The organism is Actinoplanes sp. HUAS TT8 (assembly GCF_051380535.1).
GTDB lineage: Bacteria > Actinomycetota > Actinomycetes > Mycobacteriales > Micromonosporaceae > Actinoplanes.
Map to the genome: position 1 here is coordinate 8,919,952 of NZ_CP195646.1, position 172,549 is coordinate 9,092,500.

Consider the following 172,549-nt stretch of genomic DNA (forward strand, 5'->3'; position numbering starts at 1 on the left):
GGGAGCGGGTCGGCTCCGGCTGTGGGTGGGATCGCAGCCGGGGCCGACTCGGAAAAAAATTCTGGCAAATCCGATGGGTACGGAGGGACGGGGTCGACCTCGGACGCCGATCCGGCCGGCGACGGGCGGGCGGCCGGTGGTCGAGCCAGCGGCCAGGAGATTCCCGGCTCTTCCTCCCACGGTTCAAAGCCACCCTCCGATGGTTCGACATCGTCCACCGGTGGTTCGAAGTCGCCTTCCGGTGGGGCGACAGCGCCGGAGTCGGGCTCGAAACCGAAGGGACTGCTCGGCGGGATCGGTGATCTTCTCGGCGGTATCGTTCCGGCCGCGTACCGGGTCGGCGGACCGGTGACCGTTCTGCGGGCGGGCGACGACGATCGGACCGAGCTCGGCCGGCCCGGCGCGACCGATAACGCCGCGGGCAGCGATGACAACGCCACGGGCGGGGGTGGCTCGGCCTCGAAGAAGGGCGGGACGACCTCGGGCGACGACGGGGCGCAGGGGATCAGCGGGGTCGGCGTCGGGGACGCGCGCAGCGTCATGATCGCCGACGCGCCGATCAAGTCGGCCGCCGCGGGAATGCTGCTGGACGGGCGGGTCGCCGGGGCGCCCGCGGCCGAGCAGGTACTGCAGCAGGCGCCGCCGTCGCACACCGAGCCGATCGAGCAGCACACCGGCTCCAAGCGGTTCGGGCCGATCCAGGTCGGCGCCGGGGCGATGTCCGCGCACGCACGCTGGAACCCGGCCATGGGCTGCGCGGCGGTCGACGGCGAGATCTCACGCTCCGCGACGCGGCTCGATCGGATGACGCTGCACGGTGACCTGATTCGCGTACCCGAGAAGCTGTCGAGCCTCAGCAGCACCGCGGTCAACGGGCACGGAAACGGTGCGCTCGCCGTGGCATCGGCGACCGTGAGCGCCGGGCGGATCGAGCTCGCCGGCGGAAAGGTGCAGGTCCGGGTGCTGCGGGCGCCGACCCTTCGGGTCAGCATGTCGGCCACCACCGGGGGCCAGGTCCGCTATCAACCCGCGCTGGTCGAGGTGTCCGGCCCGGGCATTTCCCGTACGAGGTTGAGCACCGGAAGTGACCACGTCGACGTCACGGTGGGTAGCGTTGGACGGGTGACCGAGGCGGCCACGGTTCAGGTCCTGCCGTCGTCGGGATCGCCCCTGCCGTCGATTCCCGGCCTGCCCGCACCGTCGGGTGGAAGCGGTGGTGGATCTCCGGTGCTGGAGAGCGTCCCGGCCGACGGGCAGGCGGTCGTACGGGTGTCGCTCGGCGAGGTCCGGCAGGCGTCCAAGGGGCACGCGCTGGCGGCCCGGGCCACCGCGATCAAGGTGTCGGTGGTCGCGCCGTCCGAGCAGGGCCGGGGCCAAGCCGGGTACGCGTCGTCGGCAATGGTCGCCGACCTCGGCATCGGCGTGCTGGAGGCCGCCGCGGTGGCTCCGGAGCAGGGCAAACACGCCGTAGAGTCCGGAGTCCAGAGCGGAACCCTGCCGGTCACCGGACCGCGGCTGGCCCCGATGTTCGTCACCGGCGCAAGCCTGCTGGTCGGGGGCGCGCTCGCCCTCCTGCTCAGCGCCCGCCGTCGCCGCCGAGCCGCCTGACCCCGGTCGCCCGTCACCCCCTGTCCGCGGACGGACCGAAGCGGGCCGGAGGTGGGGTGGGCCTGGGTATGAGGCTTCGGTGAGATCTCGGAGTTCGGGGCCTGCGCCCTCGGATTCCGGTCATGCGGTGGTCGCCTATCGGCCGGATCGGGCCGGTCCGGTAGGCGACCACCAGTGACTCGGCGACCAAGCTGCCGAACAGGTCAGGACTCCGGATGCGCCCCTCAAGGGGTCGCGGTCCAGCCGACAAGATGGCGCAGGCTCGGCCGGCCAGGGGTTGTTCAACGGCGTCGATGACCGAGGGTCAGGCGGGCTGGGGGGACTTCAAGCCGGTGGCGTCGTCGAGGAGATCTTCGGCTCGGTCGTAACTGTCGCCGACGGTTCGCAGAAGGGCGGCGGCGATGTCGGCGGCGGCTCGGGTTTCGTCCGGCTCGGGGAAGCCGCCACCCGTCATCAGCGTCAGCGCCTCGGCCGAGGTGAGGACGCCGGCCAGGGTGCCGGCCAGGTCGAAGCGGGTGCGGGTCATCCAGTCGGTCAGGGCCTCGGCCAGGTCGGCGGTGGCGGCCATGCGACGGGACAGACTGTCGGAACCGACGTTGAGCTGCTCGGTGGTGCGGCGGCGGGCCACCTCGTAGGCCTCGGCGGCATGGCCGGACCACCCGGTGGCCATCGGCAGCGCGTCGGCCGTGTCGGCGCACGCCTGGGCCTGGGCGCGCAGCTCGGGAGCGGCGTCGGCCACCGCCGCGGGGTGTAGTGCGGCGACCGCGCGGGCGGCGTCACCCGGGAGCAGACGGACCCGGCGCAGCTCGGGCCAGACCTCGTGACCGGCCGGGGCGCCGGCCGCGGAGAGGACCTGGTCGACCCGGGCCAGCAGGGGCTCGGCGGTGGTGAGCAGGTGGTCGAGCCGGTCCATCAGAGGCCCTTCAGGAAGCGGCGGCGGACCGTCTCGTCGGTTTCCGCGTAGTCCCGGGCATTCGTGCGCACGGAGTGGGCCAGATCGGACAGACCGGCGGAGATGCCGGCGGCTTCCTCGGCTCGGGCCCGGAGCACCGCCGTCCAGCTCTCGTGCAACTGGCGACCGAGCCGGCCCGGACGGCCGGTGTCGTCGGCGCCGAACGCGTCGGCGGCCGGCAGCAGCCGGGGCACGCGACGGTCCATCGTGGTCAGTGCCGCGGCCGCCTGGTCGATCTGGTCAGCGAGCCGGTCCATGTCAGTAGCCCTCCAGCGAACGGAACGAGCCGAAAACCTCGGCGTGCAGCTTTTCCCGCGCCCAGCGGGCCGCCTCGGTCGCGCTGGTGACGACGGCCTTCAGCTCGCGGGAGAACTCGGCGTTGTCACGGCGCGTGAGGCCGCCGCGCACCTGGACGTCGACGATGTCGCCGGCCGCGGTGACCACGACCTCGATCGACTGGTCGGGCGAGTGCACCGAGACCTGATGCGCCGCCACGGCCCGGTCGAACTCGGCGCGCAACGTCTCGACACGCTTGTAGCGATCGATCGCGTCATCGATCCACGCCTCGTCGATCTCCCGGGCCATGCACCAGGCTCCTCACCACGCGTCATGTCTCCGTCGCGTTCCGGAAGCCGAATCTACCGGCATCCCGAAGCCCTTGGTGTCCTCTGTGGATAACTTTCCGCGCCGGACGCAGCGTCACCCCGATCGGGGTTGATCATCACGGTGAGTCAGCGCAGGAAGGACCGGATGTGCGCCCGGGGAGCCGTCATCGACCAGGGGCGGTGGCCGCACACGAAGAGGTTGCCGAGCGGGCAGCGAACGTGCGCCGGGCGAACGCGCGGCGGGCAAAAGGGCGCCGGGCGAGCGGGCGGCGGGAAGATCGGCGGCGTCGGGGACGGGCGGTCCGGGAAGTTGTCGGGGGTGGGCAATACCATCGTCGAGTGAGTCAGGATGGGGTGTTCTCGGACCTGGTCGGCCAGGACGACGCGGTGGAGACGCTGCGGCGCGCTGCCCAGGCGGCCGCGCGGGTGGTCGCCGGGGAGCAGGTCGGCAGCGGGGCGATGACCCACGCCTGGATCTTCACCGGGCCGCCCGGGGCCGGGCGGACGCTGGCGGCGCGGGCGTTCGCCGCCGCGCTGGAGTGTGAGCGGGCGGGCGCCGGGTGCGGTGAGTGTCACGGTTGCCACACCGTTCTGGGCAAGACCCATGCTGACGTACGGTTCGTCGCCCCCGAGGGTCTCTCCATCAGCGTTCACGAGATGCGAGCGCTGGTGTTGCGCGCGGCGACCGCCCCGTCCGGCGGGCGCTGGCAGGTCGTGGTGATCGAGGATGCCGACCGGCTCACCGAGGCGGCGGGGAACGCACTGCTCAAGGCCATCGAGGAGCCCCCGCCAAGGACGGTTTTCCTGTTGTGCACGCCGTCGACCCACCCGGACGACATCTCGGTGACGATCCGGTCCCGGTGTCGCGTGGTGGCGCTGCGGCAGCCGCCGGCCGACGCGGTGGCGGCGGCGCTGATGGAGCGCAACGGGCTCACCCGGGAGACGGCCGTCTGGGCGGCCGCGGCCGCTCAGGGTGACATCGTCCGGGCCCGGTTGCTGGCCGCGGATCCGGAGGCCCGCACCCGGCGGGAGGCGGTGCTCACGGTGCCGAAGCGGCTGACCGGGGTCGGTGCCTGCTTCGACGTGGCCGCGGCCCTGGTGTCGGCGGCCAAGGCGGAGGCGGCGGCCAGTGTCGTGGAGTCCGACGCGGCCGAGCGTTCGGCACTGGAGCAGGCGCTCGGGGCGGGCGGCACCGGGCGCGGGGCGGCCGGGGCGATGCGCGGCGCGGCCGGTCAGATCAAGGATCTGGAGAAGCGGCAGAAGTCCCGGGCTACTCGCGCGCAGCGGGACGCGCTCGATCGTGCGCTGGTGGATCTGGCCGGGTTCTACCGGGATGTGCTGATCACCGCGTTGCGGGCGCCGGTGGCGGTCGTGCACGGGGATGTGGCGCCGCAGTCGGAGGCGGCGGCGCGGAAGTGGACTCCGGAGAGTGCGCTGCGCCGGCTGGAGGCGGTGCTGGCCTGCCGTGAGTCGATCAACCAGAACGTCAAGCCGGAAATCGCGGTCGAGGCCATGATGCTCAACCTCTGGAAAGGCTGACGGGAAGCAGTTCCAGCCGTGGTCGGGTTTGTTGCTCTGACCGTGCCCACCCTCGGACATCGCCCTTTCGGGCTTCGCGTTCTGGCCGCGCCAGCGGCCTGCGAAGGTCGGAAGGGTCCCCGCGGGAGCGACGGTCTGTACCCCGGCGGACATAGGCAATGAAGAATTTGATTTTTGGGGTGAAGAGGCTGCGCCGGCGGACGGTGCCGGCGCAGCCTGGTCTTCATCGGGTTCGGCGATCAGCGCCGGACCAGCAGGAATGTCTCCCGAAGGGTGTCGTAGGCGGGTTTCGGCTGCAGATTTTCGTCGAACGGGGTGGCCGATCCCTCACCGGCGAAGACCCCCGGCACCCACGAATATTTGTCGGTGAATCCCCACACCGTGTACGAGACACAATTCTTGGCGATCAGGCAAGCCCTCAGGAGCAATCCGAATCCTTCGGCCTGGGCCTGCACTTTGGCGGTGTCGGTCGGTAGCAGCATGCGGACATCGACTTCGGTGAACGCGGTCTTCACGCCGAGCTTGTCGAATCGGAGCACGTTCTCCCGGACGTCGCCGGGGAATCCGTATTGCACTCCGAGGTGGCCCTGCATTCCGTAGCCCTGCACCGGGATGCCGGCCGCGCGGAGCCGCTTCGTCAACGCATAGTAGGCGTCACTCTTCGCGTTCACGCCCTCGTTGTTGTAGTCGTTGAGGAACAGCAGCGCCTTGGGATCGGCCTGGTGAGCCCAGCGGAATGCGTCGGCGACGTAGTCCGGGCCGAGCGCCCGCAGCCAGATGGTGTCACGCAGCGTGCCGTCTTCGTTGAAGATCTCGTTGGCCACGTCCCACGCCCAGACGCGGCCCTTGAAGTGGCCGACCTCGTCGAAGATGTGCTTGCGCAGCAGCGTGCGCAGCTGGGCGGGGGTGTAGGCGGCCTCGGTCAGCCAGGCCGGGTTCTGGCTGTGCCAGACCAGGGTGTGGCCGCGGACGAGCTGCCCGTTCTTGCGCGCGAAGTCGACGAGCTGGTCGGCCGGCGCCCAGTTGTAGACGCCCGGCTGTGGCTCGACGGCCTCCCACTTCATCACGTTCTCGGGGGTGACCGTGTCGAATTCGTGGGCGACGGCCGTCTTGTAGGGCGCGTCGGCGGCGAGCGCGGCCATGTCGACAGCGGTGCCGATGCGTACGCCGGAGCCGTGCGCGGCGGCCCGCAGCGAACCGTCGTCCCGGACGGGGGACGGATGGGCGCTGGCCGGTGCGGAACCGGCCACGGCGAGGCTGACCGCGAGGAACGCGGCGATGCGGCTGAATCTCATCTGCAGTGCCTCCGAAAGTTACGAGGACAGGTCGAAACGTTATGCACAGTGACCGGCAATGGTCAACGGTGTCCATTGATGAACATCGGAGCGTTCGCATGGCGCGGCAGGGGATCTTCCGCCCTTGACGTCATAGATGGACGGCTCTACGTTACGGAGATCTGTCCCGGAGATTTCCGAAACTTTCGGAGCGTGCCATGTCCACCAGACGCCAGCTCCTCGCCCTCTCGGCCGGTGCCGCGGCCGCCGGTGTGCTGCCCGGAAGCCCCGCTCAGGCCCACCCGAAACGGTGGATCGCCAGCTGGGCGGCGGTCCCGACGACGATTCCGCCGACGCCCCCACTCGTGCTGGAGAACCAGACCGTGCGGCACGTCGTCCACCTGAGCTCGGGCGGCGACCAGGTGCGGATCCGGCTGACCAACGAGTTCGGGGACGCCCCGCTGCGGATCGGCGAGGTGCACGTGGCGCGGCGCTCGGGAAGTGGCGCCGGCACCGATGCGGTGACCGGAACCGATCATCGGGTGACGTTCGGCGGGCGTTCGTCGGTGACCGGCCCGGCCGGCGCCCCGATCGTCAGCGACCCGGTCGGCCTGCGCGTCGGCGGTGGCACCGACCTGGTGATCAGCGTCTACCTGCCGGCGCGCACACCGGTGACGACGCTGGCCGCGTTCGCGTTCCAGGACAACGTGATCGCCGCCGGGAACGTCACGGGCGCGCGCATGGTCACGGCGACCAGCACTATCCAGCAATACCTGTTCCTGTCCGGGGTCAGCGTGCACGCCTCCGGCGGGGCGATCGTGACGCTCGGTGACTCGATCACGAACGGCGCGAACACCGTGGCCAACGCGAATCATCGCTGGCCGGATCTGCTGTCGGCGCGATTGGATCATCGGCTCGGGGTGGCCAACGTCGGGGTCTCCGGTAACCGGCTGTTGCACGATCCGAATCCGCCGGCCGGGAGTCCGGCGGTGGGCTACGCCGCGTACTTCGGGCACAGCGCGCTGCGGCGGTTCGATCGGGACGTCGTCGCGCAACCCGGCGCGGAGTTCCTCGTGGTGCTGCTCGGGGTGAACGATCTCGGACACCCGGGGACGTCGGCGCCGCTCGACGAGGTCGTCTCGGCGGATGACCTGATCTGGGGGCATCGGCAGTTGATCGCTCGGGCGCACCTGGCCGGGCTACGGGCCTACGGTGCGACGGTTCTGCCGTTCAAGGACGACACGCTCGGGTTCTACAGCGTGGAGAACGAGCGGAAGCGGGCCGCGCTCAACCGGTGGATCCGGACGTCCGGGGAGTATGACGGGGTGATCGATTTCGACGCGGCCGTGCGGGATCCCGGGGATCCGTTGCGGCTTCGGGCCGCCTACGACAGCGGCGACCATCTGCACCCCAACGATGCTGGGATGGCTGCGATGGCCGCCGCGGTTCCGCTACGACTTTTCAGGATTTAGGCGATTCGTCCAGTCCGAGCGCCTCGGCCATCTCCTCCAGCGGCGTCTCCGGCTGCTCCCCCGGCTCCGCCTTCGGCGACAAACCAGCATTTCCGCGTACGTCGGCAGCAGGCTGAGCGTCGGGTGAGGCGGGCGCAGGCGCGTCAGTCGCGGACGGCTCGGGGATCGGGGGCAGCGCGTCCACCAGCCGCGTCGTCACCGCCCCGGCGATCTCCGCCGCCGGTCGAGCCGCGTCCAGCACCAGATACCGTTTCGGATCAGCCGCCGCCAGGTCGAGGAACGCGTACCGAACCCGCTCGTGGAACGCCCGTGACTCGCTCTCCAGCCGATCAGCGCCCGCGCCCCGGGCACCGACCCGGTCGAGCCCGACCGCGGGATCCACGTCCAGCAGCACCACAAGGTCCGGCTTCAACCCGCCGGTGGCCCACGACGACAGCCACGAGATCTCCTGCACCGGCAGCGTCCGCCCGGCCCCCTGGTAGGCCAGCGACGAGTCCACGTACCGATCGCTGATCACCACCGCGCCCCGGGCCAGGGCCGGCCGCACCACGGTGGCCACGTGATGGGCGCGGTCGGCCGCGTACAGCAGCGCTTCCGCCCGCGGTGACGGCCCGTCCTCCGAGTGGTCGAGCACCAGCCCGCGGATCCGCCCGCCGAGCGGGGTGGCGCCGGGTTCCCGGGTGACCACCACGTCCTGGCCTTCCGCGCGCAGCGTGTCGGCCAGCAGGCCCAGCTGGGTCGACTTGCCGGCGCCCTCGCCGCCCTCGAAGACCACGAACAGCCCGCTGCGGACGAACTCCTCGGGCGGGGCGAGCGGCCGGCCGCGGACCGACCCGATGAGGTCGGCCAGAACCGGCACGCCCTTCTTGTCGTCCATCTGCCGGAACGCGCCGATGCCGACCCAGATCCCGATCGCACCGGCCACCAGCAGCAGCACCCGGGTCGAGGAGACGTCGAAGTGCACCGCGCCCAGGTCGACCCGGCGGGAGCTGCCCAGGCCGACGAGCACGCCGGCCAGAGTGATGGCGGCCAGCAGGACCATCCGGACGCCGATCTGGACCACGGCGAAGACCCGGCCGCGGACCTCGTCGGCGACCTCGCCGTAGAGCAGGGTGGTGCCGGCCAGGAAGGCCATGCCCGCGCCGGCACCGACCAGCAGGGCGCCGAACAGGGCCATGGACAGGTGGAAGGCCAGGCCCAGGAACATCACCGAGCCGCTGGACAGCACGATGCTCATGCCGAACCAGCGGCGGCGGGACAGGTCCCGGACGATCATCGGGCCGAGCCCGATGCCGCAGGCCAGGCCCAGGAAGATCACGCCGAAGAGCAGGGAGAACGCGGCTTCGCCGGCGCCCAGCGAGACCGCGTACGTCTTCGCGGCGCCGATCACCACGCCGCCGGCTGCGAACGCGCCGAAGATGCCGAGCACCAGGCCGCGGACCAGCGGGGTCTTACCGATGTACTTCCAGCCGTCCAGGAACTGGCGGGTCATCGTCTGCTCGGTGGCCGCGTGCTCGCGCTCGGGGCTGCGACCGCCGATCTCGCGGATGCCGAAGAACACGACGAGCGCGGTGGCCAGGCGGGACAGCGCGTTCAGGTAGAGCGCGATCTGCACCGGCTGGGCCCAGTCGGGCAGCGAGGCGCCGGACTGCTGCACGCCGGCGGTGAGGGCGGAGAGGCTGAGGGCGGCCAGGATCGGGGTGATCCCGTACGTCGTCACCAGCGTCAGCTGGTTGGAGACCTCGATCCGGGACTTCGGGATGAGGTTGGGGACCGCCGCTTCCTTGGCCGGGATCCAGATCAGCGTGATCGTCTCGCCGATCAGCGTGGCGACCGTGGCCCAGATCGCGGTGAGCCCGGGTGATCCGCCGAACACCGGCACGAGCGGGATCGAGCCGTAGATCACGAATCGCAGCAGGTCAGTGATGATCATCGTCCAGCGGCGGTCGAACCGGTCGGCGAAGACGCCGGCGATCGGGCCGAGGAACAGCGCGGGCAGCAGGCGCACGGCGATCGTGGCGCCGAACGCCACACCCTGCGCGGCCGGCTGCTTGAACTGCGCGGCGGTGAAAATGCTGGTGGCCAGCAGACCGATCCAGTCACCGAACGAGGCGGCGCCGAGCACCAGCCACAGACGGCGGAACGGACGGATCCGGAGGACGGAGCGGAGCGCGGCCGCGCCCGATAGGTCGACCGGCGCGGTCTCCTGGCGGCTTTCCGTGTCGATGGCCCTTACCTCCCCGTGGTCACTGCTCGGAGCACTGTATCCGGCCCGCCCAGGTCATCGGGGGTTCGCACCATCGAGTGGAGTAGAGATGAATGTCTTTCGCGTTGCTTCGTATCGGGATAGCGTGCCGGTGTGTTCACCGACCGCAACGCCCTGCGCCAGCGACTGGAGAAGGCCACCGACCACCTGGAGACCCCGATCGCGGTGGTCGACCTGGCCGCGTTCGACGACAACGCGGACCGTCTGACCGCTCGCGCCGCGGGCAAACCGATCCGGGTGGCGTCGAAATCGGTGCGGTGTCGAGCCCTGCTGGAACGGGTCCTGGCCCGCCCCGGCTGGCACGGTGTGATGGCGTACACACTTCGCGAGGCGATCTGGCTGGTCCGCTCCGGTGTGACCGACGACGTACTGGTGGCGTATCCCACCGTCGACCGGGCGGCGCTGCGCGAGCTGGCCGCTGACGAGACGCTGGCCGCCGCCATCTCGATCATGGTGGACCACCCGTCCCAGCTCGACCTGGTCGACCAGGTGTCGGCTCCCGAGGGCCGCCCGGTGATCCGGCTCTGCCTGGAGCTGGACGCGTCCTGGAAGCCGGCCGCCGCGCTGCACGTCGGTGTCCGCCGCTCCCCCGTGCACTCGGCCGTGCAGGCCGGCACGCTGGCCCGCCGGATCGCCACCCGGGCCGGCTTCAAGCTGGTCGGGATGATGTCCTACGAGGCGCACATCGCCGGGGTCGGCGACGACCCGCCGGGCCGGGCGGTCTGGGCCCGGGCGATCCGGATCATGCAGAGCCGCGCCTTCCCGGAGCTGCTGAGCCGGCGGGCGGCCGCGGTCCGGGCCGTCCGCGAGCACGCCGACCTGGAGTTCGTGAACGGCGGCGGCACCGGCAGCGTGGCCGCGACCAGCGCGGACCCGTCGGTCACCGAGGTCACCGCCGGGTCCGGCCTGTACGGACCGACCCTGTTCGACTCCTACCGCAATTGGCGGCCCACCCCGGCCGCGTTCTTCGCGCTCTCCGTGGTCCGGCGCCCGGCGCCGAGGATCGCGACGGTGCTGGGCGGCGGCTGGATCGCCTCCGGCCCGGCCGAGTCGTCCCGGCTGCCGCAGCCCTACCTGCCCGAGGGCCTGTCGTTCAAGGCCGACGAGGGACCCGGTGAGGTGCAGACGCCGCTGCTGGGCGAGGCCGCCGAGCAGCTGCGCCCGGGCGACCGGGTGTGGTTCCGCCACGCCAAGGCCGGCGAGATGTGCGAGCACGTCAACGAGTTGCAGTTGATCGACGGCACCAACACCACGCCGGCCCCGACGTATCGGGGAGAGGGTCATGCGTTCCTGGGCTGAGTCAGGCCTGGACGTGCCGGTGCAGGTACTCCCTGATCAGGGCCTTGACCTCGGTCAGCACGGCCTCGTCACCGGCCGGGTCGCGCCGGAACGCCAGCTTGATCAGCGCGTCGGCGGCCTCGACCGAGATCTGCAGGGCGAACCGGACCCGGTTGCGGTCGACCAGGCGGAACTGGTCGGTCAGCAGCTCGGCCAGGCGCTCGGCGATGACCGCGTTGTTGTCCCGGTCGGAGTCGAGCAGGTGCAGGTCGACGACGTCGCCGAAGTGCAGCGTGCGGAAACCCGGAACGCTGCGGTGCATGTGGATGTAACCGTCTATGGCCGCATCCACCGCGTCCCACCAGTGCTGGAACGTCTCCGCCGCGAAACGGTCGGAGAGGCTCTGCAGGTAGGCGTCCATGTTGCGCAGAGCCAGGGCCTGGACGATGGCCCGTTTGTCCGGGAAGAACTGGTAGACCGAGCCGATGGCGACCTCGGCCCGCTCGGCAAGCAACGTCGTGGTCAGGCCCTCATAGCCGACCTCGTCCACCAGCTCGGCGCACGCATCGAGCATGCGCTGTACCCGGGCAACGCTTCTGCCCTGCACCGGAACCCGCCGCAGCGGTCCGGTGCTGACGGTTGGTGTCGACACGCGTCGCCACTCCCTCTCAGCAGTGAGACCTTTTCACGACGGCGGAAACCACGCATGGTCATGAATAGATCTCAGTGATAAATCGAACGTTACTCGGATCAACGAGCGAGGCGCATCGACGGGACGCCAGGTGCTGGTGTCCGCTCGGACGGAGGACAAAAGCCGGAATGACTACACCCGTTAATTCCCGTCGGTGGACCAACTGGGGACAGAACCAGCAGTCCGTCGCCGAGGTGCTCACCCCCGGAAGCATCGACGAGGTGGCGGCCATGGTCACCGCTTCGGCGGGGGCCGGACGGCGGATCAAGACAGTCGGGAGCGGGCACTCGTTCACGGCCATCGCGGTCGCCGACGACCAGCGGATGCTGCTGCACCGGCTCAACCAGTTGATCTCGTTGGACGGCGACCTGGTGACCGTCCAGGCCGGGATGCCGCTGTCCACTCTGAACGCCCTGCTGGCCGAGAACGGCCTGGCCATGCCCAATCTGGGCGACATCGACACGCAGACCGTGGCCGGCGCGATCTCGACGGCCACGCACGGGACCGGGATCGGGCACGGGACCCTCGCCTCGTGCGTCGAGGCGGTCACGCTGGTCACCGCCAACGGCAAAATTGAGAGGTACGGCCGTGAAGCGCCCGAGTTCCCGGCCGCGGTCGTCGGCCTGGGCGCGCTCGGCGTGCTGGTCGAGGTCACGCTGCGCTGCGTGCCGGCGTTTGTGCTGCTCGCCGACGAGAAGCCGATGTCGCTGGCCGATGTGCTGGCCGGGGTCGAGGAGTGGATCCCGGCCAACGATCACGTGGAGTTCTTCTGGTACCCGTACACCGATCGGGCCAGCGTGAAGATCAACAATCGGGTGCCGGAGCACGATCGGCCGCTGTCGCGATTCCGCGGCTGGCTGGATGACGACTTTCTGTCCAACACCGTTTTTGATGGTGTCTGCAAAATCGGACGAAAGTTCCCGGGCGCGGTTCCCACTCTCAGCTCGATGGCCGCCCGCGCGCTGAGCGCCCGCACCTACACCGGCCGTTCCGACCATGTCTTCTGCAGCTCCCGCCGGGTCCGCTTCACCGAGATGGAGTACGAGATCCCCCGCGCCGCCCTGCCCGACGTGATCGACGCGCTGCCCCGGCTGATCGAGTCCCTGCCGTTCAAGGTGCTCTTCCCGGTCGAGGTGCGGTTCACCGGGCCGGACGACCTGTGGCTGTCCCACGGGTACGGGCGGGAGTCCGCCTACATCGCCGTCCACCAGTACCAGGGCGTCCCGTACGAGCCCTACTTCACCGCGCTCGAAGCGCTCTGCGAGCCGCTGGGCGGGCGACCGCACTGGGGCAAGATGCACTACCGGACGGCCGAGGACCTGCGGCCCGCGTACCCGAAATTCGACGACTTCCTGGCCGTGCGCAACCGCCTCGACCCGGCCCGGGTCTTCACCAACGACTACCTGGACCGGGTTCTCGGAAGCTAGGTCACTCCTTGGCGGCCGTGGCTTTCTTGGCCGCGGCCGTCTTTTTCGCGGGCGCCTTCTTGGCGGCGGTCGTCTTCTTCGCCGGCGCGGCCTTCTTCGCCGCGGCCGTAGTCGTCTTGGCGGCGGCCTTCTTGACCGGAGCCTTCTTGGCCACCTTCTTCGGCGCCGGACCCTTCGCCCGCTTCTCGGCGATCATCTCGATCGCCTCGGCCAGCGTCAGCTCCTCGGGCGTCTGACCGCGGCGCAGCGTCACGTTCGTCTCGCCGTCGGTCACGTACGGCCCGAAGCGCCCGTCCTTGACCAGCAGCGGCTTCTCGGACACCGGGTCGACCCCCTCCAGGTCGCGCAGCGGCGGCTTGGCCGCACCACGCTGTCCCCGGGTCTTCGGCGCGGCCAGCAGGGCCAGAGCCTCGTCCAGGGTGACCGTGAAGAGCCGGTCCTCGTTCTCCAGCGAACGCGAGTCCTTGAGGCGCGAGATGTACGGCCCGTAGCGCCCGTTGCGCGCCACGATCTCGTTGCCCTCGGCGTCCTGGCCGACCACCCGGGGCAGCGTGAGCAGCTGCAACGCCTGCTCCAGGGTGAGCGTCTGCGGCGACTGGGAGGCGAACAGGGACGAGCTGCGCTCGCCGGACTGCACATACGCCCCGTAGCGGCCGGACTTGACCACGACGGCCTCGCCGGTGACCGGGTCGTCGCCCAGCGCCTTGTCCCCGTTGCCGGCCAGGAAGAGCTCGGCCACCTTCTCCGGGGTCAGCTCGTCCGGGGCCAGGCCCTCGGGGATCGACGCGCGATCCTCGGCCGGCTCCTCCTCGCCCTCGGCGATCGTGGCCGCCTTGCGCTGCAGGTACGGCCCGAACTTGCCGACCCGGACCAGGACCTGGCGGTTCTCCTCGTCGGTGAAGAGCGGGATCGAGTTGACCTCACGCGCGTCGATCGCGCTCAGGTTCTCGGTCACCATCTTCTTCAGGCCGCCGGCCCGGGCGATGTCGTCGTCGGCCCCGGGCGCCCGGCTGCCGAAGTAGAAGGACGTCAGGAAGTCCAGCTGGGTGCCGTCACCGGCGGCGATGTCGTCGAGCTGGCCCTCCATGGCGGCGGTGAAGTTGTAGTCCACCAGCCGTGGGTAGTGCCCTTCGAGCAGGCCGATCACCGCGAACGCCAGGAACGTCGGGATCATCGCCTGGCCGCGCTTCTCGACATACCCCCGGTCCTGAATGGTCTGCATGATCGACGAGTAGGTCGACGGGCGGCCGATACCCAGCTCTTCCAGCGCCTTGACCAGCGAGGCCTCCGTGTACCGGGCCGGCGGCGAGGTGTGGTGACCGACCGCGTTCAGCTCGTCGGCGGTCAGCGGGTCGTCCTTCTTCAGGTTCGGCAGGCGGCGCTCGGCGTCCTCGGCCTCGGCGTTCTCGTCGTCCGAGGACTCCACGTACGCCCGGAGGAAGCCGGGGTCGGTGATCGTCTTGCCGGAGGCACCGAAGTCGACCTCCTCGTTCGCCGTGGAGATCGCGCGGATCCGGACGCTCACCGAGTTACCGACCGCGTCGGTCATCTGCGACGCGATGGTCCGGCGCCAGATCAGCTCGTAGAGCCGGAACTCGTCGCTGCTCAGCTCCTTGGCGACCTCACCGGGGGTACGGAAGTTGTCCCCGGCCGGGCGGATCGCCTCGTGCGCCTCCTGCGCGTTCTTCGCCTTGGTGGTGTAGCGGCGCGGCTGCGGCGGCACATTGTTCGCCCCGTAGAGCTCGGCGATCTGCCGGCGGGCGGCCGCGATGGCGGTCTCGGAGAGGTTCACCGAGTCCGTACGCATATACGTGATGTAGCCCTTCTCGTACAGGCTCTGCGCGGTGCGCATCGTCTGCGCCGAGGAGGTGCGCAGCTTGCGGGCCGCCTCCTGCTGCAGGGTGGAGGTGATGAACGGCGCGTACGGCTTACGCCGGTACGGCTTCTCCTCGACCCGGGTGACGGTGAACGGGCGGCCCTCCAGGCGGGCGGCCAGCCCGCGGGCGCCGGCGCCGTCCAGCTGCACCGCGTTCGACCCGGACCGGAGCTGGCCGGTCGTGGGCTCGAAGTCCTTGCCGGTGGCGATCCGGTCGCCGTCCAGCGCGATGAGCGTGGCCTGGAACGAGCGGGCGCCCTCGACCGAACCGATCACCGAGAGCTGGGCCAGGATGTCCCAGTACTCCGCGGTACGGAAGGCCATGCGCTGGCGCTCGCGCTCGACCACGATCCGGGTGGCGACGGACTGCACGCGGCCGGCGGAGAGGCCACGCATGACCTTCTTCCACAGGACCGGGCTGACCTCGTAGCCGTAGAGCCGGTCCAGGATGCGGCGGGCCTCCTGCGCGTCGACCAGGGAACGGTCGATGTCGCGCGGATTGGCCACGGCGGCCTGGATGGCCGGCTTGGTGATCTCGTGGAAGACCATCCGCTTGACCGGCACCTTGGGCTTGATCGTCTCGATCAGGTGCCAGGCGATGGCCTCGCCCTCGCGGTCCTCATCGGTCGCGAGGAAGATCTCGTCGACCTCCTTGGCCAGCTTCTGCAGCTTGGCCACCTGCTGCTTGCGGCTGTCGGAGATCACGTAGAGCGCGTGGAAGCCGTTGTCGACGTCGACGCCGAGACGCGCCCACGGCTGCCCCTTGTACTTCGCCGGGACCTCGTCGGCGTTTTTCGGCAGGTCGCGGATATGGCCGACGGAGGCCTCGACCAGATAGTCGGGCCCCAGATAACCGGCGATCGTCTTGGCCTTCGACGGAGACTCGACGATGACCAGACGCGTCATCCTGGCGTCACTCGGCACGGCACTCCCAGTTGTTTCGATCCTCGGCGCTCCCCGTCGTCGCACTCGGCGAGGCACAGATGTTCAACGTAACGCGCCGGACGAGCCCTCATTCCCGGGAAACCCCGCAGTCGGATGGTAACGGTCCGGCCACCGCATGCGTCCGACCGCGACACCGTACACCGGGATGACACTGTTATGTCGGACACAATCCGGGAAGATCACGCACCCGCGCCGCCCGGCCACATCTCGGACGGTGCCGCCTCGGGCCGCTCGCCGACCAGCTCAGCGAGCCGTGTCAGCCGTCGGCGGCCGGCGATCAGATACCACCGTCCGTCATCCGACACCCGGCCGGCCAGACCCGCCCGGACCAGCGCGGCGTCCACCTCGACCGGGTCCTTGGCCGGATCCAGGCCCAGCCGGAAGCCGCCCGGACGGGGCCGGCCGGCGGCCGCGACCCACAGGCGCAGGCGTGGACCGGAGAGGAACAACTGGGCGGCGGCCTCGGGCCACGCCTTGGCCAGAGCGTTCAACCGACGGGAGTACGCCGTGCGCACCTCGAAGCGGGGCGGGGGCGGCTCCTCGGGAGTGTCGAGGATCTCGTCCGTGGGATCGGGGGGCTCATCCCGTACGTCAATCGGGTCTTGATCTTTGTTCTTCTCCGGTTCCGTGACCGGAGCCCAGGTCGCCGCCAGGCCGCGGGCGACGAACTCGGCGACCAGGACGTGCACCCGCCAGGCGTCCTCGACGATCACCGAGACCTTGGCCGTGCCGCCCATCCGGCCCAGTTGGCCGGGTCCGGCGAGCAGCCCGGCGAGGTCGGCCGGCGAGGGCTCGATCGTCTCGGCGCCGAACATCGACAGCTGGCGGCCGTCCGGACGCCGGGGCGTGTCCCGCGGATGAGGTCGCCTCTCCACCAGTATCGGCGGAGGGAGCGTCTCCCGCGGGATCAGCGGCCACCCGGTCTCGGTCATCGCATCACTGGCATTCGGGCAGCGACTCGAAGGCGTCCCTCAACTCCACCGAGTCGAGTTTCGTGGTGTCCAGGCCACTCTTCTCATACTCCGCGTTGAGCCGGTCGACGACCTTTCCCACCTCGGTGTAGAACGTGCCGGAGGCAGTCGTGGCCAGGGCCGCGATGCCGTCGTGGGCGGTGCCGTAGGCGTCCCGCATGCCGGCCAGCGAACCGACGAACGCGGCGGCGATCTTCTTGCCGTCGGTGACGTCGGGCACACCGGCCCGCTCGACCCCCTCGCGCGCCGTCTCGCTCGCGGTGCGCGCGCCGTCGAACAGGCGGGCCAGATTTTCCCGCGCCTGGCCGGGCGTGGTGCGCGTGGTCATCTGCTGCTGGGTGCGGGTCGTCAGGGTGCTGATCTCGCTGCGCCAGGGGACCAGCGCGGTGCACACCGACGCGGCCCAGGCCTCCGCGTTGTGCCCGGACGAACAGGCGGCCAACGGCAACGCGAGCACGAGGACGAGAGCGAGGGAGATCGTTCGGACCGCGCGCATGGGAGCAGCGTACGGCCTCGGTAGGACACTCCAAACACCTCGATGGGTGCAAACGAACGGGCGCCCGGTGATCACCGGGCGCCCGTTGTGGATAAAGCCGGACTCAGCTCACGTTGTCCTTGATCCGGGCCGGCTCGTCCTGCGCGGCCCGGGCCGTGTCGGCCGCACCGACCGCGGCCGCCTCGGCCGCGTCGTCACCCATCGAGATGGGCTTGCGCTTGCTCCACACCACCGCGGCGGTCACGATCGCCACCGCGATCACCGCGATCGACACCCGCAGCGGGGTGTTCTGGTCATTGCCGATGCTCCAGGTCACGACGGCCGGAGCGATCAGCAGCGACACCAGGTTCATCACCTTGAGCAGCGGGTTGATCGCCGGGCCGGCGGTGTCCTTGAACGGGTCGCCGACGGTGTCGCCGATGACCGTGGCGGCGTGCGCCTCGGAACCCTTACCGCCGTACGCCCCGTCCTCGACCAGCTTCTTCGCGTTGTCCCAGGCGCCACCGGAGTTGGCCAGGAACACCGCCATCAGCGTGCCGGTGCCGATCGCGCCGGCCAGGTACGCCGCCAGCGCCCCGGCGCCCAGGCCGAAGCCCACCGCGATCGGGGCCATGATCGCCAGCAGACCGGGGGTGAGCAGCTCACGCTGCGCGTCCCGGGTGCAGATGTCGACCACGCGGCCGTACTCGGGCCGCTCGGTCCGGTCCATGATCCCGGGGTGCTCGCGGAACTGCCGGCGCACCTCCATGACCACCGCGCCCGCCGAACGGGACACCGCGTTGATCGCCAGGCCGGAGAAGAGGAACACCACCGCCGAGCCGATCAGCAGACCGACCAGGCTGCGCGGGTTGGCGATGTTCAGCAGCTGGTAGATCTCGCTCTGTACGTCGGCCACCTTGGCGTCGGTGAGCGAGCTGACCAGGCTGTTGGTGTACGAGCCGAACAGGGCGGTCGCCGCCAGCACCGCGGTCGCGATCGCGATGCCCTTGGTGATCGCCTTCGTGGTGTTGCCCACCGCGTCGAGCTCGGTGAGGATCTGCGCGCCCTTCTCGTCGATGTCACCGGACATCTCGGCGATGCCCTGCGCGTTGTCGGAGATCGGGCCGAACGTGTCCATCGCCACGATGACGCCGACGGTGGTGAGCAGGCCGGTACCGGCCAGCGCCACCGCGAACAGCGACAGGGTGAGCGACGTGCCACCCAGCAGGAACGCGCCGTAGACGCCGGCACCGATGAGCAGCGCCGAGTAGACCGCGGACTCCAGGCCGACACTGATGCCGGCCAGCACCACGGTGGCCGCGCCGGTCGCCGACGACTTGCCGATGTCCTGCACCGGACGACGGTTGGTCTCGGTGAAGTAGCCGGTCAGCGCCTGGATGGCGGCGGCCAGCACGATACCGATGACGACCGCGCCGATGGCCACGAACTGCGGGTTCTGCCCGCTGTCCACGATGTCCTTGGCGATCCCGGCGTCCCCGAAACCGGCGAACGTGTCCGGCAGGTAGAGGAAGGTCACCACGGCCACGGCAACCGCCGACACCGCCGCCGAGATGTAGAACGCCCGGTTGATCGCGGTCAGGCCGTTGCGGTCGGACGGGCGGAGCCGGGTGATGAACACACCCAGGATCGCGATCACCACACCGATCGTCGAGACGATCAGCGGGAAGATCAGACCGTCCTGGCCGAACGCGGCCTGGCCCAGGATCAGGGCGGCGACCAGGGTCACCGCGTACGACTCGAACAGGTCGGCGGCCATGCCGGCACAGTCACCGACGTTGTCGCCCACGTTGTCGGCGATGGTCGCCGCGTTGCGCGGGTCGTCCTCCGGAATGCCCTGCTCGACCTTGCCGACCAGGTCGGCGCCGACGTCCGCGGCCTTGGTGAAGATGCCGCCGCCGACCCGCATGAACATCGCGAGCAGCGCGGCACCGAAACCGAAGCCCTCCAGCACGGTCGGAGCATCGGTGTTGAAGATCAGCACCACCAGGGCGCCACCGAACAGGCCGAGCCCCACAGTGAGGAAGCCGACCACACCACCGGTGCGGAACGCGATCCCCATCGCGGTCTCCCGGCCGCCGGTCTCGCCGGCCGCCGCGGCCACCCGCAGGTTGGCCCGCGTCGCCAGGGCCATCCCGGCGCCGCCGATGAACGAGCTGAAGACCGCTCCGACGATGAAGAAGAGCGACCTACCGATCTTCACCCAGGTCTCGTTGTCGGTGTCGTGCACCGGCAACAGGAACAGCAACACGACCGCGATCACCACGAACACGGCGAGCGTTTTGAACTGCCGGAAGAGGTACGCCGACGCGCCTTCCTGCACGGCGCCGGCGATCTCCTGCATGTTCTTGGTACCCCGGCCGGCGCGCAGCACCGACTGGACGAACATCGCGGCGAAGCCCAGCGCGATCAGGGCGAACACCAGAGCGACGATGACGAATACGACGTTGGATCCGCTGAGGGACACTCCGCCGCCTTCGGCGGCGAGGTTTAGTGAGGTCCCGGACATCAATGTCCTCCTACACACACCGACCGCACCCAGCGGCGGACGAGACCACCGGGCGCGTTCCCCGGGGAGCCGGGGAACAACGAGCAGACCCGCGGGCGCGGGTCCAGCGAGTAGCTGATAACTCGCGTACTGTATAGGTCCGTCGTGGCGATCGTCACATGGAGACCCGGCCGTGTCGCGATGATGTTTGCCGCTGTGTTAGCGCATCCGGCGGTTGGGTATCCGGAATGGTTGATCTTTTGCCTGGTCGGCGATGACGTGGCGCAGCCATTCGGAAATTTGGCGAAATGCCGGAATTGAGGATAGGGGTATCCGTCGCGTCGCGCATGGCTCGGGACGGCGTTTCACCCTGAAGATCAAATTCTTTATTGCCTCGGTCCGCCGGGGTACAGACCGTCGCTCCCGCGGGGACCCTTCCGGGCTTCGCAGGGCGCTGGCGCGCCCAGAACGCGAAACCCTCCAGGGCGACGTCCGAGGGTGGTTGCGGTCAGAGCAACAAACCCGCCCAGGCCGCGTCAGCCCGGGGATCGGTCAGCGGCGAGTGACCGGCCAGACCATGCGAACCTCGGTGCCCGGACCGTCCTCGACCGGGCGAACCTGCAGGTCGTCGACGAAGCCGGCGAGCAGGGCGAAGCCGACGCCCGTGGTCAGATCGTCCTCGGTGAGCGACTCGGCGGCCAGCTCATCCGGCGGAAGCTTGGTCAGGCCGATGCTGGCCTCGATCGGGGCGTGGTCGATGACCCGGACCGTGTACGCCCCCGAGTCCGACATCTCCACCGTGACCAGGTCGGTCAAGCCATACTGCCGGTGCAGGGCGACCGCCCGGGTGCAGGCCTCACCGATGGCCAGGCGCACCTCGTCGAGCAGCGCCTCGTCCACCCCGGCCCGCCGGGCAACCGCCACGCCGACCAGCCGGGCGGTGCGAACGTGCACCGGCGCCGGCGAGAAGGACAGCCGAACCGTGGCCATCACGAAGCGGGACCGCTGCCGTCGCGTTCCGTGGCGGCCTCGACGGTCGGAAAGATCGGGAAAACCTGATCCAACGCGGTGATCCGGAAAATCTTGAGCAACGGCTCCTTGGCACAGACCAGGCCGAAAGTGCCCTGCGCGGTGCGCAAACGTTTCAACGCACCGACGAGCACGCCGAGACCGGTGGAATCGAGAAACTCCACCCGCTCCAGGTCGACCACCACGTCCCGGGCACCGCCGTCGACGAGCTCGATCAGGCGCTCCCGCAGCCGCGGAGCAGTGTAAACGTCGACCTCACCACCGACTTCGAGCACCGTGTGCTCGGCGACGGTCCGGGTCGCCAGCGACAGCTCCATCGGTCCCCCTCCCTGATCTCCCCCGCGAATCTAACCACCGACCGGTGGCGGGCGACGCGTGGCACCCACCGTCCTACCCGTTTGGGCCCTCCATCATCCCGGTGTCCCGTTTCGGAAGTGGCGTTTGGGTTCGATGGTCCACCGGTGTCAGAGTGCTTGGCGTGACTGCCACCGCTTTCGGTCCCGCTCAGCTGCTGCATCGCCTGCGCGCCCGGAGCGGTTCGGCCGCGCAGTCGCCGATCACACACGTCGAGCAGGTCACCGCCCGGGCGGGCCGGGTCGCCGAGTGGCCGGAGTGGGCCGACCCGTCCGTACGGGAAAGTCTTGTCTCTCAAGGAATTGTGGCGCCGTGGCAGCACCAGGCGGATGCGGCGAGCCTGGCCTGGGCCGGCACGCACGTGGTGCTGGCCACCGGGACGGCCTCCGGGAAGTCGATGGCGTATCAGTTGCCGGCGTTGAGCCGGCTGGCGGCCGATCCCCGGGCGACCGTTCTGTACCTCGCGCCGACCAAAGCGCTCGCGGCCGATCAGCTTCGGGCGCTGGTCCGGCTCGGGTTGGACGGGGTGCGGCCGGCGACGCTGGACGGGGACACTCAGCGGGAGGAGCGCGAGTGGATCCGGCAGCACTCCCGATTCATACTGACAAACCCCGACATGTTGCATCATGCGGTGTTGCCCGCTCATGCTCGGTGGGGGGCGTTCTTCCGGCGGCTGTCATACGTGGTGATCGACGAGTGCCACGCCTATCGGGGAGTGTTCGGGTCGCACGTGGCGCATGTCCTGCGGCGTCTTCGGCGAGTGGCCGAGCGGTATGGGAGTTCGCCGACGTTCGTTCTGGCCTCGGCCACCTCGGGTGATCCGGCCGGGAGTGCGTCTCGGCTGGTCGGGGTGCCGGTGGCGGCCGTCGTCGAGGATGCTTCGCCGCGCGGGGGGATGACGTTCGCGCTGTGGGAGCCACCGTTGCTTCCGCCGGAGTCGTCCGCGCCGCCGACGTTTGTTCCGGCCGCTCGAACCCCGGCCTCCGCCGCCGGCTCCTCTTCCGCGGACTCCCCCTCCGCCGGTTTTCTTTCCGCGGGTTCCGCTTCCGAGGTCGATCCGGACCTGGACAACATGCCGCCCATTCGGCGGTCGGCGTTGCGGGAGACGGCCGACCTGCTCACCGATGCGGTCGTCGCCGGCACCCGCACGCTCGCCTTCGTCCGATCCCGCCGCGGCGCCGAGGTGGTGGCGACCATGGCCCGGCGATCGCTCGACGAGGCCGTACCCGGGCTGGGCTCACGGGTCGCCGCCTACCGTGGTGGCTACCTGCGCGAGGACCGGCGGGCCATCGAACGCGCCCTGCTCTCCGGCGAACTGCTCGGGCTGGCCTCGACCAACGCGCTCGAACTCGGCGTCGACCTGGCCGGGCTCGACGCGGTACTGATCTGCGGCTGGCCGGGCACCCGGGCGTCCCTGTGGCAGCAGGCCGGACGCGCGGGCCGCGCCGGCGGGGAAGCACTCGCGGTGCTCATCGCCCGGGACGATCCGCTGGACACGTACCTGGTGCATCACCCGGAGGCGCTGTTCGGGCGGCCGGTGGAGGCGACCGTGCTGGACCCGGCCAACCCGTACGTGCTCGGCCCGCAACTCTGCTGCGCCGCCTCCGAAGCCCCGCTGACCGAAACTGATCTCGAACTGTTCGGCGGCGCGGCGGCCCGGGCCACCGTCGAGGCGCTGGTCCAGCAGGGAGCGCTGCGGAAACGGCCGTCCGGCTGGTACTGGACCGAGCGGGGACGGCCCGACGTCGACCTGCGCGGCACCGGCGGCGCCCCGGTCCAGGTCGTGGAGGCCTCCACCGGGCGACTGCTGGGCACGGTCGACCAGGGATCGTCGCACGTCATGCTGCACGAAGGCGCGGTCTACCTGCACCAGGGCGTGACGTACCTGGTCGACGAACTCGACCTGGAAGACGCCATCGCCCTGGTCCACCCGGAAGAACCGGACTGGACCACACACGCCCGGGACGTCACCGACGTGTCGGTGGTCCGGGTCCGGTCGTACGTGGACGCCGGCCCGGTCGGCCTGTTCCTCGGCGACGTCGACGTGACCAGCCAGGTCGTGTCCTACCAGCGCCGCCGCCTGGGTAGCGGCGAAGTGATCGACACCAAGCCGCTCGACCTGCCGGTCCGGGAACTGCGCACGGTCGCCGTCTGGTTCACGATCTCCCCGCAGGCACTGGCCGCGGCCGGCGTCGAAACGGCCGACGTGCCGGGCGCGCTGCACGCCGCCGAGCACGCCGGGATCGGCCTGCTCCCGCTGATCGCGACATGCGACCGGTGGGACATCGGCGGACTGTCGACCGCCAACCACCCGGACACCGAAGCCCCGACCGTGTTCGTCTACGACGGTCACCCCGGGGGTGCGGGCTTCGCCGAACGCGCCTACGCCACCGCGGCCGAATGGCTCCGGGCCACCCGGGAAGCCATCGCGTCGTGCGCCTGCGAAACCGGGTGCCCCTCGTGCGTCCAATCCCCCAAGTGCGGCAACGGCAACAACCCCCTGGACAAACCTGGCGCCGTCCGCGTCCTCACCACCGTCCTCGCCGCCCTCCCACCCGACTAGCCGCCACCGGCCCCGCCTCGGCGCCGCGCAGGCGCCTCACGGCCGGGCACACGCCACCGGCCCCGCCTCGGCGCCGCCCACGCGCCTCACGGCCAGGCAGACGCCACCCGCCCCGCGCACGCACCTCACGGCCGGGCAGACGCCGCTTCCGGACATCGGCGCCGTGCGATTTCTTGCGACGCCGGGCGTCAGCTCGCCGGGTAGGTGACCGGCCCGGCTCGGGCGGCCGCCGTCGCCACCATGGCCGTCGGGTGCACCAGCAACTCCATCCGGACCACCACCTCTGTCCTGACCGTCACCTCCAAGCCGCTGACCTCACACGACGCCAGCCGAGCACCGTTCGCCTCGGCGTAGCGCCGGGCCGCGGCGCAAGCCGGCCCGGCGCCCTCGATCGCCCGGGCCGCCCCGGCGAGCGCCGCGAAGTCAGCGGCGTTCCGGGCGGCGTGCCGCGCGACCCGCGCGGACACCACCATCGCCCCGGCGACTCCGGCCCCGACCAGGAACAGCCCCACGGCCACGACAAAGATCGTCGCCGCACCCCGATCACGGCCCGTCATGTCACGCCGCCCTGTCCTTCTTCGTTTCCGCCACCCTGTCCTTCCTCGTTTCATCCGCCTCCTTCCCCGGCCGCCGGCTCGCGGGCGGCGACCGCGCCGGCGGTCACCGTGAACCCAGGCAGATGGCCGCCGAGCACGCTGACCCGCACGGATACCGTCACCGTCACGCTCTCCTGATCTCCGCCGACCCGGATGTCGGCTCCTTCCGGGGCGACCTGCGCCGCCACCGACGTTCTCTCGCCTCGGGCCTCGGCCAGCGCCGCCTCCCGGGCCGCATCCAGGCACTGCGCCTTGGTCACCATCGCCGAGACCGCCGCGATCCCGGCGAAGAGCAGCACCATGAGCGCCGGCAGCCCGGCCGCGAGTTCGGCCGTGAACGCACCCCGGTCCCGGCCGGGCCGCCGGCGCCGTCTCACCTCAAGTCCTCGTTCACTTCGTCGGCCGTGGTCACTTCAGTGACTTGGTGATCAGCCCGGTCAGTGCGGTCTGCACCCCCGTGCTGGTCACGATCTTGTAGAGGACGGTCGCGAAGGCCGCGGCGGCGAAGGTGCCGACCGCGTACTCCGTGGTGCTCATCCCGGCGTCCGCCGCTTCGGCCCGCAAGCGCTGGAACGCTGTGACGAATTGATGCACGTGGTCCTCCTAGATCTGGGACGCGGCCGGTCGCCGCGCCCTCGTTCCTCTCCGGCCCGGCCGCCCGGCCGAACCGAAGTTCCGGGCGAGACGCGAGATCGCGCCCCGCACCGGGTTCCGGCCACGACGCGAGATCGCGCCGGGCACCGAAAGGGGTTCCGGGCTCGACGCGAGATCGCGCCGCGCGCCGAAAGGGGTTCCGGGCTCGACGCGGGATCGCGCCGCGCACCGGGCGTTTTGAGCGCGCCGCGGAGATCGCGCCGCGCCTCGGTCTCACAGGACGTCGCCGAGCACCTCCCCGAGCACGGCGACCATCACCGGCATCAGCCCGGCCAGCAGAAACGCGGGCAGGAAGCACAGTCCGAGCGGCAGAACGATCAGCACCCCGGCCCGCTGCGCGGCCGCCTCGACGGCCACCGAACGGTCGGCCCGTAGTTCACCGGCTAGCCGTTCGAGGGCTCGGGCCAGTGCGCCGCCGCTGGCGCTGGAACGCACCGCGGCCGCGGCCAGCCGTTCGGCCCCGGTCACCTCGGCCACGTGCGCCCAGGCCTCGGCCGGTCCCGCGCCGAGCCGAAGCGACCTGGCGGTTCGTTCCATCCGCGCACCGAGCGGCCCGCCGAGCGCGTCGGCGACCGCCGCCGCGGCCCGATCCACCGGGGCGCCGGCTCGCAGGGCGGCGGCCAGCAGGTCGGCGCCGAGCGGCAGGTCGGCCAGTGCTTCCCGGCGTTCCCGTTTGACCTCGGCCGGTTCCTGCCGGCGCAGGAACCGCGCGACGCCGATCCCGGTGGCCGCACCGATCGGCACGCCCCATCCGCCCCCGATCAGGCCGGCGACGCCGATTCCGGCGATCGCCGCGATCAGGATCTGGTTCCGCCGGTCGTTCCGGGCGGTCGGCGGCTCGTTCTCGGCGGCCGTCCCGATCTGTTTGAGTCGTCGACCGGCTCGGCGCCGATGCAGTACCGGCACGACCAGCACGAGTACGGCCGCCACCACGAAGACGAAGGTCACGGCCACGCCTCGACCACCTCCTCCAGCCAAGGCGCGATCTCCGGAGAAGACGCCAGCTCGACGGGCAGGAGAGACGCCGACTCGACGGGCGGGAGCGGCACCGGATGGGGCGCCGGTTCGACGGCCGCCGCGTGGCAGACGCTGAGGGAGGAGCGGGCCCCGAGCAGCACCGCCACGCAGCACTCGCGCAGCGGCATCCGCACCGGCCCACCCGGCCGGAGCACCGCCACCGCCCCGCATGTCGGTTCCATCAGCGCGGCCCTTCGACGAGCCGTCGCGCCCACCGCAACCCGCCGCACTGCAGCAGCACGGCGGCGATCGCACAGGCCGCCCCTAACGGCGTACGCAAAAGAATCTGAAGTGGATCTGCCCCGATCGAGTAGCCGAGGGCGATTCCGCCCAGCGGCAGCGCGGCCAGCAGCACCGCTGTCGCGTGCGCCCCGGCCGCCTGCGCGGAGGCCGAGGCCGCGGCCCGGTCGACCGCCCGAGCATCCGATTCGATCCGTTCCAGCAGGTCGGCGGCCGGGGCTCCGGTGCGTTCGGCCAGCCGCCACACGGCCCCGGTCAGGTGGGTGAGTCGCCCGTCCCCGTCGAGCGGGCCGGCGGCCACCAGTGCGGGCGGCAGTCCGGCCCGCAGGTCGGCGACGAGGGCGGACAGCCCGTCCAGGGCGGTCGCTCGCCCGGCCGCGACCCGTTTGCGCCCGGCCCGCCGCAGCCATTCGGCCATGCCGAGCGCGGCGTAGATCGCCCCGATCAGCGCCGCCACCGGCCCGCCGAGCAGCAACCCGGCCAGGGCAGCCAGCCCGGCGGCCCCGAACACGCCGCGACGGCCGAGTTCGCTCACCGGCATCCGCAGCCGCGGCAGCGTGCCGAGGCGGAACGCCGGACGAGCACCGGAGAGCCTCGCCAGCACCCCGGCGCGCGGCCACGCGAGGGCGACCGCGCATCCGAGCAGGCACACGACCAGTACCGCGATCACGACGCCCCCAGCACGGGTGGCACCCGAACCCCGCGGTCCGTCAGCATCCGTCCGAGCCGACCGGCCCCGGATCCGGGGCCCGAGTTCCGCTCCCACGCCGGGATCACGGTCGTCAGCCGGGACTCCCCGGACGGCACGAGCACGCTTATCGACTCCAGCACCCGCCCGTTCGCGCTGCGCCGCACCTGCAGCACGACTTGCAGCGCCGCCAGCACCTGGGCGTGCAGCGCGGCCCGGGGCAGCCCGCCGAGCATCCCGAGCGCTTCCAGCCGGGCCGGCACGTCGGCCGGCGCGTTGGCGTGCAGTGTTCCGGCCCCGCCGTCGTGCCCGGTGTTGAGCGCCCCCAGCAGGTCCACGATTTCGGCCCCGCGACACTCCCCGATGACGAGCCGGTCGGGCCGCATGCGCATCGCCTGCCGTACGAGATCGGTCAGCCCGACCACCCCGGCCCCCTCCACATTGGCCGTCCGCGCCTGCAGCGCGACCACGTGCGGGTGCACCGGCCGTAGTTCGGCCGCGTCCTCGACCAGGACGATCCGTTCGGTCGGGGGTACCAGCCCGAGCAGGGTCGCCAGCAGCGTGGTCTTGCCGCTGCCGGTGCCGCCGGTCACCAGGTAGGCCAGTCGGGCGCTGACGATCGCTTCCAGCAGCGGCGCCACCGCGGCCGGCACGGTCCCGTGCGTGACCAGGTCAGCCAGGCTGAACGGGCGCTGCCGGAACGTCCGCAACGACAGGTACGGCCCCTGGGTGGCGACCGGCGGCAGGACGGCGTGCAGCCGGGTTCCGTCGGGCAGTCGCGCATCCGCGTACGGCTGGCCGTCGTCCAGTCGCCGCCCGCAGGCCGCGACTAGTCGCTGGGCCAGCCGGCGCACGTCCTCGGTCTCGCCCAGCCGGACCGCCACCCGTTGCAGGCCGGCCCCGCGGTCCACCCACACCTGAACCCCGTTGACCAGTACGTCGGTGACGGCCGGGTCGGCCAGCAGCGGCGCCAGCGGCCCGGCCCCGATCAGTTCGTCCCGCACCTGGTCGGCGAGCCGCAGCACGGCCCGGTCGCCGAGCACCCCGTTCTCCCGGCGGACGGCGTTCACGACCGCGGCCGGGGTGGCGTCGACTCCCTCGTAGGCGAACTGGCGCCGCACCCGATCGGCCACGCTCACGCCGTCACCGCCCGGACGCTGGTCAGCTCGTCGATCAGCCGCCGGCACAGCTGGGCCAGGTGCCCTTTCCCGTCCGAGGTCGGCGGGGTGCCGCGTTCGAGCGCCTGGCACATCGCCGGCTCGGGTCGCAGCGAACCGGCCAGCGGTAGTCCGAGTGTCTGCGCGATCTGCCGGGGTCGTAGCCGTCCGGGCGCGGGCCCGCGCACGACCACCGCGATCTCGTCGCAGTGCGGCCGGATCTGGGCCAGGGTGCGGGCCGCCGACGCGGTGGCGCGCAGTTCGGCCGGCACCACGAGCAGGGTCCGGTCGGCGGCCTGCAGGGCCAGCACCGCGGCGTCGTCGACCCGTCGCGGCAGGTCGGCGATGATCACGTCCCGTCCGCGGCGGGCGGCGTCCAGGGTGGCCGCCATCGCCTCGGCCGGCACGCCTCCCAGCTCTTTCCGGTCGAAGGAGAGCAGCACCAGGTCGCCGCGGTGCGGCAGGGCACCGAGCAGGGCGGGCGGGTCGACCCGGCCGCCGGCCTCGGCCAGGCCGGGCCAGCGCAGGCCGCTCACCTGCTCCCAGCCGAGGACCAGGTCGAGGCCGCCGCCGAGCGGGTCGGCGTCGATGAGCAGAGTCCGGTGCCGGGCGTCGACGGCCATCGCGGCGAGCCCGGCGGCGAGGATGCTCGCCCCGGCGCCGCCGCGTCCGCCGATGACGGCCAGGGTGCGCGAGACCGCGGGCGGGCGCGGCCGGTCGGCGAGCTGCTCGATCAGCCACGGCTCGGCTTCGGCGCGAGACCGCGGGCGGGCGCGGCCGGTCGGCGAGCTGCTCGATCAGCCACGGCTCGGCTTCGGGCAGCACGACGATGTGGTCGGCGCCGAGCGGTTCGGCGGCCGACCAGGCCTCCTCCCCCGGTGCGCCCCGGGCGACGACGATCACCCGGGGCCGGCGTGGCAGCCGGGCGCGCAGGCAGGGAACGGCCTGGTCGGCGCCGATCAGGGCGATCGGGGCGAGCAGGTAGCGGGGGCGGGCGGCGGCCGGGTCGGACGCCACCTCGACCTCGCTGCCGGCGGCGGCGGCCAGGCGCAGCAGGTCGTCGAGCAGGTCGGAGTCGGCGGTGACCAGGAGCGGGCGGGGCGGCAGGGGCATCGCGGTCTCCCATGGGATGCGCAGATTGGGCCCGCCCAACCTCCCGGCCCGGCCGGTTCCCGGCAATCGAGCGCCCCGCGACCTGTGGATAACTTCCGACGCTGTGGATATCGGCGGTCGGGTATCTGGATCTGTTAGGCCCATCAACGTATGGAGCGGCGCGCGTTGGGTATGTTGGGCCGACACGGAGCGATGGAGTTGGTATGGGTAACTCGATCCGGACCACGCTCGCCGACGACGGGGCGGTCACTGTCACGGTGATCGGGGAGATCGACTTCTCCAACGCCGACGAGGTGGCCGACGGCATCCGGGATGCCATCACCGACTGGTCACCGTCGACCGTCCACGTGGATCTGCGCGACGCGTCCTTCATCGACTCGACCGGCCTCGGCGCCCTGATCGAGGGTTATCGAGCGGCCACGGAGAGCGACATTCGCTATGTGGTGCTCAACCCGAGCCCGACGTTTCGCCGGGTCCTCACCGTGACCGGCCTCAGCGAGTTCTTCGGCCTGATCGAGACCGGGGCGACGGAGAGCCTGGTCGAGTTCCGCGAGGCGGAGAGGGCGACCGGAACCTGAGCGCTGAAGGGAACGACCCCCGCCGGGGGAGGCGGGGGTCGTCCTGGGATTCGGCTCCGGGGGGGTCGAGCCGAATCAACTCGGTGGTACCGCGGGGGGCGCGGCCACCGAGGGCCATATCATTTAGGTCTACGCGACGCGACGGTAATAACACTATTCCCCGGCGCAAACACAAGTCTGCCTCAGACTGAGGCGGCAGTCGAGTACCGAATGTAACTCGATGCAAGGTCCCTGCCCCTCTGACCGTTTTCACAGCGCGTCACGGCGATCGGGTGCTCGCTCGCGGGCCCCTTGCGGCTACACTTTCGGCCCGTGGGCCCCAGTGCCGCGTTTTTCGACCTAGACAAGACCGTCATCGCCAAGTCCAGCGCGCTGGCCTTCGGACGGCCCTTCTATCGCGATGGCCTGATCAGCCGACGTGATGTGGTGAAGTCGGCCTATGCCCAGCTGATGTTCCGGCTCGGGGGCGGCACCGACGAGCAGGCCATGGCCCGCACCCGGGATTATCTGGCCGCCCTGTGCAAGGGCTGGCGGGTCGATCAGGTGCAGCAGATCGTCGCGGAAACTCTCAACGAGCTGATCAACCCGTATGTGTACGCGGAGGCCGCCGCGCTGATCGCCGAGCACCAGGCGGCCGGGCGTGACGTGGTGCTCGTGTCCGCGTCCGGTGACGAGATGGTCCGCCCGATCGGCGAGCTCCTGGGCATCCGCGACGTGATCGCGACTCGCATGGCGATCGTCGACGGGCGGTACAGCGGGAAGGTCGAGTTCTACGCGGCCGGCCCGGCCAAGGTCGTCGGCATTCGCGAGCTGGCCGCCACCCGTGGTTACGACCTGAGCCAGTGCTTCGCCTACTCCGACTCCAGCAGCGACCTGCCGATGCTGGAAGCGGTCGGTCACCCCAGCGTCGTCAACCCGGACCGGGGCCTGCGCCGCGTCGCCGTCGAGCGCCGCTGGCCCGTGCTGGAGTTCCGCCACCCGATCGCCCTCGGCAAACGCCTCCGCGACCGCCCGGCCGTCCCGATCACCGCGGCCGCTCTCGGCGTCGGCGTGGGCGTCGCCATCGGCTTCGCCCTCTACGGCCGCCACCGCCGCTCCCGCGCCGCCGTCGCTTGAAGATCAAACCCCCGATTTGGTACGTGATGAGCACCGCGCCCGTCGCCACCCCTCCGCGACGTAGCCCCGGTGCCGCCCCCAGCCAACTCTCCGGGGCGCCTCAAACACCGCTGAGCACCAGCCCACGGACTCCGGCCGGCGTGGCCGCCATCTCGCGCGAGCCCGCCGCACAGGCGCCGACCGGGCGACTGGGGGCGTGGACGGGGTTGTTGCTCTGACCGCAACCACCCGACCACGTCGCCCTTGCGGGCTGAGCGTTCTGGGCGCGCCAGCGCCCTGCTCAGACCGGAAGGGTCCCCGCGGGAGCGACGATCCGGACCACGGCGGACCTGGGACATGAAGGTCTTGAATTTGATCTTTGTTTCGGGGGAAAACGCAATGACCAGGGCGGATGGCTTTGGTCTGAGTAATTGCGGAACGCCAGATTTGCCGGGCTGAAACCTGGCGATCATGCCGGGAGCGGCGTAGAAAAGAGGCGCGGAGCCAAGAGGAATCGAGTTCAGACCGAGGTTGGGTCGGCCGATTGTTCGGGCACCGTGCACGGCCACCGGGAACCCACGCGCGATCAGCCACGGCAGGCACGTTGCGACGGGACCTCCGCCTCAGGTGGTGCTTCCGCCTTCTCTGGGGATCATCATCACCGGGCCGCAGGACTGTCGACAACGACCCAGGTGCACGCTTGATAACCCGGTCCGGACGCGCAAAGCCGGCGCCCCCGCGAGGGACGCCGGCTCTTTACCGTCGGTGGTTCACTGTCCGGTGGCGGCTTTTCTGTGCCGGTTGCGGATCTCCTGGTAGACGGCTCGGAAGACGGTCGGGCGGGAGTGGAAGTCGACGCCCTTCTCCCACAGCTCGGTGTTGACCGTCTGGCCGTCGAGGCGTTCCAGGAGCACGGTGTTGCCGCTCTCGATCTCCCACGGTCCCAGGCGGTGGCGGGCCCGGTGGATCCGGACGCCGCCGATCTCGCGCCAGTGCATGACGCGCGATCGCAGCAGGCCACGGATCAGCACACCTTCCGTGCTGACGTAGACGCCGAGCTGCAGGATCCGCCACGCGCCGACCACCCAGACGGCGGCGAGCAGGCCCGCGACCACCCGCACGCCGTGGCCCATCAGGTCGAACTGCCGGACCGTGGCCCAGCTCAGCATCGCCAGAGCGAAGGCCTCCCACGCTATGACCAGCCAGCGTCCGGAGCCGGGCTCGTACGGACGCACCCAGTTGTCACCCACCCGAAAAGTATGCGACTTGCCGATGATCACAGGTCAGACGGCCGCCAGGACCTGATCGCCGATCGTGGTGATCTCCTCCGCGCCGGCCGTGATCGCGGCCGCGTAGTGCCGCAGCCAGGAGCGGACGCCGTCGGGGGTGCCGGTCGCGTAGGCGCCGGCCGAGCCGACGTATTCCGGCTCGCGGGACAGGTGCCCGACCTCGACGCCGACCAGGCCGCGCGGGTCGAAGCCGCGGCCGATCAGGGTGAGCCGGGCGGCGGCGCGGGCCACCACACCGGCCGGACCGGCGAACGGCCGCAACGTGATCAGCTCGGCGTGCACGATCGCGGCCAGCAGCAGCGGCGGGGTCTCGTCGTTGCCGGCGACCAGGCCGGCGAGCGCGTCGATCCGCTCGGCACCGCCGGTGAGCCGGCCGAGGTGGTCGGCGTGGACGACGCCCCGGGCGGCCAGGACGTGCAACTTGGCCAGGACCTGGCGGGGTGCTCGGGGCCAAAGGTCGACCAGGCCGCCGAGCCCCTCGGCAACCCGCAGGGCGCCCTGCAGGACCGGGTCGGTGACGGTGCCCGCGCGGACGTCGTCGAGCTCGTGAGGATTGCCTTCCAGGGCGGCGCTGGCGACAGCCGCGCGCAGGCTGGCCTCGGCGGCGACCTGGCCTCCGTGCCGGCGCAGGGCGCGGTGCCGCATGGCGGTGTCGACGCTGTCCCGGGCCGCGGCCAGGGCCGGAGCGACGTCAGCGAGGTCGAGCAGGGGTGCTAGTGGATCCACCCGAACAAGGTAACCGGTAAAACGGCGGAAACACGGGGTGCACAAACAAGTGTGGAACTGGCAAGATTCGCGCAGTACCGAGCACATACGCGTCACTCGGCGCGCACCCCTGTCGCTGGGCCGCGCTGACGGAACTAGTGTGCAACAAAGAGATCCCGGTCACGGCAGAGGAGCCGCCCTCATGAGCGAGACACTGGAGAACCTGTCCTCGGAGACGCGGCGGTTCCCACCGCCCGCCGAGCTTGCGGCCGCCGCGAACGTCAAGGCCGAAGCGTATGACGAGGCGGCCGCCGACCGGCTGGGCTACTGGGCCCGCCAGGCCGAGCGGCTCGCCTGGGCCAAGCCGTGGGACCAGGTGCTGGACTGGTCCAACCCGCCGTTCGCGAAGTGGTTCGTCGGCGGCGAGCTGAACGTGGCCTACAACTGTGTGGACCGGCACGTCGAGGCCGGCCACGGGGACAAGGTCGCCATCCACTGGGAGGGCGAGCCCGGCGACACCCGCACGGTGACCTACGCGGATCTGCTGAAGCTGGTCTCGCAGGCCGCGAACACGCTCACCGACCTCGGCGTGACCGCCGGCGACCGGGTCGCGATCTACCTGCCGATGATCCCCGAGGCCGCGGTCGCGATGCTGGCCTGCGCCCGGATCGGCGCCACGCACAGCGTGGTGTTCGGCGGCTTCTCGGTCGAGGCGCTCTCCACCCGCATCCAGGACGCCGACGCCAAGGTCGTGATCACCGCCGACGGTGGTTACCGTCGCGGCAAGCCGTCCGCGCTGAAGCCGACCGTGGACGAGGCCGTGGCCCGCTGCGAGAGCATCGAGCACGTGCTGGTGGTCCGGCGCACCGGCCAGGAGGTCGCCTGGACCGACAAGGACAAGTGGTGGCACGAGACGGTCGAGCAGGCCAGCCCCGAGCACAAGGCGCAGCCGTTCGACGCCGAGCACCCGCTGTTCATCCTCTACACCTCGGGCACCACCGGTAAGCCGAAGGGCATCCTGCACACCACCGGTGGGTACCTGACACAGACCTCGTACACGCACAATGCGGTCTTCGATCTGAAGCCGGAGACCGACGTCTACTGGTGCACGGCCGACATCGGCTGGGTGACCGGCCACTCCTACATCGTCTACGGGCCGCTCTCCAACGGCGCCACCCAGGTGATGTACGAGGGCACGCCGGACACCCCGGACCGCGGCCGCTTCTGGCAGATCGTCGACAAGTACAAGGTGTCGATCCTCTACACCGCGCCGACGCTGATCCGCACCATGATGAAGTGGGGCGACGACATCCCGGCCAAGTACGACCTGTCCTCGCTGCGGGTGCTGGGCAGCGTCGGTGAGCCGATCAACCCCGAGGCCTGGATGTGGTACCGGGAGCACGTCGGTCACGAGCGCACCCCGGTCGTCGACACCTGGTGGCAGACCGAGACCGGCTCGGTGATGATCTCGCCGCTGCCCGGTGTGACCGCGGCCAAGCCCGGCTCGGCGATGACCGCCCTGCCCGGCATCAGCGCCGACGTGATCGACGACCAGGCCCGGTCGGTGCCCGACGGGGGCGGCGGCTTCCTGGTGCTGACCGAGCCGTGGCCGTCCATGTTGCGCACCATCTGGGGTGACGACCAGCGGTTCCTGGACACGTACTGGTCGCGGTTCGGCGCCGGGGCCGGCAACGGCGACAAGTGGATCTACTTCGCCGGGGACGGCGCGAAGAAGGACGAGGACGGCGCGCTCTGGCTGCTCGGCCGGGTCGACGACGTCATGCTCATCTCCGGTCACAACATCTCCACCACCGAGGTGGAGTCGGCGCTGGTGTCGCACCCGGCGGTGGCCGAGGCGGCGGTGGTCGGCGCGACCGACCCGACGACCGGTCAGGCGATCGTCGCGTTCACCATCCCGCGCGGCAACGTGGTGACCGACGGCGACGCCGGCGAGGAGCTGATCAAGGAGCTGCGCAACCACGTGGCCAAGACGCTCGGCCCGATCGCCAAGCCGCGGCAGATCATGCTCGTCACCGAGCTGCCGAAGACCCGGTCCGGCAAGATCATGCGGCGGTTGCTGCGCGACGTGGCCGAGAACCGGTCGCTCGGTGACGTCACGACGCTGCAGGACTCGACTGTTATGGATCTGATCAGTTCCGGCATGCAGTCGGCGAAGTCCGAAGACTGACAGTTATCTATAAGGGCTGGTGGCGTAATCGCCACCAGCCCTTTTGTCCTTTTTGCCGATTGTCATAATATGCCAAGGTCATATCACGTAACCGTTGTTCATCAATCTGCTGTGCGATCCCCGAACATCGGTCAGTTTGCATACGTTCACCTCTAGTCCCGAACCCCGGGGCCGTTTGATGCCAGGCGCGGCACCCTGCGCCCGGCCGCTAAAACGGAGGTAAACGTAGTGCGCAAGGTGGTCGTGGGACTGCTCGGCGCCGCGATGGTGACCACCGTCGGAGCGATGGCTCCAACGATGGCCTTCGCGGCTCCGCCGGCGGATCCGGCTCCGGTGGCATCGACCGGAGACAGCGCTCCGGTCGATGACCTGCCAAATCCGCTTGAGGAGAAGCGTCGCGCACTGCGCGAGGAAGCGGTCTCCCAGGTGGTCAGCGGTGAGTCCAAGGTGGAGACCAGGAACGGTAGTCAGGTCGTCAACCTGGGCAAGACGTACGGTAACGGTGGTTTCGGCCACCCGGGCAAGAACCAGTACGTCGAGCTGGCCCGCGAGAAGACCGACAAGATCTTCGTGATCCTCACGGAGTTCGGCAACGAGCGGCACCCGTCGTACCCGGACCAGGACACGACGACGGCGTACGCCGGCCCGTCGACGTTCGAGGGTCCGATTCACAACGCGATCCCGCAGCCCGACCGGAAGCTCGACAACTCCACGGTCTGGCAGAAGGACTACTCGCAGAAGTACTACCAGAACCTGTACTTCGGCACCGGCAAGGACACCGAGTCGGTCAAGACCTACTTCGAGACCCAGTCGTCCGGGCGCTACAGCGTCGACGGCGAGGTCACCGACTGGGTCAAGGTCAAATACAACGAGGCTCGGTACGGGCGGTCCAACGACAACCCGACCGACGCCAACGGCGACGACCCGGCCGTCTGCGCCTCCAGCAACTGCACCAACGTGTGGGCGCTGGTCCGCGACGCGGTCACCCAGTGGTACAACGACCGGATCGCCGCCGGTGCCACGCCCGCGCAGGTCAAGGCCGAGCTGGCGCAGTTCGACCAGTACGACCGCTACGACTACGACGGCGACGGCAACTTCAACGAGCCCGACGGCTACATGGACCACTTCCAGATCGTCCACGCCGGCGGCGACCAGGCCGACGGTGACCCGTACCAGGGTGAGGACGCCGTCTGGAGCCACCGGTGGTACGCCTACTCGACCGACGCCGGCGCGACCGGCCCGACCGGCAACAAGCTGGGCGGCACCCAGATCGGTGACACCGGCCTGTGGGTCGGCGACTACACGATCCAGCCGGAGAACGGCGGCCTGAGCGTCTTCGTCCACGAGTACACCCACGACCTGGGCCTCCCGGACGACTACGACACCAGCGGCCTGGGCGACAACAGCAACGAGTACTGGACGCTCATGGCGCAGAGCCGGCTCGGCGCCAAGAACGACCAGGCCATCGGCACGCACCCGGGTGACCTGGGCGCGTGGAACAAGCTGCAGCTCGGCTGGCTCAACTACGAGTCGGTCAAGGCCGGCCAGAAGAAGGTCGTCAACCTCGGGCCGCAGGAGTACAACACCGCGAAGAAGCAGGCGCTGGTGGTGAACCTCCCGGACAAGAAGGTCACCACGGATCTGGGCCAGCCCTACTCCGGTAGCAAGCAGTTCTTCTCCGGCAACGCGGACGACCTGAACGTGTCGCTGTCCAAGGCGATCGACCTGACCGGCAAGAGCAGCGGAAGCGTCTCGCTCCAGGGCCGGTACGCGATCGAGCAGGACTACGACTACCTGTACGCCGAGGCCTCCACCGACGGCGGTGCGAACTGGACCAAGCTCGACGGCACGGTCGGCGGCGAGCCGTTCGGCGCCGACGGCAGCGGCGCACCGGCCATCACCGGCTCGTCGGACAACGCCTGGAAGCCGATCGAGGTGCCGCTGAACGCGTACGCGGGCAAGAGCATCCAGTTCCGCCTGCACTACGTGACCGACGGTGGTGTCTCCGAGGGCGGCTTCTTCGGTGACGACCTGACCGTCACCACCGACGGGACCGTCGTCTCGACCGAGGGCGCCGAGGGCACCTCGACGTGGACCGCGGCCGGCTTCAACATCGTCGGGTCGACCAGCACCAGCGCCTACCCGAACTACTACATCGCCGGGTACCGCAGCTACACGTCGTACGACAAGTACCTGCAGTACGGGCCGTACAACTTCGGTTGGGCCAGCACCAAGCCGGACTGGGTGGAGCACTACAACTACCAGTCGGGTCTGCTGATCTCGTACTGGGACACCTCCCAGACCGACAACAACACCAACGTGCACCCGGGATCCGGCCTCAACCTGGTCATCGACGCGCACCCCAAGCCGTTCAACAACCCGACCGGTGTTCCGTGGCGGTCGCGGGTCCAGGTCTACGACGCTCCGTTCGGGCTCTTCCCGACGGACGGCATGACGCTGCACCTGAACGGCGCGAAGTCCGTGGTCTCCCCGCTGTGGGGCAACCCGGTCTTCAACGACAAGGGCAAGTACTACTACGACGAGCTGCCGAACCAGGGCGTCAAGCTCCCGGCCGTCGGCGTCAAGATCGCGGTGCTGGGCCAGCTCGGCACGTCGATGACGGTCGCCGTCTCCTGATCCACCCACCGAAGCGGCGCCCGGGGACCCTACTCCCCGGGCGCCGCTCCCTTTTTGCCTTCACCCCGGAACCGTTCGGGGGCGCGTTTCGTCCCACTGTTGACAGTTCGTGCGGAAAGGATGGGCAGATGCGTAGCCAGTACACGGTCCGGGTCGGAGTCGCGGTGATCGCCGGGGCCCTCAGCGCCGCCTGTGGCACCACCACGCCGTCCTCTTCGGCACCCTCCTCGACCGCCGCCTCGCCGGTTCCTTCGTCGGCGTCCCCGGCACCGCTGCCCACCCTCTCCGAGCCCGGCAAACCGCCCAAGGAGCCCACCGACAACCTCCCGGAGACCGGCTGGGTGGCCGGCATGGTCACCCGGGGCGGCAGCGGCCCCTGCTACGGCCTCACCGCCGACGACGGCACCCGCTACGCGCTCTACAACGCCGACGGCATCACGCTGAAGGACAAGGCCCGGGTCAAGGTGAAACTGGAGACCACGCTGCTGAAGATCTACTGCGGGCCGGGCAACCTGATGGCGATGACCGCGGCCGAGCCGATCGGATGATCCTGCATGGGTTCACGAGTGCCACGTATCGACCGTGACAGCGGAGCATAGGCTTTCCACATGGACGAGTCGGTGGTAATGGCGGAAGGCCCATGGTCACACCGCTTCGTCGGCGCCAACGGCAGCCGGTTCCACGTGGTGGAGGTCGGCACCGGGCCGCTCGTCCTCTTCCTGCACGGCTTCCCCGAATTCTGGTGGGCCTGGCACGACGTGATGACCCGCGTCGCCGACGCCGGCTACCGGGCCGCCGCCATCGACCTGCGTGGTTACGGCCTGAGCGACAAACCCCCGAGGGGGTACGACGGTTACACCATGGCCGCCGACGTGACCGGCCTGATCCGGGCCCTCGGTGAACGCTCGGCCACCATCGTCGGCGCCGGCGCCGGCGGCATGATCGGCTGGGCCGCCGCGGCCTTCCACCCCAAACTCGTCAACCGCCTGGTGGTGCTCGGCGCGGCCCACCCGCTGCGGTTGCGGGCCGCGTTGTTCGCCGACCCTCGCGGCCAATTCGCGGCCTCCGCCGCCATCCTCAAATTCCAGGTGCCACGGTACGAACATGTGCTGACCCGGGACGATGCGGCGCTGATCGGCGAGCTCATCGAGCACTGGAGCAGCCCGGCGTGGGCGGCCACCCCCGAATTCGCGGACTACTCGTACCGCTGCCGGCAGGCCATGCAGATCCCGCAGGCGTCGTTCTGCGCGCTGGAGGCGTACCGGTGGGTGGCGCGCAGCGCGTTACGTCTCCAGGGCTACCGGTTCGTGAAGCTCATGCAGCAGCCGCTCGGCATGCCGACACTGCAACTGCACGGGTCACTGGACACGGCGATCCTGCCGCGCACGGCGCAAGGGTCGGGGCGGTATGTGACGGCGCCGTACGAGTGGCGGCTGCTGCCCGGGGCCGGGCACTTCATCCATCAGGAGGCGCCGGATGTCGTGACCGGCGAGATCCTGCGCTGGCTGAAGAACCCCACCTGACTCGGGCCTTCTCGCTTCCCGGACCCGGGGCTCGTTTTCAGCCCCGGGCTCGCTTGTCAGACGCGGTGCTCGTACAGGTCGCGGATCTCGCTGGCCGGGGCCCAGCCCTGGTAGACGCCGTAGTCGAACTCTTCCAGGCCGAGCCGGCGGGCCACCGGGGCGCGACCCCCGGTGTACTCCAGCCGCAGCCAGGTGTCCGCCTCGGCCAGCACGATGAACGGCTCGCCGCGCCAGGTGCACATCGTCCGGACGTAGGCGACCTCGTCGTACTCGTCCGGCTCCAGGACCCGCACGTAACGCCCGGGCTTGACCTCGGTGAACCCGTCAGCCGGCCGGGTGCCGTAGATCCGCACCTTGTCGCCGTCCGGCACCGCGTCGAACTCCTGGCCCTGCCAGGACACCACGTAACCGTCGCGCATCACTGCTCACCCACCCGGCGCCAGAGCGGCCCGTCCGCGTCGAAGATCGCCACCATGCGCTCGTTACCGTCCGCGTCGATGCGCCACAACTGGGCGCCGTGCGGCAGCCGCACACTGTCCACCTTGAACTCCGCGATGACGTCGCGGCCCTCGCCCGGGGCGAACCCGTTGCCCCGGAACGGCGGCCGCTCGATCACCCAGCCGTCCATGGCCCGCAGGGCCTGCTCGTTCTGCCCGCCGTAGGGGATCCGGTACAGGCTGGGCCGGAACGCCGGCCAGCGCAGCACGAACGCTTCCTTGGCCTCGGACGGGAACGGCGAGCTCTCGTAGTTGAGCCCGAGCGCGCCGAACAACTCGGCCGGAGTCCGCAGGTGCTCGACCTCGGACGCCCGGTGAACGAAACCGGCCACCCGGTCGTAGCCCCGGTCCAGGTAGTAGTCGACCTGGTCGGCCGCGATCGTCTTCTGCATGACGGTGGCGTGCTGCGCCTCGTCGTTGACCGGCTCCGGAGCCGGCACCGTGGCCGCGGTCTCCTCGGCCGCCGGGTTCTCGATCGGATCCGCTCCGAGACCGGCCTCGGTGGCCCAGTTCGCCAGCGCGATGATCTGGGTGCCCGGGTACTTCGCGCCGACCGGGGTGCCCGGGTTGACGGCGAACGACCAGTTCGGGTCCGGCCAGTTGCGGATCAGCTCGTAGAAGCGGGCGCCCACCGTGCGGGTCGGCTCGCCGAAGTGCTCGGAGAGCCGGTCCTTGCTGGTGAAGACGATGAGGAACTTCTCGCCCTCGACCTCCTCCGGCTGGAATGCGAAGCCGGACTCGCCGGGCGCGCTGCCCGGGCGGGAGTGGTGGGCGACCGGGACCAGCACGTTCGCCAGCAGGAGGGTGGAGAGGAAGACGTCGGTGTTCCCGGCGTCGGCCGCGTCCTGCAGTTCCCGTTCGGTCTCGTTGGCCGGGACGAAGTCCTCGTGAGCACGACCGCCCGGACCACTCTGGGCGCCACCGGTCGCCGAGCCGGCAATGCCGAGCCCGGACGAACCCGAGGTCGGCGCGGCCGGAGTCGCCGTGGGCAGCTGGATGATCTGCGTCACATGCGCCTGATTCGCGTACGCCGAAGCCGGGCTGCCCTGCGGGGGCATGCCGATGGCCGGGCCGGGCGCGGACGGCGCGCTGTAGCCGGACGGCGCGTAGGCCGAGGGCGTGGCCCCGCTCTGCCCGTAGGCGTCCGAACCTCCCGGGCCGCCGGCGTAGGCCGTCGCCGGGCTGCTGCCCGGAGCCGCATACGCCGTGGCCGGGCTGCCCGGAGCCGCATAGTCGGTGTTGCCCGGAGCCGCGTAGGCCGCACCCGAGATCGGGGTGCCCGGAGCGGCCGGCGCCGAGACCGGGCGGCCCTCCGGGGAGTGTCCGAGGGCGCTGGGCGAGCCGGGATAGCCGGCGGGCGAGCCCGGAGCACCGGACGTCGCCGCCGGGCCGAACCCGGGCACCAATCCCGCCGGACTTCCCGGGCCGAAACCGGAAGCCGAAGCAGCCGCGCCGTAGCCGGCCGGGCCCTGACCAGCCGGTCCCTGACCGTACGCCGGGGAACCCGGCGTGGGAGCACCCGAACCGGGCCCGCCGTAGCCAGCCGATCCCGGACCCCGGTCAGCGCCGGGAGCACCCGGAATGACCGGCGGAAGCAGACCGGGCCGACCACCCGGCGCCGACCGATCAGCGCCGGGGGCACCGAAGTCGGAACGCGGCAGAGCCGGCGGCGGCCCGGATGGGCCGAATCGGTCAGCCGACGGGTCGCGCTGGGCCAGATTGGGATCCGGAGCCGGAGTACGGCCGCCGGTCAGCGCCTGCGCGGCGGCCGCCATCGAGGCCGGGCGCTCCGAGGGCGGAGTCACCTGGCGGCGGGGCAACCCGCCCGGACCGGTCGGCGGGGCCACGGACGAGGCAGCCGGGGGCAGAGCACCGGCGGGCGAGGCCCCGAGAGCCGGCACGGCCGAGGCCGGGGCGCTCTGCGCGGCCGCGGCCTGGGGCGATGCGGGCCCCTGCGGGAAGCTCGGCGCCGCCGGAGCGGAACCCGGCATGGTCCGGGAGTTGGTGAACCCGGAGAAAGATGTGGTCTGGCTGGGCCCGGCGGCCTGCCCGGGCTGACGCCGCGGCAGGTCGGAGCCGCCACGGGCCGGCGGCGGGTTGATCCCCGAGCCGAGACCCGCGGGCGGACCGGCCGGCGAACCGAGGCCGGCGGGCGAACCGAGACCTGCGGGAGGTCCCGCAGGCGAGCCGAAACCGGCCGGAGGACCGGCAGGCGGACCCGCAGGCGAGCCGAAGCCGGCCGGAGAGCCGGCAGGCGGCCCGAAACCGGCAGGAGGGCCGACGGGCGAGCCGGGAGCCGACGGAGCGCCGGAGGGCGAAGCAGGCGCGCCGGCAGCCGCGTTCGAAGCGAGGCTCGGACCACGCCCGCTGCCGATCGTCGCCCAGCCCGGGTCGACCTGCGCCTCAGCCGGGTCATACGGCTTGACGTGCTCGGGGATCGGCGGCGTGTTGGCCATCGGGGTACGCACCGGCAGCGGCGCGTTCAGATCCTGCAGCGGGCCGCGCGGGTCGTTCTCCGGCCCGAACGGAACCGCGTCGGAGTTCCACCCCGGGGTGGCCGTGCCGCTGCCGGCCGTGCTGCGGGTGGGCAGCGCCGACGACGGGCCGGGCGCACCCGGGAAGTCCCGCGGAATGCCCGGCGACTGGTAAGCGGCCGGAACATCGGCACCCGGACGACCGGGAGCCGGCGCGGCAGGTGCGGGCGGAGCCGCCGGCTGACCGGACGGATCGGCCGCCGCGGGCGTTCGCACAGGCAGCCCGGACGGCGTGGTCTGCCGTGAGGGCGGTCCCGCCGGACGGACGGGAAGGCCACCGGGCGAAGCCCCGCCCGGACCGAACGGTGACGATCCAGGAGCGTTACCGGGGCCGGAGGGCGCACCGGACGTGGCGCCCGGACCGAATCCCGGCGCACCCGGCACGGCACTGGCCGGCCCGAACGGCGCGCCACCGGGCCCGAAGCCGGCCGGGGCACTACCCGGGCCGGAGCCGAACTGCGCGGCCGCCCCCGCCGGAACAGGCGACCCACCAGGCTGTGGAGCGCCGCGCTGAGGCAGCCCACCCGGCCCGGAACCGGGATGAGGCGGCTGCGGGCCGCCCCCCGGATAACTCGGCGGGGCCGCGGCCGGCGCCGACGTCTCATGAGTCGGGCCGCCAGGGCCCTCTCCGGACCGCTTGGCCGCCAGCGCCGCCGCACCGAGCTCCTGGATCTTGGAGGTGCCGTGCACCTCACGCCCCGGACCGCGGGTCGGAAGCCGCAGGTCACCACGCGCGAGCTGAGCGACGAACCAGGCCGGCAGATATCCCTCGATCGGCAGACCGGGATTGACCGCCAGCCACCACTCCAGGTTGGGCCAGGTGTTCGCAAGCTCCGCATAGGGAACCCGGCGGGACGAGCCCGTGTAGTCGGAGAGGCAGGAACGCAGCGCCTCCTGTGAGGTGAACGCCAGCACATGCGTGCGCCCACCGGTGCTCCAGGTGCCCCAGCCGAGCGGCGCCAGACCTGCGAGCGCATCGGCCGAAACCGGCAGCAAGAGGTCGACACCAGCGAGGATGCGGAAATAGGACTCCTGGTCGTCAGTGCGCAACGCATCGCGCATCGCGACCTCAGCGTCCGTAACCGGCTCCCACTCGGACACGTCCACCTCTCCCCACGCGTACGACTGAGCCATCTCGACGCGTATAACCTACAAGGCCAGACCGCAATGACAATGGGCGGCAGTGCGCTGATGACCGAGTTGTATCCCGGCACGCCCGGTCCACGGTCGCGCCGAGCCGGTACGCGCGCTCCAATCGCCCGGCGCAATGATCCAACAACCGATGGTAGCCGTGTCAACCACCCGGGCCAGTACGCGAACGGGCGACCTCAACCCACCCGGATCGGACCAATAGGAACGCCCGAACGGGTGGGTCGCGTCGTCACTGGAACCGTTGTGTCGCCGCCCGTTCGGTCGCCACGTAGTCCGCGGCCGACTCGTCCACCGCGAGTTTGATCTGCCGCAGGATGCCTTCGAGGTCGGCCGAGGCGGCTCGCCACTTGGCCTGACGCTGGGCATACGCCTCGCGCGCCTCGCCGGCCCATCCCTCCACCAGCGGAGCGGCATCCTTCTCGAGCTGGTCGAGTTGTGTCCGCAGCGTGCCGAGCGCCTTGTCGATGTCGGCGCCGGCCTGCTGCAGGGCGCCGAAGTTGACGAGCAGAACTCCGTCGTTCACGAAAATCCTCCGGAAGAAGTCAGAGCGGCAGCGTGAAGGTGCCGCCGGTGCGGGCGACACGGCCGGCGGCGTCGGAATCGGTGGTCTGATAGCCGGCCCCGGAGACCCGGATCGACTGGGCCGTCTCGGCCAGCGCGTGGTTGAGACTCCGCAGATCGGCCGCATACTGCGTCTTGACCTGTTCGAAAGCGCTCGCGCCGAGCCCTTTCCAGGAGCCGTGGAGCGAGGACAGCTCGGTCATCAGCAGGCTCAGCATCTGCTGCAGCGCGCCGTTGACCTCGTCGAATTTCGCCGCGGTGCTCGCCATCACCGCGGACTCCGCCTGCGTGTACGCCATTTCCGAGGTCACCCCCATTCTCTGATGTGGACACTTGCCGAGGTCACCCACGTGTCGCCGCGGATGATCAAGCGGACCGGTCGCGGCCAGGCATCAAGGCTCAGCGTGATCACCTGGTCACGTTCCGAGCTTCGACGCTAGGCGATGGGTGGACGGCGACGGAAGTCCCGAATCCAGGCCTGTGGATAACTCGGGCCTGTGGACGACGGACACGGCCGATTCCGATTCCGGCCTAGCATGAGCCGCGCAAGACGATCGACGTCCATCACGATCTTGGGGGTGCGCGTGGCGGCGGACCTGACAGCACCGCGGCGAGTGGCCGGCCGGCCCGGCGTGCGCCTTCATCAGGTGATCGCCACGCAGGCGGCGGCCGTCCTCGTCCTGGTCGGCATCGCCGCGAGCGGCCCGGCCCGATTCCTGGCCATGGCCTGCGCCGTCCTCGCGCTGATCCTGACCTGGTCTCGCGCTCGCGGGCACTGGGCGTTCGAGTGGCTCGGCGCCGGCCTCCGGTTCCGCGCCGCTCGCCGGCCGGCCGGCACGGTGTTCGATCGTGTCGCCCCGGGCACCCGGGTGACCTCGATCGACCTGCCCGGCGGCCCGGTCGCGGTCCTCGACGACGGTTCCGGTCTCACCGTGCTCCTGGAGGTGGGCGACCCGGCCGATCTGCTGGCCGGCACCTCGCACGAGCTGACCGCGCCGTGGGAGATCGTGGCCGGCGACAACCGCGAGCGCCCGTCCTGCCGGGTCCAGCTCCTGCTCTCGGCCGCACCCGCCGCCACGGCCGGGACCGGCCCGATCGTCACCTCCTACCGGGCACTCGCCGACGGCCGCGCATTCGGGCACGCGCGGGCGGTCCTCGCGGTCCGCGTGCGGCGCGACGAGGGCGGGTCCGACGTCGCGTCGCGCCGCGCGCTGACCGGCCTGGTCCGCAAGCTGACCAAGCGCCTGACGGCGCATCCTCTGGACCGGGCGGCGGCGATTCGCACGATCACCGATTTCGCGTACGGCGTTCCGGCCGCCGAAGTCCACGAGGAGTGGTCGTCCCTGCGGGTCGGCGACCTGTCCCAGACCACGTTCCACACGTCCCCGGAGGCCGGGGTGACGCCCTCGGCCGAGCTGCTGACCCGGCTGCTCCGGCTTCCGGTCGCGGCGACCACGGTGGCCCTGACCGCCGAGCTCCCCGAGTCGGGGTCCGCCGATCCCCTGTCGATCAGCCTGGCGGTGCGCCTGACCGCCTCGGATCCGGCCGCCCTGGAGAGCGCCGCGGCCTCGGTTCGACGCCTGGTCGCCCTGCGCCGCCGGGACGGCGACCATCTCCGGGGTCTCGCGGCCACCCTGCCGCTCGGCGCCTCGGGCCGTCCGCTGCAGGAGGAGTACGGCTGGCACCCGAAACGGGCGTCACCGGCGAGTCCGCGGTTCGACCGGCTGGTTCTGCCGACGACCTGGTCCGGTGTCGTGGTCGGCCGCAACCGGCACGGCAATCCGCTGCCGATCCGGCTGTTCCGCACCGAGCCCACCCGGATGTTGCTGGTCAGCGGCTTGCGCTGCGCGCAGTTGCTGGTCTTCCGCTCGCTGGCGGTCGGCGCCCGGGTCCTGGTGCGCACTCGGCGCCCGCGGGAGTGGGCCGCCTTCGCCCGGGGCACGGCGGCGGATCACGGCACGATCGTCCTGGCGCCGCCCGACCATCCCGTCGAGCCGCCACCGGGCACCCCACTGCGCCCACTTCTGACCATCCTCGACACCGGCCCGGCCGTCGCCGCCCGTCCCGCCCTCGCAACCTCACCGTGGTCCGACCCGTTGACCACGCCGGGATCAGGGATCATGCCTCGGCCCAGCCCGAGAGCCACGCCATGGCCCGAGCAGGCCCGCGGACTCCAGCCCGGTCCGGCCGGGGTCTACCCCGTGCCGCCCCGGCCGCATTCCGCCGATGCCGAGCCGGCCGCGGCCGGGGCCAACTCCGGAGCGCAGACCTGGGCCGGCGGCGGAGATCCGCGCGGGCCGTGGGAGGCCACGGTGACGCTGCGGGAGACGTTCGACAGCACGGACGTGACAGCCGCGTCCGACGCCGATCTGGTTCTGCTGCAGCCCCTGCTCCAGGCCGAGGCCGACCTGGTCGGCACCGCCCTGCACCTGGGTGAGGTGGTCCCGCTGATCGTCGGCATGCGCCCCGACATGATCGGCGTGATCAGTCATCAGGCGGTTCGATGGGCCACGATCTCCCCGACCGACATCGAGAAGGTCCTGATCGGGGACCCGAACCGAACGGCCGGTGAGCGATAGATCTCTATATGTCGGAATATCCGGCGGTCCACGGATGAAGATCGCGGAGTGTCGTACCCACTGGTGGCACGGCCGTGGCACGATCCCCTGCCATGGGCATCATCATCCGGCTCGTGATCACGGCGATCTCGCTGTGGATCTCGACCCTCGTCATCGACGGGATCGACGTCACCGCGGATTCCAAGCTCGGCACGGCCGGCACGTTCCTCGCGGTCGCGGCGATCTTCGGCCTGGTGAACGCGGTTCTCCGACCGATCATCAAGACGATCGGCTGCGGGCTCTACGTCTTCACCCTCGGCCTGATCGCGCTGGTCGTGAACGGTCTGCTGTTCATGCTGACCAGCTGGATCGCCGGCCAGATCGACCTGGGCTTCCACGTCGACCACTTCTGGCCGTCCGCGGTCCTGGGCGCGCTGCTCGTCGGCATCGTCAGCTGGGTGCTCAACATGCTCGTCCCCGACGGCGGCGACGACTGAGAAGCGTTTCACGGCGGGAGCGGGGGGCCGAGCGGCGCCCCGCTCCCGCCGTGCATACAGGAGCAGGCCAGAGGCCATCGATTGGCTCCGTGAGCTGAAACATATGCAAGGACCGTGTCACACATGTGCCCTTACGGTGAGGGCATGAGCGACGAGCGGCGCGGATACTTGTACGGCTTCACGGCGTACGCGATCTGGGGTTTCTTCCCGATCTATTTCAAGCTGCTCCAGCCGTCGCCGCCGTTGGAGATCCTCTCCCACCGCGTCATCTGGTCGGTCGCCTTCGTGGCGCTGCTGCTGACCGCGATGCGGAACTGGGGTTTTCTCGGCCGCATCCTGCGCACCCCGCGCCTGCTCGGCGGGGTCATCCTGGCCGGCCTGCTGATCGGCGTGAACTGGGCGACCTACATCTACGGCGTGAACTCGTCCCGCGTCGTCGAGACCGCGCTCGGCTACTTCATCACTCCGCTGGTCGTGGTCCTGCTCGGCGTCACCGTCCAGCGCGAGCGACTCCGGATCTGGCAGTGGATCGCGGTCGGGGTCGGCGCGCTCGCGGTCGCGATCCTCACGATCGACTACGGCCACCTGCCGTACATCGCGCTGGTCCTGGCTGCCTCGTTCGGCTCGTACAGCCTGATCAAGAAGCGGATGTCGCTCCCGCCCGCCGAGGGCCTGTTCATCGAGTCCGCGGTGCTCGCGCTCCCCGCGTTCGGCTATCTGACCTGGCTCAACCTGGACGGCGGAGCGAAGTTCGGGCACGTCTCGACCACGCACACGGCGCTGATGCTGTTCGCCGGCATCGCCACCGCGGTCCCGCTGCTGCTCTTCGCCGGCGCGGCCAACCGGGTGCCGCTCGTCGGCCTCGGCATCCTGCAGTACATCGCGCCGATCCTGCAGCTGGCCTGCGGCGTCCTGATCTACCACGAGCCGATGCCGGCCGCCCGCCTCGCCGGTTTCGGCCTGGTCTGGATCGCCCTGATCATCTTCACCACGGACGGCCTCCGCACGGCCCGCGCTTCAGCCCGCACCCGAGCCGCCGCCGCAGCCACCCCCGCTTAAACCCCCAAAACCGAAAATTCCGATTTGGTACGGCGGTCAAGCGCCCGACACCGATCAACGGCGCACCGGGCGCATCCCCTGTGGACGGCCCCGCTGATCCCGGACGGGTCAGCGGGGGCGGTAGGTCAGCATGACCGTGCCGTCGGAGCGGACCAGGTCCAGCCGGTCCAGGCTCTCGACCGAGAAGTGTGTGCTGGCCGGCATCCGGAACTCCGCCCCGGGATGCGCCATCCACGACCCGACCTGCTCGCTCTGGTCATCGGGCCCGTAGGCCACCAGCCGGAACGTGTACGGCTTCTCGGAAGCCGCGTACCGGCAGACCATCTCGATCTTCGTCCCGCCCGCGGTCCCGGTCACCCGGATGTTGGCGGTGATCGGTGAAGGGCCGTTGACCTCGACCATCGCCACCGCCGGCCCGGTCGCCGTGCTGCCCGGCTCTGGTCGGTTCATCAGCCAGAGCGTGACCCCACCGCCGATCACGGCGACGAGCAGAACCGCGACGAGGGTGCTGACGAGCCGTACCGAAAAGGCCTTGGCCGGGGTGGCCTGATGCTGGGGGCGGGGCGCCGGCGCGGGGCTCAGCGTCGGGTCGAGCAGCCGCGCGAACTCGTCGGCGTCGAGCCGGTCCAGCATGTCCGGCACGCGGGACAAATCGGCCACTGCTTCACGGCAGAACGAGCACGTCGCCAGGTGCTGTTCGTAGGCCGCACGTTCGGCCGGCGAAAGTGCGCCGAGGACGTACGCGGCGTCGTCGTGCCCGTCCTCACAGCGCATCTCGTCCTGCCTCCAGCCGGCTTTTGTCGTCCGCACTCTGGTACGCGACAGGCGCCGGGGAGGTTCAAATATCTCTTAAAGCCGCACCTCAAGCTGTAGCGATTCGGTCACTCGAAAGTCCCGGGGCTGCGGAAACATTCGAAAATAAATATGAGCAGGCCGAGACACCGATCGGACTGTGCACGAGCACAGTCCGGACGCCGCCCTTACGCGGTCGCGGACTCCCCGCCGGAGAGCGCCTCGGCCACGTTCCGCGCGGCGGCGGTCAGCTTCGCCCGCACCACCCGGGCCGACGTCAGCATCTCGGCGGCCGGCATCGAACAGGCCAGCACCAGCCGGCGCTCCATGTCCCGATCCGCCACCACGACGACCGCGGCCGAGGCCAGCCCCTGCCGGAACTGCCCCATCTCGATCTGCATGCCACGCCGCTCCCCCGCGGCCAGATCGGCCTCAAGCGACTCCGGCGTGGTCAGCGTGGTCGGAGTGAACGCTCGCATCCCGTAGTCCCGCAGGTACCGCGACCGCTGATCGGGCGTGAGCGTGGCCAGCAGCGCCTTCCCCAGCGCGGTCGCGTGCCCGCCCTCGTCGAAGCCGGGCGCGACGTCGTCGAGGAACGGCGATCGGGCGCCCTCGGCCGACGCGGTGACCGCTATCCGGCCGCCGACGAACCGGCCCAGGTAGTGGCTGTAACCGGTGTCGAGGGCGGCTCGGCGCAGCGCGTCGCCGACCGCGGGTGGCCCACGGAAGGCGGAGACGAGCTCGCGATATCGATCGGCGATCTCCAGGCCGACGATGTAGGTGCCGTCCTCGCGGCGGATCACGTAGCCCTCATAGGCCAGCGTTCGCACGAGGTGATACGTCGTCGCGACGGTCAGCTCGCAGCGCCGGGCGATCTGTTTCACCGTGAGCCCGCGCGGCGCCCGGCCGACCGACTCCAGCACACGCAGGGCCCGCGACACGCTCCGGATGAGATCTGACGGCTCCGCTAGGGGGTCACGCACAGCTACCTCCGAGGCCAGGGACTTACACCATATGAAGAAACTCACGGCGACGGAATGCCAAAAGCATGTGGATCACGATCGATTTGCACAGCGGGTGTGATCAATAGAACGGGGCGTGTCCGAACCTGCCCGAATTGGCTTAGTCTGCGTCCGATGCCATCTGCCTCGAATCGTCCGCCAGCACCGCCCACCACCAGGCAAAACGCCCGGCGGGCAACGATCGGGGCCCTTACCACGACCATTTCTGTTTCGATACCGGTCTTCCTGGTCGGCGGGCTGGCCGTTCAGGTGGGCCACGAGCTTCATTTCAGCCCGGCCGGTCTCGGACTCGTCGTCTCGGCCTACTTCGGAGTGAGCGCGCTCGCCTCCGTTCCGGCCGGCGCGCTGGTCGAGCGTTACGGCGCGACCCGGATCTCGCGCACCGGCATCGCGCTCTCTGCCGCCGCGCTGCTCGGCGTCGCCGTCGCCGCCAGGTCACTGTGGAGTCTCGTCGCCATCCTCGCGGTCGGCGCGGCCGGCAACGCGATGGGCCAGCTGGCCAGCAACACCAGCCTGGCCCGGCAGGTGCCGCCGAACCGGCAGGGCTTCACGTTCGGCGTGAAACAGGCCGCCATCCCGATCAGCACGCTGCTGGCGGGCGCGGCCGTCCCGGTGGTGGCGCTGACGATCGGCTGGCGGTGGGCGTTCGTCCTGGCCGGCCTGCTCGCGTGCGCGGCGATCCTGCTGGTGCCGGTCGAACCGGCCGCGGCGAAACGCTCCCGGGAGCACGGCCAGGCGACCGGAGCGTTGATCGTTATCGGACTCGCGGCGACGCTCGCGGCCGCCTCGGCCAACGCGCTCGGCACGTTCCTGGTGTCGTCGGCCGTCTCGCACGGCATCTCCCCGGCGCCGGCCGGGCTCGCCCTCACCCTGGGCGGCGCGATCTGCGGCCTGGCCCGGATCACCGGCGGCTGGCAGGCCGACCGGCGGCCCGATCGGCAGGTCGGAACCATCGCCGGGTTACTCGCCTGCGGTGCTCTCGGTCTAGAGCTTCTTTCCGTACGCGGTGAAGTCGCGCTGATCGCCGGCGTCGTCCTCGGGTTCGGCTTCGGCTGGGCGTGGCCGGGTCTGATGACCTTCGCCGTCGTCCGCCTGCATCCACAGGCCCCGGCGGCGGCCACGTCCATCACGCAGACCGGCGTCTACGCCGGCGGCTGCCTCGGCCCGCTCGGCCTCGGCGCGGTCGCCGGCCCCGCCGGCTATCCCACGATGTGGACCGTCGCCTCGATCGCCATGATAATGGCCGCCGCCCTCATGCTCCTGGGCAGCCGCCTCCTAACCCACCAAACCCTTTAACCACCCCTCAAGCAGCCCTGACCGCCAGCCCGCACTCTCCAGCTGGCACCCAGTGCTGCCCCAACCCCCTCAACACAGCCCTCACCACCAGCCCACGCCCTCCAGCTGGCACCCAGTGCTGCCTCAACCCCCTCAACACAGCCCTCACCGCCAGCCCACGCCCTCCAGCTGGCACCCAGTGCTGCCTCAACCCCTCGACACAACACTCAGCGCCAGCTCATGCTCGCGGTCTCCGGCTGGCTTTCATGGCTGTTGCGGGGTGCCGGAGGCAGCCCTGAGGACCAGCCGAGACCGTGAGCGCGGCCGGGCCCTGAGTGGCAGCCACCTTGCGAGCCCGTCACGCGAGCGCCGAGCGTGCGGCGGCACCCGCCGACCGGGCGGCCGCCGTGAAAGCGGCCGACCCGCGGTTCGAGCGCCGACGATGCCGCCTCTCTGAGCGCAGCCGGCTGGCGGCTGGGGGCGTGGGCGGGGTTGTTGCTTTGACCGTGACCAACTGACCACGTCGCCCTGGAGGGCTGAGTGTTTTGGGCGCGCCAGCGCCCTGCTCAGACCGGAAGGGTCCCCGCGGGAGCGACGATCTGGACCACAGCGGACCGAGGCAATGAAGAATTTGATCTTGAGGGTTGCGGGTCGCCGATCAGTTCGTGCGGTCGGCGATGTAGTCGCAGAGGCTTTCCATGGCGCGCTTGGCCTCGCCGTCGGGGAGCGGCGCCAGGCGGGCCCGCGCCTCCTCGGCATAGCCGCGGACGGTCTCGCGGGCCTGCTTCATCGCGGCCGACTCGCGGAGCAGGGTCAATGCCTCGGCGTGCAGCGTGTCGTCGACGATCGGGCCGGCCGAGAGGAGCTCGCGCAGGCGGACCGCGGCCGGGTCGGCGTCGTCGCCGGCCAGCGCGTAGAGGACCGGCAGCGTGGGCACGCCCTCGCGCAGGTCGGTGCCGGGGGTCTTGCCGGACTGGACGGACTCGGAGGCGATGTCCAGCAGGTCGTCGGAGAGCTGGAAGACCAGGCCGATGATCTCGCCGTAGCCGGCCAGGGCCTCGACGACCTCGGGGCGCGCGCCGGAGAAGAGCCCGCCGAAGCGGGCCGCGGTGGCGATCAGCGAGCCGGTCTTGTCGGCGATGACCTGCAGGTAGTGCTCGATGGGGTCGCGGTCGCGGGGACCGACGGTTTCCGCGATCTGGCCGTGGACCAGGCGGGAGAAGGTCTGCGCCTGCAGGTGGACGGCCTCGGTGCCGAGCTTGGCGGCGAGCTCGGCGGCCTGGGCGAACAGGTAGTCACCGACCAGGATGGCCACCGAGTTGCCCCAGCGCGCGTTGGCGCTCGGGGTGCCGCGGCGAACCGGCGCCTCGTCCATGACGTCGTCGTGGTAGAGCGTGGCCAGGTGCGTGAGCTCGACCACGTTGGCCGCGTCGATCAGCTCCGGGCGCGACGGATCGCCGAACTGGGCGGCCAGCGCGACCAGGATCGGCCGCAGCCGCTTGCCACCGGCGTCGGCGAGATGGCGCGCGGCCTCGGTCACCAGCGGGTCGGCGCTGGCGACGTGCACGCGTAGCGCCTCTTCCACGGCGGCCAGCGTCGCCGACACCGACGCGTCCATCACGGGATCGACGTCGAGGCCCAGCGACGACAACGTCAGATCACCGGTGCTCACCACGCTCCCACGATGCCATACCGGCCCACCGGTTTCTGTCCCAGGGGTCCGAGTCACAAGATCAAGAATTGCTTTTGGGAAGGCTCGCCCGGATGGCGCGGTAGGCGTCCCACGGGATGGACGGTCGGGTCAGGTTCCGGCGTTCCAGATAGCGGCGAGTCGCGGCCTGGCACTCGCGCCCGATCCGGATCGGGTCGAGCACGCTCGCCTTGCTCCGCTGGCCCGGCTCGACCAGCTTCGACGGACGAAGCAGCCAGCCTTTCTCGTCGGCGGCAAGCGACCCTCGCACGTTCGCGTTGTGCAGATTCCACAGCTTGTCGTCGTGCCGGTGGACGAGCAGACCGGCCGGTCCCTCGGCGACCGGCGCGTCCTCGGGCACCTCGACGCGGTAGCCGTCGGCCTCGGCGCTGACCGTGGTGCGGATCAGCACGGGTGCGCCCTGGTCGTCGACCGCGATCAGGACGACGCTCGGGTACTGCGCGAGCACCTCGGCGCCGATCAGCGCGCTGCCGGCGACGGCGTTCGCGGCGGCCGGCAGCGGGCGGGTGACCACCTCGGCCGGCGCCACGGTGATCTTGAGGCGCATGTAATAGAAATCGGTCATCTTGTTGGTCGGCCAGTTCAGGTATTTCTGGCTCGACGGCTGGCGCTCCATCAGCACCGCCCACAGTCGCGCGAGGTCGCCGACCGGCTCGGTGTGCACCTCGTCCGGGCAGGTGGCGACGCCGCGGACGAGGATCTGCTCGGGCGCGTCCAGGCCGCTCGCGGCCGGCTCGGAGAAGAGCAGGGCCACCCGGCCGTCCCGGCGGATGTTGTACGCCTTCTGCGGGTACCCCAGCGACGTGGTCAGCAGGAACGTCCCGTCGTCGAGGCGCAGGCCCGAGGTGGGCCAGGCGACCGGTGAGCCGTCCTTGGTCAGGGTCGCCAGCTCACAGGTGCGGTAGGCGTCGATCACTTCGGGCAGAGAGTTCACGCGCGAGATCTTAAGTGGATCTCGTTGACGTCGGATAAACGGCGGCGGCCCCGGGCGGGATGCCCGGGACCGCCTCGCGGAACGGTTCAGCGCACGAACTGGGCGGCGTCGCGCGTCAGGTCGAGCAGCGGCGTCGGGAACACGCCGATGGCCAGGGTCACGAGCACCCCGAGGCCCAGCGCGGCCGACGTCAGGAAGCCCGGGATGGAGACGGCCGGCGTGGACTCGCCCGGCTCGGACTGCCACATCAGCACGACGACCCGCAGGTACGGGAACGCGATGAGCATGCTGCTGATCACGCCGAAGATGACCAGCCAGATCTGCCCGCCCTCGTAGGCCGCCCCGAAGACCGCGAACTTGGCGGTGAAGCCACTGGTCAGCGGGATGCCGGCGAAGGCCAGCAGGATCAGCGTGAACACGCCGGCCAGCAGCGGGCTCTTGCGGCCGATCCCGGCCCAGCGGGACAGATGCGTGGCCTCGCCCTCCGAGTCACGGACCAGGCTCACGATGGCGAACGCGGCGAGCACCGAGAAGCCGTACGCGACCAGGTAGAGCAGCGTGCTCCGCAGGCCGGCCTCGTTGAGCGCGAGCACACCGACCATCAGGTAGCCGGCGTTGGCGATCGACGAGTAGGCCAGCAGGCGCTTCATGTCGGTCTGGGTGACCGCCAGGATCGCGCCGACGAACATGGTCAGCACCGCGACCGTGCCCAGCACCGGCTGGAAGTCCCAGCGCACGCCCTCGAACGCCACGTAGAGCACCCGGAGCAGGGCCCCGAACGCGGCGACCTTGGTGCAGGCGGCCATGAACGCGGTGATCGGGGTGGGCGCGCCCTGGTAGACGTCCGGCGTCCAGACGTGGAACGGGGCGAGCGCGCTCTTGAAGAGCAGGCCGATCGAGACCAGGCCCAGGCCGCCGTAGAGCAGCAGCTGGCTGCGCTGCGGGTTGGCGACCGCGTCGTGCACGACGCTGAGCTGCACGCCGCCGGCGAAGCCGTAGAGCAGGGCGACCCCGAACAGGAAGAACGCCGAGGCGTACGACCCGAGCAGGAAGTACTTGAGGGCGGCCTCCTGGCTGAGCAGGCGCCGGCGACGGGCCAGCGCGCACAGCAGGTACAGCGGCAGCGAGAAGACCTCCAGCGCCACGAACATGGTGAGCAGGTCGTTCGCGGCGACGAAGAGCAGCATGCCGCCGAGCGCGAACGCGGTCAGCGGGTACACCTCGGTCAGCCCGGGCTGGCCGGCCGACTGGCGGCTGTCCTTGTCCGAGCCGACCACGACCGCCGCCTGGGCGACGAACGCGCCGCCGGCCTCGACCGACCGCTCCCCGATCAGGAGCAGCGAGACCGCGCCGAGCACCAGGATCGCGCCCTGCAGGAAGATCGACGGACCGTCGAACGCGACCGCACCGCCGATCGTGACGACCCGGGTGTTCCGGTTGACGATCACCACGGTCAGCGCGGCGACCACGCCCAGCAGGGTCAGCACCAGCTGGACCACGTTGCGGGCCCGGCGCGGCACGAACACCTCGACCAGGACACCCAGGCAGGCCACGCCGAAGAGGATCAACATGGGCGCGAGCGCGCCGTAGTCGATCGAGGGCAGCTCCAGCTTGTCCATGGCTAACGGCCTGCCTTTCCGTCCGCGACCGTCGGGGTCGGGTCCTGCGTACCGACGTCCTGAAGGGTCTTCTGAACCGCCGGGTTGATCACGTCGGTGACCGGCTTCGGGTAGAAGCCGAGCACCAGCAGGAGGGCGATCAGCGGGGCGACGACGACCTTCTCCCGGAGGGAGAGGTCCTTGCGCATCGCCGGGACCTCGTCCAGAGCCGGATTGAGGGTGCCCTGCGTGGTTCTTTGGATCATCCAGAGGACGTACGCGGCGGCCAGCACGATGCCCGCGGTGGCGATCACCGCGTACGGCTTGTGCGTGCTGAACGTGCCCAGCAGCACCAGGAACTCACTGACGAACGGGGCGGTGCCGGGCAGCGCGAGCGACGCGAGACCGGCGAAGAACAGCACCCCGGCCAGCACCGGAACCAGCTTGCCGGCCCCACCGAAGTCGCTGACCAGCGACGACCCGCGCCGGGCGACGAACATGCCGACCACGATGAACAGCAGGCCGGTGGCCAGACCGTGGTTGACCATGTAGAGCACCGAGCCGGTGCCGCCCTGTGTGGTGAAGGCGAAGATGCCGATGCCGATGAACCCGAAGTGGGCGATCGACGTGTACGACACCAGGCGCTTCAGGTCGTTCTGCCCGACCGCCAGCAGCGCCGCGTAGATGATGCCGATCACCGACAGGATCAGGGCGGCCGGGGCGAACCAGCGCGACGCCTCCGGGAACAGTGGGAGGCAGTAGCGCAGGATGCCGAACGTACCGACCTTGTCCATCACGCCGACCAGCAGCGCGGCCGCACCCGCCGGGGCGGCACCACCGGAGTCCGGTAGCCAGGTGTGGAACGGGAAGAACGGCGCCTTGATCGCGAACGCCACGAAGAAGCCCAGGAACAGCCACCGCGCGGTGTCCGTGTCGAACGACGAGCCGGCCTTGACCAGCGCCTCGAAGTCGAACGTGTGCCCGCCGACCACCCACAGCCCGATCACCGCGGCCAGCATGAACAGGCCGCCGACCAGGCTGTAGAGGAAGAACTTGACCGCGGCGTACTGCTTCTGGCCGCTGCCGAACGAGCCGATGATGAAGTACATCGGGATCAGCATGATCTCGAAGAACACGTAGAACAGGAAGATGTCCGCCGCGGCGAACACCCCGATCATGGTGAACTCGAAGGCCAGCAGCAGGGCGAAGTAGGTCGGCGCGGACCGGCGGCTCTGGTCCACGTCGTGCCAGGACGCCAGGATGACCACCGGGAACAGCACCGCGATGAGCATCAGCATGACCAGCGCGATGCCGTCGGCGGCGAAGGTGAAGTTGACACCCCAGTCGCGGATCCAGGCGTACGACTCGTGGAACTGGAAGCGGTCCTGGCTGTCGACCGAGAACGCGACCCACATGACGATGCTGAGCGCCAGCACCACCAGTGACCAGATCAACGCGATGATCTTGGCCAGCTCGGCCTTGGCCCGCGGAACGGCGGCCACCACGCCCGCCCCCACCAGGGGAAGCAGCGTGAGAATGGAGAGATAGGGAAAGTCTTTCACGCCAGCCACCCCAACTGGATCGCGAGGAAGGCGCCGACCACGAGCATCGCGCCGGTGAGCATGGAGAGGGCGTACGAGCGGACGAACCCGGTCTGCAGCCGCCGCAGTCGCCCGGAGCCACCGCCGACCCCGGCCGCCAGCCCGTTGACCAGGCCGTCGATCCCCCGGTTGTCCAGGTAGACCAGGGCTCGGGTGAGGTAGATGCCGGGCCGCTCGAACACCGCCTCGTTGAACGCGTCGGTGTAGAGGTTGCGCCGGGCCGCGGTGACCACGATCCCGGCCGGTTCCGGCGCGAGCGCGGTCCCCCGGCGGAACATCGCCCAGGCCAGGCCCGCCCCGGCGGCCGTCAGCGCGAGGCTGCCGACCGTGATCCAGATGCTCTCGTGGTGCTCCGGCTGCTCACCGAAGACCGGGTTGAGCCAGTCCACCACGGTCGTGGACATCACCCAGCCGGCCGCGATCGAGCCGAGCGCCAGCAGGATCAGCGGGATCGTCATGATCGCCGGCGACTCGTGCGGGTGCTTGTTGTCCTCGGTGTGCCGCTCGGGCCCGTGGAAGGTGAGCACGAAGAGCCGGGTCATGTAGAAGGCGGTCAGGCCCGCGCCGAGCATGGCCGCGCCGCCGAACAGCCAGCCGGTCCAGCCCTCGCGGTCGAACGCCGCCGCGATGATCGGCTCCTTGGTGAAGAAGCCGGAGAGCGGCGGGATGCCGATGATCGCCAGCCAGCCCATCATGAACGTCAGCCAGGTGACCCGCATGTACTTGCGGAGGCCACCGAACCGCCGGATGTCAACCTGGTCGTGCATCCCGTGCATGACCGAGCCGGCCCCGAGGAACATGTTGGCCTTGAAGAAGCCGTGGGCCAGCAGGTGGATGATCGCCAGCGCGTAGGCCGCGCCGCCGAGCCCGACCCCCAGGAACATGTAGCCGATCTGGCTCACCGTCGACCAGGCCAGCACCCGCTTGATGTCGTCCTTGGCGGCGCCGATGATGCAGCCGATGAGCAGCGTCAGCGCACCGACGCTGACCACCACCAGCTGCAGCGTCTCGTTGGCCGAGAAGATCGGGTTGGAGCGGGCGATCAGGTAGACGCCGGCGGTGACCATGGTGGCCGCGTGGATGAGGGCGGAGACCGGGGTCGGGCCCTCCATCGCGTCCGGGAGCCACGCCTGCAGCGGGAACTGGCCGGACTTGCCGGCCGCGCCGAGCAGCAGGAGCAGGCCGATGATCAGCACCGTGGTGGCGCTCATCGAGGTGACCCCGCTGAACACCGCGTCGTACTGGGTGCTGCCGACCGTGGTGAACATCAGGAACACGCCGATGGCCAGGCCGGCGTCGCCGACCCGGTTCATCAGGAACGCCTTCTTGCCGGCGGTGGCCGCCGACGGGCGCGTGTACCAGAAGGAGATCAGCAGGTAGGACGCGACACCGACGCCCTCCCAGCCGAAGTAGAGCATCACGTAGTTGTTGCCGAGGACGAGCAGGAGCATCGCCGCGACGAACAGGTTGAAGTAGGCGAAGAACCGCCGGCGGCCCGCGTCGTGCTCCATGTAGCCGACCGCGTACAGGTGGATCAGTGATCCGACGCCGGTGATCAGCAGGACGAAGATGCCCGAGAGCGGGTCGAAGAGCAGTCCGAAGTCGACCTTCAGGCTGCCCACGTCGATGAAGTCGAAGAGGCTCAGCTGCGCCGATCGGTGCTCGGCGTCGAGGCCGCCGAGCTTGATGAAGAAGATCAGCCCGAGTACGAACGAACTGGCCACCGCCAGGACGCCGAGCCAGTGTCCCCACTTGTCGGCACGCTTGCCGAGCAGCAGCAGGATCGCGGCACTGGCCAGCGGGATGGCCACGAGCAGCCAGATGCTGCTCAGCACTCCCGTCGCCGGGGCGTAGGTGTGTTCCACAACAGGCCCCTTCAGTACTTCAGGAGGTTCGCGTCGTCGACGCTCGCCGAGCGTCGAGTCCGGAAGATCGACATGATGATGGCGAGGCCGACCACGACCTCGGCCGCGGCGACGACCATCACGAAGAACGAGATGATCTGCCCGTCCAGGCCGCCGTTGATCCGGCTGAAGGTGACCAGCGCCAGGTTCGCCGCGTTCAGCATCAGCTCGATGCACATGAACAGGACGATCGCGTTGCGCCGGACCAGCACGCCGGCCGCCCCGATGGTGAACAGGATCGACGCCAGAATCAGGTAGTAGTCGGGGGTCACTTCTCGGTTCCCTTCGGGGCGACCTCGGAAGTCGTCAGCTCCCGGACCGGCAGGATCGGCGAGATGCTGTTCTCCGTCCCGTTGCCGTCGGGCAGCCGGGCCGGCGCGGCCACCGACATGGTGTTCGCGTAAACGCCCGGGCCCGGCTTCGGTCCGGGGTAGTTGCCCGGCAGGAAGCGCTCCCTCATCCGGGTCACCTGGTCGGCCTTGTCGCCCTTGGCCCGCTCGACGTGGGCCAGGATCATCGCGCCGACCGCCGCGGTGATCAGCAGCGCCGACGTGACCTCGAAGGCGAACACGTACTTGGTGAACAGCAGCGCGGCCAGGCCCTTGACGTTCCCGCCCTGGTTGGCCGCGTCCAGGCCGACCGTCGGGGTGCCCTGCAGACCGCGGGCCACACCCGTGCCGACCAGGGCCGCGAAGCCGAGGCCGAGCAGGATCGCCGCGATCCGCTGACCGCGCAGCGTCTCGATGAGCGAGTCGGACGCGTCCCGGCCGACCAGCATCAGCACGAACAGGAACAGCATCATGATCGCGCCGGTGTAGACGATGATCTGCACGAAGCCTAGGAACGGGGCCTGGTTGACCACGTACAGGATGCCGAGGTTGAGCATGGTGACGACCAGGCACAGGGCCGAGTGCACGGCGTTGCGGGCCAGCACCATGCCGAGGGCCCCGAGTACCGCGAGCGAGCCGAGGATCCAGAACGCGACCTGTTCCCCGGTCGACACGTGAGTCATTCCGTGTCCTCCTGAACGAGCGGCGACTTCTCCGCGCCGGCCGAGGTGCCCGGGTTGGTGAGCGCGCCGACGTAGTAGTCCTTGTCGGTCTCGCCCAGGCGCATCGGGTGCGGCGGCTGCTCCATCCCGGGCAGCAGCGGGGCCAGGAGTTCCTTCTTGGTGAAGATCAGGTCCTGGCGGTTGTCGCGGGCCAGCTCGTACTCGTTGCTCATGGTCAGCGAGCGGGTCGGGCAGGCCTCGATGCAGAGCCCGCAGAAGATGCAGCGGGTGTAGTTGATCTGGTAGATCTTCGCGTACCGCTCACCCGGCGAGAATCGCTGCTCGTCGGTGTTGTCGCCGCCCTCGACGTAGATCGCGTCGGCCGGGCAGGCCCAGGCGCACAACTCGCAGCCGATGCACTTCTCCAAGCCGTCCGGGTGACGGTTGAGGATGTGCCGCCCGTGGTAGCGCGGGGCCGGCCGGGGCGGGGCGAACGGATAGTCGGTGGTGACCACCTTGCGGAACATGTGCGCGAAGGTCACCCCGAAGCCCTTGAAGGAGCCGGTCACCGTGTTCACGTCACACCTCCTTCGACTCGGAGTCGCCGCCCACGGCGGCCGGGGCACGCTCGGCGACCGCTCGGCGGGCACGCGGGCTCGGGGGGACCTGCAGATCGATCGGGGGAACCGGGAAGCTGCCCGGTGGGCGACGCGCCAGCTGCTCCTCGAGCGACCGCTCGCGGGGTTTCGGCTTCGACGGCCAGAACAGGACGACGAGCAGGAAGATCAGCGCGATCCCGATGGTCGGACCCCACTTGGCCAGGCCGGTGACCAGGCCGTTGTGGATGATCTTGAACCAGGACAGCACCAGGATCCAGACCAGGTTGGCCGGGATCAGAACCTTCCAGCCGAACCGCATGAACTGGTCGTAGCGCATCCGGGGAAGCGTGGCCCGCAGCCAGATGAAGCCGAAGAGCAGGCCGAACACCTTGAGGAAGAACCACAGCAGCGCCCAGTAACCGGAGTTCGCCCCGTGCCAGACCGCGGTGATCGGCCACGGCGCCCGCCAGCCACCCAGGAACAGCGTGGTGCAGAACGCCGAGACGGTGATCATGTTGATGTACTCGGCCAGGAAGAACAGTGCGAACTTGAACGACGAGTACTCGGTGTGGAAACCGCCGACCAGCTCGGACTCGGCCTCGGGCAGGTCGAACGGTGCTCGGTTGGTCTCACCGACCGCCGAGATCATGTAGACCAGGAAGCTCGGCAGCAGCAGAACGCAATACCAGCCGGGCACCGTGATCTCGTGTCCGAAAAAGCTCGTCGGCTGGCCGGCCGCCTGCGACCGGACGATCTCCGAGGTGCTCATCGAGCCGGCGGTCATGAAGACCGCCACGATGGAAAGACCCATCGCTACCTCGTACGAAATCATCTGTGCACTTGATCGAAGACCACCCAGAAGCGGGTACGTGGACCCGGAGGCCCACCCGGCCAGCACCACGCCGTAGACGCTCATCGACGAGCAGGCCAGCAGCACGAGCACCGAGACCGGTACGTCGGTGAGCTGCAGCGCCGTCCGATGACCGAACATGGTCACCACGCCGCCGAACGGGATCACCGCGAACGCCGTGAACGCCGTCGTCGCCGAGATGACCGGGGCGATGAAGTAGACCACCTTGTCCGCCGTACGCGGGATGATCTCCTCCTTGAACGGCAGCTTCAGGCCGTCGCTCAGTGAGGTCAGATAGCCGCGGAAACCGACCTGGTTGGGGCCCGGCCGGACCGCCATCCGGGCCACGACCTTGCGCTCGTAGTTGATCGTGAACAGCGTCAGCAGCAACAGCATGACGAACAGACCGACCAGCTTGATCAGCACGATCCACCAGACGTCGTGCTCGAACGTCTGCAGCGTCGGATCCTCCGCGTGCGCCGCAAGAATGTCGATCACTGGTCAACTCCCTCGGCGAGGATCGGGCCGGGCAGACCGGCCGACAACCGGACCACCGCGCCGGCCGTGACGCCGAGGTCGCGGCGCACCGTCGAACCCGGCGAGTTGGTCGGCAGCCAGACCACCTGGTCGGGCAGGTCGGTGATGGCGGCCGGCAGGGTCACCGAGCCGCGATCGGTGCGGACCGTCAGCAGGTCCCCGTCGGCGACCCGCAGCTGCTCGGCCAGCGCCTTGCCGAGCCGGACGACCGGCGGGCGGGCGGTGCCAGCCAGCACCTCGTCGCCGTCCAGCAGCGAACCCAGGTCGATCAGCTGGTGCCAGGTGGCCAGGACCGCGGCGCGCTCACCCGGTTCGGCCAGTGCCTCGGCGGCGACCGACGGCGCTTCGGTACGGGCCGTGCTGGCCGGCATGGCGCCCAGCTCGCGACGGACCGCCTGCACGTCCCCGGTGTTCAGAGTCACGTCGAGCAGCGCCGCGATCGCCTCCAGCACCCGCCCGTCGGTGAGCGCCGTGCTGCCCCGCAGGACCGTCTCGAAGGACCGCAGCCGGCCCTCCCAGTCCATGTAGGTGCCGGACTTCTCCACCGCCGGCGCGATCGGCAGGACCACGTCGGCCCGCTCGGTGACCGTGCTGCGGCGCAGCTCCAGGCTGACCAGGAACGGCACCGCGTCCAGGGCCTGCTCGGCCAGGACCGGGTCGGCCAGGTCACCCGGGTCGACCGCGCCGACCAGCAGACCGCCGAGCGTCCCGTCGGAGGCCGCCGCGATGATCGCGTCGACGTCCCGGCCGGGTCGGCTGGGCAGCACGCCGCTCGCGACCGACCAGGACATGGAGAGCTCGGCGCGCGCCGACGGGTCGCTGACCGGGCGACCGCCCGGCAGCAGGTTCGGCAGGCAGCCGGCGTCCACGGCACCCCGGTCACCGGCCCGGCGCGGCACCCAGGCCAGCCGCGCTCCGGTCCGGGCGGCCAGGGCCGCCGCCGCCGAGAGACCGCCCGGCACGGTGGCCAGGCGCTCGCCGACGATCAGCAGGCTGCCGGGCGCGCTGAGCGCCGCGGCGACCGCCGGGTCGGTGTTCAGCAGCCGGGCCTCGTCGCCCGGGACAGCCGCGACGAGCGCGGCCCCGAGCTTGTCGAATCCTCGGGTCAGGAACGGCGCGACCGCGGTGACCGGCAGTTTCTTGTGGTTGTGAGCTTTGCGCAGGCGCAGGAAGAGGATCGGGCACTCCTCCTCCGGCTCCAGACCGACGATCAGGACCGACGGGGCGTTCTCGACATCGCCGTACGTCACGTCCGAGACCCCGGCCACCGCGGCGGCGAGGAAATCGGCCTCCTCGGTGACCCCGGTCGGCGAGCCGGTGGCCCGCACCGGGCGGGCCCGGAAGTCGACGTCGTTGGTGCCAAGAACAAGACGGGCGAATTTCGCGTACGCGTACGCGTCCTCCACCGTCAGCCGGCCGCCCGGAAGAACCCCGACACCGCGCTCACGTGCGGTGCGGAGCCCCTCGGCCGCGGCCAGAAGCGCCTCGCTCCAGGACGCCTCGCGTAGCTGCCCGGTACGCGAGTCACGGATCAACGGCGTGGTGATCCGGTCGTCGGCCGTGGTGTAACGGAAACCCCACCGGCCCTTGTCGCAGTTCCACTCCTCGTTGACCGCCGGGTCGTCGCCGGCCAGCCGGCGCAGCACCTTCCCGCGGCGGTGGTCGGCCCGCTGGGAGCAGCCGGCCGAGCAGTGCTCGCAGGTCGTCGGCGAGGAGACCAGGTCGAACGGGCGGGCGCGGAACCGGTACTGCTCACCGGTGAGCGCGCCGACCGGGCAGATCTGGACGGTGTTGCCGGAGAAGTACGAGTTGAACGCGACGTCCCCCTCACCCTCGCCGACCTGGCCGTCACCGGTGCCCGTCCCGCCGAAGAAGTCGTCGCGGTAGACGTTGATCTGCTCGCCCGAGGAGCGGTCCATCAGGTCGATGAACTTGTCCCCGGCGATCTCCTCGGAGAACCGGGTGCAGCGCTGGCAGAGCACGCAGCGCTCCCGGTCCAGCAGCACCTGGCTGGAGATGTGGATCGGCTTCTCGTACTCCCGCTTGGGCTCGTGGAACCGGGACTCGGCGCGGCCGGTGCTCATCGCCTGGTTCTGCAACGGGCACTCGCCGCCCTTGTCGCAGGTCGGGCAGTCCAGCGGGTGGTTGATCAGCAGCAGCTCCATCACGCCGGCCTGGGCCTTGGCCGCGACCGGCGAGCTGAGCTGGGTCTTCACGATCATGCCCTCGGCCACCGTCTGGGTGCACGAGGCGATCGGCTTGCGCTGGCCCTCGACCTCGACCAGGCACTGGCGGCAGGCGCCGGCCGGGGCCAGCAGCGGGTGGTCGCAGAACCGCGGGATCGCGATCCCCATCCGCTCGGCGACCCGGATGACCAGCTCGCCCTTCTCGGCCTGGACCTCTACGCCGTCGATGGTGAGCGTCACTTCGTCTTTTTTGGGGCCTACGCCGCTGCTGGGCACAGCGTCGGTCCTCTTCGCTACGTCGGTCATCAGTGCGCTCCTACGAGGGACTTCTCGGAGAGCCGCGGCGCGGTGCGGCCCTCGATGTAGCCGAGGTAGTCGTCCCGGAACCACTTGAGCGTCGAGACGACCGGCGTCGCCGCGCCGTCACCGAGGCCACAGAAGGACCGGCCGAAGATGTTGTCCGCGGTGTCCTGCAGCGTGTCCAGGTCGGCGACGGTGCCGTGACCGGCGAGGATCCGCCGATAGGTACGGACCATCCAGTAGTTGCCCTCCCGGCACGGGGTGCACTTGCCGCACGACTCGTGGTGGTAGAACTCCAGCCACCGCCACGTGTTGTAGACCGGGCAGTCCTGGTCCGAGAAGATCTGCATCGCCGTGGTGCCGAGAATCGAACCGGCCGCCGCGACACCCTCGAAGTCCATCGCGGTGTCGATGTGCTCGGCCGTCAGCAGCGGCGTGGACGAGCCGCCCGGTGTCCAGAACTTGAGGTTGTGGCCCGGCTGCATCCCGCCCGCCAGCTCGATCAGCTCGCGCAGGGTGATACCGAGGCCGCACTCGTACTGTCCGGGATTGACCACCCGTCCGGAGAGCGAGTAGATCATCGGGCCGGCCGACTTCTCGGTGCCCATGCTCTTCCACCAGTCGGCGCCGCCCAGCACGATGTACGGCACGCTGGCGATCGTCCCGACGTTGTTGACCACGGTCGGGCTGGCGTACAGGCCGGCGATGGCCGGGAAGGGCGGGCGCAGCCGGGGCTGGCCGCGGAACCCTTCGAGGGAGTCGAGCAGCGCGGTCTCCTCGCCGCAGATGTACGCGCCGGCGCCGCTGTGCACCACCAGTTCCAGGTCGAACCCGGAGCCGAGGATGTTCTCACCGAGGTAACCGGCGGCGTACGCCTCCTGGACCGCGTTGCGCAGCCGCCGCGCGGCGTGCACGGCCTCGCCGCGGATGTAGATGAAGGCCCGGTTGGCGCGGATCGCGTACGACGCGATGATCGCGCCCTCGATCAGCGAGTGCGGGTCGTAGGTCATCAGCGGCAGGTCCTTGCAGGTGCCCGGCTCGCCCTCGTCCGCGTTGATCACGAGGTAGTGCGGCTTGCCGTCGCCCTGCGGGATGAACCCCCACTTCAGGCCGGTCGGGAAGCCGGCCCCGCCACGACCGCGCAGCCCGGAGTCCTTGATCAGCTGGATCATGTCGTCCGGGTGGACGTCGAGCGCCTTGCGCAGTGCCTGGTACCCGTCGAGCCGCTCGTAGACGCCAATCTGCCAGGCGTCCGGCGAGAGCCACCGCTTGGTCAGCACCGGGGTGAGCTTCTGGAGCACCTCCGGCCGGGGTTGAGTCATTTCTTCTCCTCCTCACGCGCCGGCTTGGTCTTCGTGATCGGGGTCTCCGGGTCGAACCCGGCCACCGCGATCCCGTGCTCCTGCGCGAGGCGGACACCGCGCAGCGTGGGCGCACCGGCCACCCCGTCCCCGACCGCGCCGTCGCGCGGGTCGGCGAAGCCGGCGAGCTGGTACTGCTGCTCCCGCAGGCTGCAGATCCGGGCACCCCGGCTCGGCGTGGGCCGCTCGCCGTTGCGCAGCTTGTCGACCATCTCGATCGCCGTCTCGGGGGTGGCCTGGTCGACCGTGAAGTCGTAGTTGACGGTCACCACCGGTGCGTAGTCGCAGGCCGCGAGGCACTCGGCGTGCTCCAGCGTGATCCGGCCGTCGGCCGTGGTCTCGTCGTGGCCGACCCCGAGGTGCTCGGTCAGCCGGTCGTAGACGTCCTGCCCGCCGAGCACGTTGCAGAGGGTGTTGGTGCAGACGCTGACCAGGTACTCACCGGTCGGCCGGCGCTTGTACATGGTGTAGAAGGTGGCGACCGCGCCGACCTGGGCCTTGTTGATCCCCAGGATCTCGGCGCAGAAGGCCACCCCGGCCGGGCTGACGAACCCCTCCTCGGTCTGCACCAGGTGCAGCAGCGGGAGCAGCGCGGACCGTTCCCGGCCCACCGGATAGCGGGCCAGCACCTCCTGCGCTGCCGGCAGCAGTTTCTCCGCCAGCGGAGAAGCGGCCGGGGAGAACTCGATAGCGGTTTCTGACATCAGCGATCACACCCACCCATCACCGGATCCAGTGAGGCGCCGCCGGCGATCACGTCGGCGAGCAATGCGCCCTCGGCCATCGCCGGGATGGCCTGAAGGTTGACGAAGCTCGGCTCGCGGTAGTGCACCCGGTACGGGTGGGTGCCGCCGTCGGAAACCGCGTGAACGCCGAGTTCGCCCCGCGGATGTTCGACCGCAACGTAGACTTGACCAGGCGGAACCCGGAAGCCCTCGGTCACCAGCTTGAAGTGGTGGATCAGCGACTCCATCGAGCTGCCCATGATCTTGGCCACGTGTTCCAGGGAGTTGCCGAGACCGTCGACCCCGAGCGCGAGCTGGGCCGGCCAGGCGATCTTCTTGTCCGCGACGAAGATCGGTCCGGGCTTGAGCCGGTCGAGCGCCTGCTCGACGATCTTGAGGGATTCTTTGATCTCGGCCAGCCGCACGAGATAGCGGCCCCAGACGTCCGCGGTGGTCGCGGTCGGGACGTCGAACTCGTACGTCTCGTAGCCGCAGTAGGGCATCGTCTTGCGCAGGTCCCAGGGCAGTCCGGCCGAGCGCAGCACCGGCCCGGTGATGCCGAGGGCCAGGCAGCCGGTCACGTCCAGGACGGCGACCCCTTGCGTGCGCTTCTGCCAGATGACCTGGCCGGAGAGCATCGCCTCGTATTCCTTGAGCTTCTTCGGCAGGTAGACGAGGAAGTCCTGGATCTTCTTGACCGCCGTCTCGGGCAGGTCCTGAGCGAGGCCGCCGGGGCGGATGTAGCCGTTGTTCATCCGCAGGCCGGAGGTCTCCTCGAAGATGTCGAGGATGTACTCACGCTCGCGGAAGCCGTACAGCATCATCGAGATCGCGCCGAGCTCCATGCCGGTGGTGGCCAGCCAGACCAGGTGCGACGCGATGCGCTGCAGCTCCATGAACATGACCCGGATCGTCTGGGTCCGCTCGGTGATCTGATCGGTGATGCCGAGCAGCTTCTCCACCGCGAGGCAGTACGCCGTCTCGTTCGACATGTTGGACAGGTAGTCCATCCGCGTGACGAACGTGACGCCCTGGGTCCAGGTCCGGTACTCCAGGTTCTTCTCGATGCCGGTGTGCAGGTAACCGACCACCGGCCGGGCCTCGGTCACCGTCTCGCCCTCGAGCTCCAGCACCAGCCGGAGCACGCCATGCGTGGACGGGTGCTGGGGACCCATGTTGACGACGATCTTCTCGTTGCTGAGCGGGTCGATGCTGCTGGTGACGCTGTCCCAGTCGCCGCCGGTGACCGTGAAGACCCGGCCCTCGGTGGTCTCGCGCGCGCTCGCGTATTCAGACGTGGTCACTGGTAGACCCTCCGCTGGTCGGGCGGCGGGATCTCGGCGCCCTTGTATTCCACGGGGACCCCGCCGAGCGGGTAGTCCTTGCGTTGGGGATGGCCTTCCCAGTCGTCCGGCATCAGGATCCGGGTGAGGTTGGGGTGGCCGGGGAAAACGACGCCGAACATGTCGTAGATCTCCCGCTCCTGCCAGTCGGCGGTCGGGTAGACGCTGGTGACGCTCGGAACGGGAACACCGTCCGCGACGGCCACCTCGAGACGGACCCTCCGGCGGTACGTCATCGAAGTCAATTGATAAGCAATGTGGAATCGCCGCTCGTCGCTGCCCAGGTAGTCGACCGCATCGACAGAGGAGCACAGCTCGAACCGCAGGGACTCGTCGTCCCTCATTACCCGACAGACATCCGTGACTTTCTCGGGCCTGATGTGAAGTGTGAGTTCCGCCCTATCCACCACCACTTTCTCGATGGCTTCGGAGAAGGCCGGATATGCTTCCTCAAGCGCGTCATAGACGTCGTCGAAATACCCGCCGTACGGCCGTGGGCTGTCAAAAACAGCAGGTCGGGGGCGGACCAGACGACCGAAGCCGGAGACGTCACCGGTGCCTTTGACTCCGAACATGCCCTTATCCGGGCTTGGCGGTGTCTGGGCGGGCGCACCCAGTTCTGCATTCGTCGATGCAGTAACTGGAACGTCACCGTCGGTTCCGGGTTGAATACTCATTTGCCACCCTCCCGCAAATGGGGCTGGAGCTTCATCCAGTTCTCGATCCGCAATTGCTCCTCGCGGCCTTCGATGACGGCCTGGGTCCATTCCGCGCGGCGGACCTTGTCCACGCGGTAGGACGACGGCATGGCACCGGGCGCGACGATCGGCAGCTTTCCTTCGGCGCGGCGTTGTTCCAGCATCTTGCGGCCGTTCGGGCCGAGAGGCTGGGCCATCACCTTCTCGCGCATCTTGAGGATCGCGTCGATGAGCATCTCCGGCCTGGGCGGGCACCCGGGTAGGTAGATGTCGACCGGAACGATGTGATCGACGCCCTGCACGATGGCGTAGTTGTTGAACATGCCACCGGACGAGGCGCAGACGCCCATCGAGATCACCGAGCGAGGCTCGGGCATCTGGTCGTAGATCGTCCGGACCACCGGGGCCATCTTCTGACTGACCCGACCCGCGACGATCATCAGGTCGGCCTGGCGGGGCGAGGCTCGGAACACCTCCATGCCCCAGCGGCCGAGGTCGTAGTGCGGGCCGCCGGCCGCCATCATCTCGATGGCACAGCAGGCGAGGCCGAAGGTCGCACCCCAGAACGACGACTTGCGGGCCCAGTTCGACAGCTTCTCGACCGAGGTCAGAAGGATGCCGCTGGGCAGCTTCTCTTCGATTCCCATGGTTATCAGTCCCAGTTGAGGCCGCCGCGCCGCCACACGTACGTGTAGGCGATGAACACGGTGACGATGAACAGGACCATTTCCACGAATCCGAACAGGCCCAGCGCCTCGAACGAGACGGCCCACGGGTAGAGGAAGATGGTCTCGATGTCGAAGACGATGAAGAGCATCGCGGTCAGATAGAACTTCACCGGGAATCGGCCGCCGCCGACCGGTTGGGGGGCCGGCTCGATGCCGCATTCGTAGGCGTCCATCTTTGCCCGGTTGTATCGCTTCGGCCCGACGATCGGTGCAACGGACACCGAGAACAACGCGAAGAGCGCGCCGAGGATCAGCAACCCGACGATCGGGACGTATGGGTTGATCGTCATCTTCACTCCCGTACGACTGTTAGCCGCTTCACACTAGTTTTTCGCTTTTGTATCCCTTTGGTCGGGGTGCCCGATTTCGCCGTCAGACGGCGGGCGCCACCTTGGTCAAGCCGTTGATGATGCGGTCCATGGCATCCCCACCGCGCGGGTCGGTGAGGTTGGCCAGGAGCTTGAGGACGAACTTCATCAACGTCGGGTGCGGCATGCCGTGCTTGGTGGCCAGCCGCATGACCTGCGGGTTGCCGATCAACTTCACGAACACGCCGCCCAGGCGGTAGTAACCGCCGAACCGCAGGCTCAACTCGGTCGGATACGCGCGCAGCGCCCGCTCCCGCTCCGGACCGGCCGGACGCGCCAGGGCCTGCACCGCCACCTCGGCGGCCAGCTCGCCCGACTCCATCGCGTACGCGATGCCTTCGCCGTTCATCGGGTTGACCATGCCACCGGAGTCGCCGACCAGCATTACCCCGCGGGTGTAATGCGGCACCCGGTTGAAGCCCATCGGGAGCGCCGCGCCGAGCGTCGGGCCCTCCGCGTTGGCCTCGTCGGCCAGACCCCAGTCGGGCGGCGTCGAACCGAGCCAGTCGGTGAGCATGTTGCGGTAGTTGGTCTTACCGAAGGCGCTCGACGAGTTCAGGATGCCGAGGCCGACGTTGACCCGGCCGTCACCGAGACCGAAGATCCAGCCGTAACCCGGGAGCAGGCGATTCGGGTCCTGCGCGCTGCGCAGTTCGAGCCACGACTCCAGGTAGTTGTCGTCCGCCTTGACCGTGGAGCGGTAGTAGCGCCGGACGGCCACCCCGAGCGGGCGGTCGTCGCGCTTGGCCAGACCCAGGGCCAGCGGAAACTTACCGGAGACACCGTCCGCGGCGATCGTCAGCGGAGCACGGTACTCAACGGGTTCCTTGCCCTCGCCGACCTTGGCCTCGACGCCGATGACCTGGCCGTCCGCGTCCAGAACGGGGCCGGTGACGTTCACATTCGTCCGCAGCAGGGCGCCGGCCTCGACCGCGCGCTGGGCCAGCATGTCGTCGAAGTCCATGCGGGTGCGGACCAGGCCGTAGTTCGGGAAGCTCGCCAGCTCCGGCCAGTCCAGTTCGAGCCGGACCCCGCCACCGATCACGCGCAGGCCGCGATTGTGCAGCCAGCCGGCCTTCTCCGAGGTGTCGATGCCCATCCGGACCAGCTGGCGGACGGCACGCGGGGTCAGGCCGTCGCCACAGACCTTCTCGCGCGGGAACTCGGTCTTCTCCAGGAGCAGGACCCGGAGGCCGTGCCGGGCGAGGTGGTAGGCGGCCGCACTGCCACCGGGACCAGCCCCGACCACGATCACGTCTGCTTCGTCAGCGACGGTGGATGGCGAGTGGTCGTTCACGGTGCAGCCTCCGATCCGCAGTGCTCGTGAATTAGTTCACAAGCATGCCTCGGTCGGAGTCTAGGCCGACTATCGACGATCTTTGCACTCAGGTCGCCGTCATTGTTTCGGCGTGGCTAACGAATCGGGTCAGAATCTCCCAAAACGCGGTCGGCCATCCCACGAGCCGGACCCTCTAGATGATCTCGGATGGTGCCGTCCATCGCGCGGTCCAAAGCGACGATCAGTTCCTCTACCAGGTCTTGCGCCAACAGGGGATCTTGAGCGGCGACCTGACGGATGCGCGTGGCCAACTCGGTGGCACGGCGCTCGCCGGCTTCGCCCTCGTCGATCGCGATGTCGATGTCGGTGTCCTCTAGCTGCCCGATATTCGTCATGACTTCGAGCTAAACAGCCGTTTCGCTCCGCGTACACGAAACGCCCGATTTGTCACCGACACGCGCGAGTTGATCTAGATCGGCCGTTCTCTTCGCCCGCCGTTCTTCCGCCGGCCGCTTTGTCGGCCACGGTCCGCTTCGATACAGCATTCGGCTTTGATCACGGTCCGCTGTTCTCATCGGGTCGCGGTCCGCTGACCGCCGCCGGCTTGCTGTCGCTTGCGGCCGCCGATTTCGCCGTACGGCGTCAGCGGCGTGTCGCCCGGTGCAACGCGACCACGCCACCGGTCAGGTTCCGCCAGCCCACCCGATCCCACGGGCCCGACTCCGCGATCCGCGCCGCGAGCCCGGCCTGGTCGGGCCAGGCCCGGATCGACTCGGCGAGGTAGACGTACGCATCCGGGTTGCTCGACACCCCGCGCGCCACCACCGGCAGCGAGCGCATCAGGTACTGCATGTAGACAGTGCGGAAAGCCAGGTTGGTCGGCGTGCTGAACTCGCAGACCACCAGTCGCCCGCCCGGCCGGGTGACCCGGCCGAACTCACGCAGCGCAGCCGCGGTGTCGACCACGTTGCGCAACGCGAAGGAGATCGTCACCGCGTCGAACGTCGCGTCCGCGAACGGCAGCCGCAGCGCGTCACCGGCCAGCAGCGGCACCTCCGCGCGGACTCGCCGGCCGGCCTGCAGCATCCCCACCGAGAGGTCGGCCCCGACCGCGAACGCGCCGGACCGGCCCAGCTCGTCGGTCGAGATCCCGGTGCCGGCGCCCACGTCCAGCACCCGCTCGCCGGGCCGGAGGCCCAGCGCTGCCCGAGTGGCCTGACGCCAGCCGCGATCCTGACCGAAGGAGAGCACGGTGTTGGTGAGGTCATAACGTTTGGCCACGCCGTCGAACATCACGGCGACCTCGTGCGGCTGCTTGTCCAGGTCTGCGCGCGTCACCCCGCCCATGCTGCCACTAGGTTCGGCCGCGCGGATCACGCGGGGCTGCGGCGTGGCCTCGCTCCCATGCGATCCGCGCGGCAGAACCCTGGAAAACAGAACGGGCGGGATGGTCACCCATCCCGCCCGTGCCTTGTGCGTTATATATACGACCGCCATCGGTCGGGTCCGACTGCTCGTCACCGACGCTGACCGCCTGGCGACGCATGAGGTTTTTCAATGCCTTACGCAGGCAACGTAACCAGCGGGAACGGCCCGGTACAGCCAACAGGCGGGCTCGTTACGAAGGAGCAATCAGGCCCTCACCGGTCCGACGACCCCCACCCTGGCCGAACGGTCAGGTGCGACCCACCGAAGGGCTCGGTCCCGGCTTCTCGTCCGCGGCATCGGCAAGATCTTTTGCCTGCCAGGCAACCAGGATGAGCCCGAGGATGGCGGCGAGCACCGCGATTTTGAATAACGATCCGATTGCGGACCACATGGACTTACGCGCCGAGGGCACCGCGGCCTTGGCCTTGCGGTAACCCTCCCTGGCACCCTTCATCGAGACCCACGCCGCGGTGAAGAAGAACACCACGATCGCCGTCACGACTGCGGTCAGCAGTGACACGCTGCTGTTGAGCATGCGTGACACTCTGCATCGACAGACGCACCCAAGTCTGTCGATCGTTCGGTCCTAGTTGACCTCCACCAGGGGGAGCTGAGTGCGCCCGACGCCGCCGCCCGGCAGCGCGATGGAGGAGAAGTGCGAGACCACGCGGTCGTCGGTCGGGTCGTCGGCCGCCGTCCGGTGCACGGCGAGGTGCCGGTACCAGGTGTCGCGCCAGGCCGGGATCCGATCCGCCGTACGGATCATGGAGATGAGTTCCTGCAGGTTGGAACGGTGCCGGGCACCGGCCGAGGAGATCACGTTCTCCTCCAGCATGATCGAGCCCAGGTCGTCGACGCCCATGTGGAGCGAGAGCTGGCCGATGTCCTTGCCGGTGGTCAGCCAGGACGCCTGCAGGTGCGCGACGTTGTCGAAGAACAGCCGGGAGACGGCGATGAACCGCAAATACTCCATCGTGGTGGCCTGGGTGCGGCCCTTCAGATGGTTGTTCTCCGGCTGATAGGTCCACGGGATGAACGCGCGGAAACCACCGACCTCGTGCGACTCCTCGACCGCGATGTCCCGGTAACCGTTGGCCACGGCGAGGTCCTGCACGTCCCGGATCATGCGGATGTGCTCGATGCGCTCGGTGGCGGTCTCACCCGTACCCATCATCATGGTCGCGGTTGAGGAGAGCCCGTTGCGGTGCGCGACGGCCATCACCTCGAGCCAGCGCTCGCCGCTCTCCTTCAGCGGGGCGATCGCCTTGCGCGGCCGCTCGGGCAGCATCTCGGCGCCGGCGCCGGCGATCGAGTCCAGCCCGGCCGCCTTGATCCGGATCACCGCGTCCTCGATCGAGACGCCGGAGACCTTGGCCATGTGCAGGATCTCACTCGGGCCGATCGAGTGGATCGCGATCTGCGGGTAGGCGCCCTTGACCGAGGAGAACAGCTCCTCGTAATACTCCACACCGAACTCGGGGTGGTGGCCGCCCTGCAACATCACCTGGGTTGCGCCGAGCTCGACCGCCTCGCCGCAGCGACGCAGGATCTCCTCGGTCGGGTGGACCCAGCCCTCGTTGTGCTTCGGCGCGCGGAAGAACGCGCAGAACTTGCAGGCCGTGACGCACACGTTGGTGTAGTTGATGTTGCGATCGATCAGATACGTCACGATGCCGTCGGGATAGCGGCGACGCCGGACCGCGTCGGCCGCCTCGCCCAGCGCGTGGAACGGCGCCTCCGTGTAGAGCAGCAGTGCCTCCTCGGGCGTGATCCGCCCACCGTCGGCCCCACGCTGCAGGATGCTGTCGATCTCCGGATTCGCCGTCACGTCTGGAAGCGTACGTCCACCACCCGGCGATCGTCAGCGGCCCGGGTCACGGCCGTTCCCCTCGGCGATCAGGACGCCCAGGCCGTCCAGGACGCGGCGCAGGCCGAACTCGTACGCGTGATCGGGGTCGTAGGCCGTGCCCAGCGCCGCCCCGGCCGCCGCGCCGACCCGGGTCGCGGTCGGATAGGCGCGCTGGTCGAAGACCACCTCGAAGGCCGGGCCCCGCTCCTGCCACCACTCCCAGTCGGTCTCGTGACTGCGGGCGGCCGCGGCCCGTACGTCGGCGGCGGTCCGAGCCGAGGACTGCACGAAACCGATCAGGAAGGTGAGCGCCGAGTCGACCGCCACGTCGTCCAGCCCGCAGCCGTCGAAGGCATGCAGCTCGTGCTCATACTTCGCCATCAGCCCCGGGCCGAGCGGCGGGCGACTGGCCGGCAGCCCGGCCACCCAGGGATGGTCCTCGACCAGCTTCCGGTTCTCCGCCGCGACCGCGGTCAGCCGCTCCCGCCAGGGCCGATCGGGCAACTCGGCCCGGGGCATGGCCAGGTAGACCCGGTCCAGCATCAGCTCCAGCAGGGTCGCCTTGTCCGGCACGTAGGTGTAGAGGGTCATCGGCACCACGCTCAACTCGGTCGCGACCCGGCGCATCGAGACCGCGTCCAGCCCCTCGGCATCGGCCACCGCGATGCCGGTCTCGACGACGCGAGCCACGCTCAGGCCCGGCCGGCGGCCGCGCTTGCGCTCGACCGCCTCCGGAAACCAGAGCAGGTCGATGGTCCGGCGGGCTTCGGCCATGGCTTGGCATTCCTTTCTTGTACGGCGTATTCTGTACGGCGTACAGACAAGCTGTCTTCAGCCCGGGAGGCGTCATGCATGTCAAGTCGTCCGTCGTCGGACTCACCGTCGAGGATGTCGAGGTCTCCAGCAAGTTTCTCGTGGACCACTTCGGCTATGCCGAGCAGATGGCCGCCGACGGCTTCGCGGCGCTGAGCGGGCCGATGGTGGCGTCGACATCGCTCTCCATCGCCGTGGCCTCGGGGTGCTGCCTCCGGAGCTGCGGGACGTGCTGGTCGCGGGCACGATCGTCGCCTTCGTGGTCGACGATCTCGACGCCGAGCAGGAGCGATTGCGCGCCGAGGGCGTCGAGCCGTCGTTGCCGATCCGCGAGGAGCCCTGGGGCGAGCGGCTACTACTGGTGACCGACCCCAATGGTGTCGTTTACGAGCTCGCGGAGTGGGCCGGTCCGCCCTTCGGCCGATAATCTCGACGGACTGCTCAGGGGGTTGAGAAAGTGCTCGTCGTTCACGGCGGCTGGGTGCCCGGGTCGGGGCGTCCAGGCCGGTTGATGCTCTGGGCCGAGGAGTCCGCGACCCAGGAGTCCTCGGCGTCCCGCTCCAAGGTCCGTCCCCACCCGTTCGCGGCCGGCGTCGAGACGCTGACCACGGCTCTCGACCTCCCCACCGGGACGGTCGCCGGAGTCTCCTCGGTCCAGCTGCCGGGAACCTCACGAGGTCCGGTGCCCTCCCCCGAGACCGGCATCGAGACCACCGCGACGCGCGGCGTCAAGCTCACCTCCTGGACCGTGCCGACCCTGGCGGTCCCCGGCGAGTCCGCGGTCGCATTGCTGGCCGCGCTCGCCGAGCCCGACCCGGCCGCCCCGTGGGTGCCCGGCGCCTCGCTTCGCTATCTGTGCCTGCTGGCCGGTTGGGCCTGCGATCTGGCCCAGCGTGGCCGCATGCTGCCGCAGCTGGCGATCGAGGAGGGTCTCCCGGCCGCCCGGTGGCGTTCCGTGATCACCGGCCCCGACCTGGCGACCTACCGTGACTTCGCCGCCGGCATGCCGCCGGTGGTCCGGGCGCTCGGCCCCGCCCCCACGGTCGGCCGGTCCGCTCCGGCCGACGCGGCGGGCCTGGGGATCGGGCGGACGCTGCGGGATGCCCTGGAGACGATGCTCGACGGGTCCGCCCGAGCGGTCCTGCCGGAAAAGATTCTCGGCGGCCACCGCGCGGGGCCGAAGGCACCACTGGCCGACCGCTGGGTCAACGCGCTGACCGCGACCGACCCCACCCTGCCCGGCGCGCCCGCCGGCGAGCTGCGTGACCTGCGCAAGGCGCTCGACGACTGGATGCGCGCCGCCCAGGCGGCGAACGAGCCGATCCGGGTCAGTTTCCGGCTGTTCGAGCCCGAGCCGGGTGAGGACGCGTGGGACCTTCAGTTCGCCCTCCAGTCGGCCGAGGATTCGGGGCTCTACCTGCCGGCCGAGCTGGTCTGGTCCGGCGAACGGTTCCCGGGCCTGCCGCGCCGGCCGGACGAGACGCTGCTCGCCGGGCTGGGCCGGGCCGTCCGGCTGTTCCCGGCGCTGCACGAGGCGCTTCGTGAGCAGCAGCCGGCCGCGATGACCCTGAGCACCGCCGAGGCCTACGAATTTCTCCGCCAGACCGCGCCGCTGCTGCAGGCGGCCGGGTTCGGGGTGCAGTTGCCGGCCTGGGCCGGTCGCAAGGGCGTCGGCCTCAAACTGACCACCCGGTCCCGGTCCAAGGCGGGTTCCTCGCGAGCGGCGGCAGATTCCGGGTTCGGCCTGGAGCAGATCGTCGAGTTCCGGCTCGACCTGGTGATCGGTGACGGCGTGGTCAGCCCCGAGGAGTTGGCCGAGCTGGCCCGGCTCAAGGTGCCGCTGGTCCGGGTGCGCGGGCAGTGGGTGGAGCTGGACGATCGGCAGCTCAAGGCCGCACTCAAGGCGGTCGACCGGCGACGCGAGGGCGAGCTCACCGCGGCCGAGGTCCTGCAGCAGGTGGTCGAGGGCGGCGAGGAGGATCTGCCGCTCGTCGAGGTCGACGCCGACGGGATGCTCGGCGACCTGCTCTCCGGCCAGGCCTCGGAGCGGCTCGACCCGATGCCCACCCCGGCCGGCTTCCAGGGCTCTCTCCGGCCCTACCAGGAGCGCGGCCTCTCCTGGCTGCACTTCCTGGGCCGGCTCGGGCTGGGCGGCGTCCTCGCCGACGACATGGGCCTGGGCAAGACCGCGCAGACCATTTCGCTGCTGCTCACCGAGCGGGTCGGGCGGGAGCCGGGCGAGGTCGCGCCGACCCTGCTGATCTGCCCGATGTCCCTGATCACGAACTGGAGCAAGGAGACCGCCCGGTTCGCCCCGAGCCTGCGGGTCTACGTGCACCACGGCGCCACCCGGCAGCGCGGTGACGACTTCCTCGCCGCCGTCGGCGCCGCCGACCTGGTCCTCACCACGTATGGGACGGCGTCCCGCGACCTGGAGACGCTGCGCGAGATCGGTTGGAGCCGGGTCGCATGCGACGAGGCACAGGCGATCAAGAACAGCGGGACCCGCCAGTCCCAGGCGGTCCGGGCGATCCCGGCCCGCACCCGGCTGGCACTGACCGGCACCCCGGTGGAAAACCATCTGGCCGAGCTCTGGTCCATCATGGATTTCTGCAATCCGGGCCTGCTCGGGCCGGCGAAACGGTTCCGCCGCCGGTTCCAGGAACCGATCGAGGTCCGGCAGGATCCGGACGCCACCGCCGCGCTGAAACGGGCGACCGGGCCGTTCGTGCTGCGACGCCTCAAGACCGACAAGACCATCATCTCGGACCTCCCGGAAAAGAACGAGATGAAGGTGTGGTGCACGCTCACGCCCGAGCAGGCCACCCTCTACCAGGCCGTCGTCGAGGACATGATGGCCGAGATCGAGAGCACCGAGGGCATCCAGCGGCGGGGCAACGTGCTGGCCGCGATGATGAAACTCAAGCAGGTCTGCAACCACCCGGCGCACCTGCTCAAGGACGGTTCGCGCCTGCCCGACCGGTCCGGCAAGCTGGCCCGGCTGGAGGAGCTGGCCGACGAGATCGTGGAGGACGGCGACAAGGCCCTGGTCTTCACGCAGTATGCGGAGTGGGGCTCCCTCCTGCAGCCGTATCTCGCCGCGCACCTGGACCGCCCGGTGCTCTGGCTGCACGGCGGGCTGAGCAAATCCCGCCGTGACGAGCTGGTCGAGCGTTTCCAGACCGCGGACGAGCCGATGCTCTTCCTGCTCTCCCTGAAAGCCGCAGGCACCGGCCTCAACCTGACCGCGGCGAACCATGTCGTCCACTTCGACCGGTGGTGGAACCCGGCGGTCGAGGACCAGGCCACCGACCGGGCGTTCCGCATCGGACAGTCGCGCAACGTGCAGGTCCGCAAGTTCATCTGCACCGGCACGCTGGAGGAAAAGATCGACGCGATGATCGAGCGGAAGAAAGCGCTGGCCTCCGCAGTCGTCGGCACCGGCGAGGAGTGGATCACCGACCTCAGCACCGATCAGCTGCGCGAGCTGTTCGCGCTCGACCCGGCGGCGGTGGGCTGAGATGCCGTTCGACAAGTCCGGCCAGTTCTACGAGGCCACACGCGCCATCGAGGTGGACGGCGGGCTCGCAGTCCGCTCCAAGCGCGGCAAAATCGGCGAGCAGTGGTGGTCACGGCGCTTCGTCGACGTGCTCGAAGACATTTGCGACCCCGGGCGTCTCGCACGCGGACGCGCCTACGCCCGCAAAGGCCAGGTCATCGACTTCGCGCTGAGCCCCGGGCAGATGGTCGCCCGGGTCCAGGGCTCCCGCCCCACGCCGTACCAGGTGACGATCCGTATAGCCGCGTTCGACGACACCCAGTGGGAAGAGATCACCGAAGCCCTGGGGGCGCAGGCGCTGTACCGGGCCGCGCTCCTGGCCGGCGAGATGCCCCGAGAAATCGTCGACCTGTTCACCGACCTCGGGCTGCCGCTCTTCCCGTCCGAGCTGAGCATCGACTGCTCCTGCCCCGACTGGGGCGTCCCGTGCAAACACGGCTCCGCCGCGCTGTACGTCCTGGCCGAAGCCTTCGACGACGACCCGTTCCTGGTCCTCGCGTGGCGTGGCCGAGCCCGTGAGCCGCTGCTCGACGCCCTGCGCGGCACCGCCGACCCGGGCGAGGTCATCGACCCGCTCACCGTCACCGAGGAACCCCTGACCGACCGCCTCGTCGACTACTACACCCCGGCGGTCAGCCTGGGGCGCCTGCGCGAACGTCCCGCTCGCGGCGGAACCCCACCGGAGCTGCTGCTACGTGCTTTGGACCCGCCTCCGGTGAAGGTGCGCCACATCCCGTTGATCGACCTGTTGCGTCCGGTCTACCGCGACCTGGCCGCCGCCCCACCCGAGGAGTAACGAGACCCGCCCGCCCAACTCCCAGACCCGACCCGGCCGACCGCACCCAACTCGGCCCCGCTCGGCCCGGCTCAGGTCAGCTCGGCCCGGCTCAGCTCGGTTGGCCGGCCCGGTTTGGCCCGGCCCGGTTTGGCCCGGCCTGATCTGACCTGGCCCGGACGGGCCGGCTTGACTCGGCCTGCTTTCCGGGCCCAGGCGGGCCACAAAGCTTCGGACGCGAGGTAGGGGCGCGGCGGGCGAGCGGCCACCAGCAGGCGGCGACCGACCAGGGCGCGGTGCGCGAGGACGCGGTGCGCGAGGACGCGGTGCGCGGTGGGTGCGGGCCGCGCCCATCGTGGACCGATCGTGGGCGAGTCCACGATGGACGCGGCGGCTTGGAGACTACCCGACTTGAGGGGATTTCGCCTATCGGAGAGTGCTCAACAGTATGCGAGGCGTGACAACACAGATCAATAGGTCACGGGCGATATACAAGTCTTTGCGAGGTCCCGCTACGGCTCGGGCTAGGTTTGAATCATGACTGAGATGAGCTACCGACGACTCGGCGAATCGGGACTTGTGGTGTCCGTCGTCGGCATCGGCTGCAACAACTTCGGCCGGAAGCTCGACGCGGACGGGACCCGTGAGGTCGTCGACGCGGCGATCGACGCCGGCATCACCCTGTTCGACACGGCGGACATCTACGGCACCCCGCACGGTAGCTCGGAGGAACTGCTCGGCGCCGCGCTCAAAGGTCGTCGGGACGAGGTTGTGCTGGCCACCAAGTTCGGCATGAACATGGAGGGTCTGAACGGGCGGGACTTCGGTGCCCGCGGCTCCCGGCGCTACGTGATCCGGGCCGTCGAGGCGTCACTGCGGCGGCTGGAGACCGACTACATCGACCTGTACCAGTTGCACGAGCCGGACCCGACCACCCCGATCGAGGAGACGCTCACCGCCCTCGACGACCTGGTGCGCTCCGGCAAGGTGCGCTACCTGGGGAATTCGAACTTCTCGGGCTGGCAGATCGCGGACGCCGACTGGACCGCCCGGGCCGCAAGCCTGACCCCGTTCATCAGTGCGCAGAACCGCTACAGCCTGCTGCACCGGGACGTGGAGATCGAAGTCGTCCCGGCGTGCGAGCATTTCGGGCTGGGCTTGCTGCCGTTCTTCCCGCTCGACTCCGGCCTGCTCTCCGGTAAGTATCGGCGCGATCAGAAGCCGGGCGCCGGCACCCGCCTGTCCCAGGACCGGTATGCGCCGTGGCTGGAGCACGCCGACTGGGACACGATCGAGGCGCTCACCCAGTTCGGCGCCGAGCGCGGGCACAGCCTGCTCGACGTCGCGATCGCCGGCCTGGCCGCCCGCCCGGCCGTGACCAGCGTGATCGCCGGCGCCACCACGGCCGATCAGGTTCGGGCCAACGCGGCCGCCGCGACCTGGGAGCTGACCCCGGCCGACCTGGCCGCCCTCGACACCATCCTCAGCGCCTGACCGGAAACACACGCTGAAGCGCCCAGCCGAGTTGGCCTCGCCCCGCCGGCTCAGCGAGATTCCGGCACGCCGCCGAATTCCGCTGGGCCGGCGGGCGTCTCAGAAGCCGGCAAGGCGGAGAGCCCCCTCCAAAGCCAGCAGCGCCGCGAAGGGTCGGGCGAAACGGGCGGGCAAAGCAACCCGGGCGGGCCAGCAACGCCGGGCGAGCGAGCAACGCCGGACAAGGTGAGGCCTCCCCCGAGTCACCGGGTCCGCGGCACGGCGACGGCGACGCGGGCGCGGCGAGGACACGGGCGCGGGGAGGGCGCGGCGACGGCGGCGGCGCTGGCGCGGGAGGGCGCGGCGACGCGGGAGGGGCGGCGACGGCGGCGCGGGAGGGGGCGGCGACGCGTCAGACGTCGGCGAAGAGGAGGCCTTCGGCGGGAAGAGCCGGAACCTCGCCCCGCGCGGCAGCACGCCGGGCGAACTCGCGAACCCCCTGCTGCTGCCGCTCCCCCAGCGAGAAGTCGAGCGCGCGGAAGTAGTTGGCCAGCGTAGCGGCGTCGAAGGGTTCCCAGCGGGCCGCGGCTTCGGCGACCGCGTCAAGTTCGCCGAGGCACAGCTCCTTGGATCGCTGGAACGCCTCGTGCACATCCTTGACCTGCCCGGGGTGGGCCGCCGCGAAGTCTTTGCGGACCGCCCACACGGCGAAGACCATCGGAAGCCCGGTCCACTCGCGCCACGCGTCGGCCAGGTCGATCACCTGCAGGCCGAGCGCGGGCGCCTCATACAGCGCGCGGAGCGCCGGGTCGCCGATCAGGGCGGCCGCGTCGGCTTCGCGCAGCATCAGCGACAGGTCGGGCGGGCAGCGGAAGTAGGTGGGTTCGACCCCATACCGCTCGGAGAGCAGCATCTGGGCGAGCAGCACCCCGGTCCGTGAGGTGGAGCCGAGCGCGACCGGCCGTTTGTCCAGCTCGTCGAGGGGTCGGGTCGAGACGAGGTTGACCGACAGGACCGGCCCGTCGCTGCCGACGGCCAGGTCCGGCAGCAGGAGCAGCTGGTCGGCGTGCTTCAGGTATTCCACCAGCGTGATCGGGCCGATATCCAGGTCACCGGCGACGAGCGCGGCGCTGAGCCGGTCGGGTGTGTCCTTGTGCAGGTCGACGTCGAGCAGCGCGCCCGAGCGCATCAGCCCCCAGTAGATCGGCAGGCAGTTGAGGAACTGGATGTGCCCGACCCGGGGCCGACTGACGCTGTCGTTCATGAACCGACGGTATCCCTGACCTCGGCCCGTTCGCCTATCGAAGCCGCGTCTCGTTGCTCACGTCCCCCGGGCGACCGGTCCAGGCCACGCGCCACGCACCCGGGCGAACGCACACCCGACGGCGACTGCCGCCCCGAATCAGGCCCAGAACGCCCAGAACCAGGCCCAGATTCAGGCTGCGGATCGGGCTCCGGATCGGTGTCACCGACCGGATGCGACCCCGAGTCCCGCTCCGAGCGCCGCACCAAAGGCCAGCAGGCGAGCGCGGCCAGCAGCCCGGCCAGCCCGGTCGCCGCGACGAGCACCCGCGGATCGAACTGCTCGATCAGCGGCCCGGCCACCACGAACCCGAGCAGCCCCGCTCCCTGCACCACCGCGGTGACGGTGGCGAATGCGCGACCGTGGGCCTCGGCCGGCACCCGGCTGGCGATGATCACGCCCATGCACACGTTCAGCACACCGTTGAACGCGCCGCCGACGATCCAGAGCGGGATCAGCCAGTTCGCCGATCCGACCGCCGCGCCCGCCGCGATCGCCGCGCAGGCGCCGGCCAGTGCTCCGAGGACCAGGTGGATGGTGAGCCGCCGCTGCGGGATCCGCCCGGCGAACACCGCGACCAGCATTGATCCGGCCGTCCAGGCGGCGGCGACGACACCGTAGGCGGTGGCCGAGGCGTGCAGCGTGTCCCGGATGAAGAAGACCTCGACCACGTTGATCATGCTGACGCCGCCGACGACGGCCGCGATCGCCACGACCATCACCGTCAACGGCCGGTCGGCGCGCAGCCGGAATTCCGCGACGGGCGTCGACTGTTCGACGATCAAACCCTTCCTGCGCGTACGGACGAGCAGGGCCATCACCACGAGCGCGAGATAGCTGACCGCGTCGATCAGCAGGGGGAGGCGCGCCCCGGTGCGCCCGACCAGGAACCCGGCGAGGGCGGGAGCGATGAGGCCGCCGATCTGCGTGGCCGTCATCATGATCCCGCCCGCTTTGGCCAGGTCTTCCTTGCGGACCATCTGTGGCAGCAGCGCCTGGAGGGTCGGCTGGGTCACCGCGAGCCCGGCGGCCAGCAGCGCGACCAGCGCGATGATCGCGACCGGGTGGCTGACGAAGGCGAGGGCGGCGCAGACCGCGGCCTGGGCGAGCCCGACGGTGACGAGCAGTGTGCGGCTGTCGGCGCGGTCCACGAGCCGCCCGGTGAGCGGGGTGAGCAGGGCCATCGGCAGTGTGGCGGCGAGCAGCAGGCCGGAGACGGCCAGCCCGCCGTGCCCGGTCTGCTGCAGGACCAGGGCGAGTGTGGTCGCGGCCAGGAAGTCGCCGCAGACGGAGATTCCTCGCCCGGCGGCCGCCAGGTAGACGTCTGACCAACGCGAGCCGGCAGATGTGAAGGACATACTTCGAAAGTAGTCCTTCACATCTGCCGGCGCAAGCCCATCGATCTAAGCGGCGTGGTCCTCCCCGTCCCGGACCGCCTCGCGACCGGCCATCGGGAACGCCGTGTACTGGATGACCACCGTGCGAGCCCCGGCCGGCGGATCCCGGCGCTCCCGCACCCGGTAGGGCTCCATGAGCGCCCGGATCTGCTCGTTGAGCTCGGCGAACTCGGTCGCGGTGAGCATCAGGTGCTGACCCATCAGCGCGCCGGCCTCCCGCCACTCCAGCGGTTCGGCGGCCTGCCGGTCCAGCCAGTCGCGGACGCGCTGGTGGTCCCGGTTCAGATACATGTCGATCAGCGCGCGCTCGGCCGCCGCCGCCTCGGGCTGCTCGCTGTCGCTCTCGATCCACAGGCTGCTGCCGGTGCTGCGCCAGCGCCGCTCACGACCGTCGCCCTGGCTCGGCGCCTGCTCGACGAGCCCGTATTTGGCCAGTTCCCGCAGGTGATAGCTGGTCGCGCTGGGGGAGAGCCCGACCACGCCGGCCATCTCGGTCGCGGTCACCGAGGAGCCGGAGACGTTGAGATGCTCCACGATCTCGATCCGGGCCGGATGGGCGAGCGCCCGCAGCGCCCGCGCGTCGGTGACGCGCACGTTGGACCGCTCGTTTTCCTGCTCAGCCATACCCCATTCTCACCGGTCCCGGTCGAGGGCCCGACGATCACCTCCCACCGCCCGGCCTCGTTCACGGGGCTTTGTGGTTTGACCGCAACCAACCGACCACGTCGCCCTTTCGGGCTGAGCGTTCTGGGCGCGCCAGCGCCCTGCTCAGACCGGAAGGGTCCCCGCGGGAGCGACGATCGGGACCACGGCGGACATGGGCAATGAAGAACTTGATCTTTAAAAGCGATAATTCGGTAGACAGATCGTGAAGAGGGCGTAGCGTGGAGGGCCGCTTGACGGCCGTGGTGAGCAAGCACCGCAGCGGACGTCCCCCGCGCCGGACGGCGGCCGAAACGGCGTCCGGAAACGCGAGCGCAGCCGAGATCAGCCTGCCAAGGATGTTCCGTGCCCGCATCTGACCTGCACAAAGACCTGGACTCCGAGCTCTCTGCCGAACGTTCCCACCTCACCGAGTCGCGGGCCGCGCTGAAGCGGATGCGCGGCCGCGCCGAGGAGCTCTTCTCGACCGGCTCGATGGTCGCCGGCGATTCCTACACCGCGGAACAGCTCGGGCGGCACATGGCCCGCCGGGTCAAGGAGCTCGCCGACGATCCCGACACTCCGCTGTTTTTCGGGCGCCTCGACATCGAGGAGATCGCCTATCACGTCGGGCGCCGGCACGTCACCGACGACGCCGGTGAGCCGATGGTGCTGGACTGGCGCGCGCCGCTGTCCCGCTCGTTCTATCGCGCGAGCGTGCGTGATCCGCAGGGCGTGGCGACGCGGCGGCGGTTCGGGTTCGTCAAGGGCGAGCTGACCAGCTTCGAGGACGAGCACCTGGATCGGGGCGAGGAGCTGGGTACCAGCAGCCGGATCCTGACTGCGGAGATCGAGCGGCCGCGCGTCGGGCCGATGCGGGACATCGTCGCCACCATCCAGCCGGAGCAGGACGAGCTGGTCCGGGCCGACCTGGGCGAGTCGATCTGTGTGCAGGGCGCGCCCGGCACCGGGAAGACCGCGGTCGGGCTGCACCGGGCGGCGTTCCTGCTCTACCTGCATCGGGAGCGGCTGCGGCGGTCCGGGGTGTTGATCGTGGGGCCGAACACGGCGTTCCTGTCGTACATCTCGGCCGTTCTGCCGACGCTGGGCGAGGTCGAGGTGCAGCAGTCCACTCTCGACGAGCTCGTGAAGCGGGCGCCGGTCCGGGCGGCCGACTCGGCGGAAGCCGCGCTGGTCAAGAACGACGTGCGGATGGCTGAGATCCTGAAGCGGGCCCTGTGGTCCCGGATCGCCAAGCCGACCGAGCCGATCATGGTGTCGGACGGCTCCTACCGGTGGCGGATCGACGTCGAGCCGCTGCGCCGGATCGTCGACGAGGCCCGGCGCGAGGACTTGCCGTATTCGGTCGGCCGCGAGCGTGTCCGGGCCCGGGTGGTCGGCCTGTTGCAGCGCCAGTCGGAGTACCGGACCGGCAACTCGCCGGGCGAGACCTGGCTCCGCAAGATGAGCAGGATCGCCCCGGTGACCGGCTTCCTGGAGGCCTGCTGGCCCGCTGTCACCCCGGAGTCCCTGGTTGCTGAGCTGCTGACCGACCCGGCGGACGAGTTGCTGACGGAGGACGAGCGGGCGGCGATCCGCTGGGCCAAGCCGCCCAAGACGGCCAAGTCGGCCAAGTGGACGACCGGGGATCTGCTGCTGCTCGACGAGGCCGCCGGCCTGCTCGAACGGGAGAACAGTTTCGGTCACGTGGTCGTCGACGAGGCGCAGGACCTGTCGCCCATGGCGGCCCGCGCGATCGCCCGGCGCAGCGAGCACGGGTCGATCACGCTGCTCGGCGATCTCGCGCAGGGCACCGCGCCGTGGGCCACCACGGACTGGCGGGACATCCTGATCCACCTGGGTAAACCGGACGCTCCGGTGGTGCCGCTGACCGTCGGTTTCCGGGTCCCCGAGGCCGTGGTGATGCTGGCCAACCGGCTCCTGCCGGCGCTCGGCGTCAACGTGCCGGAGGCGGTGTCGCTGCGCCGCGACGGCGACCTCGCGGTCATCCCGGTCGCCGACCCAGACGATCTGGACGCCCGCACGCTGGCCGAGGTCACCGCGGCACTGGAGCACGAGGGCTCGATCGCGATCATCGCGGCCGACGCGGCGGTGGACCGGCTGCGTGGTCACCTCACGGCGGCCGGCGTCGAGCACGCGACGCCCGACGACCTCGAGGCCGAGGCGCGCGTCATGGTGGTCCCGGCCACGCTGGTCAAAGGCTTGGAGTACGACCATGTCATCGTCCACGAGCCGGCCGACATCGTGGCCGCCGAGCCCCGCGGGCTGAACCGGCTCTACGTGGTCCTGACCCGCGCGGTCACCCGCCTTTCCGTGCTGCACGCGAAAGCGCTGCCTGAACCGCTTAACATCGACTGATGCCTCGCATCGGTGTGATGTTCGACCGTGACCTGCCTCCCGAAGAGCTGCCCGCCTTCGCCGCCGCGGCCGAGGAGGCCGGCGCCGACGACCTGTGGGTGGTCGAGGATCTCGGCTGGGCCGGTTCGGTCAGTACGGCCGCGCTGGCCCTCGCCGCCACGTCCCGCATCCGGGTCGGCATCGGGATCGCGCCGGTCCCGCTGCGCAGCCCCGCGCTGCTCGCGATGGAGCTGGCCATGCTGGCCCGGGTCCACCCGGGCCGCCTGGTCGCCGGGCTCGGGCACGGCGTGGGGGCGTGGATGGAGCAGCTCGGCGTCAAACCGAAGTCGCCCCTGGCCATGCTCGAGGAGACCATCGTCGCGGTGCAGGGGCTGCTCCGCGGGGAGACGGTCACCCTGGACGGGCGTGAGGTGCACATCGACGGTGTGCGGCTCGTGCACCCACCGGTCGTCGTGCCGCCGATCGTCACCGGCGTGGTCAAGCCGCGCTCGCTGGAGCTTTCCGGCCGGGTCGCGGACGGCACGATCATCGCCGAGGGCAACGGGCCCGCGCAGCTGACGGACGCGCTCACGCACATCCGGCGCGGTGGGGCGACCGACTCGCACGAGCTGATCGTGTTCACGTACCTGCACGTCAACGACGATCCGGCCGACGCCGAGAAGGTCACCGGGGCGATGGTCGAGGGTCAGGCGAGCTGGCTCGGCGTGCCCGCGTCCGAGCTGTTCTCACTGATCGGGCCGCTCGGCGAGGTGCCGTCCAAGGTGGAGTCACTGGCCGGGGCGGGTGCCGGGACGATCGTGTTGCGGCCGCTCGGGCCCGACCCGATTCCGCAGCTCAAGGCCGCTCTCACCGCCCTCGGTCGCTGATCAGCCGGTTCATCTCGGTCACCGGCAGGGACGGGTTGCCGGCCGCCGACTCGGCCACCTGCGGGTCCGGGTCGGCGAGCAGTCCGGCGACCCGTTCGGCCGGCAGCGCCGGGTGGGCGGCCGCGATCGGGCGGGCCCGCTCCCCGGACGTGGCCAGGCACAACTCCAGCGCCTCGGCGTCGGCGTTCGGGTGCCGGGCGATCTCCCGCAGGGCCTTCGGCACCCGCGGATCCTCGCGAGCCAGGGCCAGGAGCAGGCCGCTGGGCGCGTCCGGGTTCGCCGCGACATTGCTTTTCACGCGTACGCCGTGAACCGCCACCATCCCGGCCAGCGTTTCCGCACTCAGACCGGGATGTCCGGCCACCGCCGCGACCACCTTCGCGTCCGGGTCGGCGGCCAGCGCGTCCCGCACGTCGGCGGGCAGGTCACGGCGGGTGGCCAGTAGCATGCGGACCTCCGGGACGGCACTGGCCGCGAGCCGGTGAACCTCTTCCCCGGTCGCTGCCTCGACCCGCGGCAGCGCGGTCGGCCCGATCCGGGTTGTCGCGGCCAGCTTCTCCAAGGTGTCCAGCGGCAGGCCCGAATTGTGGGCCAGCTGCCAGCGCACCTCGTTGACCTGGTCGTCAGCCATCCGCCGGATCAGCTCAGGCGGTAGCCCCGGATTCGCCGCCAGGTACTGCCGCACTCCCGGAACCGGGTCTTCGGCCAGCCGCTCGGCCACCTCGGCCGGCAGATCGGGCCGCGACGCGAGTGTCCACCGCAGAATCATGGACCGCTCCTCGGCCAGCCTGACCAGCGAAGACATCGGCGTCGCAAAGTTATCCACAGCCTGACACCGCAGGCTGTGGATAGCGGATTGGTGGCTGCCGTCACACGCGTCGCCGGGCAGCAGCGAACAATCCGGGCGCGCACAGTCCGGCTCGTGCGTGAACGGGACCGGCTCCTGCTCGCACACCCGGCAAACCTCCGGCGGAGGGTCGTTGCGCAGCAGCGCGGCCAGCAGATCCGACGGCGTGGCCGGATTGGCCGCGACCATCACCCGGACCTCGGCGTGCCGGTGCGCGGCCAGGCGTTCCAGCAGCTCACGGTCGGTGGTGAAGGCGGCCAGTTCGGCCGCGACCTCCGGGTCCGGGTCGGCCGCGAGCGCCTCCGAGACGTCCCTCGGCAGGGCCGGGCAGGCCGCCAACTTCTGCCGGATCTCGGCGCTGGGGTCGGCGACCAGCCGCCTGGCCCAGGCTTGCCGGCCACGACCTTCATCAAGAAGAGCCAATTGGATGTACGTCGTTTCGACCGCACCCAGGCGCCCCGGCCCCGCTGCCCTCTCCTCGGCGCCCGCCGGCTCGGTGATCGCATCGAGGTCGTCCGCGGAAAGGCGGCCGTCACGGGCCAGCACCACCGCGGCCCCGCCGTCACGAGCGGCCAGCGCCCGGATCTGGGTGCCGCTCAGGTCGCAGCGATAGGCGAGTGCGCGCGCCAGTTCCTCGTCGGCCAGCCCGATCAGGCGGTCGACGAGCGCGGGCGGCAGAGCGGGATTACCGGCCAGCGCCACCAGGAGGTCATCCACGATCGAGCATCTTCGCCGTTCCACGCCCCGGCGGGAAGCCTTGTTCGGTTGCGGCTGGATCTCACTCTGTGGACGGGGCGGTGCTAGGACCGCTTTGGTGGTCGTCAGGTCAACGGTTTCACCCAGCGGGACCACTCGCCCTGCCGACGGTAGCCGTGCGCCGACCAGATGCCGTGGGCCCGCTCGTTCGCGTCGAGCACCATGGCGTCCGCGCGGGTACCACCCAGCCTGCGGAAACGTTCCTCGGCGGCGGAAATCAGGCGGCCGCCGATCCCCTGTCGGCGATGGGCCGGTGAGACCGCGAGCCGATAGAGGTGGCAGCGCCATCCGTCCCAGCCGGCAATGATCGTCCCGACGATCTCGCCGTCGGCGACCGCGACGATCAGCGCCTCCGGATCCCTGGTGACCAGCGCTTCCACCGCCGCCGGGGTGTCCGTCGGGCGGCCGTCGTTCTCGGCCGCGCTCTGCCAGAACGCCAGCAACGCGTCCACTTCCGACGGTCCCGCCGCCCGCAAGATCAGCTCTCCCACGATCGTCACCCTAGAGCGGCCCCGGCCCCACCTCGACCGCTTATCCCAAGGCGCTGCCCCTGCCGGGCGGCCACCCGCGCCGGCTTCATGACAGCGGGAGGCATCACGACCATCAACTTTATGGCACAAAGTTCTTTGACTTTGTGTTGTAAAGTCGAGCCATGACATCGACTGATGACGAATCGACACTCGACGACCCGGCCGAGGCCCTGCGACTGATCGACCGCGAGCGCGCCAACCTGGAGCGCGAGCTCACCCCCGACGCCCGGTGGATGTATTGGCCCTGGGGCCTCGCCTGGCTGATCGGTTTCGGACTGTTCTTCCTGCGCTGGGGCCCGGACGAACGAGTCCTGGTCGACCTCCCCAGCTGGCTGCCACCGGCCACCCTGACCGTGCTGCTGATGGCCGCGGGGGCGATCACCGGCATCAAGAGCGCCCGCCCGAGCCGATCGGTCAGCGGCCCCACCACCGACCGGGGTCGCATGTTCGGCTTCTCCTGGTCGGCCGGGTTCGGTGGCCTGGCCATCGTGTTCAGCCAGTTCACCGACGTGGTCCCGGAGTTCCGCCAGGGCCTGCTCTGGGGTGGCGGCCTGGTCGCGCTGATCGGCACGCTGTTCATGGCCGGCGGCGCGGTCTGGAACGACCGCACGACGTTCTACCTGGGCGGCTGGATCAGTGTCGTCAACGCGGCCGGGGTGCTGGCCGGTCCGGGCTGGCATTCGCTCATCGTCGCGGTGGCCGGTGGCGGTGGCCTCCTGGCGGCCGGCCTGATCGGCGGGATGCGCCGCGGATGAGTGAGCTGCCCGATCTGGACCCGGTCATCCACGCCCAGGCCCGCCTCCGGGTCGTCTCGGCCCTCTCCCAGCTGCGCGAGGCGGACAGCATCGCCTTTCCCCGCCTCCAGGAGATCCTCCGGATGACCCCCGGCAATCTCTCCGTTCACCTGCGCAAACTTGAGGATGCCGGCTATGTCGAGGTGCAGAAGACGCACCGCGGCCGCACCCCCGCCACCCTGGTCCGGTTGACCCGTCGCGGCCGGCTCGCCTTCGACGACTACGTGATCGCCCTGCGTTCTCTGCTCGATCCGGCAACGGAAAGCTGATCAACAGGGATCATGTTGGGCATGCCGGAGGAACGTGAGACCTGGGAAGCCACACCGTTGATCAGTGTGGGGCCGCTGAAGTTCGGGACGACCCATGACGAGGTGGTCGCGGCGCTCGGCGGCTCCGAGCCGGAGCTCTTCGACGCCGGCGTGTGGCACGCCGGCGCCGCGTTCCACGACGCCGGCGTCACCGTTTACTACCGCGGTGACTACGCCGACGGGCCGCTAAGGATCATCGCGATCGACGCGGCTCGGGGCCCCCGGGTGTCGGTCGGCGGGACGCCGCTGACCGGCCAGGAGCACTCGGTCGTCGAGCAGTGGATGTGGGATCAGATCGACATTCAACACCTCGATTTGATGTACGACATCGACGGCTCACCCATGCTGCCCGGGCTCGGCCTGGCCGTTCGCGCCCAGCCGGTCGGTGACGCCACGCTCAGCGCACCCGTGTTCATCAACGACCAGGGCTCCGAGGTCTGGGAGCACGTGCCCGCGCCGCGCCCCTGAGCGAGCCGGATGAATGACAGTTCCGCCCGGAGGCTCGTGTCCGGATGCGACCATGCGGTTATGACCGCTCCATCGCCCGGAGTCCCCAACTGGGTGGATCTGGCCACGCCCGATCTCGACGACTCGATCCGGTTCTACACCAGTCTGTTCGGCTGGACCGCCGAGGTCTCCGGCGACGACTTCGGTGGGTATACGACGTTTCTCCTGAACGGTCTGCCGGTGGCCGGCGCCGGCCCACTGTTCGGGGAGGGTCAGCCGACCGCCTGGAGCACGTACATCGCGACCGACGACGCCGACACGATCGCCGCCCGGGTCGGTGCGTCGGCCGGGAAGGTGCTCGTGGCGCCGTTCGACGTGATGGATCAGGGGCGGATGGCGGCGTTCCTCGACCCGTCCGGCGCGCCGTTCAGCGTCTGGGAGGCCGGCATGATGCGCGGCGCCGAGGTCTTCAACGTCCCCGGCGCGCTGACCTGGAGCGAGCTGAACACCCGGGACGTCGACGGAGCACGGAACTTCTACGGCGCGGTCTTCGGGTGGACATTCCGGGAGATGCAGGTCGGCGGCCTGCCGTACATGCTCTGCGACAACCTGAACCAGCCCGTGGCGGGCATCCAGCCGATGATCGGCGACGCCTGGGCCGACGACACCCTGCCGTACTGGCTGGTCTACTTCGCGGTCGGCGACTGCGACATGGCCGCCGAGCACACGTTCGCCCTGGGTGGCAGCGTGATCAGCCCGCCCACGACGATCTCCATCGGCCGGTACGCCGTCCTGGCCGACCCCCAGGGCGCCACCTTCGCCGTCCTCGCCGGCACTCGCTGACACCACCGTCCCCGCGCGAGCCGCGACCGGCCGTGGGGGCGGTCAGGAGCGGACGGCCACCACCAAGGGGCCGTGGTCGCCGGGGATGATGCGGACCCGGACGCGGTAGTGCTCGGCGAGGTTGGCCTCGGTCAGGACCTCGGTGGGGGTGCCGGCGGCCACGACCCGGCCGCGGGACAGCAGGACCATGCGGTCGGCGTACTCGCCGGCGGTGGACAGGTCGTGCATGGTGGCGAGCACGGTCAGGGCCCGCTCGGCTCGGAGGTGGTCGACCAGTTCGAGGACTTCCTGCTGGTGGCCGATGTCGAGGGCGCTGGTCGGTTCGTCGAGCAGCAGGATCCGCGCGCCCTGGGCCAACGCCCGGGCCAGGAACACCCGCTGCCGTTCACCGCCGGAGAGCGTGTCCAGCCGCCGGTCGGCGAACGGGACGAGGTCGAGGGCGGTCAGTTCCTCCTCGACGGCGGCCAGGTCGGTGGCGGACTCCCGGCCGAGCGGCGCGATATACGGCGTACGCCCGAGAAGTACGTAGTCGAAAACGGTCATCGCGGGCGGGACGACCGGGTTCTGGACGACCACGGCGATGGTCTTGGCCCGGTCCCGCCGGTGCAGTTCGTCGACCGCGCGGCCGTGCAGCCGGACCGAGCCCTCGAACGGGAGCAGACCGGCCACGGCGCGCAGGGCGGTGGACTTGCCGGCCCCGTTCGGGCCGATCACGGTGACCCACTCACCCTCGGCGACCGACAGGTTCACGCGGTCGACGATCAGGGCGTTGTCGAGACGTACCGTCAAATCGGTGACCGCGACCGCCGTCATGCCGCCGCCGATCGCGTGGTGCGCAGCACCACGATGAAGAACGGTGCTCCGAGGAACGCGGTGACCACGCCGATCGGGATCTCGGCGGCGCCGCCGGCGACCCGGGCCAGCAGGTCGGTCAGGGTCAGGAAGGCCGCGCCGAAGAGCAGCGACAGCGGCAGCAGGGACCGGTAGCTCGGCCCGGTGAGCAGGCGCAACGTGTGCGGGACGATGATGCCGACGAATCCGATGAGCCCGGAGACCGAGACCGCGGCGGCGGTGCCCAGCGACGCGGCCACGATCAGCAGGTACCGGCTGCGCTGCGGGTGCAGGCCGAGGCTGGTCGCCTCCTCGTCGCCGACGGTGAGAACGTCCAGCTCACGGCGCTGGGTGAGCATGATCGCGGCGGTCAGCACGGTGTACGGCAGCACGACCAGCACGTCGTGCCAGCCGGCGGTGCCGAGGCGGCCGAGCAGCCAGGAGTACACCTCGCGCAGCGACTCGACGTGCCGTTGCAGCAGGTAGGTCTGCATCGCGGCCAGGAAAGCGGAGACCGCGACGCCGGCCAGGATCAGGGCGGCCGGTGATCGATCCCGGCCACCGGCGGCGCCGAGCACCCAGGTGAGCGCGACCGCGATCAGCGCGCCGGCGAACGCGGCGGCGGGCACCCCGATGGGCAGCCCCGTTTCGCCAGCCGGCCGCAGCACGGTCACCGCGGTCACCCCGAGCCCGGCCCCGGCGGCAACACCGAGCAGGTGCGGGTCGGCCAGCGGATTGCGGAAAGCACCCTGGTAGGCGGCGCCGGCCAGCGCCAGCATCGCGCCGACGAGCAGGCCGAGCACGACCCGGGGCAGCCGCAGCTCGGTCAGGATGGCGACCTCGCGTTCGGTGAGGCCGCTGTGGATCCGTACGCCGGGGATCAGGTCGAGAAGCTCGATCGCGACACCGCCGGGCGGCAGCGACACCGAGCCGAAGGCCAGGCCGGCGACGACCGCGACCAGCACGGCCACGACGCCGGCGGCCAACCAGGCCGGGCGCAGCCCGGCCGGCCTCATGAGACCTTGCTCACCGCGTCGGCCACGGACTTCACAAGATCGACTGTACGGGGACCCCAGCGCGACGCGATGTCGTCGTCCAGCGGATAGACCTGCGATTTCGCCACCGCGGTGATCGACGACCAGCCCGAGCGGGCGGCGACGGTCGCGGCCGACTGCCGGCAGCACTTGGTGTCGGCCAGGAAGACGGTGTCCGGGTTGGCCTTGACCAGCGCCTCGGCCGAGAGCTGCGGGTAACCGCCCTTGCTGCCGTCGGCGTCCGCGGCGTCGGCCACGTTGGTCATCCCGAACAGGTCGAACACGCCGCCGATGAACGTCTTCGAGGTCGCCGAGTACAGCTCCGGCCCGAGCTCGTAGTAGTAACTGAGTGGCTTGCTCCGCGCCGGGACCGCCTTCACGATCTGCGCGATCTGAGTCTTCATCTGGTCGGTGACCTGCCCGGCTTCCGATGCGTGACCGGTCAGCGAGCCAAGTTCCCCGATTTCCCGGTACGTGTCGTCGAGCGTCCCGGCGGCCGGGGAGACAAACGTCGGGATCTTGAGTTTGCCCAGCTGAGCGACGATCTGGTCGGCGTCGCCGGAGAGCACCACGAGATCGGGATCCTTGGCCGCGATGGCCTCGGCGTTCGGCTTGAACCCCGACAGGTCGGTCTTGGGGGCGTCGGCCGGATAGTTCGACTGGTCGTCGGCCGCGGTCACCTGCGAGCCGGCTCCGATCGCGAAGAGCATCTCGGTGGCGGTCGGGCTCAGCGAGACGATCTTTTCCGGTCGCGCGGCCAGGGTCAGCGCGCCGACCGTGACCGGGAATCCGGCGGGAGCGCTGCTCACCGCCGTACGGGAAGCCGGATCTTGATCTTGGTCTTGGGTTTTGCCGCAGCCGCTGAGCAGCAGGGCGGCCGCCGTCGCGGCGGCGATCAACGCGCGTCTCATCGAGGTCCTTCTGCCGGTCGGGTGTGGTGCCGCGCCGACCGGCAGTGAATGGATCACTTGCCGGCGTCGCTCTTGTTCTCGGCCTTCAGCGCCTCGTCGGTGTCGGCGGCACCCGCGGCCGCGGCGCTCCCGGCCTCGCTGTCGTCGGTCGCGACACTCTCGGTCGTGGCACTGTCGGCCTTGATGCTCTCGGGAGCGGGCTTGGTGGCGCGCTCGGCGTCGGCGGCCGCGACCCGGTCGCCCGCCTCGGCGGCCACGTCGTCGCCGGCCAGCGCGGACCGCAGCCGGGCCTTCTCCGCCGAGCGGCGCGAGGCCATGTCGCCGAGGTGCTCGGCCATCTGGTCCCGCCACTTGCGGAGCAGGATGAACGCGAAGGCGGCCGACGCGACGAACGCAATCATCGCCTTGACCAGGATATTCAACGGTGTCGGGAAGAGCACCGCGAACACGAGCAGGAACAGCCCGATGCGGCCCAGCGTGTACTTGATGGCGGGACTCATGATCTCTCTCCCTCAGCCGGACCGCTGACGGAGCCAGCGGAGGCCGTAGAACCAGACGAAGCAGTAGACGACCGTGGCGGTCACCGCGCCGGCGCCGCCGCTCACCAGGGGAGGAGTGTACGGCGCGACCAAGCCGGCGATCGTCATGCCCGCGGCCGCCCCGAAGCCGATGCCGAGCACGGCCGCCATCACCCTGTCCGCCCCGAAACCCTCGGCCCGGAACTGCTCGACGAAGAGCCACACCGGCAGGATCACGATCAGCCAGCCGTTGGTCTGCCCGAAGCCGGCCACCCCGGACAGCGCCAGGATGCCCTCCAGGACGAGGACCACCGCGATCCCGACGACCAGGCCGGCGAAGGCCGCGCCGAGCAGGTCGCCGACCGTCGCCACCGGACCGGAGTTCCGCCGAAGGCCGCCCGTGCTCCGCTGCTGGGTCATCAGAACACCCTAGGCCCAGACCTTCTGCGGCTCGCTGCGCCGCTCGGCCAGGCTGACCGGCTTCTCATACTCCCGGACGACCTCGTAGCGCGTGTTGCGCTCGACCGGCTGGAAACCGGCGTCCCGGATGATGTCGAGCAGATCGTCGCGGTGCATGGTGCTGGGCGTGCCGTAGGCGTCGGCATCGTGCGTGATCTTGTATTCCACGACCGAGCCGTCCAGGTCGTCGGCGCCGAAGTTGAGCGACAGCTGCGCCACCGACAAGCCGTGCATGACCCAGAAGTTCTTCAGGTGCGGCACGTTGTCGAACATCAGCCGGGAGACCGCGAACGTCTTCAGCGACTCGGCCGGCGCGGCCATCGTCGTGCGCTCCTGGATCCGGTTACGGATCTTGCCGTCGGCCGAGTCGTGGAAGTCGTGCTGATAGCGCAGCGGGATGAAGACGGCGAAGCCGTTGGTCTCGTCCTGCAGCTCGCGCAGGCGCATCACGTGGTCGACCCGGTGCCGCGGCTCCTCGATGTGCCCGTAGAGCATCGTGGCCGGCGTCTTCATGCCCTTCTCGTGGGCCAGCCGGTGGATGCGCGACCAGTCCTCCCAGTGGCAGTTGTGGTCGACGATGTGCTGGCGGACCTCCCAGTCGAAGATCTCGGCGCCGCCGCCGGTCAGCGACTCCAGCCCGGCATCCATCAGCTCGTCGAGGATCTCGCTGGCGCTCAGGCCGCTGATCTTCTCGAACCACTGCACCTCGGTGGCGGTGAAGCACTTGAGCTTGACGTTGGGCAGTGCGGCCTTCAGCTCGCGCAGCACCTTGGGGTAATAACGCCAGGGCAGCGAGGGGTGCAGGCCGTTCACGATGTGCAGCTCGGTGAGCTGCTCGTCCTCCATCTCCTTGGCCTTGCTGACCGCCTCGTCGATGCGCATCGTGTACGCATCCTTCTCCCCCGGCTTGCGCTGGAAGGAGCAGTAGGCGCAGCTGGCCGAGCAGACGTTGGTCAGGTTCAGGTGGCGGTTGACGTTGAACATCACCCGGTCACCGTTCAGCTCGGTGCGCTTGTGGTGGGCCAGCCGGCCGAGCCAGGCAAGATCATCGCTGTCGTAGAGCGCGATGCCGTCCTCGCGGCTGAGCCGCTCACCGGCGTAGACCTTCGCCTCGAGGTCTCGCTTCAGTCCGGCATCCATGTGCGCCCCTTTCCCGTTCTCGCCGTCGAGCCTACGTGCCGGGTATGACGCCGAGCACGGCACCGGGCCGCCCGGTGTCCCAACCCACTCGGACGGAACCTCTCTGACCAGGCAATACGGACTTCGACACCAGGAAGTCGAGAAATTCTCAGGCTCCTTTCACCTTCTTTCGATCGACAGCGGTGCGCCGCTGCGGTATGAACCTTTAGGAACGACTAGCGATGGTCCGATGATCGTCGCGGACGGGGAGCTCATGTCCAAGGCACTGCGTTACGGAACAGCTACATCACGCTCCGTGTACGCGCGACTGCTACCCGTCACCATCTCGGCGGCAGTCGCCGCGGCACTGGCAGCGCTCTTCGCGCCGGTCCCGGCGATGGCCGCGCCGTATGACGGCCAGCCGCTCGCCGCGGGCGTGCCGGACTCCGGCTCACGCCCGACCCAGGTCGGCTCCCTCGTGCTGCCCGGAACCCCGGTCACCACGACCACGGTCAGCAGCATCCCCGGCTCGGCCACCAGCCCGGTCCTGCAGAAGATCGAGAAGGGCCGCGTCGAGGTCGACCAGCTCGGCGACCAGCTGGTCACCCTGAAATCCGACCGCGATCTCGCACAGACCCAGGTCACCACCGCGCAGCAGAAGGTCACCGACGCGCAGACCAACCTGCAGGGCGCCCAGGCCGACGCGTTGAGCGCCGCCAGCCAGGGGCTGCAGGACGCGGCCGCGGTGCCGCCCGGCGCGCTCGACTCCGGCCTGCTCGGGCTCGACCAGCTGGCCCGCATCCAGCGCGGCGAGAAGCCGGTCGACGCCTCCTCGATCGACCGCCTGGAGTCGGCGCAGGTCGCCGCCCAGCTCGCGCTCGACGAGCAGACCGTCGCCACCGACAAATTCGACGACCTCACCAAGAAGTACGACACGCAGAACGTCAAGCTCACCCAGAAGCAGACCGCGCAGGACAAGTACGAGGCCGCCCACAAGGCCGAACTGGACGCCGCCGAGGCCGCGGCCAGCGCGAACGACCTGGCCCTGGGCTCGCAGTACCTGGCCGGCCCGTCGGCCGGGCGGGGCGCCGACCCGCGCGCCGTCCAGGCGTTGCAGTTCGCCCTGGCCCAGCGCGGCGACCCGTACGTGTGGTCCGAGGAGGGCCCGGACGAGTACGACTGCTCCGGCCTGATGTACGCGGCGTACCACTCGGTCGGCTTCCCGCTGGTCCGCGTCTCCCGCGATCAGTACTGGCAGACCCGCAACAAGGCGGTCGACCGGTACTCGCTGCTCCCCGGCGACCTGCTGTTCTGGAGCTACACCAACAGCTGGACCGGCATTCACCACGTCGCCATGTACGCGGGTGACGGCATGATGATCGAGGCCCCGCGCACCGGTCTGAACGTGCGGCTCGTCCCGGTCCGCTGGAGCACGCTCTTCGGCGCCACCCGGGTCTTCGGCTCGGTCGAGGGCGGCACCGACAACATCCCGCTCGGCACGCCCGACTCGGAGGTCGAGCCGACCACCCCGACCACGCCGACGACGCCGGCCAAGACCAGCACGCCCAAGCCAACCGGCACGAAGTCGACCACGCCGAAGCCGTCGGCGACCACGACCAAGCCCGGCGGCGGTTCGAGCTCCGGCTCGCCGGACCCGGAACCGTCCACGAGCAGCCCGTCCGACACGCCGTCCTCGTCCACGCCGAGCAAGACGCCCGACCCGGACCCGACGACGACCACGCCCGCCCCGGAGGAGACCAAGACCACGACCCCGGCGGAGGAAACCTCCACCACGTCGTCGGCGGCCTCCACCGAATCGGCCACGTCGAGCAAGTCGGCCGATACGTCGTCGGCGGTGGCTTCGTCGTCCTCCTCCGGTGCGACAGACAAGTAGTCCGGAAATCGGGTACTAAGGCATACGGAAACCATCCGAATCTCTCACCAGCCCCTCGACCTTTCTGTCGGAGGGCTGGTCGGGTCTATGCCGGGTGCGTTCACACCGACGGATGTGGCACGGTTAAGGTCAGCGACCGACGTCCTAAACCCGTCGGCAGCGGCGGTCGGGAGGCCCCATGGACGAGCAGCAGGCGACCAGGGACGGCGATAGCTCGACGCCGCCGCCCGGCCGGCCGTCCGCGGGCGACGCCGAGGGGTATGCGCCGCCACCGCCGCCCGGCCCGGGGGCGCTGTGGGCCGCGTCCGCGCCGCGCCCGGTGACGGCGTCCGCGTCGGCTCAGGTCTCGCCCGCACCGCCCGTTTCCGCAGCGCCGGCGCCTGGCTCGGCGGCTCCGGCCTCCGGGTCGGCGGCCGTGCCGAAGGCCGCTGCCACGCCGGGTCCGGCCGCGCCGGCCTCCGCGGTGGTGGCCAGCGCGAAGGCGTTCGGCTCGGCGCCGGTCTCGGCGCCGCCGCGTTCGACCGTCTATGGGACGTCGACCTCGGAGCATCCGACCGTGTACGGCAAGGCCGTATCCGAGCCGGAGCCGGGTGACCCGACCCCGAAGCCGGCCGAGCCCTCAGACCCGAAGCCTTCAGACCCGAAGCCAGCCGAGCCTGAGCCGGCCGAGCCGACCCCCGGCGACCCCAAGCCCACCGAGCCCAAGCCCACCGAGCCGAGCCCGGGCGAGCCCGAGCCGCGCCCGGATGAGCCACGCCCGGATGAGCCGCGTCCGGTTCCCACGCCGCCGAAGCCCAGCGAGCCCAAGCCGGCCGACCCCCCGGTCCCGGACCCGATCAAGCCGCCGCCCGGGCCGATCCCCAGCCCGCAGCCCGGGCCGTTCCCCACTCCGGCGCCCCAGCCGGCCCCCACTCCCCCCGGCCCGGTGCCGAATCCGTACCCGCCGAGCCCCGTTCCCCCTGGTCCCGGACCTTCACCGGTGCCGCCGACGCCGGGTCCCAGCCCGGTGCCGCCCGGCCCCGGACCGTCCCCGGTTCCGCCCGGCCCGACGCCGAGCCCGGTTCCCGGCCCGCCCGGGCCGAGCCCGGTGCCCGCGCCGCCGCCCGGACCGGGTCCGGTGTTCCCGCCGCCTCCGGTGATCGGGAACGGTCTGCCTTCGTACACGATGCCGCCGGTGAGCGGCGGCCCGACGGGAGTCCTTCCGCCCATGTCCAACGGCACCTCCGGCTTTCCACCGGCCCCGGCCAACCCTGACCTGACCCAGCCGCTCCGCACCGCCGCCGCGGGGAATCCGGACCTGACCGCACCGCTGCGGACGCCCGCCGCGGGAAACCCGGACCTGACCGCGCCGTTGCGCCCGGGCGCCGCGGGGAACCCGGACATGACGATGCCGCTTCGCACGGGTGCTGCCGGGAATCCGGACATGACGATGCCGCTGTCCACGGCGGCCTCGAACGGCGACTTCGACCGGACCATGCCGGTCGGGCCGGCCGGCGGCGACCTGACCGCGCCGATGAACCTGGGCGGGCGCGGCGCCGGTGACATGACACTCCCGGTGAATCTCGCCACCGCCACGAACATCGACTCCACCATGCCGGTGAACTATGTGCCGACTCAGCCGGATCGTTCGTCCGCTCAGCGCAATCAGGGCGGTCAGCTCTACAGCAGCACCGGCGGCTACCCGGCGCTGGAGATGCCCGTCCCGTCCAACGATCCGGTGGAGAACTCGGGCTCGCTGACCGGGCACATCCTGGCCCAGGGCTGGCACGACGCGAAGGTCGACCAGCGCCGCGGGAACCTCAAGGTGGTCGTGGCCATGCTCATCGTTCTCGGCCTGCTGGTGGCCGTGAGCCTGGTCTTCGTCCTCACCGTGGGCAGCAGCTTCAGCGACATGCTGAAGGGTGTCACCGGCTGAGCGGACGGCCGGGGTTGTTTGCTGCCTGGGGGCACCTGCTCTAAGCTGGCGAGGTTGTGCGCTGAGGTGAGCCTGCCCACTACCCGACGGGAATGCGGTCGGTGGCGCGAGCGTTCACACGTACACTTATGGCAGTTATTGAAGCGGCGTGCCCACCCGGTGCATGCCTCGGGCGTTCTTGCGGGCATTTCAGCGGGCGGTTCTCGACAACCGCGGCGGGCTATTCGCGAGCATGCGCCCCCGTAGAGAGGTTCTCTTGACCACTTTCGCTGACCCCAGCACGTTCCCGTCCGTTTTCGACAGCAACAGCACTGACGACACCACCGGCACCGACGTCACCGTCACCGCCGAGCCGGCCGCCCCCGAGGCCGCCGCCGAGACTCCCGCGGCTGAGACCGCTGAGACTGAGATCGCCGAGACCGCCGCCGTCGAGGCTCCCGCGGCCGAGGTCGCCGCCGAGACCGACGAGACCCCCGCCGCGCCGGCTCTCACCTTCGCCGACCTGGGCGTTCCCGCCGAGATCGTGCGAGTCCTCACCCGTGAGGGCATCACCACCCCGTTCGAGATCCAGGCCGCGACCGTGCCGGACGCGCTGGCCGGTCGTGACGTGCTCGGCCGTGGCCAGACCGGCTCGGGCAAGACGCTCGCCTTCGGCCTGCCGGTGCTCGCCCGCACGGCTAAGAGTGGCAAGGCTCGCCCGCACTACCCGAAGGCTCTGATCCTGGTTCCGACCCGTGAGCTGGCGATGCAGGTCGCCGACTCGCTGATGCCGGTCGGCCGTTCGGTCGGTGTCTTCCTGAAGACGGCCGTCGGCGGGGTTCCCTACGACCGCCAGATGGATGCTCTGCGCCGCGGCGTCGAGGTCATCGTCGCCACTCCGGGCCGGCTCGCCGACCTGATCGAGCGGGGCGCCTGCAAGCTCGACGACGTCGAGGTCACGGTTCTCGACGAGGCCGACCAGATGGCCGACATGGGCTTCCTGCCCGAGGTCACCGACCTGCTGGCCAAGACGCCGGAGAACGCGCAGCGTCTGCTCTTCTCGGCCACTCTGGACGGTGACGTCGACACCCTGGTCAAGCGGTTCATGCACGACCCGGTGACTCACTCGACCGCGCCGGCCGAGGCCAGCGTGTCCACGATGGATCACCACCTGCTGCTGATCCCGCCGGCCGACAAGTTCCCGATCACCTCGTGGATCGCGAACCGGGACGGCAAGACCATCGTCTTCGCGCGCACGCAGATGGGCGTCGACCGCCTGGCCGAGCAGCTCGCGGCCGTCGGTGTCCGGGCCGGTGCGCTGCACGGCGGCAAGACCCAGCGGGTGCGCACCCGGACCCTGGCCGAGTTCAAGGAAGGCCGGACGAACGTTCTGGTCGCCACGGACGTGGCCGCCCGGGGCATTCACGTCGACGGGGTTTCGCTGGTCGTGCACGTGGACCCGCCCAAGGACCCGAAGGACTACCTGCACCGCGCCGGCCGTACGGCTCGGGCCGGCGAGTCCGGTGCGGTCGTCACCCTGGTTCTGCCCAAGCAGCGCCGCACCACCCAGGCCATGATGGCCAAGGCGGGCGTCGCGCCGGCCGAGGTCCGGGTGCGTCTGGGCGACGAGAAGCTGGCCGCGATCACCGGCGCTCAGGAGCCGAGTGGCATCCCGGTCGTCGAGGAGCCGGAGCCGCGGCGTGAGCGCTCCGGTGGCGGTCGTGGCCGCTTCGGCGGCGGTGACCGCGGTGACCGGCCCCGCTACGGGGACCGGCCGCAGCGCTCCTACAGCGACCGGAACGACCGTGGTGGTTACCGGGGTGACCGTCCGGCTGGCGAGCGCGGCAGCTTCGGCGACCGTCCCCGCACCGGCTTCGGTGACCGTCCCGCGGGTGGTGGCTACGGCGACCGTCCTCGCACCGGCTTCGGTGACCGTCCGGCCGGCGAGCGTGGCGGCTACGGTGACCGTCCGGCTTCCGCGTCGGGTGCCGGCGACCGTGGGAATTTCGGTGACCGCGGTGGGGACCGTCGCTTCGGTGACCGTCCGCGGACCGGCGGCGAGCGTTCGTTCGGTGACCGCGCGTTCGGTGACCGTCCGGCTCGCCCGGCGGCGACCGGTGACCGTCCGTCCGGCCAGCGCCGGGACGGGCAGCGCACGGACCGTCGTGAGGGCCCGGGCCGCTTCAACTCGCCGCGGCCCGCGCGCAGCCACTGATCCACAGGTTTGACGCACCACTGATCTGAAGCACGAACGGGAGCCCCGACTCGCAGCCGCGAGCCGGGGCTTTCCGTTATCCACAGGACTGTCCACAGGCCTTTCCGCGGCGCGACGCTCACCCTCCGTACGGGAAAGAAAATGATCGTGGCCGCCGCCGAGGGAGAAACCTGGACCACGCAGGCTTTTCCGGCGGCGAAGCCGGGTAGCTTGCCGGTATGGGCATGCTGTCGGCAGGGTTGTTCTGGGAACGCCGGGATGTCCCCGGCAGCGAGCATGTGCGGCTGGACGCGCGAAATGGGCTGTATGCCCAGGGGGTCGCGCTGGCCGCGACACCGGTCACCTACTCCTGCCGCTACGAGATCCGGACCGATCCGGGTTGGGCGACCGCCTACCTGGACGTGCGGACCGAGGGTGCCGGCTGGGCCCGCGGGGTGCGGCTGGAGATGGCCGCCGGTCGCTGGCGGGTGACCACCTCGGATCAGGGCGACCTGGACGCGGCTCTGGTGGCCGCCGGGCACGCCCGCGCCGGTCTGCCCGGGATCGAGGACCCGGACCGTCTTTTCGGGGCGTTCGACGTCGATCTGGGCGCGTCGCCGCTCACCAACACGCTGCCGATCCGCCGGCTGGATCTGTTGAGCGGCGAGACCGGCCTGTCGCACCGGCTGAGCGTCGCGTGGGTGCTGGTGCCGAGCCTGGAGGTGGTCCAGGCCGACCAGATCTACACGCCGCTGGGTTCGGGCCAGGTGCGGTACGCCAGTGAGACGTTCGCGGCCGATCTGACCGTCGACGACGACGGCTTCGTGGTCGACTATCCGGGGCTGGCGCGGCGTGTCGAGCCGGGCGTCAGACCCGTTCCCGAATCCAGGTGAGGCACGTCTTGTCGACGGTGGCGAACGGCTTGCCGTAAACGCTCCGGGACGCCTCGTCCTTCTTCTTCCCCAGGCGCAGCACCTGGTTCGTGAACTGGAACAGTTTGCGTTCGCCGAACGTCTCGGCCATGCACGCCGACGCGTAATGCCCCATCGCGTAGAGCGTGTTGACCGTCAGATCGTCCGCGTTGTCGGCCAGTGGCGGCACGGCCATCGTCTTCGGCACGCCCCGCCGCTTGAACGAGTCGGACAGCACGTCGTGGTTGCCGGTGTCCTGCGGCTTGCGGGGCAACGCGCCGACGTACTCGGCGATGCCCTCGACCAGCCACTGGTCGTCCCCGGAGGCCCAGTCGGCGCCACCCAGGGTCACCACGTGGGTCAGCTCGTGCTGGACCGTGACGGCCAGCTGGCGCTGGTTGCCGCTGGTCTTGGCGCGCAGGATGATGTCACCGCCGGTCGCGTTGAGCGGCATCTCGTAGCCGATGATCCAGGACTGGTCGACGCCGCCGTACCAGTTCTTCCAGCCTTTCTCGTCGGCCACGTAGATGCGGTAACGCTTCTGCGGGTTGCCGACGTAGCCGGCGTACTTGTCGACGACCTTGGCCGCCTTCTCGGCCAGCGGGAGCACCTGCTTGATCCGTTTGGCCTGGCTGGTCGGCCCGGCGACGATCACCCGCTTGCCCTTGACCATGGTCAGCGCCACGTTGTCCCAGGGCGCCGGCTGCAGGTAGTTGTTCTTCACCCCGGTCGTGTCGTCCAGCGCGGTGATCGTCCACAGGCCCTTGAGCAGCTGGAACGTCAGCTTGTAGGTAGCTTTGGCCGCGCCCGTGCCGTAGTTGCCGTTCCAGGCCGGGCAGGTGACGCCGGAGAGGCAGTAGCCGAGCGTCGCCTGCACCACGACCTGGTCGGCGGTGGTCTCGGGGAGCTTGTCGCTGTGGAACTCGGCGTGGCTGAGCTCCAGGCCGCGCAGGTTGCGGAACATCGTGCGGTAGCGGGTGACGAGCGTCTTCCGGGCCGGGTCGACCGGGGTCAGCCAGCCCTTCTCGTCGCCCTTCGCCAAGGCCTGGGCCTGCAGCACGAGACGCTGCTGGGCGAGTTCGAAGGCGGTCGGCGGGCGGGTCGCGGCCGGGTCCGCGGTGGCCTTCGCGGAGTCGTCCTTCGCCGGCCAGAAAACGATCGCGCCGGCGGCGGCGGCCAGGACGATCGCGATCAGGGCGGCGACGAGAGCGGGCTTCCGCGATCCCCCGGGCGGCGGCGGCGCGGCAAATCCCGGCTGCGCCCCGAATCCCGGCTGGGCCTCGAATCCGGGCTGCATCCCGTATCCCGGCGGCGTTCCGTATCCCGGATGCGCTGGATATACCGGATGCGTCGGATACACCGGTTGCTCCGGGTAGGCCGGATAGGCCGGGTGGCCGCCGGAATCCGGGCGCTCGGGAAACTCCGGACGCGAAAGATCTTCCACGCGCGGGATCTAATCACGACGCATCGATGTGGCCTAGATCCTGCCGTGCCTCCGGTCCTCTTCGCCCGGTCTCAACCCATTTCGCCGTACGGCGGTGAGCCGCCCGCCCAGCCGATCCGCACGCGACCCGCGTCCGGTGCCGGCTGCGAGACGCGCCTCGCGCCCGGCCGGCTGGCCCTCAGGCACCCCCTGAGAGCCGGGTGCCAGGCCTCACGTCGGCGCCACGCGGCGGGCGCTGCTGCGGCCGTACCCAATGGGAATTTGAATTTCAGGCGACGCCCGGCTGGGGCCGGTTCTCCCACTTGGTGGAGAGGGCAATGGCGGTGCGGGTGGAGGCGACGCCGGGCGTGCGGTTGATCCGGACAATCAGCTGCTCCAGCTCCGCGATCGTGCCGACCCGGACGATCAGTTGGTACGACTCCACGCCGGCCATGAAATAGCAGCTCTCGACCTCGGGCATGGCCCGCACGGCGGCGAGCACGTCGTCGGTGTCGGCGCCGGAATCCTCGACGATGCCGATCAACGCGGTGACACCGAGACCGACCGCCTCGTGGTCGACGTCAGCCCGGTAGCCACGAATGGTGCCGGCGGCTTCGAGCTTACCCACACGCTCGTGCACCGCGGGGGCGGAGAGCCCGACCTTGCGGGCCAGTTCGGCGTACGACGAGCGCGCGTTCTCCCGTAGCAGGTCGATCAGCCGGAGGTCGATGGAGTCCATGCCTGAAACCCTAATCGGGTGGCTCCCCGGCACTCACGCCCGGTAGCGGCGAATGGGGGGCAGGATAATGATCGTTGTCGCAATCGGGGCTTTTTCCGCATTTCACGGACTTGCTTCAGGGGCGGTGCTCTAATGGCTTTACGTCCCGATCGAGCATGCCGACACTCACCGTGACCACCGGCCGCTCCAGAAAAACAGAACCGAGGAGGGGGTTGTGGACACTGGAGACCGTCTGCTCACACCCGGTGAGGTGGCCGCATTGTTCCGCGTCGATCCGAAAACGGTGACACGCTGGGCGGCAGCCGGGCGTATCGGCAGCATCCGTACTCCGGGTGGACACCGCCGATTCCGCGAATCCGAAGTCAAGGCCCTTCTTGAGGGCGACGGCGTGATCGAGGAGATGCGCGAGGACGACGCGGCGAACAAGCCGCGGAACAGCGGCCCGACCAACCCGGGTGCGGGTTACGGCCCGCCGAACGGTCTGCGCTAGCGCTCACCGATCTGTCCGCTCCATCGCCGCATCAGGGTGTGTTCCACCCCTAGCGAGTCCAGCACCTTGCCCGCAATGAAATCGATGAGTTGCTGTGCGGTGGCGTCTGCACCGGACCCGTAGAAACCGGGACTGGCCGGCAGCACCACCGCACCGCCATCGATGAGGGCGATCAAATGCTCCAGGTGACTGCGGGTGACCGGAGTTTCCCGCGGCACCACCACAGTCTTCCGGCGTTCCTTCAGATTGACCTCGGCCGCGCGCTGCAGCAGGTCCTTCGAGAGGCCGATGGCGATCCCCGCGCAGGCCGCGGTGCTCGCCGGAACCACGGCCATGCCCTTCGCCGGATAGGAACCACTGCTCGGCCCGGCCGCCAGATCATTGGCCGGCCAATACGTCAGATCGCCGAGATCACGGCCGAGCCAGGCGGCGACGTCGTCCTTCCAATGCGCGTCCCGGATCGTGGCGCCGGTCTCGTCCAGCAGCGTCAACCGGGCCGCCCGGGAGACGACCAGGTCGACCGACTCGCCGGCGTCCAGCAGCCCTCCGATCACTGCCTTCGCATACGGGGTGCCGGAGGCGCCGGAGACGCCGACGATCCAGGGTTCGCGCATGCCTCCAGTGTGCTACCTGTTGCCGGTGAGCAGGGCCGAGGTGGGGAACGCCTCATCCGCCGGAATCCACTTCTCCGGGTCGGCCGGGTCGGCTGCGGTGATTGCCCGGGCGAGCTTCTCGGTCTCGGACACCGCAGGGCCCTGACCGAGGATCCGCAGCCGGAAACCATCGGTCAGCGCGCGTTCGCACCGGCCCGGACCGACCAGGCAGTTCAGCTTCTCCGGGGCGGGGTCCTCGCCCGGGATCGACTTGTTGACGCCGATGGTGATCACTTTCTCGACCTTCCCCGGTGGATACATGCGGCTCGGGCTGGCGAGGATCGTCTCGACCTGCGCGGCGGGCACGAACGTGGCAAAGGATCCATCGGTGCTGGACCGCAGCGTGATCAGTCGATAGTCCGCGGGGACGTAACCGACCTTCAACGGGGTGCGCAGGATCTGACCCCCGCCGGGCCGGAACGATCCGGCGATCTTCCGGAGATCGGCCCGTGGCAACGGATCGGCGCCCGGTCGCAGGAAGGCCAGGGCTCCGTCGGCGTACTCCCAGATGAGACCCTCGTCGCTGCTCCGGGTCAGGTAGAACGCCTTACGGCCGTTGATCGGCTCGGCCTCCCGCCTCGTCCAGCCCTTGAAGGCCGGCTGGACCCCGGGCAGATAGGCCTCGAGATCGGCGACGGTGTCGGACGAGCCGGCCGTCCGCACCTCGGCCACGCTCCGATCCATCATCAGAGTGTCGGGATCGGCGATCACGTAGTTACCGGCGGTGAAACCCCGGAATGAGAAGGTGTAGTAGGACGTGGACGGCGTGACCGTCGGCGCCGCGGGCAGAGCGGGCGTGACGGCGGACCCCCGTGGCACGACAAGCGCCACCCCCACCGTCGCCACCACGACCGCCGCGGCGGCAACCCAGGTCGCCTGCCGCCGACGTTTCCGACGCCGGCCCGCGACCACCACGTCGTCGACGTCGTAACGCGGCGGGGGCGCGTCGGCCCGCGCCTCCCACAGCAGGTCAGACAGCTGCTTCATGACGGGCCTCCAACTCGGTGCCGAACATCTGCCGGAGCGTGCCGAGACCACGCGCGGTGTAGACCTTGACGGTCCCCTCGGGGCATTTGAGGGCGGCCGCGGTCTCCTGGACGTTGAGCCCCTCCAGGAACCGCAGCACCAGGACGGCCCGCTGCTTGGCGGGCAGGTGACTCAACGCCTCCCGCATGCGCAGACGCTCGTCCACAGCGCTGGTGCCGTCCGGCTGTTCCCGGTCGGGCATGGCGTGGCTGTGGGCGCGCTCGCGTCGCCACCATGGGCGGCGGGTTTCGTCGATGGCCGCGCGGACCACCGCCGTACGCGCGTAAGTGTCTTGGTTGTCGATGCTGGACCACTTGACGTACAGCTTCGACAGCGCGGCCATCACCGCGTCCTCGGCGGCCTGCCAGTCACCGCACGTGAGGTACGCCAGACCGCGCAGCGATTCCATCCGCGCGGCGACGAACGTCCGGAACTCGGCCTCTCTATCGCTCACGCGGATAAGACGGAGGCGGCGGTCGATCCGGTTACAGCAGGATCAGATCGAGCAGCGCGAAGACGAAGATAGTGATGGCGATGAAGCCGTTCGCGGTGAAGAACGCGCGGTTGACCTTGGAGAGGTCGTTCGCGGTGACCACCACGTGCTGGTAGATCAGGCCGGCCGCGGTCACCGCGAGACCGATCCACCACAGCCAGCTCAGGCCGACCAGCTGGCCGAACGTGACGAACAGCGCGAACGTCACCACGTGCGTGGCCGTGGAGATGTGCAGGGCGGCCGGCACCCCGAAGCGGGCCGGCGTGGAGTGCACGCCGATCTTCCGGTCGACCTCGACGTCCTGGCAGGCGTAGATGATGTCGAAGCCGCCGATCCACAGGCCGACCGCGACGCCGAGCACCCAGGCCGGGCCCGAACCGCTGAACGTCCCGGTGATCGCCAGCCACGCGCCGACCGGGGCGACCGCCTGGGCCAGGGCGAGCACGTAGTGCGGGAAGTTCGTGAACCGCTTCGCGTACGGGTAGACGACCAGCGGGATCACCGCGAGCGGGGACAGCACCAGGCAGAGCGGGTTGAGCAGGCCGGCCGCGACGACCAGGATCACCAGCGAGACGATTGCGCCGGTCCAGGCCGTACGGACGCTCACCGCGCCGGTGACCAGCTCCCGGTTCTGCGTCCGCGGGTTGAGCGCGTCGATCTTCCGGTCCAGGATCCGGTTCGCGGCCATCGCGAACGTACGCCCGGATACCATCGCGACCGTGACCAGCACCAGGTCGAGCCAGTGCCGGCCGGAACCGTCCCGGTCGATCGCGACCAGCGCGGACAGGTAGGCGAACGGCAGCGCGAAGACCGAGTGCTCGATCATGACGAGCCGCAGGAAGGATTTGACCTTCCCCGGTTTTTCCTCGACAGCTGTCACAGCCCGTATTCCTTCCACCGCTTGTCGACGAGGGAGACGACCTCCGGTGACATGATCATCTCTTCTGGCCAGCCTCGCGTATAGCCCTCCGCGGGCAGCTTGCGGGTCGCGTCGACGCCCGCCTTGCCACCCCAGAACTGCTGGTAGGACGAGTGGTCCAGGTGATCCACCGGGCCCTCGGTCAGCAGCAGGTCCCGCGCGTAGTCAACGTTGCCGAAAGCGCGGAACGCGACCTCGTTGTAGTCATGAACGTCACAGTCCTCGTCGACCACCACGATCAGCTTGGTCAGCGACATCAGGTGGGCGCCCCAGATGGCGTTCATCACCTTCTGCGCGTGCTTCGGGTAGCGCTTCTTGATCGACACGATCAGGCAGTTGTGGAAGACACCGGCGGCCGGCATGTCGTAGTCGACGATGTCCGGGATCAGGATCTTGGCGAGCGGCAGGAAGATCCGCTCGGTCGCCTTGCCCAGACCGTGATCCTCCTGCGGCGGCTGCGACGTGACGATCGAGTGGTAGACCGGATCCTTCCGCATCGTCATGCACTCGATGTGCAGCACCGGGAACGGCTCGACCGGCGTGTAGTAACCGGTGTGGTCGCCGAACGGGCCCTCCGGCAGCCGCTCCCCCGGCTCCAGGTAACCCTCAAGGATCACCTGCGCATTCGCCGGGACCTGCAACGGCACGGTCAGGCAGTCGACCATCTCGACCCGCTCGCCGCGCAGGAAACCGGCGAACAGGTACTCGTCGATGTCACCGGGCAGCGGGGCGCTGGCCGCGTAACACACCACCGGGTCGGCGCCGATCGCGATCGCCACCGGCAGACGCTGCCCGAGCCGCTCGGCGACCGCGTGGTGGGCGGTCGAATCCTTGTGGATCTGCCAGTGCATGCCCAGCGTGTTCTTCGAATGCTGCTGCAGGCGGTACAGACCCAGGTTGCGCTTGCCGGTCTCCGGGTGCTTGGTGTGGGTCAGCCCGAAGTTGTGGAAAATCCCGCCGTCACCGGGCCAGACCTGCAGGCCGGGCAGCTTGTTCAGGTCGACCTCGTCGCCCTTGAGCACGACCTCCTGGCAGGGCGCGGACTTCACCTTCTTCGGCGGAACCGACTTGAGCTGCAACACCTTGGCGATGCCCTCGCGGATCCCGGACCAGCCGACCGGCAACTCCGGCTTGGCCAGCGCACCGATCCGGTCGCCGATCTCGTCGAGCGTCTCGACGCCCAACGCCATCGCCATCCGCTTCTCGGTGCCGAACAGGTTGATCGCCACCGGCATCTCGCCGCGCGTCGGCTTCTCGAACAGCAACGCCGGACCGCCGGCGCGGACCGTGCGGGTCACCACCTCGCTGATCTCCAGCGTCGGATCCACCGGCACGCTGACCCGGCGCAGCTCACCGGCCTGCTCCAGCGCGGCGAGGAAGCTCTGCAGATCGGCATAGGGGAACCCACGGGACGCCATGCGCACCAGTCTGGCACCGCGCCGGCACGGCAGCGTGCCGGGGCCGTCACTCGTGATCTGCGATGCGCGTTGAGGGATCGTGACTCTCCGCAGGGTGGCCCGGTGCTTCGCGCTGGGTGGTCTGCTGGCCGCCCTCGCCGTCGTCACCCCGGCCGACTCCGCGCCCGGATCGCGGCTTCCCCTGTGCGGGGTCGCCGGAACAGCCTCAACCCGGCCACCTTCGGGGCCGGCCTCCGCATCGGCGCCGGGTGCCTGCCGGGTCGCTCTCACCGAGTCTTCGGTACGGGCGGAGAAAGCGCCCGGGTTCACGCCCAGCGGCTACCACCACCTCGGGGCCGGTACGAGCACCGAATGGAGCGGGGTGTCCGGGCGGTACACCGTGGTGGACGGGACCGTGCGGGCCGGGACGTACGACTTCGTCGCCGGGCGGTTCATGGTCAAACGGGACCTGGGTAAAGGGAACATCGCCTGGCTGGAAGCCGGATGGGCGGAGACCGGGTGGCGGTCGCCGGGGCAGCCGCACGTGTACACGTACAACACGAACACCAAGGCGTGGCAGTTCTACGACCAGTACCCGATCAAGGCCGGTGACACCGTCTGGCTGGACCTGCACACGGACTCCGGCGGGGTGTGGCAGGCGTGGCTGTGGTGGAGCAACCGGTGGAACCTGCTCACCGCGCAGAAGCTGCCGATCGGGGGCAGCGCGTTCGTCGAGCAGTACGTCGAGGTGCACGTGGACGCCGGGAAGCCGGGGAGGATCGACGTGCCGCCGGTGAAGGTGGACAACGTGCAGCTGCGGCCGCCGGCCGGGGGCGTGTCCCGATTCTGGCGCGAAGATGTGGGCACTCTGACCGGGGTCGCTCCCGGCCAGCAGCAACAGTCCGGCGGCTACTGCCTGAACTGGGTCACCCGCTACGACACCTGGAACGCCGGCGACTGCCCCGAAAGCACCCCCACCCGCTCACCCACCGCCCTCCGCCCCACCCCCTGACCCACTCCCCAGCTGGTGCTGACGGCTACTCTCGGCCCCCAAAACAGCCCTCAGCACCAGCCGAGCACCGCGACCCACACCGCGAGCCGAACCAGCGCGGGGCTTGCGGCGCCAGCTGGTACTGAGGGCTGCTCTCGGCCCCCAAAACAGCCCCCAGCACCAGCCGAGCACCGCGACCCACACCGCGAGCCGAACCAGCGCGGGGCTTGCGGCGCCAGCTGGTACTGACGGCTGCTCTCGCCCCTCAAAACAGCCCTCAGCGCCAGCCGAGCAGCGCGGCCCGCACCGCGAGCCGGGCCTGCGCGGGGCTTGCGGCGCCGGCTGGTGCTGAGGGCTGTTTTTGGGTCTGAAAACAGCCCTCAGCACCAGCTGGGGTGTGGGGGCGCGGCTGGGGGTGCGTGGCGGCGGGGTTGCGTGGGTTGTGGCGGCGGGACTGGGGGTGGCGGCGGAGGGCGTGGGTGGGTTTGTTGGTTTGAGCGTGACCAAAAGACCACGTCGCCCTTTCGAGCGTCGCGTTTTGGCCGCGCCAGCGGCCTGCGAGGGTCGGAAGGGTCCCCGCGGGAGCGACGATCTGGACCACGGCGGAGCTAGGACATGAAGATCTTGAATTTGATCTTCGACGACAACGGCCCGCGACAAGAGGTCGCGGGCCGGATTGCCGAAAACGATCAGCGGGCGTTGGCGTAGCTGTGGAGGCCTTCGAAGAAGAGGTTGACGCCGAAGAGATTCATCAGCATCGTCACGAAGCCGAGCAGGGCGATCCACGTCGCGACCGTGCGCTTGACGCTCGGGGTGGCGCGGGCGTGCAGGTAGGCCGCGTAGACGACCCAGGAGATGAACGCCCAGACCTCCTTCGGGTCCCAGCCCCAGTAACGGCCCCAGGACGCCTCGGCCCACAGCGGGCCGGCGATCAGCGCGCCGAAGGTGAACAGCGGGAACGCGAACGCGTGCAGGCGGAACGTGAGCCGTTCGAGCACGACGGCCGGGGTGGGTACGCGCTTGCCGAGGGTGTACGGGAAGCTGCGCTTGCCCTCGTCGTAACCGTTTTTGATCAGGAACATCAGCGCCGGCACCGCGCCGATCAGGAAGATGCCGGACGAGATGATCACCGTCGAGACGTGGACGATGAACCAGTACGAGTGCAGGGCCGGGACCAGCGGGCCGACCGGGGTGTAGGCGACCAGGGCGGCCGCGCCGAGCAGGACCACCAGGGCCAGCGAGGAGAACAGGCCCAGGTGGCGCAGGGCCGGGCGGCGCAGGAGCACGCCCACCCAGACCGCCGACCCGACGAAGGTGGCGGACAGGATGTACTCGTACATGTTGCCCCAGGGCATGCGGTCGGCCGCGACGCCGCGGGTGACCAGCGTGCCCAGGTGCAGGAGCAGAGCCAGGATGTTGAGGCCGGCGGCGATGCGACCGGACCACTCACCGCGACCGATTCTGGTCACGGGCGCGACCGGCGTGACCGGTGCGTCGTCCGGGACGTCGGTGTCGACCGGCGCTCCGGCGCCGACCAGCTGCCGGGCCGGCCGGGCGGCCGCCTTGCCGATCACGCTGCGACGGCCGAACGCGTACTCACCCGCGTAACAGATCATCGCGGCCAGGTAAGCCAGCACGGTCAGCGCCATGAGCTGGTTGGACAACTCCGCCATCAGGGCGTTCCTTCCTCGGCGTGCCCGTCATCCGTGGCGGGCCCGGTCAGCGCGGCGAATTCGGCCGCGAACCCCGGATAGTCGGTTCGGGGCAGACCACCGGCTTCGATCACGCTACCGCCGGCTTCCTGATCGTTGGCTGGGGATCCCGTGTTCCCGGCCGCGGGCATCACCCGGAACCAGATGCGGCGGCGGTGGCCGAACAGGGAGAGCATCAGACCCATCAGTCCGAGCACGGCCCCGACCAGCAGCAACGACTGGGTGGGGTCGTACCGGATGGACAGCGTCGCGTACTTGCGGGTGCCGACGAACTCCAGCTTGGTGCCGTCGTCCAGGGTCCACGACTGGCCCGGCTTGAGGGCCTGCGGGCGGTCGCCGCTCACCTTCTTCAGTTCGCCGTTGGTGATCTGGGTGCGATCCAGCGCGTACACCGAACCGGATTTGCCGACGTCGAGTCCCAGGTTGCCGCGGTATGCGGCCAGGTAGAGCTCCGGGTTGTTCTCGGCCGGGAACTTCGAGACGGCGGTGCCGTCGTCACCCCCGGTCGGCAGGAAGACTCCCTCGAAGCCGACCTGCAGCTGGTCGTCGCGCTTGTTGGTCTTCGGGTCGATGTTGACGTCCGGGAACTGGGCGACACCCTCGCTGGTCTGCATGCCGTCGGTGGGCAGGAACGGGACGATCTTCTGCTGCGAGACGCCGTAGCGGTCGGTGTAGCGCAGCACCACCGCGTAACCCTGACCGATCAGATGCACGTTGGCGTGGTGCAGCCGCAGCGGGTCGTTGACCGTGAAGTCCACCTTCCGGTAGTCCCCCGACCCCTCCTTGACCTCGGCGTGGGCCAGGAAGGACTTGGGCTGGCCGGTGCTCTGGTAGGTGGCGTCGAACTCGGTCATCCGCATGCAGAACTTCGGCAGGTCGGCCGCGGTGACCCGCGGGCCGAGCGAGGAGTCGTCGTACTGCGTGATCGAGTTGCAGAACCCCTGGTCCTCGCCGGTGACCAGGATCCGGTTGCCGTGCCAGCCGTACCAGTGACCGAAACCGACCCCGATCAGCACCGACAGCAGCGCGAAGTGGAAGAGCAGGTTGCCGGTTTCCTTGAGGTAGCCCTTCTCGGCGGCGACCGAGAACCCGCCGCCCGGCAGCTCGCGCACCCGGGTGCGGAACATCTTGCGGCGCAGCGTGCGGGCCAGCGTGTCGGCGGTGTCGGCCGGGGACTCCGGCACGTCCCGCGCCGGGGCGTGCTGAGGCAGGCGGTCCAGCCGTTTCGGCGCCTCCGGCGGCACGGTCCGCAGCGCGCGGGCGTGATCGCGCAGCCGGGGCAGCACGCAGCCGATCAGCGAGGTGAACAGCAGCAGGTAGATGGAGGCGAACCAGGGCGACCCGAAGACGTCGAAGCCGCCCAGCCGGCTGACCCACGGGGCCAGCTGGGGGTGGGCCGTGTAGTACTGCGACACGCGCTCGCGGTTGACCGCGGTCTGCGGGAAGTAGGAGCCCGGGATCGCCGCGACGGCCAGCAGGAAGAGCAGCACCAGGGCGGTACGCATGCTCGTCAGCTGCCGCCACGAGTTGCGCAGCAGGGCCCAGAACGGGTTCACCCGGCGCGGCGGCGGGGCCTCGGCGGTCTCGGGACGTTCCTCCACGACGGTCACAGCAGCGTCCCCGCTCCGAAGTCGAACGAGGTCTGCAGCCAGATCAGGAAGTGGTTCCACTGGCCGCTGACCAGGGTGACCCCGACGACGATGAGCAGCGCGCCGCCGACCCGGGTCACCCACTGGCTGTTGCGGCGGATCGCCTGGAAGACGCCCAGCAACTTGCGGAAGAAGAGCCCGAACAGGATGAACGGGACGCCGAGCCCCAGGCTGAACGCGATCGCCAGGGTCACCGCGCGGTTGGTCTGACCGGTGGTGGTGGCCAGGCCGATCACGGCGCCGAGGGTCGGGCCGACGCACGGTGTCCAGGAGAGCGCGAAGATCGCGCCGAACACCGGGGCGCCGAGCAGGCCGGCCGCCGGGAGCTTGCTGATCCGGGCCTGGCGCTGCAGTCCCGGGATCCAGCCCAGGTAGGCCAGGCCCAGGATGATGATCAGCACGCCGAGGATCAGGTTCAGCGTGTCCTGGTTGGTCTTGAGGCTGAACACCACGTTCGACACCAGGGTGATGATCAGCGTGAAGACCACGGTGAAGCCGAGCACGAAGAGCAGGCTCCCGGCCAGGACGCGGCTCTTCAGCGTCACCGTCCGGGTCGTGCCGGCGTCCTCCTTGGTGCCGACCACCGCTTCGAGATCGGACCCGGCCAGGCCGGTCACGTACGAGATGTAGCCCGGGACCAGCGGCAACACGCACGGCGAGAGGATGCTGACCAGGCCCGCGAGCAGGGCCGCGCCGATGGCCAGCAGCAGCGGGCCGCTGCTGGCGGTGTTCTCGAACGCGGTGCCCATCAGCCGGCCGCCTCCGCCGCCACCCGTTCGACCAGGGGTTGCAGCTCGGCGGCGGTGGTCGAGCGCCGCAGCGCGACCGCGATCCGGCCCTGACGGTCCAGGATCAGGGTGGCCGGGGTGCTCGTCTGGGTCACGTCGAACTTCAGCGCGACGTCACCGTCGTAGTCGTAGACGCTCGGGTACGTGACCCGGCCCTTCTCGAACGCCTTGGCCGAGTCCTTGTCGTCGCGCGAGTTGATCCCCAGGAACGTCACGTTCTTCGCCTTGGTGGCCTGGTAGGTCGACTCCAGGTCGGCCGCCTCGGCGCGACACGGGGCGCACCAGGAACCCCAGAAGTTGACCACGACGACCTTGCCGCGGTCGGTGGAGATGTCATACGTCCCGCCGTCCAGCAGCTCGCCGGTGACCGCGCCGACCTGCGGCCGGTTCGCCGCGTCGCACTCCACCACGCCCTTGGTGGTGGTGCAGTTCTTCGCCCAGTTGTCCCCGCCGCAACCGGCCAGGACGCCGGCCGTGGCGGTGGCGGCGAGGGTGACGGCGAGCAGGCGGCGCACGGTCACGCTCCCTTGGCGGTCTTGGCGGTCGCGGAGAGGGCGACCAGGTGCGCGGCCGGCTCGGTGTAGTCGATACCGACCACCTTGGACCCCTCGAAGCGGAACGAGGTCAGGCTGGCCAGACCACACTGCCGCTTACGCGGATCGTGCCAGAGACGCTTGCCCTCGACATACCTCCGCAGTGTCCAGATCGGCAGCTGGTGGGAGACACAGACCGCCTCATGGCCCTCGGCGGCGACCCGGGCCGCCTGCAGCGCCTCGAACATGCGCTGGGCGATCGCGATATACGCCTCGCCCCAGGACGGGGTGATCGGGTCGCGCAGCACCCACCAGTTCCGCGGGTTGCTGAACGCGCCGTCACCGACCGAGACCTTCTTGCCCTCGAAGAAGTTCGCGCTCTCGATCAGCCGCACGTCGGTGGCCGTCTCCAGCTTGAACTCGGCCGAGATCGGGGCGGCCGTCTCCTGCGCGCGCTCCAGCGGGCTGGCCACGACGTGCGTCACGTCCCGGCCGGACAGCGCCTGAGCGGCGGCTTTGGCCATCTGGTGACCCAGCTCGGAGAGGTGGAAGTCGGGCAGACGGCCGTACAGGATCTTGGTGGGGTTGAAGACCTCGCCGTGCCGGAACACGTGCACGGTCGTCTTGGTCAACTCGGTCACGCCTTACTCCCCTGCAGCGGCTCGCGCCGCGTATGGCAACGCTGAAGCGATCTGTTCCAGGGCCGCGTCGTCGATCGCCGTCGACACGAACCACGACTCGAAGGCGCTCGGCGGCAGGTAGACGCCCCGCGCCAGCATGGTGTGGAAGAACGCCTTGAACGCCGCGGCGTCCTGCGTCTTCGCCGAGTCGTAGTCGACAACCGCGGTCTCGGTGAAGAAGATCGAAAACATATTGCCCGCGTACGACACGTGGTGCGGGACACCGGCCGCGCTCAGCGCCGAGGTGGCCAGCGAACCGATCGTGGTGGCGAGCTCGTCCAGGCGCTTGTAGACGTCGGCGTCGGCCAGCCGCAGCGAGGCCAGGCCGGCCGCGCAGGCCAGCGGGTTCCCGGAGAGCGTGCCGGCCTGGTAGACCGGGCCGGCCGGGGCGAGGCGGGACATGATCTCCCGCCGGCCGCCGAAGGCCGCCGCGGGCAGGCCGCCACCCATCACCTTGCCGAAGGTGAACAGGTCGGCGTCGACCGGGTGCAGCCCGGCCCAGCCGCCGGCCGAGACGCGGAAGCCGGTCATCACCTCGTCGATGATCAGCAGGGCGCCGTTGGCGTGGGCGATCTCGGCCAGCTTCTGGTTGAAGCCGTCGCGCGGGGTGACTACGCCCATGTTGCCGGGGGCGGCCTCGGTGATGATCGCCGCAATCTCGGCGCCGTCCTGCGCGAAGGCGGCGGTCACCGCGTCGATGTCGTTGTACGGCAGCACGATCGTCTCGCTCGCCGCCGCGCCGGTGACGCCGGGCGAGTCGGGTAGCCCCAGCGTCGCCACGCCCGAGCCGGCCGCGGCCAGCAGCGCGTCCACATGCCCGTGGTAGCAACCGGCGAACTTCACCACTTTCGACCGGCCGGTGTAGCCACGGGCCAGCCGGATCGCCGTCATCGTCGCCTCGGTGCCGGAGTTGACCAGGCGCACCTCCTGGACCGACGTGCGCCGGACGATCTCCTCGGCCAGGTCGACCTCGCCCTCGGTGGGCGTGCCGAAGCTGGTGCCGAGCGCGGCCGCGGCCTGCACGGCGGCGACGATCTCGGGGTGGGCGTGACCGTGGATCAGCGGGCCCCACGAGCAGACCAGGTCCACATAACGCCGGCCGTCGACGTCGGTCAGCCAGGCGCCGCTGCCCTGGGCCATGAAGCGCGGCGTGCCACCGACCGCGCGGAACGCCCGCACAGGTGAATTCACCCCGCCGGGGACGATGGCCTGGGCGCGGTCGAACAGGGCCTGGGAGACCGGGGCGTCCTCCGGGTACGGAAGATCCGCGGTGGGATATGTCGTGGTCACAGCGGTTCCCATTCTGTCAGCGGGCACGGTCGCCTATGTTGAGAGGGTTGTTCACATCACCGGATGATGTCCGGATCGGCCCGGTTCGACCGCGCCGGACGGGCCGATTCGCCCCCAAGAGGATAGGCTGGCCGCGTGGAGCGAGCCGAGCTGTCCATCACGGTTCAGACCGCCCCGGACGAGGTAACCATGCTGCTCGCCGGGGAGATCGACGTGCTCACGGTCACCGAGCTGTCCACGCTCGTGAATGAGGTGCTCGCCGCCGAGCCGCCGGGCCGCATCGTGCTCGACATGGCCGGGGTCACGTTCTGCGACTCCCAGGGCCTGGGCACGCTGGTCGTCCTCAGCCGCAAGGCGCAGCACAACCAGACCGTGCTGGCGCTGGCCAACGTGGGTGACTTCCTGATGCGGGTGCTGGACATCACCGGCCTGCGGTCGGCGCTCATGATCACCACCCCCTGACCCGCGGCGGTTCCGATCGGGCACGCTCCCGATGCTGCCACAGCAACCTGGGCGCAGGTTCAGGCATCGCGTCGCCTGTGGACAACGCCTCAAACCCGGGGACTGCCTGTGGACGAACGGTGTCAGCCGAAGGTGCCGCTGACCGTCAGCTGGGCCCCGGATCCGCTGGTCGCGGCCGCGGAGTAGGTGTCCGCGCCGGCATCGCGACCGCCGGACGCGTACGTGTACCGGGCGAAGAACGTGTACGTCCCGGGCACGATCGTGTCCCCCGACGAGAGCGTGAAGTGATACACCAGCGCGCCCGCCTCCTCGGTGACCGCGCTGTTCACGCTCGCGCCGGGCACCTGCTGACTGCCGCCCCGACCCACCAGCTCGGCCGTCTTGGCCACCCGGATGGTCACGTCGAGAGCGGTCAACGACTCGCTCGTCTTGATCGTGACCACGCTGCTGGCCTGCGTCTTCCCGCCCACGTCGACCGACCCGTCGGACCAGAGCGGCCCCATCGCGGTGGTGTCGGCCGGCGGAGCGCTGCTCACCGACGGTGACGAGGACGGGCTCGGCCGGTGGCTCTGGCTCTTCGTGGTCCGGCTGGGCTTCGGCGCGGCGCTCTCGCTCGCGGCCGCGGACGGAGCGACCGTGGCGGTGACGGGTGGGGGCGGCGGAGTCGGCCGGCTGGATCCCGTTCCGCCGGCCAGTGCCCATTGGGCGAAACCGCCGCCCCCGATGACGGCGGCCACGGCCGCCGCCGCTCCGGCGATCCGGACCCGGGGCGCGCGCCGTCGCGCCGCCTGGTTCCGCATCGCGGTCTGAGTGACCCGGTTCAGGATCACGGCGCGGTCGGGCTGGTGGGCCGCCGCCTCGGCGCGCAGAACCGCGCGCAGCTCGTCGTCGGTGAGCATCACGCCGCCGCCTCCCATCCGTTGATCCGGGCCAGACTTCCACCGAGCATCTCGGCCAGTTGTTTCGCTCCGCGCGAGGTCGCGCTCTTCACCGCGCCCTCGGAGATCCCGAGGGTGGTGGCGACCTCACGCTCGGACATGTCGAACGCGTATCGCAGGACCACGCAGGCCCGCCGCCGATGGGGCAGCTTGGCCAGGGCCCGCCGGACGTCCAGGACGACCGGGACGTCCGACTCCGGCGCCCGTTTCAGGACCTCCAGGGAGAACAGGCGCTCCCGGCTGCGCCGGCGGATCCAATTCCGGGCGACATTCATCAAGATCCCATGCCCGTACGCGGCGGGGTCGTCCGCCGACTGCACGCGGTCCCAGTGCCGCCACACCTCGGTCATCGCGTCCGCGGCGAGGTCGTCGGCGGCCGAGGCGTCCCCGACCATCAGGTACGCCAGCCGCGACAACGAGTCGTAGTGACTCTCGAAGTACGCGTGGTAGGCGGCGTCGCGCATCGGGACCCTTCAGGGGGATCGGGTGTGGCCGCCGGACTGGCATCCAGCGGCCACCTGACATCACTTGAAGGTGATGTCGGAATCCGAGAACTTGCAGTTGACGCCGTCCGCGCCGTCGCCGATCTCGGTCGGCTCGGCCCCGGTGTTGTTGCCCTTGAACTTGGCGCAGACCTTCAGCGTCGGCGCGCCGACCACGGTGATGCCGGACAGCGTCGCGGTGTCGCCGAAGTTGGTGTTGATGCCGACCAGCGCCTTGGCCTTGCCGGTGGCGACCACGTTCTGCACGACGACCGAGCGCTTGTACTGGGTCTTGCAGTTACCGCACGAGCGGTACAGCTTGCCGTAGTCGCTGACCTGGAAGTTCTTGATGGTCAGGGTGCCGCCGCCGTTGTGCTGGAAGACCTTGTCGTCGGCGCCCTTGGCCCCGCCGCCGTTCACGGTGTAGACGGCCGAGGTGCCGCCCTTGAACGTCGCGGCGTCCTCGCCGACGTTCTCCCACCACACGTTGGTCAGGGTGCAGGAGCCGAGGCAGTGCACGCCGTCGGCGGCCGGGTCGCCGAGGATCACGTTCGACAGGGTGGCGCCGTCGGCCAGTTCGAAGAGCGGGCCCTGGTCCTCGTCCTGCGAGTCGGTGCCCAGGGCGCCGCTGCCGAAGTAGCGGACGTTGCCGCCGTCCAGGCTGGTCTTGACCTCGATGGTCGCGGTGACCGCCTTCGAACCGGTCGCGGTCGGCCAGGCCGCCGTCGCGGAGGTGGAACCGGAGGTCGACGTGGTCGCGGTCGGCGTCGCGCTCGCGGTCTTGGTGGCGCTCGGCGAGGCGGTCGCGGTCTTCGACGCGCTCGGGGAGGCGGTCGGGGACGCGGTGGCCGACTTGGTGGCGCTCGGGGAGGTGGTGGCGGTCGCGGCGGTCACCGGGTTGACCGAGACGTCGTCGAACTCGGCCGACGCCTTGGCCGTGACCAGGCCGATCCGCCCGGTCGCGGTCAGCGTGCCGGTCGCGGTGGCAATGGCCGTACCGTCGAGGAAGCCTTTGATCGTGGTTCCGGAGGCGTCGATGCGCAGCGTGTGCCAGGCGGTGGCGCTGCTCAGCGTCGCCGAGCCGAGCACCGTGACCGCACTGCCCTTGACCGCCTGCAGCTCGGCCTTGCCGGTGCCGAGCACGGCCAGCCGGTACATGGTCGAGGAGCTGCCGGCCCGGGCCGCGATGCCGGCCAGACCGGCGCTGCCCAGGCTGACGCCCTTGACCTTGGCCTGGACCGAGTAGTCGCTCCAGGAGGTCTCGCCGGCGAAGACCCGGGCGAGCTCACTGTCGGCCTTGGACTGGGAGTACACCTTCGAGCCGTCGGTCACCACCGACCACGTGCCGCCGGACTTGGACCAGCCGGTCGCCCCGCTCTCGAAGTCGTCGCTGAACAGGGCGCTGCCGGCCGACGCGTTGGGGACGAGGACGGCCACGAGCGCGGTGACCGCACCGGCGGCTCCGGCCGCGCCGAGGCCCGTGATCATCCGGCGGCGACGACGGCTCGCGGCCATGGCGTCGTCGGGGTGTGCGTGCCGCATGTTGCTCCTAGCTCCTGGGGACGAAGGCTTCGACCGCTTGTGGTGCGGGCGATCAACTTCGTTGCCCAGAGTGACCTAGGTCACATCCGGCTAGTTACCCCAGCGGGCCTTCTCCAGCAGCGCCAGCGCTTCGGTGGCCGCGTCGTCACCGCCGGCCCGGAGCACCCGGGCCGCCTCGTCGACCGTCTCGGTCAGCCGGGCCCACTGCGAATCCCGCTCCCGGGACGCCTCGGACTGGGCCTTGAGCTGCTGATTCTTCGTCCAGAGCTCGACGAAGATGGAGACCTTGGCGCGCAGGACCCACGGATCGAACGGCTTGGTCAGGTAATCGACCGCGCCCACCGCGTAACCCCGGAGGGCCAGCTGGGCGTCCCGGTCAGCTGCGGTGAGGAACAGGATCGGCACGTGCCGGGTCCGCTCCCGCCGCTTGATGTGACTGGCCGTCTCGAAACCGTCCATGTTGGGCATGTGCGCGTCCAGCAGGATCACCGCGAAATCGTCGGTGAGCAGCTGTTTGAGCGCGGCCTCGCCGCTCTCGACGGCGACCGGGGTCACCGGCAGGCCCTGCAGGATCGCCTCCAGGGCCAGCAGGTTGTCCCGCCGGTCGTCGACCAGCAGTGCCTTGGCGCGCTCACCCACGCGTGCTCACCTCGTTCCTTCCGCCGCGGCTCTCGTCATGTAGACGATCTCAGCCGCGTTCCGGTTCCGTGGTCTCCGCGTTCACCCAGCGCGCCATCATCTCGATCAGCTCGTCCAGATCGACCGGCTTGGTGATGTAGTCGCTCGCGCCGGCGGCGAGAGCCGACTCCCGGTCACCGGGCATCGCCTTCGCCGTAAGGAACACTACCGGTAGGTCCCGGAAACGCTGATTGCGCCGGATTCCCCGCGTGGTCTCGTAGCCGTCCTGGTCCGGCATCATCGCGTCCATCAGCACGATGTCCACCTCAGGATGCTCGTTCAGGATGCGTACGCCGTCCACCCCGTTGTCCGAGTAGAGGACGTGCAGCCCGTGCATCTCCAGGGCGCTGGTCAGGGCGAACACGTTCCGTACGTCGTCGTCGACGATCAGCACGGTGGCGCCGTCCAACTGCCGGCCGGCCGGGTGCACCGGCGCCGGTTCCTCCGGTCGCGGGCGCTCGATCAGCGGCATGTCCAGTGAGGAGGACATCGGACGGACCGACACCGCCTTGGCCGGGGACGACGGCAGGGCCGGCATCGGGATCGTGTCGCTGGTCAGCGCCTCCGGCATGTAGAGCGTGAAGATCGACCCCTCGTTCGGCACCGAACGGACGGCGATCGTGCCGCCGAGCAGGGCCGCGAACTCGCGGCTGATCGACAGGCCGAGGCCGGTGCCCCCGTACTTCCGGGTGGTGGTGCCGTCGGCCTGCTGGAATGGCTCGAAGATGATCGCCAGCTTCTCGTCCGAGATGCCGATGCCGGTGTCGCGCACCGCGAACGCGACCACCTGCCGGGACGAGACCAGCGAGGGCACGTCCAGGTCGGTCTCCCGGGACGCGGCGAAGATGCTCAGCGTCACCGCACCGTTGTCGGTGAACTTGACCGCGTTGGAGAGCAGGTTGCGCAGGATCTGCTGGAGCCGCTGTGGGTCGGTGACGATCGAGTCGGGCAGGTCGGGGGCCAGTTCGACCTCAAGGCGCAGGCCCTTCTCCTCGGCCTGCGGCAGGAACGCCTGCTCGACGTAGCTGCGGATGCCGTCGAAGTCGACCACGTCCGGTTCGACGTCCATCCGGCCGGCCTCGATCTTCGACAGGTCGAGGATGTCGTCGATGAGCGACAGCAGGTCGGTACCGGCACTGTGGATGGTCTTGGCGAACTCGATCTGCTTGTCGGTCAGGTTCCGGTCGCTGTTGTCGGCCAGCAGCCGGGCCAGCAGGAGCAGCGAGTTCAGCGGGGTCCGCAGCTCGTGGCTCATGTTGGCCAGGAACTCGGACTTGTACGTGTTGGCCCGCGACAGCTGCTGCGCCTTCTCCTCCAGGCCGAGCCGGGCCAGCTCGATCTCCCGGTTCTTCAGCTCGATGTTGGCCTTCTGCTCGCTGAGCAGCTTCGCCTTGTCCTCCAGTTCGGCGTTCGTCCGCTGCAGCTCGGCCGACTGGTCCTGCATCTCGCGGGCCAGGCGCTGCGATTGGGCGAGCAATTCCTCCGTACGCCGGTTGGCCTGGATCGTGTTGAGGGCGACCCCGATCGTCGCGACCAGCCGCTCCAGGAACGTCAGGTGCAGCCCGGAGAACGTGGCCACCGACGCGAACTCGATCACGCCGAGCATCTCGCCCTCGAACAGCACCGGCAGCACCACCAGGTCGTTCGGCGGCATGGCGAGCATCCCGGAGCGCATGGTCAGGATGCCGTCGTGGGTGGCCCGCACCCGGATCGTGCGGCGCGACACCGCGGCCTGGCCGACCAGGCCCTCGCCCGGGCCGAAGGTCACCTCGTGGTCGCGGGCGACGTAGCCGTACGCCGCGGCGAGCCGCAGACGGGTCACCGCTTCCTCGTTGTCGACCAGGAAGAACGCGCCGAGCTGGGCGTCGACCAGCGGCGTCACCTCGGTCATGATCATGCGGCAGACCTCGCCGACGTCCCGCTGACCCTGCAGCAGGCCGCCGATGCGGGCCAGGTTCGAGTCGAGCCAGCCCTGCTCCGCGTTGGTCTTGGTGGTGTCGCGGAGCGTCACGATCATCCGGTTGATGTTGTCCTTCAGCTCCGCGACCTCGCCCTGGGCCTCGACGGCGACGCTCTGCGTGAGGTCACCGCGGGTCACGGCGGTGGAGACCTCGGCGATCGCGCGCAGCTGGATGGTCAGGGTGGAGGCGAGCTGGTTCACGTTGTCGGTGAGGTCTCGCCACGTACCGGAAACGCCTTTGACCTGGGCTTGTCCACCGAGCTTGCCCTCGGAACCGACCTCACGGGCGACACGGGTCACCTCGTCGGCGAACGACGAGAGCTGGTCGACCATCGTGTTCACGGTGTTCTTGAGTTCCAAGATCTCGCCGCGGGCGTCGACCGTGATCTTCTGCCCCAGATCACCCTTGGCCACGGCCGTGGTCACCGACGCGATGTTCCGCACCTGGGCGGTGAGGTTGGAGGCCATGTAGTTGACGTTGTCGGTCAGGTCGCGCCACGTGCCGGCCACGCCGCGCACCTGCGCCTGACCGCCGAGCTTGCCCTCGGAACCGACCTCGCGGGCCACGCGCGTGACCTCGTCGGCGAACGACGAGAGCTGGTCGACCATCGTGTTCACGGTGTTCTTCAGCTCCAGGATCTCGCCCTGGGCGTCGACCGTGATCTTCTGCGACAGGTCACCCTTGGCGACCGCGGTCGAGACCTGCGCGATGTTCCGCACCTGACCGGTCAGGTTCGACGCCATCGAGTTGACGTTGTCGGTCAGGTCGCGCCACGTGCCGGCCACGCCGCGCACCTGCGCCTGACCGCCGAGCTTGCCCTCGGTGCCGACCTCACGGGCAACCCGGGTCACCTCGTCGGCGAACGACGAGAGCTGGTCGACCATCGTGTTGACAGTGGACTTGAGCTCCAGGATCTCGCCGCGGGCGTCGACCGTGATCTTCTGCGACAGGTCACCCTTGGCCACGGCCGTGGTGACCGAGGCGATGTTCCGAACCTGACTCGTCAGGTTCGAGGCCATGTAGTTGACGTTGTCGGTGAGGTCTCGCCACGTACCGGAAACGCCTTTGACCTGGGCTTGTCCGCCGAGCTTGCCCTCGGAACCGACCTCACGGGCGACACGGGTCACCTCGTCGGCGAACGACGACAGCTGGTCGACCATCGTGTTCACGGTGTTCTTCAGCTCCGCGATCTCGCCGCGCGCGTCGACGGTGATCTTCTGCGACAGGTCACCTTTCGCGACCGCGGTGGAGACCTGCGAGATGTTCCGCACCTGGGCGGTCAGGTTGGCGGCGAGCTGGTTCACGTTCTCGGTCAGGTCGCGCCAGGTGCCGGAGACGCCGCGGACCTGGGCCTGACCGCCGAGCCGGCCCTCGGTGCCGACCTCGCGGGCCACCCGGGTCACCTCGTCGGCGAACGACGACAGCTGATCCACCATCGTGTTCACGGTGTCCTTGAGCTCCAGGATCTCGCCCTGGGCGGCCACCGTGATCTTCTGCGACAGGTCGCCCTTGGCCACCGCGGTGGAGACCTGGGCGATGTTCCGCACCTGACTGGTCAGGTTGGACGCCATCGAGTTCACCGAGTCGGTGAGGTCCTTCCAGGTGCCGGCCACGTTCGGCACGTCGGCCTGGCCGCCCAGCTTGCCCTCGGTGCCGACCTCGCGGGCCACCCGGGTGACCTGCTCGGCGAAGAGCCGCAGGGTGTCGGTCAGCCCGTTCATCGTGTCGGCCAGCTCGGCGACCTCGCCGCGGGCCGAGACGGTGATCTTCTGCGACAGGTCGCCGCGGGCCATCGCGGTCGCCACCTGCGAGATCGAGCGCACCTGATGGGTCAGGTTGGAGGCCATCGTGTTCACCGAGTCGGTGAGGTCCTTCCAGGTGCCGGCCACGCCGCGCACGTCGGCCTGACCGCCCAGTTCACCCTCGGTGCCGACCTCGCGGGCCACCCGGGTCACCTCGTCGGCGAACGACGACAACTGGTCGACCATCGTGTTCACGGTCCGGCCGATCCGCAAGAATTCACCCCGCAGTGGGCGACCGTCCATCTCCAACGCCATGTGCTGGGAGAGATCGCCCTCGGCGACCGCGCCCACGACCCGGGAGATCTCCGTGGTCGGGCGGCCCAGGTCGTCGATCAGGGAGTTGATCGAGCGGACGCTGTCCGCCCACGAGCCGTCCAGGCCCTCCTCGTCCAGCCGCTCGGTCAGCCGGCCGTCACGCCCGACGATCCGGCTTATCCGCCGGAGGTCGAGATTCTGCCGTTCCTGCAGCGAGATGACCTCGTTGAAGGCCTCCGCCACGGCACCGGCGGCGCCACCGCGCCGGGGCAGACGGACCTTGAGATCGCCGCGCCGGACCCGCCGCAACGCGTCGGCCAGCTCACCGAGCAGAACGGTCTCGTCGGGCCCGCCGACGCTGGCTTCTTTGGCCGCAGTCATGCTGTCCTCACTCGCTGTCCAACTGAGGTTCGTTCAGGACCTGGGCCATCCTGAACAAAATCTCGCCGCCGGGGGTACCTATCCTCTCTCGCCCGACCGGGTCAATGCGAGAGACGACTTTGTGCATACACCCACCCACGGGAGAGGATGCATGCTGTGCCAGCCGAGGTAGGAACCAGGACGAGCATCCCGTCGGGAGCGACGTCCGGCACCCTCGTACGCCGGGCTCGCCTGCCCAACGACCGGCGCACCCCGGCGGCGGCACGGGCCCTGGTCCGCTCGGTGCTGGAGGAAGCGGGGCTGGACGGCCTGCTCAACGAGGCCCTCCTACTGACCACCGAACTCTCCACCAATGCGGTCGTGCATGCCAACACGGACCTGGACATCGAGGTCACGGCCGACCCGACCGGGCTGACCGTGACCGTCACCGACTTCGCGCCCGGGCCGGTCGAGCAGCTCGCGGTCGGGCCGAAGAACGAGAGCCCGGACATCGGCGAGGTGGCCGAGCGCGGGCGTGGCCTGCTGCTGGTCGACCACTTCGCCAGCCGCTGGGGCACCGTGCACGAGGGCGACGGCAAGGGTGTCTGGTTCCACCTCGACCACCACGTGCCGGAAGGCGCCGAGGGCTCGCGGATCCCGGCCCCGGCCGACGCGCCGAGCCTGGGCGCGCTCACCGGGCTGCTGCGCAGCGGCTCCGACCGGCAGACCGACGAGGGGCTCGCCGACCTCGCGGCCGACCTGCTCTCCCGGCTGGCCCGGCTGACCGGCGCGGCCGGCGGCGTGCTCCGGGTCGACCGCGGCGACGGCATGGGGCGGCAGCTGCTGGCGCGGTACGGCCGGGCCCCGCGCGACAACGCCGACACGATCCGCGTCCCGCTCAGCGTCCACCGGCCGTACTCGGGCGAGCTGGAGCTGGACGCGGCCCCGGTCGGCTACGCGCAGGCCCTGGCCGTCATGGTCGCCGAGCGGTTCTCGCTGCACCTGGAGAACGACCGCCTGCGCCGGGCCGACGTGCGCCGGGCCACCTGGATCACGTTCCTGGCCGAGGCCAGTGAGCTGCTCGCCCAGTCCCTCGACGTCAACCTCACGATGGCGCTGATCCCGCAGCTCGTGGTGCCCCGGCTGGGCCAGTGGTGCGCGGTCCACACCACCGACGCGTGGGGGCGGCTGCAGCTGGCCGCGGCCACCCACGCCGAGGAGTCGGCGCTGGCCAACCTGCACGCGACGCTGGCCGAGTCCGGGCCCGAGTCGATACTGGCCCGGCTGGAGGAGGCGTCCCGGCTGGGCACCCAGGTGATGTTCGGGGCGCCGCTCGAAGGGTTCGCGGTGCCGCTGGTGGCCCGGGGCGCGCGGCTCGGCACGCTGGCGGTCGGACGGCACGCCAAGCACCGGCACGACGCCGACGAGGTGGCCGTGCTGGAGGACGTGGCCCGGCGGGCGGCGCTGGCCATCGACAACGCGCGCATCCACGACGAGCGGCGCACGGTTGCTCGTACGCTCCAAGCCTCTCTTCTGCCCCCGGCGCTGCCGCACGTCGAGGGCATCGGCTTCGCCGCGGAATACGTGCCGACCGGTTCCGAGGTCGGCGGCGACTTCTACGACGTGATGCCGTTCGGCGAGGACCGCTGGCTGGTCGTGGTCGGGGACGTCTCCGGCAAGGGCGTGCAGGCGGCCACCGTGACCGGCCTGGTCCGCGACGTGATCCGGATCCTGGTCGACGACGGGAAGTCGCTCAAGGAGATTCTCCAGCGGGTCAACCGCACGCTCGTGCAGCGCGGCGGCGGGCGTTACTGCACGCTCGCGATGGCCTCGGTGACCCGCCAGCCCGACGCCGGCCTGCGCGTCTGCCTGCACCTGGCCGGGCACGACCGGGCCGTGCTGGTGCGCGGCGACGGGCGGACGACGTTCGTCGGCGAGGGCGGCACGGCGCTCGGTCTCCTGGAGACGATCACGTCTCCGGCCGCCGAGATCACGCTCTTCGCGAGCGACTCGCTGATCTTCTACACCGACGGGGTGACCGAGCGTCGCCGCGGGCGGGAACTCTTCGGTTCGGCCCGGCTGCACGACGCGGCCGCGCCCCTGGCCGGCTATCCGGCCGACGCGATGGCGGCCCGGTTGCGGTCCACCACGATCAACTTCTCGGTGGAGGAACCGCGCGACGACATCGCGATCCTGGTGCTGCGCAACGACGCCTGAGGTGGGTGGATGACGACTCAGTACTACACCGCGACCACGATCGACGGGTACATCGCCGACGAGGACAACTCGCTGGACTGGCTCTTCGAGGTCGACGACGGTGGCGACGCGAACCCCTTCGGCGATTTCTTCGCCGAGGTCGGAGCGTTCGCGATGGGCTCGACCACCTACGAGTGGGTGCTCGCGCACGAGAACGCGGTCGAGGAACCGGAGAAGTGGCTGTCGCCTTACGGCGACACTCCGGCCTGGATTTTCACTCACCGTGAGCTGCCGCGCATTCCAGGGGCCAACATCAATTTTGTACGGGGTGAAGTCGCCCCCGTCCACGAGGCGATGACCACCGCGGCCGGCGACAAGAACGTGTGGCTGGTCGGCGGCGGTGAACTGGTCGGTTCGTTCGCCGACGCCGGGCTGCTCGACGAGATCATCCTCGGTGTGGCCCCGGCGACGCTCGGCGCGGGCGCCCCGGTGCTGCCCCGGCGGCTCACGTCGAAGCGCCTCAGTCTGACCTCGGTCAGCCGGCTCGGACAGTTCGCCAATCTGAGGTACGCGGTCGGCCCGCCCGTCGCCTGATCCCAGGTCAGTCGATCTGCCCTTTTTGTCGCCGTCGCCGTGGCATGGTGTTGGCATGGCGAAGACGCAGTACTACACCGCCACCAGCATCGACGGCTACATCGCCGACGAGACCAACTCGCTGGACTGGCTCTTCGAGGTCGACGAGGGCACCGAGAACCCGTTCGGCGAGTTCTTCGCCGGCGTCGGGGCGTTCGCCATGGGCGCGACCACCTACGAGTGGGTGCTGGAGAACGACAACCTGCTGGAAGAGCCGCAGAACTGGCACGACATGTACGGCGACGTGCCCTGCTGGGTCTTCACCCACCGCGACCTCCCGCCGGTCCCGGACGCCAACGTGTTCATGATCAGCGGCGATGTCCGCCGGGTCCACGAGGCCATGCTCGTCGCCGCCCAGGGCAAGAACGTCTGGCTGGCCGGCGGCGGCGACCTGGTCGCCCAGTTCGCCGAGCACGGCCTGCTCGACGAGATCATCCTGGGCATCGCCCCGGCCGTCCTCGGCGCCGGCACCCCGATGCTCCGGCACCGCATCCACGTCGACGAGCTGATCCTGACCGGGGTCCGCGAGGTGGGCCAGTTCGCCTACCTCACCTACGCGGTCGGCGACGTCGCCCGGATGGGCCGCCACCTGGCCGCCGAGACCGCCACCCTGCTCCCGGCCGCCTTCTGACGATCGGCGTCAGAACAGGTCCTGAGGCTCGGCCATCTCCAGCTCCGCCGCCAGCGCGGGCGGCGCCGACACCACCACGACCTTGCCGCCGCGGGCCAGCAGCACCTGCTCCACCCCGTCGACGATGTCGCGCACCCGCGGGGCCGGCAGACCGGCCGGCAGGACCGCGTGCACCGTGCCCAACCCGGCCGACCCGCGCAACGGCACCGGCGCCCCACAGAGATCCCGCAGCGCGTAGGTCACCGCCTGCAGACCCTCGGGCCGCACGGATATGCGGATCGAGACGTCCCCGGCGCGGAACGGATACCGCCCCCACCAGGGCGGACCCTGCTCGGCCAGGACGGTTTCGGCGCCCCAGACCTGGGCCAGCTTCGCCGCGCGCCCGTCCACCGACGATGCGTCACCCTCCAGGAGCACCGCCACCGTGCCGTCGGCCGCGCCCGGCAGGTCGACCTCGATCGCGCTCGGCTCCAGGCTCTGCTCGACCGCCAGCTGGACCAGCTCGGCCACCCCGGCCGGGGTCCGCACCGAGCGACCCACCCAGCGGCGGGCCGAGGGCAGCGGCTCGACCCTCAGCGTGGCCGAGGTGATCACACCGACGATCTCGGCGATGCCGGGCCGCCCGTTCTCCCCGTCGGTCTCGCGCTCGGCGCCGGTGGCCTCGGCGAACGTCACGCTCTCGGTCTGCTCCGCCGGGCTGCCGAACCGGTGCGCGAGCGGCCCGGCCTCGTTGACCGCCAGCATTCCGCCGACCGTCGTGCCGGGCGACGGCGGATCCACCGCGAGCCGCCGGCCCTGCAGCGCCAGAGCGGCCTGAACAGCGGAAACAGGCGTCCCGGCGGCGACCGTGGCGGTCGAGCCCTGGTGGTGCCACATGCCGTTGAGGCGACCGGTGTCGACGATGATGTCGAGCCCGGCCGGTGGCCGGCCCCAGTCGATCTTGCTGCCGGAGCCTCGCGCCCGGACGCTGAGCCCTTCCGCCGCGGCCAGACGCAGCGTGGCCGCGGCGGCCGGACCGGTGGCCGGCAGCGCGACATAGCCCGCACGCTCCCCGCCCACCTGGTCCACCGACCGCGCTCGTCGCGCGAAGTCGGGGCCGCAGATGTCCACGAGCGCATCGAGAAGGGAATCAGTCACGTCCGCAGCCTCCCCACCAGACCGGACTGAAGATCGTCCACTCTGGCACATCGTACACATGTTCGAATGACCGAGGTCCAGGTGTGTAAGAAACTCATCCCGGACCAATCCGCCGGTAACGTGGTCACGGTGACGACCGAATCGCCCGCCGGCCCACCGACGGCCCGCCAGGACCCCTCCGAGCGCACCCACCACGGCGACACGGTCACCGATGAGTTCGCCTGGCTCATGAACAAAGAGGACCCGGCCACCATCGCCTACCTGGAGGCGGAGAACGCGTGGACCGATACGGCCACCGCGCACCTCGCCGACCTGCGCGAAAAGGTATTCCAGGAGATCAAGGGCCGCACGCAGGAAACCGACCTGTCAGTCCCGAGCCGCAAGGGTGGGTATTGGTACTACACCCGCACCGAGGAGGGCAAGCAGTACGGTATCCAGTGCCGTGTCCCGGTCCGCGCGGGCGAGTCCGACCCGCCGACCGGCGACGCCCGCCCCGGCGAGGAAGTGCTGCTCGACGGCAACGTGCTGGCCGACGGGAAGGATTTCTTCGCGCTCGGCACGTTCGACGTGAGTCCGGACGGTAACTGGCTGGCCTACTCGACCGATTTCGAGGGCGACGAGCGCTTCACCCTCCGGGTCAAGGACCTGCGCACCGGTGAGGTGCTGGTCGACGAGATCCCGGACACGTTCTACGGCACCGCCTGGTCGGCCGACGGCAGCGCCCTGTTCTACATCACGGTCGACGAGGCCTGGCGCCCCGACCGGGTGCACCGGCACGTGGTCGGCCAGTCCTCCCGGGAGGACGCGGTCGTCTACCACGAGGCCGACGAGCGTTTCTGGGTCGGCGTCGAGCTCACCCGCAGTGAGAAGTTCATCGTCATCGACGCCCAGAGCAAAATCACTTCTGAGGTACGGATCATTCCGGCTGACACCCCGGAAGCCGATCCGGTGCTCATCGCCGAACGCCGGCAGGGTGTCGAGTACCAGATCGAGCACCACGGACACCGGTTCCTGATCCTGCACAACCGGGACGCCGAGGACTTCGCACTGGCCTACACGTCGGTCGACGCCCCCGGCGACTGGGTCGAGCTGGTTCCGCATCAGCCCGGCACCCGGCTCGAATCGGTCGACGCGTTCGCCCGGCACATCGTGATCTCTTTGCGTACGGATGGTCTGACCGGCCTGCGGGTGATGGGCGACGGCAGCACCGACGCCTACGACATGGAGTTCCCCGAGCCGCTCTACAGCGTCGGCCTCAGCGGCAACCCGGAGTACGACACCGCCTCGGTCCGGATCACCTACACGTCCCTGGTCGTGCCCGACTCGGTCTACGACGTCGATCTGGTCACCCGCACCATGACGCTGCGCAAGCGCAAGCCGGTGCTGGGTGGCTACGACCCGGCCGACTACGAGCAGTTCCGCGAGTGGGCGGCCGCTCCGGACGGCACCCGCATCCCGGTGTCGATCGTGGCTCGCAAGGGCGTCGTGCGCGACGGTTCCGCCCCGGCCGTGCTGTACGGCTACGGGTCGTACGAGCACAGCATCGACCCGTACTTCTCGATCGCCCGCCTCTCCCTGCTGGACCGCGGCGTGGTCTTCGCGATCGCGCACGTCCGCGGCGGCGGCGAAATGGGCCGCCGGTGGTATGAGGACGGCAAGATGCTGGCCAAGAAGAACACCTTCACCGACTTCGTGGCCGGCGCCGAAGCCCTGATCCGCAACCGCTGGACCAGCGCCGATCGCCTGGTCGCGCGGGGCGGCTCGGCCGGCGGCCTGCTCATGGGCGCGGTCGCCAACCTGGCGCCGGAATCGTTCGCCGGCATCGTCGCCGAAGTCCCGTTCGTCGACCCGCTGACCTCGATCCTCGACCCGTCCCTGCCGCTCACCGTCACCGAGTGGGAGGAGTGGGGCAATCCGCTGGAGTCGGCCGAGGTCTACGCGTACATGAAGTCGTACAGCCCGTACGAGAACGTCGCGAAACTCCCGTACTCCAAGATCCTCGCGGTGACCAGCCTCAACGACACCCGGGTCCTCTACCACGAGCCGGCCAAGTGGATCGCCCGCCTGCGCGCGGTCGCCCCCGACGGCCAGTTCCTGCTGAAGACCGAGATGGGCGCCGGCCACGCCGGCCCGAGCGGTCGCTACGACTCGTGGAAGGAAGAGGCGTTCGTCCTCGCCTGGATCCTGGACACCGCGGGCGTCTGAGCCGGGCCGGGGTCCCCCACGCGGGGGACCCCGGATTGCTCACTTCAGGGTGACTATCGCGGTCATCGATCTCCCTAGTGTTCTCCCTGTCGAAGCGGGACATTCCCGCAGCTCACAGAGGAGGACACGATGAGCGACGAAATCTCCGCGGCCCCGCCCACCCGCTCCGCGCCGCCGCGCTGGTTGCGCCCGCTCGCCGCCCGGCTGGTGTTCCTGCTCGTCGTCTTCGCGGTGTTCGAATCCCTGTTCACACCGCTGCTGACGACCGCCGCGAAGAACCCGATCACCGGCATCCTGGCCGGCGTCGCGACGATGGTGATCGCCCTGTTCGCGTACGCCAAACTGGTCTCCTGGCTGGAAGGACGCGCCACCCCGGAGATCAGCCGGGCCACGCTGCGGCCGCAACTGATCCAGGGCACCCTGATCGGCGCCGGCCTGTTCGTCCTCACCCTGGCCCTGATGTTCATGACCAACGCCTACCGCCTGCACGGCGGCTCGTTCTGGGCCATGATCGGCACCTTCGGCATGATGCTCGGTGTCGCCACCATCGAGGAGATCCTCTTCCGCGGCGTCCTGTTCCGCATCATCGAGGAACGCTGGGGCAGCCTGGTCGCCCTGATCGTCTCCGGCCTCACCTTCGGCGGCCTGCACCTGCTCAACCCGCAGGCCTCCCTGTGGGGCGCACTGGCCATCGCCATCGAAGGCGGCCTGCTGGCCGGCGCCGCCTACGCGGCCACCCGCAGCCTCTGGCTCCCCATCGGCATCCACCTGGGCTGGAACTTCGCCGAATCCGGCATCTTCGGCGCCACCGTCTCCGGTTCCGACACCACCGTCGGCGGCCTGTTCACCGGTTCCCCCCACGGCCTGGCCATCTTCAGCGGCGGCACCTTCGGCCCCGAGGCCAGCATCTGGGCCGTCCTGACCGGCGCGGCGGCCGCCTACCTCCTGGTCCGCAAGGCCCGGAAGCAGGGCACCTGGCGCTGAGCCGCCCCCACGAAGGCCGTCTCCCGTCACCCGACGCGAGGCGGCCTCGGCGCTTTCCGCGCCAGCTCGTTTTCGAAACCGGAACATCGGCTAGACGTAACCGGAACATCACGATTCGTAAATTACAGTCAGACTATTCGTCCTGTGCCCTCACCCAGGGGAAGCACAAGCGTTCAAACTATTTCGCCCAACTCGTTGAATCTATAACATCGGCGCCTGATTCTTCTCAACCTGAGCGTCGGGTTGGAGGGACTGTGCGACGATGACGGGTGGCGCAGACTTCGGCGGCACTCGTGTCGACGCAGGCAGTCGACGTCGCATACGAGACCCAACCGAATCCAGCCGGCCCAGCTCTCGTTGAACGACAGCGTGACCGGCCGCGAGACTCGAACCTTCATACAAGCTGGAGATATCGTGAACACCGAAGTCGCGACCATGGACACTCTGGTCGGGCCGCTGGCCACCATCAAGAACGCCCCGCTCCGGGAGATCCGAGCCGAGGATGCCGATCGGGTGGTGCGGCGGATCGTGGACAAGGAGTCTTTGCTCCGGCGACTGGACGTCGCCGCGTTTCAGTCAGCACACTGATGCCCGGGCCGGCCGGCGGCAAGGCCGGCGATGCTTATCCGCTGAGCCAGTTCGTGTTGAAGGTTCAGGGCCGGTGCGACCTCTCGTGCGATCACTGCTATATCTATGAACACGCGGACCAGAGCTGGCGATCCAAACCCAAGGCCATGACTCCGGACGTGGCCCGAGCCGCCGCCCGGCGGATCGCCGAGCATGCCGAGGCCTGGAATCTCTCCCACGTCCGAGTCGTCCTGCACGGCGGTGAGCCGCTGTTGCTCGGGCCGGCCCGGCTGGACGAACTCATCGCCCGGGTCCGCGCGCCGATCGAGGCGGTGACCCAGCTCTCCTTGATGATGCAGACGAACGGCGTGCGATTCAACCCGGCGATGGGCGACGTGCTCAAGCGGCACGGCGTCCGGGTGGGCATCTCACTCGACGGTGATCGAGCGGCCAACGATCGACACCGGCGGTTCGCGAACGGCGCCAGCAGCTTCGATCAGGTCCGCGCCGCGCTCGCGCTGCTGCGCCGCCCGGAATATCGCGAGCTGTATGCCGGCATCCTCTGCACCGTCGACATACGCAACCCACCCGACCAGGTCTACGAAGCGTTGCTGGCTGAGCGCCCGCCGCACATCGACTTCCTGCTGCCGCATGCCACCTGGGACGATCCGCCGTACCGCCCGGGGGATCGGCACACGCCGTACGCGGACTGGCTCTCCGTCATCCACCGGCGCTGGCTCGCAGATGACCGTCCGATGCGGATCCGCCTCTTCGAGGGTCTGCACTCCACCGCGCGAGGCGGCCCGAGCGGCAGCGAACAGCTCGGGGCCGATGCTGTCGACCTGGCGGTCATCGAGACCGATGGCAGTTACGAGCAAGCCGACTCGATGAAGACCGCCTACGACGGGGCGCCGGCGACCGGCCTGAGCGTACTCACGCACACCGTCGATGACCTTTCCCGGCTGCAGCCGATCGCGGTACGCCAGAACAGCATCCAGAACCTGGGCGACATCTGCCGATCCTGTCCGGTGGTCAGCCAGTGCGCCGGCGGGCTCTACGCACACCGCTACCGCAGCGGTCATGACTTCGCGAACCCGTCCGTCTACTGCCCTGACCTGCGGGTCCTCATCGAGAGGACCAATGAGGAGAGCAGGATGCACAACGCTGGCCGCAAGCCGGAGGAGACCAGTGCCGCCGAGGTGATCGCCCAGCTCGCTTCCGGCTTCGGCGACGAGGCGACAATCACCTGGCTGGCCGAGCAGCAGCGTTCGGTCACCCGCGCCCTGGTCTCGGCAACGATCGACCAGCACGGCCCGACCCCCGGATGGGAGTCGCTGGCCGAGGTGGAGGCGGAGAACCCGGAGGCCGTGCGGCGCGTGCTGGCGCATCCGTACGTGCGGGCCTGGGCGGTCGGGATGCTGCGCACCGAGGACCCGGCCGGCATGCCCTACCTGGGTGGCCTCGCCGCCGCGGCGGGCGTGCACGCCGACATGCGCATCGAGACCGAGGTGCGGATCAACCGCGGCGTGGTCACGCTACCCACGCTCGGCACCCTCTACTGGCCGGAGGAGACCACGGCCCGAGCCCGGATCACCGTGGACCGGGGAAAACTCTGGCTCACCGGCCCGGACGACCGGACGATCACGGTCGACCTGGCCCAACCCGGCGCCTCCCCGACCTGGCAGCCGACTCGCTGGATCACGGTGGACGGCTGGAGCGTCCGGATCGAGGACGGCGACCCGGCCCGGGACTGCCACGGCTGGACCCCAGCGGGCCGGCTCGGCGACGCGGCTATCGCCCGCTGGCGAGACTCGCTGACCGCAGCGTGGCGCCTGATCACCGCCGACCTTCCCGGATATGCCCCGGCATTACGGGCCGGACTGCACGTCATCATGCCGCTGGAGGCCGACCCGGCGGGCAAGCAGCGGGCGGCCACCGCCATGGACGCGTTCGGCTCAATGGCCGCCGCTCTGGTCGGTCCGGCCGAGCTGGCCGTCCTGCTCGTGCACGAGTTCCAGCACGCAAAACTGGGTGCGCTGCTCGACCTCTACGATCTGCACGACCGGAACTCGGACGCGCGGATCACGGTGGGCTGGAAGCCGGAGCCGAGGCCGGTCGAGGCCGCGCTACAGGGTGTGTACGCACACGCCGCGGTCGCCGACGTATGGCGGACCCGGCTCGGCTCCGACCCGCGCGCCGCCGAGTTGTACCCGATGTACCGCCGCTGGACCACCGACGCGATCGCCGCACTTCGCGCTTCCGGAGCACTCACCCCCCTGGGAACAGACTTCGTCGACCAGGTGGCCGCCGCGGCGCAAGCCTGGGAGTTCTGACCGCCCAGAGCGATCTGCCTTCGACCTGACACGCCGGATCGCCTCAGCGCCGTCGTTCAACTTCTCGCCGCCGCACGGAGAAAGTGCGTCGCCCGGTACCCCCGGATCAGCCTGTCCGGACCATGGAGTAGGTCGCACAAGCCGTCACTGACCAGGCAGGGAAGCCGATCGATGACAGAGTGGAGTCGGCCAACTACTCTGAATCCCCAGGGAGGCGACCGGATCGGGGATCGAAGTGGACGTACCCGCTGAGGAGAGCTGATCGTGGCCGCGCCCGATCTCTACTTTGCGCTGATATACGCGCGAACCTCGACTCCGAATCAGTGGGTCGAGGCGTTTTATCACCGGCTCAGCCTCGAAGTACAGAGTCGTGCCGCACCGATGCCCGGCCTACGTCCTGGCTCGCTCTACTTCTCCACCGCCGGCGAGGCGCTGCGCGCACTCGACCTCGGGCTCCCTCGAGTACGGGTGCTGGTTCCGCTCTACACCCGCGAATTCCTGCACGACCCGCCGCCCGACTTCGGCGACCGCCTCTACCGCATCGGTGACCCGACCACGCTGCCCTTCGTGCACCCGGTGCTCTGGGAGGCGCACCTGCCCGCGCGAAGGGTGAACGGCCTGGCCCAGGCCACCTCGCTGGGTAGTTCGGTTCAGGAGTACCTGGACTGTGGCATGGCCTCGATCTGCCGGCTCAACGCGTACACGGCGGAACTCAAACGGATCGTCGAGGAGCTGGCCGACCGCCTGGTATCCGCCGCCGAAAACCCGGACCGGCCACCGCTCTGGCTCTTCGCCCGCCCCGAGCCGCCGATCCTGGATCGCGCGCCCGAGGTGCGCTTCCTGATCACCGTGGTCCGGGCCGACCGGCGCGGGCCCGACTGGTCACCGTTCGGCACCGGCTCGCTGATCGAGCGGGCCAAGGACGCGGCCCAGCGACTCTCCCTGCTGCCGGAAATCCTGCTCGGGATGGCGATGCCGGCCTCACCCAACGGTTTCCACGAGGCGGCCGGCGTCCTGCTGCTCGACTCCTGGGTGCTCGACGACCCGCTCAGCCGGCCCGCGGCCGAACAGGTATTACGCACCATCCCCCCATGGATGACGGTGGTGATGGTGATCGCGCCGGATCACGCCGACCACGCCGCCCGGGCCCACGAGCTGGCCGCCGAAGCGCGGACGCTCACCCCCAACGGCGTGCAGGTCGCCCGCAACGATCGGGAGTTCCAGCGAGCCGTCGTCGAGGCGGTCGCCAAGGCACGCCGCAACTTCATGCACCGACGGCAAACGAGCAGACCGTGGGAGGACCTGCGATGACCAGGGGCCGCAACGGACAGGTCGTCACCTTTTACTCGTACAAGGGTGGGACCGGACGCACCATGGCGCTGGCCAACGTCGCCTGGATCCTGGCCGCGAACGGATACCGGGTGCTCGCGGTCGACTGGGACCTCGAGTCCCCCGGCCTGCACCGTTTCTTCCACCCGTTCATGGACCCCCGCCTGCTGGCCAGCACGCGGGGCATCGTCGACATGATCAACCTGTACGAATGGGACTCCTCCAAGCCCGGATGGGACCCGGCCCAGGTCGGTGGATACGCGGCGGTACAGCAGCATTCCTCGTCGCTGAACTGGAACCACTTTCCGGAGGGCGGCACCCTGGACTTCCTCTCGGCCGGCCAGCAGAACCCGGTGTACGAGGGCGTCCTCACCAACATCAACTGGGACGACTTCTACCAGAACGGCGATGGCAGTGGCGGTCGCTTCTTCGACGCGATGCGCGCCGACATGAAGGACCGGTACGACTTCACGCTGATCGACAGCCGGACCGGGCACAGTGACATCGCCGGCATCTGCACCAGCCACCTGCCGGACGTGCTGGTGGACTGCTTCACCTTCAGCGACCAGGGCATCGAGGGCGCAGCCAGGATGGCCCGGCAGTTGCACAGCGTCCGCGACATCCGGGTGCTACCGGTGCCGATGCGGGTGGACCCGGCCGAGAAGGGCAAGGCCGATGCCGGCCGGGCCGTCGCGTTTCGGGAGTTCGCCGACCTACCGAGCGGCCTTCACGAAGACGAGCGCCGGGCGTACTGGCTCAGTGTCGAGGTGCCCTACCGGGCGTATTACGCATACGAGGAGACGCTGGCCACCTTCGGCGACGAGCCCGGCGCGAGCGGCACGCTGCTGAGCTCGTACGAGGCCCTGGCCTCGCACATTACCGGCGGCCGAGTCTCGTCGATGCCACCGATGAACCCGACCCTGCGCCGACAGGTCGCCCCTCGATTCGAGCGCAAAGTGTTCTCCGAGGCCGACGCGGTGCAGCTCTCCGGGGCCAGCGTCGATCAAGTGTGGCTGGAGTGGGTCGAGCACGTACTTTCCAATGGTGGTTTCCGGGTGGTGAATGCGGCCGTCGGCGGCGACATCCCGGACCTGCCGTCGGGGAACGTCCAGCACCTGAAGATCATTTCCCGGGCGGAAGGGATCGCCCAGTTCTCGGGCGCACCGGGCATTCCTGGTATCGAGCCCGAGGTTCGGGCGATCTACACCGCCGACATCACCCAATGGCGCAGCATCCCGGCGGAGCACTCGCGGTTCATCACCGGACTCGGCTCGGCCGCGGCGGCCGCCCAGATCCTGGAGCTCATCGGCCGGCCCGCCGGCGACCTGGACGGCGTGCTGGCCGGCGCCCCGCGCTACCCCGGCGATGAGCCGGACCTGGTGGTCAACCTGCCGGCCCGTAACGCCCGCTTCACCGGGCGCGAGGCCGGGCTGCGCGCCCTCCGCGAACAGCTGCGGTCCGGTTCGGCCGTGGTGCTCTTCGGCACCCAGGCAATCGCCCTGCAGGGCATGGGTGGCGTCGGCAAGACCCAGATGGCCTTGGAGTACGCGCATCGCTACCGGGCCGCATACGACGTGGTGGCCTGGCTGAACGCCGACACCGAGGAGAGCCTGCAGGGTTCGCTGCGTGACCTCGGCGGCCGGCTGAACCTGATGTCCGAGCAGTCCGGGCCGGACTATGCCCGCGCCGTCGTGCAGGAACTCAGCCGGGGCAAGCGGCGCTGGTTGCTGATCCTCGACAACGCCGACGAACCGGATGCGGTCCGCACCTACCTGCCACACGGCCCCGGACACGTCCTGATCACCTCCCGGAACAAGGCGTGGGGTGAGCAGACCCAGCCGTTCGAGGTCGATGTGTTCACCCGGGACGAAAGCATCGAGCACCTGGTGCAGCGCGTCGACGCGATCGGCCACGGGGACGCCGACCTGGTCGCCGAGCAGCTCGCCGACCTGCCGATCGCGGTCGCGGCGGCCGCGGCCTGGCTCGACGAGACGCACACCGCGGTCAGCGATTACCTCCGGCTGATCCAGGAGGAAGGGCCGAGCGCCGTCCTCACCGCCATGACCGATCGGCCGATCGCGCGGACCTGGGACCTGTCGCTGAACCGGCTGCGCGAACGGGACCACGCGGCGTACCGGCTGTTCCAGCTCTGCAGCGTGCTGGCTCCGGAGATCCCGCTCGACCTGGTCTTCAGCGATCAGATGGCGGAGTACCTCAAGGCGTACAACCCGGCGCTCTCCGAACGGCTGCTGCGTGGCTCGCTGATCCAGCAGATCAACCGGCTGGCGCTGCTGCGCCTGGACCAGCGGCCGTCCTCCTCCGGCGACGGCGAGCGCAGCGGGCGGATCCTCATCCACCGCGTCGTGCAGAACGTGGTCCGCGACCGGATGACCGAGGAAGAGCTCATCCAGGCCCGGCTGGAGGTACACCAGGTACTTGCCAAGGCCCGGCCGGAGGGCGAAGTCGAAGACCCGCAGTACTGGCCGCGGTTCCGCCTGCTCTGGCCACACCTGGATGCCTCGGACGCCGAGCACAGCACCGACGAATCCGTCCGCCAGCTGATCATCGACCGCGTCCGCTGGTACTACGTTCAGGCCGACCCGGTGACCGGCCGCGGCCGGTCGGAGCGAGTCGCCCGGATCTGGGAGCAGCAACTCACCACGATCACCGACCCGAGGCAGGCCGCGACCCTGCTGCGGCAGTTGCTCCAGCTCCGCTTCAACCTCGCCAACCTGCTGCGTGATCTGGGCGAGTTCGAGCTCTCCCGGCAGGTGGACGAGGAGGTGCTGGCCGAGCAGGTGCGCCTGCTCGGGCCGGAGCACCCGCACACACTGATGACCCGGGGCAGCTACGCCGCCGATCTGCGAGGACTCGGACGTTATCCGGAAGCACTCAAGCTCGACATCGAAACCTATCGCGCCTGGCAGGATCTGTACGGCGAGGACAACACGCGCACGCTGGCGGCCCGGAACAATCTCGCGGTGTCGTACCGGCTGATGGGTCGTTTCTGGGAGGCCAGCGAACACGACAAGGAAGCCTGGGAGCGCCGCCAGGAGGTGAACGGAGAGACCAATCTCTGGACTCTCGGCACCGCGGCCTGCCTGGCCCGCGACTGGCGTGATGCCGGCGACTTCGAACGCTCGGCCGCACTGTTGAAGCAGACACTGGGCCACCTGGTCAGTACCCGCGGGCCGGACTCCCGGTCGACACTGACCACCAAGTCGAACTACGCGGTCTCGCTGCGCAGTCTCGGCCGGATCAACGAGGCCCGGCAACTACATCAAGAGGCGTACACCCGGCTGCTCGAACTGTTCGGCGCCGACAACCCGGAGACCGTGGCCTGCCGGTTCAGCCGAGCGCTCACGCTGCTCAGCGCGGGTGAGGGCGATCAGGCGGTGGAGGAACTGCTGGCCATCCTCCAGTTCTGGAAACGTCGGCTCGGCGATCGGCACCCGTACACGCTGGTCTGCATGAATGACCTGGCGATCGCCGAACGCCAGCTCGGCCGGCTCGACGCGGCACGCGAGTGGATCAGGCCGACAGTGGAGCGACTGTCCGAAGTGCTGGGTCCGGAGCATCCGTACACTCTCTCCGCGCAGATGAACCTGGCAATCTGCGAGGCCGAGCCGTCCGAAGCGGGCGGCACCGACCCGGTGACGGCCCGGGAGACGCTGCTCTCGATCGGCGAGGGCATTCGCCGGGTGTTCGGGCCGGAACACCCCAACACCTTCCGTTTCGAGGCGAACCTCGCCCTCGTCGAGGACGCGCTGGGCACCGAAGCGGCCGACGACCGTCTCGCCGCTCTCCGGGAGCGCGTCATCGTCCGGCTCGGCGCGACGCATCCGATCGTGAGCGGGCTCGACAGGCGCCGCTACCTGTATCGACTCATCGATCCTCACCAGTTCTAGGGGGCGGGCGTCCATGGCGAACTCGGAAAGCACCATCACGTCGCTGATACGAACGGCCTGGCAGACCGCACCACCGGTGCTCCGCCGATTCGCCTACGCGGTCTGGACCGTCGCGCTGGTGGCGGTGATCCTGTCGGGTGTGGCCGACGCCCGGAACTGGTGGGGTGGTCTGCAGTTCACCACGAACATCATCTCCGAGCTGATCTGCGGGCTGTTCGCGCTGCCGGCGGCTCTGGTGATCATTGCCAGGCTGGCCGACTACCAGGTGCAAGAACTCGAACGAGTCCGCCTGGAGGCCAGGTACGCCGCGGCACTGAAACAGCTGACCACCTCGGCCCACACCACCAGCGAATATGTCCAGGAACTGGTCCAGGAGGTGACCGACAGCACCAACGCTTTCGTGACGGCCGTACGCATCGTGAACGGTGGCCTCGCCGACCCGGACGCCGCGGTCGAGTCGGCTCATCTGCTGCAGGCCCAGATGGACAGCCAGCAATGGCTGTTCTACGAGCGGGTGGTGACCCCGCTACGGATCGACGGGAACCAGCTCCGGGCGCTGTTCGGCGAAATCGTCCGCAACGGCGAGCAGACCACCCAGGCCGCCCAGTTCGAACGGCTCTGGAACGACATCGAGGCCGCGTTGCGACACCACCGGCAGACCATGGCGGCCGGCTACCAGGAGTTCGCCCGAGGCGGCGTACCTACCGCCAACCGGGCCACCCGGCTGCGCAACGCCGCGATCCATCACCTGCACAGCATCGACCACCTGCTTCAGCTCTGTGCCGAACTGCAGGCGTTCGCCAGTGAGATACAGCCGCTGCTGGCCCGCGCTGACCTGTCCCTGAGCCGACCCGGCCGATGACTGTCGGCCGTCAGGCCGTCAGCCACGCCAGGATCCGCGGCAGCACCTCCACCGCGCCGAAGTGGGCCGCGTCGTGCTGCACATGCACCTCCGAGCGCGGAATCTGCTGCGCCAGCCACCGGCTGTGGCTGGCCGGCGAGAACGTGTCATGCGCGCCGTGCCAGAGCCGGACCGGCGACACGATCGAGTCGAGCGTGAACCCCCAGTCGCGGCGAAACGCCAGAATGTCATCGAGCCAGCCGTACGGGCCGACCCGCAGCGCGTCGGCGTAGCTTTTCGCCAGCAACCGCCGGTACAGCACGCTCTGCATGAAGCGCACGTCCGGGCCGGACATCTGCGCCAGCAACTCCTCGATGAGGCTCTCCGGGTCGGCGGCGGTCTGCTCGGCCAGTGCCCGCAGCTCCCGCAGCTGGTCGATGGCGCCCTGGTCAGCAGTAACGTGCGTGCGGGCGTTCGACTCGGCCATACCCTCGTACCAGTTGAGGCCAACCGCGTCCCTCGGTGCGAGCCCGACCAGGACCGCGGCTCGCCCCACCCGGTGCGGCAACATCGCGGCGCACGCCAATGCGTGCGGCCCGCCGCCGGAACGACCCACCACCGCGAACCGCTCAACACCCAGCCGGTCCGCGATGGCCTGCACGTCCGCGGCGGCGTCGACCACGCTGCGGTCCGGCAGGCGGGTGGAGCCGCCGTACCCCGGCCGGTCGTAGCTGATCAGCCGGATGCCCAGCCGATAGATGACGCTGTTGCGGGGGCGCGGTCCGGCGCTCGATCCGGGGGTGCCGTGCAGCAGGAACACCGGAACCCCGTCCGATGCACCGCACACCTCAACCGCGAGAACCCTGGTGTCGATCCTGACCTCAACCCGTGTCACCAAGGCCATCCCTTATCTCCGAAGTGCCGGCCAGTTTCGACGGAGGCCGCTCGGCTCTCGCATCGATCGTAGTCGTCATGGAGAGACGCTTGAGAGCCGAAATCAGCCGTATTGAAGGGGAGTGTCCGAATCAGGGGTTCGTGCCGGTGCGCGAAAGCCAGGAAGGGCCTTGACCGAGCTACTGCGATGCCGCACAAAGCACGCCGAACCGAGTCCAGGTCGAGCAGCCTGGTCCCGGCGCCCGCCGGCCCCGAACGGTCACCGTGTGGGCGTCACCCTGTGGTGCTGCGCGTGTCGGCCAGGCGCGATGCGGGTCGGTTCCTAGTGTGGGCGACGTGATCAAGAACGTGGCCCGCGGCGCGCTCCGCCGCTGTCTGCCCGTTCTTCTGGCGCTGGTCCTGGTTGCCGCGCCGGCCACGGCCGGTGTGCACCGGTCGCCGGCCGATCCGCCCGCCGTGGTTGCCTGTGCGTCGCGCAGTGACTCGGCCGAGCAGGCGCATGGCGCCCCGGTCGAGAAGGCGGAAACTGCGGGCGCGGCCATCGACCGTGAGCAGATCCTGGCATCGCAGAGCACCGTGTCGGTCGGTGTCTCCCGCGCGCCGCCCGCCACCGCCCTTTAAACAGGCGCTCAAGGCGGGCCGCCCGCCGAATGCCCCATGTATGTCGACGGCTGAACGCTGTCCGCCCCCCCCGTTCGTCATTCCAATAAGGATTTTCAACAGTGAATTCTCTGCCGCAGACGCTGCTGTCCGAATCGATGGCCCCGATGGTCATCTGGATGATGCTGATGGTGGCCGCGGTTCCCGCAGTCGTGCTTTTGGCGAGTCCGCACGCGGTGCACCGCCCCGGCCGGCTGCTGATGACGATCGTGGACCTGCTGCGCTGCCACGTCGAAGCCCGGGAACAGGCCCGGCGTGACGCCCTCGCCGCGATGCACCGCGCCGAGCAGGCCCGGGTCGCGCTGACCCACGCCGGCGTGGTGGTTGAGCACCGGCACGTCCTCTGGTGTGAGGCCGGGCAGCGCACGGACGAGATGTGGCTGGCCTGGCAGGCGGCCGAGCAGCAGGTGGGCCGGGCCCGTGCCGCAACGGCGTTCGCCACCCCGTGGGCGGCGAAGACCACAACCGAATACACCGATTGGACCCGGATGCTGCATCGCCGCGTGTCCGCCGCCGTCGCCTGCGGTGACTTGCCCGCCACGGCGATGGTGGCCGTGTCGTCCGGCCGGGATGGCTGGAACCGGTGGCTGCACCCCGTGGACCAGGAACTGACCGTTCTCCGGGCGATCGCCGGTCATCGACGGCGGTGTCACACTCAGGCCGCTGTCGCGGAACGGGCGGCCCGCGACGACCTTCAGCATGCCGCTGCGATCCGCGACCGGTTCCGTGGCGAAGCCGTCGTGGCGGCCCGGCACGCCGCCGAGCATCGGCTGCGACCCGCCGTTGAGCACTGGACCGCTACCGCACTACGCCTGACCTGGGCCCACCGGATGGCATGACCCTCACCCGCGACATCCGTGGTCATCAGAACCGACACCACCGTCGAGCAGCATGCCGACCTGCGCAGCGACGGTGAGTCCGGGCGGGTGTGGTGCTGGTTCCCCAGACCACCAGACGGCCCGGCATCCTGCTCATGGTCTGCGAACTATGGCGTTGCTGTCCGCTGGTTCACGGCGCACACGACGACACGCTAAATGCCGCTTGAGCTGCGGAAACACCTATGTCGGGGTATCCCAGTGGGCCGCAAGGTCGCTCGCCGGTACTCTGAACGCTGCGGGCCGCTAGCTCAATGGCAGAGCTGAGGACTTTTAATCCTTAGGTTCAGGGTTCGAGTCCCTGGCGGCCCACCACACTGACCAGCACATATTTTGGTTAAAGCCTTACTGAAGGCACCCTTCGGTCACTCTGTTCGGCAGGTCCGGAGCGACCTGTGTCGGCACGACACCGCGGGACTGAGCCGCAGTCGCTCCCAACCTGGCCGCTGGACTTCAGAGGCGCCCGGACAAACGAGAACGCCCCGGGCGCGGGGCCCGGGGCGTTCGACGGCTCGATCAACCCCGGCGATAGGTGCGGGTCGTGGTGTAGATGTAGTTGCCCGCACGGTCGTACGCGCGAAGCTGCATCTTGAAAGTCTTGCCGTACTTCGCGGTGTTGATCGAGAAGGCGTAACCGGCTCGATAGTCGGTGGCGACGAGTTTGCCGTTGACCAGCAACTGGACCTTGGCGACGCCGTTCTTGTCGCTCGCCGTGGCGGTGACGGTCACCTTGCCCTTCAGCTTGGCCTGGTTCTTCGGTGCCTTGGTCAGCTTCAGCGCCGGCCGCGTGTTGTCGACGATCACCGTGCGGGACGCGAACGACTGGTTACCCAGCTTGTCCACATACCACCAGGTGAACGTCAGCGGACCGTCCTTCTTCGGGTAGATCGCGAGACCGCCGGGCGCGTTGGCGATGCTCGGCAGCCCGACGAGTTCCGCGTCGACAAGCTCGGAGGGGACTTTGACCGTGCTGTTGGTCACGAAGTACGAGCCTCGGACCAGCGCGTTCTGCGCCGGCGTGAGTGAGGTGACCACCGGGCCGGTCCGGTCGATCGTCACCGGGAACACTTTGCTGGTGGTCTGGTCGAGCGCGTCGGTGGCACGGATCTCGATGGTCGCGGACGTCCGCGTCGAGGCCCGGTCGTCCCAGTTCAGCGTGGAGCCGGTCGACTTCAGCTCGCCGTCCACGTACCACTCGGTCTTCCGCAGCGTCAGATCGGTGGCGGTGGCGGTCAGCGTGCCGACCGGGCCGATCGTGGCCCCGGCGGTGGTGACCTTGACGTTGATCGGGACCCCGCTCACGACGGACTCCCGGCTGTAGGCCAGGTCGGAGATGACCGGCGGCGTGTCGTCGATCGCGTAGCTGGCCGAGGCACCGCCGAGGTTGCCGCGGACATCGGTCAGCCGCAGGTTGACGAATTTCACTCCGGGCACGGTCGTCAGGTCGAAGGTCCACGGCGCCTCGGTGCGGACGTCCAGGTTTTTACCGGTGCCCGTGTCATACAGGGCGACCTTGGCGATGTCCGCCGGCAGGTCGTTCACCGTGATCGTCAGCGGTCCGCTGTGCATGACCGTGCCGCTCGCTGGGGAGATCCTCGCGTGCGGCACGTTGATGTCGGCGATCACCCGCACGGTCTTCTCGGCGACGTTCCCGGCCGCATCGTAGGCCCGCAGCTTGATCTCCACCTCCGTCCCGTCCGGGACGCTCGTGAGGTCCACCCCGACCCGCGTGCCGGTCCGGGTGACCGAGAACTTGCGGCTTCGAACGCCGTCGACGAGCGTCTCCAGCATGATCACGCCGGTGTCGTCGTGCACCGTCGGCTGGAACACCGACATCTGGTTGTAAACCTGGCCATCGGTCAGGCCGATGTTGTCGATCACCGGCGCGGTGGTGTCGGCCGGGGCGTCGTCGGCGAATGCCGGCGTGCCTGCGGTAAGGATCAAGGAACTGGACAGTGCCGCGATCGCGGCAGCGCGAAGCGTCTTCAACGCCGCATCCCCCATGGCGAGAACAATGCGACGACGGTACGGCACCGGATCGATGGTGTCGACCAGCGAAGAGATAAAAGATGATCACGAAGTGGGCACGGCTGGGCCGGAGCAGCGCAGGCCCTCGGTTTTAGGGGCGCCCCGGTCAAGCCGACCGACCACCGACCACCGCCCGCAGACCGATATTGGTGCGGTCGAGGCTGGGCGCACCATCCGAGCAGGTGTTGACGATGGTCAAGTGCCCACCAGGGTTGCCGGTCAGGTAGATGGTGTCGAGCTTGCCCTTCGTAGCCGTCCAGGTGAGCCTCAGGGCGGCGGTGTCCCCCGCCCGCACCCGGACGCGCGAGAACATGAAGACCGTGTCGTTGTCGGCGATCTGCTCGTCCGAGGCCTGCTCCACGCCACCGACCAGTAGTGCCGCGCGGACTGTCATCGACACGTTGACGTCGATCTGCACGGTGGCCCGGTCGAGGTAGGCGACTCCGGCCGGCACCGTGAAGGTTTGGGTGACCGAGCCGCCGGGCAGCGACTCGGGCCGGCCCGGGTTGCCCGCGCACATCGGGATGCCGGCGGTGGTGACCGGCCCGTAGTTGTCGTACGCCTTGACGTCGTGCGCCGGCGCCGGCGGTGATGTGGTGGTCGGCGGCGTGGTCGGTGCCGAGCCGATCCGGAACGAGACCCAGCCGGTGGTGCGGCTGGTACTCGTGTCGGTGACCCGTGTCGTGTAGGTGCCCGCCGGGTCGCCGGCGCACGGCCACGTCCACACGACCTTGCCGCCGGCGCGCACGGTCCCGTCGGTGACGATCCCGGTGTACGCGGATCCGTCCGGCCGCCGTGCCTCGACCTTGTAGCGACCGCCGACCGTGAAACCGGACGAGGTGCTGGACAGCTTGCCGCTCGCGGTTGTGCACGAGCCGGTTACTTGGAACGACAGCGGACCGACGGTCGACGGTTTCCCGGTGTTCTGGTCATCGCCCGGTTCAACGGTGTTATCGGGCTTCGCCGGCTCGTTGTACGTGTAGTGCGAGAGGACGCTGAACCCGAAGCCCAGGCTCGGCACGGCCGCGGCTTTCTGGTCGACCGTGAAGTCGAGTACGTCGCCGAGCTTGTTCTCGATCTCCGGGAGTCCGCGCGCCATCAGGCCGGTCATCTTGCTGATGCCGGTGCTGAGCCGGCCGATCGTCGCGAGGTCCATTCCCGACTTCTGCTGGATCTCGTTGCGAGCGGCGATGACCAGGATCTGCTTGATGCACTTGGGTCCGTCGCCGGTGATCACCTTGTAGAGGGCGCTCTTGTCGGTGATGTCGGTGTTGACGACCATTTTCGAGCACTCGGTGGCCGCGGCCGCACCGAAGACGTCTTTCACGTAGTTGTCGGCGCCGGCTTTGATACCGACGTCGAGCAGTTGCTGAGCGATGATGCTGAACATGTCCGCGGTGATCGTCGCGGCGGTCGGTGTGATCGAGAAGGTGTGGTTCTTGCCGTTGCCGACGTCGAGGATGCCGACCGACGCGCGGGACAGCGGCGGCAGATAGAGCCCGTGGGACCCGGCCGCGGTGTCGCCGATGACGTTGCGGAACGCGTCCGGCAGCATCCCGGCCGACTCGTGCCAGCCCCACTTAACCTTCGCGCCGTTGTAGTGCAGCATCAGCCCGTACGGCCGGTTGTTGACCAACTGCACGTCGAGCACGCCGTCGTCACCGTGGCCCTGCACGCAGGAGCGCACCACCATGGCCGCCGCGTCGGTGATGCCGGCCGACGTGTTGTACCAGGCCGGAACCTTCTTTCCCGGGTCGCACCGGGGCGTGTCGGACGCGCGGCGGCCGGTCCACTCGCCGATCGACTGGCTGACGCCGGCCAGCAGGGTCGGCCAGTCCCACTCCCAGAACTGCCATTTCGAGAAGTGCGTCAGCGCACCGACCAGGGTGTGCGTGGTGGCGTCGTACGTCACCGGGTATTGGGTCCAGCCGCTGGGGTCGTCCGATTCGAAGGCCAGCTGGAGCTCGCCGGCCTCGGCCGCGTCCTGGAGGTCGGCCGGCACCGGTAGCCGCAGCTCGGGCCGGCCGATCACCTGGCCGCTGGTGGTGAACTCGACGCCGGCCGACATCGGTACGTGCCCGGCCCACGGCCGGGACGTCTGATAGCTGGCCTTCACCGGGGCGTCGTCACTGATCGCCCGTTCCGGCACGTAGAGGGTGAGCCCGTCGCGCAGCGCGATGGACTGCCCGCCCCGCGCCTGCAGGCTCGCCGGCGTCACCACCCCACCGCCCCGGCCGCCCAGCACCGCCACCGCCGCGATACCGCCGACCACCAGCACCATCAGTCCGGCCACGACGAACCGGCGGCGCAGCCGACCGGGACCGCGGGGTGCCGGGCCGCTGCCGGTCAGGGCCGCCACCTGCCGCGCGGTCTCGTGGTCGAGCCGCGCCTTGAAGATCTCGGCCTGTTTGGCCGCCGCGTACTCGGTGAGCTCGGCGATCTTCGGGGACTGGAGCACGGCGGCGTTCACCGTGTCGGTGAGGATGCGGCGCTCGCGGCGGGCCCGGTCGAAGTCGGACTCCGGCAGGATGCCCTTCATCAGCGCGACGGCGAGGTCGATGGCGATGAAGAACAGTGGCCACAGCCACGCGAACAGGTCGTGCTTCAGCAGTTCGACAAGCGCGTCGGTCTGCGCGGCCAGGCCGGTGTCGGCCAGGGTCGCGGCGACCGCGTCCTTGATTTCCTGCTCGCGCGCCTTGGTGTCGGTCTCGACGGTCTTCTGCTGGGCGGTGATGTCGGAGTTGAGCAGGCCGATCTGCGTGTCGTGGCGCCTCTCGATCGCCGGCAGCGTGGCTTTGAAGTCCTTGGCCTGCTGGAGCAGCTGATCGGAGCTCGGGCCGGGTCCGCAGGTGTCGCCGTTGGCGGCCCGGTTGCCGTTGACGCAGACGTGGTCGTCCGACCATGCCTTCTGTTTCGCGGCCAGGGTCGCCTGCGCGTCGGCGAGTTTCTTCTCCTCGGCGTCGATCTTGGCCTTGTCCTCGGTGATGCGCTTGGTGGCCTGGTCGATCGCCGGCGTGTACTTCGACGTGCGCATGATCTCGTCGGTCGTCGTGGCCACGGCCGCCGAGTTCCGGTCCGACACCATGTGGGCGAGCGTGTCGCGGTACATGAAGAGGATCGTGGCGTGCGAGATGACCAGCCCCATGGTCAGCGACAACATCCCGCGGACGGCGACGAGTCGTACGCGGGAACCGATCTTTCCGTCCTTGAGCGGTGTCACGGTGACCAGCAGGTCGATGCTGAAGACGACGAGCGCGATGAGGAGCCCGCCACCGATCGCGAGGGGCCACGGCGCATGCAGGTTGCTGCGGAACGCGGCGGTGGCCGCGACGGCCGCCCACGCGGCGATGGTGAGCAGGAGCATGCCGACGGCCGTGTGGCGAACGCGGTTGTCCGATTCCAAGGGATGCGCCGGATCTGCCCCGCCCAGAACGGCGATTCGCTCCTGAAACCTCACCAAAACCCTCGCTTCCGCTTCGGAAACCCATGCGGTTGACGGTGATCAATTAGGTGGATGAAGAGTAACCACCGCTTCAAATCCCGGGCACTCTTTTTCTCGCATCGTGGCCGCTGGAAACATTTCGATTGATCGATACTTTGCCCTGCGTACGACCGCGACACAGTTCAAATAGGCGACTGTCGGATAAAGCCGCTCTCGCGTGACGATTCGTGCCAACGCCGATGTGGACGGTGATCGGCGCACGACACGAGAAATAGCGGCGGTGACCCATAAATCGCGAAGAAAAAAGGCCGCGCTACAAAAATTTAGGCTCCGATCAATACTCACTGACGGCAACGCTGCATCCGCGGAGAGTGAGGCACGGATGCCCGGCCACCTGATCGTGACCACAAGTTCCACCACATTCAGACCTCAAGGATCTTGTATATCCGAATCTTCTTCTGATGGGATGGCCGCTCATCGGCGATCTATGAAATGGCGGGGGACGCCGATCGCCGGCAGATGGAACGGTGTGATCCCAAGTGAAGACTTTCCGGGCGCTGATGATGGCGACCCTGGCCGCTGGTGTCCTGTTCGTGGATCCGGTCGCGGCTCATGCCGACGGTCCACATGTCATTCCGGTCGACCCCTCGACCTACGACGCGCTGACGACGACCGGCCTGTCGTTCGGCGCCAGCGCTGACCCTTCTGACCCGACCGCGTCGGCCGGCTGCGGTTCGGCCGCCCCGAATCCGGTGCCGGACGGTGAGCCGATCGTCGTCCAGATCGGTTCCGCAGCACCGTTCACGGTCGGTCAGGTCAGTGCCGCGACCTGGCGGAATCCGTCGGTCACGGATCCGTCCTGGCGGCTCGACTTCCAGGGTCTGATGTGGATGAAGTCGCTCGCGCGGCGCGCGGCGATGGACAACCAGCAGGAGTCCCTGGCGACTCTGGTCGCGCAGGCAGTGCAGTTCCACAAGGACGACCCGGACCCGGGCACCAATGCTTCCGGCTGGGACGAGGGCACTGCCCTGCGCCGGCTGGAGAGCGAGAACTGTCTGTACGCCTTGACTCACGCGGACGAGCTGGTCCCGGGCATGGCCTCGGACGCGGCGGTGTTGCTGGGCAAGCGTTACTACGGCCCGCCGTACGCGCCGGTCCACAATCACGGCCTGATGGCCAACCTGCAGCTCGTCCGGGCCGGCGATCTGCTGGGCCGGGCGGATTGGAAGGCGACCGCGGTCAAGCGGCTGACTTCTGAGGCGCCGCAGGCGTTCTCCAAGGTCGGCCTGTCGTTCGAGCAGGCGTCCGGCTATCAGGGTGTCAACGCGACGCTGTGGGGGCAGGCGGCTGCCGTGCTGGCCGCGTCGCCCGGTACCGCGACGGCCGCGGCCACGCTGCAGAAGGCGGTCAACGCGGCCTGGAGCGCGTTCGCGTGGGAGACCGAGCCGGACGGCAAGATCGTGCAGATCGGTGACTCGGAGGAGAGCACCGGCCGGGCCGCGAATTCCACGGCGCGGACGCTGCGCGACGACCAGACCGGGACGATCATCGGTCGCTGGTCGTGGACCGACAAGCTGACCAGCTACTACACGGTCCGCTATGGTCCGCCGCGGCGCGCGCACGGCCAGGAGGACCGGGCCGGCGGCGTCACCTGGTCGACTCTGGGCGCGCGGGTGCTGGTCGGGCCGGGCAAGTACACGTACGACAAGAATTCGGCCTGGTACACCTGGCAGGTGGGTCCGGCCAGCCACAACGTCGCGGTTCCGAACGGCGGCGTGGTGAAGTCCGGCAAGACCGCGAAGGTGAAGGCGTCGAAGGTGCAGTCCTCCGCGCACGCCTGGACGATCACCGACGACGTCTACAACACGCCGCACACGCGTAACGTCAACGTCAGCCGGGACGCGCACCGGATGCAGGTCAGCGACGTGTTCCCCAAGTCGACCCTGTGGCGGCAGCACTGGCATCTGGCCCCGGGCTGGACGCTGGTCTCGGGCAAGGTCAACGGCACCACGCTGACCTTCAAGCACACGTCCGGCCGCCGGCTCACGGTGACCACGACCGGGCGCGTGTCGGGCATCGTCAAGGGCCAGACCAGCCCGATCAACGGCTGGCACTTCCCGACGTTCGGCACCAAGACCGCGGCCATCGACATCGTGATCCGCTCTTACAACCGCAAAGCCACCGTCACCACCTTCACCGTCAAGTAACGCCGAGTTCTCGAACCCCGGCCGGGCCAGCGCTGCCCGGCCGGGGTTTTTCTTTTTTAAAGACGATTTCGCCGTACGGCCGGTGAACACCCCCGCCGCCCGGGGCACCCGGTCGGGGTAAGCGGGTTGTTCCGACCGGAACTGCCTGACCGGGCAAAACGGCGCCCGCAGGTGTGTATCAGCTGGTCAGCGCCGTTTTCTCGTGCGAGGGTCGATGAGGCGTGTGTCGGCGGGAATGGGGCCGGCCGGCGGCACGTCCGGGATCGGAGTGTGTCGTGGCAGGGTGGGACGAGGAGCAACGCGCGGCCGGGTTCCGGTCGATGGTGTTGCTCGCCGCGCTGGTGGAGCGGGGTGGGCGGCCGGCCGCGGTGGCGCCGACCGTGCGGCTGCGGGTGGGTGAGCGGCAGTTCGGATGGTTCCCGGCCGATGTGGCCGGGGACGGGCGCCGGATCGTGGTCGTGACCGATCAGCGGATCCTGGTGGGCGAGCGGGAGTGGTCGCTGCGGGCGCTGACCGGGGTGGAGTGCGATCCGCCGCAGTGGTCGGTGGCTCTGCGGATCCGTGGGCGGTCGGCGCCGGTAATGCTCAGCGGCCCGTGGGTGCCGTGGCTGGGCGTGGTGTTGTGCGCCGAGCTCTACAGCGAGGCGTTCCCGCCGGTCGGCGTGGAGTCGCTCGCGGGCCCGGCCGTGCTGCCGGGGCAGCGGCAGCCGAGCGGATCAGTAGACCCAGACCTTGGTCTTCAGCGGGATCGCATCGCTGTTCCACAACCAGTTCATCGCGGCGATCGACACCCGGGCGCAGCCGTGTGACGCCGCGTAGGGCGGCACGCTGCCGGCCCCGTGCACGGCGATGCCGCCGTTGAAATATTTCGGGCGCCAGAGCAGGCCGAGCGGGGCGTTGCGCCAGCCGTCGATCTGCCGGCCGACGGTGAATTTTCCGGGCGGGGTGTCGGCCAGGTAGGTCTCGCCCTTCTGCTGGTAATACTCGTTCGACCCGGTCGAGGTGTTGAGGATCTGGGTGATCCGGCCGTTGTCGACGAGCATGAGCAGCTGTTTCTTCAGGTCGATCTCGACCAGCCGGCCGCTCGTCGACTTCGCCTTGGGCCGGATGCCGGCGGCCAGGGCCTGATATGTCTTCGGGCCGATCGTGCCGTCGCGGCCGATGCCGGCCGCTTTCTGCAGCGCGTAGACCGCCTGCTGGGTGCTGTCGCCGAACTTGCTGTCGGCCTTGCCGTTCCAGTAACCCAGCTCGGTCAGGCGCCGCTGGACGGCGAGCACGTCGGGACCCTCGGCGCCGACCTTGAGCTTGCGCGGCGGGGCCGGTGGTGTGGTCGTGGCCGGCGCCGAGGGTGGCGTCGAGGGCGCGGCCGTCGGGCCGGGGACGGACGGCTGGGCCGAGGGAGCAGCGGTCGGTGTCCCCTCCGCGCTCGGCGTGCCCGAGTCGGTGTCGCAGCCGCTGACCAGGGTCAGTGCTGTCGCCGCGGCGACCACGATCGCCAGAACTCTGCGCACCGAGACCTCCCACACTGATCGGCCGGGCCAGTCTAGGGACCCATTTACAACCGTCCACCGATCATGCCCGATCGTCCACCCGCCCGGGTGGGTGATCTTCGTGCTTGTGGACAGAGGGTGTGAAAAAGAGTCAAGTAGTCTTTGACTATGTCGTGGAAGGCGAGTGCTCGGCACGGCGTGCGGGAGGCGCCCGGTGGCTTCGCCCTCGTTCAGGAGTTGCTGAACACCCGCGCGGCCATGTCCTACGGTCCTGACCTGCTCGGACTCGTCGAGGATGCCCAGTGGTGGGTGACCGACGCGCTGGGTTCGTGGTCCCGGGTGTCCGGTCTGCCGGCCCCGACGCTGCTGCTTTCCGCGGGCGATCTGCGCTCGCTGCGCCGGCTGCGGTCCGCTTTCGAGCAGGTGGTGCTCGCCGGGTCGAATCAGGAGCCACCCGGCTCGATGCCGCCGGCCGACGTGGCGGTCAGTCTGGCGCCGGATGCGGCCGGCTGGGTCCGGGTCGTGCCGACCGGCCGGGGCACCCGGTGGCTGGCCTCGGCGCTCTGGGCCGAGGCCCTGCTCGCTCAGCAGGCCGGGGTGTGGCCGCGGCTCAAGCTGTGTCACAACGGGGTCTGCCGGGCCGCGTTCTTCGACACCTCGCGGAACAACAGCGGGGTCTGGCACGACGTCAGCACGTGTGGGAACACGGCGAACCTGCGCGCGTTCCGGGAGCGGCGACGGCTGCTCGGGCACAGCCAGGAGATCGAGGTCGGCCGCGGCCACGACGGTTATTAGCGGGCCCGCACGACCAACATCAAAACCAGCCCGATCGCGTACGACGTCAAGCCCCCACCAACCGCAACCGGCGGGAACCACGAGCCGATCTCGCGCGACTATGGGTACATGGCGTGTGAACGGTGGCGCGAGATGCTGTCGGCGCAGTTGGACGGTGAGGACGACCCGGCCCTGCGGCCGCTGGTCGACGAGCACCTGGCCGGCTGCGCGGGGTGCCGGGAGTGGCTGGACGCGGCCGCGGCGGTGAACCGGTTGACGTTCACCGCGAAGGTGCCCGCGGCGCCGGATCTGAGCGCGGCGATCCTGGCCGCCCTGCCCGCCCGGCCGGTCGCGGCGCCGTCGTGGCGTCGCCGGGTCCCGGTCGCGGCCCTGCTCTGGGTGGCGTTGGCGCTGGTCGGCGCGGTGCAGATCATCCTGGGCCTGGCGCAGATCGGCGGCGGGTCGGGCGCGCACGTGCACCTCGGGTCGTCCGCCGCCGCCGGGCACATCTGGAACGAGTCGGCCGCGTGGAACGTCGCCGTCGGCGCCGGATACCTTTTCATCGCGCTGCGGCGGACCCGGCCGGTCGGGCTGGTGCCGATGCTCACCGCGTTCGTCGGGATGCTGCTGCTGCTCTCGTTCAACGATCTGACCGGTGGCCGGGTCGACGTCACGCGGCTGGTCGGGCACGGGTTCGTGATCGCCGGATATCTGCTGGTGGTGGCCTTGTCCCGCGGTGTCGGCGGGTCGGTGCGGCCGCCGGGGGCGCGGGCCGGGATCGGCTGGCGGCTCGACGGTGCGGCCACGGAGGAAGCGGAGGCGCCGGTGGTGCGCCGTCCCGGGCTGCGGCTGGTGCCGCCGGCCGGGCCGCTCACCGCCCGTCGCTCGGCCGGCGACGAGCACCGGGCCGCCTGACTCGCCGGTCATCGGCAGGCTTTCGAGGTGGTCAGCGCGACTTGTCGAAGTGACCACGGGGAGAGCCGGCCGGGATCAGCGGGGCGGGCGGACGGACAGCTCGCGCCACTCGTCCGGACCGTTGAGCAGGGCGCGGATCATGTCGAGGGCCGCGTCCTCGCTGTCGTACTCAAAAAAGTGGGATGTGCCGTCGGAGCCGCCGGCGCGCTGCTCGACATACCACTGGTCGCCATTCGTACGCAGGTAGACGTCCTTCCGCGCGAGACGTCCCCATTTGCCGTTCCACCAGTGCTTACGCTGCTCCATCCCGGCACTGTATCGAACATATGTTCGAACCGTGCCGGGAGGGGCGATCTTTTTCGCAGCGTGTCAGCGGGGCGGTTCCTGGCGGCGCTGGAGGACGTCGTCGACCGCGCTGCCGTAGACCTGACCCGGCTGCGGCTGGGCGCCGCGAGCGGCGACCAGGGCGTCCCGGATCTCGGTGAGCAGCTGGATCTCTTCGCTGGGGGCCGCCGGCGGGGGCTCCTCGCCGCGACGACGCCGCTCGGCCAGCTTGTTCAGCGGGAAGACGACGAGGAAGTAGAGGACCGCGGCGGTCAGCAGGAAGGTGATGACCGAGTTGATGAAGGTGGCGTAGTCGAACTCCACCTTGCGGACGTAGAACTTGCCCGCTTCGAGCCCGGTGCCACCGCCCAGCAGCTGGATCAGCGGCTTGAGGAAGCCGTTGGTCAGGCTGGTGACCACGGTGGTGAACGCGGCACCGATGACGACACCGACCGCCAGGTCGACGACGTTGCCGCGCATGATGAAGTCTTTGAAGCCTTGGAACATTTTGCCCACGAGCAACTCCTGGAAGCCGGGTACGAATCCGGCAACGGGTTCCCGCTGCCGGTCGGCGACAAACTACGCGCCGACCGGTACGTCCGTCGAAACGCCGGGCGTCAGTCCAGTGCCGGTTCTTCGGCGCTGACCGCCTCGTCGACCGTCGGGTAGGTGTGCAGGACCTCGACCAGCCCGCTCACCTCGAGGATACGCAGTACACCGCGCTGCGGGGCGGCCAGTCGAACCGTGCCGCCGGCGTCGTCGGTGCTGTTCTTCGCACGGACGAAAACGGACAGCCCGGTGGAGTCGCAGAACGAGACCTCGGCCAGATCGAAGACGAGACGAGCCCGACCCTTCTCCAGCAGGTCGCTGATCTGGTCCTGCAACTGCGGGGCAGTAGCCATGTCGAGCTCACCGGCCACCGACACGACGACCATGTCGCCGCGCTGTTCGGTCTGCACCGTCAGGGACATTTCGGGGACCTCCTGCTGTTATTGCTGAACGGTACTCCAAGTGCCGGGATGGCGCGCACTGTGGGAGGAAGGCCTTGACCTCGTCCGTTAGTTGGTCTACAGCAATTTACGGACATGCTGATGGTAAAGTCCGGCCGTTGCGCACGGTTCGTGTGGTGGGGGAGGCTGCGGTGGCGCTGGGTCCGGATGAGGCAGGCCGCTTGGCGGACCTGCTCAAGGAGCACGGCGACGGGCTGGTCGCCCAGTGGGCGGAACTGGCCGGCGCCAACCTCCAGGGCAGGATGAGCCGCCCCGAGCTGGAGCGCCAGACCCGTGACCTGCAGAAGGGCTTCCAGCAGGCGTTCGCCGGCGGCGCCCGGGACCTGACCGACGAGGAGGCCGGCGAGCTGCGGGCCCAGCTCAGCGAGCTGTCCAGCAACCGCGCCCGGCAGGGCTTCTCGGCCAACGAGACCGCGGTCAGCGTCTTCGCTCTCAAGGACGCCGTTCTCGGGGTCATCGGTGACACGAGCGACGCACAGACCCTGCGGGACTTCGTGGCGTTCTCCGCGTTCGTCGACCGGGCCGCATTGTTCACCTTCGACGCCTACGTGCGCGTCCGTGAGGCCCTGATCGCCGACCAGGCCGAGCAGCTGCTCGAACTCTCCACCCCGGTGGTGAAGCTGTGGGAGGGCGTGGTCGCCGTCCCGCTGGTCGGGACCCTGGACTCGGCTCGAGCCCAGGTCGTGATGGAGCGGCTGCTGCAGACGCTGGTGGACACAGGTTCGCCGTACGCGATCATCGACATCACCGGTGTCCCGGCCGTCGACACCCAGGTGGCCCAGCACATCCTGAAGACCGTGGTGGCCGCCCGCCTGATGGGCGCCGACTGCATCATCTCCGGGATCCGGCCGCAGATCGCGCAGACCATCGTCGCGCTCGGCATCGAGTTCGGCGACATCGCGACGAAGGCCTCGCTGGCCGACGCGTTGCGCTACGTGCTCGGCCAGAAGAGCTACAAGGTCGTCACCGCGAAGCGGACGGAGCGCTGACGTGGAACGTGTCCCGGTCCTGAAGATCGGCGACATCCTCCTGGTCTCCATCCAGATCGACATGGAGGACCAGGTCGCGCTGCAGCTCCAGGAGGACCTGGCCGACAAGATCGTGAACACCGGTTGCCACGGTGTGATCATCGACATCAGCGCGCTGGACATCGTCGACTCGTTCGTCGGCCGGACACTGGCCACCATCGCGTCGGTCTCCCGGGTGCTGGACGCCGAGACCGTGGTGGTGGGCATGCGACCGGCGGTGGCGATCACCCTGGTCGAGCTGGGGTTGTCGCTGCCGGGGATCCGGACCGCGCTCAACGTCGACCTGGGCATCGAAATGCTGGCGAGCAGCCGCCTCACGATCGAGTTCGACGACGAGGATGACGCCGACCCGGCAGCGGTGCCCGCGTCGTGAGCGAGGAGAGCCGGCAGGTCCCGGTCACTACCGACCAGGATGTGGTGCGTGTCCGGCAGTTGGTGCGCACCGTCGCCGTGGATGCCAAGCTCTCCCTGGTCGACCAGACCAAACTGGTCACCGCGGCCAGCGAACTGGCGCGGAACACCCTGGTCTACGGCGGTGGCGGCACCGTCGAGGTGAGCCGGGTGCGAAACGAGGTCCGCAACGGCATCCGCATCGTTTTCGCCGACCAGGGACCGGGTATCGCGGATCTCGACCTGGCTCTCACCGATGGGTACACCACCGGCGGCGGACTGGGGCTGGGCCTGAGTGGCGCCCGGCGGCTGGTCGACGAGTTCGCCATCGACACCGCGCCCGGCGAGGGCACGACAATCACCATAACCAAGTGGTGTCGATGAGCGGAGGAACGGTGGCGTCGGTACCCGAAGGGCTCCTCGACGAAGGGGTCTGGTTCCGGGTGGAGGCCGCCGGGACAGCCGCTGCTGTCCGCCGCACCGCCGAACGTCTCGCCGCCGACCTGGCCATCCCCGAGAGCCGGATCGCCGATCTCTCGATCGTCGCCGCCGAGGCCGCCGGCAACCTGGTCAAGCACGCTCAGCAGGGCGTCATGCTGGTCCGGGCGGTCCGTACCCCGGAGCAGGCCGGCGTCGAGCTGATCGCGATCGACAGCGGCCCGGGGATCGCCGACGTGGCCCACGCCCTCGGTGACGGGCATTCCACCGCCGGCACGCTGGGCATCGGGCTCGGCGCGATACTGCGTCAGGCCAGCCGCTGGGACATGTACTCACTGCCGGGCAAGGGCACGGTCCTGGCCGTGCAGGTGTGGGCGCAGCACTCGCCGGAGGCACCGTGGTCGGCCGGGCTGACCCGCCCGATCACCGGGGAGACGGTGAGCGGCGACGCGGTTGCCGCCCGCGAGGTCGACGGCCGCCGGCAGCTGCTGGTCAGTGACGGTCTGGGGCACGGCGGCCTGGCCGCGGCGGCGTCGCACGAGGCGGTCCGGGTGTTTCTCCAGGCTCCGGCGGGGTCGCCCGCCGCGGTGGTCGAGACGTTGCACCGCACGCTCGGGCACACCCGCGGCGCCGCGCTGGCCGTCGCCGAGCTCGACCCGGTGGCCGGCCAGGTGCGGTACGCGGGTCTGGGCAACATCGCCGGCACGGTCTTCGGCCCGGACGGCACCCGCCGCGGCATGATCTCGATGCCGGGTATTGCCGGGCACCAGCGCCGCCAGATCCGGGAGTACGACTACCCCATGCTCCCCGGCGCGGTCGTGGTGATGCACAGCGACGGCCTGGTGGACCGCTGGAACCCGACGGAGTACCCCGGCCTGCTGACCCGCTCGCCCGAGGTGATCGCCGGCACGGTGCTGCGCGACGCCGGCACGCGCCGGGACGACGCCGGTGTTCTCGTGGCCCGGCTACCGTGACCACGACCGAGCCGCTGATGCGTACACGCCTGCGGGTCGAGCAGGACATTTTCGCGGTACGGCAGCTCGGCCGGGAGGTGGCCCGGGCGGTCGGCCTGGAGGCGCAGGACCAGACCCGGGTGGCGACCGCGCTGAGCGAGGTCTGCCGGGTTCTGCTGGCCGCCGGTCCGGAAACGGACGTGACGTTCACGGTTGAGCCCTATGGGGTACCAGCCCTCCAGGTGACAATGGCGCATTCGGCTTTGGGTGGGACGACCCGCCTGGCCGAGCAATTGCAGGTTGTCGGCCGTCTGGTCGACACGATGGAGGTCGACGATGAGGGTGCCGGTACGACGGTCCGGATGGTGCGGCGCCTACCGCTCGGCGCCCCGGTCCTGACGCCGACCCGGATGGACGAGATTCGCGCCGGGCTGGCGCAGCACGTGCCGGGTAGCCCGCTGGACGAGTTGGCGGTGCAGAATCAGCAGCTCATCGTCGCTCTCGACGAGGTGCGCGCGCAGCGGGACGACCTGGCCCGGCTGAACGCCGAGCTGGAGGAGACGAACCGCGGTGTGATGGCGCTCTACCACCAGCTCTCCGACGAGCTGGAGGAGACGAACCGTGGTGTGGTCGCGCTCTACGCCGAGCTGGACGAGAAGTCCGTGCAGCTGCGCGCCGCGAGCGAGGCGAAGAGCCGGTTCCTGGCCAATGTCAGTCACGAGCTGCGCGCGCCGGTCACCGCGATCATCGGGCTCGGGCGGCTGCTCACCGACTCCTCCTCGGAGGACCTGACCGAGGAGCAGCGCCGCCAGGTGGAGCTGATCCGGGGTTCCGCGACCGACCTGCTGTCCCTGGTCAACGGTCTGCTCGACCTGGCCAAGGCCGAGGCCGGCCGACTTGAGCCGAACTGGTCCGAGGTCGACCTGAAGGCGGTGTTCGGGCAGCTCCGGGGCACGTTGCGGCCGCTCGCCACCCGTCCCGAGGTGGAGTTCGTGGTCGAGGAGCCGGCGGTGCCGGTGATGCGCTCCGACGAGGTGCTGCTCGCCCAGGTGCTGCGCAACCTGCTGACCAACGCGTTGAAGTTCACCGAGGCCGGTTCGGTGCGGCTGAGCGCGCGACGGGCCGGCCCGGAGATCGAGTTCGTGGTCGCCGACACCGGCACCGGCATCCCACCTGAGCTGCACGAACGTGTCTTCGAGGAGTTCTACCAGGTGCCCGGGAGCAAGCCGATAAGTGGCCGTGGCACCGGGCTGGGCCTGCCCTACGCGCGCCGGCTGGCCGGGATTCTGGGCGGTGGCCTGCGGGTCGACTCCGTGCCCGGCGAGGGCAGCACGTTCACTCTCCAGCTTCCGATCGAGGCGTCATGACACCCGCCGGCCCGAACCACGGGAAGGCGACCGTCCTGGTCGTCGACGACAGCGCGACCAAGCGGTACCTGCTCGTGAGCTGGCTGACCCGCGCCGGCTTCACCGTCGTCGAGGCCGAGACCGGCGGCGAGGCGCTGCGCAAACTCGCCGAGGAGGACGTCGAGGCCGACCTCGTGGTGCTCGACGTCAAGCTCCCGGACATGAGCGGTTTCGAGGTCTGCGAGAGGATCAAAACCGATTCGCAGAGGTACGGCGTCGTCCCCGTCATCCACGTCTCCGCCCACGCGGTCGACGTCAACGACCGCACCCAGGGGCTGAACCGCGGCGCCGACGCGTACCTGGTCGAGCCGATCGAGCCGGACGAGCTGATCGCCACCGCCCAGGCCGTGCTGCGGTATTACCGGGCGCGTCAGCGAGCCGAGCTGCTCGCCGCGCGGATGGTCCGGCTGGCCGAGACCACGCTGGCGATCAACTCGGCGTCGACGCTGCCGGCCCTGCTGGAGGCGGCCGCGCTCGGGGCCGCCGACATCTTCGGCGGGCCGGTCGTCGTTGTCGCCGAGACGTCCGAGGGCGAGAGTCTGGCCGCGGCGGGACCGCCCCCGGCCGTACGCAAATGGGCTGTTCCTCGTCACCGCGTAGCGGTGGGTTCTCTCGTGCGAACCGATGACGCGGCCGACTGGGATGTCGTGGAGTGGCCCGAGGGCGAGACCGTGGCCGTCGCGGCGGCCCGGCTGCGGGTCGACCGGCCGCCGGTCTACGTGGCCGTCTCGGGCAGCTCGCAGACGCCCGGTTTCCCGGTGTTGCGGCAGCTCTCACAGGCGGTCGCGGCCGCCGTGGAGGCGCAGCGCTCGTTCGACGAAGAGCATCGGATCGCGGTCACCCTGCAGCGCAGCCTGCTGCAGTCGCGGCTGCCCGAGGTGCCCGGGATCGAGATGGCCGTGCGGTACGAGCCGGCCGGCGCGCAGACCGAGGTCGGCGGCGACTTCTACGAGCTGACCGTGCTGGACGGAAAGCTGCTGGTGGCGATCGGGGACGTGGCCGGGCACTCGCTGCACGCGGCCACGGTGATGGCCGAGCTGCGGCACGCGGTCCGCGCCTACGCGGTCGAGGGTCATCCGCCGGGCGCGGTGCTGGAGCTGGCCAACCGCTTCATGCGCACGGTGCTGCCGGCCGATTCGGCGACGCTCTGCCTCTTCACCCTCGACCCGGCCACCGGGCGGATCCGGATGGCCTCGGCCGGGCACCTGCCGCCGTTGCTGCACGTCGACGGCGAGGTGCGCTTCCTGTCGCTGCGCGGCGCGCTGCTCGGCCTGGACGCGCCGCCGCGCGCCGAGCAGGAGCTGGAGTTGCCGCGCGGGGGCACGCTCGTGCTCTACACGGACGGGCTGATCGAGCGGCGGGACGCGGACATCGACGACGGGTTGCGCGCGCTGGCCGCCTGCGCGGCCGAGGTCGAGCCCGATCTCGACGCGTTCTGCAGCCGCCTGCTGACCCGACTGGGTGGGTCGGGCGAGCAGGCCGACGACATCGCTGTGGTCGCGCTCCGGCGTTCCTGATTTCTTTCGCGTACGGCCGTGAGCCTCCTTGACGTCAGCTATTCACTCAGTGAATAGTAGCCGACATGTCCACCGCACATGTCCTGCTGGGGCTCCTGGCCGGCGGCCCCCGGCACGGGTATGACCTGAAACGGGCGCACGACGACCGCCTGCCCCAGGCCAAACCGCTGGCCTACGGGCAGGTCTACGCCACGCTCGGCCGGCTCGAACGGGACGGGTTGGTCGCCCAGTCCGGCCAGGACCAGGAGGCTGGGCCGGAGCGCACCTCCTACCAGCTGACCGACCTCGGCCGGGAGCGTCTGGCCGCGTGGCTGGTCGAGGTGGAGCCCCCGGCCCCACATGTCAACAGCGTCCTGTTCAACAAAGTGGTGGTCGCGCTGCTGGCGTCCGGAACCGAGCAGGCCACCGGATATCTCACCGCGCAGCGGGCCGCCCACATGGCCCGGATGCGCGAGCTGACCGCGGTCAAGACCAGGCCCGGGGCCTCCGTCGGCGATGTCGTCGCCGCGGATTACGCGATCGGGCACCTCGACGCCGACCTGCGCTGGTTGCAGACCACCTTGGCGCGGGTCGCCGAGCTGCAGAAGGAAGTGAACTCTTGAGCACAGCACTGTTGAGCGCGACCGGGATCGCCAAGAGCTACGGCGCGACGCCGGCCCTGCGCGGGGTGGACCTCACCGTGGCCGAGGGCGAGATCGTGGCGATCACCGGCCCGAGCGGTTGCGGCAAGTCCACCCTGCTGCACTGCCTGGCCGGCATCCTCCGGGCCGATCAGGGCTCGATCGTCTACCGCGACCAGGACCTGAACCTGTGGTCCGAGACGTCCCGGTCGCGGCTGCGGCGCACCGACTTCGGGGTGCTGTTCCAGTTCGGGCAGCTCGTGCCCGAACTGACCGCGGCCGAGAACGTCGCCCTCCCGCTGCTTCTCGCCGGTTCGGGGCGGCGAGAAGCACGGGAGGCGGCGCTCGGCTGGCTCGAACGGTTCGACGTCGCCGACGTGGCCGACAAGCGGCCGGGCGCGATGTCGGGCGGCCAGCAGCAGCGCTGCGCGGCGGCCCGGGCCCTGGTCACCGCCCCGCGCGTGATCTTCGCGGACGAGCCGACCGGCGCGCTGGACCAGCTCAGCGGCGAGCAGGTGATGGCCGCGATGGTGCAGGCGGTGCGCGAGCAGGGCAGCTCGGTGGTGCTGGTGACCCACGAGGCGCCGATCGCGGCGTACGCGGACCGGGAGGTCGTGCTGCGGGACGGCGCGATCGACCCGAGCGGGATCGGGATCTTCGGATGAGGCCCGGCACGCTCATCCGCCTCAGCCTGGCCGGCAACCGCACCGACCGGCTCCGCACCGGGCTGACCGCGGCCAGCGCCGCCCTGGCCGCCGTGGCACTGCTGGCCGCCGCGACGGTCGCGGCGATCCACGGTGGAGAATGGATCGACAAACCGGTCGACCTGGGAGTGCAGCGAGTCCTGTCGTCCGGTTCCGATCAGTACGCGAGCGCGCTGCTGGCCGAGCAGGGCCTGCGCCCCGGCGTGATCTTCGCGCTGGTCATGCTCGCTCTGCCGGTGCTCGCACTGGCCGGTCAGTGCATCCGGCTGGGCGCGCCGGCCCGGGACCGCCGACTCGCCGCGCTGCGGCTGGCCGGGGCGACACCCGGGCAGACCGTGCTGATCGCCGGCGCGGAAACGGCCGCGGCCAGCCTGCTCGGATCGATCGTCGGGTTCGGCGTCTACCTGGTTCTGCGTGTCGTGCTGGACCGCCGGAACGGGGACGGGAAACTTCTGCTGCCCACCGACGTACGGCCGAATTCGTTGATTTTGATCCTGGCTCTTCTGACCGTGCCGTTGCTGGCCGGGCTGATCGGATTGCTGCTGATGCGCCGCGTGGTGGTCACGCCGCTCGGCGTCGAGCGACGGCCGCGCGAGCACGGGCCGCGACCCTGGCCGGGTGTGCTGATCGTGCTCGGCCTGGTCCTGTTCGCGCCGAAAACCCTGGCCGACCTGGTTCCGGACGACTGGCGCCTGCCCGAGTGGACGCCGCTGGCCCTGATGGGCGCCGGCGTGCTGTGCGTGATGGTCGGCGTCGTGCTCGGCACCGGATGGATCTCCTACACCGCCGGGCGACTGCTGCGACGGTACGGCCGCGGCCCGGTCACCCTGCTGGCCGGCGCGCGCCTGATGGCCGATCCGTGGAACGGCAGCCGCACGATCGGCGCGCTGCTCGCCGCCGTGGTGTTCGGCGCCGGGACGCTCGGATTCCGCGCCGACCTGGCCACCGATTTCGCCGCGCAGGATCGGTTCAACCAGCTCTCCGACCCGTCCGGTGACCGGTACGTCACCGACACGTCGTTCTACTTCGGCGCGATCCGCCTGGTCATGATCGCGGTTACGATCGCCCTGGTCGTCGCGGCCGGCGGCATGCTGGTCACGTTCGCCGAGGGGATCGTGGCCCGGCGCCGCACCTTCGCGGCCATGACGGCCGGCGGGGTGCCCCGGCGAACCCTCGGCGCGATGCTGCTCTGGGTCACGTTCGCACCCCTGCTGCCGGCCCTGCTCCTGGCCCTGATCTCCGGGGTGTCGCTGATCCGCAGCATGCGAACCGAAGTCCCGGTGGCGGGCGACACCGTGAAGGTGGTGCTGCCCATCCCGATCCCGTTCGGGCCGTTGGCCCTGCTCGGCGGCGGGGCCGTGCTGGCCATGCTGCTGGTGGTGGGTGCCGGAATGATGGTGCTGCGGTCCAGCACCGACCTCGAAGAGCTCCGCGCCAGCTGAGCGGCCTCAGTCGTAGTACGAGTCCAGCGGGTCCTCCTCCACCAGGTTGCCCTCCGGATAGGGAATGCCGAGCTCCTGGAAGAAGACGTGAGCCAGCAGCTCGGTGTGGTGGAAGTAGATGAGGGCCGCGCGTAGCGAGGTGAAGGTCTCCGGCCGGTCGTCCAGGTTCCGCAACGCCTGGTGCGGATAGCGGAGCAAGCGTTGGTACTGCCCGGGGTATCGCTCGTCGAGCTGGGCCTTGTCGTGGTCGACCCGCTGCACGGCGGCGAGCACCCGCGCGGCCAACCGTTCCGCGTAGCGCTCGACCAGCCGTTCCGGGCTGGGCGCGGGCGCGGTGCCACCCCGGCCGGAGACGGCCAGGTCGCTCGCGGCCGCGTTGGCCTCGGTGACGGTGCCGTCGCGGTCGATCTTGAACAGCGCGACAACGATCTCGTCGGCCGCGGCCAGCGCGGCCGCGGTGTAGCCCGAGGTCGAGTAGAAGATGTGGTGCTCCACGAAGGGACGCGTCCCGCGCAACTGCTGCACGGGCGGGGCACCGACCGGCAGGGCCATCATCTTCACCTGGGCCACCGCGTGTGCGGACGTGATGTCGAGACCGCCGTCGCGTCCGCCGGCCGTCTTCTCCGCGTCGGCAAAACCCAACACCCGCATGTGGTGGGCGGCAATGTCCTCAGCCGCCCGCCAGTCGGCCGGCAATACCGGCGCCGATTCCGGCTCCGATTCCGGCGCGGCCGCGAGGAGGTCGGCGGCGTCGGGAACGCCCGGAACCGCGTCGGTCTCGGGAAGCCGGCGGATGTGCGGGCCGGCGCCCTCCTCGATGATCGTGGCGTCGAGGCCCTCACGATCGTCGAGGAACACCTTGATGGCGAGGTCGGCGCCGTCGGCCGATTCCAGGGTCGTGGCCCAGCCGGTGTGCGGCCACGCCGTGGCCCGACTGCTGGTCACGGACCAGCCACCGTCGGCCCGCCCCGGAATGACGGTGTCGTCGGCGTGCTCGCGGTGCAGCAGAATCCAGGCCCGCAGCGTGCGCACCGCGACGATCGGGGTGGGTGACGGTCGTTCCAGGTCAATGGCGTTGAGAGCGCCGCCGGTGGGAGAAATGACGGCGTCGAGGAACAGTTCGACGTGGTCGCCGGGCTCGACAAGAGCGAGCAGTCGAGCGCCCATCGCGGTATCGATACCGCCGGGTCGACGCTGGGTCAGGTAGCGACGATAGGCCCAGGCCGTCCGGGAATCCGTCCGCAAGAAATCCGCCGGCTCTTTACTTTCCGCGGGCGCCGCGGCAGCTTCCGCCAGCGGTGCAGCCACGGGCTCGGCCCCGGGCAGCACGGAGACAGGCGTCGGGTCCGCAAGAACCGGCGCGGGCTCCGGGTCTGCGGGGACCGGCGCGGGCTGAGGCTCAGGCACCAAGGCATCCGGTTTTGAAGGCGCCGAGGCCTGCTGCGACGGGAGGGTTCCACGAGCAAAGCTCCGGGCCAACCCAAAACAATTCGCCAGCAGGAAAACCCCGATGACCCCGGCAACAATGATCAGGACTCGATGCTCAGCGAGCCCACCATTCCAGAGGCCGTCAAACACCGCGTTGATCGCCACGAAGGCAGCGAAGACTCCGAGATATCCCGGAACCAGCGCTACCCCCGGCAGACCGGGCAGCTTCGCTTTCGAATCAGCTCGTTTCAACACCCGGCGCTGATACCACCGCCGGATCAGCACGATCCCGCCGCCACCGAAGACCACGACATCCAAAACGTACGAGGCCGGATTGGTGATCGTCCCCGTCGTCGGATACACCGCCATGACGATGAGCCAGACAATCCCGGCCACGAGCCGTATGTCGTTGGGGTCGCTGGTATTCGCCTGTGCCGGGCGCATCTCGTTCAAGGCAGCCTTCCTGTCCGAACCTCCCGATGATCTTGATCAAATGGGCGGCCGCCCAGCAATAGGGGTGTGGCGACTGTGACCTGCCTCAACGCCGGCGAGCCACCGCCACATGTAACGAGCATGTAACGGATCGGTGCCCTGTTCAGTCTCCGGCCACCCGACGGACAGTTGGATCGGGGATCCTTCTGGATCATGCAACGTACTTCCGGAATCGCCGCGCTCGTGGCGCTCACCACCCTGGCCGCCGGCACGCCGGCGTTCGCCTCCGAGCGACCGGCACGCGAGCTGACCGCGAAGGTCGAGACCCCGGCCCTGTACGACGACGAGGCCGGTGGAGACGCCGACGCCGACGACCCCGCCATCTGGGTCAACCAGGCGAACAAGGCCCGCAGCCTGGTCATCGGCACCGCCAAGAACGGCGGCCTGCGGGTCTACGACCTGTCCGGCCGCGAGGTGCAGTCGATCGCCACCCCGGAGGGCGGGCGTTTCAACAACGTCGACCTCATATCCGGCTTCAAGCTGGGCAATCAGCGCGTCGACCTGGCCGTCGTCACCGACCGCGGCCTCGACAAGCTCCGCATCTACCGGATCACCGCGGCCGGCCTGACCGACGTGACCTCGGCCGACGCGCCGCTGCTGTTCTCGAAGGACCAGGCCGAGGTCGAGGAGCAGGCCACCGGCTACGGCCTGGCCACCTATGACCGGTACGCGGTGGTCAGCCGCCGCCACAGCACCCGCCTCGGAATCTTCCGTCTGGAGGAGAAGCACGGCCGGGTCACCTACCGCACCTCGGACACCCTGGATCTGCCGAGCTCGTTCCGCCTGCCCAACGGCGGCACCTGGTCACCGTGCGAGGAGCCGGGCGAGGGTCCGCAGGTCGAGGGCATGGTCGTCGACGCCGAGGCGGGCGTGCTCTACGCCGCCCAGGAGGACGTCGCTCTCTGGCGCATCAACCTGGCCGGCGGCACGTTCAGCAGCATTCCGCGGATCGTCGAGCGCACCAAGGAGTACGGCGTTCCGGCCTCCTGGAACGCCACCACCGAGGAGTGCGATCTCGACACGGCCGGCGACCCGGGCCTCGGTGGCCGCATCGCCGCCGACGCCGAGGGCGCCACGATCTACTCCTCGGGCAAGCGCGACGGCTACCTGATCGTCTCCAGCCAGGGCGACAGCAAGTTCTACGTCTACGACCGCCGCACCAACAAGCCGGTCACCCTCTTCACCGTCACCGACGGCCCCAAGATCGACGGCGTCCAGCACTCCGACGGCGCCGCGGTCACCTCGGTGGCCCTCCCGGGCTACCCCAAGGGCCTACTCGTTCTCCACGACGGCGAGAACACCCCCAACAATGACCGCACGAGCACGAACTTCAAGTTCATCGACTGGCGCAACCTGATCCTCGCCAAAATCTAAAAGCCGCTTTTCCCGTACGGTCATAGCCCCGCCCCCAACGCAGAACACCCCGTCCCCGGGCATTCCCGGAGGCGGGGTGTTCCGTTTGTGGTGAACGCACAAAAAAGATTAGGCCCACCCCGCGTGGGGTGGGCCTAATCTGTAAGTTAAGTCCGGCGGCGTCCTACTCTCCCACACCCTCCCGAGTGCAGTACCATCGGCGCTGGAGGGCTTAGCTACCGGGTTCGGAATGTAACCGGGCGTTTCCCCTCCGCTATGACCACCGAAACAGCCATCAGCAGAACCAACCAGCAACCCGTCATACAGACCGGGGTGGTTGTTCGTTTGCTGTGAATCACACAGTGGACGCAAGTAAAATGTTTAGGGTGGTTAAGCCCTCGGCCTATTAGTACCGGTCAACTCAACACGTTACCGTGCTTACATCTCCGGCCTATCAACCCAGTAGTCTAGCTGGGAGCCTTACCCACTCAAGGTGGTGGGATACCTCATCTCGAAGCGAGCTTCCCGCTTAGATGCTTTCAGCGGTTATCCCTTCCGAACGTAGCCAACCAGCCGTGCCCTTGGCAGGACAACTGGCACACCAGAGGTTCGTCCGTCCCGGTCCTCTCGTACTAGGGACAGCCCTTCTCAAGTATCCAACGCGCACGGCGGATAGGGACCGAACTGTCTCACGACGTTCTAAACCCAGCTCGCGTACCGCTTTAATGGGCGAACAGCCCAACCCTTGGGACCTGCTACAGCCCCAGGATGCGACGAGCCGACATCGAGGTGCCAAACCATCCCGTCGATATGGACTCTTGGGGAAGATCAGCCTGTTATCCCCGGGGTACCTTTTATCCGTTGAGCGACACCGCTTCCACACGCAAGTGCCGGATCACTAGTCCCGACTTTCGTCCCTGCTCGACCCGTCAGTCTCACAGTCAAGCTCCCTTATGCACTTACACTCAACACCTGATTGCCAACCAGGCTGAGGGAACCTTTGGGCGCCTCCGTTACCCTTTAGGAGGCAACCGCCCCAGTTAAACTACCCACCAGACACTGTCCCTCGACCCGATCAGGGCCGCAAGTTAGATACCCAAACCCAACAGAGTGGTATTTCAACAATGACTCCACCCGAACTGGCGTCCGAGCTTCACAGTCTCCCACCTATCCTACACAATCGAATTCAGATACCAATGTCAAGCTATAGTAAAGGTCCCGGGGTCTTTCCGTCCTGCCGCGCGTAACGAGCATCTTTACTCGTACTGCAATTTCGCCGGGCCTGTGGTTGAGACAGTGGGGAAGTCGTTACGCCATTCGTGCAGGTCGGAACTTACCCGACAAGGAATTTCGCTACCTTAGGATGGTTATAGTTACCACCGCCGTTTACTGGCGCTTAAGTTCTCCGCCTCGCCCCGAAGAGCTAACAGGTCCCCTTAACGTTCCAGCACCGGGCAGGCGTCAGTCCATATACATCGTCTTACGACTTGGCATGGACCTGTGTTTTTAGTAAACAGTCGCTTCCCCCTGCTCTCTGCGGCCATACCACGCTCCACCAGCAAGTGGCTTCACGCGTCCGGCCCCCCTTCTCCCTAAGTTACGGGGGCAATTTGCCGAGTTCCTTAACCACAGTTCACCCGTCGCCTCGGTATTCTCTACCTGACCACCTGTGTCGGTTTAGGGTACGGGCCGCTCGAAACATCGCTAGAGGCTTTTCTCGGCAGCATAGGATCAATGACTTCACCAGAACGGCTCGGCATCACGTCTCAGCCTATTGCCATGCGGATTTGCCTACATGACGGCCTACACGCTTACCCCGGCACAACCACCGGCCGGGCTCATCTACCTTCCTGCGTCACCCCATCACTAAACTACTACCACCCGAGGTCCCAGACTCCACCAGTTCAGACCGAAGTCCTCGCCGGCTTCGCGTGGTTAGTACAAGTAGGTTCGTCTTGGGCGTTTCTTTGCGGGTACGGGAATATCAACCCGTTATCCATCGACTACGCCTCTCGGCCTCGCCTTAGGCCCCGACTCACCCAGGGCGGATTAGCCTGGCCCTGGAACCCTTGGTCATCCGGCGGAAGGGGTTCTCACCCTTCATTCGCTACTCATGCCTGCATTCTCACTCGTACAGCGTCCACACCTGGATCACTCCGGCGCTTCACCCGCTGCACGACGCTCCCCTACCCATCCACACTTACGTGTGAATGCCACAGCTTCGGCGGTGTGCTTGAGCCCCGCTACATTGTCGGCGCAGAACCACTTGACCAGTGAGCTATTACGCACTCTTTAAAGGATGGCTGCTTCTAAGCCAACCTCCTGGTTGTCCATGCGATCCCACATCCTTTTCCACTTAGCACACGCTTAGGGGCCTTAGCTGGCGA

The 172,549-nt window shown here is 69.7% G+C and carries 145 protein-coding genes, 1 tRNA gene, 2 rRNA genes and 2 pseudogenes (2 of these 150 running past the window's edge); 60 read left to right on the forward strand and 90 right to left on the reverse strand.

Features of this window, described 5'->3' with window-relative positions; translation table 11 throughout:
- Positions 1-1,608, forward strand: the 3' portion of a protein-coding gene (locus ACSHV8_RS39675) for a hypothetical protein (RefSeq protein WP_436524578.1). 354 nt of this gene lie to the left of the window's left edge; the window shows 1,608 of its 1,962 coding nt (coding positions 355-1,962); the start codon falls outside the window, past its left edge; the stop codon is at positions 1,606-1,608.
- A gap of 304 nt (positions 1,609-1,912) precedes the next feature.
- Here the strand turns inward: ACSHV8_RS39675 and ACSHV8_RS39680 are convergent, their stop codons facing one another.
- Genes ACSHV8_RS39680 through ACSHV8_RS39690 form a run of 3 tightly spaced genes read right to left on the reverse strand, consistent with a single transcriptional unit; the run spans position 1,913 to position 3,145 of the window.
- Complete coding sequence (locus tag ACSHV8_RS39680) at positions 1,913-2,521, reverse strand: hypothetical protein (protein WP_436524580.1); 609 nt, start codon at positions 2,519-2,521, stop codon at positions 1,913-1,915.
- Positions 2,521-2,817, reverse strand: a complete 297-nt coding sequence (locus ACSHV8_RS39685; RefSeq protein WP_436524582.1) for a type VII secretion target — start codon at positions 2,815-2,817, stop codon at positions 2,521-2,523. Before ACSHV8_RS39685 ends, ACSHV8_RS39680 begins: the two co-directional genes overlap by 1 nt.
- A gap of 1 nt (position 2,818) precedes the next feature.
- Complete coding sequence (locus ACSHV8_RS39690; protein WP_436524584.1) at positions 2,819-3,145, reverse strand: YbaB/EbfC family DNA-binding protein; 327 nt, start codon at positions 3,143-3,145, stop codon at positions 2,819-2,821.
- 359 nt (positions 3,146-3,504) lie between these two features.
- Here ACSHV8_RS39690 and ACSHV8_RS39695 point away from each other — a divergent pair, with 359 nt between their 5' ends.
- Complete coding sequence (locus tag ACSHV8_RS39695) at positions 3,505-4,704, forward strand: DNA polymerase III subunit delta' (RefSeq protein WP_436524586.1); 1,200 nt, start codon at positions 3,505-3,507, stop codon at positions 4,702-4,704.
- A gap of 239 nt (positions 4,705-4,943) precedes the next feature.
- Here the strand turns inward: ACSHV8_RS39695 and ACSHV8_RS39700 are convergent, their stop codons facing one another.
- Complete coding sequence (locus ACSHV8_RS39700; protein ID WP_436524588.1) at positions 4,944-5,999, reverse strand: endo-1,4-beta-xylanase; 1,056 nt, start codon at positions 5,997-5,999, stop codon at positions 4,944-4,946.
- Positions 6,000-6,196: 197 nt separating this feature from the next.
- Here ACSHV8_RS39700 and ACSHV8_RS39705 point away from each other — a divergent pair, with 197 nt between their 5' ends.
- Positions 6,197-7,450 (forward strand): SGNH/GDSL hydrolase family protein, encoded by a 1,254-nt coding sequence (locus ACSHV8_RS39705; protein ID WP_436524590.1) that lies wholly within the window; start codon positions 6,197-6,199, stop codon positions 7,448-7,450.
- Here ACSHV8_RS39705 and tmk read toward each other — a convergent pair.
- On the reverse strand, positions 7,440-9,575 hold the full coding sequence (tmk, locus tag ACSHV8_RS39710; RefSeq protein WP_436524592.1) for a dTMP kinase: 2,136 nt from the start codon (positions 9,573-9,575) through the stop codon (positions 7,440-7,442). The genes ACSHV8_RS39705 and tmk overlap by 11 nt on opposite strands.
- A gap of 234 nt (positions 9,576-9,809) precedes the next feature.
- Here tmk and ACSHV8_RS39715 point away from each other — a divergent pair, with 234 nt between their 5' ends.
- Positions 9,810-11,015: an amino acid deaminase/aldolase gene (locus ACSHV8_RS39715; protein ID WP_436524594.1), complete on the forward strand. Its 1,206-nt coding sequence runs from the start codon at positions 9,810-9,812 to the stop codon at positions 11,013-11,015.
- A gap of 1 nt (position 11,016) precedes the next feature.
- On the opposite strand, the gene ACSHV8_RS39720 is transcribed toward ACSHV8_RS39715, so the two are convergent.
- On the reverse strand, positions 11,017-11,646 hold the full coding sequence (locus ACSHV8_RS39720; RefSeq protein ID WP_396342408.1) for a TetR family transcriptional regulator: 630 nt from the start codon (positions 11,644-11,646) through the stop codon (positions 11,017-11,019).
- Between the two features lie 167 nt (positions 11,647-11,813).
- Here ACSHV8_RS39720 and ACSHV8_RS39725 point away from each other — a divergent pair, with 167 nt between their 5' ends.
- Positions 11,814-13,112 (forward strand): D-arabinono-1,4-lactone oxidase, encoded by a 1,299-nt coding sequence (locus ACSHV8_RS39725; protein WP_436524596.1) that lies wholly within the window; start codon positions 11,814-11,816, stop codon positions 13,110-13,112.
- A 1-nt stretch (position 13,113) separates the two neighbouring features.
- On the opposite strand, the gene topA is transcribed toward ACSHV8_RS39725, so the two are convergent.
- From topA to ACSHV8_RS39755, 6 genes are all read right to left on the reverse strand, one after another.
- Positions 13,114-15,912: a type I DNA topoisomerase gene (topA, locus tag ACSHV8_RS39730; RefSeq protein ID WP_436524598.1), complete on the reverse strand. Its 2,799-nt coding sequence runs from the start codon at positions 15,910-15,912 to the stop codon at positions 13,114-13,116.
- 200 nt (positions 15,913-16,112) lie between these two features.
- Positions 16,113-16,865 (reverse strand): hypothetical protein, encoded by a 753-nt coding sequence (locus ACSHV8_RS39735; RefSeq protein WP_436524600.1) that lies wholly within the window; start codon positions 16,863-16,865, stop codon positions 16,113-16,115.
- A 4-nt stretch (positions 16,866-16,869) separates the two neighbouring features.
- Positions 16,870-17,400, reverse strand: a complete 531-nt coding sequence (locus ACSHV8_RS39740) for a hypothetical protein (protein ID WP_436524602.1) — start codon at positions 17,398-17,400, stop codon at positions 16,870-16,872.
- Positions 17,401-17,503: 103 nt separating this feature from the next.
- A complete protein-coding gene (locus ACSHV8_RS39745; protein WP_436524604.1) occupies positions 17,504-19,906 on the reverse strand; it encodes a sodium-translocating pyrophosphatase in 2,403 nt (800 codons plus the stop codon).
- A 531-nt stretch (positions 19,907-20,437) separates the two neighbouring features.
- Positions 20,438-20,878 (reverse strand): ATP-binding protein, encoded by a 441-nt coding sequence (locus ACSHV8_RS39750; RefSeq protein ID WP_436524606.1) that lies wholly within the window; start codon positions 20,876-20,878, stop codon positions 20,438-20,440.
- The gene (locus tag ACSHV8_RS39755; RefSeq protein WP_436524608.1) at positions 20,875-21,231 is read right to left on the reverse strand and encodes an STAS domain-containing protein; all 357 of its coding nucleotides are present in this window, start codon (positions 21,229-21,231) and stop codon (positions 20,875-20,877) included. Before ACSHV8_RS39755 ends, ACSHV8_RS39750 begins: the two co-directional genes overlap by 4 nt.
- A 161-nt stretch (positions 21,232-21,392) precedes the next feature.
- Here ACSHV8_RS39755 and ACSHV8_RS39760 point away from each other — a divergent pair, with 161 nt between their 5' ends.
- Positions 21,393-23,831 carry a DEAD/DEAH box helicase gene (locus ACSHV8_RS39760; protein ID WP_436524610.1) on the forward strand — a complete coding sequence of 813 codons (2,439 nt, stop codon included), beginning with the start codon at positions 21,393-21,395 and terminating at the stop codon, positions 23,829-23,831.
- Positions 23,832-24,019: 188 nt separating this feature from the next.
- Here ACSHV8_RS39760 and ACSHV8_RS39765 read toward each other — a convergent pair whose 3' ends face one another.
- From ACSHV8_RS39765 to ssd, 8 genes and pseudogenes are all read right to left on the reverse strand, one after another.
- Positions 24,020-24,388: an Rv3654c family TadE-like protein gene (locus ACSHV8_RS39765; RefSeq protein ID WP_436524612.1), complete on the reverse strand. Its 369-nt coding sequence runs from the start codon at positions 24,386-24,388 to the stop codon at positions 24,020-24,022.
- 50 nt (positions 24,389-24,438) lie between these two features.
- Positions 24,439-24,804, reverse strand: a complete 366-nt coding sequence (locus tag ACSHV8_RS39770) for a TadE family type IV pilus minor pilin (RefSeq protein ID WP_436524614.1) — start codon at positions 24,802-24,804, stop codon at positions 24,439-24,441.
- A gap of 31 nt (positions 24,805-24,835) precedes the next feature.
- Positions 24,836-25,021, reverse strand: coding sequence for a DUF4244 domain-containing protein (locus ACSHV8_RS39775; protein WP_436524616.1), 186 nt, complete (start codon positions 25,019-25,021; stop codon positions 24,836-24,838).
- Positions 25,022-25,294: 273 nt separating this feature from the next.
- Positions 25,295-26,035, reverse strand: coding sequence for a type II secretion system F family protein (locus ACSHV8_RS39780; protein ID WP_436524618.1), 741 nt, complete (start codon positions 26,033-26,035; stop codon positions 25,295-25,297).
- Complete coding sequence (locus ACSHV8_RS39785) at positions 26,026-26,280, reverse strand: hypothetical protein (RefSeq protein ID WP_436524620.1); 255 nt, start codon at positions 26,278-26,280, stop codon at positions 26,026-26,028. The genes ACSHV8_RS39780 and ACSHV8_RS39785 overlap by 10 nt, the downstream gene beginning before the upstream one ends.
- Complete coding sequence (locus ACSHV8_RS39790; protein ID WP_436524622.1) at positions 26,280-27,008, reverse strand: type II secretion system F family protein; 729 nt, start codon at positions 27,006-27,008, stop codon at positions 26,280-26,282. The genes ACSHV8_RS39785 and ACSHV8_RS39790 overlap by 1 nt, the downstream gene beginning before the upstream one ends.
- Complete coding sequence (locus tag ACSHV8_RS39795) at positions 27,005-28,165, reverse strand: TadA family conjugal transfer-associated ATPase (protein WP_436524624.1); 1,161 nt, start codon at positions 28,163-28,165, stop codon at positions 27,005-27,007. Before ACSHV8_RS39795 ends, ACSHV8_RS39790 begins: the two co-directional genes overlap by 4 nt.
- Positions 28,162-29,296: pseudogene (gene ssd / locus ACSHV8_RS39800) on the reverse strand (septum site-determining protein Ssd). Before ssd ends, ACSHV8_RS39795 begins: the two are co-directional and overlap by 4 nt.
- 203 nt (positions 29,297-29,499) lie before the next feature.
- Here ssd and ACSHV8_RS39805 point away from each other — a divergent pair.
- Both ACSHV8_RS39805 and ACSHV8_RS39810 read left to right on the forward strand, forming a co-directional pair.
- Positions 29,500-29,874 (forward strand): STAS domain-containing protein, encoded by a 375-nt coding sequence (locus tag ACSHV8_RS39805; RefSeq protein WP_436524626.1) that lies wholly within the window; start codon positions 29,500-29,502, stop codon positions 29,872-29,874.
- A 312-nt stretch (positions 29,875-30,186) separates the two neighbouring features.
- Positions 30,187-30,990, forward strand: a complete 804-nt coding sequence (locus tag ACSHV8_RS39810; RefSeq protein ID WP_436524628.1) for an HAD family hydrolase — start codon at positions 30,187-30,189, stop codon at positions 30,988-30,990.
- Between the two features lie 749 nt (positions 30,991-31,739).
- Here the strand turns inward: ACSHV8_RS39810 and ACSHV8_RS39815 are convergent.
- Positions 31,740-32,219: a PH domain-containing protein gene (locus ACSHV8_RS39815; RefSeq protein WP_436524630.1), complete on the reverse strand. Its 480-nt coding sequence runs from the start codon at positions 32,217-32,219 to the stop codon at positions 31,740-31,742.
- A gap of 33 nt (positions 32,220-32,252) precedes the next feature.
- Positions 32,253-32,984 (reverse strand): oxidoreductase, encoded by a 732-nt coding sequence (locus ACSHV8_RS39820; protein WP_436524632.1) that lies wholly within the window; start codon positions 32,982-32,984, stop codon positions 32,253-32,255.
- Positions 32,985-33,165: 181 nt separating this feature from the next.
- Here ACSHV8_RS39820 and acs point away from each other — a divergent pair, with 181 nt between their 5' ends.
- The 4 genes from acs (at position 33,166) to ACSHV8_RS39840 (ending at position 39,311) form a co-directional block, all read left to right on the forward strand.
- A complete protein-coding gene (gene acs / locus ACSHV8_RS39825) occupies positions 33,166-35,151 on the forward strand; it encodes an acetate--CoA ligase (protein WP_436524634.1) in 1,986 nt (661 codons plus the stop codon).
- Positions 35,152-35,394: 243 nt separating this feature from the next.
- On the forward strand, positions 35,395-37,788 hold the full coding sequence (locus ACSHV8_RS39830; protein WP_436537120.1) for an immune inhibitor A domain-containing protein: 2,394 nt from the start codon (positions 35,395-35,397) through the stop codon (positions 37,786-37,788).
- Positions 37,789-37,916: 128 nt separating this feature from the next.
- Positions 37,917-38,336 carry a hypothetical protein gene (locus ACSHV8_RS39835; RefSeq protein WP_436524636.1) on the forward strand — a complete coding sequence of 140 codons (420 nt, stop codon included), beginning with the start codon at positions 37,917-37,919 and terminating at the stop codon, positions 38,334-38,336.
- 60 nt (positions 38,337-38,396) lie between these two features.
- The gene (locus ACSHV8_RS39840; protein ID WP_436524638.1) at positions 38,397-39,311 is read left to right on the forward strand and encodes an alpha/beta fold hydrolase; all 915 of its coding nucleotides are present in this window, start codon (positions 38,397-38,399) and stop codon (positions 39,309-39,311) included.
- Between the two features lie 56 nt (positions 39,312-39,367).
- On the opposite strand, the gene ACSHV8_RS39845 is transcribed toward ACSHV8_RS39840, so the two are convergent.
- The 4 genes from ACSHV8_RS39845 to ACSHV8_RS39860 all read right to left on the reverse strand — a co-directional run bounded on the left by ACSHV8_RS39845 (position 39,368) and on the right by ACSHV8_RS39860 (position 44,354).
- Positions 39,368-39,733, reverse strand: coding sequence for a hypothetical protein (locus tag ACSHV8_RS39845; RefSeq protein ID WP_436524639.1), 366 nt, complete (start codon positions 39,731-39,733; stop codon positions 39,368-39,370).
- On the reverse strand, positions 39,730-43,476 hold the full coding sequence (locus ACSHV8_RS39850) for an SseB family protein (protein WP_436524641.1): 3,747 nt from the start codon (positions 43,474-43,476) through the stop codon (positions 39,730-39,732). The genes ACSHV8_RS39845 and ACSHV8_RS39850 overlap by 4 nt, the downstream gene beginning before the upstream one ends.
- Positions 43,477-43,723: 247 nt before the next feature.
- On the reverse strand, positions 43,724-44,017 hold the full coding sequence (locus ACSHV8_RS39855; protein ID WP_436524643.1) for a WXG100 family type VII secretion target: 294 nt from the start codon (positions 44,015-44,017) through the stop codon (positions 43,724-43,726).
- 19 nt (positions 44,018-44,036) lie between these two features.
- The gene (locus ACSHV8_RS39860; protein ID WP_436524645.1) at positions 44,037-44,354 is read right to left on the reverse strand and encodes a WXG100 family type VII secretion target; all 318 of its coding nucleotides are present in this window, start codon (positions 44,352-44,354) and stop codon (positions 44,037-44,039) included.
- Positions 44,355-44,633: 279 nt separating this feature from the next.
- Here ACSHV8_RS39860 and ACSHV8_RS39865 point away from each other — a divergent pair, with 279 nt between their 5' ends.
- The 3 genes from ACSHV8_RS39865 to rarD all read left to right on the forward strand — a co-directional run bounded on the left by ACSHV8_RS39865 (position 44,634) and on the right by rarD (position 48,169).
- The gene (locus ACSHV8_RS39865) at positions 44,634-46,634 is read left to right on the forward strand and encodes a type VII secretion protein EccE (protein WP_436524646.1); all 2,001 of its coding nucleotides are present in this window, start codon (positions 44,634-44,636) and stop codon (positions 46,632-46,634) included.
- 92 nt (positions 46,635-46,726) lie between these two features.
- Positions 46,727-47,110 carry a phage holin family protein gene (locus ACSHV8_RS39870; RefSeq protein ID WP_436524648.1) on the forward strand — a complete coding sequence of 128 codons (384 nt, stop codon included), beginning with the start codon at positions 46,727-46,729 and terminating at the stop codon, positions 47,108-47,110.
- A 144-nt stretch (positions 47,111-47,254) separates the two neighbouring features.
- Positions 47,255-48,169, forward strand: coding sequence for an EamA family transporter RarD (gene rarD / locus ACSHV8_RS39875; RefSeq protein WP_436524650.1), 915 nt, complete (start codon positions 47,255-47,257; stop codon positions 48,167-48,169).
- Positions 48,170-48,277: 108 nt separating this feature from the next.
- Here rarD and ACSHV8_RS39880 read toward each other — a convergent pair whose 3' ends face one another.
- Together ACSHV8_RS39880 and ACSHV8_RS39885 are read right to left on the reverse strand one after the other, a co-directional pair.
- Positions 48,278-48,979 (reverse strand): anti-sigma factor family protein, encoded by a 702-nt coding sequence (locus tag ACSHV8_RS39880; protein WP_436524652.1) that lies wholly within the window; start codon positions 48,977-48,979, stop codon positions 48,278-48,280.
- A 170-nt stretch (positions 48,980-49,149) separates the two neighbouring features.
- Complete coding sequence (locus ACSHV8_RS39885; protein WP_436524654.1) at positions 49,150-49,944, reverse strand: IclR family transcriptional regulator; 795 nt, start codon at positions 49,942-49,944, stop codon at positions 49,150-49,152.
- Positions 49,945-50,232: 288 nt separating this feature from the next.
- Here ACSHV8_RS39885 and ACSHV8_RS39890 point away from each other — a divergent pair, with 288 nt between their 5' ends.
- A complete protein-coding gene (locus tag ACSHV8_RS39890) occupies positions 50,233-51,279 on the forward strand; it encodes an MFS transporter (protein WP_436524656.1) in 1,047 nt (348 codons plus the stop codon).
- A gap of 637 nt (positions 51,280-51,916) precedes the next feature.
- On the opposite strand, the gene ACSHV8_RS39895 is transcribed toward ACSHV8_RS39890, so the two are convergent.
- From ACSHV8_RS39895 to ACSHV8_RS40000, 22 genes and pseudogenes are all read right to left on the reverse strand, one after another.
- A complete protein-coding gene (locus tag ACSHV8_RS39895) occupies positions 51,917-52,876 on the reverse strand; it encodes a polyprenyl synthetase family protein (protein ID WP_436537122.1) in 960 nt (319 codons plus the stop codon).
- A 115-nt stretch (positions 52,877-52,991) separates the two neighbouring features.
- Positions 52,992-53,903 carry a pyridoxamine 5'-phosphate oxidase family protein gene (locus ACSHV8_RS39900; RefSeq protein ID WP_436524658.1) on the reverse strand — a complete coding sequence of 304 codons (912 nt, stop codon included), beginning with the start codon at positions 53,901-53,903 and terminating at the stop codon, positions 52,992-52,994.
- An 86-nt stretch (positions 53,904-53,989) separates the two neighbouring features.
- Complete coding sequence (nuoN, locus tag ACSHV8_RS39905) at positions 53,990-55,522, reverse strand: NADH-quinone oxidoreductase subunit NuoN (RefSeq protein ID WP_436524660.1); 1,533 nt, start codon at positions 55,520-55,522, stop codon at positions 53,990-53,992.
- A gap of 2 nt (positions 55,523-55,524) precedes the next feature.
- Positions 55,525-57,063 (reverse strand): NADH-quinone oxidoreductase subunit M, encoded by a 1,539-nt coding sequence (locus tag ACSHV8_RS39910; RefSeq protein WP_436524662.1) that lies wholly within the window; start codon positions 57,061-57,063, stop codon positions 55,525-55,527.
- The gene (nuoL, locus tag ACSHV8_RS39915) at positions 57,060-58,967 is read right to left on the reverse strand and encodes an NADH-quinone oxidoreductase subunit L (RefSeq protein WP_436524664.1); all 1,908 of its coding nucleotides are present in this window, start codon (positions 58,965-58,967) and stop codon (positions 57,060-57,062) included. The genes ACSHV8_RS39910 and nuoL overlap by 4 nt, the downstream gene beginning before the upstream one ends.
- Before the next feature lie 11 nt (positions 58,968-58,978).
- Positions 58,979-59,278, reverse strand: coding sequence for an NADH-quinone oxidoreductase subunit NuoK (gene nuoK, locus ACSHV8_RS39920; RefSeq protein WP_089295959.1), 300 nt, complete (start codon positions 59,276-59,278; stop codon positions 58,979-58,981).
- The gene (locus tag ACSHV8_RS39925; protein WP_436524667.1) at positions 59,275-60,018 is read right to left on the reverse strand and encodes an NADH-quinone oxidoreductase subunit J; all 744 of its coding nucleotides are present in this window, start codon (positions 60,016-60,018) and stop codon (positions 59,275-59,277) included. Before ACSHV8_RS39925 ends, nuoK begins: the two co-directional genes overlap by 4 nt.
- Entirely contained in the window at positions 60,015-60,575 is a 561-nt protein-coding gene (gene nuoI, locus ACSHV8_RS39930; RefSeq protein WP_436524669.1) for an NADH-quinone oxidoreductase subunit NuoI, read from the reverse strand. The genes ACSHV8_RS39925 and nuoI overlap by 4 nt, the downstream gene beginning before the upstream one ends.
- Position 60,576: 1 nt before the next feature.
- Positions 60,577-61,941, reverse strand: a complete 1,365-nt coding sequence (gene nuoH, locus ACSHV8_RS39935) for an NADH-quinone oxidoreductase subunit NuoH (RefSeq protein WP_436537124.1) — start codon at positions 61,939-61,941, stop codon at positions 60,577-60,579.
- Positions 61,941-64,475, reverse strand: a complete 2,535-nt coding sequence (locus ACSHV8_RS39940; protein ID WP_436524671.1) for an NADH-quinone oxidoreductase subunit G — start codon at positions 64,473-64,475, stop codon at positions 61,941-61,943. Before ACSHV8_RS39940 ends, nuoH begins: the two co-directional genes overlap by 1 nt.
- Entirely contained in the window at positions 64,475-65,791 is a 1,317-nt protein-coding gene (nuoF, locus tag ACSHV8_RS39945; RefSeq protein WP_436524673.1) for an NADH-quinone oxidoreductase subunit NuoF, read from the reverse strand. The genes ACSHV8_RS39940 and nuoF overlap by 1 nt, the downstream gene beginning before the upstream one ends.
- 35 nt (positions 65,792-65,826) lie before the next feature.
- A pseudogene (gene nuoE, locus ACSHV8_RS39950) lies at positions 65,827-66,534 on the reverse strand (NADH-quinone oxidoreductase subunit NuoE); the annotation flags it as partial.
- Positions 66,534-67,859 carry an NADH-quinone oxidoreductase subunit D gene (locus ACSHV8_RS39955; RefSeq protein WP_436524674.1) on the reverse strand — a complete coding sequence of 442 codons (1,326 nt, stop codon included), beginning with the start codon at positions 67,857-67,859 and terminating at the stop codon, positions 66,534-66,536. The pseudogene nuoE and the gene ACSHV8_RS39955, both read right to left, overlap by 1 nt.
- On the reverse strand, positions 67,856-68,575 hold the full coding sequence (locus tag ACSHV8_RS39960) for an NADH-quinone oxidoreductase subunit C (protein WP_436524676.1): 720 nt from the start codon (positions 68,573-68,575) through the stop codon (positions 67,856-67,858). The genes ACSHV8_RS39955 and ACSHV8_RS39960 overlap by 4 nt, the downstream gene beginning before the upstream one ends.
- Positions 68,572-69,243 (reverse strand): NuoB/complex I 20 kDa subunit family protein, encoded by a 672-nt coding sequence (locus ACSHV8_RS39965; protein WP_436524678.1) that lies wholly within the window; start codon positions 69,241-69,243, stop codon positions 68,572-68,574. Before ACSHV8_RS39965 ends, ACSHV8_RS39960 begins: the two co-directional genes overlap by 4 nt.
- Positions 69,244-69,248: 5 nt before the next feature.
- Positions 69,249-69,614, reverse strand: coding sequence for an NADH-quinone oxidoreductase subunit A (locus ACSHV8_RS39970; protein ID WP_014687421.1), 366 nt, complete (start codon positions 69,612-69,614; stop codon positions 69,249-69,251).
- 82 nt (positions 69,615-69,696) lie between these two features.
- Complete coding sequence (locus tag ACSHV8_RS39975) at positions 69,697-70,989, reverse strand: geranylgeranyl reductase family protein (RefSeq protein ID WP_436524681.1); 1,293 nt, start codon at positions 70,987-70,989, stop codon at positions 69,697-69,699.
- A gap of 116 nt (positions 70,990-71,105) precedes the next feature.
- Positions 71,106-71,366: a hypothetical protein gene (locus ACSHV8_RS39980; RefSeq protein WP_436524683.1), complete on the reverse strand. Its 261-nt coding sequence runs from the start codon at positions 71,364-71,366 to the stop codon at positions 71,106-71,108.
- A 247-nt stretch (positions 71,367-71,613) separates the two neighbouring features.
- A complete protein-coding gene (locus ACSHV8_RS39985) occupies positions 71,614-72,309 on the reverse strand; it encodes a demethylmenaquinone methyltransferase (protein ID WP_436524685.1) in 696 nt (231 codons plus the stop codon).
- A 337-nt stretch (positions 72,310-72,646) separates the two neighbouring features.
- The gene (locus ACSHV8_RS39990) at positions 72,647-72,934 is read right to left on the reverse strand and encodes a hypothetical protein (protein ID WP_436524687.1); all 288 of its coding nucleotides are present in this window, start codon (positions 72,932-72,934) and stop codon (positions 72,647-72,649) included.
- Between the two features lie 51 nt (positions 72,935-72,985).
- Positions 72,986-74,227 carry a cyclic dehypoxanthinyl futalosine synthase gene (mqnC, locus tag ACSHV8_RS39995; RefSeq protein WP_436524689.1) on the reverse strand — a complete coding sequence of 414 codons (1,242 nt, stop codon included), beginning with the start codon at positions 74,225-74,227 and terminating at the stop codon, positions 72,986-72,988.
- A gap of 33 nt (positions 74,228-74,260) precedes the next feature.
- Positions 74,261-75,022: a TetR/AcrR family transcriptional regulator gene (locus ACSHV8_RS40000; RefSeq protein ID WP_436524691.1), complete on the reverse strand. Its 762-nt coding sequence runs from the start codon at positions 75,020-75,022 to the stop codon at positions 74,261-74,263.
- 244 nt (positions 75,023-75,266) lie between these two features.
- On the opposite strand from ACSHV8_RS40000, the gene ACSHV8_RS40005 reads away from it, so the two are divergent.
- The 4 genes from ACSHV8_RS40005 (at position 75,267) to ACSHV8_RS40020 (ending at position 80,889) form a co-directional block, all read left to right on the forward strand.
- Positions 75,267-75,488, forward strand: a complete 222-nt coding sequence (locus ACSHV8_RS40005) for a VOC family protein (RefSeq protein WP_436524693.1) — start codon at positions 75,267-75,269, stop codon at positions 75,486-75,488.
- A 30-nt stretch (positions 75,489-75,518) separates the two neighbouring features.
- Positions 75,519-78,581: a DEAD/DEAH box helicase gene (locus ACSHV8_RS40010; RefSeq protein ID WP_436524695.1), complete on the forward strand. Its 3,063-nt coding sequence runs from the start codon at positions 75,519-75,521 to the stop codon at positions 78,579-78,581.
- A 1-nt stretch (position 78,582) separates the two neighbouring features.
- Positions 78,583-79,416, forward strand: coding sequence for an SWIM zinc finger family protein (locus ACSHV8_RS40015; RefSeq protein ID WP_436524697.1), 834 nt, complete (start codon positions 78,583-78,585; stop codon positions 79,414-79,416).
- 516 nt (positions 79,417-79,932) lie between these two features.
- On the forward strand, positions 79,933-80,889 hold the full coding sequence (locus tag ACSHV8_RS40020; protein WP_436524699.1) for an aldo/keto reductase: 957 nt from the start codon (positions 79,933-79,935) through the stop codon (positions 80,887-80,889).
- A 391-nt stretch (positions 80,890-81,280) separates the two neighbouring features.
- Here the strand turns inward: ACSHV8_RS40020 and ACSHV8_RS40025 are convergent, their stop codons facing one another.
- Genes ACSHV8_RS40025 through ACSHV8_RS40035 form a run of 3 tightly spaced genes read right to left on the reverse strand, consistent with a single transcriptional unit; the run spans position 81,281 to position 84,192 of the window.
- Positions 81,281-82,132: a menaquinone biosynthetic enzyme MqnA/MqnD family protein gene (locus tag ACSHV8_RS40025; RefSeq protein WP_436524701.1), complete on the reverse strand. Its 852-nt coding sequence runs from the start codon at positions 82,130-82,132 to the stop codon at positions 81,281-81,283.
- Positions 82,129-83,529 (reverse strand): MFS transporter, encoded by a 1,401-nt coding sequence (locus ACSHV8_RS40030; RefSeq protein ID WP_436524702.1) that lies wholly within the window; start codon positions 83,527-83,529, stop codon positions 82,129-82,131. Before ACSHV8_RS40030 ends, ACSHV8_RS40025 begins: the two co-directional genes overlap by 4 nt.
- A 45-nt stretch (positions 83,530-83,574) precedes the next feature.
- Positions 83,575-84,192 carry an ArsR/SmtB family transcription factor gene (locus tag ACSHV8_RS40035; protein WP_436524704.1) on the reverse strand — a complete coding sequence of 206 codons (618 nt, stop codon included), beginning with the start codon at positions 84,190-84,192 and terminating at the stop codon, positions 83,575-83,577.
- A 384-nt stretch (positions 84,193-84,576) separates the two neighbouring features.
- On the opposite strand from ACSHV8_RS40035, the gene ACSHV8_RS40040 reads away from it, so the two are divergent.
- Both ACSHV8_RS40040 and ACSHV8_RS40045 read left to right on the forward strand, forming a co-directional pair.
- Positions 84,577-86,589: a HelD family protein gene (locus ACSHV8_RS40040; protein WP_436524706.1), complete on the forward strand. Its 2,013-nt coding sequence runs from the start codon at positions 84,577-84,579 to the stop codon at positions 86,587-86,589.
- The gene (locus tag ACSHV8_RS40045; RefSeq protein WP_436524708.1) at positions 86,589-87,455 is read left to right on the forward strand and encodes an LLM class flavin-dependent oxidoreductase; all 867 of its coding nucleotides are present in this window, start codon (positions 86,589-86,591) and stop codon (positions 87,453-87,455) included. The genes ACSHV8_RS40040 and ACSHV8_RS40045 overlap by 1 nt, the downstream gene beginning before the upstream one ends.
- Here the strand turns inward: ACSHV8_RS40045 and ACSHV8_RS40050 are convergent.
- Positions 87,436-89,019, reverse strand: a complete 1,584-nt coding sequence (locus tag ACSHV8_RS40050; RefSeq protein WP_436524710.1) for a hypothetical protein — start codon at positions 89,017-89,019, stop codon at positions 87,436-87,438. The two genes, ACSHV8_RS40045 and ACSHV8_RS40050, sit on opposite strands and share 20 nt — an antisense overlap.
- 104 nt (positions 89,020-89,123) lie before the next feature.
- Positions 89,124-89,717 (reverse strand): GNAT family N-acetyltransferase, encoded by a 594-nt coding sequence (locus ACSHV8_RS40055; protein WP_436524712.1) that lies wholly within the window; start codon positions 89,715-89,717, stop codon positions 89,124-89,126.
- Here ACSHV8_RS40055 and ACSHV8_RS40060 point away from each other — a divergent pair.
- Genes ACSHV8_RS40060 through ACSHV8_RS40075 form a run of 4 tightly spaced genes read left to right on the forward strand, consistent with a single transcriptional unit; the run spans position 89,711 to position 91,980 of the window.
- Positions 89,711-90,343 (forward strand): transporter, encoded by a 633-nt coding sequence (locus ACSHV8_RS40060; protein ID WP_436524714.1) that lies wholly within the window; start codon positions 89,711-89,713, stop codon positions 90,341-90,343. The genes ACSHV8_RS40055 and ACSHV8_RS40060 overlap by 7 nt on opposite strands.
- The gene (locus ACSHV8_RS40065) at positions 90,340-90,651 is read left to right on the forward strand and encodes a winged helix-turn-helix domain-containing protein (RefSeq protein ID WP_436524716.1); all 312 of its coding nucleotides are present in this window, start codon (positions 90,340-90,342) and stop codon (positions 90,649-90,651) included. The genes ACSHV8_RS40060 and ACSHV8_RS40065 overlap by 4 nt, the downstream gene beginning before the upstream one ends.
- A gap of 21 nt (positions 90,652-90,672) precedes the next feature.
- Positions 90,673-91,158 carry a hypothetical protein gene (locus tag ACSHV8_RS40070; protein ID WP_436524718.1) on the forward strand — a complete coding sequence of 162 codons (486 nt, stop codon included), beginning with the start codon at positions 90,673-90,675 and terminating at the stop codon, positions 91,156-91,158.
- A gap of 60 nt (positions 91,159-91,218) precedes the next feature.
- On the forward strand, positions 91,219-91,980 hold the full coding sequence (locus ACSHV8_RS40075; RefSeq protein ID WP_436524720.1) for a VOC family protein: 762 nt from the start codon (positions 91,219-91,221) through the stop codon (positions 91,978-91,980).
- A gap of 42 nt (positions 91,981-92,022) precedes the next feature.
- Here the strand turns inward: ACSHV8_RS40075 and ACSHV8_RS40080 are convergent, their stop codons facing one another.
- The 6 genes from ACSHV8_RS40080 to mqnE are packed head-to-tail and all read right to left on the reverse strand — an operon-like array spanning position 92,023 to position 96,873.
- On the reverse strand, positions 92,023-92,793 hold the full coding sequence (locus ACSHV8_RS40080; RefSeq protein ID WP_436524722.1) for an ABC transporter ATP-binding protein: 771 nt from the start codon (positions 92,791-92,793) through the stop codon (positions 92,023-92,025).
- Entirely contained in the window at positions 92,790-93,827 is a 1,038-nt protein-coding gene (locus ACSHV8_RS40085) for a FecCD family ABC transporter permease (RefSeq protein ID WP_436524724.1), read from the reverse strand. Before ACSHV8_RS40085 ends, ACSHV8_RS40080 begins: the two co-directional genes overlap by 4 nt.
- The gene (locus tag ACSHV8_RS40090) at positions 93,824-94,756 is read right to left on the reverse strand and encodes an ABC transporter substrate-binding protein (protein WP_436524726.1); all 933 of its coding nucleotides are present in this window, start codon (positions 94,754-94,756) and stop codon (positions 93,824-93,826) included. The genes ACSHV8_RS40085 and ACSHV8_RS40090 overlap by 4 nt, the downstream gene beginning before the upstream one ends.
- Positions 94,757-94,809: 53 nt before the next feature.
- Positions 94,810-95,256 (reverse strand): DUF4229 domain-containing protein, encoded by a 447-nt coding sequence (locus tag ACSHV8_RS40095; protein WP_436524728.1) that lies wholly within the window; start codon positions 95,254-95,256, stop codon positions 94,810-94,812.
- A 12-nt stretch (positions 95,257-95,268) separates the two neighbouring features.
- Positions 95,269-95,694 carry a hypothetical protein gene (locus ACSHV8_RS40100; RefSeq protein ID WP_436524730.1) on the reverse strand — a complete coding sequence of 142 codons (426 nt, stop codon included), beginning with the start codon at positions 95,692-95,694 and terminating at the stop codon, positions 95,269-95,271.
- Between the two features lie 9 nt (positions 95,695-95,703).
- Complete coding sequence (gene mqnE, locus ACSHV8_RS40105) at positions 95,704-96,873, reverse strand: aminofutalosine synthase MqnE (RefSeq protein ID WP_436524732.1); 1,170 nt, start codon at positions 96,871-96,873, stop codon at positions 95,704-95,706.
- Positions 96,874-97,102: 229 nt separating this feature from the next.
- Here mqnE and ACSHV8_RS40110 point away from each other — a divergent pair, with 229 nt between their 5' ends.
- From ACSHV8_RS40110 to ACSHV8_RS40125, 4 genes are all read left to right on the forward strand, one after another.
- Entirely contained in the window at positions 97,103-98,746 is a 1,644-nt protein-coding gene (locus ACSHV8_RS40110) for an NlpC/P60 family protein (protein ID WP_436524734.1), read from the forward strand.
- A gap of 1,207 nt (positions 98,747-99,953) precedes the next feature.
- Positions 99,954-100,661, forward strand: a complete 708-nt coding sequence (locus ACSHV8_RS40115; RefSeq protein ID WP_436524736.1) for a hypothetical protein — start codon at positions 99,954-99,956, stop codon at positions 100,659-100,661.
- Between the two features lie 256 nt (positions 100,662-100,917).
- A complete protein-coding gene (locus ACSHV8_RS40120; RefSeq protein ID WP_436524738.1) occupies positions 100,918-102,855 on the forward strand; it encodes a DEAD/DEAH box helicase in 1,938 nt (645 codons plus the stop codon).
- Positions 102,856-103,073: 218 nt separating this feature from the next.
- A complete protein-coding gene (locus tag ACSHV8_RS40125; protein ID WP_436524740.1) occupies positions 103,074-103,727 on the forward strand; it encodes a putative glycolipid-binding domain-containing protein in 654 nt (217 codons plus the stop codon).
- On the opposite strand, the gene ACSHV8_RS40130 is transcribed toward ACSHV8_RS40125, so the two are convergent.
- Positions 103,702-105,042 carry a hypothetical protein gene (locus ACSHV8_RS40130; protein ID WP_436524742.1) on the reverse strand — a complete coding sequence of 447 codons (1,341 nt, stop codon included), beginning with the start codon at positions 105,040-105,042 and terminating at the stop codon, positions 103,702-103,704. The genes ACSHV8_RS40125 and ACSHV8_RS40130 overlap by 26 nt on opposite strands.
- 415 nt (positions 105,043-105,457) lie before the next feature.
- Positions 105,458-105,907, reverse strand: coding sequence for an Lrp/AsnC family transcriptional regulator (locus tag ACSHV8_RS40135; RefSeq protein ID WP_203748750.1), 450 nt, complete (start codon positions 105,905-105,907; stop codon positions 105,458-105,460).
- A gap of 214 nt (positions 105,908-106,121) precedes the next feature.
- Here ACSHV8_RS40135 and ACSHV8_RS40140 point away from each other — a divergent pair, with 214 nt between their 5' ends.
- Positions 106,122-106,397 carry a BldC family transcriptional regulator gene (locus ACSHV8_RS40140; protein WP_185038736.1) on the forward strand — a complete coding sequence of 92 codons (276 nt, stop codon included), beginning with the start codon at positions 106,122-106,124 and terminating at the stop codon, positions 106,395-106,397.
- Here ACSHV8_RS40140 and ACSHV8_RS40145 read toward each other — a convergent pair.
- From ACSHV8_RS40145 to ACSHV8_RS40165, 5 genes are read right to left on the reverse strand one after another with little or no spacing between them, the layout of a single operon-like run.
- Positions 106,394-107,011 carry a UbiX family flavin prenyltransferase gene (locus tag ACSHV8_RS40145; protein WP_436524745.1) on the reverse strand — a complete coding sequence of 206 codons (618 nt, stop codon included), beginning with the start codon at positions 107,009-107,011 and terminating at the stop codon, positions 106,394-106,396. The two genes, ACSHV8_RS40140 and ACSHV8_RS40145, sit on opposite strands and share 4 nt — an antisense overlap.
- 12 nt (positions 107,012-107,023) lie before the next feature.
- A complete protein-coding gene (locus ACSHV8_RS40150; protein WP_436524747.1) occupies positions 107,024-108,037 on the reverse strand; it encodes a hypothetical protein in 1,014 nt (337 codons plus the stop codon).
- Positions 108,021-108,530 (reverse strand): SigE family RNA polymerase sigma factor, encoded by a 510-nt coding sequence (locus ACSHV8_RS40155; RefSeq protein WP_436524749.1) that lies wholly within the window; start codon positions 108,528-108,530, stop codon positions 108,021-108,023. Before ACSHV8_RS40155 ends, ACSHV8_RS40150 begins: the two co-directional genes overlap by 17 nt.
- A 31-nt stretch (positions 108,531-108,561) precedes the next feature.
- Positions 108,562-109,449, reverse strand: coding sequence for a menaquinone biosynthesis prenyltransferase MqnP (mqnP, locus tag ACSHV8_RS40160; protein WP_436524751.1), 888 nt, complete (start codon positions 109,447-109,449; stop codon positions 108,562-108,564).
- Complete coding sequence (locus ACSHV8_RS40165) at positions 109,446-110,906, reverse strand: menaquinone biosynthesis decarboxylase (protein ID WP_436524753.1); 1,461 nt, start codon at positions 110,904-110,906, stop codon at positions 109,446-109,448. Before ACSHV8_RS40165 ends, mqnP begins: the two co-directional genes overlap by 4 nt.
- 79 nt (positions 110,907-110,985) lie before the next feature.
- On the opposite strand from ACSHV8_RS40165, the gene ACSHV8_RS40170 reads away from it, so the two are divergent.
- A complete protein-coding gene (locus ACSHV8_RS40170) occupies positions 110,986-111,897 on the forward strand; it encodes a hypothetical protein (protein WP_436524755.1) in 912 nt (303 codons plus the stop codon).
- Between the two features lie 668 nt (positions 111,898-112,565).
- On the opposite strand, the gene ccsB is transcribed toward ACSHV8_RS40170, so the two are convergent.
- The 6 genes from ccsB to hemL are packed head-to-tail and all read right to left on the reverse strand — an operon-like array spanning position 112,566 to position 118,540.
- Entirely contained in the window at positions 112,566-113,549 is a 984-nt protein-coding gene (gene ccsB / locus ACSHV8_RS40175) for a c-type cytochrome biogenesis protein CcsB (protein WP_436524757.1), read from the reverse strand.
- A complete protein-coding gene (gene resB, locus ACSHV8_RS40180; protein ID WP_436524759.1) occupies positions 113,549-115,198 on the reverse strand; it encodes a cytochrome c biogenesis protein ResB in 1,650 nt (549 codons plus the stop codon). The genes ccsB and resB overlap by 1 nt, the downstream gene beginning before the upstream one ends.
- Complete coding sequence (locus ACSHV8_RS40185) at positions 115,195-115,986, reverse strand: cytochrome c biogenesis CcdA family protein (protein WP_436524761.1); 792 nt, start codon at positions 115,984-115,986, stop codon at positions 115,195-115,197. The genes resB and ACSHV8_RS40185 overlap by 4 nt, the downstream gene beginning before the upstream one ends.
- Positions 115,986-116,540 carry a TlpA family protein disulfide reductase gene (locus ACSHV8_RS40190; RefSeq protein WP_436524763.1) on the reverse strand — a complete coding sequence of 185 codons (555 nt, stop codon included), beginning with the start codon at positions 116,538-116,540 and terminating at the stop codon, positions 115,986-115,988. Before ACSHV8_RS40190 ends, ACSHV8_RS40185 begins: the two co-directional genes overlap by 1 nt.
- 2 nt (positions 116,541-116,542) lie before the next feature.
- Positions 116,543-117,190 (reverse strand): histidine phosphatase family protein, encoded by a 648-nt coding sequence (locus ACSHV8_RS40195; RefSeq protein WP_436537126.1) that lies wholly within the window; start codon positions 117,188-117,190, stop codon positions 116,543-116,545.
- 12 nt (positions 117,191-117,202) lie between these two features.
- Positions 117,203-118,540 carry a glutamate-1-semialdehyde 2,1-aminomutase gene (hemL, locus tag ACSHV8_RS40200; protein ID WP_436524765.1) on the reverse strand — a complete coding sequence of 446 codons (1,338 nt, stop codon included), beginning with the start codon at positions 118,538-118,540 and terminating at the stop codon, positions 117,203-117,205.
- A 123-nt stretch (positions 118,541-118,663) separates the two neighbouring features.
- Between hemL and ACSHV8_RS40205 the strand changes: the two genes are divergently transcribed.
- A complete protein-coding gene (locus ACSHV8_RS40205; protein WP_436524766.1) occupies positions 118,664-118,990 on the forward strand; it encodes an STAS domain-containing protein in 327 nt (108 codons plus the stop codon).
- 122 nt (positions 118,991-119,112) lie between these two features.
- Here ACSHV8_RS40205 and ACSHV8_RS40210 read toward each other — a convergent pair whose 3' ends face one another.
- The 5 genes from ACSHV8_RS40210 to ACSHV8_RS40230 all read right to left on the reverse strand — a co-directional run bounded on the left by ACSHV8_RS40210 (position 119,113) and on the right by ACSHV8_RS40230 (position 127,029).
- On the reverse strand, positions 119,113-119,892 hold the full coding sequence (locus ACSHV8_RS40210; RefSeq protein ID WP_436524768.1) for a hypothetical protein: 780 nt from the start codon (positions 119,890-119,892) through the stop codon (positions 119,113-119,115).
- Positions 119,889-120,392 (reverse strand): SigE family RNA polymerase sigma factor, encoded by a 504-nt coding sequence (locus ACSHV8_RS40215; RefSeq protein WP_436524770.1) that lies wholly within the window; start codon positions 120,390-120,392, stop codon positions 119,889-119,891. Before ACSHV8_RS40215 ends, ACSHV8_RS40210 begins: the two co-directional genes overlap by 4 nt.
- Before the next feature lie 60 nt (positions 120,393-120,452).
- Positions 120,453-121,952: a pectate lyase gene (locus ACSHV8_RS40220; protein ID WP_436524772.1), complete on the reverse strand. Its 1,500-nt coding sequence runs from the start codon at positions 121,950-121,952 to the stop codon at positions 120,453-120,455.
- Positions 121,953-122,042: 90 nt separating this feature from the next.
- The gene (locus ACSHV8_RS40225; RefSeq protein WP_436524774.1) at positions 122,043-122,591 is read right to left on the reverse strand and encodes a response regulator; all 549 of its coding nucleotides are present in this window, start codon (positions 122,589-122,591) and stop codon (positions 122,043-122,045) included.
- Positions 122,592-122,640: 49 nt separating this feature from the next.
- Entirely contained in the window at positions 122,641-127,029 is a 4,389-nt protein-coding gene (locus tag ACSHV8_RS40230) for a HAMP domain-containing protein (RefSeq protein WP_436524776.1), read from the reverse strand.
- Positions 127,030-127,176: 147 nt separating this feature from the next.
- Here ACSHV8_RS40230 and ACSHV8_RS40235 point away from each other — a divergent pair, with 147 nt between their 5' ends.
- From ACSHV8_RS40235 to ACSHV8_RS40245, 3 genes are read left to right on the forward strand one after another with little or no spacing between them, the layout of a single operon-like run.
- The gene (locus ACSHV8_RS40235) at positions 127,177-129,225 is read left to right on the forward strand and encodes a SpoIIE family protein phosphatase (protein WP_436524778.1); all 2,049 of its coding nucleotides are present in this window, start codon (positions 127,177-127,179) and stop codon (positions 129,223-129,225) included.
- A gap of 9 nt (positions 129,226-129,234) precedes the next feature.
- Complete coding sequence (locus tag ACSHV8_RS40240; protein ID WP_436524780.1) at positions 129,235-129,798, forward strand: dihydrofolate reductase family protein; 564 nt, start codon at positions 129,235-129,237, stop codon at positions 129,796-129,798.
- A gap of 55 nt (positions 129,799-129,853) precedes the next feature.
- Positions 129,854-130,468: a dihydrofolate reductase family protein gene (locus ACSHV8_RS40245; RefSeq protein WP_436524782.1), complete on the forward strand. Its 615-nt coding sequence runs from the start codon at positions 129,854-129,856 to the stop codon at positions 130,466-130,468.
- A 9-nt stretch (positions 130,469-130,477) separates the two neighbouring features.
- On the opposite strand, the gene ACSHV8_RS40250 is transcribed toward ACSHV8_RS40245, so the two are convergent.
- Complete coding sequence (locus ACSHV8_RS40250; protein WP_436524784.1) at positions 130,478-131,605, reverse strand: FAD-binding oxidoreductase; 1,128 nt, start codon at positions 131,603-131,605, stop codon at positions 130,478-130,480.
- Positions 131,606-131,734: 129 nt separating this feature from the next.
- On the opposite strand from ACSHV8_RS40250, the gene ACSHV8_RS40255 reads away from it, so the two are divergent.
- The 7 genes from ACSHV8_RS40255 to ACSHV8_RS40285 all read left to right on the forward strand — a co-directional run bounded on the left by ACSHV8_RS40255 (position 131,735) and on the right by ACSHV8_RS40285 (position 143,793).
- Entirely contained in the window at positions 131,735-133,810 is a 2,076-nt protein-coding gene (locus ACSHV8_RS40255) for a S9 family peptidase (RefSeq protein WP_436524786.1), read from the forward strand.
- A 129-nt stretch (positions 133,811-133,939) separates the two neighbouring features.
- The gene (locus ACSHV8_RS40260; RefSeq protein ID WP_436524788.1) at positions 133,940-134,794 is read left to right on the forward strand and encodes a CPBP family intramembrane glutamic endopeptidase; all 855 of its coding nucleotides are present in this window, start codon (positions 133,940-133,942) and stop codon (positions 134,792-134,794) included.
- 414 nt (positions 134,795-135,208) lie between these two features.
- Positions 135,209-135,382 (forward strand): FxSxx-COOH cyclophane-containing RiPP peptide, encoded by a 174-nt coding sequence (gene fxsA / locus ACSHV8_RS40265; RefSeq protein WP_436524790.1) that lies wholly within the window; start codon positions 135,209-135,211, stop codon positions 135,380-135,382.
- Positions 135,382-137,694, forward strand: a complete 2,313-nt coding sequence (locus ACSHV8_RS40270) for an FxsB family cyclophane-forming radical SAM/SPASM peptide maturase (RefSeq protein ID WP_436524792.1) — start codon at positions 135,382-135,384, stop codon at positions 137,692-137,694. Before fxsA ends, ACSHV8_RS40270 begins: the two co-directional genes overlap by 1 nt.
- Before the next feature lie 381 nt (positions 137,695-138,075).
- Positions 138,076-139,005, forward strand: a complete 930-nt coding sequence (locus tag ACSHV8_RS40275) for a hypothetical protein (protein WP_436524794.1) — start codon at positions 138,076-138,078, stop codon at positions 139,003-139,005.
- Positions 139,002-142,931 (forward strand): FxSxx-COOH system tetratricopeptide repeat protein, encoded by a 3,930-nt coding sequence (gene fxsT / locus ACSHV8_RS40280; protein ID WP_436524796.1) that lies wholly within the window; start codon positions 139,002-139,004, stop codon positions 142,929-142,931. The genes ACSHV8_RS40275 and fxsT overlap by 4 nt, the downstream gene beginning before the upstream one ends.
- Positions 142,932-142,944: 13 nt before the next feature.
- Complete coding sequence (locus tag ACSHV8_RS40285) at positions 142,945-143,793, forward strand: hypothetical protein (protein ID WP_436524798.1); 849 nt, start codon at positions 142,945-142,947, stop codon at positions 143,791-143,793.
- Positions 143,794-143,803: 10 nt separating this feature from the next.
- Here ACSHV8_RS40285 and ACSHV8_RS40290 read toward each other — a convergent pair whose 3' ends face one another.
- On the reverse strand, positions 143,804-144,676 hold the full coding sequence (locus ACSHV8_RS40290; RefSeq protein ID WP_436524800.1) for an alpha/beta fold hydrolase: 873 nt from the start codon (positions 144,674-144,676) through the stop codon (positions 143,804-143,806).
- 326 nt (positions 144,677-145,002) lie between these two features.
- Here ACSHV8_RS40290 and ACSHV8_RS40295 point away from each other — a divergent pair, with 326 nt between their 5' ends.
- The 3 genes from ACSHV8_RS40295 to ACSHV8_RS40305 all read left to right on the forward strand — a co-directional run bounded on the left by ACSHV8_RS40295 (position 145,003) and on the right by ACSHV8_RS40305 (position 146,516).
- Positions 145,003-145,287, forward strand: a complete 285-nt coding sequence (locus ACSHV8_RS40295; protein ID WP_436524802.1) for a hypothetical protein — start codon at positions 145,003-145,005, stop codon at positions 145,285-145,287.
- Positions 145,288-145,388: 101 nt separating this feature from the next.
- Positions 145,389-146,165, forward strand: a complete 777-nt coding sequence (locus ACSHV8_RS40300) for a hypothetical protein (protein ID WP_436524804.1) — start codon at positions 145,389-145,391, stop codon at positions 146,163-146,165.
- Positions 146,166-146,441: 276 nt separating this feature from the next.
- A tRNA-Lys gene (locus ACSHV8_RS40305) sits at positions 146,442-146,516 on the forward strand.
- A 201-nt stretch (positions 146,517-146,717) separates the two neighbouring features.
- Here the strand turns inward: ACSHV8_RS40305 and ACSHV8_RS40310 are convergent.
- Positions 146,718-148,235, reverse strand: a complete 1,518-nt coding sequence (locus tag ACSHV8_RS40310) for an Ig-like domain-containing protein (RefSeq protein WP_436524806.1) — start codon at positions 148,233-148,235, stop codon at positions 146,718-146,720.
- Positions 148,236-148,335: 100 nt separating this feature from the next.
- Positions 148,336-151,686 (reverse strand): DUF4407 domain-containing protein, encoded by a 3,351-nt coding sequence (locus ACSHV8_RS40315; protein ID WP_436524808.1) that lies wholly within the window; start codon positions 151,684-151,686, stop codon positions 148,336-148,338.
- A 524-nt stretch (positions 151,687-152,210) separates the two neighbouring features.
- Between ACSHV8_RS40315 and ACSHV8_RS40320 the strand changes: the two genes are divergently transcribed.
- Complete coding sequence (locus ACSHV8_RS40320) at positions 152,211-153,878, forward strand: hypothetical protein (protein ID WP_436524810.1); 1,668 nt, start codon at positions 152,211-152,213, stop codon at positions 153,876-153,878.
- A 275-nt stretch (positions 153,879-154,153) separates the two neighbouring features.
- Positions 154,154-154,687: a hypothetical protein gene (locus ACSHV8_RS40325; RefSeq protein WP_436524812.1), complete on the forward strand. Its 534-nt coding sequence runs from the start codon at positions 154,154-154,156 to the stop codon at positions 154,685-154,687.
- Here ACSHV8_RS40325 and ACSHV8_RS40330 read toward each other — a convergent pair.
- On the reverse strand, positions 154,595-155,389 hold the full coding sequence (locus tag ACSHV8_RS40330; protein WP_436524814.1) for a L,D-transpeptidase family protein: 795 nt from the start codon (positions 155,387-155,389) through the stop codon (positions 154,595-154,597). The genes ACSHV8_RS40325 and ACSHV8_RS40330 overlap by 93 nt on opposite strands.
- Positions 155,390-155,536: 147 nt before the next feature.
- Here ACSHV8_RS40330 and ACSHV8_RS40335 point away from each other — a divergent pair, with 147 nt between their 5' ends.
- Complete coding sequence (locus tag ACSHV8_RS40335) at positions 155,537-156,163, forward strand: CGNR zinc finger domain-containing protein (protein WP_436524816.1); 627 nt, start codon at positions 155,537-155,539, stop codon at positions 156,161-156,163.
- 108 nt (positions 156,164-156,271) lie between these two features.
- A complete protein-coding gene (locus tag ACSHV8_RS40340; protein WP_436524818.1) occupies positions 156,272-157,057 on the forward strand; it encodes a zf-HC2 domain-containing protein in 786 nt (261 codons plus the stop codon).
- Between the two features lie 75 nt (positions 157,058-157,132).
- Here the strand turns inward: ACSHV8_RS40340 and ACSHV8_RS40345 are convergent, their stop codons facing one another.
- The 3 genes from ACSHV8_RS40345 to ACSHV8_RS40355 form a co-directional block, all read right to left on the reverse strand.
- Complete coding sequence (locus tag ACSHV8_RS40345) at positions 157,133-157,363, reverse strand: hypothetical protein (RefSeq protein WP_436524820.1); 231 nt, start codon at positions 157,361-157,363, stop codon at positions 157,133-157,135.
- A 63-nt stretch (positions 157,364-157,426) separates the two neighbouring features.
- Positions 157,427-157,888 carry a large conductance mechanosensitive channel protein MscL gene (gene mscL / locus ACSHV8_RS40350; RefSeq protein WP_436537128.1) on the reverse strand — a complete coding sequence of 154 codons (462 nt, stop codon included), beginning with the start codon at positions 157,886-157,888 and terminating at the stop codon, positions 157,427-157,429.
- 110 nt (positions 157,889-157,998) lie between these two features.
- Entirely contained in the window at positions 157,999-158,352 is a 354-nt protein-coding gene (locus tag ACSHV8_RS40355; protein ID WP_436524822.1) for an STAS domain-containing protein, read from the reverse strand.
- Positions 158,353-158,522: 170 nt separating this feature from the next.
- Here ACSHV8_RS40355 and ACSHV8_RS40360 point away from each other — a divergent pair, with 170 nt between their 5' ends.
- From ACSHV8_RS40360 to ACSHV8_RS40400, 9 genes are all read left to right on the forward strand, one after another.
- Positions 158,523-159,380: an STAS domain-containing protein gene (locus ACSHV8_RS40360; protein WP_436537130.1), complete on the forward strand. Its 858-nt coding sequence runs from the start codon at positions 158,523-158,525 to the stop codon at positions 159,378-159,380.
- Between the two features lies 1 nt (position 159,381).
- Positions 159,382-159,792, forward strand: coding sequence for an STAS domain-containing protein (locus tag ACSHV8_RS40365; RefSeq protein WP_436524824.1), 411 nt, complete (start codon positions 159,382-159,384; stop codon positions 159,790-159,792).
- Positions 159,789-160,193 (forward strand): anti-sigma regulatory factor, encoded by a 405-nt coding sequence (locus ACSHV8_RS40370; protein ID WP_436524826.1) that lies wholly within the window; start codon positions 159,789-159,791, stop codon positions 160,191-160,193. The genes ACSHV8_RS40365 and ACSHV8_RS40370 overlap by 4 nt, the downstream gene beginning before the upstream one ends.
- Positions 160,190-161,221: a SpoIIE family protein phosphatase gene (locus ACSHV8_RS40375; protein ID WP_436524828.1), complete on the forward strand. Its 1,032-nt coding sequence runs from the start codon at positions 160,190-160,192 to the stop codon at positions 161,219-161,221. The genes ACSHV8_RS40370 and ACSHV8_RS40375 overlap by 4 nt, the downstream gene beginning before the upstream one ends.
- A 17-nt stretch (positions 161,222-161,238) precedes the next feature.
- A complete protein-coding gene (locus tag ACSHV8_RS40380; protein ID WP_436524830.1) occupies positions 161,239-162,567 on the forward strand; it encodes an ATP-binding protein in 1,329 nt (442 codons plus the stop codon).
- Positions 162,564-164,123, forward strand: a complete 1,560-nt coding sequence (locus tag ACSHV8_RS40385; protein WP_436524832.1) for a SpoIIE family protein phosphatase — start codon at positions 162,564-162,566, stop codon at positions 164,121-164,123. Before ACSHV8_RS40380 ends, ACSHV8_RS40385 begins: the two co-directional genes overlap by 4 nt.
- A 65-nt stretch (positions 164,124-164,188) precedes the next feature.
- The gene (locus ACSHV8_RS40390) at positions 164,189-164,725 is read left to right on the forward strand and encodes a PadR family transcriptional regulator (protein WP_436524834.1); all 537 of its coding nucleotides are present in this window, start codon (positions 164,189-164,191) and stop codon (positions 164,723-164,725) included.
- Entirely contained in the window at positions 164,722-165,408 is a 687-nt protein-coding gene (locus tag ACSHV8_RS40395) for an ABC transporter ATP-binding protein (protein ID WP_436524836.1), read from the forward strand. The genes ACSHV8_RS40390 and ACSHV8_RS40395 overlap by 4 nt, the downstream gene beginning before the upstream one ends.
- A complete protein-coding gene (locus ACSHV8_RS40400; protein WP_436524838.1) occupies positions 165,405-166,889 on the forward strand; it encodes an FtsX-like permease family protein in 1,485 nt (494 codons plus the stop codon). Before ACSHV8_RS40395 ends, ACSHV8_RS40400 begins: the two co-directional genes overlap by 4 nt.
- 6 nt (positions 166,890-166,895) lie before the next feature.
- On the opposite strand, the gene ACSHV8_RS40405 is transcribed toward ACSHV8_RS40400, so the two are convergent.
- Positions 166,896-168,761 carry a restriction endonuclease gene (locus tag ACSHV8_RS40405; RefSeq protein ID WP_436537132.1) on the reverse strand — a complete coding sequence of 622 codons (1,866 nt, stop codon included), beginning with the start codon at positions 168,759-168,761 and terminating at the stop codon, positions 166,896-166,898.
- Positions 168,762-168,962: 201 nt separating this feature from the next.
- On the opposite strand from ACSHV8_RS40405, the gene ACSHV8_RS40410 reads away from it, so the two are divergent.
- Positions 168,963-170,183 carry a phytase gene (locus tag ACSHV8_RS40410; RefSeq protein ID WP_436524840.1) on the forward strand — a complete coding sequence of 407 codons (1,221 nt, stop codon included), beginning with the start codon at positions 168,963-168,965 and terminating at the stop codon, positions 170,181-170,183.
- Between the two features lie 150 nt (positions 170,184-170,333).
- On the opposite strand, the gene rrf is transcribed toward ACSHV8_RS40410, so the two are convergent.
- A 5S ribosomal RNA gene (rrf, locus tag ACSHV8_RS40415) occupies positions 170,334-170,450 on the reverse strand.
- Between the two features lie 98 nt (positions 170,451-170,548).
- Positions 170,549-172,549, reverse strand: a 23S ribosomal RNA gene (locus ACSHV8_RS40420); it runs 1,074 nt beyond the window's last position.

Bases quoted from the DNA above. Each gene is read 5' to 3' on its own strand.
- ACSHV8_RS40020 (WP_436524699.1), top strand. From the start codon at position 79,933: ATGACTGAGATGAGCTACCGACGACTCGGCGAATCGGGACTTGTGGTG.
- ACSHV8_RS39840 (WP_436524638.1), top strand. From the start codon at position 38,397: ATGGACGAGTCGGTGGTAATGGCGGAAGGCCCATGGTCACACCGCTTC.
- ACSHV8_RS40080 (WP_436524722.1), bottom strand. From the start codon at position 92,793: ATGACGGCGGTCGCGGTCACCGATTTGACGGTACGTCTCGACAACGCC.
- nuoN (WP_436524660.1), bottom strand. From the start codon at position 55,522: ATGGACAAGCTGGAGCTGCCCTCGATCGACTACGGCGCGCTCGCGCCC.
- ACSHV8_RS40230 (WP_436524776.1), bottom strand. From the start codon at position 127,029: ATGACTGCGGCCAAAGAAGCCAGCGTCGGCGGGCCCGACGAGACCGTT.
- ACSHV8_RS40110 (WP_436524734.1), top strand. From the start codon at position 97,103: ATGATCGTCGCGGACGGGGAGCTCATGTCCAAGGCACTGCGTTACGGA.
- ACSHV8_RS40025 (WP_436524701.1), bottom strand. From the start codon at position 82,132: ATGAACGACAGCGTCAGTCGGCCCCGGGTCGGGCACATCCAGTTCCTC.
- nuoF (WP_436524673.1), bottom strand. From the start codon at position 65,791: ATGACTCAACCCCGGCCGGAGGTGCTCCAGAAGCTCACCCCGGTGCTG.
- ACSHV8_RS40070 (WP_436524718.1), top strand. From the start codon at position 90,673: ATGCCGGAGGAACGTGAGACCTGGGAAGCCACACCGTTGATCAGTGTG.
- ACSHV8_RS40260 (WP_436524788.1), top strand. From the start codon at position 133,940: ATGAGCGACGAAATCTCCGCGGCCCCGCCCACCCGCTCCGCGCCGCCG.
- ACSHV8_RS40220 (WP_436524772.1), bottom strand. From the start codon at position 121,952: ATGCGGCACGCACACCCCGACGACGCCATGGCCGCGAGCCGTCGTCGC.
- ACSHV8_RS39740 (WP_436524602.1), bottom strand. From the start codon at position 17,400: ATGCGCGCGGTCCGAACGATCTCCCTCGCTCTCGTCCTCGTGCTCGCG.
- ACSHV8_RS40345 (WP_436524820.1), bottom strand. From the start codon at position 157,363: ATGGAGCAGCGTAAGCACTGGTGGAACGGCAAATGGGGACGTCTCGCG.
- ACSHV8_RS40275 (WP_436524794.1), top strand. From the start codon at position 138,076: ATGCCCGGCCTACGTCCTGGCTCGCTCTACTTCTCCACCGCCGGCGAG.
- ACSHV8_RS40090 (WP_436524726.1), bottom strand. From the start codon at position 94,756: ATGAGACGCGCGTTGATCGCCGCCGCGACGGCGGCCGCCCTGCTGCTC.
- ACSHV8_RS40075 (WP_436524720.1), top strand. From the start codon at position 91,219: ATGACCGCTCCATCGCCCGGAGTCCCCAACTGGGTGGATCTGGCCACG.
- ACSHV8_RS40030 (WP_436524702.1), bottom strand. From the start codon at position 83,529: ATGTCCTTCACATCTGCCGGCTCGCGTTGGTCAGACGTCTACCTGGCG.
- ACSHV8_RS40150 (WP_436524747.1), bottom strand. From the start codon at position 108,037: ATGAAGCAGCTGTCTGACCTGCTGTGGGAGGCGCGGGCCGACGCGCCC.
- ACSHV8_RS39925 (WP_436524667.1), bottom strand. From the start codon at position 60,018: ATGACTCACGTGTCGACCGGGGAACAGGTCGCGTTCTGGATCCTCGGC.
- ACSHV8_RS40035 (WP_436524704.1), bottom strand. From the start codon at position 84,192: ATGGCTGAGCAGGAAAACGAGCGGTCCAACGTGCGCGTCACCGACGCG.
- ACSHV8_RS39705 (WP_436524590.1), top strand. From the start codon at position 6,197: ATGTCCACCAGACGCCAGCTCCTCGCCCTCTCGGCCGGTGCCGCGGCC.
- ACSHV8_RS40240 (WP_436524780.1), top strand. From the start codon at position 129,235: ATGACGACTCAGTACTACACCGCGACCACGATCGACGGGTACATCGCC.
- ACSHV8_RS39860 (WP_436524645.1), bottom strand. From the start codon at position 44,354: ATGGCGTACACGCAGGCGGAGTCCGCGGTGATGGCGAGCACCGCGGCG.
- fxsT (WP_436524796.1), top strand. From the start codon at position 139,002: ATGACCAGGGGCCGCAACGGACAGGTCGTCACCTTTTACTCGTACAAG.
- ACSHV8_RS40335 (WP_436524816.1), top strand. From the start codon at position 155,537: ATGTCGTGGAAGGCGAGTGCTCGGCACGGCGTGCGGGAGGCGCCCGGT.
- mscL (WP_436537128.1), bottom strand. From the start codon at position 157,888: ATGTTCCAAGGCTTCAAAGACTTCATCATGCGCGGCAACGTCGTCGAC.
- ACSHV8_RS40400 (WP_436524838.1), top strand. From the start codon at position 165,405: ATGAGGCCCGGCACGCTCATCCGCCTCAGCCTGGCCGGCAACCGCACC.
- ACSHV8_RS39725 (WP_436524596.1), top strand. From the start codon at position 11,814: ATGACTACACCCGTTAATTCCCGTCGGTGGACCAACTGGGGACAGAAC.
- ACSHV8_RS39850 (WP_436524641.1), bottom strand. From the start codon at position 43,476: ATGGCTCAGTCGTACGCGTGGGGAGAGGTGGACGTGTCCGAGTGGGAG.
- ACSHV8_RS40285 (WP_436524798.1), top strand. From the start codon at position 142,945: ATGGCGAACTCGGAAAGCACCATCACGTCGCTGATACGAACGGCCTGG.
- ACSHV8_RS39965 (WP_436524678.1), bottom strand. From the start codon at position 69,243: ATGGGAATCGAAGAGAAGCTGCCCAGCGGCATCCTTCTGACCTCGGTC.
- ACSHV8_RS40125 (WP_436524740.1), top strand. From the start codon at position 103,074: ATGGGCATGCTGTCGGCAGGGTTGTTCTGGGAACGCCGGGATGTCCCC.
- ACSHV8_RS39685 (WP_436524582.1), bottom strand. From the start codon at position 2,817: ATGGACCGGCTCGCTGACCAGATCGACCAGGCGGCCGCGGCACTGACC.
- ACSHV8_RS40085 (WP_436524724.1), bottom strand. From the start codon at position 93,827: ATGAGGCCGGCCGGGCTGCGCCCGGCCTGGTTGGCCGCCGGCGTCGTG.
- ACSHV8_RS39895 (WP_436537122.1), bottom strand. From the start codon at position 52,876: ATGGACGCGTCGGTGTCGGCGACGCTGGCCGCCGTGGAAGAGGCGCTA.
- ccsB (WP_436524757.1), bottom strand. From the start codon at position 113,549: ATGGCGGAGTTGTCCAACCAGCTCATGGCGCTGACCGTGCTGGCTTAC.
- ACSHV8_RS40165 (WP_436524753.1), bottom strand. From the start codon at position 110,906: ATGGCGTCCCGTGGGTTCCCCTATGCCGATCTGCAGAGCTTCCTCGCC.
- ACSHV8_RS40215 (WP_436524770.1), bottom strand. From the start codon at position 120,392: ATGCGCGACGCCGCCTACCACGCGTACTTCGAGAGTCACTACGACTCG.
- ACSHV8_RS40100 (WP_436524730.1), bottom strand. From the start codon at position 95,694: ATGACCCAGCAGCGGAGCACGGGCGGCCTTCGGCGGAACTCCGGTCCG.
- ACSHV8_RS40355 (WP_436524822.1), bottom strand. From the start codon at position 158,352: ATGTCCCTGACGGTGCAGACCGAACAGCGCGGCGACATGGTCGTCGTG.
- ACSHV8_RS40385 (WP_436524832.1), top strand. From the start codon at position 162,564: ATGACACCCGCCGGCCCGAACCACGGGAAGGCGACCGTCCTGGTCGTC.
- ACSHV8_RS39680 (WP_436524580.1), bottom strand. From the start codon at position 2,521: ATGGACCGGCTCGACCACCTGCTCACCACCGCCGAGCCCCTGCTGGCC.
- mqnE (WP_436524732.1), bottom strand. From the start codon at position 96,873: ATGGATGCCGGACTGAAGCGAGACCTCGAGGCGAAGGTCTACGCCGGT.
- acs (WP_436524634.1), top strand. From the start codon at position 33,166: ATGAGCGAGACACTGGAGAACCTGTCCTCGGAGACGCGGCGGTTCCCA.
- ACSHV8_RS39755 (WP_436524608.1), bottom strand. From the start codon at position 21,231: ATGGAGCTGTCGCTGGCGACCCGGACCGTCGCCGAGCACACGGTGCTC.
- ACSHV8_RS39835 (WP_436524636.1), top strand. From the start codon at position 37,917: ATGCGTAGCCAGTACACGGTCCGGGTCGGAGTCGCGGTGATCGCCGGG.
- ACSHV8_RS39990 (WP_436524687.1), bottom strand. From the start codon at position 72,934: ATGCTCAACAGCAGCGTGTCACTGCTGACCGCAGTCGTGACGGCGATC.
- ACSHV8_RS40000 (WP_436524691.1), bottom strand. From the start codon at position 75,022: ATGGCCGAAGCCCGCCGGACCATCGACCTGCTCTGGTTTCCGGAGGCG.
- ACSHV8_RS40245 (WP_436524782.1), top strand. From the start codon at position 129,854: ATGGCGAAGACGCAGTACTACACCGCCACCAGCATCGACGGCTACATC.
- ACSHV8_RS40130 (WP_436524742.1), bottom strand. From the start codon at position 105,042: ATGCAGCCCGGATTCGAGGCCCAGCCGGGATTCGGGGCGCAGCCGGGA.
- ACSHV8_RS40145 (WP_436524745.1), bottom strand. From the start codon at position 107,011: ATGCGCGAACCCTGGATCGTCGGCGTCTCCGGCGCCTCCGGCACCCCG.
- ACSHV8_RS40270 (WP_436524792.1), top strand. From the start codon at position 135,382: ATGCCCGGGCCGGCCGGCGGCAAGGCCGGCGATGCTTATCCGCTGAGC.
- ACSHV8_RS40115 (WP_436524736.1), top strand. From the start codon at position 99,954: ATGTCCAACGGCACCTCCGGCTTTCCACCGGCCCCGGCCAACCCTGAC.
- rarD (WP_436524650.1), top strand. From the start codon at position 47,255: ATGAGCGACGAGCGGCGCGGATACTTGTACGGCTTCACGGCGTACGCG.
- ACSHV8_RS40095 (WP_436524728.1), bottom strand. From the start codon at position 95,256: ATGAGTCCCGCCATCAAGTACACGCTGGGCCGCATCGGGCTGTTCCTG.
- ACSHV8_RS40185 (WP_436524761.1), bottom strand. From the start codon at position 115,986: ATGGGCACCGCGTTCGAGAACACCGCCAGCAGCGGCCCGCTGCTGCTG.
- ACSHV8_RS40375 (WP_436524828.1), top strand. From the start codon at position 160,190: ATGAGCGGAGGAACGGTGGCGTCGGTACCCGAAGGGCTCCTCGACGAA.
- ACSHV8_RS39870 (WP_436524648.1), top strand. From the start codon at position 46,727: ATGGGCATCATCATCCGGCTCGTGATCACGGCGATCTCGCTGTGGATC.
- ACSHV8_RS39805 (WP_436524626.1), top strand. From the start codon at position 29,500: ATGGGTAACTCGATCCGGACCACGCTCGCCGACGACGGGGCGGTCACT.
- ACSHV8_RS39940 (WP_436524671.1), bottom strand. From the start codon at position 64,475: ATGACCGACGTAGCGAAGAGGACCGACGCTGTGCCCAGCAGCGGCGTA.
- ACSHV8_RS40065 (WP_436524716.1), top strand. From the start codon at position 90,340: ATGAGTGAGCTGCCCGATCTGGACCCGGTCATCCACGCCCAGGCCCGC.
- ACSHV8_RS40055 (WP_436524712.1), bottom strand. From the start codon at position 89,717: ATGTCATGGCTCGACTTTACAACACAAAGTCAAAGAACTTTGTGCCAT.
- hemL (WP_436524765.1), bottom strand. From the start codon at position 118,540: ATGGGAACCGCTGTGACCACGACATATCCCACCGCGGATCTTCCGTAC.
- ACSHV8_RS40290 (WP_436524800.1), bottom strand. From the start codon at position 144,676: ATGGCCTTGGTGACACGGGTTGAGGTCAGGATCGACACCAGGGTTCTC.
- ACSHV8_RS40015 (WP_436524697.1), top strand. From the start codon at position 78,583: ATGCCGTTCGACAAGTCCGGCCAGTTCTACGAGGCCACACGCGCCATC.
- ACSHV8_RS40135 (WP_203748750.1), bottom strand. From the start codon at position 105,907: ATGGACTCCATCGACCTCCGGCTGATCGACCTGCTACGGGAGAACGCG.
- ACSHV8_RS39735 (WP_436524600.1), bottom strand. From the start codon at position 16,865: ATGACCGAGACCGGGTGGCCGCTGATCCCGCGGGAGACGCTCCCTCCG.
- ACSHV8_RS40060 (WP_436524714.1), top strand. From the start codon at position 89,711: ATGACATCGACTGATGACGAATCGACACTCGACGACCCGGCCGAGGCC.
- ACSHV8_RS40405 (WP_436537132.1), bottom strand. From the start codon at position 168,761: ATGCGCCCGGCACAGGCGAATACCAGCGACCCCAACGACATACGGCTC.
- ACSHV8_RS39785 (WP_436524620.1), bottom strand. From the start codon at position 26,280: ATGGAACCGACATGCGGGGCGGTGGCGGTGCTCCGGCCGGGTGGGCCG.
- ACSHV8_RS40235 (WP_436524778.1), top strand. From the start codon at position 127,177: ATGCATGCTGTGCCAGCCGAGGTAGGAACCAGGACGAGCATCCCGTCG.
- ACSHV8_RS40410 (WP_436524840.1), top strand. From the start codon at position 168,963: ATGCAACGTACTTCCGGAATCGCCGCGCTCGTGGCGCTCACCACCCTG.
- ACSHV8_RS39690 (WP_436524584.1), bottom strand. From the start codon at position 3,145: ATGGCCCGGGAGATCGACGAGGCGTGGATCGATGACGCGATCGATCGC.
- ACSHV8_RS39700 (WP_436524588.1), bottom strand. From the start codon at position 5,999: ATGAGATTCAGCCGCATCGCCGCGTTCCTCGCGGTCAGCCTCGCCGTG.
- ACSHV8_RS39745 (WP_436524604.1), bottom strand. From the start codon at position 19,906: ATGTCCGGGACCTCACTAAACCTCGCCGCCGAAGGCGGCGGAGTGTCC.
- ACSHV8_RS39960 (WP_436524676.1), bottom strand. From the start codon at position 68,575: ATGAGTATTCAACCCGGAACCGACGGTGACGTTCCAGTTACTGCATCG.
- ACSHV8_RS40380 (WP_436524830.1), top strand. From the start codon at position 161,239: ATGCGTACACGCCTGCGGGTCGAGCAGGACATTTTCGCGGTACGGCAG.
- ACSHV8_RS40390 (WP_436524834.1), top strand. From the start codon at position 164,189: ATGTCCACCGCACATGTCCTGCTGGGGCTCCTGGCCGGCGGCCCCCGG.
- ACSHV8_RS40340 (WP_436524818.1), top strand. From the start codon at position 156,272: ATGGCGTGTGAACGGTGGCGCGAGATGCTGTCGGCGCAGTTGGACGGT.
- ACSHV8_RS39765 (WP_436524612.1), bottom strand. From the start codon at position 24,388: ATGACGGGCCGTGATCGGGGTGCGGCGACGATCTTTGTCGTGGCCGTG.
- ACSHV8_RS39980 (WP_436524683.1), bottom strand. From the start codon at position 71,366: ATGACGAATATCGGGCAGCTAGAGGACACCGACATCGACATCGCGATC.
- ACSHV8_RS39970 (WP_014687421.1), bottom strand. From the start codon at position 69,614: ATGACGATCAACCCATACGTCCCGATCGTCGGGTTGCTGATCCTCGGC.
- ACSHV8_RS40045 (WP_436524708.1), top strand. From the start codon at position 86,589: ATGCCTCGCATCGGTGTGATGTTCGACCGTGACCTGCCTCCCGAAGAG.